Below are 230,686 nucleotides of genomic sequence, written 5' to 3' on the forward strand. Positions count from 1 at the left end.
ACGCACTGAACGCATCAGCGGCGATTGCGGTTGCGACGGAAGATGACATCAGCGATGAAGCGATTCTAAAAGCGATGGCTGGAACGGAAGGCACTGGTCGTCGTTTCGATCACCTTGGTGAATATGAAACGGGTAAGGGTGTTGCAATGCTGGTCGATGATTACGGCCATCACCCAACCGAAGTTGATGTCACCATTCAAGCTGCGCGAAGTGGTTGGACTGATAAACGTCTTGTGATGATCTTCCAACCGCACCGTTATAGCCGCACTCGCGATCTGTATGATGACTTCGCGAACGTTCTTGAGCAGGTTGATGTGCTTATTCTGTTAGATGTTTATTCTGCAGGTGAGAAACCTATTGCAGGGGCTGACGGACGCTCGTTAAGTCGAACTATTCGTGGGCGTGGTAAGATTGATCCCATCTTTGTTGCTGATATCAACACGCTGCCGTCGGTTTTAGCCAACGTTATTCAAGGCGGAGACCTTGTTTTAACACAGGGTGCTGGTGATGTTGGTCGTGTAGCGAAGCAACTTGAATCGCTACAATTAGACATTAATAAGATGCAAAACGCGTAACAGAATACTGTATACAGACTGTGGTTGATCGCTCACTTCTTGCGATTGACCTAAAATTGACCAAAAATCTTATTATCAACGTTTGATAGTTTGATTTTGCTCAGTATAATTCATAGGTTAAAGTAAGTGCTTTTACCTCTATTACGAAGATAGGGAATAGAATTGCGAACCAACGACAGGGAATGCGGGCTTTGGTAGAAGGTACTTTTAGCGAAAACCGCCACCTATTCAGTTTACCATCGCTAAAGAAACACGCTGTAGGCGGGTCTTTTTTTGTCATGGTACTGCTATTCATTGGATTTCTTTTCTATACCACACTGACTTGGATGTGGGACGATCAGCGATTGCCTCTCTCCAAAATAGTACTTCAAGGCGACTTAACTTACGTAACTGCTGGTGATGTTCAACATGCCTTTGGCGAGCTAGAGCATATTGGAACGTTCATGTCGCAAGACATCGGTGTGTTGCAAGACAGTTTAGAAGCGTTACCTTGGGTTTCAGTGGTGTCCATTCGTAAGCAGTGGCCAGACACAATAAAAGTATTTTTGACTGAGTATCATGCAGCAGCAATCTGGAACGGTAACATGCTGTTGAATGATAATGGTCAGGTGTTTAATGGTGATATCGGTCTTTTGAAGGGCGATAGAGTCAAGCTTTACGGCCCAGACGGCACCAGCCAAAAAGTGATAGAAAAGTGGCGACAAATAACTCCTTTGATTAACAATCTAGGGTTAACCGTTACCTCGCTCGTTCTCAATGAGCGTCGCGCTTGGCAAATAATCCTAGATAACGGTATCCGTTTAGAACTAGGTAAAGATTCTTTAGATGAGCGTGTTGAACGCTTCATTTCGCTTTACAACGAACTTGGTAGTAAAGCGAATCAAGTGAGCTACATCGACCTCAGGTATGATACGGGAGCCGCTGTAGGCTGGTTTCCAGAGCAAGAGTTAGAAGAGAGCACAGATGACTAAGACCGCAGATGACAACATAATCGTTGGTCTTGATATAGGCACTGCGACCATATCAGCTCTAGTTGGTGAAATATTGCCTGATGGTCAAATCAATATCATTGGTTCAGGGCAAAGCCCATCCAGAGGTATGGATAAAGGTGGTGTAAACGACCTAGAGTCGGTAGTGAAGTCAGTTCAGCGAGCCATTGATCAAGCAGAGTTGATGGCGGAATGCCAAATCAGCAATGTGTTTATCTCGCTATCGGGCAAACATATCGCAAGCCGAATTGAAAAAGGCATGGGCACTATTTCTGATGAAGAGGTGTCTCAAGACGATATGGATCGAGCGATCCATACCGCGAAATCAATTAAAATAGGTGATGAGCAGAGAATTCTGCACGTGATTCCACAAGAATTTACCATCGATTATCAAGAGGGGATCAAGAATCCACTTGGTTTATCTGGTGTTCGAATGGAAGTCAGTGTTCATCTAATTTCTTGCCACAGCGACATGGCGAGAAACATTATTAAAGCTGTTGAACGATGTGGTCTCACTGTAGAACAAATCGTGTTTTCAGGACTTGCCTCAAGCAATGCGGTAATTACTGACGACGAGAGAGAGCTTGGAGTATGTGTTGTTGATATTGGTGCTGGTACGATGGATATTTCCATTTGGACTGGCGGCGCATTGCGACACACAGAAGTCTTTTCCTACGCAGGAAATGCAGTAACCAGTGATATTGCCTTCGCTTTCGGCACGCCAGTGAGCGATGCTGAAGAGATAAAAGTAAACCACGGTTGCGCTCTGAGTGAACTCGTAAGCAAGGATGATTCTGTTAACGTCCCTAGTGTAGGTGGCCGTCCATCGAGAAGTTTGCAAAGACAAACTTTGTCGGAAGTGATTGAACCACGTTACACTGAACTTATGGGTCTCGTTAACCAAACTATTGATACGGTTCAATTACAGCTACGAGATGAAGGTATTAAACACCACCTTGCAGCTGGCGTCGTTCTCACTGGTGGAGCGGCACAAATTGACGGATTGGTAGAGTGTGCGGAACGTGTTTTCCGCAATCAAGTTCGAGTTGGTAAGCCGTTAGAAGTTAGTGGCTTAACTGACTATGTTAAAGAGCCGTATCATTCTACGGCGGTTGGTTTACTTCATTACGCAAGAGATTGTCAGATAAGTGATGAGGGTGATTACAGCGAACCTAAGCGTTCAGCACCTTCTATGTCAGGCTTGTTTGGTAAATTGCGTAATTGGATACAAAAAGAGTTTTAACCTGAGTTGCAGGAAAAAACGGAGATAACACATGTTTGAACCGATGATGGAAATGTCTGACGATGCAGTAATTAAAGTCGTTGGAGTTGGTGGCGGTGGCGGTAATGCTGTTGAGCACATGGTACGTGAATCGATCGAAGGCGTAGAGTTCATCAGTGTTAATACTGATGCACAAGCCCTTCGTAAAACGAGCGTGAGCAGCGTGATCCAAATTGGTGGTGATATCACTAAAGGTTTGGGCGCTGGTGCAAATCCACAAGTAGGCCGTGATGCAGCTCTCGAAGATCGAGAAAGAATTAAAGAAGTTCTAACTGGCGCCGATATGGTATTTATCGCAGCTGGTATGGGCGGTGGTACAGGTACAGGTGCTGCTCCAGTTATTGCTGAAGTTGCGAAAGAGCTGGGTGTGCTAACGGTTGCTGTTGTAACTAAGCCATTTAGCTTTGAAGGCAAAAAGCGTTTAGCGTTTGCTGAGCAAGGTATCGAAGAGCTTTCTAAACATGTGGATTCTTTAATTACGATTCCAAATGAAAAGCTACTTAAAGTACTTGGCCGTGGCGTAACACTGCTAGAAGCTTTCGCAAGTGCAAATGATGTACTTAAAAACGCTGTACAAGGTATCGCTGAGCTAATTACTCGCCCTGGTATGATTAACGTCGATTTCGCGGATGTTCGCACTGTGATGTCGGAAATGGGTCATGCAATGATGGGTAGCGGTATCGCAAAAGGTGAAGACCGTGCTGAAGAAGCTGCTGAAACGGCAATTTCTAGCCCATTACTAGAAGACATCGACCTAGCTGGCGCGCGTGGCGTTCTTGTGAACATCACTGCAGGCCTAGATATGCGTTTAGATGAATTCGAAACTGTGGGTAATACAGTTAAGGCATTCGCTTCTGATAACGCAACGGTTGTTATTGGTACCTCTCTAGACCCTGATATGACGGATGAAATCCGTGTAACTGTTGTTGCAACAGGTATCGGCACAGAGAAAAAACCAGACATTACTCTAGTTGCTGGTGGTAAAGCAAAAGTAGCGTCAACGCCTCAACCTCAAGTTGCTGTTCAAACAGCAGCAAAAGTGGAAGAGAAAGTGGCACAACCATTGCAGGAAAAAACTGAGGTAAAACCTCAAGTTAAACCACAGCCAACAACGTCACCTGTTTCTTCGGGTACAGGCGCTAGCCAGAGTGCAGCACCTAAAGCTGAGAAAGAGAGCGGATATTTAGATATTCCAGCATTTTTACGACGTCAGGCTGATTAACAAATACCCAAAATTTGACTATCGTCGAATTAATGGTAAAATTCGCGGTTGGTAAATACTGACCGTGATTTGTAGCACTGATAACGAGGCAAGCAGATGATCAGACAACGTACTCTGAAAGAAATTGTGAAAACAACTGGTGTGGGTCTCCACTCTGGTCGTAAAGTCACACTTACTCTTCGCCCGGCAGCTGCAAATACAGGTATTGTTTATCGTCGTACAGATGTCAATCCACCTGTAGATTTCCCAGCTGATCCAGCATCAGTTCGTGACACTATGTTATGTACTGCTCTTGTTAATGACGAAGGCATACGTATCTCTACAGTGGAACACCTTAACGCAGCTCTAGCTGGAATGGGTATCGACAACATTATTGTTGAAGTCGATGCTCCAGAAATTCCAATTATGGATGGTAGCGCAAGCCCATTCGTATACTTGCTACAGCAAGCGGGTGTAGAAACACTGAATGCAGCGAAACGTTTTATTCGAATCAAAAAGCCTATCCGTTTTGAAGATGGCGATAAGTGGGCAGAGTTTGTTCCATTTAACGGCTTCCGTATGGACTTTGAGATCGACTTTAACCACCCTGCAATTGAATCCGATGAGCAACGTTTGTTGTTTGATTTCTCATCACAAGGTTTTGTGAAGCAGATTTCTCGCGCTCGTACTTTCGGTTTCATGCGCGATATTGAGTACCTTCAGTCTCAAAACCTAGTACTTGGCGGTAGCTTTGATAATGCTATCGTACTGGACGAATACCGAATTCTTAATGAAGAAGGCCTTCGTTTTGACAATGAGTTTGTAACTCATAAAGTATTGGATGCGATTGGTGACCTTTACATGTGTGGACACGCTATTATTGGTGAGTTCCGTGCATACAAATCAGGTCACGGCCTAAATAACCAACTTTTACGCGCAGTTCTTGCTGACGCCGAAGCTTGGGAATGGGCAACATTCGAAGAAGAAGCTGGCTCTCCAGTTGCTTTCGCAGAACCGGGTATGGTTCTAGCGTAATTGTTGTTTACAACAATATAAGATTTCAAAAACCAGGCCATCGGCCTGGTTTTTTTGTATCTATTTTCCAGATACAGTGTCGTTAACCTCCGGAAATTGCTGGCCAATGGGCTGCTGTCTGCTTAATCCATCAGCAATTAGAAAGAAAAGTTCCAAGCACATCAAACAAATGGTGTTCTAAATGGTCGTTAGTGTGAAAATTACTTACACTAAAGGGCATTAATTTTAACTCAAGCCTTGAAAACTCTACTCTCAAGTACAATATCAAAGATACTAGATTTATCTCAGTATCCTTGGTTAGTAACTGAAGACTAGTTCATAGCTAGTAGAGACTGACGGCATTTAAAATAGATCGCGGACGATCTGAGAACGAAGAGATTCCAAGCACATGATTACTAAGCTGCTGACAAAGGTAATTGGCAGTCGCAATGACAGAACACTGCGCCGCCTTAGAAAAATTGTAAAAGAAATTAATAACTACGAACCAACGTTTGAAGCACTTTCTGATGAAGAGCTAAAAGCAAAAACGGTTGAGTTTCGTGAGCGCTTAGATAAAGGTGAATCGTTAGATCAACTTCTACCTGAAGCTTTCGCTACGGTACGTGAAGCGTCTAAGCGTGTTTACGGCATGCGTCACTTTGACGTGCAAATGATTGGTGGCATGGTTCTAAATGCTGGCCAAATTGCAGAGATGCGTACTGGTGAAGGTAAGACACTTACCGCAACCCTACCAGCTTATCTAAACGCGCTACCAAGCAAAGGTGTTCACGTAATAACGGTGAACGATTACCTAGCGAAGCGTGATGCGGAAACAAACCGTCCATTATTTGAATTCCTTGGCATGACTGTTGGCGTGAATGTGGCAAACATGGCTCCGCCAGAGAAAAAAGAAGCGTACCAAGCTGACATCCTATACGGAACAAACAACGAGTTTGGTTTTGATTACCTTCGTGACAACATGGCTTTCCGTGCTGAAGACCGAGTTCAACGTGAGCGCTTCTTCGCTGTAGTCGATGAGGTTGACTCCATCTTAATTGATGAAGCTCGTACTCCGTTAATTATCTCTGGCCCAGCTGAAGATAGTTCTGACCTTTATACGCGCATTAACACTCTAATTCCTTCTCTAGAGCGTCAAGATAAAGAAGATTCAGAAGAGTACCGTGGTGAAGGTCACTACACCATGGACGAAAAATCAAAACAGGTTCACCTGACTGAAAACGGTCAAGAATTTGTAGAAGAACTAATGGTCAAAAACGGCTTGATGGAAGAGGGTGACACACTTTACTCTCCAACCAATATCAGCCTATTGCACCATGTGAATGCTGCGCTTCGTGCACACGTATTGTTTGAGAAAAACGTCGACTACATCGTTACTGAAGAAGGCGAAGTGGTTATCGTTGATGAACATACTGGTCGTACTATGCCAGGTCGTCGTTGGTCTGAAGGTTTACACCAAGCTGTTGAAGCTAAAGAAGGTGTGAAGATTCAGAATGAAAACCAAACTCTAGCATCGATTACATTCCAGAACTTCTTCCGACTGTACGAAAAACTGTCAGGCATGACAGGTACTGCTGATACTGAAGCTTTCGAGTTCCAGTCTATCTACGGCCTAGAAACGGTGGTTATCCCAACCAACAAGCCTATGGTTCGTAACGATATGCCAGATGTGGTTTATCGTACTGAAGAAGACAAGTTCAATGCGATCATTGAAGACATCAAAGACCGTGTTGCGGCTGGTCAGCCATCACTGGTTGGTACGGTTTCTATCGAGAAATCTGAACTGCTGTCTAACGCACTGAAAAAAGCAAAAATTAAGCACAACGTACTAAATGCTAAGTTCCACGAGATGGAAGCTGAGATCGTTGCGCAAGCCGGTATGCCGAGTGCGGTAACTATCGCAACTAACATGGCAGGTCGTGGTACCGATATCGTGTTAGGTGGTAGCTGGCAGGCACAAATTGAGAAGCTAGATAATCCAACGAAAGAGCAGATCGACAAGATCAAAGCTGACTGGAGAGTTGTCCACGATACAGTTCTTGAGTCAGGTGGTCTGCACATCATTGGTACTGAGCGTCATGAATCTCGCCGTATCGATAACCAGCTACGTGGTCGTTCTGGTCGTCAAGGTGATGCAGGTTCTTCTCGTTTCTACCTATCAATGGAAGATTCTCTGCTACGTATCTTTACGTCTGATCGTATGGCTGGTCTTATCCAAAGTGGTATGGACGAAGGCGAAGCGATTGAATCTAAGATGCTGTCTCGCTCAATTGAAAAAGCTCAACGTAAAGTGGAAGGTCGTAACTTCGACATCCGTAAGCAGCTTCTTGAGTACGATGATGTAGCCAATGACCAACGTAAGGTTGTTTATGAGCTACGTGATGAACTGATGAGTTCTGATGACATCAGCGAGATGATCGAACACAACCGTGAAGATGTACTGGCGTCAGTCATTGATGAATACATCGCTCCTCAATCTCTTGAAGACATGTGGGATATCGCGGGTCTGCAAGATCGTCTGAAGAATGACTTCGACCTAGACTTTGATATTCAAGGTTGGTTAGACGAAGACGACAAGCTTTATGAAGAAGCATTGCGTGAGCGTATTCTTGGTATGGCGGTAGATTCGTACAAACAGAAAGAAGAAGTGGTTGGTGCTCAAGTACTGCGTAACTTCGAGAAGTCTGTGATGCTACAAACGCTAGACGGTCTTTGGAAAGAGCACTTGGCTGCGATGGATCACCTTCGTCAAGGTATCCACTTACGTGGTTATGCTCAGAAGAACCCGAAACAAGAGTACAAGCGTGAGTCGTTTGAACTGTTTGAAGGCCTACTCGATGTGCTGAAAACAGATGTTGTTACCATCCTTTCTAAAGTTCGCGTTCAGCAACAAGAAGAAGTTGAAAAGATGGAAGCTCAACGTCAAGCTCAAGCTGAACAAGCGGCGCGTCGTGCACAAGCACAACACGCAACGGCTGAAAACCAGCTAGCTGACGATGAAGCGGATGCGGCATCTCCACAAACGGTAGTACGTGATGAGCGTAAAGTGGGTCGTAACGAACCATGCCCATGTGGAAGTGGTAAGAAGTACAAACAGTGTCACGGTAAAATTGACTAAGTCTGGTGAATCTTCGCTGTAACGGATAATTGCAGTGTCGGAGGTACTCACTTACTAACGTAAGCTCCGTGCCTCCTCCTTGCACTTAACGCGTTACAACTTAGCTTCATAAAAACTTACTGCTATTAAAAAGAGTCGCTTAGGCGGCTCTTTTTGTATGTAAATTTCATGACTTATCTTTTTGTCGAAAGGAAAGTCGTCATTCCCTATAGCGAGGAACGAGCGCAGTAGGGAATCTTGTTTGATAGTTTGGCTTAAGGTTGTTGTATTTTCTCCCCAACTCAGTCGTTGCTCCTTCTTGAGGATGACGTATTCAGGGGCTGCTTGAGCGAAGCGTTTTATTAAGGAACATCATCATATGAAAAGAATCCATATTGTCGCGGGTATTATCTTCAACCAAGATAAATCACAGGTCTTTATCACTAAACGCCCAGACGACAAGCACAAAGGCGGTTTCTGGGAATTCCCAGGTGGTAAAGTAGAAGCGGGCGAAACCATTGAGCAGGCGATGGCTCGTGAACTTGATGAAGAGATTGGCATCAAGGTGACAGAGCAGTCTCTGTTTGAGCACCTTGAATTTGATTACAGTGACAAGTCGCTTAAGTTTGATTTCATTCTTGTGACTGATTTCGAGCAACAGCCTTATGGTAAAGAAGGGCAACAAGGTGAATGGGTCGATCTTGAATCATTGAGCCAATACGCATTCCCTGAAGCGAATTTGCCCATTTTAGAGCGAGTAATAAAAGAGTTTTCGTAATTGCTAGCCTGAGTTTGAGATTGTTGTTAGTTTAAAGAGATTAATCGAATGAACGTTGCTGCGACAGATGAGCAGTGACGGTAACCAAAACAATGGAGATATTCGCAGTGGTAAGAATTGCAATTGCAGGAGCAGCTGGCCGTATGGGTCGTAACTTGGTGAAAGCCGCTCACCAAAATTCAGAAGCAAGCGTTGGCGCTGGTTCAGAGCGCCCAGAGTCATCTTTGGTCGGTGTTGATGTTGGCGAGTTATGCGGTGAAGGCCGTTTTGATGTAGCTCTAGTCGATGACCTTTCGAAAGCGATTGAAGAGTTTGACGTGATCGTCGACTTTACCGCGCCTGTGAGCACATTAGCGAATATTGAACTTTGTAAACGTCACGGAAAGAAGCTAATTATCGGTACGACAGGTTTCTCTGAAGAAGAGAAACAGGTGATTGATGAGGCGTCAAAAGAGATGCCTATCGTAATGGCTCCTAACTACAGTGTTGGTGTAAACCTAGTATTTAAGCTGCTAGAAAAGGCCGCTAAAGTGATGGGCGATTATTGTGATGTTGAGATCGTTGAGGCTCACCATCGCCATAAAGTCGATGCGCCGTCAGGCACTGCGATTGGTATGGGCGAAGCGATTGCTGGTGCGATGGGCAATGATCTAAACGATGTCGCTGTATGGTCACGTGAAGGTATTACTGGCGAGCGTACCAAAGATGAGATCGGCTTTGCGACGATTCGTGCCGGTGACATCATTGGCGAGCATACCGCAATGTTTGCTGATATTGGTGAGCGCGTTGAAATTACCCATAAAGCAACGGATAGAATGACCTTTGCTAATGGTGCGATAAAGGCAGCTGTTTGGCTAAATGACAAGCCAGCAGGCTTTTATACCATGACGGATGTCCTTGGTTTGAATGACCTGTAAATAGATATTTATGCGCTGGCAATTGCCGGCGCTTTCTTTATTTGGTGGCTTTTCCTTAATAATCTCTCTTCTACGAGCTTCCTTCTACTTTCTTCTTATCGCCATTTTCCCTCTGTTTTTATGCTATTTATGCAGGCTCTAGTGTGTTTTTTGTTTTAGATCTTTAAATAATCATGTTTTCTCTTGGTATTTATCGATTGCGTTTTGTCGCTGATATTTTTGGCACTCTATGGTTAGCTAAAACGACGGGTGAAAATTAGAAAATCGTAATATTCCTATTAATTGAGTATGAAAGTTGAACTTTTGAAGCTTTGGTAAAGGAAATTGAATTAGTTCTTACAAATGTTTAATTTCTTTTGCGTTAAATGTTGACACGTATCACGCAGATCACTAAAATACCGCCAATTTGTCTAATTTCCATAAACACGCAGTTTTTGGTGTTGCAGGAAGGTAGATTTGCAAATTAAATCAATTTTAATGCATTTTTATTTCTGGAGGTTGTCTTGAAGAAGTCAGCACTACTCGTCCTAGAAGATGGGACAGTATTTCACGGTGAAGCCATTGGCGCTGTAGGTTCTGCAGTTGGTGAAGTCGTTTTTAATACCTCGATGACGGGGTACCAAGAAATCCTCACTGATCCTTCCTATTCTCAGCAAATCGTTACCCTTACTTACCCTCACATTGGCAATACCGGAACCAATTCCGAAGATGAAGAATCTTCTTCAATCCATGCTCAAGGCCTTGTGATTCGCGATCTCCCTCTAATCGCTTCTAATTTCCGTAATGAACAATCCCTTTCTGATTACCTTAAGTCGCAAAACGTTGTTGGTATCGCTGATATCGATACTCGTAAGCTGACGCGTATTCTTCGTGAAAAAGGTGCTCAAAACGGTTGTATCGTAGCGGGTAACAATTTAGACGAAGCTTTGGCTCTAGCTAAAGCAAAAGAATTCCCTGGCCTGAAAGGTATGGACCTTGCGAAAGAAGTTACAACAAAAGAAGCGTATCAATGGAAACAAGGTTCGTGGACGCTTACGGGTGGACTTCCTGAAGCGAAAGCAGACTCTGAATTGCCATACCACGTTGTTGCTTATGACTTCGGCGCAAAACGAAACATCTTACGAATGCTTGTTGACCGCGGCTGCCGCCTAACGGTTGTTCCTGCTGAAACTTCAGCAGAAGAAGTACTCGCTCTGAACCCTGATGGTGTTTTCCTTTCAAATGGCCCTGGTGACCCAGAACCATGTACTTACGCAATTGAAGCAACAAAAGTGTTCCTAGAAAAAGGTTTACCAATCTTTGGTATCTGTCTAGGTCACCAGATTCTTGCTCTTGCGTCAGGCGCTAAGACAGTGAAGATGAAGTTTGGTCACCACGGTGCAAACCACCCGGTTAAAGATTTAGATCGTGATGTTGTGATGATTACTTCACAAAACCACGGCTTTGCTGCTGACGAAGATACGCTTCCAGAGACATTACGAGCGACTCATAAGTCTCTATTTGATGGTTCTCTACAAGGTATCCATCGTACAGATAAGCCAGCATTTAGCTTCCAAGGTCACCCAGAAGCAAGCCCAGGTCCAGAAGATGCGGCACCGCTATTCGACCACTTCATTGAATTAATTAACCAGTCTGTTGCAAACAAACAAGACAAAGCGTAATCCGGAGTAGTAGATAATGCCAAAACGTACTGACATTAAAAGTGTTCTAATTCTAGGTGCTGGTCCGATTGTTATCGGTCAAGCATGTGAGTTTGATTACTCTGGTGCTCAAGCTTGTAAAGCACTTCGCGAAGAAGGTTACCGAGTTATTCTTGTAAACTCGAACCCAGCGACAATCATGACTGACCCAGACATGGCTGATGCGACTTACATCGAACCTATCCAATGGGAAGTGGTTCGTAACATCATCGCTAAAGAGAAGCCAGATGCAGTTCTACCGACAATGGGCGGCCAAACTGCACTTAACTGTGCGTTAGATTTAGAAAAATACGGCGTACTTGAAGAGTTCGGCGTAGAGATGATTGGCGCAACGGCTGACGCTATCGATAAAGCTGAAGACCGCTCTCGTTTTGATAAAGCAATGAAATCGATTGGTCTTGAGTGTCCAACGGCTGATACAGCGAAAACGATGGAAGAAGCTTACAAAGTTCAAGAAATGGTTGGTTTCCCTTGTATCATTCGTCCATCGTTTACGATGGGTGGTACAGGCGGTGGTATCGCTTATAACAAAGAAGAATTTGAAGAAATCTGTCGTCGTGGTTTGGACCTATCTCCAACCAACGAACTTCTTATCGATGAATCACTTATCGGTTGGAAAGAGTACGAGATGGAAGTGGTTCGCGACAAGAACGACAACTGCATCATCGTATGTGCGATTGAAAACTTTGACCCAATGGGTATTCACACTGGTGACTCGATCACAGTGGCTCCTGCACAAACGCTGACAGACAAAGAATACCAACTAATGCGTAATGCATCTCTAGCAGTACTGCGTGAGATTGGTGTTGAAACAGGTGGTTCAAACGTACAGTTTGGTATCAACCCGAAAGATGGCCGTATGGTTATCATCGAGATGAACCCACGTGTATCTCGCTCTTCGGCACTAGCATCTAAAGCAACAGGTTTCCCAATCGCTAAGATTGCAGCGAAACTGGCTGTTGGCTTTACGCTAGACGAGCTAATGAATGACATCACTGGCGGCGCAACGCCAGCATCATTCGAACCAACAATCGATTACGTAGTAACTAAGATTCCTCGTTTTAACTTCGAGAAGTTTGCAGGTGCTAACGACCGTCTAACGACGCAAATGAAGTCGGTTGGTGAAGTTATGGCTATCGGCCGTAACCAACAAGAATCTCTACAGAAAGCACTTCGCGGTCTAGAAGTAGGCGCAACTGGTTTTGACGAAATGGTTGACCTAGATGCACCTGACGCTCTAACGACGATTCGCCATGAGCTTAAAGAAGCTGGTTCTGACCGTATTTGGTACATCGCAGACGCTTTCCGTGCTGGTATGTCAGTTGATGGTGTATTCAACCTAACGCAAATTGACCGCTGGTTCCTAGTTCAAATCGAAGACATCGTAAAACTAGAGCAAGAACTTAAAGCGAAAGGCTTTGCTGGTCTGAATAAAGACGAGCTAATGAAGCTTAAGCGTAAAGGTTTTGCTGATGCTCGCCTGTCTAAGATTCTAGGTGTGGCTGAAAGTGAAATTCGTCGTCTACGTGACCAATATGATATTCACCCAGTCTACAAGCGCGTAGATACGTGTGCGGCTGAGTTCTCTTCTGATACGGCTTACATGTACTCATCTTACGATGACGAATGTGAATCGAACCCAACAGACAAAGAGAAAATCATGATCTTAGGCGGCGGTCCAAACCGTATCGGCCAAGGTATTGAATTCGATTACTGTTGTGTACACGCATCTTTAGCACTACGTGAAGATGGCTACGAAACAATCATGGTTAACTGTAACCCTGAGACAGTTTCGACAGACTACGATACGTCTGACCGTCTGTACTTTGAACCAGTAACTCTGGAAGACGTACTCGCAATCGTTCGTGTTGAGAAGCCAAAAGGCGTTATCGTTCAGTACGGTGGTCAAACACCACTGAAACTGGCTCGTGAGCTTGAGGCTGCTGGCGTACCAATCATTGGTACTAGCCCAGACGCAATCGACCGTGCAGAAGACCGTGAGCGTTTCCAAGTTGCTGTTGACCGTCTTGGTCTTCTACAACCAGAAAACGCGACAGTTACAACAATGGAGCAAGCGGTAGAGAAATCTCGCGAAATCGGCTTCCCATTGGTTGTTCGTCCTTCTTATGTTCTTGGTGGTCGTGCGATGGAAATCGTATACGACGAGCAAGACTTACGTCGCTACTTCAACGAAGCAGTCAGTGTTTCAAACGAATCTCCAGTACTACTTGATAGCTTCCTAGATGATGCAATTGAAGTAGACGTTGATGCGATTTGTGACGGTGAGCGCGTTGTTATTGCGGGTATCATGGAGCACATCGAGCAAGCAGGTGTTCACTCAGGTGACTCAGCATGTTCTCTTCCTGCTTACACGCTAAGCCAAGAAATCCAAGACGTAATGCGTGAGCAAGTTGAAAAGCTAGCGTTCGAGTTGGGTGTTCGTGGTCTAATGAATACGCAGTTTGCTGTTAAGAACAACGAAGTGTACCTAATCGAAGTTAACCCTCGTGCAGCACGTACAGTACCGTTCGTATCGAAAGCAACAGGCGCAGCAGTCGCTAAGATTGCAGCTCGTGTTATGGCGGGTCAATCGCTAGAGTCTCAAGGCTTTACGAAAGAAATCATTCCACCATACTACTCAGTGAAAGAAGTTGTTCTTCCGTTCAACAAATTCCCTGGTGTTGACCCACTATTAGGCCCAGAAATGCGCTCTACTGGTGAGGTTATGGGTGTTGGTGCAACGTTTGCTGAAGCATACTCTAAAGCTGAATTGGGTTGTGGCAACATCTACCCAGAAGGCGGCCGTGCACTTCTTTCTGTTCGCGAAGGCGACAAAGAGCGCGTTGTTGACCTAGCATCTAAGCTATCTAAGCTTGGCTACCAACTAGACGCAACACACGGTACTGCGGTTATCCTTGGTGAAGCGGGTATCAACCCACGTCTAGTAAACAAGGTACACGAAGGTCGTCCTCACATTCTTGACCGTATCAAGAACAACGAGTACACGTACATCGTGAACACTGCTGCTGGCCGTCAAGCGATTGAAGATTCGAAAGTTCTTCGTCGTGGCGCATTGGCTGAGAAAGTGAACTACACGACTACGCTAAATGCTGCATTTGCGACTTGTATGGCGCACACTGCAGACGCGAAAACGTCAGTAACTTCAGTTCAAGAACTGCACGCACAGGTTAAAGCTTCTCTAGCTTAATTGACTAACGTGTATCGCTGCTAAGCGGATATAAATGCTCAAAGCCCACTCTTCGGAGTGGGCTTTTTTATGTCTGTTATCTGGTGTCGGTTAAATGATGAAAATTTGGAATAGGTTACAATCTTGTGTTTCGTTGTTGATTGTTTGCTCACGGTGGTAAGTTGTCGCTACACGAGAATTTAAGGCGTTGGGTATATGGAAATCACTCTAGAAATATTGGCTATCTTGTTTGTAGTTGCAACGGCGGCAGGCTTTATTGATGCAATGGCTGGCGGCGGTGGATTATTGACTCTACCAGCATTGCTAGCGGCTGGAGTACCACCAACGCAGGCACTGGCAACCAACAAACTTCAAAGTTCTTTTGGCAGCTTCTCCGCTAGTTGGTATTTCGTACGCAATGGTATCGTGAACATAAAAGAAATGCGTCTTGCCATTCTCTGTACCTTTATCGGTTCTGCGATTGGTGCTGAGTTAGTGCAGCATATTGATGCGAGCTTATTGACGAGCATGATCCCCTTACTGCTTATCGCCATCTCTCTCTATTTCCTATTAGCACCCCAAACTAGAGCGTCTGAAGGTAAGCAAAAGATGTCTGAAGCCGTGTTTGCTTTGTGCATTGGTGGCGGTGTTGGTTTTTACGATGGCTTCTTTGGCCCAGGAACGGGTTCTATTTTCACCGTCTGTTTTGTCGCTATCGGCCATTTCTCTTTAGTGGATGCAACGGCACGTACTAAGGTTCTTAATTTCACTTCGAATATCGCAGCTTTAATCTTCTTTATTTTGGCTGGTTTGCCAATTTGGGAATTAGGGTTAGTGATGGCTGTTGGTGGCTTTATGGGCGCACAGCTTGGCGCTAAGGTCCTGGTGACAAAAGGGCAGAAATGGATTCGCCCCCTTGTGATCGTGATGTCGATGTTAATGGCGTCTAAACTGCTTTGGGAACAGCATCAACAATGGATTCTATCAGTATTTTAACTCGTGGAGATTGATAGCTGTTCGGCCTTACACAGATATGAATCGGTCGAATCAATCCCTTCAATTCGGCAAAACTAAACAGGTATTGAGGTTCAATATTGAGTGTTTTTACGATAGATAGCGGGATCAACGCTGGCCCTGTCCCACCCAACGCTAACTGGGCTGCTGCGGTGTAGGCATCCATCTCCATCAAGGGTTTGATGCCGAACTTTTCAAGCACAGATAACTGATACGAGTTTGCCGGATTGGTCATGTCGTTAGTGATAACCATTGGAGGAAGCTCCGTTAATGGTGACTTACTCACTATGTAAAACGGCTCATCAAACAGGTGGAATGTCATTAACCCATGATGCGGTGGCAGTAAACCAGCACACAACCCTAAGGTCGCCTTGCCAGATTGCACTCGCTCTATGATTCTTGGGGTATGGTTGGTGGTAATGGTGATGTATTTATCTTGCTGGATAAATTGGCCCATCATCTCACCTAGATAACCCGCGATCAGCGACTTAGAGCTATCTAAGGTGATGAGAGTGGTATCTTCCAACTCTTGCTGCTCATAAATAAGACCGCGAAGCTCATTGAATGCAGGGCCGATACTCTCGATTAATGCAATCGCATCTGGCGTCAGTTTGATCTGTCGACCACTCGGTTCTATGAGTTTTTTGCCTAACTTCTTCTCTAAATTAGCAATCCGTTTGCTGACCGCTGATTGGCTGATATAAAGCAAACTGCCGGTGCGGCTCATGGTTTTTGCTTTACTTAAAACCAATAGAGTTTCGATTCCTTCGAGTAGCATTGGGTTATATTCATGAAAGTTGGGAATGATTAAACCAAGTTACCTCAAACGCCATTCATTCTCTAGTCTGAGTACATAGATATCAGACAAGCTAGGGGTTTTGACGTTAGCTCGTTAATTAGGAAATTAGCTCGTTAGGTTTTCTTAACTAGACTCGCGATGCGTTGGCCAAAATAGAAAGCGGTTTTAAGATCATTACTATTGATGTGATTATCGTTGCTCTCAGCCGTCTGATCATCACTGGCGACCAAACCAATACTTGAACCTGTGCGATTCAAACCTAAATCATCAATATGCTTTGAGATATCAAGCCCTGCCCAAATCATGCCATGCTGACAAGCCAGAGTGAAAAAGCTCAGTAGGGTTTGCTGTTGTTCACCGTTAAGGCTACCACCAGTGGTGAAACCTGCAGCGAGCTTATTTCGCCATGCTTTCTTACAGTAGCTACCACTGCTCGCATCCATAAAGCTCTTAAACTGAGCCGCTGGTGAACCCATATAAGTCGGGGAGCCAAAGATAATGGCGTCACAGCTGTCTAATGCGCTGAGCTTATCGTCATTGTCATATCTTCCTTCGATTATTTCAGAAGAGAGCACCTCGATGAGCTGTGCTGAGTTAGATTGTTGAGTGTTAATGCCTTCAGCGATTGTCTCTGCGACTTGCTTAGTCGCTCCATTCTTAGAGAAGAAAACAATGCCCACTTTATTGATACTCATCTTGAACTCCCTTTTCAAGTGTTAGTAAATAAAATTATTTATAAAGCTATTTGTTTATTAATATAGCCTGTGAACTATGTAAGTAAACAAAAAACATTACTAACTAACAAGCTAACTAAATTGAGTGTCATGAAAGAAGGGGATCTTTGAAGGAAGAAATAGAGGGTATAAGTACTTTGAAAGCGAATTAAAAAAGGCTCCTTTGCGGAGCCTCTTAGTCATCGTTCTATCTATTTGATAGCAAAGGTAGGCAATGACAAGTGCCAGCGAATTGCGCCAAGCCTAATCAATAGTGTTGTGAACACACCGGCTAAAAATGCGGTTTCTGAATCGTGCCCCATGAGAATCGCCATGGTATGAAAAGCACCACCAATGATACAAGCCGTGGCGTAGACTTCACTTCTTAAGATCATCGGCACTTCACGGGCAAGCACGTCACGGATAATACCGCCACCACAGCCTGTGATAACCCCCATGATAATAGCCACTAATGCCGAGTCTTGATAATTCAGCGCTTTCTCAACACCAATGCCAACAAATACGGCTAAGCCTATCGCATCACATACCGGCAATATCCACCAAGCCAGACGTTTAGGGCGTCTTACAATAATCATGGTCAGCAAACAGGTAGTGATAATGACCCAAAGGTAGGTGGTATCGGTGATCCAAAACACGGGAGTCGCACCCAATGCCATGTCACGGATAGTGCCGCCGCCAATCGCGGTCACACTGCCTAGAACGGCTACGCCAAAGGGGTCCATCTTAAGACGGCCAGCGACAAATACGCCTGAGACAGCAAAAATGGCAGTGCCAAATAAATCGATAATATAAAGCAGCATGGAGTCCATGATACTGGTGCTCTTATAGTTAAAATTGTAGGGACAGGTCGGTGGCGAATTGTACGAAAAAACGCAGCAAATAGTTAGTGATTTTGCCTAGCTCTATCGAAGAAATCGCATACTTGTTGGATCGCTTTCAAAGTTCTCGTTGTCGGGCGATTAATCCAGTCAGAATTGAGTGACCAAATCTGATTTTGAGCGACTGCTGGGATCTCGTCCTCCCAAGTTTGCCACATGGTTCCATTCTCAATTGCGTGCTGAGAAGTGAAGATCACTTGCGGTTTCCTTAATACAACTTGTTCAATACCAACTTGAGGATAAGGGGAAGCACTGTCTTCGAAAATATTCTGGCCGCCACAAAATTCAAACACCTCACTTGGCCAGTGCCCTTGAGCGACGGTGATGATCGGCTTTTCACTTAGCTGATAAAAGTAGTTTACGGGTTCGGCATCTTTATATTTTAGTCTCAATGCGTTGAGTTTTTCTTTGTATTGCTTGGCATTGTTTTCCCCAATACTCGGATCACTGGAGTATTGGCTGAGTTGTTCAATATTGGTCGCAATGCTGTCTAGGCTTTTGGTTTTCGAGTAGTAAATATTAAACCCAAATTGCTCTAGTTTCGCGAGCTCTCTGGGCGGGTTTCCCGCTGGCCACGCAAGAATCAAATCAGGTTGCAGTGCGATGATTTTCTCAACCTTGATACCTTGATAGTTTGCCACTTTTTCAAGCTGGTCTGCTTGTGGTGGGTAATCACTCCGCTCACTGACCGCAACAAGGTTATCACCTAAGCCAGCACTGTACGCGAGTTCAGTGGCGTGAGGAGCAAGGCTTACTACGCGTTGAGCTGGCTGTACTTTTTCTGGAGTCTGCGATGTTTCTTCCGCAAATGATAAAGGCAGCCATAAGCTGGAAGACAAAAGAGTAAGGCTTGTAACAAGTGCTGAAGGTTTCACTCTAAATCCCTTGGTGAACAAATAGTAAGATTAGGCTTTGTAAAAATATCCAGATAGCAATACGACCAAACAGCAGCTTCTGAACCTGAGATAGATGCAGAGCTGATGGGGCGATTCTGCCCCCCAATTTTGCGCGAATGGCTTTGGTGTTGTTGTAAATAGCAGGGCCACCCAATGATAATTCCAGCTTGTTGCCAACGGCCGTGATCAACCATGCAGGCCCGGGCAATGGCCAAGAACGGCTCTGGGTAAGCATCATTTTAAATGTGTGCGTTGCTTTATCACCACATACGATCATCAAAGCAAACAGACGCATCGGTATGAATTCGAGGATAGCGACTATCTTGATAGCCGTTGAGCCGAACGGAGAAAATTGCTTACGACTCGGCGACCAAGCTCGAGCTAACTCAACAACAAGGCGATACATTAAAGCCGCAATTCCACCACCAATGGCGTACCAGAATAAAACACATACCACATTGCGTGCGTAACCCATGATGATGGTTTCAGCAGCTGCTTTGCCCAGCCCAAGTGATGACAGTGATTCGGTTTGACGATTTACAACCGGAGCCAGTAACTGACGAGCCGTGGCTTTATCTTCTCGACCAAGCGCTTTGATCAGCTGATTTGCTAGCTTTTCATTATTGCGCCAATCAATCGCCAGCAATAACAGCGCTAATTCAAACAGTTGAGATTGCCAAACCAATGGTTGCAGTGCCAATAGAATTATCAGAGTCGGCAGTACCATTACGCCCCAGGCTAATGTGCCCGAGATTAAGCTTTGGGAATAGTTTTGGTTGTTATTAACCTTGCTTGCTAAAAGCTCAGCAAACTTATGCCATAAGGTCGTAGGGTGTGCGGCATGGGGGATAGGTAAAATCAAATGAAAAAGCAGTGCTCCCCACATTACAAGGAGCACGCCATTTGCAAATACCTGATCAAACAGTGTTTGCATGTCTAGTCGCTTACTTTAGTAGGGCAACCATCTTGATAACCATTTCTGAAGAGCTTTGAGCTGCTAGTGGCAGGAACTCTTCGAAGCTCATTGGTGATTCTTTGTCTGCAACGTCAGAGATTGCACGAACAACCACGAATGGTACTTGGAATTGGTGACAAGCTTGAGCGATAGCCGATGCTTCCATCTCTACAGCAACGACAGACGGGAAGTGCTTGCGGATGAACTCTTGGCGTTCTGCTGTGCAAACAAATGCGTCGCCAGTACAGATAAGACCGCGAACGGCGTGCTTATCTTCCATTTGTGCTAGAGTTTGTTCAGCAACAGCCATCAGTTTGTCGTCAGCTTTGAACGCTGCTGGTTGACCTGCCATTTGACCAATTTCGTAACCGAAAGCTGTAACATCTGCATCGTGGTGACGAACTTCAGTAGAGATAACCACATCGCCAAGGTTCAGTGTTGAATCAAAACCGCCAGCAGAGCCAGTGTTTAGAACGACATCTGGCTGGTATTCGCTTAGCAGGATTGAAGTACCAACAGCCGCTGCTACTTTACCAATGCCTGATTGAAGCAAAACAACGTCAACACCATTTAGCTGACCAGAGAAAAAGGTACAACCGCCTTTATTAACTTCAGTAATGTCTGAAATTGCTGCTTTTAGGATCGCAACTTCTTGCTCCATTGCGCCAATGATGCCGATTTTCATGTGTAGTCTCTTAATAAAAATTATTTAAACAGTAGAGCGAAATTGTAGCATGGAAGAGAAGTGTCGAGCGACTGCCCAGAAGCACTTCTCATCCGAATACAGACGATTTATCTGTGTATTCTTTTATCTATTTGATTAAGCCTTCGCTTTTCAAGCTAGCACGAAGTTGATCCGCTCGTTTTCGGTTGACGCCAAAGTCAGAATGGCCAGTGCGAGACTCTGAACGCACGATCAGTTTACCATCAGTGATCTTAAGCTCTAAGTCATCGACAAAGCGCATGATGCGAGAAGTACATTCAACACGCAGGTAATCTTCGGTTTTACTGGCTGTTTTTGCGCCTGGTAAGGTTAGGGCAACTTGTTCAATCTGATCTAGAGTTACAGACTCTGAGAGGTCAAACTCTGCTAGAGCATGTTGTTCACGGTCATCTTGAGTTGAAACGCAGTTTGGTTTGTCTCCACAAGGTGATGAAGTTCTGTCTTTCATGTCCGTGATTCCTTGGCTGCAAGCGGTTAGAGTTAAAAGAGATAGAGAAAGGAGATCGGCTTTTTTCATAGTGTTTCCTATGGCTTGTTTTTAATTCTAATTGTAGTTATCGGTATTGGCTTATTTGTAATTGTTTTACGTATTTTCGTGATGCTTGTGATAAACGAATCTAATTCAAAAAAGGATCCATAATTGGATCCTTTTTTATAGTAACGAACTGAGTAATAAAGGAAAACCAATCACACTTCTAGGTAGTCCAAGATCCCTTCTGCGGCTTTACGGCCTTCATCGATAGCGGTCACCACTAAATCAGAACCTCGAACGGCATCGCCACCGGCAAATATCTTGCTGTTGGTGGTTTGGTATTGAAACTCTTGTTTGCCGGGAGCTTTGATGCGCCCCCATTGGTCGAGCTCTACACCAAATGGTTCTAGCCATTCCATTGCATGAGGTTGGAAACCAAACGCCATGATCACAGCATCTGCTTCAAGAACATGCTCACTGCCTTCAACGGGTTCAGGACGACGGCGGCCTGCCTCATCAGGTTCACCCAAGGCTGTTTTCACCACTTTTACGCCAGTCACATGACCGGATGAATCGGTTTCCAGTGCTAATGGTTGAAGGTTGAACATGAACTTTACGCCTTCCTCTTTTGCATTTTTCACCTCACGGCGAGAGCCCGGCATGTTTGCTTCATCTCGGCGATAAGCACAAACAACATTAGCTGCATGTTGGCGAATCGAGGTTCTTACACAGTCCATCGCGGTATCACCACCACCAAGCACGACCACTTTTTTACCCTTCATGTCGATAAACGGCGTTGGGTTATCCAGTTCCATGACCTTGTAGGTATTGGAAACAAGGAATGGCAGGGCATCATAAACGCCCGGTGCTTCTTCGTTGTCTAACCCAGCACGCATGTTTTTATAGGTGCCGACACCTAAGAAGACAGCATCATAGTCATCGACTAATTGTTGCAGCTGAACGTCTTTACCGACTTCGGTATTCATTTTAAATTCGACACCCATTCCACTAAAGATACGGCGACGGTTTTCCATGATGCCTTTCTCAAGTTTGAACGATGGGATACCAAACGTCAGCAGGCCACCTATCTCAGGGTAGCGGTCAAATACCACGGCCTTCACACCGTTTCGAACTAAGATATCAGCAGCAGCAAGACCTGCTGGGCCTGCGCCGATGATAGCGACTTTTTTGTCGGTCCATTCAACGTGAGACATGTCTGGTTTCCAGCCCATCTCAAACGCTTTGTCATTGATGTATTTTTCAATGTTGCCGATGGTTACTGCGCCGAAATCATCATTGAGGGTACAAGATCCTTCGCACAGTCGATCCTGAGGGCAAACTCGCCCACACACCTCAGGCAAGCTGTTGGTTTGGTGAGACAGTTCAGCCGCTTCGATAATGCGTCCTTCATTGGCAAGCTTGAGCCACTGAGGGATGTAGTTATGAACAGGACATTTCCATTCACAGTAAGGGTTACCACAGTCTAAACAACGGTCTGCTTGCGCTTTGGCTTGTTGCTTAGTGAAAGGTTCGTAGATCTCTACAAACTCAATTTTACGTATTTTGATTGGCTTCTTCGCTGGGTCTACGCGATTCACATCAATAAATTGGTATACATTCTGGCTCATTATTGGCTCCTTCCAATTATTGCGCTTGAACACGAAGTTCAGCAGAGCTACGGCTTTGGTGACCGAGCAAGGTGTTAAGATCCGCCGTCTTTGGCTTCACTAGGTAGAACTTCGGAATCCATTCATCAAAGTTCGCCAGAATAGCTTCAGCGTGTACTGAGCCAGTCTCTTCTAAGTGCTCTGCAATCAGGCCGCGCAGATGTTCTTGGTGGATAAATAGATCAGACAGAGAAAGCGCTTCGACCGATTCGTTGTTCACACGGCCTTGGAAGTCTTCATTCTTATCCATGACATAAGCAAAACCACCCGTCATACCCGCGCCGAAGTTGACGCCAGTTGCGCCAAGAATGGCCACAATACCGCCAGTCATGTATTCACAGGCGTTGTCACCCGCACCTTCAATCACAGCAACGGTACCTGAGTTACGCACGCCAAATCGCTCGCCCGCAGTACCTGCGGCAAATAGCTTGCCTCCGGTTGCGCCATACAGACAAGTGTTGCCTATGATGGTCGCTTCGTTACAAGTAAAGGCTGTGCCTTGGTGAGGTTTGATCACTACTTTGCCGCCAGCCATGCCTTTGCCGACGTAGTCATTGGCATCACCCGTCAGATACAGCTCTACGCCGCCAGCGTTCCAAACCGCAAAGGATTGGCCTGCCGTGCCATCGAGATACAACTTAATTGGTGAACCGGCCATGCCTTGGTTACCGTAACGTTTGGCAATTTCACCAGAGATACGAGCACCAATCGAGCGATCGGTGTTGATCACGTTGTAGTAAAGGCTGGTGGATTGACGTTTCTCAATCGCATCGATTGCGTCATCAAGGATCTGTTGGTTGAGCTGAGCTTTATCAAAGGGTGCGTTTGGCTCTGTCCAAAATAGTGGGTGACCTTCTGGAGATACCGGAGCTTCCAATATCGAAGAGAGATCGAGCTTGCTCTGTTTCGCCGTGAGGCCTTGAACGGCTTCAAGCAAATCAGTACGACCAATCAGGTCAGTGAGTTTTTCTACGCCAAGTTCAGCAAGGTACTGGCGAACTTCATCGGCTAGGCCTGTAAAGTAGTTCACCACCATGTCTGGCAGGCCTTTAAAGTATTCACGGCGTAGGGTTTCATCTTGAGTCGCAACACCCGTTGCACAGTTGTTTAGGTGACAAATTCGTAAGAACTTACAACCCATCGCGACCATTGGCGCAGTACCGAAACCAAAGCTTTCAGCACCTAAAATCGCGCCCTTGATAACATCGAGGCCGGTTTTTAAACCACCATCGACTTGCAGGCGGATCTTATGACGAAGTCCGTTGGCGACGAGTGCTTGTTGAGTTTCGGCTAAGCCAAGCTCCCAAGGACAACCCGCGTATTTCACTGAAGTCAGTGGGCTTGCCGCGGTACCACCGTCGTAACCGGAGATCGTAATCAAGTCGGCATAAGCTTTCGCCACACCTGTGGCAATGGTGCCTACACCCGGTTCAGATACTAACTTCACTGAAACCAAGGCTTTAGGGTTAACTTGCTTAAGGTCGAAAATCAGCTGCGCCAGATCTTCGATAGAATAAATATCGTGATGTGGAGGAGGGGAGATCAATGTTACGCCTTGAACTGAGTATCTCAGCTTGGCGATTTCTGCTGTGACCTTATGACCTGGCAGTTGACCGCCTTCTCCTGGCTTCGCACCTTGTGCAACTTTGATTTGTAGAACATCCGCATTGGTTAAGTAATGTGGCGTCACACCAAAACGACCAGAAGCTATCTGTTTGATTCGTGAGTTGCGATCAGTCCCAAAGCGTCGTGGATCTTCACCGCCTTCACCAGAGTTGGAGTAGCCTCCTAAGCGGTTCATCGCCATGGCCAGCGCTTCATGAGCTTCGGGGCTCAAGGCACCAATCGACATAGCCGCAGAGTCAAAGCGCTTAAAGAGATCGCTACTCGGCTCGACTTGCTCTAGAGGCAGAGGTTGATCGGCTTTTTTGAGGCTCATTAAGTCGCGCAGCATAGCAGCAGGACGAGCATTAACTTGCTTCGCAAAAGATTGGTAGTCGGATGTTTCACCTGTCTTTACGGCGGTTTGCAAGGTACTGACTACGTCTGGGTTATAGGCGTGGTATTCGCCGCCATGTACGTATTTGAGTAAGCCACCATGTTCCAGTGGTTTACGTTTAGTCCATGCTTTACGAGATAGGTTATAGATATCTTGTTGGAAGTCGCTAAAGCTAGCGCCTTGGATACGAGTCGTTACGCCACGGAAACACAGATCAACAACATCGGTATGTAAACCGACAGCCTCAAATAACTGCGAGCAGCGATAAGAAGCAATCGTCGAGATACCCATCTTCGACATGATCTTATACAGACCTTTGTTGATGCCGTTTTGGTAATTTTGCAATGCAGTGCGATAGTCTTTATTTAAAGAACCATCGTCCAACATTTTGCCCAATGCTTCATAAGCGAGATAGGGATAAACTGCGGTTGCACCGAAGCCAAGCAGAACTGCAAATTGATGCGGGTCACGTGCGGTTGCTGTCTCAACCACGATGTTGGCATCACAACGTAGGTTGTTGTCAGCAAGTCTGGTTTGCACCGCACCTACAGCCATCGCTGCTGGAACCGGGAGCTTGCCTTTCTCTAAGTGCTTGTCTGAAAGTACAATCAAAACAGCACCATCACGGACCTCTTGCACCGCACGATCACACAAGTCATTAATGGCTTGTTCGAGATCTTTATCAGCAGGATCATAGTGCATGCTAAGAATCGCGTGGCCATAGTGTTTTTGATTTAACTGCAGAAGTTGCTGCATGTCAGAGTAGACCAGAACTGGCGAATTAAATGTCACACGGTAGGCGTGACCGTCTGTTTCGCAGAACACGTTCATCTCTTGGCCGATACTGGTGGCTAAAGACATAACATGCTTTTCACGCAGTGGATCAATCGGTGGGTTGGTGACCTGTGCAAACATTTGACGGAAATAGTCAGTGACGAGACGTTCTTTCGAAGAGAGCACAGCCATCGGCGTATCATCGCCCATCGAGCCTACGGCCTCTTGTCCCATATCACCAAGCACACGCAGTACTTGGTCCGACTCTTCGTTGCTCATCGCAAACTGTTTTTGGTAGGTCTTGAGCGTGTCATCGTCAAAGCTGCGCTTACCGACTTGCTCATCGGGCAGATCGGAAAACGGTGTGAGTTTGTGAACGTTCTTTTCCATCCACTCTTTATAGGGATGGCGACCTTTAAGGTCATTATCGATCTCGTTAGATTGCCACAGTTTACCGCGGCGCGTATCTATGACGAGTAGTTCACCCGGGCCGACACGCCCTTTCTCTGCCACCTCGTCTGGCGCGTAATTCCAGATGCCCACTTCAGATGCCAGCGTGATCAGGTTGTCTTTGGTAATCACATAACGCGCAGGGCGTAAGCCGTTTCTATCTAGGTTACACGCAGCGTAACGACCGTCAGAAAGGACGATACCTGCAGGGCCATCCCACGGTTCCATGTGCTTGGAGTTGAAGTCGTAGAATGCACGCAGATCGGGATCCATGTCTGGGTGGTTTTGCCAAGCGGGCGGCACGAGCATACGCATCGCTCGGAATACATCCATACCACCGGCAAGGAACAGGTCGAGCATGTTATCTAGGCTTGATGAATCTGAGCCTGTCTCATTCACAAAGGGTGCGGCCGTTTGTAAATCGGGCAGCAGTGGTGAAGAGAATTTATAGGCACGAGCTTTAGCCCACTGACGGTTACCTTCGATGGTATTGATCTCACCATTGTGCGCCAAATAGCGGAATGGCTGAGCCAGTGGCCAACGCGGCTGAGTATTGGTTGAGAAGCGCTGGTGGAACAGGCATATCGCCGATTCCATACGTAAGTCAGCAAGATCGAGGTAAAATCGCGGAAGATCGGCCGGCATACACAGGCCTTTGTAAACCATGACTTGTGTCGAAAGGCTACAAATATAGAAATCTTTGTCTTCGGTGATCTGTTTTTCAATTCGACGACGAGCGATATAAAGGCGTCGTTCAATATCGCGTTCACGCCACCCCGCGGGTGCCGAGATAAACACTTGCTGAATATTGGGAACAGAATCTTTGGCGATTGGACCTAATACGTCGGTGTTGGTCGGCACGACACGCCAACCTGCAACGGTTAAAGTTTCTTGAGCTAGCTCTTTATTGACGATGTCTTGCGCGGATTGCGCTTTGATTGGGTCTTGGCTGAAGAAAATCATGCCGACAGCGTATTGCTTGCCGAGCTTGAAGTTATTCTCTTCTGCAATAATTCTGAGATAAGAGTCTGGCTTCTGTAGCAATAAGCCACAGCCATCTCCTGTTTTACCATCCGCAGCAATACCACCACGGTGTGTCATGCGATCGAGGGCTGAAATAGCAGTTCGTACCAACTTATGACTCGGTTGGCCTTCCATTTGCGCTATTAAACCAAATCCACAGTTGTCTTTTTCAAGACTAGGATCATATAGAGCCATTGCAATTCTCCCTTTTGCTTCTCTGTCATCCAGACAGTAAATGACTAACTATTCATATACTTGTTATTTTTTATAAGCTTATAGTTTGTCTTTAGCTAGTTAAAACGTTATTGGTTGTGTTAACAAAACCGATTGGTTTTATTTTCACCAGCTTTACAACGTATAGCTAATTGTGTTTAAGGTCAAGTTCATGGTTAATTATCATGCGTAAACGCGATTAACCACGTAATAATCTAAAATAGTAGAATGATATCAAAGGGATATAAAAGGTAGATGTTAATGGAATTTAACATGTGTAACGAAGGGAATGTCCTAGGAGCCGTAAGGCAGATAGAAAAAAGGCTAGCATCGAGTGCTAGCCAAACATAAAAGTTAGGAAGGGTGTTGCTTTTCCTCTAGGCTAACGTCATCGACGTTAGCCCGAGAAATATTATGCGGAAAGCATGAGTGAATCAGCTTTCGCTTCTAAGTTTGAGTTACCCATTAAGAAGTCATCAATGGCAATTGCACATTCACGACCTTCATTAATACAACGTACAACCAGAGACTGACCAGTACGCATATCACCAGCAGCGAAAACGCCTTTCTGGTTCGTCGCAAAACCTTCAGAAGCGACGTTACCGCGCTCGTCCAGTTTAATGTCTAGTTGAGCAAGCACGCCTGTAGGCTCTGGGTGTAAGAAGCCCATTGCAAGGAATGCCATGTCACATGGAATAACACGTTCAGAGTTCGCTACTTCATCAAAACCTGGACGTTCGCCTGGTTTTGCGTCTTGCCAAACGATGTCAGCGATACGTAGACCCGTTACTTGACCTTGGTCGTCGCTAATGAACTCTTTGGTTAAGATGTTCCAATGACGTTCACAACCTTCTTCGTGAGAAGTGGTGGTTTTCATGATCATTGGGTATTGAGGCCAAGGCATATTTGCAGGGCGTTTCTCTGGTGGGATCGGCATGATCTCAACTTGAGTAATGCTTGCTGCTTTATGACGGTTTGATGTGCCCACACAGTCAGAACCCGTATCACCACCACCGATAACCACAATGTGCTTATCTTTAGCGTGAAGCTCTTCTGTCTTAAGATCTAAGTCGTTGGCACGGCGATTATTTTGACCAAGGAATTCCATGGCAAAATGAACGCCTTTAAGCTCACGACCTGGGATTGGTAAGTCGCGTGGAACCGTAGAACCACCCGTTAGCAATACCACATCAAACTCTTGGCGTAACTGTTGAGCATTAACATCAACACCGATGTGTTGGTTAACTTTAAATTCAACGCCAGCTTCAGCCATTAGGTTGATCTTACGATCAATCACGTCCATACCCAGTTTGAAATCTGGGATACCGAAACGCAGTAGGCCACCGACTTTCTCATCACGTTCAAATACCGTCACAGAGTGACCTGCACTGTTTAGTTGCTCAGCAGCGGCTAGACCTGCAGGGCCTGAACCGATAACTGCGACAGTTTTCCCTGTGCGAGAGCGTGGTGTTTTAGGCTTTGCGTACCCTTCACGGTACGCAGTTTCTACAATCGTTTTCTCGATATTACAGATAGTGATTGGGTCTTGGTTGATGCCAAGAACACAGGCACTTTCACAAGGAGCAGGACAAACACGACCTGTAAACTCAGGGAAGTTATTGGTAGAGCTAAGAATGTTCCAAGCCTCTTCCCAGCTGTCGCGATAAACAGCGTCATTGAATTCTGGGATGATGTTACCAATCGGACAGCCGTTGTGACAGAAAGGTACGCCACAGTCCATACAACGAGATGCTTGAGTATTGATCTTTTCACCAAACTCTTCGTTAAGTACGAACTCTTTGTTGTCTTCAATTCGAACTGACGGGTCGAGCTTCTTTGGAAGCTCACGACCGTGTTCTAAAAATCCAGTAGGCTTACCCATTATACTGCCTCCACTTCTTCCGTTTGTGCCTGTTGTGCTTCAGCTTTACGCTTTTGAAGAACCGCTTTGTAGTCGCGTGGCATTACTTTAACTAGCGATGCAACACTTGCTTCAAAGTTGTCTAGGAAAGACTGAGCAACTTCACTTCCTGTGAATTCAACATGCTTAGTTAGCATATCTAGTAGAAGATCTTTATCTTCTTGTTCAATTGGATCTAGGTCTACAAGTTCTGCGTTGAGCTTAGTCTCGAAGTCACCTGCTTTATCCCAAACATAAGCGACACCGCCACTCATACCTGCAGCAAAGTTACGACCCGTTGAACCAAGGATAATTGCCGCACCGCCAGTCATGTATTCACAACCGTGGTCACCAACACCCTCAACAACAACCTTCGCACCAGAGTTACGAACACAGAAACGTTCGCCAGCCATACCGCGAATAAAAGATTCACCAGAGGTTGCACCGTAGAAACATACGTTACCCACCACGATGTTATCTTCAGCAACGATAGTAGATCTTGCATCTGGGTACAGTACCAACGTACCGCCAGACAGACCTTTACCCCAGTAATCGTTCGCGTCGCCTTCTACTTCGAACTTAACGCCTTTCGCAAGGAACGCACCGAAAGATTGACCAGCACTACCGTGGAACTTAACGTTCATTGGCTGTGGTAAACCTTGGTCTTTGTAAACCTTCGAGATTTCGTTCGACAGCATCGTGCCTGCTGAACGGTCCGTGTTGATGATAGGGAACTGAGCGGTAACCGCTTCACCTTTCTCAAGCGCTGGGATTGCAGCCTGAATCAACTTACGGTCTAGAACGTCTTCAAGATTATGATTCTGTGTTGTCTGGTTGTAGATACCATCTTCTGCACGAGCCTGCTCAATGTGCAGTACCGGTGTTAGATCTAGGTTCTTGTACTTCCAGTGACCGATGTCATCACGAACTTTAAGTTTGTGCGATTGACCAACCATCTCATCGATAGAGCGGAAGCCAAGTTCAGCCATTACTTCACGTAGACCTTCAGCCATGTATTGGAAGAACGTTACTACGTCTTCTACGCGGCCGTCGAAACGCTCACGAAGAGTTTTGTTCTGTGTTGCGATACCAACAGGACATGTATTCTTGTGACACTTACGCATCATGATACAGCCTTCAACAACTAGAGCTGCTGTTGCTACGCCCCATTCTTCAGCGCCAAGTAACGTTGCGACTGCAAGGTCACGTGGTGTTTTCATCTGACCATCAGACTGAACAACGATACGGTTACGTAGGCCGTTTTTCAGTAGTGTTTGGTGCGTTTCCGCTAGACCCAGTTCCCAAGGCAGGCCTGTGTGACGGATGGAAGACATCGGAGATGCACCCGTACCACCATCAAAACCTGCGATAAGTACCACGTCAGCTTTCGCTTTTGCTACACCTGATGCAATCGTACCTACGCCAGCTTCTGATACTAGCTTCACGTTGACACGGCCGTTACGGTTCGCGTTTTTCAGATCGTAGATCAGCTGAGCCAAATCTTCGATTGAGTAGATATCGTGGTGTGGCGGTGGAGAGATAAGACCTACGCCCGGAGTCGAGTGACGCGTTGCACCGATCCAGTCATCAACCTTATCACCAGGTAGTTGACCACCTTCGCCAGGTTTCGCACCTTGAGCCATCTTGATTTGTAGCTCATCAGCGTTAGATAGGTAGTAAGACGTTACACCAAAGCGACCAGAAGCCACCTGTTTGATTGCTGAACGTTCCCAGTCGCCATTTTCTTTACGCTCGAAACGTGCTGGATCTTCACCACCTTCGCCTGAGTTTGATTTCGCGCCAATGCGGTTCATCGCGACAGCCAGTGTTGAGTGAGCCTCATGCGAGATTGAACCGAAGCTCATTGCGCCTGTTGCGAAACGCTTAAGGATTTTCTCAATAGGTTCTACTTCCGCTAGAGGAATAGAGCCTGCTGGGTTCTTGATGAAATCAAGTTGGCTACGTAGTGTTGCTGCGTTGTCGCCTTGAGCATCAACGGCGTTCGCGTACTTCTTGAATTGACCGTAATCTTTGTTACGCGTCGATTCTTGAAGTAGAGAAATGGTTTCTGGGTTGAATAAGTGCTTCTCACCACGTTGTTTCCACTGGTAAACACCGCCAACATCAAGAACTTGAGCTGGGATTTCACGAGCAGGGTAACCAACACGGTGACGAACTAATACTTCTCGTGCGATATCGTCGATCGTTAGACCTTGGATACGAGAAACAGTACCAGTGAAGTATTTTTCAACCACGGATTTGCTAACACCAAGTGCTTCAAAGATTTGAGCGCCGTGGTAAGACTGCAGCGTAGAGATACCCATCTTCGAGAAGATCTTCAGTAGACCGCCGTTAACACCCTTACGGTAGTTATCGAATAACTCACGTGGATGAACGTTTGGATCTAGCTTCTTAGTACGTTGCAGTTCAACAATCGTTTCGATAACTAGGTATGGGTTAACTGCGTTTGCACCGTAACCAATTAAGGTTGCAAAGTGGTGTGTCTCACGAGCATCGCCCGTTTCAACAACGATGTCACACTTAGCACGTAAACCTTTACGGATTAGGTGGTGGTGAACCGCGCCAACCGCCAGCATTGCTGGGATAGCTGCGTGGTTTGAGTTAACCGCACGGTCAGTCAGTAGAATGATAGAGTAACCATCAATAACCGCATCTTCTGCATATTGGCAGATACGTTTAAGTGCGCGCTCTAACTTACCTTGGTCTCCGTTTGCTTGGAATACGATATCCAGCGTCTTCGATTGAAGGTGCTCATTATCGATTGCACGCAGTTTCTCTAACTCTGAGTTAGAAAGAACTGGAGACTCAAGTTCCACTTTTTGACAGTGTTCAGGCGTTTCAGCAAGTAGGTTCTGATCTTTACCTAGGTAAGTATTCAGAGACATAACCATACGCTCACGAATCGGGTCGATTGGCGGGTTAGTTACTTGTGCAAACAACTGCTTAAAGTAGTTTGAAAGGTGCTGCGATTGATGAGAAAGAATCGCTAGCGGCCAGTCAGCACCCATTGCAGAAAGTGGCTCGTAGCCTGTTTTTGCAAGAGGGAGAATGATTTCGTTTACTTCTTCAGAGCTCACACCAAACGATTGTTGTTTGTGTAGCAGTTTTTCTGGAGAAGGTTGGTTAAATTCGTTGCTCGCATCCGGTAGCTTTTTCAAGCTCAGAAGATTCTCTTCAACCCATTTTTCGTAGGGTTGCGATTTAGCGATACCGTCTTTCACTTCTTCATCAGAAATGATGCGGCCTTGCTCAAGGTCAGCAACGAAGATACGACCAGGCTGTAGACGACCACGGTATTCAACGTTTTCTGGTGCGATTTCAACTACGCCAGACTCAGACGCCATCACTAGGAAGTCGTCTTTAGTTACTGTGTAGCGAGAAGGACGCAGACCGTTACGGTCAAGAGTTGCACCAACTTGAACACCATCGGTGAAACATACTGACGCTGGGCCATCCCATGGTTCCATTACGTTCGCGTGGTACTGGTAGAACGCACGACGAGTTGGATCCATGTTTTTGTTTTCTTGCCATGCTTCCGGGATCATCATCATCAACGCATGTGGCAGAGTACGACCTGAAAGAACAAGTAGCTCAAGCGCCATATCGAAGTTTGATGAGTCTGAGCTACCTTCTTGACAGATAGGAAGCAGCATGTCGATTTCAGCTTGTGTAAACAGATCCGATTCTAGGATTGCTTCACGTGCTTTCATCCAGTTCAGGTTGCCGCGAACCGTATTGATTTCGCCATTATGCGCGATGTAACGGAAAGGCTGAGCTAGACGCCAACGAGGGAATGTATTGGTAGAGAAGCGAGAGTGTACGAGTGCTAGAGCTGTCACCATAGTTGGGTTTTGCAGATCTAGGAAGTACTGAGGAACTTGTTCAGTTGTTAGCTGACCTTTGTACACCAATGTCTTGTAAGACATAGAGTTGATGTAGAAGTCATCACCAATATTTGAAACGCTTTCTAGGCATACACGAACCGTGTAGTTACGTAGAACATACAGTTTACGCTCAAGCTCTTCTGGTGTGATACCAGGGCCGCCAGAAATAAATACGTGTTCAAATTGAGGTTCAGTGCTTAATGGGTCAGCACCAATCATTGAATTGTCAGTTGGAAGTTCACGGTAGCCGATAACTTCTAACTCAAGGCGTTGTGCATTGCGTTCTAGAATGTCACGACACTGTGCACGTTTGTATTCATCTTTAGGGAAAAGTACAACACCAACACCATATTTTTCAAAAGATGGCAGTTTAATTCCAAGCTTTACGGCTTCTTCTAGTAAGAATTCGTGCGGCTTCTGTAGCAGGATACCTGCACCATCACCAGAACACGGATCGCAGCCTTGGCCGCCACGGTGTTCCATACGTGCAAGCATATCGAGTGCTTGAGTTACTACATCATGAGATTTGCGATTCTTTAGATGCGCAACAAAACCGATACCACAAGCGTCATGCTCCAATTCAGGAGTATACAGACCCTGTGAGTTCTGCTCTTGATCTACCATAGATACATCCTTCCAGTTAAATCTAGGCGCAACTTATTTGTATTAAGTTAGCCTTGTCCTTTTATATTTATGGGTCTAAACCTGCCTATGCTGGCGGTTTGAATCCTTTCCGTATCTCGCAGGAAAAGTATTGCGAGAAAAACAATCCTTAGTGATATCCGTTTATTTTTAGCCACAAACTAGTGGTTTATATAGGTGGGATATGGGTATCACCGACTTATTGGCAAGTTTTAGGTGTAAGTAAATACTCAAAAATAGCCAATATGTGTAAGTATCCTACAATTTTGTCTAGGCGAATTGCAATGAAAGTTGGTCCATGTAGACCATTTTTTTCGTTTTATTTTGAATTTAATGTCTAACAAATGTGCAACATTAGGCAAATAGAGCCGATTTTTTGCATGTTTATTGATATTTGATAGGTTGCTCGCAAAAAGCCTTGCGTAAACTAATTGGTCGAATTTTGCAGGGATGTAATTTTTTTTCAGAAAAAGACTGAGATTCATTTTTATTTACTTGAGCACTTTGAAAATATGCAATTACACGAGTTGGTTAATACTATCGGCCAAGACCTTCAACGTCGTTATGGCGAAAAGGTTCACAAGCTGACACTTCATGGTGGTTTTAGCTGCCCAAATCGAGACGGCACAATCGGTCGCGGTGGTTGCACTTTTTGCAATGTAGCGTCTTTTTCCGACGAACAAACTCAGATTCAAAGTATTGCCGATCAATTAAAAGACCGTGCGGGTGAGATTGCCCGTGCTAAGAAGTATCTTGCTTACTTTCAGGCATACACCAGCACTTATGCTGAAGTGCAGGTGCTCAAGAACATGTACGAAGAAGCCCTTAAAGCTCCGGGTGCCAATATTGTTGGCCTTTGCGTTGGTACAAGACCCGATTGCGTGCCTGATTCTGTATTGGAACTGCTGTCGGGTTACGTGAAACAAGGCTATGAGATTTGGCTAGAGCTCGGGCTACAAACGGCCAATGATAAAACCCTCAAGCGAATTAACCGCGGCCACGATTTCGCGGTGTATGAAACGATCACTCGGCGCGCTCGTGCTTTGGGGATCAAGATATGTACTCACCTTATTGTTGGCCTGCCCAAAGAAACCAAAGCGGATAACCTTGAAACTTTAGATAAGGTATTAGCCGTTGGCACCGACGGTATTAAGCTGCACGGGCTCCATATAGTAGAGGGCAGTACCATGGCTAAGGCGTGGAAGGCCGGAAAGCTAGAAGCACCAAGCCTTGAGGAGTACATTGATATTGCGACTGAGGTGATTCAACGGACTCCAGCAAACGTGGTTTATCACCGAGTATCTTCTGCGGCGAGACGCCCGACGTTACTCTCACCTTTGTGGTGTGAGAACCGTTGGTTAGCGATGACTGAGATTGGCCGTTCGCTTGATAAAACTGGCGCACAAGGCATCAAAACTGGCTCTGCATTCGAGTACACACTGCCTGTTTTAAACGCGGTCAATTGATAGAAAATGGTGACTGTCGGTAACAGCAGATAAAACCAACAAATAGTGGTAACATTTCCCTCACAGATTTTATGGTATAGATTGAGAGTAAATGGAACTGGTAATGACTTGGTTGTGGGACAGGGCGTATGGCTACGGTATTTATATCGTTGTTGTATTGCTGATTGCTCTCATCTGCTGGCATCTTTATTCACGTTATCAGTCGCATCTTGAAAAACTTCTACTCGCTACTCCATCGCCACTCTACTTTGTTGATGTTCGAAGTGGAGAGATCTTATATGCCAATCGCCAAGCTATGCAGCTGCTTGGTATTCGCCAAATTGGCGTTAACTTTCGATTCCCTACCGTTGAAAGCGAGAATAGCTTTCGTCATTACTTAACCAATCACATCAACTCTCGATCATTTGAGCAGGTCTCCCTGTGGGCGCTGTCTGAATTTGAGTCCTTTAAGATCAATTTGGTTGGTCGCAGGATCCGTTTTAGAAGTAAGAAAGCGTGGATGATTCACGCATCACCGTATAAAAATACAGATGAAGAGGTGTCCCAAGAAGTTCGTGAGCTTAATGTCGCGCGCACCGCTTTGGATTCTTTATCTGAGCTGATCTATGTAAAAGATCAAAAGGGTGAGTTGGTGACGAGTAATCGCTCGTTTAAAAAGTTTTGGCATGGACGCTCTGAAGAGGGCACTTTGAGTGTTTCTGGTGGGGCTTTAAAAGGTCGAGTCAGTGAACGTTCGTGGACAACGGATCAAGACGGTAAGGGTTGTTTGCTTGAAACTTACCAAAGTGTCTTGCTCTCGCAAGATGGATCAACCATAGGTACGCTCTCAATTAGCCATGATGTGACCGATTGGCACGACATGCAGCAAAAGCTGCGCGGCGAAATGGAAAAGCGAAAAGATACTGAAGTCGCGCTTGCCCAACGTGACACCATCCTCCAAAACATCTTGGAAGCGAGCCCTGACTCGATTGGTATCTTCAACGAAAATATGGTTTACCAAGCATGTAATAAGCCATTTGTGGCTGCGCTGGGTATCTCTGAAGTGAGTGATTTGGTCGGTAAGCGCCTGCAAGATGTGGTGCCTAATAGTATGTATATGCGCATTTCAGACACCGATCACCAAGTGCTTCATCAAGGTAAGTCATTACGCTATATCGATAAGGTCGTCTCTAGTGATGGCGAATACACTTGGTATGATGTGGTGAAATCACCGTTTAGGGATCTGGCATCAAGCACTAATGGTGTGTTGATCATGGCGCGTGATATTACAGAACGTTACCTTGCGGAGCAGAAACTTGAAGAAGCCAACCTTGAGCTTGAGCGTCTTAGCTTCATGGACAGCCTGACTCAGGTTTCCAACCGCCGTCGCTTTGATGAACAGCTTTCGACGCTGTGGCATTATCATGTGCGTGAGAAATTACCACTGACGATTATGCTGTGTGACATCGATTTCTTTAAAGGTTACAACGATTTTTACGGACATCAACAAGGTGATGATGCTCTGATCCAAGTTTCTCAGGCATTTAAGCAGGTGCTGAACCGTTCATCGGATTGTGTGGCTCGTTACGGTGGTGAAGAGTTCGGCTTTATTCTACCGAATACCACGGCTGAGGGTGCTCAGCTGGTGGCACAGCGTATCCATGATGGGATCCTTAAATTGGAACTGGCGCATGAGAAATCGAATGTCTCTGAATTCATCACGGTGAGTATTGGTATTATCTCTTACATTCCGACACCTGATGATGAAATGGATTCGGCGGTTGCCTTGGCTGACAGTGCGTTGTATCAAGCTAAATCCGACGGTCGAAACCGTTCGATGGTGCATCCTTCCTCAATTCGATAGCGCATTTATCTCTTGCTGCCCCTCTATTTATCCCACTTATCTGTTTTAAACAATATAACTGTAGCTCTCTTGCTGCGTGTGATGTAGCTAGCTTACCTCCTCTCTTTAAACAGGGTAGAATATTGCTAGTCTTATCGCATGGAGCGTTAAATGAAACCCATGAAAAATCTCGCTCAGTATTACGTGGATCTACTCGTAAAACTGGGGATTGTCCGCTTTTCTATCTTACTCGCCTTAGCGCTTGTAGCCCTCGCAGTTGTTGTGCAAGTGGGGATAACCCTCGCACTCAAAGGTAATGTTGATGATATCGACATTGTCCGTTCGGTTTTCTTTGGTTTAGTGATTACGCCTTGGGCGGTTTATTTCCTATCAGTGGTCGTTGATCAGCTGGAAGAGTCTCGTCAAAGGTTGGCGAAATTGGTCTCTAAGCTTGGTGACATGCGAGAGCGAGATCAAGAGCTCAACAATAAACTGCAACTCAATATCGAGAAGCTTAATCAAGAAATTGAAGAGCGTGAAAAAGCGGAAGAAGCGCGTGCAGAAGCAATGCACGATCTTGAAAATGAGGTGTTCCAGCGTGAGCGAACTCAGCTTGAACTTGCAGAGCGTACAGCACTGCTACGCTCGTTTATCGATGCCTCTCCTGATCTTATTTACTATCGCAATGAAGATGGTGTGTTCTCTGGTTGTAACCGTGCAGTTGAAGAGCTTACTGGCAAGACAGAAAAAGATCTCGTTGGCTTAACGCCTTGGGATGTTTATAGCAAAGAGATCGCTCAACAAGTTGTTGAAACCGATAAGAAGGTATTTGCTGACAACCAAGCACTGACTTATGACCAATGGTTGGAATACCCTGATGGTCGTAAGAGCTACTTCGAACTGCGTAAGGTGCCTTTCTACAGTAAAGAAGGTCGTCACTTGGGCTTGGTCGGTTTTGGCCGTGATATTACTGAGCGTAAAGAGCACCAAGAGTCACTGGAGAAAGCCAGTCGTGATAAGACCACCTTTATCTCAACCATTAGCCACGAGTTAAGAACGCCGCTCAATGGCATCATCGGCTTGAGTCGTATGTTGTTGGATAGCCAACTGACGACCGAGCAGCGCAAGCAGATGCAAACCATCAAGGTGAGCGCGGTGACATTGGGTAATATCTTTAACGATATTATCGATATGGACAAATTTGATCGTCGTAAACTTGAGTTATTCCCAACTCCGCTCAACTTTGAAGACTTCGTTGTTGAGATTGAGAGTATTTCTGCGTTAATGGCAGAGCAAAAAGGGTTAAGGTTTGATCTTGAAAGGTTATCGGATCTTCCTGCTGCGGTCGAAGTGGATGGTACTCGTCTTAGACAGGTGTTGTGGAACCTTGTAAGCAACGCGATGAAGTTCACCAAAGATGGTGGTGTCGTGATGACAGTCAGCGCTGAAATTGATGGCGACTTTGCTAACATCACCATGGAAGTAGAAGACACCGGGATTGGTATTCCTGAAAGTGAAATCGAGAAGATCTTCGCGATGTACTACCAGGTGAAGTCGGGCACAGACAATCTACACGCTGTCGGCACTGGTATTGGTCTTGCCGTGTCTCAACAGCTGATCCATATGATGGATGGTCACATTGAAGTCACCAGTGAAGAGGGCTTTGGTAGTACCTTTACGGTTTCTATTCGAGTGCCTGTTAATCACGATACTCAGGCTCTGATCAAAACGCCAAGAAAGCAGTCCAATCTTAAGATCTTCATGGTCGAAGATATTGAGCTTAATATCACAGTAGCTCGCTCTCTACTTGAAAGCCTTGGTCATGAAGTGACAGTCGTAATGACGGGTAAAGAGGCGCAAATCGTTTTCAACCCGAAAGATTATGACTTGGTCTTACTGGATATCCAGTTACCAGATATGACGGGCTTCGATATTGCTCAATACTACCGCGAGAAATACAGCAAGCTGCCGCCTTTGGTGGCATTAACCGCAAACGTATTAAACAACAAGCAAGAATACTTCCAGAAAGGCATGGACGAAGCGATCAGTAAACCGCTGTCGGTTCGTGCAATCCAGGATGTCATCAGCGATCTTATCGAGGATGCGCCAGAGGCTATTGAGAAAGTTAAGGGTATTGATACAGCCAAGGGTATTGATACTGCAAAGGATGTTGAAAAAGTAACCGGTATTGAGAAAGTAACAGGTGCTGAAAAAGTAACAGCGAGTAAGCCTGCTCTTTCAACGATTGATACCACTTTGCTTGATATTGATATGCTAGAGTCTTATGTTGATATTGTCGGGTCGAAACCGGTTTTGGACAGCATCGTGATGTTTGAAGATATGATGCCGGAATATATGGAAATATTGAATTCCAACATGGTGGCGAAAGATCAAGACAGCATCGTTTCTGAAGCGCATAAGATTAAAGGTGCGGCAGGTTCAATTGGCCTGAAGCGCATACAGCAAGTTGCTCAGAAAGCTCAATCTCCAGATATGCCTGCGTGGTGGGAGAACATTTCAGATTGGGTTGATGAAATAAATAACGAATACCAGAATGACATTGAAGTCTTAAAGAGTTGGTTAAATCAAAGGTAGAAGAATAATGAAAAAATTAGCATTCGCCGCATGTGTCGTGGCATTAGCGGGTTGTTCTGCACCACAAGTAGAATGGCAGCAAGATAACCAAGTAGAAATATCTGCTGCGACAGTCACAATGAAAAGCAACCTGTGGCACAACAAGATGCCTACGATTGGAGAGGCTCAAGATAAGACTCTGCACGGTTCTATCTACCTAGAGTCTGACTCACAACTACCAGCAACGCTTGCGGTTGAGAGTGTGACGGTTAAACAGGGGGCGGATACCTTGTTGGTAACAGCTGACGATCTTGATTTAAGAACACACAGTGAAACTCAGTGGGAAGTCGCTTTTGTATGGCAGCTAGAGATCGACAGTGACAAGCCTGTTGATGTTGCGATTGAACTCAAAGACGGTGAAACCGTGAAGTGGCTCGTCGAGAAAGACGTTAAGGTTGATACGGTTTACTAAAACCTTAGCGATCAATGAACAATAAAAAAGGGAGAATGCGTTGGCATTCTCCCTTTTTAATCACTATTGATTACGCTTCGACTGTTCGGAGTACTATTGGTTTATAAGTACTATCAGTTTATAAGTACTAACGGTTTAGAACAGCTAACCGACGACAAGAACTAAACGGCCCGAAGCGCGAATCGAATTAGTCTTCTAGGTCACCACAAAAGCGGTAGCCTTCACCGTGAATCGTTGCGATGATTTCTGGCGTACCAGAAACAGACTCAAAGTGTTTACGAATACGACGGATTGTTACGTCTACAGTACGATCGTGTGGCTTAAGCTCACGGCCAGTCATCTTCTTAAGAAGGTCTGCACGTGTTTGGATCTTACCTGGGTTCTCACAGAAGTGAAGTAGAGCGCGGAACTCTGAACGAGGTAGCTTGTAGCCTTCGCCATCTGGGCTAACCAGAGAACGACTGTTGATGTCTAGTACCCAACCATTGAACTCGTACTTCTCAACGCTACGCTTTTCTTCTTGAACAGAGCTTGTGCTCATTGAACGGTTCAGAAGGTTGCGTGCACGGATAGTCAGTTCACGAGGGTTGAAAGGCTTAGTGATGTAGTCATCAGCGCCGATCTCTAGGCCAAGGATCTTATCAACTTCATTATCACGACCCGTTAAGAACATAAGCGCTACATTTGCTTGCTCACGTAGTTCACGCGCAAGTAGTAGGCCATTCTTACCAGGAAGGTTGATGTCCATAATTACAAGGTTAACTTGGTTGTCAGATAGCACTTGGTGCATCTCTTCACCGTCGCTAGCCTCAAAAACAGCATATCCCTCTGCTTCAAAAATACTCTTTAGAGTGTTACGAGTTACTTGCTCATCTTCAACGATAAGAATCTGCGGGGTTTGCATTTGGCGGTACCTAAATTTGTGACGAAACTGTGCTAATAGAATAAATTCTAGGCAAAAACATAACATACAGGTAATGTATTTTTGATGATAACTTAAAGTTTTCAAAAAAACACTTACTTCCAGCTATCTGCCTTCCTTGAAGTATTGCCCAATAACGTAGATCCAGTACGCCTTTCAATCATTCTGTTAGTGATTGCAGTGGATTCTATAATGTTAACAGCATGCTAACAACGCGAGAATGTTAATTCCATTCACTTTGTTGATTTACATCAATTGCCGTATCGCAACAAACTTTAATAGTATGGCTACAACTTAACCAATGTTATGGTGATTATTTAGCAGCAAAACTAGAATGATTATTCGAGATAGTTCTCACATCTCGCTTGCTAAAGACCAGATTTTGAACCAAGGAAGCTGAAAGCTGTCCTTAGAGTCTAGTAGATAAATATGCGCAATCAACTCTAATTCAATATTAAATTGAGCATAGAACAATGAAAACAAAGGATTAATTCTAACAACATATAAAAGCATAGAGGCACACCCGCATTAGACGGCAACGCCTTACTCACGGAGGATATATGCACGATATAACACCTGATTTGTGTGACGAGTTTGAAAGCAAAGTCACCCAACTGAACATGCCATTGCAGAACTTCGGTCAACGTGGCGCGTTCTGGGGAAAAATTGTAACAGTTCGTTGTTATCACGATAATTCCAAGGTTCGCGAGGTTTTAGAGACTGACGGAAGTGGCAAAGTGCTCGTCGTAGACGGTAATGGTTCGTGTCAGAAAGCATTGCTTGGTGATCAATTGGCGATTCTAGCTATAGAAAACGGTTGGGAAGGCGTCATTGTGAATGGTGCGGTTCGTGATGTAGCGATGATGGCGCAGATGGATCTTGGTATTCAAGCGCTTGGGGCATCACCATTCAAAACTGAGAAGCACGGTGTTGGGCAAGTTAATGTCACGCTCACGGTACACAATCAACTGATTCAGCCTGGTGACTATATATATGCTGATTGGAATGGTGTGTTAATTTCAACGGAATTGTTGATTGAATCTTAACGGGCTTATCAATCAAGAAGTGAGATAGATTAGAAACGAAATCCTAATCCCACTTCAACACCTTGCTGCCACTCTTCATAATCAAGGGTGGCATGCAAATCTAGATTGTCGGTCAGTTGTACTCGGCTTGAAACCTCAGCGGCGACTGACTTTTCACTGTCCTCGGTTTCATCTTTATAAGTGTGCAGAGAACTGTTGAAAGAGACTCTCTCTGAGAATTGATAGCTGACACCACTCAAGAATCCACTCTCATATTTTAGTGAATCACTATTAATACGTGTACCGACATAAAGATCTACATCGGCAAACAGACTGTAAGAATAGCCACTATCGACTTTCCAAGTGTCAAAGCTTTCACTTGATGCATTTTGTGTGGAGATAAAAAACTTATGGGCAGAACGATCGATTTGACTGGGTAGCAAAGGCAAGTTGTTTAACAGAGGTAGGCTGTTCGCTGAACAAACAACAGGCATAGCAAAGGCTAAAAGAATAAGTAATCTCTTCACTTCCCACTCCTGATGTCATTATTATTGTTCTTCGAACGTTATCGTTCAATTAAAGCACAAGATCTGTACGTTCGCTGCACAATCGATATAGCATTTTGTTATGGCTATATATGCAATTGGTTAACTTTGTTGTTCTGATATCAAACCCAACCTTTGAATTGTAGGCTTATAGCCGCCGTTTTATCCCTGAAATGGCGGTTTGCTCTGAAAAATGGTGTGAATGTAAAAAAAACGCAACTTTTCATTGACGTGTAGTAGTAAAAATTGATACACGTAGAGTAAAGCACAAGCAGAGAATTTGATATGCAGCACGTAAGCCACCTAGTAATGACCACCACCATTATTATTACCGACATTCACATTGTTGGGGCAGGCTGCTAAGTAACGGATTTTAAAAAAAAGGCCTGTATCCAACAAGATACAGGCCTTTTTTTGTACCATTTTTATGACTTATGGAGAAAGGGATGCGCGTTTTAAAGTTTGGAGGTTCATCATTAGCTGATGCAGATCGTTTTTTACGAGCAGCAGATATCATCGCTAATAATGCCCAGCAAGAAGAGCTAGCCGTTGTACTATCGGCTCCAGGAAAAACAACCAATAAGCTGGTTGCTGTTATTGAAGCAGCACTAAAAAATGGTGAAGCAGACGTACAGATCACCGAGATCGAATCATCATTCGCAGCATTGTTTGCAGAGATTCAAGCTGTATTGCCGTCAGTCGATGGCTCTGCATTTCAAGAGCAGGTCGATACCTCTCTTGCTCAACTTAAGCAGTTCGTGAATGGTATTAACCTACTGGGTATGTGCCCAAATCACGTAAATGCTCGCATCATCAGTAAAGGTGAGCGAATTTCAATCCAGTTGATGAAAGCGGTACTTGAAGCGAAAGGCCAGCCAGCAAGCCTGATTGACCCAGTTCAATACCTCTATGCTAAAGGTGACCACCTTGAAGCGATGGTTGATGTGGATATTTCTACACAGAATTTCCGTCAATCGCCGCTTCCACAAGGTCACGTGAACATCATGCCGGGCTTTACGGCTGGTAATGAAAAAGGTGAGCTAGTAACGCTTGGTCGCAATGGCTCTGATTATTCAGCAGCGGTTCTAGCGGCATGTCTACGCGCTGATTGTTGTGAGATCTGGACAGATGTCGATGGTGTTTACAACTGTGACCCGCGTTTAGTGGATGATGCTCGTCTTCTTAAATCGCTAAGCTATCAAGAAGCGATGGAGCTTTCTTACTTCGGCGCTTCGGTTCTACATCCGAAGACTATCGCTCCTATCGCGCAATTCCATATTCCTTGCCTAATCAAAAACAGCTTCAACCCACAGGGTGCAGGTACTTTGATCGGCCAAGACACTGGCGAAGATAACCTAGCAATCAAAGGCATCACTACGCTAAGTGACCTAACGATGGTTAACGTATCAGGCCCAGGTATGAAGGGCATGGTTGGTATGGCGAGTCGTGTATTCGGCGCGATGTCTTCTGCCGGCGTTTCTATCGTCCTTATTACTCAATCTTCTTCAGAGTACAGCATCAGCTTCTGTATTGAATCTGCTGATAAAGTGAAAGCGAAGCAAGTGCTATCAGATGCGTTTGAACTTGAGCTGAAAGATGGCCTATTAGAGCCTGTTGAGTTCATGGACGATGTCGCGATTGTTACGCTAGTGGGTGACGGTATGCGCACTTCACGTGGCGTGGCGTCTCAATTCTTCTCTTCTTTAGCTGAAGTGAACGTCAACATCGTTGCTATCGCGCAAGGTTCTTCTGAACGTGCGATCTCTGCGGTTATCCCTGAAGACAAAATCTCTGAAGCGATCAAAGCGTGTCACGAGAACCTATTTAACTCTAAGCACTTCCTTGACGTATTCGTTGTTGGTGTTGGTGGTGTTGGTGGTGAGCTTGTTGACCAGATCCAACGTCAACAAGGCAAACTGGCAGAAAAAGGCATCGTGATTCGCGTATGTGGTTTAGCAAACAGCAAAGGCTTGTTGCTAGATAGCGATGGCCTACCGCTAGAGCAGTGGCGTGATCGCATGTCGAGCGCGACAGAAGAGTTTAGCTTAGCGCGCTTAAATGCACTTGTTCAACGTAACCACATTATCAATCCAGTCTTGGTTGACTGTACGTCTAGCGAAGGCATTGCGGCGCAATACGCTGATTTCCTAGCGGCTGGTTTCCACGTGGTAACACCAAATAAGAAAGCAAATACAGCGAGTATGGCTTACTACCATCAGCTTCGTGAAGTTGCACGTAATTCACGTCGTAAGTTGATGTACGAGACAACAGTAGGCGCAGGTCTACCGGTCATCGAAAACCTACAGAACCTTATCTCTGCGGGTGATGAACTTGAGAAATTCAACGGCATTCTTTCTGGTTCACTGTCTTACATCTTCGGTAAGCTTGATGAAGGTATGACACTGAGCCAAGCAACCAATATTGCAAAAGATAACGGCTTTACTGAACCGGATCCTCGTGATGATTTATCAGGTATGGATGTGGCGCGTAAACTGCTTATTCTCGCTCGAGAAGCAGGCATGGCACTTGAGCTTGAAGATGTTGAAGTTGACCAAGCATTGCCACCGGGTTTTGATGATTCAGGCACGGTTGAAGAGTTTATGGCTCGCTTGCCAGAAGCGGATGCTTACTTCCAAGAACAGTCAGCGATCGCAGCAGAAGAAGGCAAAGTACTTCGTTATGTTGGTGAAATCGCCGATGGTAAGTGTAAAGTTCGTATCGCAGCTGTTGATGGCGACGACCCAATGTTCAAGATTAAAGATGGTGAGAACGCATTAGCATTCTACAGCCGTTACTACCAACCGATCCCTCTAGTATTGCGTGGTTACGGTGCGGGTACTGAAGTTACAGCAGCAGGCGTATTCTCTGATGTGATGCGTACTCTTGGTTGGAAATTAGGAGTTTAGGAATGAGTTCAAGTGATATGGATGTTGTTGTTTATGCGCCTGCATCAATCGGCAATGTCAGTGTAGGGTTTGATGTGCTGGGGGCCGCTGTGTCTCCAGTGGATGGCACGCTGCTCGGTGACCGAGTAATGGTTAAAGCAGGTGATGAATCATTCTCACTAAAAACAGCAGGCAGTTTTGTTTCTAAGCTGCCAACTGAAACCAAAGAAAACATTGTCTACGACTGCTGGGTTGTGTTCTCTCGAGAGCTTGATAAAAAAGGCGTTGCGGTTAAGCCTTTGGAAATGACACTAGAAAAGAACATGCCTATTGGTTCTGGTTTAGGTTCAAGTGCTTGTTCAATTGTCGCGGCACTGGATGCTTTAAACCGTTTTCATGGTCAGCCACTGAATGAAACTGAACTGCTTGCTCTGATGGGCGAAATGGAAGGTAAAATTTCAGGCGGTATCCACTACGATAACGTTGCACCCTGTTACCTTGGTGGTGTGCAATTAATGCTGGAAGAGCTAGGTATCATTAGTCAAGAGGTACCATGTTTTGATGACTGGTACTGGGTAATGGCGTATCCGGGCATTAAGGTTTCAACGGCAGAAGCTCGCGAGATTCTACCTTCTCAATATCGTCGCCAGGATGTGATTGCTCATGGTCGCCATTTAGCGGGTTTCATCCATGCTTGCCACTCTGGTCAGCCAGAGCTAGCCGCTAAGATGATCAAAGACGTGATTGCTGAACCATATCGTGAGAAACTGCTTCCAGGGTTTGCTGATGCGCGTAAATACGCAACCTCAGCTGGAGCGCTTGCTACTGGGATCTCCGGTAGTGGCCCAACTCTATTTAGCATTTGCAAAGAACAAGATGTCGCCGAGCGTGTTGCACGCTGGTTAGAACAAAATTATGTACAAAACGAAGAAGGATTCGTCCACGTTTGTCGCTTAGATAAGCAAGGTTCGATCGTTACAGGAAGTGAGTTATGAAGCTGTACAACATCAAAGAAAATGACGAGCAAGTCTCTTTTGGCCAAGCCGTTCGTCAAGGTCTAGGCCGCAATCAAGGTCTATTTTTCCCATCTGAACTGCCAAAGTTTGATGACATCGATGCGCTGCTAGCAGAGGACTTTGTCCCTCGTAGTTCAAAGATTCTCTCGGCTTTAATAGGCGATGAGCTACCAAAAGAACAGGTTGCTCAATTGGTGGATGCGGCGTTCCAGTTCCCTGCACCTATCAAGCAAGTAAAAGACGGTGTTTACGCGCTTGAGCTTTTCCACGGCCCAACACTCGCGTTTAAAGATTTTGGTGGCCGCTTTATGGCTCAATCTTTAGCGGCTGTTTCAGATGGTGGTCAAATCACTATTTTAACGGCAACATCAGGTGATACTGGTGCGGCGGTTGCGCACGCTTTCTACGGTATGGAAGACATTAATGTTGTGATCCTTTACCCGAAAGGCAAGATCAGCCCACTGCAAGAGAAGCTGTTTTGTACGCTAGGTAAGAACATCCATACTGTGGCGATCGATGGCGACTTTGATGCGTGTCAGGCGCTAGTGAAAGATGCATTTGACGATGCTGAGCTGCGTAAAGAGATCGGTCTTAACTCGGCAAACTCAATCAACATCAGCCGTTTGATGGCTCAGATCTGTTACTACTTTGAAGCGGCTTCTCAGCTGACTAAAGAGCAACGTGAAAACCTTGTTATCTCAGTACCAAGTGGTAACTTTGGTAACCTTACAGCAGGTCTACTTGCTAAAGCACTAGGCTTACCTGTGAAGCGTTTCATTGCTGCAACCAACGAAAATGACACGGTTCCTCGTTACCTAGAAACAGGACAATGGGATCCAAAACCAACGGTAGCAACAACATCGAACGCGATGGACGTAAGCCAACCAAACAACTGGCCACGTATCGAAGAGCTTTGCCAACTGAAAGGTTGGGGCTTAGATACACTAGGCAAAGGTAAAGTATCTGACGAGCAGAGCGCTGAGTCAGTACGTGACCTAAAAGCACAGGGTTACCTATGTGAACCACATGGTGCGATTGCTTACCGTCTACTGGAAGAGCAACTGCAAGAGAACGAGACAGGCCTGTTCTTGTGTACTGCACACCCAGCGAAATTCAAAGAAGTGGTTGATGATATTTTAGGTACGGATATTGAACTGCCAGGCCCGCTAGCAAAACACGCGGCGATGGAGTTGTTATCTGAAGATCTTGATAATGATTTTGAAGCGCTAAAAGTAGTGCTTCGTCGAGTTCAACCGTAACGTACATCTGTATTGTTGAACAAATAAAAACGGCGCTCAATGAGCGCCGTTTTTGTATTCTAATTCAAGCTCTAAAAATTATAGAGACTCGGTGAACGTACGTGCGATAACGTCACGTTGTTGTTCAGTCGTTAGAGAGTTGAAACGTACAGCGTAACCCGATACACGGATAGTTAGCTGTGGGTAGTTCTCTGGGTTAGCAACTGCATCTTCTAACGTTTCACGCTTAAGAACGTTAACGTTTAGATGTTGACCGCCTTCGATGCGTGGTGCTGCTTCGATTGCAACTTCACGGCTTTCGTAGTCGCCTAGGTCTGCAGCTGAGATAACTTGGTCAGCTTCGAAACCTGCAGTAGCAACAACACAACGAGCTTCATTCTTTTCGTTGTCTAGTAGCCAGATTGAGTTTAGTAGGTCATCGTTTGCTGCTTTAGTAATTTGAATACCTTGGATCATAACTATCTCCTAGTCCACTGAATGTGGTTTGATTATGGTGTTAACTTTCGATTTTTGTTGAGCTGGGTAATATATACCTAATATCTGTAAGGTTAACATTAATTTAAGTCAAAAAACAACCAAAAACCATATTTTTACAAAGGTGATTATATTGAGGTAAATCAATAAAACCTTTGAAAACAAAGTAATTACAAAATATTTTAAAGTATAAAAAATATTTAACAGTCTTATTTGTTGTAAGTTTACTACATTTGTTGTGTTTTTATTGAACTACAAACGATACGACCCTTTATTTATTAAGCATTCTGAAAGTGTAAAGTGATTTAATGACAAACAATAATTCATCCTCAAAACCTCAAACCAATATTAAGTTTATTGGTGCTCATGTGTCTGCTGCTGGTGGTGTTGATCAGGCGCCAATGCGCGCAAGAGAGATCGGTGCCAATGCTTTTGCGCTGTTTACCAAAAACCAAAGACAGTGGGCAGCAAAGCCGCTGGAAGCTAAAACCATTAGTGCGTTTAAAGCCAATTGCAAAATGTTGGGCTTTAGTGCTGAGAATATTCTTCCTCATGACTCCTACCTAATTAACCTAGGAGCACCAGAAGAAGAGAAGCTAGAGAAATCACGCGCGGCTTTTATTGATGAAATGGAGCGTTGTAATCAACTTGGACTCACGCTTTTGAATTTTCATCCTGGGAGTCATTTGAAGAAAATCTCAGAAAGCGAATGTTTGGCCAAGATAGCTGAATCGATCAACCTAGCTCATCAAGCGGTGCCTGATGTAATTGCAGTGATTGAGAATACCTCAGGGCAGGGGACTAATCTGGGTTGGAGGTTTGAGCACCTAGCAGAGATCATCGACCAAGTAGAAGATAAGTCGCGTGTCGGTGTGTGTTTAGATACTTGCCATACGTTTACGGCCGGTTATGACTTACGAACAAAAGAAGCGTGTGAGCATACTTTTGCTGAGTTCGAGCGCATTGTGGGTATGCACTATCTAAGAGCAATGCACATCAATGATTCAAAAGCTGAGTTTGCGAGCCGAGTCGATCGACATCATTCTTTAGGAAAAGGCGAAATTGGCTGGGATTGTTTTGAGTATATTGCCTCTGATTCTCGCTTTAATGGTATTCCTCTTATCTTGGAAACCATTGATTCGACGATCTGGAAAGAGGAAATTCAACAACTTAGAATGTTTCATCGCTCAGCAACGCTAGCGAGCGAAGAAGCGTAATAATAAAGGGGGAGATTTATTTCTGTCTATTTCTAATAATTGGCACCTTTCTTTCATAGTATTAAAGTGAATATGTAGTTCACGATGTCTTAGAGGAGGTGCCTTTATGTATTCAATCACCCAAACTTCAACTTCAACTTCAACTTCAACTGTTGCTGTCGCCAGCCGTTTACCAACACCAAACCGTCACGTGCATAGTCATGGCCACCATCGTACACAGCAGAAAAGTGGTTAATCGAGATAAACACAACTTGAACTGATTATTATGATTCATCAACAAGTGAACCCTACACATCATGTTTATTGATAGCTGTATGAGGTATAACTAGAGCCTTATTCAGGACAGTTAGCCGATACAGCTATTTTTTTGTCTGGCGAAAGCCGCTAGAAACCTTGATGATTGGGAAGTAAAACGATGAGCGCACCAAAGAGTTGGGAATCCATTATTAATGATGAACGTGACAAAGAGTACTTTCAGAGTGTTCTCGCTTTTGTCGAACAGCAACGTAATAGTGGGAAAACCATCTACCCTCCTCAAGAGCAAGTGTTCAGTGCTTTCGATATGACGCCTTTTGAGTCTGTACGCGTGGTTATCCTTGGGCAAGACCCTTATCACGGTGCCAACCAAGCTCACGGCTTAGCATTCTCTGTGCTGCCTGGCGTTAAAATTCCACCGTCTCTACGTAATATGTACAAAGAACTCGTACAAGATATAGACGGCTTTGAGATCCCTAGCCATGGCTACCTCGACACTTGGGCATCTCAAGGGGTGTTAATGTTGAATACGGTACTAACCGTAGAAGAGGCAAAAGCACACTCACATGCCAAGTGTGGTTGGGAAACCTTTACCGATACCATCATTGCTGAGCTGAATCAGCGTTCTGAGCCGATCATCTTCTTACTGTGGGGCGCGCATGCCCAGAAGAAAGGCCAAGCCATTGATGCAGACAAACATCATGTGTTGGTTGCACCTCATCCATCACCATTATCAGCACGCCGTGGTTTCTTCGGTTGTCAGCATTTTTCAACAACCAATAAGCTGCTTTCTTCTATGGATCAACAACCTATAGATTGGCGATTATCAACAGAGCTGTAGCTTGGTGGTTTTCTGAGCAGGGTCAAATCATAAATGAGCATCTTCGTATACACTTGTAAATAGTAGGTGTAATGGAGTGCAATACTATGATGATTGAAAGGATAAGACGAGAGCATGGCTATATGGCTCGCTTGCTCGCGATACTCAACAATAAGTTAGAGCATCTAAAACAAGAGCGAGAAATAAACTATAGCTTGATCGCAGAGGTGGTTCATTATCTCATGAACCATTCAGATAAGGTGCATCACCCGAAAGAAGACGTTATTTATCGTTACTACCTCAAGCAATACGGCAGCGATCAAATGATTGAAGACTTGGAGCTGGAACATCAATTGCTTTCTGAGAAAACAGCGGACTTTTTAGGTGTGGTCGATATGATCCTCCAAGATGCGGTTGTTCCTCAGCAAGTCTTTATTGAGCAACTTGAAGCCTTTGTTAAAGCTCAACGAAAGCACATGGAGTATGAAGAGAAGCATGTGTTACCGATGATTGTGAAGGCATTCACGGTCAAAGATTGGCAAGAAGTAGAGTCTCAATGGCTTCAACCGGAAGACGACCCTGTCTTTGGAGAGACAATTGCCGATCAGTACCGCCAACTCGCGGCTCGTGTTCGACAGAATGAGCAAGAGTGCGTTTAGCCCGTTGTCGTATTGAAACGCTGCTATTATTAGGCGCTCTCTATTAAGACGCTCGCTTTCAAATTGTGCTCTAAATCGAAGAGTGGTTTCATACAATAAAAAAGGCACCTACATAGGTGCCTTTTGCTATCTGATTTCTTGTCGTGCAGATTAAAGCTTTATATCATCAAGGCTAAAATCGAGACCGAGATTCATCTCTCTGAGCTCTTTCTCAAGCTGTCTACGATCGTTGATTGCCTCGATTTCACGCCATTTACGCTTGAGTGGTTTCGAGCGAGTTTTTTGAGTTGCACGAGGCATTTCTAGTTCTGATAGTTCATCGAATTGAAAGCTATCCATAAGCCATATCTCCTTCCGTGGGAATCGTTCTTACGAACCATTAAATATCATATTTAGGTTCACAATAACCTTGATTTGTTTCTCATTTGTTTCAAATCTATGAAGGTTTTGTTCTGTTTTCTTATGCGTGCTCACACATTGTGGGGATTTTTATGTATAAAAAACAAGCAAACAAACCTAAGTAAACGATTAAATTAGGGGTTAGGGAATGTTAATTCATTGTGCTAATGGAATGGTATTTTTACTACACTGCATTTAAGTGCGTATTGCGCCGTGCGGTAGCGGGTTCTCATTGCCCTAGAAAAAAATACAGATCTTCACTATACCTTGTAAAACCTAGGCTGACGTCATCTTTATAGGATGTCGTTCTTGTTTTGGTGGTGCCTTGGTTGTTGTTGATATTATGTCCCGATAATGTGACTTTTATTGGGCTGTATTGTTGAAAATTGTGTTAACAAAAGGTGTGTTATTAGTGAAATGTCATTTTAATATAAGTGTATTTGCATATTGATTTTTAGGCCGTCTCGCTGCATTATCCGCCCGTCAAAAAATACACTGATACGTAAAATGGATGCATGAAGCGACATTTACAATCTAGATCGCAACAAATAAATATAAATCTAATGCCGACACAACTATTGACACTGGCATAGGTGATCTAGAGGAAGGCTCGGAAGCAAGATCGGTGCTTAAACTCAATTACGAGGTTCACGTGACAGACTTAATCAATTTGATGAACGATCTCCTTTGGGGATCTATCTTAGTTTACTTACTCGTTGGTGTGGGTATCTACTTCACTGTACGACTAGGCTTCATTCAATTCCGCCATTTCGGCCACATGTTCTCTGTTCTTAGAAACAGCCGTAAAGCAGACAGTGCTGGTATCTCTTCTTTCCAAGCTCTTTGTACTAGTCTTGCTGCTCGTGTAGGTACAGGTAACATGGCAGGTGTTGCTGTGGCACTAACCGCCGGTGGCCCTGGTGCTATCTTCTGGATGTGGCTAATCGCCATGCTAGGTATGGCAACATCATTTGCTGAAAGCACACTAGCACAGCTATACAAAACGCGTGATAACGACGGTAACTACCGTGGCGGCCCTGCATACTACATGGAGAAAGGCCTAGGTATGCGTTGGATGGGGGTTCTATTCTCTATCTTCCTAATCATCGCATTTGGTCTAGTATTCAATGCGGTTCAAGCGAACGCGATTGCAAGTGCAATGAACACGGCATTCGACTTTGAGCGTGGCTACGTTGGTGTTGGTATCGTAATTATCTCTGCATTCGTTATCTTCGGTGGTATCCGTAAGATTGCCCGCACTGCAGAAATCATTGTTCCAATCATGGCACTGGCTTACTTAGCTATCGCTATCTACGTAATGCTAATGAACATTGAGAAAGTGCCTGAAGTTCTGGCTCTTATCTTCAAGAGTGCATTCGGTCTGCAAGAAGCAGCAGCGGGTGGCCTAGGTTACGCGATCGCACAAGCGATGATTAACGGCATCAAACGTGGTTTGTTCTCGAACGAAGCGGGTATGGGTTCTGCGCCAAACGCAGCAGCTTCTGCTACGCCTTACCCACCACACCCAGCATCACAAGGTTATGTGCAAATGCTAGGCGTGTTCATGGACACAATTGTTATCTGTTCTGCAACAGTAGCAATCATCCTGATGTCTGGTGAGTATGTACCGCACGGTGAAGTAACGGGTATCGAACTAACGCAACGTGCACTAACGGCACAAGTAGGCGAATGGGGTGGCATCTTTGTAGCGGTAGCGATTTTCTTCTTCGCTTTCACTTCAATCATTGCAAACTACTCGTACGCTGAAACGAACCTTATCTTCCTAGAGCACAACAACAAGAAGGGCCTAGTGCTGTTCCGTATCGTTGTACTGGGTATGGTTATGTTCGGTTCTCTCGCGACACTGCCAACGGTATGGGCATTGGCTGACGTATCGATGGGCCTAATGGCGATTGTGAACTTGGTAGCGATTATCTTGCTATCGGGTATCGTGATTAAGCTAGCGAAAGACTACAACCGTCAATTAGACGCGGGTAAAGTACCAACGTTCGATGCGGATGATTTCCCAGAGCTTAAAGCTCAATTGGAAGATGGTATTTGGGTTAACAACAAGAAGAAGTAATCTTGTTGGAGTGATTCATCACTCATCCTAAAATCATTAGAAAGGCTAAGGTTTCGACCTTAGCCTTTTTCTTTGCCTGCGATTTCTATCTGTTTACAATTTCTATCTGCCTGCAGTTTTTCTTGGTGAGTGATTTTTGCTTTGTCTGCGATCTTTTCTTTGCAAGCGATCTTTTCTTTGTTAACGATTCTTCTTTGTAAGCGACTTATAGCTAGATCTGTCTATCAAAGTAATAGGAAGAGTCATAAAGACAAGTTGATGTTTTTTCTATACTCTAGCTGCATCCAGTTAGATAACCGATTAGGGTAAAGTTATGTTAGTTGTCGTTTCTCCAGCCAAGACATTAGATTACGAATCACCATTAGCGACTGAGCGCTTCAGCCAGCCAGAGTTTGTTGAACACTCTGCAGAGCTTATTGAAGAGTGCCGCAAGCTGACACCTGCTGATGTTTCAGCTCTGATGAAAGTAAGCGATAAGATTGCTGGGCTGAACGTAGCGCGCTTTGAGCAGTGGAGCGAGACCTTTACCCAAGACAATGCACGTCAAGCAATCCTAGCCTTTAAGGGCGATGTGTACACTGGCCTAGATGCTGAAACACTGTCGGACGATGATTTTGACTACGCACAGAATCACCTGCGTATGCTTTCTGGGTTATATGGCTTGCTTAAGCCGTTAGATCTGATGCAGCCTTACCGCCTAGAGATGGGCACACGCTTAGCTAATGAGCGTGGCACTAACTTGTACCAGTTCTGGGGCAATATCATCACTGATAAGCTGAATGAAGCGTTGAATGCTCAAGGCGATAATGTATTGATCAACCTTGCATCGAACGAATACTTTAAAGCGGTGAAGCCGAAGAGCCTTGATGGTCAAATCATCACGCCAGTTTTTAAAGACTGTAAGAATGGCCAATACAAGGTGATCAGTTTTTACGCGAAAAAAGCGCGTGGGATGATGGCTCGCTACATCATTGAGAACAAAATTGATTCCGTTGAAGCGCTGACCAAATTTGATACCGCGGGTTACTACTTCGTTGAAGAAGAGTCGAACGCGAAAGAGCTCGTCTTCAAGCGTGAAGAGCAAAACTAGTAGCTCTTGGTTAATTTGTCACTCTTGTTAATTAGTTACTCTTGTTAATTAGTTACTCTCGGTTTGAGTCGGTAATTAAAATTAGAGGCCTAGTTATTTAGCCTAATAACGAGCCAGACAATAATAAACTAGACAAAGAAAAGCCCCATGCAGATAACTGCATGGGGCTTTTTATTGAATCATTGAAAGGCGGTTAGATTACTTGTTCTTAACGGCTTTCTTTTTCTTAGCGATTTTCTTTTTCTTAGCAATTTTTTGCTTCGCTACCGCTTTCTTGTCTTCTTTCTTCGGTTTCTTCTTCTTCGTTACCGCGGCTTTCTTATGCGTTGGGCGCATGCCTTCGATGAAGCGTTCTTTGATCGCATCTTCAGTGTAACGAGCCACACGTTCAATCATTAGCTGATCGTGCGCTTCAATGATAGAAACCGCGTTACCTTTTTTACCTGCACGAGCCGTACGGCCGATACGGTGAAGGTAGACATCTGCTGTACGCGGCATGTCGTAGTTAATAACGTGGCTCACATCTGGAAGATCGATACCACGAGCTGCGACGTCAGTTGCCAGCAGTACGTTGATAGAACCATCGCGGAAACGAGAAATCGCGTTGTTACGACGATCTTGAGGCATTTCACCTTGAATCCACACACATGGAATCTGTGCACTTTCTAGTTGAGCTCGTAGCTCACCTAGGCGATCACGCGTCTTCAAGAAGATGATGCTGCGTTCAGCTTGCTCTGTGATGATATGTTTTAGGATATTAAGCTTGTGCTTAGCTGAATCGGCGCGGTGATACCATTGAGTGATCTTCTTACGTTCACGCAGTGATGATTTAGCATCGATCTCTGCTGGGTTTTTCAGTAGATCTTCAGTGAAACCTTCAATGCCTTTACCTTCTAGTGTTGCTGAGAAAAGTAAAGTTTGTTTACGCCAGCGACACTCTGCAGACAGACGGTCAACAACAGGGCCAAAGCCCATGTCTAGCATACGGTCTGCTTCATCCAGAACTAACCATTCAATCGCACGACAGTCAAAACGCTCACCTTCAATGTATTCCATCAGACGACCGGGTGTTGCCACCACGATATCTTGGGTTGTACTTAAGATGTCAGCGTGCTCTTGGTACATCACACCGCCCGTGATCGTAAAGATGTTCAGGCTGGTGTATTTAGCAAGCTCACGTGCTTGTTCGGTGATCTGCATTGCTAGTTCACGCGTTGGCGTTAGGATAAGCATACGTGCAGGGCCAGATTTCTTACGTGGGAAATCCAGTAGGTATTGCAGTGCTGGCAATACAAATGATGCTGTTTTACCAGTACCTGTTGGCGCAGAAGCCAAAACGTCTCTTCCATCTAACGCTTGCGGGATTGCTTCAGCTTGTATCTGTGTTGGGCGTTCGTAGCCCATTTCGTCAATTGCTTTAAGCAGCTCTTGGTTTAGATCGAGTTCTGCAAAGGTTCTGATCACTGTTGTTTCTCCACAAGCAATAAATGTTTCTGCCTCAAAAAGCAGACGATAAAAAAGAGTAGTCGGACATTATAGAAGCATTAGTGATTAGGATCACATGGTATTTGCTACATCTTGAGATAAAAATCTTTAGTAAGGGCAATAAATGCCTCGCTATAACCGCCATCATGATGGATCGTAAGCGATTCACGCTGCAAATCTTGCTCACAAACAGGATCTTTAGATAATTCAAACAGAACTCGAATTGCCGGTTTTCTGTCTGTTGTTTTCACATCAAGGCGCTTTGCTAGGTACCAACCACATTGTTGGGCAAGCTTGATGAAGCCTTCTCCCTCGGTCGTCGGCAGTATAAAACTGGCGGTGGCGGCATCCGTCGTTATCTCGAAACAACGCTGAGCAAGCTCAAGGTGATCCAAGCTGTTGGTGTGCCTCGCGGTGGCTCTTTGGCTTTGCTGTGCCTGCTCTCCAGAGTTGAAGTAGGGAGGATTGCAAATTATTGCATCAAATCGTTGCGAGAAATCCGTGGTTAACACGCTGCCATGATGAAGGGAGATGCGATCTTGCCAAGGCGACTGCTCAATATTGACTGTGGCAGCATCAATGGCGTGCTGATCAATATCTATCGCAGAGATTGAAGCATCCTCAAAACGCTGCGCAGCCATCAAGGCCAACAGACCTGTTCCTGTTCCAATATCGAGTACACATGATCTTTGTGGCAGGCTTACCCACGCGCCAAGTAACACGCCATCGGTACTGACGGGCATGCCGCTTTGTCCTCCGTAAATAGAGAATTTTTTGAAATTGAAGCTTTTGGTTTCGGTTTTTTTGTCTTTCATGAATGTTCTGGATATCGATATATTTTAAGTGGTTAGCTCTAATGTTAATTAATTGTATAGCTCAATGTTCTATTTGAGAATTCATTGTTGTTAATTATGGTTAGTTTATAATTATGGCAATATTTCCATATCCAGTGGAATCCACTGCTTTTGGTTCTCAAATGCAAATTTATATGGTGTTTTTTTGTGGTGACTTGCAGCTAGCCAAGTGTTTCGTCATTATGCGCGACTATTTTATAGATTGATTGGCAGCTTCTAGCTGTAACATTCACGTAAGCACAACATAAATTCATAAATATAATTAAGGATTATCTGTGAAACAGAGTCTAAAACTAACAGATATAATGGCATTGGGCTTTATGCTTTTTGCGTTTTTCTTAGGTGCGGGTAACATCATCTTCCCACCTCTTGCTGGCCAATTAGCTGGTGACCACTTTCTTCCAGCGATGTCTGGTTTCCTGCTGACCGCCGTTGGTCTGCCGTTGATCACTATCGTCGCAGTTGCAGTGGCTGGTGGCTCTTGGGGTCATCTAACGAAAGATCTTCCAAAGCGAGCTGCAACTATCATGGCTGTGCTGATCTTTATCATCATCGGTCCTGCATTTGCTGCGCCACGTACCGGCCTTGTTGCTTATGAGATGGCGGTGAAACCGTTCTTCATCGATGCCTCTCAAGCTCACCTCACTCTTTTTTCGATTGCATTTTTTGTGGTAGCGATGTTCTTCTCATGGTCGCAAGGTAAGCTTATCGACGTAATCGGCAAGGTACTGACACCTGCACTATTTGTTGGTTTGGTTGTACTGGCAGTTGCTGTGTTCGTTAACCCACAAGGCGACATTCTTGCGGCTCATGGTGAGTACATTACTCAGCCACTGACCAAAGGTTTCCTTGAAGGCTACAACACCATGGATACGTTTGCTTCGTTGATGTTTGGTATGCTGATCGTTGATGCGATTCGCAGCAAGGGCATTACTGATCGTGCAGCGACGACTAAGTACCTTATCAGCGCAGGTTGTATTGCCGCGGCTGGTCTAGCATTTGTTTACATCTCTTTGTTCTTCTTGGGCGCAACAAGCGCAACAGTCGCAGCGGGTGCGGACAATGGCGGTGCTATCTTAAGCCTTTACGTTCAGTCACTGTTTGGCCCATCAGGTCAGCTAGTGCTTTCAGTGATCGTATTACTGGCGTGTCTAACAACGGCGATTGGCCTTGTTTCAGCATGTTCTGATTACTTCAGCTCGCTAACGCCTTTGTCTTACAAGACTTGGGTAATCATCAACGGTGTAGCTTGTGCAACCGTAGCGAACGTTGGCCTTTCTCAACTGATTTCTCTGTCTGTTCCAGTACTGTTTGCATTGTATCCAGTCGCTATCGCGTTGGTTGCTCTGACGTTCTTGCGTAGCCGTTTCCCTAATCCAAAAGCCGCTTACCGTGTGGTTGTATTAGTGTCTCTACTGTTTGCTCTTATTGATGGCGCTAAAGTAGCGGGTGTCGATGTGTCTGCACTTAAGATGCTGCCATTGTTCGAGATCGGTATGGGTTGGTTACTTCCAACTGCTGCAGCAATCATCTGCATGTTCTTTGTTGGTAAAGCAACAGAACAAGAGATGGCTGAAGAGACCGTTTAATCTTCCGTTGAGATTAGATTGTCCTTCGAGATGAAATAGAAAAGGCCTCATTACTTCGCAGTAATGAGGCCTTATTGTATCTAATCGATGATGTTCTTTCTGCCTGAAGCTTTTAGTTCTTAGCCCTTAGCTCTTAGTTCTGAACTCTAAGGAAGCAGAACTTATAGCTTTTCGCTGTACTCGACGAGGACTTGTTCAACCCAAGTTGCGATACGTTCGTCGCTGAGTTCGTACTGTGAATCTTCATCGAGAGCCAAACCAACAAACTGAGACTTGTCTTCTGTTAATGCTTTAGATGCTTCGAATTCGTAGCTGTCATCGTTTGGCCAGAAGCCGACAAACTCAGCGCCTGCGGTTTTCAATTCATCATGCAATAGACCCATCGCATCTAGGAACCATTCACCGTAGCCCTCTTGGTCACCTAGACCAAACAGAGCAACCACCTTACCTTTCATTGGCGTTGTTGCGATGTCTTCCCACAACTCATTCCAGTCTTCTTGAATTTCACCGAAATCCCACGTTGAGATACCAAGCAGTAAAAGGTCGTAGTCCGCCATAAAAGAAAGAGGGGTTTCTTTCACGTTATGGATATCAACTAGGTCTTCACCAATAATGCCGCGAATTTTCTCTGCTGCCATTTCGGTATAGCAGGTGGTTGAGCCGTAAAATAATCCAATTTTCATAGCAAACGTTCGATTTTAATTTCAGATGGCGAATTCTAACCATAAATCGACTTCGATTGCAGCGATTATCCGCTCAAGTCGTAATTTTTATGGCATTCATATTTGCTCTGACATACTCTCAAAATAGTTTCCAATATTGTGAGTAACACTATGCAGTCGCCTCAAGGGCAGAGCGCAGACCACGGTCTCGTTGAGCAGTTTTTAGATGCTATGTGGATGGAGAGGGGGTTATCGGAGAATACGCTTGTCTCATATCGTACCGACTTGTCCAAGCTTCTAACGTGGATGGAAAAGAACAATTACCGCCTCGACTTTATTAGCCTTTCAGGGCTACAGGATTATCAAGGCTGGTTAGCCGACGCCGATTTTAAGCAGACTTCCCGTGCTCGCATGTTGTCGGCGATTCGTCGCTTGTTCCAATACTTGCACCGCGAGAAAGTGAGAGGCGATGATCCGAGTGCATTGTTGATCAGCCCTAAGCTGCCACAGCGCTTGCCAAAAGATTTGAGTGAAGAGCAAGTTAATGCACTGCTAGAGGCTCCTGATCCCAATGACCCTATTGAGCTTCGCGATAAAGCGATGCTTGAGTTATTATATGCAACTGGTCTTCGTGTGACCGAGTTAGTCAGTTTGACGATGGAAAATATCAGCCTAAGACAAGGCGTGGTGCGTGTTATTGGTAAAGGCGGTAAAGAGCGCTTGGTGCCAATGGGCGAAAATGCCGTGGACTGGATTGAGACTTTTATTGAACAAGGTCGGCCACAACTGCTCGGCGAAAACAGTTCTGATGTGGTTTTTCCGAGTAAACGCGCCAAGCAAATGACCCGTCAGACGTTCTGGTATCGTATTAAGCATTACTCGGTTGTTGCTGGTATAGACACAGAGCTATTGTCACCACACGTGTTAAGACACGCTTTTGCGACTCATTTACTGAACTATGGCGCAGATCTCAGGGTCGTACAGATGTTGCTTGGGCATAGTGACTTATCGACAACCCAAATTTATACTCACGTGGCGACCGAAAGGCTGAAGCAAATTCACGCGCAGCATCACCCACGTGCTTAAACCCATTTATTTTTAAGGTGAACTTAATGAGCGTATTACGCCGTCTTCCTCTATTAGTGCTTCCTCTCATGATTACTGCATGTAATGCATCAGAAGCGAAAGTAGAACAAACATCAACAGCCGTAGAAGTTGCTCCAGCTCAAGTTATTGATACAGCAGCGTTAACTAAGCGTTTTGAAAAAATCGGTATCAAGGTAGAGAAGATTGTTCCTTCAGACATTGATGGCCTATTAGAGATTCAAACTAACAGTGGCATTATCTTTTCTTCTCCAGAGGGCGATCACTTTCTAGCCGGCACTCTTTACTCTCTGGATGATAACGGCAAATTCAGTGACGTTTTGGCTGAGCGTCAAGCTCCACTTAATGCTGAAAAGGTCGCGGCGATGTCGGATACGGTTATCGAATATAAAGCCGATAACGAAAAGTATGTTGTGACGGTATTTACTGACATTACCTGTGGCTACTGTGTTCGTCTGCACAGCCAAATGCAAGGCTATAACGATCTAGGTATTACCGTTCGTTACATGGCTTACCCACGCCAAGGTGCGACAGGACAAGTTGCCGATCAAATGGCGGCAATCTGGGCTTCAGATGATCCAAAAACAGCCATGCACGATGCTAAAGTAAACCGTCAAATGCCAGCGTCTGGTAAAGACCTAGCAGAGCAGAAACAGATCATCGCCAAACAATACCAATTGGGTCGTGAGCTTGGCATCAATGGCACACCTGCTATCGTACTAGCAAGCGGTGAGTTGGTGAGTGGTTACTTACCGCCAGCACAACTTCTTCAACGTTTAGAGCAATAATATCGTTTCTGTATTGCCAATTTATCCCCCATGTTTTTGATTTAAGGAGTGGCCTGATTAATATCAGGCCCATTTTTATATGATAGAGATCCAACGCCGTCCTGAGGTCGACACTTCAGTCTTACCTGCTCACTTACCTGACTTGTTAAAGCGCATTTATGTGAGTCGCGGAATCGACAGTGCTGACCAACTAGAGACAGCAGCGAAAGGCTTGCACTCTTATCAAAAACTGGGTGGCATTGATGCTGCGGTTGAATTGTTGTTCAAAGCCATTCAGCAGCAAAAACGCATCATCATTGTTGGTGACTTTGATGCCGATGGCGCAACCAGTTCGGCGTTGTCTGTACTTGCTCTGCGTATGTTGGGCAGCTCTAACGTTGATTATCTAGTACCAAACCGTTTTGAAGATGGTTATGGCTTGAGCCCTGAGGTTGTCGAACAGGCGATCGAACTTGGTGCTGAAGTGATCATGACCGTGGACAACGGTGTCTCTTCGATTGACGGTGTCCGTTTCGCTAAAGAGAAAGGGCTAGACGTTCTGGTTACTGATCATCACTTACCGGGCAATGAACTGCCAATCGCCGATGCGATGGTCAATCCGAACCTAGAAAGCTGTGCATTTCCTTCAAAAGCGCTAGCGGGTGTTGGCGTCGCCTTTTATCTGATGATGGCGTTGTGTGTTCACATGCGTAAGTTGGGCTGGTTTGCTCAACACGGTATGACAGAGCCCAAGTTGATGGAACTGATTGACCTAGTGGCACTGGGTACTGTTGCGGATGTGGTTCCACTTGATGAAAATAACCGAATCTTGGTGCACCAAGGGCTACAACGCATTCGTGCGGGCAAAGCTCGTCCGGGTATTCAAGCCTTGATTGAAATTGCTAAGCGAGATGCTAAGCGATTAGTTGCCTCCGATTTTGGTTTTGCGCTTGGTCCACGTATCAATGCGGCTGGCCGATTGGATGACATGTCTTTTGGTGTTGAGCTGCTAATGAGTAACAACATTCATGCCGCGCGTCGAATGGCCAGCGAGTTAGATGGCTTGAACCAAACACGTAAAGAGATCGAAGAGGGCATGAAACAAGAAGCGATGGCTTTTTGTGAGCGCCTTGAATTTGGTAAAGACGATTTGCCTTCTGGTTTGGCGCTGTTTCAACGTGATTGGCACCAAGGCGTCATCGGTATTCTCGCTTCGCGTATCAAAGACAAATATCACCGCCCAGTGATCGCATTTGCTGATGGTGGTGAAGGCAGCATCAAGGGTTCATGTCGTTCGATTCCAGGTTTGCACATGCGCGATGCGCTAGACAGAATCGATACTCAAAACCCTGGCTTGATCTTGAAGTTTGGTGGTCACGCAATGGCGGCTGGCTTAACCATTATGGAAAAAGACTTCGAGCGATTCAGCAAGATGTTTGATGACGTTGTGCGTAAAGAACTCGGTGAGACGGCACTTAAGGGCATTATCTTGTCTGATGGTGAACTGTTACCTGAAGAGTTCTCAATGCATACCGCTGAGACGTTGCGTTCAGGTGGTCCGTGGGGCCAAGCTTTCCCAGAACCCATCTTTGATGGTGAGTTTAAAGTGCTGCATCAAAAACTGGTAGGTGAAAAACACCTTAAATTGATGCTAGAACCTCTATACAAAGGCCACCCAACCAATGTGATGATTGATGGTATTGCTTTCAATGTTGATTTACGTCGTTGGCCTGATGCGTCAGTGAAAACGGTTCATCTTGCATTTAAGCTGGATATCAACGAGTTTCGTGGCAACCAATCGTTGCAGTTGATGGTTGACCATATTGAAGCCAAATAGTTGAAGCCAAATAGCGTTATCGTTCACTGAATGATGTTCATCATTTAGCCCCAAATTCAACAAGCTCTGTTCAAAAACAGGGCTTGTTTTCTTTCTTTCCCTTACAAATTTCACGTGTTTTTTCTGTCTGTCAATTTTATATTCCATTAAGTTGTTGAATCTTGGCTTTCCGCTCTAAAAAATTCTGTATCTCCGTCACACTTTTGAGTACAATTCTTCGGTTAAATTCTACTCATAAATGATGAGCTAAAATGTTTGAAATCAATCCTATTAAAAACCGTCTGCAGGATGTGTCTGAACGCACAAATATCCTGAGGGGGTATCTTTGACTATGACGCTAGAAAAGAGCGTCTAGAAGAAGTAAACGCAGAATTAGAACAACCGGATGTATGGAACGAACCTGAGCGTGCTCAAGCGCTAGGTAAAGAACGTTCTGCATTGGAAGCAGTAGTAGAAACGATCGACCAACTTGACCAAGGTGTTGAGGATGTTGAGGGTCTATTAGAGCTTGCGGTTGAAGAAGAAGACCAAGAAACGTTTGACGAAATCGAACCTGAATTAGCAGAGCTAGAAGCTAAGCTAGAAAAACTGGAATTCCGTCGTATGTTTGCTGGCGATCACGACGCATCAGATTGCTACATCGATTTACAGTCAGGCTCGGGCGGTACAGAAGCTCAAGATTGGACTTCAATGATGTTGCGTATGTACTTACGTTGGGCAGATTCGAAAGGCTTCAAGACCGAAGTGATCGAAGTGTCTGATGGTGATGTTGCTGGCCTTAAAGGCGCAACGGTACGTATTTCTGGTGAATACGCTTATGGTTGGTTACGTACAGAGACAGGTGTTCACCGTCTAGTTCGTAAGTCACCATTTGATTCAAGTGGCCGTCGTCATACTTCATTTGCATCTGCGTTTATCTACCCAGAGATTGATGACAACATTACGATCGATATTAATCCTTCTGACTTACGTATTGACGTATACCGTGCCTCTGGTGCTGGTGGTCAACACGTAAACACCACGGAATCGGCGGTACGTATTACTCACGTTCCAACCAACACCGTGGTTCAATGTCAGAATGACCGTTCGCAGCATAAGAACAAAGACCAAGCGATGAAGCAGCTACGTGCTAAGCTTTTTGAACTTGAGATTCAAAAACAAAATGCTGAAAAACAAGCGAGCGAAGAAACGAAATCAGACATCGGTTGGGGCAGTCAAATCCGCTCTTACGTACTGGATGATTCTCGTATCAAAGATTTGCGCACCGGCATCGAAAATCGCAATACTCAAGCGGTTCTTGACGGTGACTTAGACAAGTTTATTGAAGCTAGCCTGAAATCAGGTCTGTAAGCTTTACCAACTATTAAGCTTTACCAATAATATTGGTAAAAATGCCTATATTTTCAAAAATATAGCTGTCCAAATTATAAAAGCAAGGTACATCTCTAATGACTGATGCTGTTCAAAACGAAAACGCACAAGAAGCTTCTTCACCTGAAGAGAACAAACTAATCGCTGAACGCCGTAGCAAGCTGGATCACATCCGCTTGAACTGCAAAGCGAACGGTCACCCAAATGATTTCCGTCGCGAGCACCTAGCTGGCGATCTTCAAGCGGAATTCGGTGAGAAGACTAAGGAAGAGCTAGAAGAGCTTAACCACATCGTTGCGATCGCTGGTCGTGTTATGGCGAAGCGTGGTCCATTCCTTGCGATTCAAGAAACTTCTGGTCGTATCCAAGCATACGCAGCGAAAGACGTACAAAAAGTACTGAAAGAGAAGTACCAAGGCCTAGATATCGGTGACATCATCGGTGTTAAAGGTGCGCTTCACAAATCTGGTAAAGGCGACCTTTACGTGAACATGGAAGAGTTTGAACTGCTAACTAAAGCACTTCGTCCTCTACCAGAGAAGTTCCACGGTCTAACTGACCAAGAGATGCGTTACCGTCAGCGTTACGTTGACCTAATCGTGAACGAAGACTCTCGTAACACATTCATCGTGCGTTCTAAGCTTGTGTCTTCAATCCGTAACTTCATGAGCTCAAAAGGCTACCTAGAAGTTGAAACGCCAATGATGCACGTGATCCCAGGCGGTGCTACAGCACGTCCATTCATCACTCATCACAACGCATTAGACATCGACATGTACCTACGTGTTGCACCTGAGCTTTACCTTAAGCGTCTAGTGGTTGGTGGTTTTGACCGTGTATTCGAGATCAACCGTAACTTCCGTAACGAAGGTCTTTCTCCACGTCACAACCCAGAATTCACAATGATGGAATTCTACCAAGCGTACTCTGACTACAAAGATCTAATGGATCTAACGGAAGAGATGCTTAGCACAGCAGCGATGGACGTTCTTGGTTCTACTTCTATGCCTTACGGTGACGAAACGGTTGAGTTCGGTGGCACTTACGCTCGCATGAGCATGTTCGATGCAATCAAACACTACACGCCTGAAAATGCAAACATTCAAGCTCTGACTGAAGATGATCTTCAGAACAGAGAATTGATGGTTAAAATTGCAGAAGAAGTGGGTCTGTACGTTGAGAAATTCTGGACTTGTGGTCAGCTTCTTGAAGAGATCTTTGGTGAAACGGCTGAGCCTCAGCTAATTCAACCAACATTCATCACGGGTTACCCAGCGGACATCTCTCCATTGGCTCGTCGTAGCGACAGCAACCCATTCTTCACAGATCGCTTTGAGTTCTTCATCGGTGGCCGTGAAGTAGCGAATGGTTTCTCTGAGCTTAACGATGCACAAGACCAAGATGAGCGTTTTAAAGCGCAAGTTAACGCAAAAGACGCGGGTGATGACGAAGCGATGTACTACGATGCAGACTACATTACTGCACTAGAGCACGGCTTACCGCCAACAGCGGGTCAAGGTATTGGTATTGATCGTCTAGCGATGCTATTTACAAATACGCACACAATCCGTGACGTGATCTTGTTCCCGGCAATGCGTCCACAAGCGTAATACTCGCTTATGGGATGTAACAGCCCATCTGATTAAAAAGCCACCTTCGGGTGGCTTTTTCTGTTTTTAGGCTGCAAAACCTAGCCTGTACCGCACTCTTGATTCGAAAAACCATTATTTCTGACATAGTCTTACTATTGAGACATAAAATCTAAGATAGTCTCACTACTATACGTCCTGCGCTGAATACGATCTCGTGGCATTTTGTCGAACGATGAAGCAGTGACTCGTATTAGCTTGATTTAAATAAAAATAGAATAAGGAAGAAGGATGGGAACTCAATTTAAGATGGATTCCTTACCAGGTTCTCTTATCGTCGTTGGTGGTGCGTACGAACCCTGGTTATCAGTGTTAGAGCAAGTGGGTTGGCAATGTACCCAGTGTGCAGATTTACGAAAAGCCGATGCCTTGATTGCTGACATTGGCCCATGCATTGGCATTGTGGATCTTAGTCATGATGAGTTTAGCCTTAACGGTATCGCTAATCTCGTGAGCAACAACAAGCAAGTAAGATGGCTCGCCTTTATTCGTGAATCGCAATTGAGCTCTGATACCATTTGCCAATTTATCGTGAACTTCTGTATCGACTTTTTCACGGCGCCAATCCCAGATGCCCAGTTATTGAGTACCATTGGTCACCAATTGGGTATGCTCAAGCTTGAGCAGAAAGTATGGCCAAACTACGGCATCAACAACAATATGGGTTTGCTTGGCGACTCTGTGGCTGTGAAGCGTTTGAGAGACCAAGTAAAGCGCATTGGGCCGACAGATGTCAGTATCCTGATTTACGGAGAGAGTGGAGCAGGAAAAGAGACGGTTGCACGATCAATTCATCAAAACTCTTCGCGAGCGCAAAAGCCATTTTTAACGGTCAATTGTCGTGCCTTGTCTGAAATGAGAATAGAGGCCGAGGTATTTGGTATCTCTGCACAGCCCGCTGCAGCACCTTGTCTGTTGGAAGAAGCCGACGGCGGAACCATCTTACTCAATGATGTATTGGCGATGCCACGTAATCAGCAGTTGAACCTGCTGCGTTTTTTACAAGAAGGTAAAATTGAAACTGCGGATGGTCCTAAGCCTGTCGATGTGCGCATTCTGGCCGCGAACTCTTCTGATATCGAAAAGGCATTGATCGAGGGCGACTTCAATGAAGAGCTTTATCATTACATCAATGTTCTGCGTATTCACGTTCCGAGCTTGAAAGAGCGAGTGAGTGATATTTCAGTACTGGCTAATCATTTTCTACGCGAGTATTCAAAAGAGTTCAATGCTCAAGCTAAGAGCTTTTCAGACGATGCTACCCGCTCGATGAATCGTTATCACTGGCCGGGCAATGTGCGTGAGTTGATGAATCAAATTAAGCGTGTCGTGCTGATGTCGGATGCGGTGATCATTGACGATCAACAACTGGATTTACCAAAACAGAATGATGAGCGCCGCAGTCTCAAAAGTATCCGTGAGCGTTCAGAGAGAGATGCGTTGCTGATTGTTCTAGAATCTTATGGTGGTCAAGTATCGTTGGCCGCTAAGGAGCTTGGAGTTTCGCGTGCAACCATGTACCGATTGCTGAATAAACATAGCCTGATTTCTGAAGGTGTTGTTTAGAGCTCTCTATTCATTGATTCTATCCAGTTAGTGTAAATCTAAGAGCCACGCATGATGCGTGGTTTTTTTATATCCATTGCTACAATTGATCGTTGATCGTTGACTGCTGATAGATTGATAGATTGATAGATTGAGCTATTGGAGGCTCGGTCTTTAAGAGAGATGTTCTATGATTTTATATAATCATAGTGAATATGTTATATATAAAGTAATATGCAACTAATATTTTGGGTGAATCATTTGTTTTGAAATTGTTAATCAATTATCGGTTGAATAATATACTCACTTGGTTAGACTTTAACCGTGAAAGCAATGGTTTAACAAAGACTTATTTGCTTTTATTATCTCATTTCTTTTTGGATTTTTTAGTTAGTTTGGAGGCGCAAATGAAACATTTCGATTTTATACAGCATATTTGCGCGTCGTTTGATCCGTGTACTGACATGGTGACTGTTATGTCACAAACATCAGCCATGGCCGATCGAAACACCCAAGATAAACCTAACTAATAGATCCGTACCCTTATTTGGCTGCGGAAAAATAGCAGCTAAGTGAGAAGCCCTCATACTATCTAACACGCTATTTTTCCTCAGTTTATTTTACAACTGGAGAGTTATTATGCGTCACTCAGTATACTTAAAACTAGCAACAGTCCTTATCCGTGCAGATCTTCGTCGTGAAGAACGTGAATGGCAACGAAAAGTTCGTCGTAGTTCATACGATCTACCATGGAACAATACTCATTTATTGAGAGATATTGGCCTTGAAGCCGATGGTCGACCAATTGGTTTTTCTGAACCTGAAGTCGTTACGATTGAACGTCGAGTTCGTCACCTTCGTCGAGTCTTAAGCGCGCGAATACCGACGTAATCTTGTGGGGTGATAGCGCCTTTCACTCCTTAAGATAAATATCAGTGATAGTTGTGGCGTCGGAAGTGCAAGCTTTTGAACTAAAACTGGCCAAAAAAGAGAAGCACTTGCTTCTCTTTTTTGCTTTTTTAAGCCGTTATGTGTGCTTTTTTAAGTCGTTATCTAGTAAAGAAAAAGAGTTCTACTACGCTTTATAGAGCAAGGGAGGCTGGCTATGCAAAAGCATCAATTAGACATGTGGTTACATGGAGAGCACAAAGACTCTTATCAAACACCGAAAGTATACGTTATTGGTTGTTCCGATATCTCGGAATATCTTTTAGCAGTGGAATATAAACACAAGCTAGAACCGGTAAAGCAAGACGGTGAGCCGCTTCACTTTGGATCCTTGGATCAAGTGAAAGAAGAGTTGCTTCGGCTCGGTTTTGAAAAGGCGTATCTTCGCTTACACAACGCCTATGACGAGTTTGGCAATGAGCCAAGCCAAAGCTACTGTGATATTGAACTGGCGCTCAAACCTCATTAGAGAGCGTTCGTAGCTAGAGATTGATTCTAGTTACAGGCGGTTTGTAACATACTGATAGTTTGGTCCATCTATGCTAAATAAAAGCTCTATGCGTAATGGGTTGTCAGCAATTTATGGGTGAATTGAGTCCGTAGATAGAAACCACGTGGTTTAGTCTTGATAGGTTTTCCACTTGCACCGTAAGCTTCTGTTAACACGCGACTGTTGGCCGCTTTTGGTCGCAAATGCAGTGCTTCGCCGTGTCTTGCTGTTATCTGTTCAACATTACCTAACACGATCAACTCCATCAGCTCTTCCCAGTCTCTTTTCAGGAGTTCGTTTTCAGCTAGGCTTGGTGTCCAGAGTAATGGGGAGCCAACATGCCTTTCTGCCAGCGGGATCTCTCTTTCTCCCTCAACAGGGATCCACAACACTTTAGACAGCTTGTTTCGAACGTGACTGGTTTCCCAAGTTATGCCTTGCACGCCCATCAATGGAGCGACACAAACAAAGGTGGTTTCGAGTGGCTTTCCAGAGTAGCCAATCGGGATGCTTTTAAGCTCGATACCGAGTTTGGCAAAATCTTGTTCTGGTTTACTGCCAGCGGGCGCACCCAAGTGCCATTCCAATAGCTGTCCAACCCAGCCTTTATCGCGCTTGAGGTCGTTTGGCATCACCATCTCGGCTTCATCGGCGAGCTCTTTAAAGGTCATTCCGGCGATAGCATACGCTCTGTCTAGCAGCTCTTGTTGTGTTTGTGGTTCTGGTTTCATAATAAAAGGCATGATCAAAAAAATGATTTTACCAGAAGTTATCACCATATGACGACTGGTTAAGAAATGATCTCCTTGTTAGGAAAGGGATCAAACTCATGGTTATCCACAGGACATAAAGGTAATTAATTGAAATATTAATTTAGTGGATAAATAAACAGGGGTTTATGGTGGATTAAATGCTTGCCAAATGGGGTTCAAAATGAATCTTTCACTTACTAGTGTGGATAAACATCGGAGTGGTTGATCTTTAACCACGTTCTGTTTTTGAAAGATCTTTTACTTTTCTAATGTTTTTAAAAATGAAAATTTAATTTTAATTACTTGATTTTTAATGGAATAAATTAAATTTGTTCGACTTGGTGTTTTTGGTGTTGATGAATCTATGGATTAAAAAAAACGATTGCGGGTAATTCTTCACATAGTTATTCACAGAAAAGGTGAATAAATGTGGTCTATGTCTCATTATTGTGTGGGTAACTAGAATTTGAGCAAAACTTATCCATATTCTTAGTTAATATTCATAAATATAGCGCTTGTCACGTCACTAAGTTTGCTCCGATTGGGGATATGTGGAAAAATCAGAGTAATTAAAAATTTAGATAGAGGTTGGCCAGTGATAGATGGCGATGGTTACCGATTAAATGTTGGTATTGTAATCTGTAACAACCATGGTCAGGTCTTCTGGGCTAAACGATACGGGCAACATTCATGGCAATTCCCTCAAGGGGGAATAGATGAAGGTGAAACTCCGGAACAGGCAATGTACCGCGAGTTGTATGAAGAGGTTGGCCTTACTAAAAAGGATGTAAAGATCGTCGCGACAAGTCGTCATTGGTTACGCTATAAGCTGCCCAAACGACTGGTTCGGTGGGATTCTAAACCTGTCTGTATTGGACAAAAACAGAAGTGGTTCCTTTTACGCTTAGATTGCGATGAATCGCAGATCAATATGCAGCGTGGAAGTACACCTGAGTTTGATGGTTGGCGTTGGGTGAGTTACTGGTACCCAGTTCGACAAGTTGTTTCTTTCAAGCGAGATGTTTACCGTCGAGCTATGAAAGAATTCGCATCTTTAGCAATGCCGTTTAAAGAGCGAAAAACAAAAGGAAAACGCAAATTGCGTAGAGGTTAAGCATGCTCAGTCAACTAAGGGAAATAGTTGAACACGTATCAAGAGTTGAAGATGTGTCGACGGCTCTTGATATTTTGGTTAAAGAGACATGCAGTGCGATGCAGACGGAATGTTGCACCGTGTATTTGGCAAATAATGATATGCAGCGTCTTGAGTTGATGGCAACTCAAGGCCTGATCTTCAAAGGCAATAGTATTCACATTGGTTTTGACGAAGGTCTGGTTGGCCTTGTCAAAAGAAGTGCTGAACCTATCAACCTTGCACAAGCGTCTGCTCACCCTGCTTATAAGTTTTTTCCAGAGCTTGGAGAAAAGGTTTATCACTCTTTTCTCGGCACTCCGATTATCCATCGCAAGCAAGTGCTTGGCGTATTGGTCATTCAACAGAAGTCTCCTCGTTTATTCAGTGAGATGGAAGAATCCTTCCTTGTCACACTCTCAGCACAACTTGCGGTCATTGTGGCGCACGCTCAAACTCAAGGCCATTGGCTTTTAGAGCAACAGAAGCTACCTAAGATTAAAGGTATTGCAGCTTCATCGGGCGTTGCGATTGGTGATTTATGGTGGGACAACACTCAGCCTGAACTCACCGATGTTTATCCAGCATCGACGCTTAATGTTGAAAGAGAGCATGAAATGCTGGCGGTCGCCGTCGAAAATGCTCTCAATGACTTTAAGCGAATGCGAAAGCGCCTAGACAGTGAAATCAATAAAGACGCGTTGGCGATCTTTGACCTGTTTACTCACTTACTGAACGATCCAATGTTACGTAAGGATCTTAAGAGCCAAATCCAGAAAGGCGATAAGGCCGATTGGGCATTAAGGCAGGTTGTTGAGAGCTACTCGAATCGCTTTGCTCGTATGTCAGACGTGTACCTTCGTGAGAGGGCACAAGACATCCGAGAGCTTGGTCAAAGATTGCTCTATTTTCTTCACAATTCTGAACATGAACTTCGCACGCTAGATAAGCCAATTATTTTGGTGGTTCGAGAGCTAACGGCTTCGGTATTGGCCTCTATTCCCAAAGAAAAACTTTTAGCTGTCGTTTCCTTGGAAGGGGCGGCGAACTCGCATGCGGCTATTTTATCTCGCGCGTTAGGCATTCCCTCGGTTATGGGGGTAAATCTCAATCTTGCTCAAGCGAATGGTAAGCAAGCGATTGTTGACGGGTATAGTGGCGAGATTTTTATTGAGCCGACTCAAAACCTGCTCAAAGAATATCAAGGGCTGATTCTAGAAGAGAGTGAGCTCTCTTCGATGGTCAATCGAGAATTATACTTACCGGCAAAAACGCAAGACAACCAGCAAGTCGAGATCCTGCTTAATGCGGGGTTGAGTGCCGACACCAATATCGCTATCAACCAAGGCGTTGATGGGGTGGGGCTGTATCGAACCGAAATTTCTTTCTTGTTACAGCAGAGGTTTCCGTCAGAGGACGAACAATTCAAGCAATACCGTTCTGTACTCGCGAGCTACCCTGAGAAGCAAGTGGTGATGCGTACACTCGATATCGGTGGCGATAAGGCCTTACCTTATTTCCCTATCGAAGAGGACAACCCATTCCTTGGTTGGCGTGGTATTCGTTTTACGCTCGATCATCCTGACATCTTTATTATTCAGTTACGTGCCATGCTACGTGCGAGCTGTGAAAGCCATAACTTGAGTATTTTGCTGCCGATGATCTCTGGTGCGCAGGAACTGGATGACGCGCTACAACTTATTGAACAAGCGTATGACGAAGTGTATGAGCTTGATAACCGAGTGCGCATGCCTCGCGTTGGTATCATGATTGAAGTGCCATCAATGCTTTATATACTGCCGCTGATTGCTGATAAGGTCGACTTCGTTTCAGTCGGTACCAACGACTTAACTCAATATTTATTAGCGGTTGATCGGAACAATTCACGAGTATCCGATGTCTATGAATCAATGCACCCTGCGGTGATCATGGCATTAAAACAAATTCATGATACTTGTAAGCAACATCAATTACCTGTGTGTATTTGTGGTGAGCTAGCCGGTGATCCTATGGGCGCGTTGTTACTGATTGGGTTGGGGTATGAGACGTTAAGTATGAATACCTCGAATGTCGCGAGGACTAAATATTTGATTCGCCAATCTAACTTGAGTGAATTACAGGATTTGGCAAATAGAGCGCTTTCAAAACCATATGGTAGTGACATCTATAGTATGATGCTGAACTATTTCGAAGAGCGTGAATTTACAGGCTTCATTCGAGCAGGTAAAAAATAGGATTTAACGTGTCATATGAACTGATAGGCTTGTTAGCAGGCCTTGGTGCTATTGTTGGTGTTTTAGCGGGTTTGCTAGGCATTGGCGGTGGTTTGCTGGTCGTTCCTGCCTTGCTGTTTTTGCTTCCTAAAGCGGGTATTCCTCAAGAGTTTGCAATGCAAATGGCATTGGCTACCTCGTTATCAACCATTATTGTTACCTCGGGATCGTCTGCAATTAACCATTTAAAATTGGGTAATGTGGAACTTTTTGTCGTTAAGTGGTTGATGCCTGGTGTGGTGATTGGTGGTTTCCTAGGTTCTTTTGTCGCCGACGTTATTCCTGCTCAATATCTGCCAAAAGTCTTTGGTGTGATTGTCTTGGTATTGGCGTTGCAGATGTTGTTGTCGATCCGCTCTAAGAGTCAAAAGTCGATGCCGGGTTCAGCTAAGACCATGTTATGTGGTGGCGGTATTGGTTTGGTTTCAAGCTTGGCTGGTATTGGTGGTGGTTCTTTGTCGGTGCCTTTCCTTAACCATCACGGTGTGGAAATGCGCAAAGCTGTAGGCTCATCCTCTGTATGTGGTTGTGTTATCGCGATTTCGGGAATGCTCGGCTTTATTTGGCATGGCTCTTCTGTCGATGATCTTCCGGCGTATAGCTTGGGTTATGTTTATCTACCGGCTTTGATAGCGATATCTTGTACCTCAGTACTGACCACACGAGTTGGCGCTAAACTGGCCACTCAATTGCCAACCCCCGTGCTGAAGAAGTTCTTTGCGGTATTTTTAATGTTTATAGCAGCCACTATGCTGCTGTAGTGTTTTTTCTGTTAGCTGTTGAGTTAACCGTTATTCAATTTTAGATAGAGAGCCAAGTATGTCTCAGGGTTTTATCGAATTCCCAAATATCGATCCTGTTCTTATTGAACTAGGACCAATCTCAGTTCGTTGGTACGGCCTAATGTACCTTGTCGGCTTTATGTTTGCTCTTTGGTTAGCAAATCGCCGAGCTGATCAACCCGGTAGTGGTTGGACTCGAGAGCAAGTATCAGACCTACTGTTTGCTGGCTTTCTAGGTGTGGTGCTTGGTGGTCGTATTGGCTACGTACTTTTCTACAACTTTGGCCTTTTCATTGATGATCCACTCTACCTATTTAAGGTATGGACTGGCGGTATGTCTTTCCACGGTGGTTTGCTTGGTGTGATCACCGCGATGCTTTGGTATGCCAAAAAGAACGGTCGAACCTTTTTTGGTGTCGCTGACATGATTGCACCATTGGTTCCATTTGGTTTAGGTATGGGCCGCATGGGCAACTTCATGAACAGTGAGCTATGGGGTCGTGTGACTGATGTGCCATGGGCGATTGTATTCCCTAACGGTGGTCCACTCCCTCGTCACCCATCTCAGCTTTATGAAATGGCGCTTGAAGGTATTGTACTGTTCTTCATCTTGAACTGGTTCATCAAAAAGCCTCGTCCTCTTGGTTCTGTATCAGGGTTATTCCTAGCAGGATATGGTACATTCCGCTTCCTAGTTGAATACGTACGTGAACCTGATGCTCAGCTAGGTTTGTTCGGTGGATTTATCTCTATGGGACAAATTTTGTCACTGCCAATGGTTATCATCGGTGTGCTGATGATGGTTTGGGCATACAAGCGTGGTCACTACAAAGATGAATTACCACAACAAACGAAGTAAGGAATTGGTGTGAAACAGTATTTAGATCTCTGTCAGCGTATCGTTAATGACGGTACTTGGATTGAAAATGAACGCACAGGCAAGCGCTGCCTAACCGTAATCAATGCTGACCTTGAATATGATGTAGGTAATAACCAATTCCCACTGGTAACAACACGTAAAAGCTTTTGGAAAGCCGCAGTTGCTGAGCTGCTTGGCTATATCCGTGGTTACGACAATGCTGAAGATTTTCGTAAGCTAGGGACTAAAACTTGGGATGCGAATTCTAACCTGAATGAAGCATGGCTAAATAACCCTTACCGCAAGGGTGAAGACGACATGGGCCGTGTTTATGGCGTTCAAGGACGTGCATGGGCAAAACCTGACGGCGGTCATATCGACCAACTGAAGAAGATTGTTGATGATCTAACAAACGGCATTGATGACCGCGGCGAGATCTTAAACTTCTATAACCCAGGTGAGTTCCACATGGGTTGTTTGCGTCCGTGTATGTACAGCCACCACTTCTCTCTACTTGGTGACACTTTGTACCTAAACAGTACTCAGCGCTCTTGTGATGTCCCTCTAGGCCTGAACTTCAACATGGTTCAAGTGTATGTGTTCCTAGCAATCATGGCGCAAATCACGGGCAAGAAAGCGGGTGTGGCTTACCATAAGCTGGTTAATGCTCATATCTACGAAGATCAACTCGCACCTATGCGTGATATCCAGTTGAAGCGTGAGCCTTTAGCGGGGCCAACATTCCATATCAATCCTGAGATTAAGTCTCTAGAAGATTTGGAAACGTGGGTGACGATGGATGACTTCTGGGTTGAAGGCTACGAATGCCATGAAGCGATTAAGTACCCATTCTCGGTTTAATCTAATCTGCTTTGACTGATTGAAAGGCTGCCTCTGCGCCTGTCTCTTGATCACAAGTCTGGTTAATCAAGAGACTTAGCGAGTTCATACCCTTCAAGGATGGTTTGTAACCTAAACCATCCTTGCCATAACGTCTTTATAGAAGCGCGACCTGTTCGCTTGGTATTCTTCCAACCACCTAACCGAGCAATACCGTTGTAAGCCCATGATATATTAGGCGCTTCTTTCGGTAGTTTTTTGCTCTCCAACTTGAGCCACATTAACTTCCACGCTTTGCCTTTTAATACCTGCTCACAACTGCTCTTAGATAACTCGTCTGATTCATTCATAAACCTCAACTGGAGTAACCGAGTCGCGATAAAAGCCAAAACGACGCTGAGCCTTTCTAAGTTATCCTTACTTTGCATTCTCAGTTGCTCAACTTCAGTCCCTTCACTTTTCCAGACTTTATGAAAATCTTCTATTAGCCAGCGCCGCTCATAATAACTGACGATTTTGAGTGCCTCTTCCTTGCTCGTTATCGGCTCTGAAGTCAGTAAGTGCCATGCGAGCTTATTACCACTCTCTCCTTGTTCTATACATCCCACGTAGTAAAGCGGAATGTTATCGAACTCTTTTTTGTTAGCAGGAGACTTGAGTGTCACGGGGGCATATTTGATATCTAAATGAGCCTTGCGAGCTTTACGACCGCCTTTTTGCGGTATTTCTAGCACTTTCTCTCCGGCTGATAACAGGGTAGAGGCATAGCTATAAAGACGATTATCATGCTCTTCAATACAGCGGCTTTGCATTGAGCGAACGAGGAACCTTTGTTGTTGCTCTCGCTTGTAAATGAGGTATTCAAATAGGTCGGCTTCTCTATCGCACACAGAAATGACATCCGAAATTTTATCGCCAAGTCGCTCAGCGACATGGCGAGAGGCTTGTTCCCACTTATAACTTTCTTTCTCTTTGTATGGTCGAGTCGCATGCTGGTGCCTTTGACCTCGCTTTTCTATATCACGAGTCCAGCGCTGTTGTTCAATTAAACCAATAACAGATTGAGTGTCGGGAGCAAAAAGTAAGGTTGAGTGTACGAACATGGCGCGATGTCGATTGCCTTGATTGGAGTGCCCGAGTTCATCTCGAATGCTGCGATGGGAGTAACTGAGAGAAGTGGTGTCTTCTAAGGCAAGAAGTGTTTGTTGCTCTAATGCTTCTTGTGCGGTGACATAAAAACCCGCTTCTGCGATATCTTCTGCTTTGATTTGCTCATTACGGATGAAGCGATAAGCCCCTTCCATTTCAGCAGGGGAGATAATGAGTTTCGAGACGGGTACGCCAGGTTGCTCGGCCAGTGAGGCTGCGAGAGCAACGAGTCTTTGAGTGCGTCTAGGGTCATTAAGGTGGGCTTGACCGAACTGTTTTTGTGCCCAAAGGGTTGGCTCTATATAGGTCATGATAATCATCCTTGTCATTGCTTAGATGATCAGATCATGAAACCTAAAAATAGTTCAAAACCCCCCCCCAAGCGTGGCTTAGGGATTTGTGTATAAGAGACAGGCCTCTGCGCAGCCTTTTTTATTTCTGATGCTTGGCTTGCTTACTATTCGTAAAACCAATAATCTTGAGTGGTCTTTTCTAACCACAGAACTACTATGACTCGCTCGCATTGCTTTGTATTGCAACACGACTTTCCTATTTCTTTCTACCCTGATAAAAACCAGTTGGTGATTGATAGTGAAGAGATTCATTTAGAGCCACTACAAGCAAGGCTGCTCAGCTATTTCATCGACAAGCGCGGGCAAGTGGTTAGTACGCAGCAGATAGCTACAGATGTCTGGCAAAGAACTCAAGTGTCTGACAACTTGGTCAGACAGGTCATCAGTTTACTGCGCAGTCAGCTTCAGGATAAAGCACGTCCGTATCGCATCATTCAGACCATTCCTAAGCAAGGTTATCTGTTCGATGTTGAGGTGACTCAGCCGAGTGTCGAACCAACTTCCGTTGATGACGCCTCTCTACCTGAATCTGAGCCTAAACCTTTTGTTGCTAATTCGAAAAAGAAAACCATCGCCCTGATTACAACCGCAGTATTCTCTGTTGGCTTAATAGCAACTTGGGCGTGGCAAATTGATGTCTCAACCAATGACACAGCTGTTATTTCTGCGCCTCAAAGTGATGTGATTCCCGTTTATATCCATGATATTACGCTCGATTCTGCGGACGATTATGAGATGTCGGAAAGCGTGTACAACTACCTATTCTACGGGCTGAACTCAGCGAGAAATTTATCGGGTTACCACTTCTCTCAGCTATCGAAACAGGGCAAGCAATCACTTGCCAATAATGGTGTCGAACTCAAAGGTTGGCTCAAGCAAAAGGGCAGTGATTATATACTGAGCGTGCTGATACAAAACAATCGCCAGCCCAATCAAAGTCAGAAAGTGGAAAAGAGCTTTAGCCAAGATAATTTCTTCGATGCCATTGGGGATGTGATTCTCGAGATTAAAGCCATTATTGCCCCAATGAGTTCAGAATACGGTGTTGTCAGTCATCGAGTGACCTCTATTGATAACTACGATGACTGGAAGGTTATTTCAGAGGGAATATCGCTTTTCTACCAAGGTAAAGGTGGACAGCCATTTGCAGAGATCGCACTTCAGTTGGATACGATTCAACAGCAAGGAAGAGACAATTATTTGGTCAATGCCTTATTGTCGTATTCGGAATCTTTGGCTTATTTGCAAAGTCATGAGCAAGAAGATCGCGAACATGCACTGCAACTGGCAAAGCAAGCCTTCGAGATGAACCCACGTTGTGATATTGCCAACCTTACCTTGGGTCTTGCACTGTTAATCAACCAACATGCCAATCAAGCTTTCCCTTACCTTTTTTATGCGGCCGAAAGTACACCGAGCCCAATCAGTTTTTATCTACTTAGTGTGGCTGACAAGCTGTCGGATAACCCCGAAGGTTCGCAATACAACTATCAGCGCTATACCGAAGTAAAAAAAGAGTATAATGGCCAACTGTTTGATCTTATTGAATCTTTATAAAAAACAAACCTTTCCTAAACCACAAAATTCTCTTTGAAGTGAAAACGTTGAGTTACCGCTAATAGTAACGGCTCTTCCGCAAGGTTTCCTTGTGCCAACAGGCTTCTCAACATGTTTGATTATTGTTTGGACTTAGGCTCGATTGCCTTGCATCAAGCGTAAAAACATCGACGTCCACATACTGGTAACCAAATCATTAATTATTTGGGGTACACACATGTTGAAGAAGTTTGCTTTTCAGATCATTCCAATTCAGATCTTCTTATTCGTCTTTTGGTTCAAAAATGGCTTTGTCGATAAAGTGATGGGCGTTGTACTTGGCTTTATTACGCCAGATACCGCTTATTCAGGTGACACTTGGGCTGGCTGGAAAGGCTATATTGTAGGAACTTGGGATAAGAGCCAAATCGGTCATGCTCTACTGAGTCCAACATTCGATTTTATGTTCCCTATTTTGATTGCTTTGCAATGTGTGCCATTTTTATTGGTTCTTCGTTCAGTACTAGCAGGTGAGTTCATGTCTGGCAAGGAGCGTCCGTGGTTACTCTATGCTGCCTTTGCTTCTTTATTTGTGACTGCTTGTATGGCTTTCACTCAAACCATCACTGGCGCAAGCGACGGGCAGTATCTATGGCAATTTATCGGCTTTGGCATGGTTGCCATTATGTATCTGCGTAATGAGCAAGGTAAGTAAGCGTTTTTTGGATGCGGGATACGAAGGGTAGCTAGATACGAGTAAACGAGATGCGAGATACGAAGATCAAAAGCCCCTGTCATTCCCTAGACTGACGAAGGAAGGAGTAGGGAATCTCTGAGTGTTGTGTGTTAGATAGATTCCCTATCACGCTCGTTCCTCGCTGTAGGGAATGACGGGGATATATAGATGCGAGTAAAACGGGCTTTTCGTTACTCGTTCACTCGCATCCCGTATCTGCTTTCAACTTGTCACTCGCTACTCGAATCTTCTTTTTGTTTCCCACATCTGCCTTTCAGAAAAGAAAAAGCCCGCAACCTAGGAGGTTGCGGGCTTTGTTATAAGCGATGTTTGTTTTGCTATTAAGCCGTCAGTGCTAACACGGTACCAGGCAGTACAAGGAATACCGCAATAAGGTAACCAGCCACTACAGATTTATTCTTCACAGCCATGTCAGAAATAATATCAGCGGCTTTTACTGGTAGTTCACGTAGGAACGGAATACCAAAGATGAATACCGTTGCCATGATGTTGAACACCAAGTGTACTAGAGCAATCTGCAGTGCAAATACTGCGAACTCACCAGATACTGCTGTCGCTGCTAATAGAGCGGTAATACACGTACCGATGTTTGCACCCAGAGTGAATGGGTAAACGTCACGTACTTTAAGAACACCTGAACCTACTAGTGGAACCATCAAGCTTGTTGTCGTTGAAGAAGACTGAACAAGGATAGTAACGATAGAACCAGAAGCGATACCGTGGATAGGACCACGACCAATTGCATTCTTTAGAATCTCACGAGCACGACCCACCATCAGGCTCTTCATTAGTTTACCCATTACCGTGATAGCTACGAAGATAGTCGCGATACCTAGAACGATAAGCATGATACCGCCAACAGTGTCGCCAAATGTCGATAGTGGCTCTTTAATCGCACTGACTACTGGTTTAGTGATTGGCTTGATGAAGTTAAGACCACCCATGCTCATATCACCTGTTGCTAGCATCGGTGATACTAACCAGTGAGAAATCTTCTCTAGAATACCAAACGCCATCTCTAGTGGTAGGAAGATAGCAACGGCTAATAGGTTAAAGAAGTCGTGAATCGTCGCACTTGCGAATGCACGTTTGAACTCATCTTTACAACGAACATGACCAAGACTAACTAGCGTATTGGTTACTGTCGTACCAATGTTCGCACCCATGATCATAGGGATTGCTAACTCAACAGGTAAACCACCTGCCACAAGGCCAACGATAATTGAAGTAACTGTACTTGATGATTGAATAAGTGCTGTTGCCACTAAACCAATCATTAAGCCTGCAACTGGGTGTGAAGCAAATTCGAAAAGAACCTTTGCTTGCTCGCCTGTTGCCCATTTGAAGCCTGTACCAACCATTGAAACTGAAAGTAATAGTAGGTAAAGCATGAATGCCAAGTTAGCCCAGCGTAGCCAACGAGTTGTGCTCGAGATAGGCGCTGCTGCAGTAGTAGCTTGGTTCATAATGTTTTCTCCATTGGACCGTTTAAGTCTGTGTTTGGTCTGTTTGTTTAATCTGAGCGTGATGTTAGAGAACAAATATTTCAGTAATATTACATTTTGGTTTAGGTGAGACTTTTTTGTGATGATTTGCCCTTTAAATATTTGGCCTTGAAATGGCGGTGGTTTAACTTGTTGTTTTTGTGGGGTTTTATTCGTGTTTTTGATAGGTGATATAGATCTTAAAAGTTAGAGAAAAATTAAAAATAATTGCTGAAATATTACATTATGAAATCAGACACTTCGAAAAAATAAGCAGTAATAACTAGTTTGGTTAGGTTTTTCCGAGTTTGTTGAGCGAAGGTGTCATATTTGATATAAAAGGGTATCTACTCTTTTATTACGGCACATCTATGTCGCACCTCAACTATAACCACCTTTATTACTTCTGGATGGTTTGCAAGCAAGGCTCTGTTACTAAAGCAGCAGAAGCTCTATTCCTAACACCACAAACGGTAACAGGTCAGATAAAAGCGTTAGAAGAGCGTATGGATGGCAAGTTGACCAAGCGCAATGGTCGCAGTGTTGAGCCTACAGAGCTTGGACAGCTAGTCTTTAAATATTCCGACCGTATGTTTGGCCTGAGCTACGAGATGCTGGATATCGTGAATTACAGCCAGCACTCCAATATTCTGTTTGATGTTGGTGTTGCAGATGCGCTGTCTAAAAGGCTTGTCAGCAAGATACTGATGTCGACTATTCCCCCAGATAACAGTATTCATTTACGCTGCTTTGAATCGACCCATGAAATGCTACTTGAGCAACTGTCTCAACATAAGCTCGATATGATCTTGTCTGACTGTCCGGTGGATTCGAGTCAAAGTCCTGGTCTGTTTAGTAAGAAGTTGGGTGAGAGTGGAATGAGTTTTTTCAGTTCGGGTAAGGTTGAAGGTGTTAGCTTCCCGGCTGTATTAGAGCAAAGAAAGCTTTTGATCCCAGGAAGTCGAACCTCGATGGGGCGTAAAGTGCTGCAATGGTTTGATAGACAAGGACTTAAACCTGATATTTTGGGTGAGTTTGATGACGCGGCATTGATGAAGGCTTTTGCTCGTTATCACGATGACGCTATCTTCTTAGCGCCTACGCTTTATATGTCTGAAGTTGAAGAGGATTCATCACTGCAATTATTGGTTGGTATTGAAGAATTAAAAGAGGAGTACTACGTCATATTTGCTGAGAGGATGATCCAACATCCAGCAGTAAAAAATGTATGTGACGCAGATTTTAGCAAATTGTTCGAGTGAGGCGGTTTGTTAATGAATTGATATCGATTATCATAACGCCACCATATGCCGGAAATACTAATAGCCGTAGTTGGTGTAAAGGTTGTAGGGAGCCAAACTATGAACTTAAAAGAGATGGAGAAGAACTCAGCGCAAGCTGTGATTCTACTCAAAGCCATGGCCAACGAGCGTCGCTTACAGATTTTGTGCCTATTACATGGTACTGAGCTGTCAGTTGGGGAGTTGTGTGGCAAGTTGGAACTGAGTCAGTCTGCTTTATCTCAACATCTTGCTTGGTTGAGAAGAGATGGTTTGGTCGAAACTCGCAAAGAAGCTCAAACTGTGTATTACACATTGAGCAGTGAAGAAGTAAAAGCGATGATTAACCTACTGCATGGTATTTACTGCAAGTAGCTTATTGCTGGTGGGAGGGGGATTTCTTATCAGTGATAGAATGACACAAGGAAGTGTCAGTATTTCATGTCGAATGTTAGTGCCTATCTATTTACCAACCTATTTACCAACCTATCTATTTATCTATTTTCTTGTCTGTTTATTTTCTAGTTGTCTATTTTTTATATGCTTAGTTGTCTATCGGTCAGCGATATGCCTTTTAGTAAGAAAATGCGTGTCAGTTAGCCAAATGCCTTTTAGTAAGCTGGTATCTGCCGGCAAACCACGTGCTTTTATGTGAGCTAAGTAATGTTCAGCAAGAAAAATCGCTGTGTTACTCAAAATTTAGATATAAAAAAACCGGCCGAGGCCGGTTTTTTTCGTTTTGCGTTGTAATCAAATTTCTATTAAAGAGCTTTGATTGCAGCAGCGAAACGAGACTTATGACGTGCAGCTTTATTCTTATGAATAAGGCCTTTAGTCGCCATGCGGTCTAGAAGAGGTGTAACTTCTACAAGAGCAGCAGTTGCAGCTTCTTTATTGCCAGCTTCAATAGCTGCAATAGTTTTTTTCATGTAAGTGCGCATCATAGAACGACGGCTAGCATTGTGCTGGCGACGTTTCTCAGCTTGGATAGCGCGCTTCTTAGCAGATTTACTGTTTGCCAAGGTCTAACTCCCAAAAACTTAGTTCGGTGACAATTTAAGGGCGAGGACTATCCCTCATAGGCGCTTAATTGTCAAATGATTTGTGCAAAAACCAATCTCAGCCAAAACAAATTTTGGTATGGAAAGGTCATCGCGGTTAAGATGGCGGGGATTCTAACAGCATTTTTAGACCAATGCTAATAATTATGCTTCTAAGGACAGGATAGTATTTATCCTTGCTTGAAAGTAATCAACCAGTGTCAGAGGTTTCTGTGAGTAAACGACTATTAAAGTCAGGCCTGATTGTCAGTGCAATGACTTTTGTTTCCCGTGTGTTGGGGCTAGTACGTGATGTAGTAGTAGCAAATTTGATGGGAGCAGGAGCGAGTGCCGACGTATTTTTCTTCGCTAATAAAATTCCTAATTTCTTACGTCGACTTTTTGCAGAAGGTGCGTTTTCTCAAGCGTTTGTTCCTGTATTAACAGAATATCACGCCGCAGGTGATAAAGATAAGACACGAGATTTAATTGCTAAAGTGTCGGGTACGCTCGGGGTTTTAGTGTCTATAGTGACCGTTGTCGGAGTCTTGGGCTCGGGTGTGATCACTGCGATGTTTGGCGCAGGTTGGTTTATCGACTGGTTGAATGACGGCCCAGCAGCCCCTAAATTTGAGCTGGCGAGCTTTATGCTCAAGATTACCTTTCCTTATTTATGGTTTATTACCTTTGTTGCCTTATCTGGTGCAATCCTCAATACCATGGGTAAATTTGCGGTTTCGTCATTTACACCTGTTTTCTTGAACGTAATGATCATTGCTTGTGCTTGGTTTCTTGCTCCTAATTTAGAACAGCCTGAAATTGGCTTGGCAATCGGTGTGTTTCTTGGTGGTTTAGTCCAGTTTCTTTTCCAAATGCCTTTCTTGATAAAAGCGGGTGTTCTGGTTAAGCCGAAGTGGGGCTGGAGAGATCCGGGCGTTGTAAAGATCCGTACGCTAATGATCCCAGCTCTGTTCGGTGTATCTGTCAGCCAAATTAACTTATTGTTTGATACCTTTATTGCTAGCTTCCTAGCGACCGGTTCGATCAGTTGGTTGTATTATTCAGACCGACTGCTTGAATTCCCACTAGGTCTATTCGGTATTGCCATTGCGACGGTTATTCTTCCGGCTTTATCTCGTAAGCACGTTGATGCTGAAGGGGAAGGGTTTGCTCATACCATGGACTGGGGTGTGCGCATGGTACTGCTGCTCGGCATTCCTGCGATGTTAGGCCTAATAGTTTTAGCTAAGCCGATGCTGATGGTGCTCTTCATGCGTGGTGAGTTTTCGCCACATGATGTACAGCAGGCATCAATGTCATTGGTTGCTTACGCATCGGGTTTGCTTAACTTCATGCTGATTAAAGTGTTAGCTCCGGGCTATTACTCTCGCCAAGATACTAAAACTCCTGTGAAGTACGGCATTATCGCCATGGTCACCAACATGGTCTTCAACGCGATTTTTGCGTATTTCTATGGTTATGTTGGTTTGGCGATAGCGACGGCATTGTCTGCCTTTGTGAATATGGCCTTGTTATATCGTGGATTGCATCTTGCAGGTGTGTATCAATTATCTAAGACAACCTTGTTGTTCAGTGCCAAATTGATTATCTCAGGCGTAGTGATGGTTGCGGCGATTTTATGGCAGTTGGATAATATGCAACATTGGCTTGAATGGAGCTTTAGCCAGAGAGCGCTGACATTAACAGGCTTGATTGGACTTGGTGGCTTTGTTTATATTGTTTCGGTACTGATTTTAGGTATCCGAGTAAAACATTTAAAAGCAGCGACAGATTAATACTGATTAGTATATAATCCGTCGGTTTCACACAATAAATGATGCAAATAACAGGTTTTAGCTGATCATAATGGAACTGATCCGAGGTATACACAATATTAAAGCGCAGCATCATGGCTGTGTATTAACCATAGGTAACTTCGATGGTGTTCATTTAGGACATCAAGAGGTTCTGACTCAGGTTTCTAAACAAGCTGCAGCATTAGGGCTCCCTTCTGTTGTCATGACGTTTGAGCCGCAACCTATGGAGTTGTTTGCCAAAGGTAAAGCACCAGCACGTTTAACTCGCTTACGAGATAAATACGTGCAACTGAGTAAGCTAGATATCAGTCGTTTATTGTGTGTGAATTTTAATCAGTATTTTGCAAGCTTGTCTGCGGAAGCGTTCATTAAAGACCTTTTGGTTGATAAGCTTGGCGTGAAATTCTTGGTTGTCGGTGACGATTTTTGCTTCGGTAAGGGTCGTACTGGTAATTTCGCTATGCTTCAAGGAGCGGGCGAGAAGTATGGTTTTGAGGTGGTGAGCACCCAGAGCTATTGCTTAAACCAATTACGAGTAAGCAGTACTGAGATACGAAATGCGTTAGCGGCCAATGATTTGGTTTCTAGTGCTACCATGCTAGGGCGTGACTACAGTATCAGTGGTCGTGTTTCTCATGGTCGTAAACTAGGGAGAACTATCGGTTTCCCTACCGCTAATATTCCATTAAAGCGTTGTGTTTCTCCTGTTTCGGGAGTGTACGTTGTTGAAGCATTAGATATCGACGGTGTTCCTGTCGGTGGTGTTGCTAATATTGGACAACGACCAACGGTTAATGGTGTAAGGCAGCAATTAGAAGTGCATTTTTTTGACTTTAAAGCCAATTTGTATGGTAAACAGTTAGAAGTACGACTTTTGCACAAACTGCGCGACGAGATAAAATTTGAATCGTTCGACGCACTAAAGAATCAAATAGAATTGGATGCTGAAGCCGCAAGGGTGTGGCTGCTTCAGCTAAAGAATTAGTCGGATGATTCCACCGATTAACATAATGTCTAACTTCGCCCAATATAACGGAATTAAGAATCGATGAGTGATTATAAAGATACCCTGAACTTACCAGAAACAGGGTTCCCAATGCGCGGCAATCTGGCAAATCGTGAACCAGAAATGCTGAAGCGTTGGTACAAAGAAGATCTTTACGGCGAAATCCGTAAGGCAAAGAAAGGTAAAAAATCTTTCGTGCTGCATGATGGCCCTCCATACGCGAACGGCGACATTCACATTGGCCACGCGCTGAATAAGATTCTTAAAGACATTATTATCAAATCTAAGACCCTTTCTGGTTTTGATGCACCGTACATCCCAGGTTGGGACTGTCACGGTCTTCCAATCGAGTTAATGGTTGAGAAGAAGAAAGGTAAGCCTGGTCAGAAGATTTCGGCTGCTGAATTCCGCGAAGAGTGTCGTAAGTACGCTGCGGGCCAAGTTGAAGGTCAGAAAGAGAGCTTCAAACGTCTTGGTATCATGGGCGAGTGGGATAAACCTTACCGCACTATGGATTTCGGCACTGAAGCGAACATCATTCGTTCTCTAGGCAAAATCGCAGACAAAGGTCACCTTCTTAAAGGTTTCAAACCCGTTCACTGGTGTACTGACTGTGGTTCTGCTTTGGCTGAAGCTGAAGTTGAATATAAAGATAAAGTTTCTCCATCTATCGATGTGAAATTTACAGCAGCTGACGAAGCGGCGCTTCTAGAGAAATTTACTCTAGCGGAAGGTCACGCGGGTCAGGGCGAAATCTCTATCGTTATCTGGACGACAACACCGTGGACTCTGCCTGCTAACCGCGCAGTATGTCTACGTGATGATCTTGAATACGTACTTATCCAAGTTGAAGCGAATGGCGAACAGCCAGCTCAACGTATCGTTGTTGCTTCTGAACTAGCAAAAGACGTAATGGATCGTACAGGTATCGAGCACTTCCATAACCTTGGTTTTGCGACTGGTGCTGATCTTGAGCTTTCTCAGTTCAACCACCCGTTCTACGATTTTACTGTTCCTGCTGTTCTTGGCGACCACGTTACAACGGATTCAGGTACTGGTGTGGTTCACACTGCGCCTGGTCATGGTCAAGAGGATTTCGTGGTTGGTAAGAAGTACGACCTAGAAATCGCTAACCCAGTAGGCTCAAACGGCGTTTACCTGCCAGATACTGAGCTATTTGCTGGTCAGCATGTATTCAAAGCGAACGATTCTGTTTTAGAAGTTCTAAAAGAGAAAGGTGCACTACTGCATCACCACGCTTACGAGCACAGCTACCCACACTGTTGGAGACATAAAACTCCAATCATCTTCCGTGCAACACCGCAGTGGTTCATCTCTATGGATCAAGCTGGCCTACGTGCAAAAGCACTAGAGTCAACGAAGAGTGTTGAATGGATGCCAGAATGGGGTCAAAGCCGTATCGAAGGTATGATCGAAGGTCGCCCTGAGTGGTGTATCTCTCGTCAACGTACTTGGGGTGTGCCAATTGCTCTGTTCGTTCATAAAGAAACATCAGAACTTCACCCAGATAGCCCAGCTCTTATTGAAAAAGTAGCGAAGCTTGTGGAAGAAAAAGGTATTCAAGCTTGGTGGGATGTAGATGCTGCTGAACTTATGGGTGCTGAAGACGCTGACAAGTACGAGAAAGTACTTGATACTTTAGACGTATGGTTCGACTCAGGTGTAACGCACTTCTCTGTTGTGGATTCTCGTGAAGAGTACAACTTCCCGAATGAAGAAAGAACGCACAGTGCTGATCTGTACCTTGAAGGTTCTGACCAACACCGTGGCTGGTTCCAGTCATCTTTGATTTCATCTATCGCGATGAAAGACGAAGCACCATACAAGCAAGTGCTAACGCACGGTTTCGTGGTTGATGGTAACGGCCGTAAGATGTCTAAATCTATCGGTAACGTTGTTGCTCCTAAAGATGTAACGAACAAGCTAGGCGCAGATATCCTACGTCTATGGGTTGCTTCTACGGATTACACTAACGAAGTTGCGGTTTCTGACGAGATCCTTAAGCGTTCTGCTGATGCATACCGTCGTATTCGTAACACGGCTCGTTTCTTCCTAGCGAACTTGAACGGTTTCAACCCTGAAACTGACCTAGTGCCTGCTGAAGAAATGGTAGCACTTGATCGCTGGGCTGTTGGCCGTGCTCAAGCTGCACAAGAAGAGATTGTTAAAGCATACGGTGAGTACAACACTCACGGTGTGACTCAACGTCTAATGCAGTTCTGTTCTATCGAAATGGGTTCTTTCTACCTAGACGTAATTAAAGACCGTCAGTACACAGCGAAACAGGGCAGCCATGCTCAACGTAGCTGTCAAACGGCGCTTTACTACATCGTAGAAGCTCTAGTTCGTTGGATGGCGCCTATCATGTCGTTTACTGCAGATGAAATCTGGAACGAAATGCCTGGCGAGCGCGACACGTTTGTATTCACTGGCGAGTGGTTCGAAGGCCTATTTGGTCTTGCTGACGACGAAGAGCTAAGCAACGAATTCTGGACTGAAATCCAGTCAGTTCGTGGCGCAGTGAACAAGCTTCTTGAAGATGCTCGTAAAGAGAAAACGATCGGTGGTGCATTGCAGGCTGAAGTGACTCTATACGCTGACGACGCACTGGCTGCTAAAATCAACAAGCTAGAAGATGAGCTACGTTTCGTACTTATCACCTCTGCTGCTGTTGTTAAGCCGCTTAGCGACAAGTCTGATACAGCTCAAGCGACAGACGTTGCAGGTTTATACGTTGAAGTTGCAGCAACTGAAGCTGAGAAGTGTGACCGTTGCTGGCACCACACTCCAGATGTAGGCACAATCGAAGGTCACGAGAAAATTTGTGGTCGTTGTGTGTCGAACATCGACGGTGAAGGCGAAGTGCGTAAATACGCATAACGACTCAGAGAAAGACTGAACTTTTTGTAAAAATCATAGCCCCAGTATCAACTGGGGTTATTTTTAATTATAGGAAATGTGTTTAACCGAGTTGAGTGCTCATCATCCCTTAAACAGGAAGATTAAATGGGTACTGGCTTCGTAAATACTAGGAATAGAAATGAGTGAAGTTTCGTTAAAACAATCTGGTGTGCGTTGGTTATGGCTGGCTCTGTTGGTCTTCCTTGCAGATATTGGCATCAAACTGTTCGTCATGGACAATATGGGTTATGGCTGGGCAAACCGTATTGAGGTGTTGCCATTCTTTAACTTTTTGTATGTCCATAACTATGGTGCAGCATTTAGCTTTTTGAGCGATCAGAGTGGCTGGCAGCGTTGGTTATTTACTGGTATCGCCTTTGCGGTAACGGGCATGCTGACATACTGGATGAGTAAACTACCTGCGGCAGAGAAGTGGAATAACATTGCTTATGCGATCATCATTGGTGGCGCTGTTGGTAACGTATTTGACCGAGTAGTACACGGCTTTGTTGTCGATTACTTAGATTTCTACTGGGGTACTTACCATTGGCCTGCGTTTAACTTAGCGGATATGGGGATCTGTATCGGTGCTGCGATGATCATCCTAGATGGCTTCCGTAAGAAAGATGAAAGCAAATAGGCGACTCAGGTATTAATGAGTATTAACTAAATCGCTTTGAATTAGATTGCTCTAAAGTCAGTCTATGACTCACAGAATAGAATAGCCCTAAGCGCTGTCGGTTGATTCCGGCGGCGCTTTTTTTTATGCTTCAGTCAACAAGGAAGCAAAGCACAGCGCATCCTCAAATAATAAAGAAATCTAAGGAAAGTAACGTGGCAGCAATTAAAAATGATTCAGCAGTAACTCTACATTTTACGATTAAAATGAAGGATGGTTCAGTTGCCGATAGCACCGAAAATATGGGTAAGCCTGCGAAGTTCGTTATGGGTGATGGCAGCCTAAGTGAGAACTTTGAACAGTGCTTGATTGGTCTTGAAACGGGGACTGAAAAGTCTATCGAATTGAAGGCGCAAGACGCGTTTGGTATGCCAAATCCAGATCACATTCATCATATGGATCGTGCTAAATTTGTTGGCGATTCTGAAGTCGAAGTTGGCACTATTATGGCTTTCTCTGGTCCTGATGGTATGGAAATTCCAGGTATTATCACTGAGATCGCGGGTGATTCAGTGACGGTTGATTTTAATCATCCATTAGCAGGCCAAGACGTTACGTTTGACGTTAACATCTTAGCGGTGGACTAACTATTTTAGCGGTGAACTAACTATCTTAGCGTTAGAATAGTTATCTTAACGTTAGAGTCGCTATCTTGACGGTAGAATAACATCGCCTTACAGCTGTGATGTAACCCAGAGCTTCACTGTCTAGGCGCTTCACTGTAGAATGCGATCTTCGCTGACAGCGAACTCTATAGAAACAACCTTAGTACCGCGGTAAATGATGAGCAATGAAATGAAAATAATGTTAGCTAACCCTCGTGGCTTTTGTGCCGGTGTCGATCGTGCGATCAGTATTGTTGAACGTGCACTCGAAATGTACCAGCCACCAATCTATGTTCGTCATGAAGTGGTACACAACCGCTTTGTTGTTGAAGGGCTAAAGCAACGTGGTGCTATTTTTGTCGAAGAGTTAAGTGAAGTGCCAGACGATAACATCGTGATCTTCTCTGCTCACGGTGTTTCTCAAGCTGTTCGTAAAGAAGCGAAAGAGCGCGAACTCACCGTATTTGATGCAACGTGTCCTTTGGTAACCAAAGTCCATATGGAAGTTGCTCGTGCGAGCCGCAAGCATATGGAAGTGGTTCTGATTGGTCACGCGGGTCACCCTGAGGTTGAAGGCACCATGGGTCAGTACGCTAGCCAAACTGGTGGTATGTACTTGGTTGAGAAACCAGAGGATGTACAGAACCTAGTGGTGAATGATCCAAGTAACCTACATTATGTTAGCCAAACTACTTTGTCAGTTGATGAAACGGCGGATGTGATTGAAGAGCTGCGTCGAGTGTTCCCTGAGATCCAAGGCCCACGTAAAGACGACATCTGCTACGCGACTCAAAACCGTCAAGACGCAATTCGTGAGATGGCCGGTGATGTTGATGTCGTGATAGTTGTTGGTTCTAAGAACTCATCGAACTCAACTCGTTTAAAAGAGCTGGCTGAGAAGCTAGGCACGCCAGGTTATCTAACCGACTGCCCTGAAGACATTCAAACTGAATGGGTTGAAGGCAAAAAGAAAATCGGTGTAACAGCCGGTGCTTCTGCTCCTGAAGAGTTGGTAAACCAAATCTTAGATCGTATTCGTGAGCTGGGTGCTACCGAGGTAGAAGAGATTCAAGGTCGTGAAGAGAACATGTTCTTCGAAGTGCCGAAAGAGCTGCAGATTAAGCAAGTCGACTAATCGCTATTGATTGGTGACACCATCGATTGGTAACTCTATCGATTCGCAAACACTATCGATTCGCAAACACTATCGATTTGTAAACACTATCGATTTGTAAACACTATTGATTTGTAAACAGCAGGAAGCCAACGTTGATGCGTTGGCTTTTTTGATCATGCTTTGGAACAAGGCGTCGAATTTCTAACGGGTTACTGGAGACCGAGTTGCTCTTTTAAAGTCTTTAAATAACGACGACTGACAGGTACTTCAAAGCCAGTTAGCGTGATGATCTCCGCTAATCCATTTTCCAACAGTTTGATCTCTTGGATCGATTTTATGTTGATCAAATACTGTCGATGACAACGGATCAAATCGGTTTTTTCTTCCAAGATCTTTAGCGTTAACTGTGAGGTCGCCGTTTGTGAGGAGCTACGAACATGCACACCACTGATATCCGAATAAGCGCACTCGACCGTTTGGCTTGCCATGATCACAATGCGGTTATGGCCGATACACGGGATCTGCTCTAAACGGCATGGAGCAATGGCAGAGATGTCTTGCTCCGGCGCTTTGTGGTTCTGCTTGATGACCTTATTCAGACGACAAACACTCTTGTTTAATCGACAGGGTTCAACCGGCTTGAGTAGGTAATCAAAGGCGTTATCTTCAAAGGCTTGAATCGCATATTGGTCGTAGGCAGTGACGAATACCACGTAAGGCATGGTGTCTGGGTCAAGCATGCTTAACAGTTCAATTCCGGTAACCTGCGGCATTTGGATATCCAAATACACCACATCAGGCTTGAGCAGATTGATCTGTTTCAGTCCTTCGATCGCGTTACTTGCTTGGCCGATGATTTCCACTTCTCCTGTTTCGGTCAGTAGTTCAATCAGTTCTTCGCGAGCAAAAAGCTCATCATCGACAACTAATGCCTTTAACATCCTACAATCTTCATCTTGGTTCTATCCCTGCTTGGTTCACGCTTTTCTTTGAAATGTCTGCTTCTAAATGTTTCAACTCGGAGTGATTCGTCTCCGAAAATACCTTTATTTTAGTATAGGTATGATAAAACTCATTCGAGTGAATTGCTGTGGTTGAGATTCTATTTTTAGTGCTGAATCTTGTCCAAAGAAATTAGTGAGTTGTTTATCAACAATTTCCATGCCTAGTCCAACATGATCTTTCGATGGCTTTTGATAATTGCCCGCGTTGTCTTCAACGGTCAACTTGACCCCACCCTTGAAAGCCTCGCTATAGATCTTCACTTTGCCACCTTCCAGCATGTTAGAAATCCCATGTTTGATGGCATTTTCGACTAGCGGTTGTAGGGTAAAACTTGGCAGTTGCGACTCATACAGTTGTGGGTCGATATCCCATTCCACTTCTAATCGATCGGTAAAGCGTGCCTTCTCTATGGTTAGATACGCATTAACGTGTGCCAGTTCGTCTTTGAGTTTTACCGTGTTGATGTTCTGCTTCAGGTTACTTCTAAAGAAGTGAGACAGATGTTGAATGAGCTCACGTGCTTTATCAGGGTCACGACGTGTAACGGCACTGATGGTGTTAAGTGCATTAAACAAGAAGTGCGGATTCACCTGTGCATGCAGCAGTTTGATTTCCGCTTGGGTGAGCAGCGTTTGCTGTTGTTGATAATTACTAAACAGGATCTGGCTCGACAATAGCTGAGCGATACCTTCACCCATCGACATATTGATGGTCGAGAATAGTTTCAGCTTTGGCTCATACAGTTTGATGGTTCCGATGACTTCGTTTCCTGCTCTTAACGGGATAATTAGCGCGGAGCCTAACTTACAATCTTGCGAAAGGGAGCATTGGTACGGATTCTCTTTGCCATCAAGGTAGATGATGTCATTCTGTTTCATCGAAGTGAGCGTGCTCTGCGATGAAATCGGCGTGTTCGGAATATGGTGTTCATCACCAATGCCGATGAACGCGAGGATTTTTTCTCGGTCGGTGATCGCCACCGCACCAACGTTGGTCTCTTCGTAAATGATCCGCACGATTTTTTGCGCGTTATCCGAATTGAATCCTCCATGCAAAATACCCACTGAACGCTCGGCGATGGTTAATGCGCGGCGTGAGAAAGTTGCCGAATACTTCTCGAAGATGGTTTTCCGATCTTGGATGATGCTCATGAACAGCGCCGCACCGACCGAGTTAGCAATGATCATTGGCGCGGCAATATCAGAAACCAGAGCATAGGACTGCGCGAATGGTTTCGCGACCGCTAACAGAATTAGCATCTGAATAATCTCTGCAAACAGGGTTACCGAGAAAACCACCATTGGATTAAACAGCTGGCTGGCTTTGTTCTTTCTCACGAGATAAACGTGTAATAGGCCGCCAATCAAGCCTTCTGCTGTTGTTGAAATCGCGCAAGCTAGATCGGTGAATCCACCCAAAGAGTAACGATGGATTCCGCCAGTAAAACCGACCGCAAAGCCGACAACCGGACCACCAAACAGGCCACCCATAACGGCACCCATCGCACGAGTGTTGGCGATCGCGTCATTAATCTGCAGTCCAAAATAGGTGCCCATAATACAGAACAGGGAAAACAGAACGTAGCAGCTTATCTTATGACTTAAGCGTGAAGAGATGCTCAACAAAGGAAGAATCAGTGGAGTCTTGCTGAGCATGTAAGCAATCACTAAGTAGACACAGGTTTGTTGCAGCAGAGAGAGAATGAGTTCCATATTTTCACCTATTGAGACGCTGGTTAAGTGTAAAGCTCATTGCGTAGTAACGGTAGCTTTGCTTGTGTTTTCATTGGTTATATCGAGTTGCGATTGCTTTTCAGGCGGAGATACCAATATTGATGTACCAATGTTGATGTACCAATGCTGAGATACAGTAAAGCCCATCACAGAGGACGGGCTTTAGTCTTAATTTCCACGAATCACTGGGTGATTACGGGAGCACGCGAAGTGTGTTTGGCTTGTTCTTTCGTCTCTCTATGAAGGCGTGTCTCTTGTTATCAAGAGTCTGAAAGAACTAGGCGGTTTTGGTGACGCCTTTTGCTTCTTTTTCTTCTTCATCAGCAAGGTCGATATCGCCTTTGCCTTTTGAAATTTTGATAACGTAAGCCGCAATTCCGAATGCACTCACCACGCCGATGATGGTTGAAAGCTGCATTGGTAGACCAAAGCCCAGTTGGCTGTTGTTCAGGATGAATGTGATACACACAGATGTCATGAACACAGCTGGAACCGTTGTTACCCAGTGCAGTTTATTGTGACGAAGTAGGTAAGCCGAAGCTGTCCATAGCATCATGACTGCTGTTGATTGGTTAGCAAAACCGAAGTAGCGCCAGATGATGCCGAAGTCTACTTGAGTCAGGATGCCACCGATAACGAACAGTGGTAAAGCCATTAGTAGTCGGTTACGCAGTGTTTTCTGTTCCATGTTGAAGTATTCAGCAAGGATAAGACGGCTTGAACGGAACGCTGTGTCACCAGAAGTGATAGGTAGGATAACCACGCCAAGGAAAGCAAGGATACCGCCAAATACACCCAGTAGGCCAAATGAAGCGCTGTATACCACGTTACCAGGGCCGCCGTTTGCAATCGCGTCAGATAAAGATTCAACTGAACCGAAGAATGACAGAGCAAGCGCACACCAGATTAGAGCGATGATGCCTTCACCAATCATTGCACCGTAGAATACGAAGCGACCGTTTTTCTCGTTTTCCATGCAACGCGCCATTAGTGGAGACTGAGTTGCGTGGAAGCCAGAGATAGCACCACAAGCGATGGTGATAAATAGAGCAGGCCAAAGCGGTAGATCGTTAGGGTTCATGTTAGTGAACATGTCTTTCATCTCGAAGCCACCCATGATTTGGTGCTCGTCAGACAGACCAATCGCAGTGATTAGGCCAACAGACATAAAGATAAGCAGTGCACCGAACAGTGGGTAGAAGCGACCAATGATTTTATCGACAGGGACAATCGTTGCGATGATGTAGTAAGCAAAGATGATGACAACCATGGTGCTCGTAGACATTACGAAATCAGTTTGGTCGTTCACTAGGTTAGTGATCATACCTGCTGGAGCAGAAACGAATACCACACCAACAAGAAGCAGTAGAACAATGGCAAAGATGTTCATAAAGTGTTTTGCGCCATTGCCTAGGTAACGTCCAGTGATGGTTGGAACCGAAGCGCCACCATTGCGGATAGATAACATACCTGAGAAGTAGTCGTGTACGGCACCTGCGAAGATACAACCTAGCACGATCCAAAGCATTGCTGCTGGGCCGTAAAGGGCACCCATGATAGGGCCGAAGATTGGACCTACACCTGCAATGTTAAGCAGTTGAACTAGGTAAACCTTTGGCGTCGACATTGGAACGAAGTCCACGCCGTCTTGCTTGGTGTGAGCGGGTGTTTGACGCTTTTCATTGATACCGAAAATCTTCTCGATAAAGGCACCGTAAATAAAGTAGCCACCAATGAGTGCTGCAACACAGGTAAGAAACCACATCATAATTTGTTATCCCTGAATGTATTAATTAAGTCAGGGTGTATATTAAAGGAGTGTATGAGAAGAAACTTCCGCTATGAGAGTGAGTGGTCGAATAGCTAATTAAGTGGTGTTATAACTGATTGAGCGGTTTGTTCTCTTGCTTAAGAGGGCAACAACATACAATGAGTGGACATCAGTACGTGTTCAGCGGAGAATCGCCACAAAGGCAGCGCTTCGTCAGGAAGTGGTGAAGTAACAATATAAAGGATTGAAATGAAAAAAATAATAGCACTATTCGCCGTGGCATTTAGCCTTGCAGGATGCAGCGCCAATGTTCAAGATTTAGCGGCCGAAGGCAATTGGCAAGAGATTGGCTATCGTGACGGTATCAAAGGTAACACTCAACGTTCTTACCAAGAGATGACTAAGCTTGGAACGGTAGATCAATCAAGCTACAGCAAAGGATACTATCTAGGTGTTGCTGAATACTGCAACCCAAACCATGCTTATCAAATTGGCTTATCTGGCCAGGTTTATGAAGGCGTTTGTTCAGGTACGGAAGACGCTCAACGTTTCCGTATGGAATGGCAGCGCGGCTGGGATGAGTTTTCTAACGACTACTAAGCTCAAATTAGCGATTAGAAAATAAAAAGACCAGTGCCGCATGTGTACTGGTCTTTTTGTATGTCGTTAAAGTAGCTGTCTAAATGAGATGCGACAAACCAAACTGAGATTACTGATTATTCTCGACTGCTTTTCTCAAGAAGCCATTTTGTTGATCAAGTTGAGCCTTGGCCAGTTCTAAATCTAGCCCTGTTAGAATCATCAAAATAGATAGCTTCACATCATAATCGGTGGTTTTAAGTGTCGAAACTGCAAGGGCTTTGTCACACTCCGTTGCTTGGATTACGATACGAGCTGCGCGGGCAACCAATTTTTCATTGGTCGCTTTTACGTCGACCATCAAGTTCTGGTAGCTCTTACCAATACGAATCATGCTGGCAGTGGTCAGCATGTTGAGCACCAATTTTTGCGCGGTACCTGATTTGAGGCGTGTGGAACCGGTTAAGGCTTCTGGGCCAACCACTGGGCTTATCGCGATTTGAGCAATCTCAGCAATCGGAGAGCCAGGGTTACAAGACAGCGCAACCGTCACCGCGCCAATCTGATTGGCGTAGTTGAGTGCACCAATTACGTAAGGTGTGCGGCCACTAGCCGCGATGCCTACCACGACATCATTTTCTGAAAACTGAATTGCATTCAGATCTTCAATACCGAGAGTCAGCGAGTCTTCAGCGCCTTCTTTGGCTTTTAAAATCGCTTCGGGCCCGCCAGCAATGAGACCGATAACCATCTTGTCTGAAACGCCAAAAGTCGGTGGGCATTCTGAGGCATCTAACACACCTAATCGACCACTGGTACCTGCACCCATATAAATCAGTCTGCCACCGTTTTGAAAGGCATGAGCGATCTTATCAACCGCTTTCGCGATCTGTGGCAGTTCCGCTTCGATCGCTAAAGGCACTTGTTTATCTTGTTGGTTAATCTTTTCAACCACTTCGAGAGAGGTGAGCAGATCAATATCCATAGTGTCAGGGTTTCTCCCCTCCGAAACGAGGTGCGAGAGTGCTGATATGAGAGCGTCGTTACTCATAATGATCCTTAAATGATAATTCTAAAATGATGGTTCTAAAATTGTTTAGACAGCACCACGAAGTCAGTATTGTTACTAAGTTAGCACGGCTAACAAGTTAATCGGCACGATATAGAACGCCTAGAGAGGCAGGTCTACTTGCGCCAGTTACTTCTGGTAAATTGCTTGGCAGTTGATGAACATGACGTTGGGCAAGCCACGCAAAGGCCATGGCTTCCATATAATCGGCATCAACACCTTTACTGGTCGTTGAATCAACTTCCCAACTCGGAAGCAGTTCTGCCAACCTTTTCATCAACAATGGGTTTCGTGTACCACCGCCACACACATACAGTGCAGGTTGGTTACCCAAGCGATAAGTTCCCACTTCATTGGCTATCGTCAATGCGGTGTATTCACAAAGTGTGCGCTGAACATCTTCTGCTGCAAGGTCTTTAAATTCTGTAAGTTGTTGTTCTAGCCACGGTAGATTAAACAGCTCTCTACCAGTGCTTTTCGGTGGCAGTTGAGATAGATAAGATTCACTTAGAAGCTGTTCGAGCAAGGCTTGATTAAGTTGGCCTTTAAGCGCAAATTGCGCATCACGGTCAAACTTTTCCCCCGTGTGTTTATCTACCCAAGCGTCCATTAACATATTGCCCGGGCCAGTATCATAGCCAAGCGTAGGCTGATTCGGGCGCAGCACTGAAATATTCGAGATACCACCAATATTCAACACCACAACTGAGCTGTCTTGCGGGTGAAAAATAGTGTGGTGGAAAGCCGGTACTAACGGTGCCCCTTGCCCGCCAAGCGCCATGTCTTTACGTCGAAAATCAGCGACTGTTTGAATCTGTGTTTTAGCGGCAATGATATTGGCGTCACCCAACTGCATGGTAAATGGTGAATCACCCGTTGGCTGGTGGAATACCGTTTGGCCATGATTACCTATCGCAGTCACAGAGGATGCTGGTGTACCTGATTTGTCGAGAAGTTGCAGAACCGCATCAGCAAATAGATGACCAAGCTGGTGGTCTAGTTCACCAATAGCAATCAAATCCGTTTTCTGACCAATACAAACTTCAAGCAAACGCGCTTTGATATCATCAGCCATAGGAAACTCATCATGAGCGAGCAATGTGATGCGCGAATCTTCAATCGAAACTAAGGCCGTATCAACGCCGTCCATACTCGTCCCCGACATCACACCAATGTATAACTCTGACTTCATTACGAGTCTCCTAAGTTGAGCTGATTAATCTTCTGGTTAGCCAATACTTCAGCGCCATCCAGAGCGTTGCCTTGAACATGTAAACTACGATCTTGGATCGCTAGTGAGAGACGCTCACGATAGAACTGCCCTAAGCTACCCAAGAACATAATAGGTAGCGTGTTGTTATTAGAACAAGCCTGAGTGAGCTGCTCTATTTGAGTGGTCCCTTGCTCTATAATCGCTTTTGCCGTTGAACATTGTGATTCTATGTCGACCAGAGCTCTTGCAAATTGAGCATAGTCAGTCGCGTTCGCTTGGCTAATCCATTCTAATATTTGGCTACGTTTGCTTCCGATTTTCTTCATAACTAAATCGCGAGTCAAAGATGAATCCTGACTGTCGAACTCGGTGAGGGTTTGTTGAACCGCTCGAAAGCCAAGCCAAGCGCCACCGCCTTGGTCGCCAATTGGAAATCCCCATCCGCCAAATTGCAGGGTCTCATGTAGAGAGTCTAATTGGATGGCAACTGAACCCGTCCCAATCGCGATACAATTTACGCCTTGTCCTGCATTGGCGCCAAATACTGATGCTTCTGCATCGGTTGTGATGTACAGGTGAGGGCAATGCGCTAAAGCGGATTTTAACTTGGACTTTAACTGCGTATTACCCGCTCCCGCGACACCTAACACAATATAACATTGTTTCGGTATTATCTGGTTTGTCGCTAGAATTTCATCAATATAATGAGTGAGTTGAACCACAGCGGCTTCACCGTATAGGGTCAATGAAGTCGCCGGTAAAATGAACTCCTCAATCACTATTGATGTGGGCTCTATTTTCTTAAGTCTGACGGCGGTTTTTGTTCCGCCGCCATCGACTGCCAAGGTGTGTGTAATCATCCACTAGACCGTTTGTAGTTTGTTAACTTCTTGAGTCTGCTTTTTACCTGCTAGACAGACAACCAACGAGACCAAGGTGCCAATACATAATTGATAAGGGAAAGCCAATCGAACACCAACCCAGTCAGCGTTAATCACGCCCATCACGCTGTCCCACACGTAAGCTTGCATCAGCAATGTCGTTAAGAAACCGGCGATAAGGGCTAGAGCAACTGAGGTTTCGTTGCCACGTTCAGTAAATATTGCAGTGAAGTACACGCCCAGTAAACCTGTGTAAGCAAACACCATCACACTCAGTGCAAATGATAACAATGGCATGTCGGTGTATTGCTGCCAGTAGTAACACAGGATACCCATACTACCCAGAGCGACTGCTGCTACAGCCATACCAATGCGTCCAGCTTTCACGTAATGGAAGTCATCTTGCTCTCCTTTTCGTGCTTCCAACCAAGGCTTGTAAATATCCTGCACCGCAACCGAAGACATAGAGTTTAAGCCCGAGTTTAACGTTGAAAGCGCTGCTGCAACGACCCCAACAGTCACTAAGCCTCGAAGACCTGCTGGCATTTCATTTAGCACGTAGTACATGAAGATCGTGACGTTTTCGCCATTAAAGTTTTGCACGACGTCTTTGCCTTCCACACCCATTAGCTCAGGTCTTTGGTAGAAGACATACAAGAGTAGGCCAATAGACATGAATACGAGTACAACTGGAATCGAAAAAATGATTGAGTTGATCATCGCCTTTGAACCTTGTTTAGCATCTTTACACGTCAACACACGTTGAGTCATGTCTTGATCAAGACCAAATGCACCAATGTTCAACAGGACAAAACCAGTGATACATGCCCAGAAACTAAAAGTGCCAGCAGGGCTAAAGTCGAGAGTGAAATCGAGTAAGGTCAGCTTAGAAGATTGGCCTTCGCCAGGGTTTGCTAGTACTTGAGCTATTTGGCTGAAGTCGGCTGGAATTTGCCCCAGTAAATAGATGATTACAGCAATGGCTGCGCCGACATAAACCACAAGTTGAATTAGGTCACTCCAGATAACCGAACGAATGCCACCCATGTAAGTATAAGCAAGGCCGATGGCTACTAAAATGACAACCGAAGTCACCACGCTGCTAGGGTCAATATTGGTAAACAGAATCATCGAGACTGCAATCGCTGCCATGTAGAGGCGGGCACCTGAAGCGAACACTCGACCGACTAAATACATCACGCCTGCACGCTGTTTGGTTTTCTCGCCAAAGCGCACTTTCAGTAGCTCATAAACGGTTGATACTTTGTTTTGGTAGAAGCGAGGGATAAGTACCAAGGCAACGAAGATGGCGCCAATAATACCGCCAATGTTGGTTGCTAAGTAGGTTAAGTCACCACGGTAGCTAGATTCTGGCCCGCCTAAGAACGTCGCTGCAGATTGTGATGTTGCGAGCACCGAGATAGCCACGACCCACATTGGCATCGAATTACCACCTAAAAAGTAGTCCTTAGTGCTCGTTATTTTTGTTCGGCTGAAGTGCCAACCTGTAAAAGCAATAATGGCGAAATATATCGCAAATACGGCCCAGTCCAGTGAGGTAAATAGTGAATTCATAGCAGCTCCGTAGCATGAATAGGGTAGAGGGTGTTTATAATTATTTTTTCAGAATGTCAGTTTGAATAATGAGTTTCAAAATCTATTCCTTGGTGGAATAGTGACCAATGCTTTTCTTTGACCATGATCCCAGAAGGCTGTGTTAGCTATTCCATATAGGAGAATCCGAAGGAATAATTATTCCAATGAAAATACAAAACTCGTTATGATAGCGAAAAATTGGCAGAGGGAAGGGGAAGGGCATTTAGTGAAAGGCATTGCGAAAGTAAAAGCGCTGTTACCCAAGCTGTCTCCATCTGATGCGCTGGTGGCGCGATATGTTCTTGATCACCCACAACAGGTGAAGCAATTATCTTCGCCCGAGTTGGCCAAAGCGGTCGGGGTGAGTCAGTCAACGATCGTGAAGTTTAGTCAGAAGCTTGGTTATAAAGGGTTTTCAGAAATGAAGGTCAAACTCTACCAAAGCGATATGACTTATCAGCCCGTATCTCAACGTGGTATACATGGCACGATCACTCGTAAAGATCCGCCCGACATGGTGATGGACAAACTTCTTGCAAGCAAAACACAATCGCTTGAACGCACTGTGTTATTAAACGAAGGTGAGCAGTTAAACCATGCCGCAGATATTTTGCATCTTGCACGTAAGGTGCAGATCTCAGGTGTAGGCGCCTCATCGTTGGTGGCGAAAGATCTTGCTTATAAGTTGATGAAAATAGGCCATGCCGCCAATGCAGAGCAAGATGCTCACATTCAAATTGCCAATGCCGCTTCTCTTTCTGAAAATGATGTGTTGATTGCGATTTCTTATTCTGGAAACACCAGAGAAGTGGTGAAGGTTGCTCAGCTAGCCAGATCGAAAAAAGCCAAGGTGATTGTGATTAGTCAGCTATCGCCTTCTGCTTTAGACAAATACGCTGATATTAAGTTGATATCAGCAGCCGACGAAAATCATATTCGCAGTTCATCTATAACTGCTCGTGATAGCCAACTTTTTATTACCGACTTGTTGTTCATTGCGTTAACTCAGCAGGAAGAGCAAGCAGACCAATTAATTGAACAAAGCAAATCTGCAGTAGCAGAATTTAAGCAATAGAAGGATATTGTATGGGACCGTTGTGGGTTGATATTGCGGGCTATGAGCTAACAGCTGAAGACAGAGAAATTTTAGAGCATCCAACCGTTGGTGGTCTTATCTTATTTGCTAGAAACTACCACGATAGCAAACAGCTATCGGCGTTAAATAAAGAGATCCGCAAAGTTGCAAAACGTCCTATTTTAATCGGTGTTGACCAAGAAGGCGGCCGAGTGCAGCGCTTCCGCGATGGATTTTCAATTATCCCTGCCGCTCAAGAATTCGCGACTAAGAATAATGGTGAGCAGTTAGCAGAACAGGCCGGTTGGTTGATGGCGGCGGAATTGATTGCCCATGATATCGATCTGAGCTTTGCGCCTGTATTAGATAAAGGCCACGACTGTAAAGCGATTGGTAGCCGAGCATTTGGTGAAGATATTGATACCATCGTTCGCCACAGTAGTGCTTTTATTAAAGGCATGAAATCGGTTGGCATGGCGACAACAGGAAAGCACTTTCCAGGACACGGTGGCGTGATTGCTGATTCGCACCTTGAAACGCCTTACGATCCTAGAGACGACATCTTTGAAACCGACATGGCCATCTTCAAGGCTCAAATTGAAGCTGGAATATTAGATGCGATGATGCCTGCGCACGTGGTTTTTTCGCACTATGATGATCAGCCAGCGAGTGGCTCTGAGTATTGGTTGCAGAAAGTATTGAAGCAACAGCTTGGATTTAAAGGCTTGGTGTTCTCTGATGACCTAACTATGGAAGGTGCTGCGATTATGGGCGGCCCTGCCGATAGAGCGAAGGCTGCTCTGAATGCGGGGTGTGACATGGTGTTGATGTGTAATAAGCGAGATGCACAAATTGAGGCTCTTGATCACTTAGCGATTCAAGAGGTGCCTTTAGCCAACTCATTGCTTAAAAAGCACAGCTTTGATTTATCGACGCTTCACTCGGATAGTCGATGGAAAAAGGCTTCAGAGCAAATTAAGCGAATGTTAAACGCTGGGTGATAAATAAACACTCTATAAGTTTGAAGAAGGCGATATGAGAAATATCGCCTTTTTTGTATGTGTGGGGCGCGGTTTAAACTGGTTTGTGTGTCAGAATGAATTAAAGAGGGCGTGTAAATTTTAATTTACAGCAAATGTTTTTTATTGTTTACACTTGCAATCGTTTTTGTAGCTGTTATTGTGTTTTTAAAGATTGTTAGCCCAAATGGAAATGTTGGGTGTAAAAATAAATATACAGGTTGAGTTATGCAGAAAAGTGAATTAAGCAATGTCAATATCATCGACGAACAGGTACTGATCACTCCAGAGGAGTTAAAAGCAAAACTGCCTTTGAGTGATAATGCTCGTCGTTTCATTCAAGAGTCTCGTGAAACTATAGCAAATATCATTCATAAGAAAGATCATCGCATGCTTGTAGTATGTGGCCCATGTTCTATCCATGATATTGAAGCTGCGAAAGAATACGCGAAACGCTTAAAAGCTTTATCTGAGCAGCTTAGCGACCAACTGTATATTGTAATGCGTGTTTACTTTGAGAAGCCTCGTACCACTGTTGGTTGGAAAGGCTTGATCAATGACCCACATCTAGATGGTACGTTCGATATTGAGCATGGTCTGCATGTTGGTCGTGAGTTACTTGTTGAACTCGCTGAGATGGAAATTCCACTAGCGACAGAAGCGCTAGATCCAATCAGCCCGCAATACCTAGCAGATACATTCAGCTGGGCAGCAATCGGCGCTCGTACGACTGAATCACAAACCCACCGCGAAATGGCGAGTGGTCTTTCAATGCCAATCGGCTTTAAGAATGGTACGGATGGCAATCTAGGTACTGCAATCAATGCAATGCAGGCGGCTTCTTCTAGCCACCGTTTCATGGGTATCAGCCGTGAAGGTCAAGTCGCACTACTAACGACGCAAGGTAACCCAAATGGTCACGTAATTTTACGTGGCGGTAAGCAGACGAACTACGATTCAGTATCTGTACACGAATGTGAGCAAGAGCTGGGTAAGTCTGGCTTAGAGGCGGCACTAATGGTCGACTGTAGCCATGCGAACTCTCGTAAAGATTTCCGTCGCCAACCTTTAGTTGCAGAAGATGTGATTCACCAAATTCGTGAAGGCAACAAGTCGATTATCGGCCTGATGATTGAGAGCCATATTAACGAAGGAAACCAATCTTCAGATATACCTCTCAATGAGATGAAATACGGTGTATCTATTACCGACGCGTGTATCAATTGGGATTCAACTGAGGCACTATTGAAACATGCACATACGGAATTAGTCCCGTTCTTAGAGAACCGCTTGAAAGGTTAGTCAGAGTTTAAATTTAAGTGCCTCATCTAATGGGGCATTTTAAGATCTGTTGCTAACGAACCTGCATCAGTGCGGGCTTTTAGATTAGCACGGGCTTATAGATTAGTAAGGAATAAAATGGCCGTTGAACTGAACGAATTACGCGACCAAATCGATGCTGTCGATAAACAAATGTTGGATTTACTGGCTCAACGACTGGCTCTAGTAGAGAAAGTCGGCGAAGTAAAAAGTGAGCATGGTTTACCTATTTATGTACCGGAACGTGAAGCCGCGATGTTGGCATCTCGTCGTCAAGAAGCCGAGAAAATAGGGGTTCCGCCACAGTTAATCGAAGATATTTTGCGTCGTACTATGCGTGAGTCTTATGCCAGTGAGAAAGATTCTGGTTTTAAGTGCCTTAACCCAGAGTTGCGTTCAGTGGTTATCGTTGGTGGTAATGGCCAGCTTGGTGGTCTGTTTGGACGTATGTTCAAGCTTTCTGGTTACGAAGTTAAAATCCTTGGCAGCCAAGATTGGGATAGAGCCGACGAGATTTTAGATAATGCTGGCCTTGTAGTTGTAACGGTTCCAATTCACCTGACAGAAGGTGTGATTGCGAAGCTGGGTAACCTACCAAGCGATTGTATTCTTTGTGATTTGACGTCGATTAAATCAAAGCCTCTACAAGCCATGATGAACATGCACCAAGGTCCAGTGGTTGGATTGCACCCAATGTTTGGTCCTGATGTTCCAAGCCTTGCGAAACAAGTGATTGTTTACAGTGATGGACGTGGTTCTGAAAGCTACCAATGGTTGCTGAATCAATTTGGTATTTGGGGCGCGAGCCTTTGCCAGATGGATGCTGCTGAACACGACCATGGCATGACTCTGATTCAAGCACTACGCCACTTCACCTCTTTTGCTTACGGCTTGCACCTAAGTAAAGAGAACCCGAACATTGATCAGCTTCTGAAGCTAAGCTCGCCAATCTACCGACTTGAGATTGCGATGGTTGGTCGTCTGTTCGCTCAAGACCCGAACTTGTACGGTGATATCATTCTTTCTTCAGATGAGAACATTGAGATGATTCGACGTTTCCATAGTCGTTTCGGTGAAGCATTAGAAATTTTGGATGGGAAAGATAAAGCCAAATTCGTTGATAGCTTTAATCAAGTCAGTGATTGGTTTGGCGACTACTCGCAGCAGTTCTTGCAAGAGAGCCAAAATCTTTTAAAGCAAGCGCATGACTCGATTCATCGTGGCTAATTACGATTTGAAATCATAAAAAAGAGCGACCTGATGGTCGCTCTTTTTGTTTGTGCTGAACGCTATGAAAGCATTTGGCTTACAGTAGGCTAAAAGCAGTTAGATCATCATAGGCCAAACCAACTGGCCCTAATAATCAATAGCTAATAACCAACAGCTAATAACTAGTTAGTCGTGATAGGCTTTTTGTTCTCTTCACTCGATACGGTGTCGATAGTCGAGCTAATGTAAGGCACATTCGTCAGGTTGATCTGCAAGCGAACTACATTATCAATCAGTTGAACCAGTGGCCCCCACTTAACCTTTTTCTCTTTCTCGAACACGTAGTTGAAGTTTTCCGGTGTCCAATCCATCAAGTATTGAGGGTTCAGTGAACGACCAAGGAAGCGTACTTCATAATGCAAGTGTGGCCCGGTTGAGTTACCTGAGTTACCACAGCTTGCAATCACATCACCTTTACTCACAAACTGACCGCTGCGAACTTTGAATTTTTGTAGGTGCGCGTAAGAACTCATGAAACCGAACGAGTGACGCATAGTAATAAAGTTACCGAAGCCTTTTTTACTTGGGCGTACCGTTTCAATGACTCCATCTGCGGGCGCTACAATATCTTCACCACGCTTACACGTCAGGTCGATACCAGTATGTACATGGCGTTTACCTGAAATAGGGTTAGTGCGGCTACCATAAGAAGAAGAGATACGTTGATAAGCCATCGGACTGTCGTTTGGAATCAAACGGAACATTGTCGCTCTTACTGCTGAATCGACCGCAGCCGCATCAATGCGATCTTCTAAAGAAATATCATCGGTAAGCAGTTCTTCATCAGCAAGACCCAGCACGGATTCCACATCAAATACACGCTTACCAAGCAGTTGAATGGTGCCTTCTTTTTCTGTCAGTGTTTGCGATAGCGAATGGTTGGTTTCTACCTGCTCAGCGTAAAGAAACTCGGTTTGCTCTTTTTCAACAATCAGCGTTTCAATCAACTGTTGTGCATCGCCTGCTTGCATCGCGAGCTCTTGTTTACCTTCGAAGTGCATGTATGCAGCTGCGCCAATTAACAGTGGCACTGAAAAAATGGCAGTGGTGCACATGAGCACGGCTTTTCGGCCGAAATAAAACGTCTGTTCCCCTTGGTTAGAGGGAATAGTAATGGAAATTTTTTTAGACATGGTTCTGTATTAACTAAATGCTTCTAATAGAAAAAGGTAATGGAGATATTATTCCTTACCCAAATCGGTAAGGTGTTCAATCTCTCTGTAAAGCAGTTCATCGTCGCCGACATTAAGCTCAACAAGGCGCTTAAGGTGGCTAATACTATCAATATCTAAATGCTCTATGCGTAAACGCATTGAGGTATTGATGGTAGAGACTATCGTTGCTTCTAACTGAATATTGATATCACTGTTGGTGAGCTTAAAGCTGACTTGAACAGGAGCATCGTGGCTGAGTTGCTGCCATTTATCACACTGAATGAGTAAACCATGAAGAGATAAGTCTTGCACCGAGCCTGATACATTTACTTGCCCTTGTGAGATCTCAGTCGGGACTTGATAAATAACTCGTGAAAATTGACGTCTTTCAAGCATAGGTAATTTCTCTATATCAATAGGTAAATAGTAAGCCAGATATATCAAAGGCCGCTATTATCGCGGCCTTTGTTCAAAATACAAGCTAATTTACTTAGCAATACGCTTGTACTTGATACGGTGCGGTTCAGCCGCTTGTGCGCCCAGAGTCTTTTTCAGCCACTCTGTGTATTCAGTATAGTTACCTTCGTAGAAGTTAACTTGACCTTCATCACGGTAGTCTAAGATATGGGTCGCAATACGGTCAAGGAACCAACGGTCATGCGAGATAACCATTGCACAGCCAGGGAACTCAAGCAGCGCTTCTTCAAGTGCTCGTAGAGTTTCGACATCAAGGTCATTGGTTGGCTCATCGAGTAGCAGTACGTTGCCGCCCGCTTTCAGCAGTTTAGCAAGGTGAACACGGTTACGTTCACCACCAGAAAGCTGACCGATGATTTTCTGTTGGTCGTTGCCTTTGAAGTTGAAGCGAGAGCAGTATGCACGAGCAGGGATTTCGAAGTTGTTGATCTTAATGATATCAGCGCCTTCAGAGATCTCTTGGAATACTGTTTTTGTGTCATTCATGCTGTCACGGAACTGATCAACAGAAGCAAGCTTAACCGTTTCGCCTAATTCAACTGAACCTGAATCTGGCTGTTCTGCGCCGCTTAGCATCTTGAATAGTGTTGATTTACCTGCACCGTTGGCACCTACGATACCCACAATAGCGCCTTTAGGCATGCTGAATGATAGGTCGTCGATAAGAACGCGATCACCAAATGACTTCGTTAGGTTCTTAACTTCAAGTACCTTGTCACCTAAACGCTCACCCGGCGGGATGAACAGTTCGTTGGTTTCGTTACGCTTCTGGTATTGGCCAGTCGTCAGTTCTTCAAAACGAGCCATACGAGCTTTAGACTTAGCCTGACGGCCTTTAGGGTTTTGACGAACCCACTCAAGTTCTTTCTCGATTGTCTTTTGACGTGCGCTTTCGCCTGATTTTTCTTGTTTCAGACGCTCATCTTTCTGTTCTAGCCAAGATGTGTAGTTACCTTCCCATGGAATACCTTCACCACGGTCAAGTTCTAGAATCCAGCCAGCAGCGTTGTCTAGGAAGTAACGGTCGTGGGTAATTGCCACAACAGTACCGCTGTAATCAACAAGGAAGTGCTCAAGCCAAGCGACTGATTCTGCATCCAAGTGGTTAGTTGGTTCATCAAGAAGCAGCATGTCTGGCTTCTCTAGAAGTAGACGACAGATCGCAACACGACGACGTTCACCACCGGATAGGAGTTCGATTTTCGCATCCCACTCAGGAAGACGAAGTGCGTCAGCTGCGCGCTCTAGAGCTGTCTCTAGGTTGTGGCCGTCTTTCGCTTGGATCAGAGCTTCAAGCTCGCCTTGTTCTTTAGCAAGAGCGTCAAAATCTGCATCTGGTTCAGCGTAAGCTGCATATACTGCATCGATACGCTTAAGTGCGTCTGCAACATCAGAAACCGCTTCTTCTACGATTTCACGCACTGTTTTTGATTCGTCTAGTACAGGCTCTTGCGGTAGGTAACCGACTTTAAGACCTTGTTGTGCACGAGCTTCACCATCAATATCAGTATCAATACCAGCCATGATACGTAGTAGGGTAGATTTACCTGAACCATTTAGACCCAAAACACCGATTTTAGCGCCAGGAAAAAAGCTAAGAGAAATGTCTTTAAGAATTTGACGCTTAGGTGGAACAGTTTTGCTCACCCGAGACATGGTATATACGTATTCAGCCATTGCCGATCGATCCTAATTTATTGTTCAAAATTGTCGTCTATTTTATACCAATATCCCCAAAGATGTTACTCCTAGGACAGAAAAGCCATTCTTGAACTAATCCTTACCTATTATTGTCACATTGGTCATTAAAACTATATTTAATAAGCTTCTGAGGCGAAGTGTTAAATATTAATAATATTTACACTCAATCTCTTTACATTTGATGTGATGTCGGGCGTAAATAGACTTCACGTATTCATACACGCACTAAGGAAAGAGCGAATGTTTTTCCGCATTGGTAATACGAAAATTGCTGTGGCTGCATCGGCAATTTTGTCTTCATTTTCACTGGCTCCGATGGCTATGGCTAGCAATGCCTCCGAGCTTGAAATGCAGCGTGATGTTTATGACAGAGCGCAAGAGGTTTTAGACAACCGTGATCTAGAAGCTTACTCTGCGCTACGTAACAAAATTCAAACATATCCGTTAACGCCTTACACTGATTATCGCGCCTTCTTATTAGGCTTAGGTGATCGCACACCTGCTGAAGTGGATGCCTTTATTGAAGAGAATAAAGCCCTACCATTTTCGAATCGTATGCGTGCGCCTTATTTAGATTTATTGGCGGTTCAAAAACAGTGGAAGACGATCCTTGAGTTTCAAACCAAAGAGCCTGTTGGTGAAAAATATCAATGTATCTACTACCGTGCGAATTATGAGCAAGGAAACAAAGAGCTCGCCTTCAAAGGTGCGAAGCAGCTTTGGTTGAGTGGCAGTGGTGTCGATGATAGCTGTGATCCGCTCTTCGAAAGTTGGGATGAAGCGGGTTTAAGAACGGATGAGCTGATATTACAGCGAATGCTATTGGCGTTTGATAAACGAAACGGCAAGTTAATGACCTATCTGATCAAGCAATTGGATCATGATGAGTCAATTGCTCAAGCTAAGCAGATGAAGGCGTTGTACAACAAGCCTGAAAATGTACTCGCGTTTGCTAAGAAGCACCCAGCGAATGAATTCTACCAAGCTCAAACCGAATTTGGTTTCGAGAAGCTCGCAAGGAAATCAGCAAGCAGCGCTCAAGAGGTTTTTGATGATGTTGTGAAAGCTCAAAAGTTTTCGAAAGAAAAATCCCAAGAGCTAGCAGATTACTTAACGTTCCGCTTGATCAATACCGACTCTGAAGAGTTGATGGCGTGGCGAGACAAAATGCTCGCGAGTTCATCAAAGCAAGTCTTGTTGGAAAGACGTGCTCGCTTAGCTATTCAGCATGCCGATTGGACTGGCTTGAAAGAGTGGATTGCGCGCTTAGATGATAAGCATCAGGCTTCGCTTCGCTGGCAGTATTGGCAGGGTAGAGCAGAGATAGCACTCGGTGATACTGCTAAGGGTAACAAACGATTGTCAGATATCTTGGGTCAGCGTAATTTCTACAGTGTGGCTGCGGCTAAGCAGTTAGGTAAGCCAGTTCAGTACCCAACATCGACACTCAAATACAACGCTGAAACAGTAAAGCCATTTGAGACTTCTTTGGTTCGAATCGGCGAGCTGATTGATCGAGATAAAATTGTGGCAGCGAAGAGTGAGTGGCGTTGGTTGTTAACCAATGCTGATAAAGATCAGAAATCAATGCTCGCAGCTCATGCTGCGACGCAGCGTTGGAACCACTTTACAGTGACAGCGAGCATCTCTGCGAAGATGTGGGACAACATAGACCTACGCTTCCCTGTTGCTCATAAGTGGTGGTTTAACTTCTACGCCGAAAAGCACGATATTAACCCAATAACCTTAATGTCTTTAGCGAGACAAGAGAGTGCGATGGATTCAGAAGCTCGCTCTCCAGTTGGCGCGCGTGGCATCATGCAAATTATGCCAAAGACGGCGCAATATACGGCTAAAAAACATAAGATTAAGTACCAGGGCAGCGATGATCTTTATGATGTCGGCAAGAACATTGAGATTGGTAGCCACTATCTAGATGGCCTATTAGCTCAATATGATAACAACCGTATTTTTGCATTTGCTGCTTATAATGCAGGCCCGAGTCGTGTGAAACAATGGCGTTCACGCAGCGATGAAAAGCTCGATGCATTTGCTTTTATCGAAATGATTCCATTCAAAGAGACTCGTGGATACGTTCAGAATATCTTGATGTTTGAGACTTACTATCGAGATATCTTGGGCGAGAAAGGGATGTTTTTAGCACCCTATGAGGCCGAAACGAAATACTAGGGGTTCGGTACTTTCTCCGAAACTGAGTAATATTAAAGGCAGTGAGTGCGAACCAGTTCCACTTGCTGCCTTTTTACATTGGATCAAAGCAAGTGTTTCGGTATAAAGTGTTAAACGCTTTCAATCATTAAGCGGCTACTTCAAGCCAAAATTTAAAAGTAAGTGTAGAGATATGGCATCACAACCTGAATATGAGAATTGGCAACAACTAATGGATTTGGTAAAAACAGCGGCTGAGAAAGATCAGCATGAACTGTTGTTGACCATGATGATGACACCTGATGAGCGAGACGCTTTGGTCGCTCGAGTGAATATTCTTTGTGAACTCATGAAAGGGGACATGTCACAAAGACAGGTGAGCCAAATGTTAGGTGTGGGTGTGGCTACGATCACGCGAGGCTCTAATGAGCTAAAGGCTAAATCTGAGCAAGAGAAAGCGGCAATTGCAGAGCTGTTACTTAAGTAAGCATTTAAACAGTAAGCCTAAGAGCTTGATAAAAACGCTAACCATAGGTTAGCGTTTTTTGTTTTTATCCCGCTCAATGATATTACCTCTAGAGAGGCGAAATATCGTGTTTCTTAAACAAGACTAAGCAGGGAAGTGCTTAGGGTTAACAAATGGGATCAGCGCTAGGATTAAAGCCTGGCTATATACAGAACTGCGAGATAGTTGGTTATGTGTCAATAAGCCAATCGCACCGCCTTTTTGTTTTATGTTGTCGGTGCCGAATACTTCATCCATCACATCACCTAGCTCATTCGCATGCTGGAGTTTATCAAGCACAACGGGTGGCAGCATCAAGCTTGCTGAGCGAGATTCTCCGCGCTGACCGTTTGCTTCAACGACCATCCAAGCAAAGGTAACCTTTCCTTCTATTCCAGACTCTAATCCAACATAAAAATCCGCATCAGGTTGAGCTTGAGTTGCGTTGTGAACGCGATTTACGGCACCTTGATAGGTCTCGTCGTTGCTCATCGGTTGATCAGAGACACCGCTAGGGACGCTGATGCCTTTGAAATCAAATTCAGTATCAGGAAAAGCAGATAAGAATGCACTTTTAACGGCGTTAATTTTAGCTGGGTTCAGCGATGCGATGATTACAGATTTCATGTATTGGATTCTTTTTTTTATCGATTAAATTGAGTTGATGTTGTCGGTACCAATCACTCAGTTCTTCTAATGGCATAGGTTTACCGAAGTAATAGCCTTGCAGCATATCGCACTGTGCTTCTTGCAACCACTGATGCATGCTTTCAGTTTCGATGCCCTCGGCTGTGACCTTCTTACCCTGAGCATGACATAACCCGATAACCGGTTTCACTATGTTCTGATTATCGGTCTCAATTAAGGTGTCTAAAAAGGCTTTATCGAGCTTAATTTTTTGAGTTGGATACTGCACCAGTTGAGTGATGGAGGTGTAGCCAGATCCAAAGTCATCAATGGCTAATCGATAGCCCATATCAGACAGTTCGTTAAGCAGCGGAAAACCTTCAGAGTTTGAGTAAAAGGTTTCGGTAATTTCAAAATCAATCAAACTTGGCGGAATTCGATTTAAATCGGCGTGCTCTTTGATGAAATCAGCAAGATCAGTCGTTTCAATCCCAGCAGAAGATAAGTTAATCGACAACTGAATTGAGTGATCAAATTGAGCCTGAAGTCGATGAAAAGAAGCAAATGCATTCTGAATGACCCACTGATCAACCTGATCGAATAATCCTGTTTGCTCGGCAATTGGAATGAATTCATCAGGTGGAACCAAGCCTAGTTGCTCCGAATTCCAACGTAATAACACCTCAACACCAATAACATGGGTTCCTGTTGAATCCATGTACGGCATATAAACGAGCCTAAATTCATCATCAAAGTTCTTGTCTCTGAGTGCGCGCTCAATATTTGCTTGGCGTTGAATCGCTTTGTCTAAATCTCGTGAATAGTCAGCAAATTGGTTTTTACCTGCGCGTTTGGCTTGGTACATCGCGGTATCAGCGTTCGACAGTAGCTTTTCGATGGAGTGGCCATCATTGGGGTAGGTCGCAATACCAATACTGACCGTGATCGGAAAGCTCCCAGATTCTGTGATAAAACCTTTTTGTAGTGGCGTCAGTAAGCTATCAGAGAATCTATGCGCGATATTCCCTTGGCGAGTAGGAGCGTTAATGTACACAACGAACTCGTCTCCAGAAAGTCGGGCTGGCATACAATGAGCGTCAAATTCTGTTTTATAGTGGCTACAAATATCGGAAATACGCTGAGCAAAACTGACCAGAATGGAGTCGCCGATTTGATGTCCATATTTGTCATTCACAAACTTGAAGTTATCTAGGTCAAAGTAGAGAACCCAGGTTTCGGTATTCGAGCTAGGCTTGGGTAATGATTGCTGAACGAAGGTTTGAAATTGATGCCTATTGGCTATTTGGGTTAATTGATCATTCTCGGCCAATAGCTTGGTCTGTTGGTAGGTGTTATCTAACTCTTGGTACATGTCATAAAAACGCTGTGATAGGCGGCCAAGCTCATCACGAGTGCCTAAACGTTCGATGTTCTTACGTTGTTTTTTCTCGACTTGCTGCAGTTGTCGGTCGAGTCGTGTTATCGGGGATATCACACTGCGAGACAAAAGCATGAGTAGCAGAGCAACCGTCACAAACGCGGATAGTGCAAAGGACAAACTCAGCTTATTCCAAATTGATTCGAGCTTGTTTTCCAATAGGAATGGCGCCGGGTCAACTGTGGCGTATAGTTCTGGTGCAAGCTTGACTGAGTGGGTGACATTATTTTCCAGAGAAACCGCTATAGATGTGAAGAATAAGCTGGTTTGGTAGTCGAACTCTATCTGTTTTCTCAGCGCATTAAATTTATCGAGAGAGACTGACACAACAACAAAGAACACATCGTCGGGGTGATTGTTTGCGGTTGGGAAAATCGTTTTTTTGTCTACCTTCTCGTAGTGAACCAACATCCCTTCACCTTGAGAGTTTTGAATATAGTTGGTACTTGATGCTGCTAAGGTGTCTTGATAGTACTGATCCACAAAATCCAATATTTTGCTGTCAATCTGAGTGCGTGAGTCGCTGTTATTATCAGCGTAATAACTCAATTTTCGCTGACTATTGAGAAGCGCTAACCCGGTATAGCTTTCATCGTCATCTTGCAAGAAGTGTATGGCTTCTCGAAGGTTACTAACCAGTTCAAGATCGCGAGATAGGTTTTGTTCAGTGAGAAAGTAACGCTTCACCATGTCACTTTGGGTCAAGGTGTAAGAGTAGCTATTTAGGAACGAGCGAGACTGTCGAAAATATCCTGCCAACTTTTCCATGTTTAGCTGAAGTGCGTTGTCTTCGCGTTTGATAAAACTGCTTTTCTGCGTTGAATAAATAATATAGCTAGAAGCTGCGGTACTGATCAGTATCACAGGGGTTATCAGTAGTAAGATTTTAGTACTTAGCTTCATAGTTAATGACAACACTATTTATAATTTAAGCGCGTAAGTTTATGTTACTTAATACTTACTCGCTATTAATTACACGTAGTTCGATGATTTCCTGTGAAGGGGGTAAGGTTTTGTCTTTATTGATAAAAAAGCCACTAATGAGTTTTTTGTTAAGAAGGTGTTGAATGGTGTGGGTTAGAAGGCATGTACAGCCAGTGAAATAATCGAGTCATGTCTCAGGAATATGTAGTGTGAGTATTCCTGAGTACGAGTTATTCCATTAGCCGCAGGTTTTAGCATTTGGCCTACTGTAGGCCAAATGCTTATAGCAGATTTAAACTTATGCCAGCTTTAAACGTTTGTTCGTTAAAAACTTATGTTTGCCAAAAGCTTATGTTCACCAAAAGCTTATATTCGCTGAAAACTAATGTTTGTTAAGAGCTTATGTTCGCTAAAAGTTTATGTTCGTTAAAAGCTATGACAACTTAACCTGCGTGGCTTTGATGTTTTCACTTGGATAACAACCCAACACTTTAAGGTGACGAGTAATGGCAGTTAGTTCCGTTATCGCTTGCTGCATATTATCTGCATCCAAATGTGCTTCTAAATCAACGTAGAACATCTCTTCCCATGGGTTGCCCATGATAGGACGAGATTCCAGCTTAGTCATGTTGATACCCAAGCGTTGTAGGATTAGTAGAGTTTCTACCAAAGAACCCGCCTCTTGAGAAGTCGACATGATCAGTGTCGTTTTAGCTGGGATTTGAGTTGATACTTCTACCGGTTTACGTGCCACAACGATGAAGCGAGTGTGGTTCTCAGTTTGGTTTGCAATATTTCCTTGGATTGGCTGAAGCCCATAAAGCTTGCCGCTCGATGCATTACCAATTGCTGCCACATCATCGCCCTCCAGATCTTTAACCTTCTTCATTGCATCAGCTGTACTTGCGCAAGACTCAAGGCTGACACCTTTAAGGCGACTCAAAAACTCACTGCACTGTTGGTGAGGTTGTGGGTGTGAATAGAGGGTTTTGATGTCTTCTAAACGAATATCATTTTTCGCAACCAAGCAGTGTTCGATTGGTTGAGACAGTTCACCTACGATATAAAGCGTTGTGTGTTGCAGTAGGTCGTAGACCTCGTTGATTGAACCTGAGCTGGTGTTCTCAATCGGCAACACACCGTAATCTGCATGACCAGATTCCACCGTCGATGCCACTTCTTTGAAATGATTGCAGTTAAGCTCTATCAATTCCATATTCTTACGGCTGAAATATTCACGGCTAGCAAGATGAGAATATGATCCCTTAGAACCTAAGAATGCAACGCGAGCCAGAGGTTTACGGCTTTGCGGGTTCGCTAGGTTTTGTAAGTATGACTGCTGTAGTAAAACGGAATCTTCGATGATGGTGTGAAACAGTTTAGTAATGTACTGCGCATCAAGCTCATATTTATCTTTACCGTTGTTGATCAGCTTAACCAGAAGCTGCTGCTCACGAACGGCATCGCGTACAGGCTTTGATGTTTCTACCTTGCTTTTCGCAACTTCGATACTGAGTTTGCGACGTTCGGAAAGTAAACTCAGCAGTTCGTCATCTAAATCATTAAGACGAAGGCGGATATCATCCAGTGAAATTGAGCGGTCAGTCATAAATGTGTCCTTATAAAAAAGCCTCCCTAGTGTGGGAGGCTTCTTGTTCGTTTTTGACTTGTTTTTCTAAAACGACTCAGCCTCCGATTTACGGAAGAAAAAAGAAGTCAAAAATAAACAAAGATTGAGTGTGCATAAAAAGTGATTGTTTTATGAATGTTTAAACACAATAAGCAAGCGAGCTACGAGCGTCAAGCAAAAAAATAGCGCCCTGAGGCGCTATTTTTTAATCTGTTCTCTTTCCTTATTCTACTTCAGCTTCTAGCTCTTCGATTTCAGGCTTTTCAGCGCGGCGCGCTTCAGGTTTATGGCGTAGCTTGTTGAGTTGACGCTCTAGTTTTTGTTCTACTTCGTTGATAGCTACGTAGAGGTCGTCATGGATTGATGAAGCAACAAGTTGGCCTTTTGGTACGGTTAGAACCGCTTCAAATTTTTTCTTCTTGTTTGGTTCTTCGCTAAAGCTCGCTTGGCAGCCAATGATGTCTACTTGCCATTTATCCAGCTTTTTAAATTTGCTTTCTATGTGATCACGGATTGCAGAGGTAATGTCGATGTTTTTACCAGTGATGTTCATTTTCATAGAAGTTTTCCTCTGTTGTATCCCTCATGGGTTAACTTCAGATTACGACTTTCAGGAATAAAGAATGTGATCTAGATCTTGTTTTGGTTGGGTGGGATAAGCATTAAAATCAAATGTGATCTCACGCAAGTCTTAGTATCTTTTTGGCGAAAAATGCTTGTTATCTCTATGAAAAAAGATAACTTGGAGGCAAGGCTTCGCTAAAAATTAAACCAGTTTTTAGGGGCGTCTTACAGCTTATTGAAAGTGTTTGATTGAAATTTACTCAATAGTGTTTTGTGATGTAGGTCTCGCGTTCTAGATCGCTACGTAAGCTTCTTCAGAATTAGATAAACAAAAGCCGCATAAGTTTTCTTATGCGGCTTTTGTGTTTTTAGCTTTACCTAATACCTTTGGCTCTCCAGTTCTGGGATTGATGCGATCCTAGTCGTTAGTGTTCAGTAATCTCGCTGTGCCGTTCTCTCGGATAGCATTGATAGCTTGTAACTGCTTATAGATTACAAAGTAACGGTTGATGTTGGCGACATAGGTCACCGGTTCTTTGCTCACGTATTTACGAGTGATGATTTCTACGTTTTTAAACCAGATGTTTGGGTTGTAACCTTTCTGCTTGGCAATGCGCCTCATCTTTCTGATCTTAGCAGGACCAGCGTTGTAAGAAGCCAAAGTGAAGTAGATTTGGTTATCTGGCGTAATGGCAGGGTCGTCAAAATACCTGTCCTTAATGAAACGCATGTATTTCACACCCGCATGGATGTTGTTATCCACTTTATGTATGTTTTTGATGTTGACGTTTTTGTCTTTGGCGGTACTTGGCAACACCTGCATCACACCAATAGCTCCACGGTGGGAAACCCGGCTTTGATCCAGTCCAGACTCTTGGAAACCTTGTGCAGACATCATCAAAGGGTCGAATTCGTATTTACTCGAATACTTTTCAAAAACATCTGACAGCTTAGCCACTCGGTCTATTTTATTTGGGTTGAGCGCTCTACCTAACCAGCGAGTGTTGTCGATGTATTTCTGATAGATAACATTTCCAAGTAGGGTACCTGTTCGTGCCGTCTGGACGTATTTGTTGATCTCTTTTTTTAGTTGAGGGCTGTTTTTTCTTAATGCCCACGCTATTTGGCCATTTTCACGTAAGGGTAAATCGTGATGGACCTGAATGTTTTCCATTACGTCAGTCCATAACTTTGCTTTATGGCTATCTAGGATTGTGCCTTGTATATAGCCTTGGTTGACCAACTCTATCAGCTCGTAGTCTTGTAATGACTCCTCAATAAAGTGGACATGCAGCGGTGGTAAGTCTAATTCATTCAGTTCTTTATTGACTCTTTGTACACTCTCGAAGTAACTCGAACTTGCACGGATCCAAACCTCTTTACCGCTCAGTTGCTTGATTTCGGTGATAGGGGCTGAATTCTTTCCTGTGATAATCAGTTCTTTTCCATCTTTAATCATTGGATCGGAAAAATCGATGATTCGTAATCGCTTGTCGGTGATCGTCAGGTTCGCGACAGCGACGTCGCCATAACCAGATTCTAATGAGGAAAGTAGATCATCTCGCTGCACTGGGATGATTTGAACATTGAGGTAAGGGTGTTTCTTACGAAGGCTCTTCTCAAAGTGGTAGAGCATTTCAGCTACGATGCCTTTTGGTTTGCCATCCTCGATATAATAAAAACCAAGATCAGCAGACACGAGCACTCTAACCGTTCCTTTGGTTTTGAGCACGTCTAAGTCACCCATGTAAGGCTTGTTGCTTAACGGGGACAGTTCTAATGCGTAGGATAATTGGCTAAATAGCGATATCCAGATAAATAATAACAACCTACTCACATCCACACTCCATGTTGATGTTTTGTTAAAAGTTATCTTTTGAAGATACCGTGTATTATGCGATTCATCAAGTTTACGAAATTAAGTTCAAAAAAAACGCGCTAATAAATTAGCGCGTATTCGAATAAATATGACAACGTTGATTAAGGCAGTGGGTTTAACTCAATCAATTTTTCTGTTCTTGAAGCTGCGTCTTCTAAACCTAGTTGTTTATAAGCTTCTAACTGAATATCCAATGACTTACGTGCAGCAATTGTGTCTGGGTAAGTCTTCTGCAGCTCTTGTGTTCGGTTTACAGCTGCAATCCAAGCTTCACGGCGTAGGTAGAAATCAGCGGTTGCTAAGTCATACTCTGCGAGGCGGTTCTTAAGTGCGAACATGCGTTTTTGCGCATCTTCCGCATAAGGGCTGCTAGGGAAGCGTTCCAGTAGTCGTTTGAAGTCAGCAAACGCGAGTTTCACTGGTTCTGGATCTCGGTCACTACGGTCGATATTAAAAATGTCGTGCATGAAGTTACGGTCTTGTGCCATGTGCGTTAGGCCGCGCATGTAAAGCACCCAGTCTTGTTTTTCATGAGTCGGGTTTAAGCGTAGGAATCGAGAAATGGTGGCAAGGCCTAACGCCAAGTCATCATTTTTGTAGTACGCGTAAATCAGATCTAGCTGTACTTGTTCCGAATAGGCGCCGAATGGGTAACGAGAGTCTAAGGCTTCTAGCTTTTCGATTGCAGAAAGCCAGCTACCGCTCTGTAGGGACTCTTGAGCGTCAGAGTAAAGAACCGATGGTGGTACATCCGGTACTATTTCTTCAGTACTTGAACAGCCAACTAAGAGTGATACGGCTAATAGACCCGATAAAGTAAGGTGTTTCATGTCAGGCGTCGATTCCTTGAATTAAATATTTCGTAAGCTTCCGTTACTTTCTAACCAGTAACAGATACAATGATGCAATTATTCTATTTTATCCATACTAATGGGTATTAGTCTCACGGTTTTTAAAAAAGTTCGATATGGCTCAGCAGATAACATTAACAGACACAGTAAAAAGCAGCCAGTTAGGTCAACGTTTAGACCAAGCTGTCGCTGAACTATTTACCGATTTTTCTCGCTCTCGTATTAAAGAGTGGCTTCTTGACGGCAAAATCCAAGTGGATGGCGAAGTTATCACTAAACCGCGCACCATAGTTTTGGGCGGTGAAGCGATCATCCTACAAGCGGAGCTTGCAGATGAAGAGCGCTGGGAAGCACAAGATATTCCGTTAAACATTGTCTATGAAGATGATGATTTATTGGTTATCAATAAGCCTCGCGATCTGGTTGTACACCCAGGTGCAGGTACGCCGGATGGAACCATACTAAATGCATTGCTTTTCCATTATCCTCAGATTGCAGAAGTACCTCGTGCGGGTATTGTGCACCGTCTTGATAAAGACACAACCGGTCTTATGGTTGTGGCTAAGACGGTTCCAGCTCAAACTCGCCTTGTACGTGCACTTGCTAAACGTCGTATCACTCGTGAATATGAAGCAATTGCTATTGGTAAAATGACCGCGGGTGGTGTGGTTGAGAAAGGCATTAGCCGTCATGCAACTAAACGTACTTTAATGGACGTGAATGAATTAGGTAAGCCTGCGGTAACTCACTACCGTGTTGCGGAGCACTTCCGCGAACATACTCGTATTCGTCTACGCCTAGAAACAGGTCGTACTCACCAAATCCGTGTTCATATGTCATACCTTCAGCACCCTCTGTTAGGTGATATTGCATACGGTGGTCGTGCACGTATTCCAAAAGGTGCATCTGAAGAGCTGACGACAATGATTCGTTCTTTTGATCGCCAAGCGCTGCATGCTGTAATGCTTAAATTTGTTCACCCTATTACTGGTGAAGAAGTTGAGTTCCACGCACCTGTTCCAAATGACATGGTTGTGATGGCAGAAGCGTTACGTGTTGATGCTCGCGAAAATCACGAAGACGACATTTAATCATGTCAATGATCATCCCTGACTGGAACGCTCCTCAAAACGTGAAAGCATTTGCTTCGACTCGTTTCGATGGTTGTTCTACAGGTGCTTATCAAGGGTTAAACCTCGGTATGCACGTTGGGGATGATACTTCGCTTGTTGAAAGCAATCGAATATGGCTAAAGCAACAATCTAAGATGCCCACAGCTCCAGTATGGCTAAATCAAACTCACTCAACGGATGTCGTTACGGTTTTAGAACCGGTGACGAATGTTCTTGATGCTGATGGTGCATTTACCTCTGCAAAGGGTATTGTGTGTTCAGCGATGACGGCTGATTGCTTGCCAGTAATTCTTACTGATACCAAAGGCACTCAAGTCGCGGCTGTTCATGCGGGTTGGCGTGGTCTTGCTGGTGGCATTCTTGAAAATGCCGTCGCAAAGTTTTCAAATCTAGATTCAGATAATCAGATCATGGCTTGGCTTGGCCCTGCAATTGGCAAAGATGCATTTGAGGTTGGCAACGATGTGTTGGAAGCTTTTGTTCGTTTTGACCCTCAAGCGAAATTAGCATTTCAAGCCAAAGCTGAACCTGGCAAATGGCTGGCAAACATGTCTCAACTCGCGACTCAACGATTAATGGAAGTTGGCGTGACTTCAGTGACAGACTCGAATCTATGTACATACGCAGATTCAGATGCTTTCTATTCTTATCGCCGTGATGGCATTACTGGACGTCAGGCTACATTTATTTGGTTAGAGTAATCTCTGGCTAGCACAACCACTCATCCAGCTCATTTATATTTTCATATAAGCTCTATTCTTCACTCTTATCCCTTGAAAATCCGCGTTACCGTATCCATCTTCTAACCATAAGATAAACATATCTAAGAGTAGGAAGGTTGGCATGCGTCTCGATCGGTTCACTAGTAAATTCCAAATTGCGATATCTGATGCTCAGTCGCTCGCATTAGGTCGTGATCACCAATATATAGAACCTGTGCACCTAATGGTGTCTTTGCTTAATCAAGATGGCAGTGCGATTCGTCCATTGCTTACTATGCTGAACATTGATGTTGTTCAATTGCGTTCTAAATTGAGCGAAATATTAGACCGAGTGCCAAAAGTAAGTGGTATCGGTGGTGATGTTCAGCTTTCGAATGCCATGGGAACGTTGTTCAACCTATGTGACAAGGTCGCGCAAAAGCGCCAAGACAGTTACATATCTTCAGAAGTATTCCTACTCGCTGCAATTGAAGACAAAGGTCCTTTAGGGAACTTACTTAAAGAGTTAGGCCTTACTGAGCAAAAACTATCTCAAGCTATCGAGCAAGTTCGTGGTGGTCAAAAAGTCGATGACCCGAATGCGGAAGATAGACGCCAAGCATTAGAGAAGTTCACCATTGATCTGACCGAAAGAGCAGAGCAAGGCAAGCTAGATCCTGTGATTGGTCGAGACGATGAAATCCGTCGTACTATCCAAGTACTTCAACGCCGTACTAAGAATAACCCTGTCATTATTGGTGAGCCTGGTGTCGGAAAAACGGCAATCGTTGAAGGTTTAGCGCAGCGCATTATCAACAATGAAGTACCGGAAGGCTTGAGAGGGCGACGAGTTCTTTCATTAGACATGGGCTCTTTGATTGCAGGTGCTAAATATCGTGGTGAATTTGAAGAGCGCTTGAAATCAGTTCTCAACGAATTATCGAAAGAAGAGGGCAACATTATTCTCTTCATCGATGAAATTCACACCATGGTAGGAGCAGGTAAAGGCGAAGGCTCTATGGACGCCGGTAATATGCTGAAACCAGCATTGGCTCGTGGTGAGCTGCATTGTGTAGGCGCAACGACACTCGATGAACATCGTCAATATATAGAGAAAGATCCTGCATTAGAGCGTCGATTCCAAAAAGTGATAGTCGATGAGCCAACCGTTGAAGACACAGTTGCGATTCTTCGTGGTTTGAAAGAGCGCTATGAACTTCACCATCATGTAGAAATTACTGACCCAGCGATTGTAGCGGCGGCAACGTTATCTCATCGATACGTTTCAGATCGTCAGTTACCAGATAAGGCGATTGATCTCATTGATGAAGCGGCTTCGAGCATTCGCATGCAGATCGATTCAAAACCTGAGTCGCTAGATAAGCTCGAGCGCAAAATCATTCAATTGAAGATCGAGCAGCAAGCTCTCACGAATGAAAATGATGAAGCCAGTGAAAAGAGGCTTCGCACGCTGCAAAGTGAACTTTCTGAGAAGGAGCGGGATTTTGCAGAACTTGAAGAAGTTTGGAACGCTGAAAAAGCGGCGCTTTCCGGGACGCAACATATCAAATCAGAGTTAGAACAAGCTCGTATGGATATGGACTTTGCACGACGTGCTGGCGATCTTAACCGAATGTCTGAATTGCAATATGGTCGAATCCCAGAGTTGGAGAAGCAGTTAGACCTCGCGACTCAAGCTGAAATGCAAGAAATGACCTTATTACGTAATAAGGTAACTGACGCTGAAATTGCCGATGTTCTTTCAAAGCAAACCGGCATTCCGGTTTCTAAAATGCTAGAGGCAGAAAAAGAGAAGCTTCTGAAAATGGAAGGTGTTCTGCATAAGCGGGTTATTGGGCAAGCCGAAGCGGTAGAAGTGGTATCGAATGCGATTCGTCGTAGTCGTGCTGGTTTATCAGATCCAAATAAGCCGATTGGTTCTTTCTTATTTCTTGGTCCAACGGGCGTAGGTAAAACCGAACTGTGTAAAACATTGGCTAACTTCATGTTTGATAGTGACGATGCCATGGTTCGTATCGATATGTCTGAGTTTATGGAGAAGCACTCAGTGGCTCGTTTGGTTGGTGCTCCTCCAGGTTACGTTGGGTATGAAGAAGGTGGTTACTTAACTGAAGCTGTTCGTCGAAAACCTTATTCTGTGATTCTGCTTGATGAGGTAGAGAAAGCGCACCCTGATGTTTTCAATATTCTATTGCAGGTTTTAGATGATGGACGATTAACTGACGGACAAGGTCGCACGGTCGATTTCAGAAATACCGTAGTGATCATGACATCTAATCTTGGCTCTTCGAGAATTCAAGAAAACTTCAATACGCTCGATTACCAAGGAATAAAGAATGAGGTGATGGAAGTGGTAGGTAAGCATTTCCGCCCTGAGTTTTTGAACCGTGTTGATGAAAGTGTCGTGTTCCATCCATTAGGCCAAGCTCACATCGAGTCAATAGCCGCTATTCAGCTTGAGCATTTGAAGAAACGAATGGAAGACAATGGCTATGAGCTTGAAGTTTCGGACAAAGCACTGAAGTTGATCTCTCAAGTCGGTTTTGATCCTGTCTATGGTGCGAGGCCTCTTAAAAGAGCAATTCAGCAGAGTGTTGAGAACCCATTAGCGAAAGCGATACTTGCAGGGAAAATCAATCCGGATAAGAAAGTGCAGCTATTAGTGAATAACGACCGAATTATTGCTCACCAATAATCAAGGTAAGAACGATAGGTACGATTAGTCGAAATTAAGACGTAATCGTACCTATTTTGAACGCTTTGTGTGAATAGTGTCCGAACGATCGCCTGCTGCGGTCTTTTTTCGTTTTTGGCCTTGTGCAAAGGGGGATTCTCTCTATAATGCGCTCCCGTTGCCAGGGATAACTAAGCGGTTTGAACTAAGCAACGAGACGACATTAAGCATTTAAGATGCTTTGAAAAATTAGCTGGAAAAAGTGTTTGACACTGGAACCCAATTCGCTAGAATGGCCGTCCACTTAGAGAGGCTCCTTACTAAAAGGAACGCTCAATAAGTAAAGTTCTTTAACAATTTAAACCTATCAATCTGTGTGGGCACTCGTTGATGAATATCAAAACGTTTTATCTTCCCTTTTAATTAAGAGAAGTAAAACAGATTCCTCGGAATCAACTTTGGTTTCAATGAACTGAGTGACCAATACAAATAACTACTTTCTCTTGTAGAAAGAAAGTATTTGGCACAGTCAATTCATTATCTTTCTGTTGGAAAGATAATAGCTTTAGAATTACTTTTTGTAGTTTTGAAGTCAGTATTCATTGAGCCGACAAAATCTTAAATTGAAGAGTTTGATCATGGCTCAGATTGAACGCTGGCGGCAGGCCTAACACATGCAAGTCGAGCGGAAACGACACTAACAATCCTTCGGGTGCGTTAATGGGCGTCGAGCGGCGGACGGGTGAGTAATGCCTAGGAAATTGCCTTGATGTGGGGGATAACCATTGGAAACGATGGCTAATACCGCATAATGCCTACGGGCCAAAGAGGGGGATCTTCGGACCTCTCGCGTCAAGATATGCCTAGGTGGGATTAGCTAGTTGGTGAGGTAATGGCTCACCAAGGCGACGATCCCTAGCTGGTCTGAGAGGATGATCAGCCACACTGGAACTGAGACACGGTCCAGACTCCTACGGGAGGCAGCAGTGGGGAATATTGCACAATGGGCGAAAGCCTGATGCAGCCATGCCGCGTGTATGAAGAAGGCCTTCGGGTTGTAAAGTACTTTCAGTTGTGAGGAAGGGGGTAACGTTAATAGCGTTATCTCTTGACGTTAGCAACAGAAGAAGCACCGGCTAACTCCGTGCCAGCAGCCGCGGTAATACGGAGGGTGCGAGCGTTAATCGGAATTACTGGGCGTAAAGCGCATGCAGGTGGTTCATTAAGTCAGATGTGAAAGCCCGGGGCTCAACCTCGGAACTGCATTTGAAACTGGTGAACTAGAGTGCTGTAGAGGGGGGTAGAATTTCAGGTGTAGCGGTGAAATGCGTAGAGATCTGAAGGAATACCAGTGGCGAAGGCGGCCCCCTGGACAGACACTGACACTCAGATGCGAAAGCGTGGGGAGCAAACAGGATTAGATACCCTGGTAGTCCACGCCGTAAACGATGTCTACTTGGAGGTTGTGGCCTTGAGCCGTGGCTTTCGGAGCTAACGCGTTAAGTAGACCGCCTGGGGAGTACGGTCGCAAGATTAAAACTCAAATGAATTGACGGGGGCCCGCACAAGCGGTGGAGCATGTGGTTTAATTCGATGCAACGCGAAGAACCTTACCTACTCTTGACATCCAGAGAAGCCAGCGGAGACGCAGGTGTGCCTTCGGGAACTCTGAGACAGGTGCTGCATGGCTGTCGTCAGCTCGTGTTGTGAAATGTTGGGTTAAGTCCCGCAACGAGCGCAACCCTTATCCTTGTTTGCCAGCGAGTAATGTCGGGAACTCCAGGGAGACTGCCGGTGATAAACCGGAGGAAGGTGGGGACGACGTCAAGTCATCATGGCCCTTACGAGTAGGGCTACACACGTGCTACAATGGCGCATACAGAGGGCAGCAAGCTAGCGATAGTGAGCGAATCCCAAAAAGTGCGTCGTAGTCCGGATTGGAGTCTGCAACTCGACTCCATGAAGTCGGAATCGCTAGTAATCGTGAATCAGAATGTCACGGTGAATACGTTCCCGGGCCTTGTACACACCGCCCGTCACACCATGGGAGTGGGCTGCAAAAGAAGTGGGTAGTTTAACCTTTCGGGGAGGACGCTCACCACTTTGTGGTTCATGACTGGGGTGAAGTCGTAACAAGGTAGCCCTAGGGGAACCTGGGGCTGGATCACCTCCTTATACGAAGATACCACGATGAGTGTCCACACAGATTGATTAGGTTTAGAAAGTTTAAGAGTAGAAATACTTTTCCAGATGGGGCTATAGCTCAGCTGGGAGAGCGCCTCGCTGGCAGCGAGGAGGTCTGCGGTTCGATCCCGCATAGCTCCACCATCTTTAAGTGTTTTTCTTTGAAAATATTTAAAAATGGTTCCCTTCTTTTAATAGAAGTTGAATCAAGCTCTTTAACAATTTGGAAAGCTGACTGATTTGATTACTTACGAGTAATTCAAATCAAATTTAAAAGTTCTCAATGTTTATCTTTCATTAGATAAACACAACAAACACATTCAAGTGTCTTGTATTCGAATGATCAGAAATGATTGTTCATTTTTTGATTCTACTTTTTATTAAAAAGTGGAAACAAAAAGTAAATTGAGTCCGGCAAACAGTTATCAAGAATTAACCCTTCTTGATGACAACCAAAAACCTTGGTTGCTTTTTGTCTTCACTTTTTAAAAGTGAAAGCAAATTTGTATCATACGCTAAGACCCTTTCGGGTTGTATGGTTAAGTGACTAAGCGTACACGGTGGATGCCTTGGCAGTCAGAGGCGATGAAAGGCGTAATAACTTGCGATAAGCCCAGATTAGGTAGTAATAACCTTTTGAGTCTGGGATTCCTGAATGGGGAAACCCACTTGCATAAGCAAGTATCCTGTTGTGAATACATAGCAACAGGAGGCAAACCGGGGGAACTGAAACATCTAAGTACCCCGAGGAAGAGAAATCAACCGAGATTCCGAAAGTAGCGGCGAGCGAAATTGGATTAGCCCTTAAGCTTTTAATGATGCAGGTGAAGAGTCTGGAAAGTCTCGCAATAAAGGGTGATAGCCCCGTAACCGACACATCATAATCAGTGAAAACGAGTAGGGCGGGACACGTGATATCCTGTCTGAATATGGGGGGACCATCCTCCAAGGCTAAATACTACTGACTGACCGATAGTGAACCAGTACCGTGAGGGAAAGGCGAAAAGAACCCCTGTGAGGGGAGTGAAATAGAACCTGAAACCGTGTACGTACAAGCAGTAGGAGCACCTTCGTGGTGTGACTGCGTACCTTTTGTATAATGGGTCAGCGACTTAATTTTAGTAGCAAGGTTAACCGTTTAGGGGAGCCGTAGGGAAACCGAGTCTTAACTGGGCGTACAGTTGCTAGGATTAGACCCGAAACCAGGTGATCTAGCCATGGGCAGGTTGAAGGTTGAGTAACATCAACTGGAGGACCGAACCGACTAATGTTGAAAAATTAGCGGATGACTTGTGGCTAGGGGTGAAAGGCCAATCAAACCTGGAGATAGCTGGTTCTCCCCGAAAGCTATTTAGGTAGCGCCTCGGACGAATACTACTGGGGGTAGAGCACTGTTAAGGCTAGGGGGTCATCCCGACTTACCAACCCTTTGCAAACTCCGAATACCAGTAAGTACTATCCGGGAGACACACGGCGGGTGCTAACGTCCGTCGTGGAGAGGGAAACAACCCAGACCGCCAGCTAAGGTCCCAAAGTATAGCTAAGTGGGAAACGATGTGGGAAGGCTCAGACAGCCAGGATGTTGGCTTAGAAGCAGCCATCATTTAAAGAAAGCGTAATAGCTCACTGGTCGAGTCGGCCTGCGCGGAAGATGTAACGGGGCTAAGCTATACACCGAAGCTGCGGCTACGTACCTTAGGGTATGTGGGGTAGGGGAGCGTTCTGTAAGCCGTTGAAGGTGGTCTGTAAGGGCTGCTGGAGGTATCAGAAGTGCGAATGCTGACATGAGTAACGATAAAGGGAGTGAAAAACTCCCTCGCCGGAAGACCAAGGGTTCCTGTCCAACGTTAATCGGGGCAGGGTAAGTCGACTCCTAAGGCGAGGCCGAAAGGCGTAGTCGATGGGAAACGGGTTAATATTCCCGTACTTCTTACAATTGCGATGGGGGGACGGAGAAGGCTAGGTGGGCCTGGCGACGGTTGTCCAGGTTCAAGTATGTAGGCGGAAAGTTTAGGTAAATCCGGACTTTCATTAACGCTGAGATACGATGTCGAGCTACTACGGTAGTGAAGTCATTGATGCCATGCTTCCAGGAAAAGCCTCTAAGCTTCAGATTGTAAGGAATCGTACCCCAAACCGACACAGGTGGTCGGGTAGAGAATACCAAGGCGCTTGAGAGAACTCGGGTGAAGGAACTAGGCAAAATGGTACCGTAACTTCGGGAGAAGGTACGCTCTTATCAGTGAAGTCCCTTGCGGATGGAGCAGACGAGAGTCGCAGATACCAGGTGGCTGCAACTGTTTATTAAAAACACAGCACTGTGCAAAATCGTAAGATGACGTATACGGTGTGACGCCTGCCCGGTGCCGGAAGGTTAATTGATGGGGTTAGACTTCGGTCGAAGCTCTTGATCGAAGCCCCGGTAAACGGCGGCCGTAACTATAACGGTCCTAAGGTAGCGAAATTCCTTGTCGGGTAAGTTCCGACCTGCACGAATGGCGTAATGATGGCCACGCTGTCTCCACCCGAGACTCAGTGAAATTGAAATCGCTGTGAAGATGCAGTGTACCCGCGGCTAGACGGAAAGACCCCGTGAACCTTTACTACAGCTTGGCACTGAACATTGAACCTACATGTGTAGGATAGGTGGGAGACTATGAAATTGCGTCGCTAGATGTGATGGAGTCGTCCTTGAAATACCACCCTTGTAGTTTTGATGTTCTAACGTTGGTCCCTGAATCGGGATTACGGACAGTGCCTGGTGGGTAGTTTGACTGGGGCGGTCTCCTCCCAAAGAGTAACGGAGGAGCACGAAGGTGGGCTAAACACGGTTGGACATCGTGTGGTTAGTGCAATGGCATAAGCCCGCTTGACTGCGAGAATGACAATTCGAGCAGGTGCGAAAGCAGGTCATAGTGATCCGGTGGTTCTGAATGGAAGGGCCATCGCTCAACGGATAAAAGGTACTCCGGGGATAACAGGCTGATACCGCCCAAGAGTTCATATCGACGGCGGTGTTTGGCACCTCGATGTCGGCTCATCACATCCTGGGGCTGAAGTCGGTCCCAAGGGTATGGCTGTTCGCCATTTAAAGTGGTACGCGAGCTGGGTTTAGAACGTCGTGAGACAGTTCGGTCCCTATCTGCCGTGGGCGTTGGAAAATTGAAAGGGGCTGCTCCTAGTACGAGAGGACCGGAGTGGACGAACCTCTGGTGTTCGGGTTGTCATGCCAATGGCATTGCCCGGTAGCTAAGTTCGGAATCGATAACCGCTGAAAGCATCTAAGCGGGAAGCGAGCCTTGAGATGAGTTTTCCCTGGCACTATAAGTGTCCTAAAGGGTTGTCGTAGACTACGACGTTGATAGGCAGGGTGTGTAAGTGCTGCGAGGCATTGAGCTAACCTGTACTAATTGCCCGTGAGGCTTAACCATACAACACCCAAGGGGTTTTGTGGACTCAGATGTACCAGACCTTGAATGCGTTTGAAGAGAAATACTTTTAAAGCTCTATTAAATAGAGAAGCAGCTTTCCGAATTTTAAAATTTGCTTGGCGACCATAGCATTGTGGACCCACCTGATTCCATGCCGAACTCAGAAGTGAAACACAATAGCGCCGATGGTAGTGTGGGGTTTCCCCATGTGAGAGTAGGACATCGCCAGGCTTTAAATTAAATCTTTAGGTTGACCAACCTGGGGATATGGACGCTCACTTAGTGAGTTGACCACTGCGGAGTGGTAGTTCAGTTGGTTAGAATACCGGCCTGTCACGCCGGGGGTCGCGGGTTCGAGTCCCGTCCACTCCGCCACTTATTCAGAGGTTCAGCTCTTTAAAACTGAAATAGGGGTGTAGCTCCAATTGGCAGAGCAGCGGATTCCAAATCCGCGTGTTGGGAGTTCGAATCTCTCCACCCCTGCCATATTTAAGGCTCTAGTCGAAAGACTAGAGCCTTTTTACTTTCTGGCATCGAAATATGTCATTAATAGAGCAGCGGATTCTCCGACTTACCAAAACAGCGCGTGTTGGGAGTTCGAATCTCTCCACCCCTGCCATATACGAAGCCTCAGCAGAAATGCTGGGGCTTTTTTGCGTCTGTTGCTTCTTCGAAGTAATGTTGTGAGCTAGATCGCCAGCCCGGTCTAATCTCCGGAGTGCCGGCTCAGTCCACCCCTGCCATATTTAAGGCTCTAGACTGCGCGTCCCGGCAGAAATGCTAGAGCCTTTTTGCTTTCTATTATACCAATTCCATTAATTAACTTACCAATCGAGTCCAATCTCTAAAGCAGAGGGATTGGACTCTGCGTTTATCTTCACAAAAACTGTTCCAAGCATTGCATACTGAGTTCACTATATCGTTATAGTTTTCAAAACACCTATTCGCTAACTTGTATTGTCGAAGCCATTGCCAAACTTGTTCTATCGGGTTTAATTCTGGTGAATATGGCGGGATATGGATTATCGTGATGTTCTTAAAATGATTGGCTAAATGTGTTTGATGCCAGCTCGCTTGATCCATAATAACCACGGAATGTTTACCTCTAGGGGTCGCCGTTGAGATTAATTCAAGATGCTTCGTCATTGCTTCCATGTTGCTTAACGGTGAAACAATAGCTTCAGCTTCGCCTGTATTGATACAAACGGCTCCAAACAAATAAGCGTACTCAAATTGTTGCTGTTGAACGGCTCTAGGTCGAGTTCCTTTTTCTGCCCAAATCTTGGTTGTGGTATTGCGTTGACCAAATCTAGCTTCATCTTGAAACCAAACAAGCACTTCTTTTAAGTGGATATGCCCAGGGATCTTAAGGATCGTTTCTATTGGGAATTTTTTTAAAAGATTCTTGAGCTTCTTCTGATTGTTTTGGGTGCTTTGAACGTGTCGTTATCCAACTCAAATTAAGTTCATGCAGTAAGCGGTATACACCGGATGGTTGGTAAGATATATCAAATTCATCAAGGATGAATTGTGTGATGTCACTCCCTTGTAAGCGCCCACCCTCAGGTTTTATTGCATTTGAAGTGACGTATTCTTTAAGATGTTTTTTTTGCTCAATAGTGAGTCTGGAAGGTCTTCCTGTATGAGGTTTTTCTACTAACCCTTCAACACCAAAATCAAGATAGGCCTTGATCCATTTATTCACACTGAGACGACTGACTTTAAGAAATGACGCGATTTCAGTTCGATTTTTACCATCGATAAAGTGAGAGACCGCGAGTAATCTTAGCCTCAACCTCGCGTTGGAGGTTGCGCCGATAAGCTTTGATAAATCTGAGTTCATATAGGCTCCTTTCAGAGTCTATATTAGATCATGAATTTAATGGAATTGGTATTATTTGGATGTTAACCCTCTCTCCAAATGAAAATTCCTCTTTATCTTCAAAATATCATCCTCGATATGCACCTATTTCCTAATGACGACTAGTATGAAAATAGAGATCATTTATTTGGAATTGTTATGAGGTTATTTTGTACATCAGCTCTTATCTTTTGTTCGTTTTACGTATCGGCAACCCCATGGGAAAAAGAAAAGAGCCCGACAAGAAATTCAACCTCATCTATCGGTAGTTACGCTAATGGCTGTCTAGACGGTGCGCAGGCTTTGCCAATTGACGGTCAAGGTTACCAAGTGATTCGTCCTCAGAGAGAGCGCTACTATGGACATACAGAGGCCATTCAGTTTATTGAAAGGCTAGGTGTGACCGCGAGCGAACAGCTCAACACTAATTTATTGGTTGGTGATATTTCTCTACCTCGAGGAGGGCGCTTTTCGTCTGGTCATTCAAGTCACCAGACTGGCTTGGATATTGATATATGGTTAAGGCTCACTGATAAGAGGCTGTCCGAAAATGAACTCGCTGTTCCTAAGCCAATCAGCGTTGTCGATCTTACCAACTACAAATTGCGCAAATCGAATTGGACTGATGATCACTTCCAAGTCATTCGCTATGCCGCGAAAGATGAAAAAGTGGTGCGTATTTTTGTCCATCCAGTGATTAAACAAGCCCTTTGTGAACAAGAAGATCCTGATGCCAATGATAGAACCTGGTTAGGCAAAATCAGACCTTGGTGGGGGCATCATTCCCATTTTCATGTTCGTTTAAAATGCCCTGAAGGCAGCTCTAACTGTATCGCTCAAGCAAATCCGCCTAAAGGTGATGGTTGTGGCGATGAACTTGCAAGTTGGGCTCCGCAGACCATTCCAGTTCCTCCACCTAAAAAAGTGGCTAAAACTAAGAAAAAAAAGAAAGTTAAAGTGATGCCGAGTCAGTGTTTGGCCTTGATATCGAATAGGTAATGTATTTATCGAGGTGTTTTACAGTGGTAATGCCACTGGTTTTCGCGATTCTAAAACTGGAGAAATGTCACACTTTTGTCTAGAGTTTATAAACACGTAATTAAGAACATCGTTTGATATCAAAACAAACGAATAACGACAAGAGCAAAAATAACGATGAATTTGATAATGCTTAGTCAGGGATGGCGTGTTTCTTGGGTGAAAGATGCGGCTTATGTGAAGTATATGAAAATCAGAGTCTGATACCCGTCTATAAAAATTCCAAGGATAAGACAATGACTATGATTTGCGCGAGGGAATTCTCTAAATGGTTAAGACATAGATTCAGTAGTGAAAATGTCGGTATTTCAATTTCTAGAGAAGATATAAACCACCTAACAGGTCGACAGCGATTAGACCCTAGCTTTGTGAATGATGTTCATTATGAACTGATGCAGCATGGATTGGCGTTTGTCACTGATACCAGTCGGGAGCACTTTTATTTGGTACCTGTATCTCAAGCTAAAAACTGGCGAGAACAACTCGAATATCAATTTGAGAAAGAGATGTTCTGCAACATATACCCCATTGAAAAATCGGGTTAAAAAAAAGGTTCAACTTGATGATTAAGTTGAACCTTTTTTCTTTTAGGTCAAGCCTTGAATGATGACAAACTTTTCTAATAATTCGTCGTCAGTTTCAATATGGTTTGGGTCAGTGATTATGCACTTTGTAATAGGGCACACTGACTGACATGTTGGCTTCTCATAGTGACCTTTACACTCAGTACATAAATCAGGATCGATTTCGAAGATACTGTCACCCATCGTGATTGCGCCATTTGGGCATTCTGGGTCACACATATCGCAGTTTATGCACTTGTCAGTTATTAACAGAGCCATTGCTTTCTTCTCAGTAGAGTTTCTAGGTAAAGTTATTTACCTGAAGCGTTACGTGTATCTTGGCCTGCGCTCAAGTTACGCATTAACAAACCAAATTCTAGGTCAAGATCAGCCGGTACTGGAATAAATACAAAGTGACCGTTACCTTTTGCGTCATCTACTGGCTGAGATTTACGGTTCTCCATAACTTCTAATTTGAAAACGATGTTACCTTTTGGTGTCATCATTTCTAAGCTATCGCCAACTAGGAATTTGTTCTTCACTTCGACTTCCGCTAAGTCACCACGGCGGTTGCCAGTGAATTCACCAACAAACTGTTGAGTATCAGAGATAGAGTAACCGTACTCGTAGTTTTGGTATGTGTCGTGAGTGTGACGACGCAAGAAACCTTCAGTGTAGCCACGGTGAGCTAGGCTCTCTAGCGTACCCATAAGGCTCTCATCAAATGGTTTGCCTGCAACAGCATCGTCGATAGCTTTACGGTAAACCTGTGCTGTACGTGCACAGTAGTAGAAAGACTTAGTACGACCTTCGATTTTCAGGGAGTGAACGCCCATCTTAGTTAAACGCTCAACGTGTTGGATTGCGCGAAGATCTTTTGAGTTCATGATGTAAGTACCATGCTCATCTTCAAACGCTGCCATTTTCTCTTCTGGCTTGTGTGACTCAGAAAGCAACACGACTTCGTCCGTTGGCTTGCCAAGACCTAGAGTGTTATCTGGACGTTCATTTTGAACTTCAACTTCTTGCGCTTCTACTTCTTGAATAGCGACACCAGTTGGATTAACTTCAACGATTTGACCGTTTTCGTCTTCTTTCGCAGCTTCTGTTTTGTATTCCCAACGACAAGCGTTAGTACAAGTACCTTGGTTTGGATCGCGTTTGTTCATGTAGCCAGAAAGTAGGCAACGACCAGAGTAAGCCATGCATAGAGCACCGTGAACAAAGATTTCTAGCTCTGTTTCTGGGCAGTGCTCGCGAATCTCTTCGATCTCTTCAAGTGATAGTTCACGAGACAGAATTACACGTTCAACACCTTGGGTAGACCAGAATTTTACTGTCGCCCAGTTTACAGCGTTTGCTTGAACTGAAAGGTGGATCGGCATTTCAGGGAATGATTCACGTACCATCATGATAAGACCAGGATCTGACATGATAAGAGCGTCAGGGCCCATCTCAACAACTGGCTTAAGGTCGCGAATGAATGTTTTTAATTTAGAGTTGTGTGGCTGAATGTTACATACAACATATAACTTTTTGCCTTGAGCATGAGCTTCATCGATACCGATTTGTAGGTTTTCGTGATTGAACTCGTTGTTACGAACACGAAGGCTGTAACGTGGCTGGCCAGCGTAAACTGCATCTGCGCCGTAGGCGAATGCGTAACGCATGTTTTTAAGGCTTCCTGCCGGTGATAATAGTTCAGGTACAAATGGTTTTTGTGTCGTCATTGCTTCGTTCTCTAATCTGATCTCAAGTCAGGTTGATACCACCAAGTGATATCAAAGGGGCGCAAATTTTACGCTAAAATGAGTTTGGTTGATAGCCCTAAAGATAACAATGGTATTGCGAAGAGTGTTGTTAGGTGTTGATAAGCGGGGTGGAGAAGAAAACAAGCTCAGATCTCATCGACACCTGAGCTCTAAATTGGAATAATTAAGCGTTAGGTTGAGTTAACCCACCTAATGATTCAAATAGGTTTGGAAGGAAAACACTGAACTCACCACAAAGTAGAGAGAAGTCTGCATCAAAACGGGCAGCTTGATCTTCGCGAGGAATGTCGTCGTTTTCGTCTTTTAGTTCATCACTGAATTTAAGGCGTTTGATGCTGCCATCTTCTGCAAGAATGAACTCAATGCGATCTTGCCAGTTGATCAGAAGCTTAGTCACAACTTTGTTGGCTTCGATGTGGTTTTTAATCTCATCAGCTTCTAGTTCTTGTTTCTTAACTCGAACAATACCGCCGTCTTCTTGGATTGATTTAAGCTCGGCTTCATCGAGCATGGTGATACCTTGAGGCGTATCACCTGATTTCACCCACTCTGTCAGAGTCGTTTCAATTGCTTGCTCTGGAATAGCTGGTACTACTGGCAGGCTACCCATAGTTTTACGTAGTAATGCCAATACATCTTCCGCTTTTTTGTAGCTGCTAGCATCAACCACAATAAAGCCTTCTTTCGGCATGATCAGTGCGTAAGTGAAGTTACTGCGGCTGAAAGCACGAGGAAGAAGATCGATGATGATGTCTTCTTTTAGGCTGTCTTTCTCTTTCTTTTTCAGAGGAGTACCAGACTCTGCCTCAAGCGTTTCTACTTTTGCATTCAATGAATCTTTGATCACAGAAGCAGGAAGCATTTTCTCTTCTTTCTTTGCACAGATGAGAATGCGGTTTTCTGATACGTGCGTCATCATATCGCCGTGTCTACCCATCGCATTTACCCAACCAAACTTCTGTTTGTCTTGGCTACCACAAGGGGTAAAACGGAACTCTTCAAGTTGTTTCTCTAGCTGATCTGCGTTGAAGTCTATATCACGATTAAAGCGATAGACGAGGCAATTCTTAAACCACATAAATATTTCTCATACCTTTATCTGAAGACGCTCATCATAGGAGATTTCGATCCATTTGTCTTATACCTGCAATAAAAATTAAAAGTGAAATGTTTGAGACAGTTATATGAAAATTTGTTTTCAAAGGTCACAAAAGTGTCATAATTAAACCAGATAATGCAATGCGTTGATTAAATACTAAGGCTATTCAATTATGTCGAGAAGGATTCTGGTCGTTGAAGATGAAGCACCTATTCGTGAGATGCTGTGTTTTGTACTTGAACAAAAAGGCTACCAAGCAGTAGAGGCTGAAGATTACGATACAGCGGTAAACAAGCTATGTGAACCTTTCCCAGATCTAGTATTACTAGATTGGATGCTACCTGGTGGTAGCGGGATAAACTTTATCAAGCACATGAAGCGTGAAGAGTTAACTCGCAACATCCCAGTGGTGATGCTGACGGCTCGTGGCGAAGAAGAAGATAAGGTGCGTGGTTTAGAAGTGGGCGCTGATGATTACATCACCAAGCCATTTTCACCCAAAGAGCTCGTTGCTCGCCTGAAAGCGGTTATCCGCCGTGTAACGCCTACTGCATTAGAAGATGTGATTGATGTACAAGGCCTTAAGCTAGACCCGGTATCTCATCGTGTTACCGCAAGCGAAGGTCCAGTTGATATGGGACCAACAGAGTTCAAAATGCTGCATTTCTTTATGACTCACCAAGAGCGTGTGTACAGTCGAGAGCAACTACTGAACAACGTTTGGGGTACCAACGTTTACGTTGAAGATCGCACTGTTGATGTACATATTCGACGTTTACGCAAAGCACTTGAATCTGCTGGTCATGACAAATTAATTCAAACGGTTCGCGGCGCAGGCTACCGTTTTTCTACAAAGGCTTAATGTGGCTTCACTGCCCAGTTTATGGAGTCCTGAATGGTTGAGAAGTTAACCTGGAAGAAGCTAGCTTGGGAGCTGGCTTTTTTTTACGCACCTTGGATTATAGTCGGATGGATATTCGGTTATTTACCTTGGTTATTGCTGGCTGCAACAGTATTACAGTTAGCATGGCATCTACACTATCAAATACGTTTGTCTGCTTGGTTGTGGGATGAAAAGCGGTTAACACCCCCTTCAGGTTCTGGAAACTGGGAGTCTCTGTTTAACGGTATCTATCGTATGCAGCAGAGACAGCGTCGTAAGCGCAAAGAATTGACCAACCTTATCCGCCGTTTCAGAAATGGTGCTGAATCCCTTCCCGATGCCGTTGTGGTGTTTCGCGGTGAAGGCAATATTGTTTGGTGTAACAAGCTTGCTCAGTATTTACTGGGTTTTCGCTGGCCAGACGATTCAGGTCAACCGATCTCTAACTTGATCCGCACGCCGGACTTCATCAAGTACCTTAATAAACAAGATTTCTCAGAGCCGTTAGAGATGCCGTCGCCACTTAATGTGGAACGTATGCTCGAGCTGCGTATCGTGCCGTATACCGAGGGCGAACACCTCATGGTAGTACGTGATGTTACTCAGCTAAAACAGCTAGAAGGAATGCGTCGTAACTTTTTCGCTAACGTTTCTCACGAGCTACGCACTCCAATGACCGTACTTCAGGGCTATCTTGAAATGACGGAAGATCCAGACATGGTCGTTGGGCCTATGTGGCCTAAGGCTCATGGTGTGATGACCGAGCAGTTGAATCGTATGAACAGCCTAGTGAATCAGCTTTTAACACTTTCAAAAATCGAAGCTGCACCGATGCATGAGCTCGATGAAGTGGTGAATGTTCCGGCTATGCTTGAGGTTCTTGAAAAAGAAGCTGCAAGCTTAAGTGGTGATCGAGAACATAAGCTTGAATTTGATATTGATAAAAGCCTACGAGTTTTAGCTGATGAAGATCAGCTGAGAAGTGCGATATCGAATCTGGTGTATAACGCAGTCAAATACACACCACCGGGCGCAACGGTTAAGGTGCGTTGGTACCAAACCAGTCAAGGGGCGTGTTTGGATGTGTCAGATACCGGAGACGGTATTGAACCACAACACTTACATCGACTTACAGAGCGTTTCTACCGTGTCGATAAAGCGCGTTCACGCGATACTGGTGGTAGTGGTCTTGGGTTAGCGATTGTGAAGCATGCGCTTAGCCATCATGACTCACATTTAGAAATTCAAAGTGAAGTTGGCGTTGGTAGCCGATTCCATTTCACGCTACCTAATCGATTGACCGTGTCATGAGTTGTTTGACTCGCAGGACGCGTTTACCCGTCAGCTTATTGTTAACATTTGCTTTGGTTAACCCAGTTCATGCCGAACAGGGTGTCGACTCACTTCCTGATTACGCTAAAGTTCCGGGTATTTCAGGGAGCCTATTGTCTGTTGGTTCGGATACCTTGGCGGGTATGACGACATTATGGATGGAAGAGTTCAAGTCTTACTACCCGAATGTGAACGCTCAAGTTCAAGCTTCTGGTTCTTCTACTGCCCCTCCTGCGTTAACAGAAGGCACTGCTCACCTTGGACCAATGAGTCGTCCAATGCGCCTACGAGAGGTCGAAGCGTTTGAAAGAGAGCATGGCTATAAGCCGACAGCACTGAGAGTTGCTATCGATGCGATTGGACTTTTTGTGCATCGTGATAACCCTATTGAAGGGCTCAACTTTCACCAGATTGACAGTATATTCTCAGAGACATTGCGCTGCGGCGCGACTAAGCCGCTAAATAATTGGCAAGATTTGGGCATTGACCAACCGTGGGCAAAACATCGATTCCAACTGTTTGGTCGTAATTCCGTTTCAGGAACCTACGGCTATTTCAAACAAAACGCATTATGCGGCGGTGACTTCAAGAACCGAGTTAATGAGCAGCCAGGTTCTGCATCGGTTGTACAGTCGGTTGCTTCATCAATCAGCGGGATAGGGTACTCAGGTATTGGTTATCGAGTAGCCGGTGTTAAGTTAATTCCTATCGCAGAGCATGGTTCTGACTATGTAGAGCCGACTCGATCGAATATCTTGAGCGGTGATTACCCTCTATCTCGCTTTCTTTATGTGTACGTGAATAAGCACCCAGATAAACCACTTTCTCCTGTTGAAAGAGAGTTCCTCACTTTTGTGTTCTCAAAGCAAGGGCAAGAACTGGTAGAGAAAGATGGCTATTTAGCGATACCGTCAGAGTTCGCTGAGCAAGAATTGGCAAAAATCGGACTCTGATTTAGGTACTATGAACGTAGAAAGTTAACGTAGAAACCTAACGTATGAACAGCTTGCTAGCCGCAGGCTGTTTTTATTTTGTTGGCGCATCATTCAAGCTTCAACGACCATCCAGCATCTTGCCAGCGTCGTTGTTCTTCTTTGAGCTCATAATCAAGCAGTTGATTTTCAGCTAACCAGTCGATGGTATCTCCTACTAAACACCAATTCTCATCTTGCTCAATGGTTAATTTTACATTCGGTATTGGCGATTGGTTTCGCTGTCGATTGAGCAGGATTGCTATCCTCAGTATTCGAATTAACAACGCTATCTGCCCTGTATTGAATAGCGAGAGATCCGGTAAGTCACTAAGCTTAATCGCTTTTCTTTGATAGCGAACTAATGTTGAGATCAGACGCTGCTGCTCAGTATTGAAACCGGGCATAGTCGTATGTTTAAGCAGATAAGCTGAATGGCGGTGATAGCCTTGGAATGCGATGCTTTGTCCCACTTCATGAAGCAATGCAGCCCATCCAATCAGATCATAAAGTTCATTATTTACCGCAGTACTCACCTGAGGTTGCGCTTGTTTCAGTAATGAAAGGGCGAGTGCTTTGACTTTCTGGCCATGAACTACGTCAACATGGTATCGAGAGACAAGTGTTTCGGCGGTTCTTGTTCGAACATCAATAGCTTTAAACCGATCTTCCATGTCATAAAGCACCCCTTCTCTTAAGGCACTATCGGAGAAATGCAATTCATTGATGTTGAGCATATCCATAGCTGCTGAAAGAATCGTGACGCCAGCGGCAAACACCGGCTTTCTTTCATCGCTTAAACCTGAAAGGTCTAATCCCTTAGATGATGGAAATTCACATAAGTGGTTCTTCAAATAGGATAGGCGTTGCGGCGTAATGAGACCATCGGTGAACCCTAAGCCAATGAGTACCTCTTTTATTGATTTGGCGGTACCTGATGAGCCAAAGGCAACTTCCCAAGAGATTTGTTTGTATTCTTCAATTAATGGCATCAACAGGCGAGTAGCTGAGACATAAGCATCGGAGAAGTGCTGTGATGTCAGCCCTCCATCGGCAAAGAAGCGCTGAGTAAAACTGACGCATCCCATCGGTAAGCTACGCATTATTTGGGGTGTAAAGCCTTGCCCTGTGACGAGTTCGGTACTCCCTCCTCCGATATCAATAACTAATTTGGATTCAGAAGCGGCTTGAGTGTGCTCTACGCCGTTATAGATAATTCGAGCTTCTTCTTGACCTGAGATGATCTCTATTGGAAAAGGAAACAATGGTTTGGCTTGTTCTAAGAAGTCTTTGGTGTTTTTGGCCTTTCTTAGGGTATGAGTCGCGACGACTCTGACATCATCAAGTTCAAAATCCGCTAGTCGTTCTGCGAATACCTTGAGGCACTCCAAACCTCGCTCGATAGCGCTTTCGGATAAGAAGTTATGCTCATCCAACCCATCGCCTAATCTCACTTTCTGTTTATGTCTGCTGACTAATTGCAGGTGTTGGTCGAATACTCGGGCAACCACCATATGAAAGCTGTTCGAACCTAAATCGATAGCGGCAATACATCGAGAATGTTTGTTATCAATTAGCGGCATGATTTCTTCTCTTGTTTGTACTTCTTGCGAGCAAGTTTCTCCATACGTTTAATATAGTGGTAAGTGGAGAGTTGTGATGTCGGGTAATCGAGTTGGTTTGCTGGTGCTTCTATGTAAGGGTTGCTCATCGCTTGGTCTAGCACTCGAGCTTTGTTGCTGTCATCGAAATGAAATTCGGTGATATCGATAATCGTTTGCTTGATATTTGGATCTAAAATTGGAGTGGCGACTTCGATCCGATGATCGAAGTTTCGCGTCATCCAGTCAGCTGAGGATATATAGACTTTCGGCTTTCCAGCGTTACCAAAGATCATCACTCTTGGGTGTTCGAGAAAACGATCGACCACACTGACAATGTCAATATGGTCGCTGATGTTGGGTATGCCAGGGACAAGAGAGCACATACCACGAATGACCATTCTCACTTTTACATTGGCTTGGCTGGCCTGATAGAGCTTCTCAATGATCTCTCGGTCGACCAAATTGTTGAGTTTTAGAGTGATGCTTGCAGGCTTGTTCTCTATCGCGTTTTGTATTTCATTATCTATCAACTGATATAGGCGTTTTCTTGTATTCTTTGGTGACACAATCAGTTGTTTGAACTGTGATTTTTGATAAGGGTTTTCAATATACTTAAAGACTTGTCTCACCTCTTGGGTCAAATCCTCATTCGCAGTGAGCAGAGAAAAATCGGTATACACGCGCGCTGTTACTTCATGAAAGTTACCGGTGCCAATATGAGCGTAATGCGCCGTATGCTTTCCTTCTTTCCGTTTAATGAGCAGCAGCTTAGAGTGAATTTTCAAACTTGGGATGCCATGGATGACTTTTATACCGGCTTCTTGAAGTTTCTTGGTCCATTGAATATTGGCTTGCTCATCAAAGCGAGCTTGCAGCTCAACGACGACAGTTACTTTCTTACCATTGTGCGCCGCATCGATGATCGAGCTAAGGAGCTTTGATCCTTCTGCAACACGGTAAACGTTTATTTTTATGGAGGTTACCTTCGGGTCAAAGGAAGCCTGCCTCACGAGTTCAGTGATGTGATTAAAGGTGTGATAAGGGTAATGCAACAAGATGTCACGAGCTTTGATCGCTTCGAAATAGTTTGGGTAGTAGCTGAAATGCGCGCACTTAATCGCGGGTAGTGGACGATTAACTAAATCACGTCGATTAAGGCTTGGGAACTCAGAGAAATGTTTGAAGTTATGATAGCGTCCACCCGCAATGACACTGTCATAGTCAGATAGTTTAAGTCTGACTTGTAAGAAATTGAGCATTTCAGCAGGCATTTCTGACTCATAGATAAGGCGTATCGGTAGTGCCGTTAAGCGCTGTTCTAAACCTAAAGACATCAATTCTAGTAGACTATTTTCATTGTTATCTTGAAGATCATAATCGGCATCACGCGTCATTTTTATAGCAAAGCAACGCACGGAGTCATACTCAAAGAATCCTTTAAGCAAGTCATCTAAACAAAATCGAACTATATTATCTAATAAGATCAAAGTCGTACGCTGTGAACCCGAAATGTCTGGTAACTTAACAAATCGAGGGAGAGCTTCTGATGGGATTTCGAGTAAGACATATTGAGAAGATGTCTCTTGCTCAATGTCGATCGCCAAGTAGCTTTGTTCATCTTTGATAATATTGAGTAACTGGCTATCTTCGTTCAAGAGAAACGGAGTTAAATGTGGCAGCACTTTTTTCTTAAAGTACTTTTTGATCCACTCACTCTGTTCTTCGCTGATTTGTTGTTCGTTGACCAGAAAAATACGATTGCGTGCCAGTTCCAATAGTAAGTCGCTATACAGTTCATGGAATTGAACATCGAGCTTACTTGCTTTGCTCTGCATTTGAGTTAGTAGGGTTTTCTGCGAGTTGGCAGGTAATTGAGGATCTTGAAGTAAGATCTTTCGTTTCACATCAGCAAATCGGACTTTGTAAAACTCATCGAGGTTTTTCGAGTAAATACCTAAAAAACGAACTCTTTCGATTAAGGGAACTGACTTGTCGGCCGCTTCTTGGAGTACTCTTTCGTTGAAGGATAACCAGCTAAGTTCTTTTGTGACATAGTCTTTTTCCATCGAGATGATAATCCTTGAGTGCTGGCTATAGAGCTGATTACTTTAATTTAGAATGACAAAATTCACAAAATCTATGATCTTACTTTAAGAAATATGGTCAACAAACTTGTTATTAGTTTCAGTTGTTTAACGTAACTTGTAATATAACTGTCATCTAACGTACATATTATGTCAGTAGCTAAAAAAAGGTAGATAAACAGATGGCTTCAGCCCAATTTTCATTGAAAGAGCGCGACAAAAAAAGATGGTTGAAAGATCGTCTCGTCCGTTTTTCGGTGACATGCGGTGCCGTCAGTGTTCTAGCCGCTCTGGTGCTGATCTTTGTTTACTTGGCGATGGTCATTTTACCGGTATTTTCTGATACTGGTTTAGAGACTGACCAAGCCGTGAAGACCGTTGCCGTAGAAAAGCCTATCGCCTTATCCGTAGATGAATACGGTCAGCATGCGTTTACTATCGAAAAATCTGGTTTGGTTCAGTTTTGGGATTTAGAGTCTCAAAATACACATTCTTACTTTGAGCGTAATGTTTTAGCTAACCCTATCGCTTTTTCTCGAAATACCCCATCTGAAAACTGGTTTGCCTTTGCCGATAGCGCAAGCAACCTTACCTTTTTCTACCCTGAGTATAGTGCGCCCGTGCTGCAAAAGGGCAGTGAAGCCGAACCTAAAATTGAGCAAGTCGATCTCCCTGAACCATTTTTAAATGATGAATCATCAAACGGAGCAACAATCGAAAAATTCGCATTCTCTAAAAATGGACGTGGTATCACGGTTGCCGCTCAGCTAAGCGACCAACGAGTTTTGGTGAAGTGGTATCAGAGTGATCTTACTGGTCAGTATGTTTTTCAGAAGAGTCAATGGCTGTCGGATAAGTTGGGTTTACAACAACAGTTGTTAGTCACGCCTGATGGTCAAACCTTATATCTGCGAGCACAATCGGATTTAGTGGTATTGAAGTTATCCGATAGCGGCTTCAATGTTCGTGAAGTGATTGATCTTAGCTTGAATGATGCGAAGCACTCGGTGAAAAGTATCGATTTACTGTCTGGGGCCTATTCGCTGTTGGTTACGCATGAGGACGGACAGGTTTCTCAGTGGTTCGATGTACTCAACGATGAAAAGCGCAGCCTGACCCATATTCGTGACTTCCAGCTTGCTGAACAAGTGCAATTTATTTTGCCCGATACTTATAGAAAGGGTTTTTACAGCTTCTATAAGAACGGCACATTACAAAGCCACTATACGACCAGTGAAAAGCTGTCGCTGTTCGAGCGCGCATTTGATAAATCACCACAATTAGCGGCTATGTCTGCCAATGAACTGCATCTGGCGACGCTGATTGATGGCACCATCAGTGTGGCTAAGGTCGATAATGAATACCCGCAAATATCATTCTCATCGCTTTGGCAAAAAGTCTGGTACGAAAGCTACCCTGAGCCACAATATGTTTGGCAATCAACCTCGGCGAATGATGACTTTGAAGAGAAATTCAGTTTAGTACCCATTACGTTCGGTACCATTAAGGCCGCTCTGTTTGCGATGATGTTTGCCGTGCCGGTTGCTGTGCTCGGAGCCATTTACACCGCATACTTCATGTCTCCACGCATGCGAAGAGTGGTGAAGCCTTCGATAGAACTGATGGAAGCACTTCCGACCGTGATCATCGGATTCTTGGCCGGGCTTTGGTTTGCTCCAATTGTTGAAACGCATTTAACGGCCGTCTTCTCATTAATGGTGTTATTACCGTTGAGTACATTGTTGACGGGGTTTGTTTGGTTCTGCTTACCGAAGATGGTGACGAGTCGTTTCTCTAACGGTTGGCATGCCTTAATATTGATCCCGGTATTGGTGATTACTGTGGTGGCCGTCTTTGCTGGTGGAAACAGCATTGAAGCCTTGTTGTTTGGTGGTGATATTCGAACTTTCTTAGCGAGTTATGGTATCGACTTTGACCAACGCAATGCCCTGGTAGTTGGTTTTGCTATGGGTTTTGCTGTCATCCCAACGATTTTTACTATCGCCGAAGACGCTATTTTCTCTGTGCCTAAACATTTATCCGATGGCTCATTAGCGTTGGGTGCGACGGCGTGGCAGACCCTTATTTATGTGGTGTTATTGACGGCTAGCCCAGGTATCTTTTCAGCGGTCATGATGGGGCTAGGGCGAGCGGTTGGCGAAACCATGATTGTCTTGATGGCTACAGGTAATACACCGATTCTCGATTGGAATATTTTGGAAGGGATGAGGACGCTATCCGCAACGATTGCTGTCGAACTACCAGAATCAGAGGTGGGTGGTTCTCACTTCCGCTTGTTGTTCTTAGCGGCACTCTTGCTGTTTATTTTCACGTTCGCGGTGAACTCAGTCGCAGAGTGGGTTAGACAAAGATTGAGAGATAAATATCGTGCGCTGTAGTTTTAAAGGTTCACCTCAATGTGTCTCAATGGCTTTTCGTTGCGTGACTAGCGTGACTAGCGTGACTAGCGTATCTCGCGAACTTGGCTGTTTCTTGTTTTCAGCACGTCAACAGCAAGGTCGATCATGATGAACAAATTGAAGTCATTATTATCTTGGGTTAAATCGGGATCTCCGTGGATCTGGCTTACGGGCGGGGCGGTGAGCATCAGTATGCTTTCTGTTCTTGGCCTAATGCTGTTGATTGGCTGGAAGGGCTTAACCTATTTTTGGCCTGCTCCTTTGTATCAATGGCAAGTCGACTCCAAAGACTTATCGTTAGTGGTTGATCTGGACGAAACCGTATCAAAACAAGATGTATTGATTGGCCAGTTGTATGAACGTAAATACATCCCGATAGAGCAAGTTCCACAAGTACACGACCTCTTGTCGCCTCAAAATCTGTCGACGGGACTAATTCAGCGCTTGAGTATCAAAGTCGCCAACAGAGAACTGTACCCTGCGGACTTTGTTTCCATTCTGGATGTTAACTTACGTGAACCAACAACGCCGCTTGATTGGATTGTGATTGAACGAAGTCGAGGTGGTTATTTCTTTGGTAAGCCTGTGGGTTTTAAAACCGCTTCTGGCACCTTTGATTCGAACATAGACCAAAAGCTCGAACAAGGCTTGGCGTTCGCTGATACGTTACGTAAAGAAACGTCGCGTGTTGTGAACCAAGAAATCCGCAATATCAGCTGGCAATTGGAAAATCTGCGCTTAGAAAAACGTAAGCTTGAACTCAATGAGTCAGTGAGCGATGAATACCTTAAAACCTATACTCAAACTAAACTGGAATTAAATAGCCAGTTAGCTGAAGCAGAAGTAAAGCTTGAGCATCTTAGAACACAGCTCAATGTCGAAAGCTTGTTGGTGGAAGATATGACAGGAGAGCAGGTTGAAATTTCGCTCAGCCATATCTTGGATTATTGGTACCCGAATAATATGTCTTATCTTGAAAAGGTTGGGCATTGGGGCAAACAAGTTTGGAAGTTCTTATCAGAGAACCCACGAGACTCAAACTCTGAAGGTGGGGTGTTTCCTGCGATCTTCGGCACTGTGCTGCTGGTTATTCTCATGTCGATCGTAGTGATGCCACTTGGTGTAGTTGCTGCGATATATCTTCATGAATATGCAAGAAACAACGCACTAACACGTTTGATTCGTATTGCCGTGATTAACTTAGCGGGTGTTCCGTCGATTGTGTATGGCGTATTCGGCTTAGGATTCTTTGTGTATACCATCGGTGGCTCAATCGATTCCTTGTTTTATGCAGAGCGATTACCCGCTCCGACATTTGGTACACCGGGCCTATTATGGTCTGCTCTGACCTTAGCGGTATTAACATTACCCGTTGTTATTGTAACTACGGAAGAGGGCTTAACGCGTATTCCTAGCTCCGTAAGGCACGGTTCATTGGCGCTTGGGGCTACTCAATTTGAAACGCTTTGGCGCATTGTTTTACCGATGGCAAGCCCTGCGATTATCACCGGTTTGATATTGGCAATCGCGAGAGCTGCGGGGGAAGTTGCCCCACTTATGCTGGTGGGTGTAGTGAAATTAGCATCAAGTTTGCCTGTGGATGGTCAGTTTCCATATCTACATTTAGAAAGAAAGTTCATGCATTTAGGCTTTCATATCTATGATGTTGGTTTTCAAACTTCTAATATCGAAGCAGCACGACCTTTAGTGTATGCAACTTCATTTTTACTGGTTACGGTGATTGTTGGGTTGAACTTAACCGCTATCAATATCCGTAATAACTTGCGTGAAAAATACCGAACCTTAGGACAAGATTAGATGTTCTCGATTAATGAAACCTTGGGTTACCAAGCTCCACTTGATGTTCACAACCTGAAGGATGAGCAAATTGCTATCTCGATTGAAGGGCTGAATCTTTATTATAAAGAGAGCCAAGCACTCGATGATATTTCAATGCAGATCCCTAAGGGGCAGGTGACCGCGTTTATCGGTCCATCAGGGTGTGGTAAGTCGACTCTTCTGCGCTGCATTAATCGCATGAACGATCTTGTTGAAGGCTGTAAGGTTTCCGGGAAAGTGAAGCTTCATGGCAAGAATGTGTATCACCCTAAGGTGGATGTCGCGACTTTAAGACGCCGTGTTGGTATGGTATTCCAGCGTCCCAACCCTTTTCCTAAATCTATCTATGAGAATGTGGTTTATGGCTTGAGGCTACAAGGCGTGAGCAACAGCCGAGATCTTGATGATGCGGTTGAACGCTCTCTGCGTGCAGCTGCGTTATGGGATGAAGTGAAAGACCGTTTGCATGAGAACGCCTTTGGTTTATCGGGTGGTCAACAGCAGCGTTTGGTTATCGCTCGTGCGGTTGCTATCGAACCTGAAGTGCTTTTATTAGATGAGCCGACCTCGGCACTTGACCCTATTTCTACTTTGACGATTGAAGAGTTGATTAACGAGCTAAAAACACAATACACCGTGGTTATTGTTACTCATAACATGCAACAAGCGGCGCGTGTGAGTGACCATACTGCTTTTATCCATATGGGGAAGTTGATCGAGTACTCAGATACCGATTCGATATTTACTTCGCCATTGAAAAATCAAACGGAAGACTACATTACTGGTAGGTATGGCTAGCGTTTAAGTTCGTGCCATCTAGAGCTAAGTCACTCTGAAATAAACGGCTTTATTCATTTCTTTTAAGGAGCTGACATGCATTTTGGTCGCCACATCTCAGGACAGTTTAATGTCGAATTAGAATCTATCCGTACACACGTATTAACTATGGGTGGATTGGTAGAGCAGCAGTTGTCCTTTGCGATGCAAGCTCTGCATAAAGATGACGCGGAACTGGCCAAGAAAGTGATTCGTGATGACCACAAAGTGAATGCGATGGAAGTTTCAATCGATGAAGCATGTACTCGTATTATTGCGAAGCGTCAGCCGACCGCAAAAGATCTGCGTTTGATTATGGCGATCATCAAAACCATTACCGACTTAGAACGTATTGGCGATGTTGCCTCTAAAATTGCTCAAGGCGCGATCGAGATCCCTTCGACCAAAGAGCAAAAATTTCATGTCTCATTAGAGCCTCTTTGTCGTCAGGCAATCACCATGCTTCACCAAGTATTAGATGCGTTTGCTCGTATGGATGTCGATGCTGCGGCAGAAGTACACAAACTTGATGATAAGTTGGATGCGGAATACGAGGCAGTCATTCGTCAGTTAATGACGTATATGATGGAAGATCCTAAGAACATCCCAAATATTTTACAGGTGATGTGGTCAGCTCGTGCGATTGAGCGAGTGGGAGACCGTTGCCAAAATATCTGCGAATACATTATTTACTTTGTGAAGGGTAAAGATGTACGTCACCTAGGCGATCAAAGCCTTGATGACGCACTGAAGTAGGTCGAGCCTTTAAAAGCTAATAATGGCACCAAGATTGATATTGACCGTCGTGTCGTAAGGCACAAAGGTTTTATTGTGATCAAAGATATTCATATCAACACCTGCACGTAGTCCAAGCATTGGTGTCGCTTGGTACACGTAGGCACCGCCTAGGCTTAAACCATGTGTTGTCTTCTCTTCAACTTCGCCTGAGCGCGTTTTTGTGCCGTCATAGCTTGCCACACCAATTTCAGCCTGAAAGCCGTGGTTTTGGTTTCTTCCAAACATGTTCTGGATACCAACTCGATACGCATCAACCGTTTCATCATATCGATCGCTGCCATACCAAATATGAGAGTAGCTTAGGTAAACGGCACCTAAACTGGCCACATCAGTAATACCCGCCTGTACTCCAAAGCCATGATAAGAGCCAATCTTTAATTCTGGGGATAAATGAAGAGCACTTGCTGAAACGGAAGTGGAGAGGACAGAAAGTAAAAGCAGGGAAGTTTTTATCTTCATAAAAATACCTAAAGCAATTAGCCGTCCGTGGCTGCAATGAATTTTGATTTGAGAATTGTTCAAAAGTGAGTCAACTTTGATGAGGTGTTAAAACCCAGCAATTGACTGATCGCAAAAAAAACCAGTTTAGACACTGGCTTTTTCAATCTATTAGAAGCGGTAACCGACAGTCCATGAGAATGTTTCGTAATCTACGTCATCGTAGCTCGCGAATTCAAAGCGCATGTCAGTGTATAGGTGTAGTCCGAATTCAGCTCGACCACCTAGGCCAACAACGAAGCTGGTATCGTTGTATGATTCAGTCCACTTTTTGTCTAGGATGCTAATTGAATTATCTTCACTTTGACGAGCTAGGCCCAGAACACCATAAGGTTTCAAAGAGAAGCCATCTAATTCAAATTTATAACCGATATCAGCATCAACTTGGAATTTGTAACCATCGATCTCGGCTTTTATACCTTCAACGTTTTCGTCGTCACTATTCGTTGCGTAAGAAACATTGATACCTACGATACGGTTAAATTCATAACCATATTCAAGTTTGATACCGTTACCCCAATCAACTGTGTCATCGGTTAGCCAGTCGTCTACCTGAGTTTGGTTGTAACCGATACCCACACGGTGTTGGCTGTCAAAGTTGTTTGCAAGAACTGGAACAGAAAGTAGTGAAGCTGAAATTAGGGTAGTAAGTGCAATTTTCATATTAGTCTCTATTTAGGGTTAACTTAACTGCACGATCCTTCGTAGTTCAGTATCCGTTTTGATAGGGCTAATATTAAGCAGTGTTTTATTTTTAGGCTAAGTAGATATTCGTATCTCTATAATAAGCATTACTTATTAACCTGAGTTGATAGTGCTTTTTGTATTAACTCAAATAGCCAATTGGTAATAGGGGAGTTTCTGTTTTTAATATGTAAATGGCAGTAAACAGGAGTTTTGGGAGGCTCGCCATCTATCACAACATCGATTCCGCGTAGGGTTGGGTAATTATCAACGAGGAAAAGATTCGAGTGTGGCATGTACATATCTGTGTGTTGAATGACATCAATGACCGCCATAATTAGCTCACTACGGAAACCAACACTATGTTCAACGGAGAGATCAGTTAGGATATCCGATGCCAAACTATGGTTGTCGTTCCAACCGGGTGTGACTAGTGAAGCGATATCGTAGCCTGCCACATCATAAGGTGTAACGATTTCTTGCTTTAAAGGGTGGTCTTTTCTTACAAAAATACGCCCTGTTAGTTCAATTAACTTTTTCGTATAAACTTCTTTACTCGTTTTGCTACCAAGGTAACTGACCCCCATCAACACCTCACCTTTCTGAATGTCAGAAACAGAAGCATTGGTCCAAGAGACTAATTCTAGATTCGCATTCGGTGCTTGCTCTCTTATCATTTTAAATAAAGAACCAGATAAACAAGATAGCACGATAGGTGATAGCGCTATTTTGAGTGTGTAATCGATCTCTTTTGGATCAAAAGTGTTTGATGCATTGATCGCGACAGATAGACCGTCCATGAACGGCTTTATTTCATTGGTGAGTTGTTCTGAGAAAGCGGTAGGCTGCAGACCTCCATGAACTTTAACGAAAAGGTCATCGTTGAAGTGGTGTCTTAGCTTTTGCAGGGCTTGGCTAACCGCTGGCTGAGAAACGAATAAACGCTCCGCAGCCTTTCTAGTGTTTTTTTCTTGATAAACAATCAGAAATGTTCGTAACAGGTTTAAATCAAGAGAGCTGAATAAGTCTTTAGCCATATCTATCCATGAAAATTTTCTGCGCTATTAAATCTAATATACGTCAGTCAGTTAGATTAGTCAGCGAGGTTCTCTGGATTTGTGTTAGCGACTATTGCCCTAAGCGATGAGAGCGGCTCTCACACTGGATATCTTGCTAGCATCAGTTACTGGTATCTGATAATCATCAATATCATCACTGCCCATTTGAGCGCTTGAGTTGCTTTCCATTAGACTCGGTCTTGTCGATTTACCTGAAAGGTGAAGTGCAGGTACTTGGGTGGTACTTTGAATCATCTTAGCATTCGTTGCATTGACGCCAGCGCCAGCCATGATATCGATTCTGCCATCGGCTTGTTTGACCATATCTGCGAGCACATTGATGCCTTGCTCAACATTAACAGCGAGCCCTGATGTCAGGATTCTTTCACATCCAAGTGTGATGACCTGTTCTAATGCTGTTTGGTAATCAGAACTTTGATCAATGGCTCTATGGAACGTAATTCCAAGCTTCAATGAGTGCGCTTTGTCAGCCAGTTGCTGCATTTTTGGCATATCAATACTTCCGTTCGACGCTAACACACCAAGTACGACTCCATCCAACCCAGAACTTGCACAAGCTTCAATATCTTCAAGCATACAGAGCATATCGTCATCATCGAAAATGAAGTCGCCTTGTCTTGGTCGTATCATCGCGTAGACAGGAACAGACGAAATTTTTGCGGCTTGCTTCATCATTCCCAAGCTTGGAGTTAACCCGCCAAGTGCCAATGAAGAGCAAAGCTCAATTCGATTCGCGCCACCAGATAGTGCGTTATGTAGAGATTCTAAGTTATCGATACAGACTTCAATTTCGGTGTTCATCATGTTTATCCGTTCAAAAAGATACGGACGAAATCATAACAATCTAGATACGGATATGAATAGGTGGTCGCAGAGGAAAATAGGGGTAAAGTTTGTTTTTGTAATTACCTCTATTAAATGTTGCAGAGGGAGCTTTGGGGAAATGAAAGGCCGTCGAATAGATATGAAAAAAGCCCGAAGCGTTAACTTCGGGCTTTTAATAGGACTTTACTTCTTAACTGATTGGCGGTGCGCTTTGCGCTATTAGCTTATGCTTTATGTCTCTTTATAGAGAGTCTTCCAACCATTAACCTGAGTTGAGTTCAGGCTTAAGAGGTAATTACTTGCTTAGGTCGTCAGCGTGCTCAGATAGGAACGCAGCAACACCTGTTGGTGATGCGTCCATACCTGCTTTGCCTTCTTCCCATTGTGCAGGACAAACTTCACCGTTCTTCTCGTGGAAGTTTAGTGCGTCTACCATGCGTAGCATTTCGTCGATGTTACGACCTAGTGGAAGATCGTTAACTACTTGGTGACGTACAAGGCCGTCAGCGTCGATTAGGAAAGAACCACGGAAAGCAACGCCTGCTTCTGGGTGCTCAACATCGTATGCTTTGCAGATCTCGTGCTTAACATCAGCAATTAGAGGGTACTTAACTTGACCGATACCGCCATCAGCGATAGCAGTGTTACGCCATGCGTTGTGAGAGAATTGAGAATCGATTGAAACACCGATTACTTCAACGCCTTTAGCTTGGAAATCTTCTAGACGGTTGTCGAAAGCGATTAGCTCTGAAGGACAAACGAAAGTGAAGTCTAGTGGGTAGAAGAAAACTACAGCTTTCTTACCTTTAGTGAATTCTGCGAAGTTGAAGTTATCAACGATCTCACCGTTACCTAGAACAGCTGCTGCAGTAAAGTCAGGGGCTTGACGACCTACTAGTACCATTTGGAATCTCCTAAAAAATTAGTTGGCCCAACACATCTTTGTTTGGGCTCCGTTTCTACGGGACAAACTATAGTACAATCGGTACTATAGAAAAAAGCGAATTAAATAGATTAAGTTAATCGAAAAAAGCGATGAGCTTAATCTTTGCCCAGTCCTTAGGTCTATAGACCTTTACGTAACTTATCCTACTCATATTACAAAGTAATTTCATGAATAAATGGCCAAGTCTTAAGCAGCTTCATTATCTTGTTACCCTTCACGAAACCCGTCACTTTAGCGACGCTGCGGATCGCTGTTTCGTCAGTCAATCTACGCTAAGTAAAGGCATTCAAAACCTCGAAGAGCTGATTGGTTGTCCTCTTTATGAGAAGAAAGATAAAAAGAGCCCATTGGTTTTCACTCAAGCGGGTGAGCTGGTGGTTAAGCACGGTCGAGAGCTATTGGCGAAAGGACAAGATCTGGTTGAGCTAGGAAATTTATGTAACGGGGATGCGATGCAAGGGCAGCTACGAGTAGGGTGTATTCCTACAATAGCGCCGTTCCTGTTGTGTGATTTGGTTCAAGAAGCCAATCATCGTTTTCCTCAGTTGAACTTACTGTTACGTGAAGACACGACGACTAACTTATTGGCTGCATTACGTCATGGTGAGTTAGATGTGTTGATTCTGGCTCTGCCTGTCGATATCGACAACATGGAGAGTAAAGTTGTCGGGCAAGACCCGTTCAGAATGGTGATCAGTCGTAATCAAGCAGATGGCATTCGTGTTCCGATTAAATACGATGACTTGCCAGATGAGTCTGTATTTTTGCTGGAGAACGAGCACTGCTTAACCGAGCACGCGGTATCAGCTTGTAAGTTAACGGATAAAGAGAAGATAAACCCGTTTACAGCGACGAGCCTTCACACATTGGTGCAAATGGTGGCCAATGGTTTAGGAACCACCTTTATTCCGCAGATGGCTATCGATCACGGCTTGCTGGAAAATCAAAACCTAGTGGTGATCGATCCTCCAGGCCAACAGGCATACCGAGACATTGGTCTGGTGTGGCGACCAAGTTCGTCGCGTCTCGAAACCTTTCACCAGTTAGCGGATGTGGTGTCTGAGCTGCTTTAAAGTTTGTCACCTTACAACAACGTATTAATTCTTACTTTTGAGCGGCTATTTAAGCCGTTTTTTTATTAAACCAACCAACCAAACTATTAATAAATATTGATATTTTTATTGGTTTAAAGTCAATTTTATTATCTTTTTTATCACTCCAATGATTAGTAAACGTGAGCAGTGCTAGGTTAATGATAAATTGAATTTATAAATATTGATGTCACATTTTTTATATGGATAGTTAACCTGGTTATTCGTATCACCCTCATTATGCTAACGCCTAGAAATTGTGTATTTTCCACTTTCTATGATGTTAGTGACTGATTTTATTAATGGTTGTCTTCTATTTCTACCACCAATGGTTTTTACGTTGCTAACGTAAGTATCAGAGCAATATTTTTAATTCTTGTTGTAGTGGTAGAAATTCGAGGGACTAATGTAAATAGAAGAGGGTAGCGTCGAATAACTAGGTCGGGGTAAACAGTTTTGGTGCTATTTACTCATTAATCAAAAATAAAAATCAAAAGAAAAATTATGAATGATACTAAACACAGTTTGGTAGGGCTTCTTATACCCTTAATATTATTGTCGGGTGCGGCTAGTGCTACAGAAAATATAAGTAAAGAAACGTTAATTCAGTTATCTCAAAGTGATTATGAAACTGTAATCGATGAGACTTTGGCTGCGCTGTACCCCCAATATGCGAATAGCTCTGAAGCAAGGAGTTTGACTACTTTTCGTTACTTGGAGCGTATGTACACTCTCGACCCAAAAAGTGGCGAAATTATTGTCGCAATATCTGAAGGTAGAGAAGGAACTCGTTTCGATTCTTTGTGGGGAAATAAAGAAAAGCGCCAAGCAGACGGTGCAATTGAAACCATTGAAAGCCTTGTTATAAAACCTTCAGATTTGGATGTTTTAAAAACGGTGCTTTTTGATGCCTATTATGACCGCGCTACCGCTGAATTTATTCTTGCCAATCGTTCAGTTGATGAGGCCAGAATACAATGGATTGAGCAAGCGAGTATCTCGACAATAGAACAACACCGCCAACAATCTTTCGATATTCTTTTACGTGCTTTTGATGATTATTGGAAGTTAATCGAAAATCACCCTCAAGAATTTGCTAGTGAGCAGTCATCTCGTAATGTACAAAGTGCTCGATATTTAAATGGCGATGGCAAGTCAGTACCTGTATATCAAGGTGGCAGTTTAATTGTGGGTTATAAAGATGCTTTATTAGCGTATCAGTTAATGAATGAATTATTAGCCCAACAATTACACCTCAGTAAATTAAAGGCAGTATCGGCTAGCCCTGAAGAGCAAAAGTCTAAGCTTGTAGATGAAGCTAGATCACTTATTGATCTTGTTTCGTCAAAAGAGAGGCAGCTAAGCAGTTTGTTAGGTGCTGAGTCCTACTCTCATATAATGTTGTCCTCTGAGCTAGGTAAATTTAAAGGCAACACGGCCGAATTGAAATCGGTAATAAATTGGCTCAAAGGTGATGGGAACTATTTGGGATTACCTGATGACTTTGTCGTGTTGATGCCTGATTACAACTCACAAGAAAATGTTGAAAATAGCTCATTCGAGTCTTTGGAAAAAGTGTTAAGTGGGCTGTCACACTCATTAGAGTATTCATTGAATAAAGCTCAAAAAGAACGTGTTGATTACCACTACCAATTGGATTCATTTACACGAAACTTTACTCAAGAAAATGGCCGATTAAAGGCAAGGTTGTTTACTTTACTCGGCTGTTCAGTCAACTCGGTTGTTAGTCCTTGTAAAGATCAGACCGAGAGTCAACGTAAAGGCAGTTTAATCGGCTACCAGTTGAAAAGCGTTCAAGCAGCAAAGACCGAAGGTGAACGAGCCTATAGAGTTCATCGTGAGGTATTAAAAAATATATCGATAGAAATTGAGCGTATTGAGCAAGAACAGCAAGTTAACAATACGATCGATAAGATTACGGTTAAACTGGGTCTTAATGATATTCCTTTCAAAAGCTTAATTGATGAAAGTCGAAAATCGACTTTCGAAATGAATTCAGTACTGTCTTCCGAAGAAGTTAAGCGATCTCTCGATATACTAGACCGCTTTTTGAATGATATCGGTTCCACCGACTTGTCATCAACATTTTCTGCTATTGAAAGCTTACAAGACGCTTTTAAGGGAAGCTCCCATGACGCGGAATTATATATTCAGAAGTTGGCTTTGCTTGAGCGTTCAAGGGTCAAAGGTTTACGAGCAGCTCCACTAGATGTCTTTACAGAAGGTAAGATTAAGGAACTAACGTTAGAGCTAGAAACTGCTAAAGCTGATATGGCCAAGTCGCTTTCTAATTTAGTTGACGATGCTGGTAGGTTAGTAACCTTTAGTGTAGAAGCTCAGCGTTTGGTTGCTCAAATAGACCAAAATGAACACCTTAGGTCTGAGCGTTCTTATGCTAATCCGCTGAATTTCAGTACGTTGACCGTTGAAACGTCTAGAGCTGAATCACAGTTCTCTAACCTTCAAGAATGGCTTTTTTATTCTGTACAAGCACTTGAATATAAATGGCAAGAGTCGTTTTATGATCGTGTTGAGGGTTTTGATAAAAACTTTGTGTTTAAGCTCCAAGATACTCAGCAATCAACCGTTTACTTAGACGCATTAAAGCGTTTTGACGATAAGAGGTATACGCCATTCGGCCAGAAAGTGACTGATGTTATTTCCCTAAAGGAACATATTTTCGGTTACATCGATAATCATGGTGGGAAAACCATTTACTATCCTGCTCCCGATGGTAGCGGAGATATGTTGACTGCAGATGAAGCGTTTAACGCAAAGTTAAAGCTGCTTTCTCGTAACTTTGGCTTCGATGAATGGTTAACTGTAGAGTTCAGTACCGTGAAAAACTTTCCTAAAACGAACCTTTTTCATGGACCGATACTTGGCAACGAAGATGATGTGATGTGTTTAGAAGTCGCTGGTAATTACTCAGATAAAATTGACGGGATTTCGATTAACCTTGCAATCAATTATGACATATCGGGTGAATCTGCAACTCGCGCACTTCTTACTTATGGTGGTAACAACTACATGCGTAGCCGTAGTCCAGGGATGTTAATGGATGATGCTCAAGGGCTTAAAGGTGATTTGATTTCCTATTCAACACGTTTTGCGGATATTTCTAATGGCAGTGTTGTATCTAAAAGCAGTTTTAAGCAGAACATGGCGGCTAATATCATGACTGACTACTATGATACTAAAGAGTTACTTAACCCAACTTATTCATTTAAAGAAAGAAGTGTTGCAGCTTCAGGGTGGAGATTGTCTCTTCAGTTAGGTGACGAATATGGGGATATTGTTGAAACTGAAGCGATTGATGATATCCAAGTGATAGTACAACATAGCCTGAAGGCTCGACGTGCCTCAATCTGCAGCGGCGAATCTGGTCCTTTATAACAACAGAAATAACCTTATTTTGAGCCTCATAGTTTTATGAGGCTCTTCTTATTGTCATATCACTCTACTTCCGCTTCTTCTGGCTCGACTTCTTCCTGTAGCTCTAATAAGTTAATCGCTATCGTGACAAAGTCGCTGTCTGTAATAATGCCTACTAGTTCGTGATTTTCTACGACAGGTAAACAGCCCACTTTGTGCTTCTGCATATAGATAGCCGATTCTTTTAATCCAGCACGCGGCTCTACTGACATAACACTTTTGTGCATGATGTCGTTGAGGGGAGTAGCAAGAGTAAAAGATTGAGCTTGTGGGATGTTTTGTAGGCTGGATTCTTGAGCGGCTAGAACGTCTCGCTGTGTGACGACGCCAAGTAGTTGCCTGTCGGAATCAACGACCGGAATATGGCGGATATCAAGCGCTTCCATCATGTGCTTAGCATCGGCCAGTGAGTGTGAGCGCAATAGGGTATGAGGGTTGCGAGTCATCATATCTTCAACCTTGATCATACGAACCTCCTTCTTTTTTATTTGTTGCTATTACTATAGTTTTTTATCCAAAAAATAACTGAGATCTGACGCATTCTTGGGTGAGTTTTATGCAACTAATTCTTTAGTTTGAGGTGGTGAATCAGTAGCATTATTTTACGCCTCTTTACAATAATCCAGTGTTGTAAACCTTGCTATTGCGGCTCGTGTGCCTATACTAGCCCACTGCGAAATTTTTAGTCGTGTTTGTGATGTGTTTCTGGTAACGATTGACTTACCGTAACGATTGATCTGCAACCATGATTTATTATTCGTCAACAGCACAAATCTCATCAACTAAGACAAGACTACAAACATGCAAGTTTCAGATTTTCACTTTGACCTACCAGATGAACTCATTGCTCGCTACCCTCAAGAGGAGCGCACAGCAAGCCGCCTGCTTAAATTAGATGGCAACAGCGGTAACCTAGCTGATGGTTCGTTTAAAGACGTTTTAGACTTGGTTGAGCCAGGCGATCTTGTTGTTTTTAATAACACTCGCGTGATTCCTGCTCGTGTATTCGGTCGCAAGGCCTCAGGCGGTAAGCTTGAAGTGCTAGTGGAGCGTATGCTCGATGAGAAAAGCATTCTTGCGCATGTTCGTTGTTCTAAATCACCTAAGCCGGGCACCAAGTTGTTCCTTGGTGAGAACGATGAGTATGAAGCTGAAATGGTGGCGCGTCACGATGCGTTGTTTGAAATCCATTTCACATCCGATCAAAGCGTTCTAGAGATTCTTAACAGCGTTGGTCACATGCCACTGCCTCCTTACATCGATCGTCCTGATGAAGATGCAGATAAAGAGCGCTACCAGACTGTCTATAATGAAAAGCCGGGTGCGGTTGCAGCGCCAACAGCAGGCCTTCACTTTGATGACAAGCTAATGGCTGGCATGAAAGAAAAAGGGGTTGAGTTTGCTTACGTGACGCTTCACGTTGGTGCAGGCACGTTCCAGCCAGTAAAAGTAGATAATATCAACGATCACCACATGCATGCAGAGTACGTTGAAGTACCGCAAGAAGTGGTTGATGCCGTTGCAGCAGCAAAAGCTCGCGGCGGACGCATTCTCGCTGTCGGTACAACCTCTGTGCGTTCACTAGAAAGTGCGGCTCAAGATGCATTGAAAAATGGCACTGAGTTAGTTCCTTTCTTTGGTGACACAGAAATCTTCATCTTCCCTGGTTATGAATACCAGTTGGTGGATTGCTTGATTACCAATTTCCACTTACCAGAATCAACATTGATCATGTTGGTGAGTGCATTTGCCGGTTATGACAATGTGATGGGCGCATACGATCACGCAGTGAAGAGCGAATACCGTTTCTTCAGCTACGGTGATGCGATGTTCATCAATAAGAAAACGAGCTAATTTTAGCTGGTTATAAACGATATAAGCAGAATTTACGGGTGCTAGCAGTAAGCTAGGAGTCGGGCAGGGTGTCTGTCTAATCTCTCGCAAGGAATACGCGACCGCTCCTCATAGAACTCGCTAGATTGAACTTATGTTTAGCTTAAGGTTCTGAATTATCAGTCAGATTGTTTCTCTGGCATATTGGAGGCTTCGTGAAATTAAAATACGAACTTAAAAAAACAAACAGCGGCGCACGTCGTGGTCAACTTCAGTTTGAACGTGGTACCGTTGAAACACCAGCATTCATGCCTGTAGGTACTTACGGTACGGTTAAAGGCATGACACCTGAAGAAGTGAAAGACACAGGTGCTGAAATCTTGCTAGGTAATACGTTCCACTTATGGTTACGCCCTGGTCAAGAAATCATGAAACTGCACGGTGACTTGCACGATTTCATGAACTGGAAAGGACCTATCCTGACTGATTCAGGCGGTTTCCAAGTATTCAGCTTAGGTGCGACGCGTAAAATCACTGAAGAGGGTGTTCACTTCCGTAACCCTGTAAACGGTGACAAGATCTTCATGGACGCTGAAAAGTCGATGGAAATCCAAAAAGATCTAGGCTCAGACATCGTAATGATCTTTGACGAATGTACGCCTTATCCTGCAACGCATAAAGAAGCTAAAGACTCGATGGAGATGTCTCTTCGTTGGGCTCAGCGTTCACGCAATCACTTTGACAAGCAAGAAAACCCGAACTCACTATTCGGTATCGTTCAAGGTGGCGTATACGAAGACCTTCGTGACGTATCCGTTAAAGGCTTAACAGAAATTGGTTTTGACGGTTACGCTGTTGGCGGCCTAGCAGTAGGCGAACCAAAAGAAGACATGCACCGTATTCTTGAGCACACATGTCCTCAACTGCCGGAAGATAAGCCACGTTACCTAATGGGCGTAGGCAAACCTGAAGACTTGGTTGAAGGTGTTCGTCGCGGTATCGACATGTTTGACTGTGTAATGCCAACGCGAAATGCACGTAATGGCCACCTGTTTGTCACTGAAGGTGTGATCAAGATCCGTAATGCGAAGCATAAAACGGATACAACACCACTAGATTCAGATTGTGACTGTTACACTTGTAAGAACTACAGCAAGTCGTACTTGCATCATTTGGATCGTTGTAACGAAATCCTAGGTGCTCGACTGAACACGATTCATAACCTGCGTTTCTACCAACGAATTATGTCAGACATTCGTCAATCTATTGATGAAGACCGTTTTGAAGAGTTCGTTGCTGAGTTCTACGCAAGAATGGGGCGTGAAGTGCCACCGTTAGGTAAAGAATCTTAGTATTTCTTTTTGCGAGCCCCATCTCTATTCCTAGATATGGGGCTTGAAAATAAAGGGATACAACCCAATTAGACAAACAATTACCAAAATATAATAGAGGATGTTTTTAATGTTTATTTCTCAAGCTCACGCAGCAGTAGAAGGTGCACCAGCAGGCGGCGGTTTCGAAATGCTTATCATGCTAGGTATGTTCGCTGTGATCTTCTACTTCATGATCTACCGTCCACAAGCTAAGCGCGTAAAAGAGCATAAGAGCCTTATGTCTTCTATGGGCAAAGGCGATGAAGTTCTAACAAGCGGCGGTCTAATCGGTAAGATTACTAAGATTGCAGAAGACAGCGACTACGTTGCTATCGAACTGAACGCAAACAACGAAGTTGTTATCAAGAAAGACTTCGTTACAGCAGTGCTACCAAAAGGTACTCTGAAATCACTATAAACAGCTAGAGGATCCTCGCTGTGCTAAACCGTTATCCGTTATGGAAGTATTTGATGGTGGTGTTTGCCATCGCTATCGCCGCGTTGTACGCACTTCCGAATATATACGGTGAAGATCCGGCAGTTCAAGTTACAGGGGCGCGTGGCGCCTCTGTAGATCTGTCTACGCTGGATGCTGTCACCAATGCTCTGGAAGCAGAGAACCTTTCTACTAAATCCGTTGCTCTAGAAAACGGTTCCATTCTTGTTCGCTTTAACGATACAGATACGCAAATTAGTGCCCGTGATATCATCACAGAAGCACTAGGTGATGATGTTATCGTTGCTTTAAACCTTGCGGCTTCAACTCCTGATTGGCTTGAATCTATTGGTGCTGCACCAATGAAACTGGGTCTTGATCTACGTGGTGGTGTTCACTTCTTAATGGAAGTGGATATGGATGCTGCGATGCAAAAGCTAGTTGGCCAACAAGAAGAAGCCTTCCGTAGTGAACTTCGTGAAGAAAAAATTCGTTACCGTGCTATTCGCCCATCGGGTAAAGATGCAGTTGAAGTGATTCTACGTAACGAAGAGCAGCTTGCTGAAGCGAAATCGCTACTGCAATCTAAGCACCAAGATATGACGTTCGTAGATTCAGAATCTAATGGTCGTTTCTCTTTGGTTGCTCGTTTTACAGACGCTCGTCTTCAAGAAATCCGTAACTACGCAGTAGAGCAAAACATTACCATTCTACGTAACCGTGTTAACGAACTTGGTGTTGCTGAGCCTTTGGTTCAACGTCAAGGTGCTAGCCGTATCGTAGTGGAATTGCCTGGTGTTCAAGACACGGCGCGCGCTAAAGAAATTCTTGGTGCAACGGCGACACTTGAGTTCCGTGAAGTTGATAGTAGTGCTGACTTAGCCGCTGCCGCTTCTGGTCGTGCCCCTGCGGGTAGCGAAATCAAGCAAGACCGTGATGGTCGCCCTGTGGTACTTAAGAAGCGCGTTATTCTAGGCGGTTCAAGTATTACTGATGCAAGCTCAAGTGTTGATGAATATGGTCGCCCACAAGTTAACATCTCGCTAGATAGCGAAGGTGGTAGCAAGATGTCTACATTCTCTCGTCAGAATATCGGTAAGCTTATGGCTACGGTATTTGCAGAGTACAAAGACAGCGGTCGTAAAACACCAGAAGGTCGAGTGATCTTAAGTAAGCACGAAGAAGTGATCAACCAAGCGACGATTCAATCTGCGCTAGGTCGTAACTTCCGTATTACGGGTATCGACTCAACGGCTGAAGCTCATAACTTGGCACTTTTACTACGTGCTGGTGCATTGATTGCACCTATCTCGATTGTAGAAGAACGTACGATTGGTCCATCTATGGGTCAACAAAACATCGATATGGGTATCATGGCGATGGTTTGGGGTATGGCTGCAGTAATGTTGTTTACTCTGCTTTACTACCGTACTTTCGGTTTGATTGCGAACGTTGCTCTGATGGCTAACTTGGTGTTGATTATCGGTGTGATGTCGATGATCCCGGGGGCTACTATGACTCTGCCAGGTATTGCCGGTATCGTATTGACGGTTGGTATGGCGGTCGATGCCAACGTACTTATCTTTGAGCGTATACGTGAAGAACTTCGAGATGGACGCAGTCCACAACAAGCGATTCACCAAGGTTATGCGAACGCATTTAGCACCATCGCCGATGCCAATATCACCACACTACTAACAGCAATCATTCTATTTGCTGTAGGTACAGGTGCAATTAAAGGCTTCGCGGTAACGCTGTCTATCGGTATCTTAACTTCAATGTTTACAGCTATTGTCGGAACACGTTGTATCGTGAACCTGATGTATGGCGGCAAACGCGTTAAGAAACTGTCGATCTAAGGCTAGGAATTAATATGTTTCAGATTCTAAAAGCAGAAAAAATGATCGACTTTATGCGTTGGTCAAAGGTTGCCTTTTTATTCTCAATCTTGATGATTGGTACTGCCATCTTTACCTTAACAACGAAATCGTTGAATTGGGGTCTAGATTTTACCGGTGGTACGCTGATTGAAGTGGGTTTTGAGCAACCAGCAAACCTACCTGATATCCGTAGTGCACTAGAAGCGGAAGGTTTCGGTGATGCAACGGTACAGAACTTTGGTTCTGCTCGTGAGGTAATGGTTCGTTTACGTCCACGTGACGGTGTTGCTGGCGAAACGCTTGGTAACCAGATCCTGTCTGCAATTAAAGATGGTACTGGTGAGCAAGTTGAGATGCGTCGTATCGAGTTCGTTGGCCCTAATGTGGGTGACGAGCTAACAGAAGCGGGTGGCCTTGCTATCCTTGTTTCTCTGATCTGTATCTTGATCTATGTGTCAGTGCGATTCGAATGGCGTTTGGCAGCAGGTGCGGTATTAGCACTGGCGCACGACGTTATCATCACACTGGGTGTGTTCTCTCTAATGCAAATTGAGGTGGATCTTACCATCGTAGCAGCCTTGCTAACGGTAGTCGGTTACTCCCTCAACGATACCATAGTAGTATTTGACCGTATTCGTGAGAACTTCCGTAAGATGCGTAAGGGTGAAGCGCCTGAAGTATTGAACAGCTCAATCACACAAACATTGAGCCGTACATTGATTACTTCTGGTACAACGTTATTCGTAGTTATCGCGTTGTTCGCTCAGGGCGGTGCTATGATTCACGGCTTCGCGACTGCACTTCTATTGGGTATTACCGTTGGTACTTATTCTTCTATCTACGTTGCATCTGCACTCGCTATGAAGTTGGGTATTACGCGTGAACACCTAATGCCACCACAAGTGGATAAAGAAGGTGAAGAGTTTGACGAGATGCCTTAGGCCTTGGCTTAATACGTTTCGCTAAACCAAAAAAAACCGCTAGGCAACTAGCGGTTTTTTACGTCTGTATTCTGTCGATAAACTCAACGTAATGTATCAGCGAAGTGCGTTGTGCTCGTCGCAACTAACCGCAATCTTGGTCGTAGCTCGTAGCTCGTATCGCAGATACAAAAAAGCCCCGCAATCGCGAGGCTTTGAAATCTTCAGCTCTTAACTAAAGAGCATTAACGTAAGATCTGAATTACTTCAGCATACCTTCGTTAGAGTTCTCACGAACGTGCTTAAGAATAGACTTAACACCACGTGCGCTTGAAGCAACAACATTACCAGACGTCATGTAATCAGTACCGCCAGCAAAGTCAGTCATGATAGCGCCAGCTTCACGAGCGATTAGATCGCCAGCTGCTAGATCCCATGGCTTAAGGCCTAGTTCTAGGTAACCGTCAACACGGCCAGCCGCTAGGTAACATAGATCAAGTGCAGGAGAGCCAGTACGACGGAAGTCCGCACAATCAACGAATAGACCAGAGATGATCTTCATGAAAGATTCAGAGTGTTGTTTTTGCTTGAATGGGAAACCAGTCGCTAGAACAGTACCTTGAAGGTCTTTAAGTTGAGTAACACGCATACGAGCGTTGTTAAGTTGAGCGCCAGAGCCACGTTGAGCTGTGAATAGCTCGTTTAGCATTGGGTCATAAACACAAGCAACTTCTGTACGACCGTTCATACGAACAGCAATAGATACAGAGAAGTGAGGGAAACCTTTTACAAAGTTGTTGGTGCCATCTAGTGGGTCAACGATCCATTGTACGTCAGAATCTTTACCTTCAGTCAGGCCTGACTCTTCAGAAATAATGCTGTGCTCTGGGTAAGATGATTTGATTGTCTCAATAATCATGTACTCAGCTTCTTGAGCAATGTTAGTAACGTAATCGTTGTTACCTTTTAGAGACGATTCGATCTTATCAGTTGTTTCTAGAGATTTAGCAATATGGTTGCCAGCTTTACGCGCAGCGCGTATCGCAATGTTTAGCATTGGATGCATAGGTTTTTCCCACAAGATGTTAAAGAACAGTTTAAAGCGGCGGCGAGTATACCAAATTTTTTGCAAAAGGGAAGTGGTTGTTTTTTGAACTCTTGAATTCACATTACGAGAAGGGTCTGACCATTTTACTTAGCTATGTGTTAATATCTCGCGATTATTTTTAAAGTGGTGTCATATAGCATGTTAGACAATGTAAAAGTCGTTCTGGTTGGTACGTCTCATTCGGGAAATATCGGATCAGCAGCTCGCGCAATGAAAGTGATGGGTTTGAGTCAATTAGTTCTTGTAGACCCTCAATGTGAAGTTGACGAGCAGACCTTAGCACTGGCTGCGGGTGCTGGTGACATCGCAGAAAACGCGACCATTGTGCCTACATTGGATGAAGCAGTAAAAGACTGTGGTTTGGTGGTTGGTTCAAGTGCACGTTCACGCACGCTTGAATGGCCAATGCTAGAGCCTCGTGAGTGCGGACAAAAGTTTGCCGTTGAAGGTCAAAAGCACCCTGTAGCATTAGTCTTCGGTCGTGAGCGCACTGGCTTGACTAACGATGAGCTTCAGAAGTGCCACTTCCATGTATGTATCCCAGCCAACCCTGAATACAGTTCACTGAACCTAGCAATGGCGGTACAAACGCTAAGCTATGAAGTTCGCGTGGCACACCTTGATATGGTTGCGAGCCAATATCAACCACAGCAACAAGATGAGTACCCACGTCACGAAGAACTAGAAATGTTCTATGAACACCTTGAAAAAGTGATCATTGATACCCAATTTATCTCTAAGGATAAACCGGGTCAGGTGATGAACAAGCTACGTCGTCTGTTCAGCCGAGCTCGTCCTGAACTGCAAGAGATCAATACTCTACGTGGTATTTTGACTTCAATTGAGAAGAGCAAAAACGACAAATAAAGCCCACTCTAGTTGTAGGGATGAATACCTGACTAAAATAGTCAACTAAATACTTGACCAATTTAGTCGGGTATGGGAAAATTCCAACCACATAAACAATGTGGATACGGTGTGATATGAAACTTACATCTAAAGGAAGATATGCGGTAACAGCTATGCTAGATGTAGCACTGCATTCGCAAAAGAGCCCAGTTCCTCTGGCTGACATTTCAGAGCGACAAGGCATCTCGTTATCTTACTTAGAACAACTATTTTCTAAGTTACGTAAAGCTGGCTTAGTTGCTAGTGTTCGTGGTCCTGGCGGTGGTTACCGTTTAGGTGCTGAAGCGAGCGACATCGCTGTCGGAACTGTAATTGCTGCAGTAGACGAATCAGTGGACGCAACTAAGTGTCACGGTCGAGCAGACTGCCAAGGTGGTAGTCGTTGTTTAACTCACACTTTATGGCGTGATTTAAGCTCCCGAATCAGCAGCTTCTTAAACGACATTACGCTCGGTGAGCTAATGAAAGATAACGAAGTTTTACAGATTTCTGATCGTCAAGATATCGATCTTGCGGTTAATAATGGTTTTGCACATAAAAATACGAGCACTACAACGATTAGTGCAGCACCTCACGGTGTTAATGCCCGCTCTTAGCGGTCAGTTTTTACATTGGAGTAGAAAATGAAACTGCCTATTTACTTTGACTATTCAGCTACATGCCCAGTCGATCCACGTGTTGCTGAAAAAATGGTTCAGTGCATGACGATGGACGGTAACTTCGGTAACCCTGCATCTCGTTCACACCGTTACGGCTGGCAGGCAGAAGAATCAGTAGATAATGCTCGTGAGCAAATTGCCGATCTACTAAATGCAGACCCACGTGAAATTGTTTTCACATCAGGTGCTACAGAGTCAGACAACCTTGCTATCAAAGGTGCAGCGCACTTTTACGAGAAGAAAGGTAAGCACGTAATCACGTGTAAAACAGAACATAAAGCGGTTCTTGATCCATGTCGCCAACTAGAGCGTGAAGGTTTTGAGGTAACTTACCTTGAGCCAGAAGTAAACGGCATCATTGATCTAGACAAGCTACAGTCTGCAATGCGTGAAGATACTGTTTTAGTTTCTATCATGCACGTTAACAACGAGATTGGTGTAATCCAAGATATCGGTGCAATCGGCGAGTTATGTCGTTCACGCAAGATCATCTTCCACGTTGATGCGGCGCAGTCTGCGGGTAAAATCCCACTAGACGTAAAAGAGATGAAAGTTGACCTTATCTCTATGTCTGCACACAAAGCATACGGCCCTAAAGGCATCGGCGCTTTGTACGTTCGTCGTAAGCCACGTATTCGTCTTGAAGCGCAAATGCACGGTGGCGGTCATGAACGTGGTTTCCGTTCTGGTACGCTTGCTACTCACCAAATCGTGGGTATGGGCGAAGCGTTTGCTATCGCTAAACAAGACATGCAGAAAGATTACGATCACGCACTAGCACTTCGTGAGCGCCTATTGAAAGGTGTTCAAGATCTAGAAGCAGTAACCGTAAACGGCGACTTAGACCAACGTGTACCACACAACCTGAACGTGAGCTTTGCTTTCGTTGAAGGTGAATCTCTGCTTATGTCTCTAAAAGACCTAGCAGTATCATCAGGTTCTGCATGTACATCAGCAAGCCTAGAGCCTTCATACGTTTTACGTGCTCTTGGTCTGAACGATGAACTGGCACACAGCTCAGTACGTTTCTCATTCGGCCGTTTTACAACGGAAGAAGAAATCGACTACGCGATTGCACAAATTCGTGTAGCGGTAAATAAATTACGCGACATGTCTCCTCTATGGGATATGTATAAAGAAGGGATTGATTTGAACACTGTTGAGTGGGCTCATCACTAATCTCACGGAAATAGAGGATTCGAGGTAACTATCATGGCATATAGCGAAAAAGTAATTGATCACTACGAAAACCCACGTAACGTAGGTTCGTTTGATAAAGAAGACCCAAGTGTAGGTAGCGGCATGGTTGGCGCTCCAGCTTGTGGTGACGTAATGAAACTGCAAATCAAAGTATCTGCAGAAGGTATTATTGAAGACGCAAAATTCAAGACTTACGGTTGCGGTAGCGCAATCGCTTCTAGCTCACTAGTAACTGAGTGGGTTAAAGGTAAAAGTATTGATGAAGCAGCTGCAATCAAAAACTCTGAAATCGCAGAAGAGCTTGAGTTGCCACCAGTGAAAGTTCACTGTTCAATTCTTGCTGAAGATGCAATTAAAGCAGCTGTTGCGGATTACAAAAAGAAGCACTAATCGCTTCAATACCGTAATTACGTCGAAAAAATAAGTAATATTTGGGAGCACCCTTTGTGCTCCCACCTGAGTTCTCAATTTATATAAAACACAAGGTTGTAGTATGGCCATCACCATGACAGATACGGCAGCAAGCCGAGTTCAAGCTTTCCTAGATAACCGTGGTAAAGGTCTCGGATTACGCTTAGCAGTAAAAACTACTGGCTGTTCGGGTATGGCGTATGTACTGGAATTCGTTGACGAGCTTAACGAAGAAGACGAAGTGTTTGAGCATTCAGGTGTTAAGGTCATCATTGATCCAAAGAGCCTAGTATACCTAGATGGTACTGAGCTTGATTATGTAAAAGAAGGCCTAAACGAAGGTTTTGAATTCAACAACCCGAACGCGAAAGGCGAATGTGGTTGTGGTGAGAGCTTCAATGTTTAAACGCTTGAATCGTTAAGCGTTGTAAGCGAAGAATAAAATTAGGCTCTGAACAAAGAGCCTAAACTTAGGACCACCTTTACATGAATCATTTCGAATTATTTGGGCTACCACTTCAGTTTCAACTGGATGGTAGCCTTCTTTCTTCTCAGTTTAGAGATCTGCAACGCCAATTCCATCCTGATAAATTTGCGATAGCTTCTGAGCGAGATCGCTTATTAGCCGTGCAAAAAGCGGCACAAATCAATGATGCGTACCAGGTATTGAAGAATCCAATTAGCCGAGCAGAATACCTGCTGGTTCAACACGGCGAAGACATTCGTGGCGAACAACAGACCATGCAAGATCCGATGTTCCTGATGGAGCAGATGGAATTGCGTGAAGAGCTAGAAGACATCGCAGACAGTTCTGATCCCGAAGATGCGCTATTTGCATTTGAAGGCAAGGTTAGCAAAATGTATAAACAACAATTAAGCGCTATCCAACAAGAACTCGAAAGCGAAGCTTGGCTTGAAGCTGCAGACCGAGTAAGAAAGCTTAAGTTTATTGCAAAATTAAAGAATGAAATCGAATTAGTTGAAGATCGTTTGATCGGCTAGTTTGTATAACAAGGACACCTCCATGGCACTACTTCAGATTGCAGAACCAGGGCAAAGCGCCGCTCCTCACCAGCATAAGCTTGCTGTGGGTATTGATTTAGGTACAACAAACTCGTTGGTTGCTGCAGTACGCAGTGGCGAGGCGAGTACACTCGTTGATCAACAAGGTCGAAGCATTTTACCTTCAGTTGTTCACTACCAATCGGAATCTTATACGACTGGTAATGAAGCGCGTGCAAATGCACAGACTGATCCTAAAAATACCATTATCTCAGTTAAGCGATTAATCGGTCGTTCACTGTCAGATATTCAACAGCGATACCCGTCTCTGCCATATCAGTTTGAAGAAAGTGATAATGGTTTGCCTGTGATTCGCACAGAGCAAGGCAACAAGAACCCAATTCAAGTATCAGCAGACATCCTGCGAGCGCTAGGTCAACGTGCTGAGTCAACACTAGGTGGCGAGCTATCTGGTGCAGTGATTACCGTTCCTGCGTACTTTGATGATGCACAGCGTGCCGGTACGAAAGACGCTGCGCAACTTGCTGGTCTTCACGTGTTACGTCTTCTTAATGAACCTACTGCCGCAGCGATTGCTTACGGTCTGGATTCAGGTAAAGAAGGGGTAATCGCCGTTTATGACTTGGGTGGTGGTACGTTTGATATCTCTATCCTACGCCTATCTAAAGGTGTCTTTGAAGTTTTAGCAACCGGTGGTGACTCTGCGCTAGGTGGCGATGACTTTGACCATTTGATTGCAGAGCATTTCCAAGCGCAAATGGCCTTATCAGAGCTAACGGCAGAACAGAACCGTATTCTTCTAGACGCAGCAACAGAAGCGAAGATTGGCTTATCTGAAGCTGAAAGTGTTGATGTTGACGTACTAGGTTGGTCTGGTTCATTAACTCGTGAAGAGTTCGAAGAGCTCATCAAGCCATTAGTTAAGAAAACGCTACTTTCGTGCCGTCGCGCACTGAAAGATGCTGAAGTTGACGCGGACGAAGTTCTGGAAGTGGTTATGGTTGGTGGTTCAACTCGTACCTTACTTGTCCGTGAAATGGTGGGTGGCTTCTTTGGTCGTACGCCATTAACCAGCATTAACCCTGATGAAGTGGTTGCGATTGGTGCGTCGATTCAAGCGGATATCTTAGTTGGCAACAAGCCTGACTCTGAGATGCTACTTCTAGATGTTATCCCACTTTCCTTAGGTATCGAAACTATGGGTGGCTTGGTCGAAAAGATCATCCCTCGTAACACCACGATCCCTGTTGCTCGCGCACAAGAATTTACCACGTTCAAAGACGGTCAAACTGCAATGACAGTGCACACCGTGCAAGGCGAGCGTGAAATGGTCGACGACTGTCGTTCACTAGCTCGATTTGCTCTGAAAGGCATTCCGCCAATGACAGCAGGTGCTGCGCATATTCGTGTCACTTACCAAGTGGATGCTGATGGCCTGCTATCGGTTACCGCGATGGAGAAGAGCACTGGCGTTCAAGCTGAAATCCAAGTTAAGCCTTCTTACGGTCTAAGTGACAACGAAGTAGCTAGCATGCTGAAAGATTCGATGACGTTTGCAAAAGAAGACATGCAAGCGCGCGCTCTGGCTGAGCAACGCGTAGAAGCGGATCGTGTTATCGAAGGCCTTATTGCTGCGATGCAAGCTGATGGTGACGAGCTGCTTGATGAACAAGGAAAACAACAACTTGTTCAAGCGATTGAAGCACTGATCGAAGTGCGTAATGGCGATAATTCCGATGCCATTGAACTAGAAATTAAGAATACCGACAAAGCGAGCCAAGACTTTGCTTCTCGTCGTATGGATAAATCAATTCGAGCTGCACTGTCAGGTCAGTCAGTCGATAATATTTAATAGTTAGAGAATAGATAAACATGCCAAAGATTATTGTTTTACCTCACGAAGATCTATGTCCAGAAGGCGCTGTTTTAGAAGCAAAAACTGGTGAGACGGTTCTTGATGTTGCACTGAAGGCCGGTATTGGTATTGAACACGCATGTGAAAAGTCGTGTGCATGTACTACATGTCACGTTGTGATTCGTGAAGGTTTCGACTCATTAGAAGAAAGTGATGACCTAGAAGACGACATGCTTGATAAAGCATGGGGTCTGGAAATGGAATCTCGTCTTGGTTGCCAAGCTAAAGTGGCAGATACTGACCTGGTTGTTGAGATTCCAAAGTACACATTGAACCTAGCTTCTGAAGAGCACTAAGAACTCAGCTCGGCTAAAACTGTTAGTAAAACTGGCATAGAATATAAATCATGAAGATGACAAATCGTCGCTGATAGATATAAGGAAGTGTTATGAGCTTGAAATGGATTGATTCGCGAGATATTGCGATTGAACTATGTGATTTATACCCAGATACCGATCCTAAAACGGTGCGTTTTACGGACTTGCATCAATGGGTGTTAGATCTCGAAGATTTTGATGATGAGCCGAATCACTCGAATGAGAAAATTCTAGAGGCCATTATTTTGTGCTGGATGGATGAGATGGACTAGCCCTCTTGTTCTATAATTTGGCCGTTGGTTGGAATTTATCCAATATAAAACACAGCCAAGTTAACAATTCTTACTAAAAAAAGCGGACCTTATGGTCCGTTTTTTTATCAAAATGACATTTTTCTCCTACATAATGCTAACATCAGTCCGCTAATAAAAAATAATCAGAACCACACACTCAAGGTGGTTCATGACAAGGAGAAATCATGTCTACACAGATGTCAGTATTTTTAAGTCAAGAAGCTGCCCAGCCTCAGTGGGGAGCAAGAGCTATTTTATCGTTTTCTGAAGCGGGAGCGACAATTCACATTGGTGAAGGCCACGATTTAGGGGCGGTTCAACGTGCTGGTCGTACGCTTGACGGACAAGGTATCGCATTGGTTTCACTTAGCGGTGAAGGGTGGGATTTAGAAAGCGTTTGGGCTTTCTACCAAGGCTACCGTGGACCAAAGAAAAAGAATGCATTGGAATGGGATACACTTTCAGAAACCGATCAAGCTGAGCTAGAAGCTCGCATTCGCTCTACTGATTGGACTCGTGACATTATCAACAAAACCGCTGAAGAAGTGGCCCCTCGTCAATTAGCGACAATGGCTGCGGAATACATCAAGTCAGTGGCTCCTACGGGCACAGTTAAAGCGAAAATCGTTAAAGACAAAGATCTCCTAACTGAAGGTTGGGAAGGTATCTACGCGGTAGGCCGCGGCTCTGAACGTACTTCTGCAATGCTTCAACTGGATTTCAACCCTACCGGCGACGAAGACGCACCTGTATTTGCTTGTCTGGTTGGTAAAGGTATCACTTTCGACTCAGGCGGTTACAGCATCAAGCCAGGTCAATTCATGACAGCAATGAAGGCTGACATGGGCGGCGCGGCGACTATTACGGGTGGTTTAGGTTTAGCGATTGAACGCGGCCTGAACAAGCGTATTAAGCTTATTCTATGTTGTGCAGAGAACATGATCTCGGGTCGTGCATTGAAGCTTGGCGACATCATTACTTACAAAAATGGTAAGACGGTTGAGATCATGAATACCGATGCGGAAGGTCGCTTGGTTCTTGCTGATGGTTTGATGTACGCAAGTGCACAAAACCCTGAGTTGATCATCGACTGTGCAACGCTTACCGGCGCGGCTAAAAACGCACTGGGTAATGATTATCACGCACTATTGAGCTTCGATGATGAGTTGTCTCACCAAGCACTAACGGCTGCAAATCAAGAGAAAGAAGGCCTATGGCCATTGCCTCTTGCTGATTTCCACCGTGGCATGTTGCCTTCAAATTTTGCTGATCTATCAAACATCAGCTCTGGTGATTACACTCCGGGTGCAAGTACCGCTGCTGCGTTCCTGTCTTACTTTGTAGACGACTACAAAAAAGGTTGGATTCACATGGACTGCGCGGGTACTTACCGTAAATCATCAAGTGATAAGTGGGCTGCAGGCGCGACCGGTATGGGTGTTCGTACACTGGCTCGTCTTCTTATCGACCAAGCAAAATAATAATAAGAGTGAGCGGTATTTCGATACCGCTTATTCATCAACTCAGATCGAATGATCTCAGTAATTTCAGTATTTAATAACAAAAAAATGAAGTGAAGGAATCCCTATGGCTCTAGAAAGAACGTTCTCAATTGTTAAGCCGGATGCAGTTAAGCGTAACCTTGTTGGTGAAATCTACCACCGCATTGAAAAAGCAGGCCTACAGATTATTGCCGCTAAAATGGTTTCTCTTACTGAAGCGCAAGCAAGTGGCTTCTATGCAGAACATGAAGGTAAAGAGTTCTTTGGACCACTAAAAGAGTTCATGACTTCTGGTCCTATCATGGTTCAAGTACTTGAAGGCGAAAATGCGATCGCTCGTTACCGTGAACTAATGGGTAAAACTAACCCAGAAGAAGCGGCTTGCGGCACTATCCGTGCTGACTACGCAATCAGCATGCGTTACAACTCAGTACACGGCAGTGACAGCCCTGAGTCTGCAGCTCGCGAAATCGAATTCTTCTTCCCTGAATCTGAAATTTGCCCACGTCCAGCTGAATAAGCAGACAACAGCAAATATCAATAAAGGCTTCACTTCGGTGAAGCCTTTTTCGTATGTGGACTTTGCATTCTCGATAACCTATTTAGTCGTCATTCCCGAGAGCGACGTAGGAGTGTAATCGGGAATCTCTGTTAGTTGTTGGAGATTCCCGATACCTCGTTCCTCAGTTCTGGAATGACGGGCTTTGAGGAGTTCATGACCTGATAGCGATGAATGGCGGGACCATAATCTTGTGGTAAGTATTGGTGAGCTTGTGGAGATTATTTACGTCATTCCCGAAAGCGACGGAGGAGCGTAATCGGGAATCTTTTCTTTAATTTAGGTATTCTCAGACCGAACAAAACAATTGTTCAAGTTTTAATCGCTTAACTTTGAATGTCTTAATAAACACAGGGTTTTACAGCGCTTGTTGAAGTTGCGTAAAGCCTGTACAATTCGCGCCCTTAATTATTGTTCCGTCATTGAGAGGCATCATGACCACAGCTAAAGTCAATCTACTCGATTTTGATCGTAAAGGTCTTCGTAAATTTTTCACAGAAGAACTGAATGAGAAAGCGTTTCGAGCAGAGCAAGTGATGAAGTGGATTTATCACTTCGGTGTCGATGACTTCGAACAAATGAACAACATCAACAAAAAATTACGTGAGAAACTGCTGCATCGCTGTGAGATTGTTGCACCTATCGTTTCTGAAGCTCAGCACTCTGCAGATGGCACCATTAAATGGGCTATGAGCGTTGGTGACCAAGACGTTGAGACGGTATACATCCCAGATGGTGACCGTGCGACGCTATGTGTATCTTCACAGGTTGGTTGTGCACTAGAATGTAAATTCTGCTCTACGGCTCAACAAGGCTTCAACCGTAACCTGAAAGTTTCAGAGATCGTTGGTCAAATCTGGCGTGCTGCACGTGAAATCGGTTTAGAGAAAGATACGGGGCGTCGTCCAATTACTAACGTCGTAATGATGGGTATGGGTGAGCCTCTGCTTAACATGAAGAACCTAATTCCATCATTAGAGCTGATGCTTGATGATCTAGGATTCTCACTGTCTAAGCGTCGTGTGACAGTATCAACATCTGGTGTTGTTTCTGGTCTTGATCAGATGACAGACAACATCGACGTAGCTCTGGCGATTTCTCTACACGCACCAAACGATGCACTACGTAGCCAAATTATGCCAATCAACGATCGTTGGGATATCCAAGATTTCCTAGCATCGGTTCGTCGTTACATTGCTTCTTCAAATGCTAACCGCGGTAAAGTAACGGTTGAGTACGTTCTATTGGATCATGTGAATGATGATATGGACCACGCTCGTGAACTTGCTGAGCTAATGAAAGAGACGCCTTGTAAGATCAACTTGATTCCATTCAACCCTTATCCGGGTTCGCCTTACAAGAAGCCAAGCAACTCTCGTATTGATCGCTTCCAAAAAACGCTGATGGAATACAACTACACAGTAACGGTTCGTAAAACACGTGGCGATGATATTGATGCCGCATGTGGTCAGTTGGTTGGTGATGTCATTGATAGAACCAAGCGTACTAAAATGCTGAAAGCCGCCTCTGAAGCTAACTTAATCGCAGGTGATGTGATTCAAGTAAAAGCGGTTTAAATACCATTTAGATCTAAACAAGCCAGAAGGATTCCTTCTGGCTTGTTGCTTTTCTGGAAGGTGAATTTCCAAAAATTGGATTTTTTCCCCACGCTTTCTTACATTTTTCGTTAAATTTTGGACAAAACCATGAGCTGACGGTAAATTTTGTCGAAAGTGTTTTTGCCTTGTAATGGCATTAGCTTATGATTAAATAATCTTAAATTAATTTAAGTGCTCGCTTGTTACCCGATAATCGTCAATGTGTCTATTTAGGTTGGCTACTTGATAAACTAGCTTCCTGAGAAAGTCGCTCACCAACAGTGTGTGGTTTTCTACTTTAAGGGTTGATGAACCGGGTGACAGGAAAAATTCCACATAGTAGGTTGTAAGATTGAGCTTAAACGAAAATAAAAAATGCTCTCATCAACCTGCAATAATACTTTAGAAGTTCACTCTCTATGAACACAGAACAAGAAACACAAACGCAAGAAACTGTCGCTCCTGCAATTGAAGCGGGAACGCTGCTCAAAAATAAACGAGAATCTCTTGGTTTAACACAAAAGCAGATCTCTGATCGCTTGAAGCTACGCGTTACGCTTATCCAGCAAATTGAAGAAAACCAATTCGAGTCAGATCAGGTTGCCACCTTTATGCGTGGTTACATTCGTTCATACGCGAAATACGTCAATCTTGATGAAAAAGTCGTGTTGAACGCGCTTCATCATTCTGGTGATGCCCAACATCAAGAACAAGAAATGTTGAGCTTCTCTCGTAAGACTAAAACCGAGAAGCACAACAGTCGTATTATGCTCCTTACTTGGAGCATCTTTGCTGTGATTGTGGGTATCTCCTCACTTTGGTGGTGGCAGAACCAACAGCAAGACACCTTATCTCAATCTTTAGCCAATACTGAAAGCTCGGAAGAGCTAGTGGTAGAAGAGTCGCTTGATCCTGAGCTGACTTCATTAGAAGTGATTGAAGCAGAGCAAAACACAGAGACATCTCCTGTTACTGAAAATTCTGATGAGCTTACTGAAGTGAGTTCAGCTGAAGATTCAGTAACTCTTGACCCTGTTGAAGTCATTGAAGAAGCACCAGAAGCAGCAGACGTTGCTTCGGTTACTGCGGAATCAGAGACTGTAGCGCCTGAAGCTGTGGTTAACGAGCTAGTGATGCAGTTCTCTGCTGATTGCTGGATCCAAGTGAAAGATGCTTCGGGCAAAACGTTATCTACTGGCATTAAAAAAGCAGGCCAAACATTAAATCTTTCTGGAACTGCACCATATAAAGTGATTCTGGGTGCGCCTGAAGGCGTATCGATGACATTTGCAAGTGAACCTGTCGACCTTTCTGGGTATACTTCAGGCAAAGTAGCTAGAATAACCTTACCTTAGAGTTAATATGCAACACGAATCTCCTATTATTCGTCGCAAATCAACCCGTATTTATGTGGGTGATGTGCCGATCGGTGATGGTGCACCAATTGCTGTGCAATCCATGACCAACACAAGAACAACAGATGTCGCCGCGACCGTCGCTCAAATTAGAGCTTTGGAAAAAGTGGGGGCAGATATCGTTCGCGTATCTGTACCGACTATGGAGGCCGCTGAAGCTTTTAAGCTAATCAAGCAGCAGGTCTCTGTTCCTTTGGTTGCTGACATTCACTTCGACTACCGTATCGCTCTTAAAGTGGCAGAGTATGGGGTTGACTGTCTGCGTATCAACCCAGGTAACATCGGTAACGAAAGCCGCATTCGCTCTGTTGTGGATTGTGCTCGTGATATGAATATCCCGATTCGTATTGGTGTTAACGGTGGTTCTCTTGAAAAAGAGATCCAAGAGAAATACACAGAGCCTACAGCGGAAGCGCTGGTTGAATCTGCAATGCGTCACGTCGATATCCTAGACCGTCTGAACTTTGATCAATTCAAAGTCAGCGTGAAGGCTTCTGATGTATTCCTAGCCGTCGGTTCTTACCGTTTGCTTGCTAAGCAGATTGACCAACCACTTCACTTAGGTATTACTGAAGCGGGTGGAGCACGTGCTGGTTCTGTGAAATCGGCTGTAGGTTTAGGCATGTTATTGTCTGAAGGTATCGGCGATACGCTGCGTATCTCGCTAGCAGCAGATCCAATCGAAGAGATCAAAGTTGGCTTTGATATTCTCAAATCTTTGCGCATTCGCTCGCGTGGCATCAACTTCATTGCGTGTCCAAGCTGTTCTCGTCAAGAGTTCGATGTTATCAACACCGTTAACGCCCTTGAAGAACGCTTAGAAGACATAGTGACTCCAATGGATGTCTCTATCATCGGTTGTGTCGTTAACGGCCCTGGTGAAGCTGAAGTGTCTCACTTAGGCCTTGCGGGTAGTGCTCGTAAGAGTGCCTTCTACGAAGACGGTAAGCGTCAGAAAGAGCGTTTTGACAACGATGACCTTGTCGACAAGCTTGAAGCGAAGATCCGAGCAAAAGCATCGGTGCTTGATAAAGCAAATCGCATTGATGTAGAAAACTTAGAAGATTAATACAACGCGATGGGGTGTGATTGTCTATTCGCACTAACACCTGGTCGTGAGAAATTACGGAATAAATACTGTGGCTAAAAATATCCAAGCAATTCGAGGCATGAACGACTGCCTACCAACTCAATCACCACTGTGGCAGAAAGTAGAAAGCGCAGTTAAAAGTGTGGTGAGTGCATACGGTTACAACGAAGTACGTATGCCTATCGTTGAAGAAACGAACCTATTTAGCCGTGCGGTTGGTGAAGAGACAGACGTTGTTTCTAAAGAGATGTACACCTTTGATGACCGTAATGGCGACAGCCTAACGCTGCGTCCAGAAGGCACAGCAGGTTGTGTACGTTCATGTATTCAAAACAGCCTTATCAACCGTGATGAGCAGCGCCTATGGTACATGGGTCCAATGTTCCGTCACGAGCGTCCTCAAAAAGGTCGTTACCGTCAATTCCACCAATGTGGTGTTGAAGTGTTTGGCCTAGACGGTCCAGACGTTGACGCAGAACTTATCATGATGACAGCACGTCTATGGCGTGAACTAGGCATCGATAAGCACGTTCGCCTCGAGCTGAACTCAATCGGTTCTCAAGAAGATCGCGTAAGCTATCGTACAGCGTTAGTGGCTTTCCTTGAGCAACACATTGATGTGTTAGATGAAGACTGCAAACGTCGCATGCACACTAACCCTCTACGTGTACTTGATACTAAGAACCCGGATGTTCAAGCTATCTTAGGTGACGCACCTCGACTATCTGAATATTTAGGTGAAGAATCGAAGCAACATTTTGCTGGTTTGTGTGAACTTCTTGACGCTGTTGGTATCGAATACCAAGTTAATGAGCGTCTAGTACGTGGCCTAGATTACTACAACCGCACAGTATTTGAGTGGATCACTGACAGTCTTGGTGCTCAAGGTACAGTTTGTGGCGGCGGTCGTTACGATGGTCTTGTTGAGCAGCTAGGCGGCAAAGCAACCAATGCTGTTGGCTTCGCAATGGGTCTAGAGCGTCTAGTTCTTATGATGGAAACGCTAGAGCTAACAGAAGTTCGCCGTAGCGTTGACGTATACGTGGTTGCTGCTGGCGAAGGTACTATGATCGCAGGCATGCAGTTAGCGAATCAATTACGCGATACCGTTGAAGGCGTACGCGTAATGAACCACTTCGGTGGTGGTAACTTCAAGAAGCAATTCAAGCGTGCTGACAAAGTAGGTGCTGTTGTGGCGCTGGTACTTGGTGAGAACGAAGTTGCTGACAATACAGTTGTGCTAAAAGATCTGGTTGGCGGCGAGCAAGAAACCGTGTCTCAAACGGACGTTGCAGAGAAAGTTGCTGCGCTAATCTAATTAGCCATTGAGCAAACGCTCATCATGAATATCAACGTCAGCACTATGCTGGCGTTTAAAGAATTAAAGAGGACAGGAAGTGGAACTTTACGATAGCGAAGAGCAACAAGTTGAAGCCATTAAAGATTGGTGGAAAGAGAACGGTAAAGCCGTAATCTTTGGTGCAGTTATTGGTTTAGGCGGTCTATTTGGCTGGCGCTATTACCAAGATTCAGTCGTTGAAGCGCGTGAAGTCGCTTCAGAAGGCTACACCTCTGTAATTTCAGCTCTTGATGCTAAGGGCGTTGATGCTCAATCTGATATTCAAGCTTTTATCGACGCTAACAAAGACGCTGAATACTCTGTACTTGCTGCTATGCAATTAGCAAAAGCGCAAGTTCAAGCGGGTGACCTTGCAGCTGCACTTGAACAGCTTGAGTGGGCAAAATCGGCAACTAAGGATGCGGCACTTACGCCACTACTGACTTACCGTGCTGCACGTATCAAAGCTGAGCAAGGTGAATTTGACGCAGCATTGACTGATCTTGAAGCGATGACTGACGAATCTTGGACAGGCCGTGTTGCTGAACTGCGTGGTGATATCTCACTTCGTAAAGGCGATACAGATGCGGCTTACAGTGCTTACTCTGAAGCACAACAAGCAGCTGATGCGAGCCAAACGCTTCAAATCAAACTTGACGACCTAGCTAAATAAGGCGCTTTGAATGAAGAAGATGTTTCCAAAAGCGGCGTTGTGTGCGATTGCTCTTGGCCTATTGGCTGGCTGTGCGGGTGAAGAAGACACCGTCATCATGGCGCCAGTACCAACAGTAAATAGCGAGTTCACTCCTAGTCAGGAATGGTCTACGTCGGTTGGTGATGGTGTTGGCCACTACTTTTCAAAACTAACGCCAGAATTGGCTTACGACAAAGTGTTTGTTGCGAGCCGTGAAGGTATGGTTAAAGCGCTGGACCCTGAAACAGGTAAAGAGCTGTGGAAAGTCGATCTTGAGAAAGAAGTACTGGCTCGTTTATCGGGTGGCTTAACGGCGGCTTACGGCAAAGTATTTGTTGGTTCTGAAAATGGCGAAGTGATCGCGATGGATGAATCAACTGGTGAAGAGCTGTGGCGTGTATCAGTGAATGGTGAGGTGCTTGCATCCCCAGCAACTGAAAGCAACATGGTTATTGTTCATACCAGTCGCGGTATGTTGATCGCGTTAGATCAAGAAAGCGGCGAACAAAAATGGACGATTAGCACTGAAGTTCCAAGCCTAACACTTCGTGGCGATAGCTCGCCTGTTGCGGTTTCTGGTGGTGTATTCTGGGGGACTGCAAATGGTCGTTTAGCAGCCGCTATTGTTGACCGTGGTCAGCTTATTTGGCAACAGCCAGTAGGCACACCAAAAGGTGCAACGGAAATCGATCGCTTGGTTGATGTTGATGCATCACCGATTGTTCTTGGCGGAACCCTGTATACCGTAGGTATCAATGGTCAGCTAATCGCTATCGATCTTCGTTCTGGTAAGCCAATTTGGAAGCGTAACTACTCGTCAGCGATTGATTTAGCGAGTGATGGTAGCCGTTTGTTCGTTGTTACCGACAAAGACCATGTGGTTGCGGTTGATGCGCGTAGTGGTACTGAACTTTGGAGCACTCCATTGTTAGAAAACCGCTTACTGACAGCACCTGCTATTATTAATGGTTATGTAGTTGTGGGTGATACAGAAGGTTATCTGCACTGGTTAGATCGTTCATCGGGTGAGTTTGTTGCTCAACAGCTCGTCGATGATAGCGGCTTTGCGGTTGCGCCAATTGAAATGCCTGAAGGCTACTTAGTGACGACTCGCAATGGCGATGTAAAGAAACTAACGATTAGCCAATAAAAGCGTGATACAATTCACAGTCGGCTCCTGGTTGGTAACAGCTAGGAGCCGTTTTGTTGTTATGAATTAATAAACCGTGTGGTTATAGGTAAGAGTTTAAACTTGCGATCAAGTGCTTACCTATAACTACATTTAGAGAAGAAATTGTAGAGGTTGTTATGGTACCTGTTGTTGCTCTAGTAGGGCGTCCGAATGTAGGTAAATCTACGTTATTTAACCGATTGACTCGAACTCGTGATGCATTGGTTGCGGATTTCCCTGGCTTAACGCGTGACCGTAAATACGGTCATGCTCATTTTAGCGAGCATGACTTTATTGTTATTGACACTGGTGGTATCGACGGTACCGAAGAAGGTGTTGAAACTAAAATGGCTGAACAGTCGCTAGCGGCGATTGATGAAGCTGATGTCGTTCTATTTATGGTAGATGGCCGTGCGGGTCTAACACCTTCAGACGTGGCTATTGCTAAGCACCTTCGTCAACTAGAAAAGCCTTCAATGCTAGTAGTAAACAAGGTTGATGGTATCGACCCTGATGCTGCAAGTGCTGATTTCTGGCAACTAGGCGTAGAAGACATGTACCAAATCGCTGCAGCGCACGGTCGTGGCGTAACAGCGTTGATTGATCTTGCTCTTAACCCGTTCGCAGAAGCGTTAAAAGCTGAGAATGGCGAAGTAAGCGATTTAACTGAGTTTGAAGACGAAGAAGAAGAGCAAGTTGATTTTACTGAAGAAGAAGCTGAAGAAGAATTCAAGCGCCTTCAAGATCAACCAATTAAGCTAGCGATCATTGGCCGTCCTAACGTTGGTAAATCAACACTAACTAACCGTATTCTTGGTGAAGAACGTGTTGTCGTTTACGATATGCCAGGCACAACTCGTGACTCTATCTACATTCCAATGCAGCGTGATGAGCGTGAATACGTTCTGATTGACACTGCAGGTGTTCGTCGTCGTAAAAATATCAACGAAACAGTAGAGAAGTTCTCAGTGGTTAAAACACTGAAAGCAATTGAAGATGCTAACGTTGTATTGCTGCTTATTGATGCTCGAGACAACATCTCTGATCAAGATTTAAGCTTGTTAGGCTTTGCGTTGAATGCTGGTCGTTCAATTGTTATTGCAGTAAACAAGTGGGATGGTCTAGACAGCGATGTTAAAGATCGCGTTAAGAAAGAACTAGACCGTCGTTTAGGTTTCGTTGATTTCGCACGTATTCACTTTATCTCTGCACTTCACGGTACAGGTGTTGGTCACTTGTTTGAATCTGTTCAAGAAGCTTACAAGTCAGCAACGACTCGTGTTGGTACTTCTGTGCTAACTCGTATCATGAAGATGGCGACTGATGATCACCAACCGCCTATGGTTCGTGGCCGTCGTGTTAAATTGAAATACGCGCACGCTGGTGGCTACAACCCACCGATTATCGTTATCCACGGTAACCAAGTACGTAACTTGCCAGATTCATACAAACGATTCTTGATGAACTACTACCGTCGTTCACTAGAGATTATGGGTACACCTATTCGCATTCAATTCCAGAACAGCGAGAACCCATTTGAAGCTAAGACAACCAAGCTGACAATTTCTCAAGAACGTAAACGTAAGCGTATGATGAGCATGGTTAAAGGTCGTAAGTAAACCTTTCCAATAGATTTGATACCCGAGCCTGTCTCGGGTATTTTTTTAAGCAAAATTCACGTTAAGCCATAACCTCATATCTCCATATCGTGATGGGTTAACGAATTAGACTCAATTTCAAAAGAAGAACGATATGACCACTAGCGATTCAATGACACCAGCGACATCCATGAAACCAATAATAGTTATCACACCAACCATCACTCAATTTTGTCATCAGGCTTGGCAGATCAAAGCAAAGGCGTTGTACGTTGAAAACGATGACAGCAAAACCTACCTGATCACCGACATGACGCCTTTCCACCCAGTAAGTCATATTTGGCCAGACCACCCAGCAGACCAAGGTTTTGTGAATGTTGGTGACGTGCAATATCCAGTTGAAGACTGTCATGTTGGTGCAATAGAACAATCTACTGGTAAGCTTCATATCGCAGCAGATATCCCTGTTAAGCGTGATACGGAAGGGTGGGCGTTTGTGGTTGTCCATCAGCTCCCCGCATCTGCTCCTATGATTAAGGTTAGCGACGAAGTCCTGTTGACGGTTGATAAAGAGTATCAAGCAAGCCTTAGCCGCGGTCACAGTGCTGGCCACATCGCTTTTTTAGCGCTAAATAAGGTATTGGCTGAGAGTTATTGGCGTAAAGATGCAGACCGAAAAGATCCACTTGGCAGCTACGATTTCAATAGCTACGCGCAAGTGACTAGCTTTGTGACTCCAGAGTTGTGTACCGATAAGTATCGTTTGGGAAAAACCCTGAAGAAGCGCGGTTTGAACGTTGCAGACATGCTAACCAATCTTGATGGTATCGAAGCCGACATCAATCAGATGATTAAAGGTTGGCTCGCAGACTCAACGCCAGTAGCAATGAGACTGGAAGGTGAGGCATTAACAGACTCTCGCTATTGGGAATGGCAGTTGGATAGCGACACTTTAGTGTCTATTCCGTGTGGTGGTACTCACATCGAGAATACGTCAGAGCTTAAGTCTTTATCGGTTAAGTTAACCCAGTTAGATGACCAGCATATTGAAATGCTGACGCATGTAATACGATGATTTAGACTACAGATCGAAATGGCTTGTGCTGTTTATTTTATTTTTACATGTAACTTTCAATATAAATGACTATTTAAAATTGAAATGCAGCACATGTAACTTATGCTTTCGGTGTGTGGTGATATAAATATTCTTTTTGGGGTAGATCGCTGATCAAAATAGATAAAGCGAAAGATCAACCTATGATCTTCGATTGTGTGTACGGCTTATTTAGTGTGTTATTATTAACCAATAGCAAGCTTGCATAAGAACAAGCTGTACCCTATTACACAATTGAAAGCTTTAGTGAATGGAACAACAATTTTTATTAGAAGGCCACCGAGCCGTCAATAGTTTGCTGCGCAAGCTTGCTCTTGGGATGGATCGCAAAGATTTAAACCATAAGATCATTCAGCTTACCGAGCAGATTTTTGGGCAGCGTATGGCTTCAATTTTACTGCTTAACTCAGAGTCTAAAACTTTACACCTTGAATATGCCCCAAACCTGCCTGATTTTTACAATCAGCAGATAGAAGGGGTTGGGATTGGTGCGGGGATAGGTTCTTGTGGCGAGGCAGCTGCGCTTAAGAAAGCAGTGATGGTCTCCAACATAAATGCACACCCAAACTGGGCACCTTTCTTAGCCTTAACCAATCAAGCCAATTTACATGCCTGTTGGTCGGTACCCATTATCTCGTCGCGCGGTAATGTGTTGGGTACCTTCGCTATTTATAGTCAGTACATCTCTGAACCACATGAATTTGAGCTCGAGATCTTAGAACTACTGGCTTCCCTGTATTCGGTAGCACTAGAAAAGTTCGAGTTGGAGAATCAGCTTAACTTTTTCGCCAATCGTGATTCTCTTACCCATTGCTTGAATCGTCGCGCATTGTTTAATGAAGCTGAGAAAGTGTTGGCTAAGCGATGCTTTTCAGAAAAGGTGATGGCGTGTTTGTTTGTTGATGTCGATAAGTTCAAATCGATAAATGATACCTATGGCCATAGTTTTGGTGATGATGTGCTGTTGGCGGTTGCCGAAGTTCTTGATGAGGCAACCACAGCATGTGCCAAGATAGGCCGTTATGGTGGCGATGAGTTTGTGGTGTTCTCTTGCTTTGATGATCAAGAAAGCGTTGTTAGTTTCTACCACAGCTTAGAGAAAGCACTGCAACAAGCGCTTTATATCAATGATGTGCAGTTCTCAGTGAGTGTTGGGTTGTCTTGTGACAAAGATCCTCAAGGATTAGACCAGTTGATCGCACAAGCTGATAAGAACATGTACCAAATCAAGCAAGCGAAGTCTCAGCGGTAGTAGATTGTAAAAATAGTAGTGAATTAGGAAATGCTAATGAGTGAAAATATCTGCCCTAAGTGCCAGTCTGAGCTAGCTTGGGATGGCAAGTATCACTGTGAAAGTTGTCAGGCTCACTTTACTAAAGTTGGGTTTTGCCCTGAGTGCAGCAGCCAACTTGAGAAGCTTCAAGCCTGTGGTGCGGCGAGCTATTTTTGTAATGCCGATTGCAACGAATTGAAGTCTAAGTCGAGAGTAAAATTCGAATTCCAACCAGCGGAATAGCCTTAAACAGCATGGTTTGAACGACCATCGGTGATGTTATACCAGAGACCCAATACCAAAGTGTTGGGTCTTTTTTGTATCTGATGAACAGGAATGTGTCATCTTGGTTCATTCTCATCGTCACTGCACCAGTATGAAACATAGTGACATGATTGCTATGCACTTTATTGGTGTGGCTTGCTATTAAGTTTAATTAATACAAAAGCTTATAAATTTATTGATTGCTTTTTAAGTTTGGCACTCTTCTTGTAACTCTGTAATTGAATAACAAAAATACAATTATGGAGTAATATCATGAACAAGGTGTTCAATTTATCGCTAGCTGCACTGTGTACAACACTTTCATTTTCTTCTGCAACAGTGTTTGCTGCTGATGAGACCATCAAGGTCGGTGTTCTACATTCACTCTCTGGCACTATGGCGATCAGTGAAACCACGCTAAAAGATACCGTGCTAATGCTTATCGAAGAGCAGAATAAAAAGGGCGGTTTGCTTGGCAAGAAGCTAGAGCCTGTCGTGGTTGACCCTGCGTCAAACTGGCCGCTATTTGCAGAAAAAGCACGTGAGCTTATCGAAAAAGAGAAAGTGGATGTGGTGTTCGGTGGTTGGACATCGGTATCACGTAAATCCATGCTGCCTGTTTTTGAAGAACTCAACAGCATCCTTTTCTACCCAGTACAGTATGAAGGCGAAGAGTCTTCTAAAAACGTTTTCTACACCGGTGCCGCGCCAAACCAACAAGCGATCCCTGCAGTGGATTACTTGATGGAAGAGCTTGAAGTTGAGCGCTGGGTACTTGCAGGTACCGATTACGTTTATCCACGTACCACCAATAAGATCCTTGAAGCCTACCTAAAAGATAAAGGTGTCGCAGAAGAAGACATCATGATCAACTACACGCCATTTGGTCACTCTGATTGGCAATCTATCGTTTCAGACATCAAGAAGTTCGGTGAAGCGGGCAAGAAAACCGCTGTGGTTTCTACTGTGAATGGCGATGCGAACGTACCTTTTTATAAAGAGCTTGGTGCTCAAGGCATTTCATCTGAAGACATCCCAGTTATTGCATTCTCTGTTGGTGAAGAAGAACTGTCAGGCATGGACACAGAACCGCTGGTAGGTCATCTAGCGGCGTGGAACTACTTCATGAGTGTTGATACTGAAGCCAATGAAGAGTTCGTTGAAACGTGGCAGTCGTTCATCAAGAGTGAAAATCGTGTCACCAATGACCCAATGGAAGCGCACTATGTTGGCTTCAACATGTGGGCTCAAGCGGTTACTAATGCGGGCACAACCGATCCTGAATCTGTGCAAGATGCCTTGATTGGCGTGTCTGTACCTAACCTTTCTGGCGGCTACTCTACCATGCTGCCAAATCACCACATCACCAAACCAGTACTGATCGGTGAAATCCAAGACGATGGTCAATTCGACATTGTTTGGGAAACCACTGGACTCGTTGCGGGTGATGCTTGGTCGAGTTACTTACCTGAATCGGCAAAACTGTTCTCTAGCTGGTCGAAGCCATTCTCATGTGGTGCGTTTAACGTCGAAACGAAGAAGTGTTCTGGCGGTAACTAGAGCGTCAATTCAGGAACATTGGGCCTTCCGGTTTGGGAAGAACGCGTCTGTTTAACGGGCGAAGCGAACGGAAGGCTCATCGTTTCAGGTAACAACCACTATCCACACATCCTCCAAGTAAAAATAACAATATCTAACTTGGTTGGTTAAGGAAGCAGGGATGAAAAACGTATTAAACGTATTTAAAGCACTGTTGCTCATGGCAGTCAGTGCTCAGTTGGCTTTTGCTGGAATAACGGATGAAGCTAGCTTTACCAAGGCGCTAGTTGGTAAGAAAACATCGGATAAAGAATTAGCTATCGATTGGGTGATTGAGACGCAAACGGAAGATGTGTCGAAACCTATTCTGGATGGTTGGTTAAACGGAAACCTTTACTATTTTGGTGATAAACAGAGCGAGCAGTACAAACAGCTCTACCTCATTCAAAGCATCAAAACAGCGACGTCAGCTCAGTCAGTATGGACTGATTCAACGCTGAATATCGAGAAAACGAGACAGTTTAAAAAGGTTCGTGTGAATAACAAACTTCGCGGGATCTTGCGCGGGGAAATTGCTTCTATCGGACTCAACAGCAGTAATCCTGATGTGCGTTATAAAGCGGTTTTGGATTTGTTAGGAACCAAAGACGCTGACATTATCGAACGACTAACTGAACTCAGAACCAATGAATCAGATGGCAAAGTAGCTGAGCTAATGGATTTGTCGTTAGCGATTGCCACCTCTCTTAATAACAGTGCCACCATTGAAGATCGTGTGGCTTCAATTGAACGAGTTGGCGACTTCAAACACTCGGTCGTTCTGAAAACATTGAACCAACTATTGAACAGTGAGCAAGATCCAAGCATTACCGCTGCAGCAGAACGTGCGATGGATAGCTATCAACAAAGCCAAGCACTCTATTCGGGTGTAGAAACGGCATTCTTCGGTTTGAGTTTAGGTTCGGTATTGGTGTTGGCGGGTATCGGCTTAGCGATCACTTTTGGTGTGATGGGTGTTATCAACATGGCTCATGGCGAGTTGATCATGATTGGCGCTTATACCACCTATGTCATGCAATTGTTGATGCCCAATCATATTGGTTTGGCACTGATACTCTCTATCCCTGCTGCGTTTATTGTTTCAGGTTTGGTGGGCATTGTGATCGAGCGAAGTGTGATTCGTCATCTTTATGGTCGCCCATTGGAAACCTTACTCGCGACCTTTGGTATTAGCTTGATCTTGCAGCAAGCCGTTCGCTCGATTTTCTCTCCTTTGAACCGCTCAGTGAGCACACCTGAATGGATGTCTGGCGCACTTCAATTGAACCCAATGTTGTCCCTGACTTACAACCGACTTTATATCATCCTGTTCTGTGGTTTGGTGTTTATGGGCTTATTAATGGTTCTGAAAAAGACACCGTTAGGCCTTCAGGTTCGTGCCGTTTCTCAAAACCGTGGTATGGCTCGTGCGATGGGGATTCGATCGGAACGTGTTGATGCGATGACCTTCGGTTTAGGCTCTGGCGTTGCGGGTGTCGCAGGCGTGGCACTTTCTCAACTGACTAACGTGGGTCCAAACATGGGGCAGGCGTACATCATCGACTCATTCATGGTGGTGGTATTCGGTGGTGTTGGCAACCTATGGGGCACGCTAGTCGCAGGCTTAAGCCTTGGTCTTTTCAACAAGATTCTAGAACCATGGGCTGGTGCGGTTCTCGCCAAGATTCTGGTACTGGTTTTCATCATTCTATTTCTTCAAAAACGCCCACGCGGACTCTTCCCGCAACGTGGTCGTGCGGCTGAAGGTTAAGGACAACATCATGCAGTCAAAATCATTTGTACTTTCGGCGATGCGTGGTGACAAAGGTGGCCAACTGACCATCCTTGCCATTCTAGCGGCCGTTATTCTTATCCCACTGGCTAACACCATGTTACCCAGTGGGCACCCGCTCCATGTCGAGACTTTCACTATCTCGCTGATGGGCAAATACCTGAGCTACGCAATGTTGGCGTTGGCGCTCGATCTTGTGTGGGGCTATCTCGGAATATTGAGCCTCGGCCATGGTGCTTTCTTTGCGCTTGGTGGTTATGCGATGGGCATGTACTTAATGCGCCAGATTGGTGACCGTGGGGTTTATGGAGATCCAATCCTGCCTGACTTTATGGTGTTCCTTGATTGGTCGGCGTTGCCGTGGTTCTGGCAGGGTTTTGATCAGTTCTGGTTCGCCTGCTTGATGGTGGTGTTGGTGCCGGGCGCATTGGCTTACTTGTTTGGTTACCTTGCTTTCCGCTCTCGCGTGTCCGGGGTTTACCTTTCTATTATGACTCAGGCGTTAACTTACGCATTGATGCTGGCATTTTTCCGTAACGAGATGGGCTTTGGTGGCAACAACGGACTGACAGACTTTAAAGATATTATTGGCCTGAGCTTACAGAGTGATGCGGTCAAGATAGGTCTGTTTGTCGCGACTGGCATTGCGCTCATTCTCAGTTACATCGCTTGTCGTATGGTGGTGACCAGTCGATTAGGTCGTGTGGCATTAGCGATTCGCGATACGGAATCACGCACTCGCTTTATGGGCTACGACGTTGATGGTATCAAGCTGTGGGTCTTCGTTCTTTCAGCGGTTATCGCGGGTATTGCCGGGGCTTTATATGTCCCTCAAGTTGGCATCATTAACCCGGGAGAATTTGCTCCTCTTAACTCGATTGAGATTGTGGTTTGGGTTGCCTTAGGCGGTCGTGCCACTTTGTTTGGCGCCATTGTCGGTGCATTGATCATCAACTACGCCAAGAGCTGGTTTACGGTTGAGTTCCCAGAGGTGTGGTTATTTGCTCTGGGTGGATTATTCGTTCTCTCGACCATGTACTTCCCACAAGGTGTAATTGGCTTTGTCAGTGAAAAATGGCAGCAGCTACGCAAGGCATCAAATGGGAAAAACCAAGATAAAGATAAGGATGATCAGCACAAAGCCAAGGAGGTGATCGCATGACCACATTTAATAGCGTAAAGGAATCGGTTCAGGCGTTCACTCGTCGAGACCAAGTCTTTGATTACCTTAAACCTGATATTCACCCCGCTATCGATACTCGCCACAACGTGCTGTTGTATGTGGAAGGCGTCAACAAAAGTTTCGATGGTTTCCAAGCGATAAACGATCTGAACCTCTACATCAATGAAGGAGAGCTTCGCTGCATCATTGGCCCTAATGGCGCAGGTAAAACCACCATGATGGACATCATCACAGGTAAAACTAAGCCAGATACTGGCGAAGTGTGGTTGGGTTCGAACATCAACTTATTGAAGATGAACGAAGCCGAAATTGCCAATGCAGGCGTTGGGCGTAAATTCCAAAAACCAACTGTGATTGAGTGTTTAACTGTGTGGCAGAACCTTGAATTAGCCATGGCGGGTGATCGCTCCGTGTGGGCGACGTTCACTGCTGTGATGTCTGGTGAGCAGAAAGACAAGCTGACCTCGGTACTTGAGCTGATTCATTTAAAAGACGAAGCGGCGAATTTGGCAGGTAACCTGTCTCACGGTCAGAAACAGTGGTTAGAGATAGGCATGTTATTGATGCAAAACCCTAGGCTATTGCTGGTGGATGAACCCGTTGCAGGCATGACTCACCAAGAGATGGACCGTACCTCTGAGTTACTCAATTCACTGGCAGGTAAGCACTCGGTTGTGGTAGTTGAACACGATATGGATTTCGTTCGTTCTATCGCAAGCCATGTCACCGTGCTTCATCAAGGTCATGTGTTGGCTGAAGGCACCATGGATCAAGTGCAGGCTCACCCTGAAGTTAAACAAGTTTATCTCGGAGAATAGGATGCTAGAGGTTAAATCAGTTAATCAATATTACGGTGAGAGCCACACGCTGTGGGATTTGGATATGCAGATCCCTGAAGGCAAGTGCACAGTGTTAATGGGACGAAACGGTGTCGGTAAAACGACGTTGCTGCAATGCATCATGGGGCTAGTTAAGGTCGAGAGCGGTGACATTTCGTTATCGGGTGAGTCTCTTCTTAAAACCGATGCCGAAGAGCGTGCTCGCCAAGGTATCGGTTATGTGCCGCAAGGTCGCCAGATCTTTCCGATGCTCACGGTTCAAGAAAACCTAGAAGTCGGCTTGCCGATTCGCGAAAAGGGCGACCGTAAGATCCCTGAGTTCATCTTCGATATATTCCCAGTATTAAAAGAGATGCGGCATCGTCGCGGTGGTGACTTATCTGGTGGTCAGCAACAACAACTCGCGATTGGGCGTGCGCTGGTGGTCAATCCAAAACTGTTGATCTTGGATGAACCGACAGAAGGTATTCAGCCCAATATCGTGCAAGAGATTGGCGACATCATTCGCATGCTCAACGAGAAGATGGGACTAACCGTCCTACTTGTTGAGCAGAAGCTGCCATTTGCGAGAAAGGTCGGTGACCGATTTTGCATTATCGACCGTGGTCGTCAGGTAGCAGAAGGTGAAATGAATGGGCTCAATGAGTCCCTGATTAAGGAGTACCTAACCGTATGAGCTCTCTATATTCTTCGAGTGAAGCAATAAACACCTCTTTAGCGGGAGTGTTGTCTCTGAATGAGACCATCGAGCAAGATATCCGAGACGGTTGGCAAGCGAGTTTAAACCTCACCTTTGTCGACCGTGGTGATAAAACCGTTTTAAAGAATCGTCAGCAGTCTGGTCCGCTTGCGGTGCAACGCCCCTTGTATCCTGATGGGGAAACGTGTCACACCTACTTACTTCATCCCCCCGGCGGAGTAGTAGGTGGTGACACACTCAATATTGAAGCGACCATCGAAAGCGGTGCGCATGCGTTGATCACCACACCCGGTGCGACCAAGTTTTATCGCTCAAACAACAAGTACGCTAAGCAGAAGCAAACGCTTCGAGTGAAGAAAGGTGCGCGCTTGGAATGGATGCCGCAAGAGAACATCTTTTTTCCCAATGCACACGTTCGTCTAGATACTGAAATTCGCCTCGAAAAGGGTGCACAGTTTTGGGGTTGGGAGATGCACTGTTTTGGACGCCCTGCACAGAATGAGGGATTTGAGCATGGTCACCTCGTTGGGAAAACAGAAATCTATCTTGATAATCACAGGCTTCTGACTGAAGGCTTTAATTTTCATGGTGGCGATAAGTTAATGATAAATATGGGGTTACTAGATTATTCAATGATGGGGACTTTTTATATCACCTCAAATGAGAAGCAAGATTTAGAGTTGGTACAGAGCTTGCTCTTATCTATTACACAGCAAGCTTCACAGCAATCAGTTACATCAAAAACGTCGAGTGAATCTACATTAATAATGGGTGCAACGCAGATAGAAGGATTGATTGTGGTGCGAGCCTTGGGTAATTGGAGTGAAGATATCCTCCAGGCCTTTGGTCAGATTTGGCAAGCAACTCGCTCTCATTTGTGTGGTACGACTCCTGATTTACCTAGGATTTGGGCGACTTAGCGATTAGCCCTTTTGTACCTAGGGTGACTTCCGGCTCTAGGTACATTTTTTCAAGTTTGCTGTGATTGAATCCCACTTACTGCTCATGCGTTTTGAGCAATAAGAAAACAACACTAACAGCGGGCGGCTAAATGGAATTAACACCAAGAGAAAAAGATAAGCTACTTATCTTCTGCGCAGGAATGCTTGCACAGCAGCGCAAACAAAAAGGCTTAAAACTCAACTATCCAGAATCTATTGCACTGATCAGCAGTGCCATTCTAGAAGGTGCCCGTGAGGGGAGAACCGTTTCGGAATTGATGGATTTGGGACGCACACTTCTTACCGTCGATGACGTTATGGAGGGGATCCCTTCCATGATCCCTGATGTACAAGTCGAAGCTACTTTTCCTGATGGCACCAAGCTGGTGACCGTTCATGAACCTATCGTGTAGGGAGAAGTAATATGGCTGGTTCCACAAAACAATACTCAGGATTCGTTCCCGGAAAAGTAGAAACCGCACCGGGTGATATCACTCTCAATGAAGGCCGCGCCACGACGTCCGTTAAGGTACAAAACATTGGCGATCGTCCTGTTCAAATTGGCTCTCATTACCACTTCTATGAAGCAAACCCTTCGCTGATCTTTGACCGAGAGGCCACTAAAGGTTTTCGACTCAATATCCCTGCGGGCACTGCAACCCGCTTTGAGCCGGGTCAGTTGCGCAGCGTCGAGTTAGTACGTTACGCCGGTAAGTTAGAGATCTATGGCTTCCAAGGAAAGGTGATGGGCAAGCTCTAAGCGCTCCCACGGAATAATGAAAATAACAAAGGATTGAACATGGCGACGATATCCAGACAGGCTTACGCCGAAATGTTTGGGCCAACAGTCGGTGACCGAGTGCGTCTTGCTGACACTGATTTATGGCTAGAAGTTGAAAAAGATTACACCGTATACGGCGACGAAGTGAAATTCGGCGGCGGCAAAGTTATCCGTGATGGACAAGGGCAAAGCCAACGTCCAAGTGCCGAAACGCCAGATTTGGTGATCACCAACGCGATTGTGTTGGATTACTGGGGCATTGTAAAAGCAGATGTCGCCATCAAAGATGGCCGCGTTCAGGCATTGGGCAAAGCGGGCAACCCAGACGTTCAACCGGGCGTTGATATTGTGATTGGCCCGGGCACGGAGATTTTAGCGGGCGAAGGCTCAATTCTGACTGCTGGTGGCATTGATTCACACATTCACTTTATCTGCCCACAACAGATTGAAGAAGCACTGGCGTCAGGTGTGACAACCATGATTGGCGGAGGCACTGGGCCAAACACCGGTACTAACGCGACCACATGTACGCCGGGACCTTGGAACATGCACCGTATGCTGGAGTCACTCGATCAATTCCCGATGAACTTTGGTTTGTTAGGCAAAGGCAATGCAAGTCAGCCTGAAGCATTACGTGAACAAGTAACGGCAGGCGCAGTGGGTTTGAAGTTGCACGAAGACTGGGGAACCACACCCGCTTCCATCGATACTTGTTTAAGTGTTGCGGACGAGATGGACGTACAAGTTGCTATTCATACCGATACTCTCAACGAATCTGGTTTTGTTGAATCGACACTTGGCGCAATTGGCGACCGCGTGATTCATACCTACCACACTGAAGGTGCAGGCGGTGGTCATGCTCCCGATATTATCCGTGCGGCAGGTGAACCAAACGTTCTGCCTTCTTCGACCAACCCAACACGACCTTACACGGTCAATACGGTCGATGAGCATTTAGACATGTTGATGGTGTGTCACCATCTTTCACCATCGATTGCGGAAGATGTCGCGTTCGCCGAATCGCGTATCCGCCGTGAAACCATTGCCGCAGAAGACATTCTTCATGACTTAGGCGCGTTCTCGATGATCGCCTCGGATTCTCAAGCAATGGGGCGAGTGGGTGAAGTAGTGACTCGCACGTGGCAAACCGCACACAAGATGAAAGTGCAGCGTGGCAGCCTAAAAGAAGATTCAGACTACAGCGATAACTTCCGATTAAGACGCTATGTCGCTAAGTACACCATCAACCCTGCGATCACTCATGGTATGTCTCATGAAATCGGTTCTGTTGAAGCGGGGAAATTAGCTGACCTAGTTCTATGGAAGCCAGCCTTCTTTGGCGTGAAACCAAGCGTGATTTTGAAAGGCGGCATGATCGCCATGGCACCAATGGGTGACCCGAACGCTTCTATCCCAACCCCTCAGCCAGTTCACTATCGCTCTATGTTTGGTAGCTACGGCAAGGCGTGTCAGAACACATCGATGTTGTTTGTTTCCAAGGAAGCCAAAGCACAGAACATCGATAAGCAATTGGGTTTGCAGAGCTTGATTGGTGTTGTGAGCAACTGCCGAAATATCAGCAAAGCCGACATGAAGCTTAACGATTGGATGCCGAAGATTGAGGTCGACTCTCAGACGTACCAAGTGCGCGCCGATGGTGAATTACTGACGTGTGAGCCTGCTGAAGAGCTGCCAATGGCTCAGCGGTACTTTCTATTTTAAGAGCTCGGCTGAAGGCTCTTATTTTAGACCTTTAGCTGAAACTCGTATTTTAGCTCTTGGCTGAGGGCTCTTATTTTGAACGTTATAAATCTCACAAGGAGATTGAGGTAATAGCATGATTGAACTGACTCAACTGAATACTCAAATACAAAATGCACCGGACGGCTATTTAAGCCTGCCGATCGATAGCCGCATTAAAAGCCGTCTTAAGGTGATGCTAGATGACGGGCGCAATGCAGGGTTGTTTCTACCACGAGGTCATATCTTGCGTGGTGGCGAACAACTCTCAAGTGAATGTGGTTTAGTCGTAGAAGTGAAAGCGGCACCGGAAACCGTTTCGACGGTTTATTGTGAAGACCCACACTTGCTAACGCGAGTGGCGTATCACCTTGGCAACCGTCATGTTCCGCTGCAAGTGGAAGCGGGTTGGGTTCGTTACCAACACGACCATGTTTTGGATGAAATGGTTGAAGGTTTAGGCGCGACAGTGACCACCGAGAAACAACCGTTTGAACCTGAAGGTGGCGCTTATGGCGGTCGCTCTGGTGGACATCATCACCATCATTAATCGAGTCATTTGAGACTCACCCATTTATAGATACAACCACGATATTAATAACTATAAACGCAAGGAACTCGCGATGAACTTTAAAACAGCTGCAGGCTTATGCACTTTCACAATAGCTTCTCTAACAACATCGACATTGGCATTGGCTCACCCGGGGCACGGTTCGCATTCGGTTCATGAGTCTCACTCATTTATGTCTGGCTTAACTCACCCGGTTACAGGTATGGATCACCTGATCATGTTGATCGCTTTTGGTCTGTTAATTGGCGCACTTTCATTTTCCACCAAGACAAAAGCCGCTTTGATTGGCGGCGGGTTAGTGTCTTTGGTGGTAGGACTCATCGCAGGTCAAGCCTTAGGTTTCTCTGTGATTGTTGAACCAGCGATCATCGCTTCTCTATTCGTCGTCAGCTTATGTTTATGGCACGTGTTCTCACCATCAACCAAGCGTGTGAACAGTGTATTAGCGGCTTCGATTGGCATGTTGTTTTTCCATGGTTATGCGCATGGCGTTGAAGCTGCAGGTAACCTAACTCAGTTTGCAGCGGGTATGAGCATCACAGCTTTGGCTCTGATGGTTATAGGTGCTTTTGTTGGCCGCGCGGTTTACTCAAAATGGATGTCGGTTGGCGTGGCTTCAGCAAGCGCACTATTACTGCTAGGCGCATAAGCTCTCGAACTTTTTCGATTCTAGAAAATTGAGGGCACGATTATGACCACAACAGAAAATGTCGCCATCTATCGTCTGTTTCAATTGATCAGTCCGTCATTGCCAATTGGTGGGTTTACATACTCGCAAGGCCTTGAGTTAGCGGTTGAAGCGGGTTGGGTGACCGATCGTAACAGTATGGAACAGTGGCTCAATACCATCGTCAGCTCCAGTGTCGCGACTTTGGAATTGCCCATCTTAGAGCGTCTTTACCACGCTCTAGAAAAGGGTGAACTCGATGAGATTGAGCACTGGTGTAACTACCTGTACTCAAGCCGTGAAACCAGTGAATTGCGAGCGGAAGAGAAACAGCGTGGGCAAGCATTGAATACTTTGTTGAAGCGCTTAGATATCGATATTTCGCTGGTGGACTCTGTTGATAGTCATCCCAACCAATTGTTGGGCATGTGTATGGCGGCCCAGCATTGGGGTATTGATTTAGAAAGTCTCAAGCAGGGTTACTTATGGAGTTGGCTTGAAAATATCGTTACTGCAGGCGTGAAACTGGTGCCTTTAGGTCAAACCGATGGGCAGTTGGCATTGATTAATATCACCAACACCTTTCCTGAGGTAATCGAAAAGGCCCGCACGATAGAAGATTGGATGGTAGGCAGCTTTTCGCCATCAATGGCATTAGCAAGTTCACTGCACGAAACACAATACACACGACTATTTCGTTCGTAGCGGTCAGCGCGAACGATGTAGTAAAAAGAATATAAGGAAGTAGACAATGGAAAGTTATAAGCAACCACTTCGAATTGGTATTGGCGGCCCGGTAGGGTCTGGTAAAACAGCATTGTTAGAGGTGCTATGTAAGGCGATTAGAGACAAGCTCAACATTGCCGTAGTAACCAACGACATCTACACCCAAGAAGATGCAAAGATACTCACGCGAGCAGAAGCGCTGGAACCAGATCGCATCATTGGTGTTGAAACGGGTGGCTGTCCGCACACTGCAATTCGTGAAGATGCCTCGATGAACTTAGCTGCAGTCGAAGAGCTTGCTAAGCTGCACAAAAACCTCGATGTGGTATTCGTCGAAAGCGGTGGTGACAACCTCAGTGCCACGTTCAGCCCTGAGTTAGCCGACCTTACTATCTATGTAATCGATGTGGCGGAAGGGGAGAAGATCCCACGTAAAGGCGGGCCGGGTATTACACGTTCTGATCTGCTGGTTATCAACAAGATCGATTTAGCACCGTATGTTGGTGCGTCACTTGAGGTGATGGAGCAAGACACTCAACGCATGCGACCAACTAAGCCATACGTGTTCACCAACCTAAAAGAGAGCCAAGGTTTAGATTTCATCATTAACTTTATTGTGACGGAAGGGATGCTAACCATGAAGGAGCCTTCTACGACTGAGTAGGATTTGAATCAGGTCGTTTGCTTTTGAAGCCAATAGACACAAAAAAGCCCTGTCGATTATTCGATAGGGCTTTCTGGTTTTAAATGATTTTTAACGTCCTCGTTGAATCTAAAGCTCGCTCTTCGCGACTCTTGTTGTCACTTGCGATTCAATTACACCGTCTTCAACTTGAGTGGTGATCACTTCACCTACTTCTACGTCATTAATCGATGACACGGTCTTACTCGATGCTGAATGAGTAATGCTGTAGCCACGCTTTAGGGTAGCAAGTGGACTAACGGTCTCTAACTTCTCGGCAGCCATGGCTAGCTGGTGACGAGTGGTTAGCAGTGTTTTATCCATCGCATCTAATAGCTTTTGCTCTGAACGTTGTAGATGCAGTTTTTGTTCACCAAGGCGCTTTACTGGTGAGTTCAACTGAAGCTGGTGCTGTTTACGTTCAACACGCTGTGCATGTTGTTTTAGGTATTGAGTCATACCACGACGTAAACGCATGTCTAAGTCATCAAGCTGCTGACTCTGCTTTTGCAGTTGGTAGCTCGGGTGTTGTTTCTCTAAGCGGTATTTCAACGTTTGAGTTGATTGTGCTTGTTTGATTAGCACATGACGAATCGCACTCACTAAACGAGCACGTTTAGACGCATAAGCTTGCTCTTTATGACTGTTGTCACGGCTAACCAATTCAGCGGCTGCTGATGGCGTTGGAGCACGCATATCTGCCACGAAATCCGCGATAGTGACATCAACTTCATGGCCAACGGCGCTGATAATCGGTATTTGGCTTGCTGCAATTGTGCGAGCGACGATCTCGTTATTGAAACACCATAAGTCTTCTAATGAACCGCCACCACGACCAACGATCAATACATCACATTCGTCGCGCTCATTCGCACGTCCAATCGCTTGAGCGATCTGAATCGAAGCTCCTTCACCTTGTACCATGGTCGGATACACGATGACTGGCAATGACGGGTCGCGTCTTTTCAGTACATCGAGAATATCGAAGAGGGCTGCACCTGTTTTAGAGGTGATAACACCAACGCACTTAGGATGTTCTGGCAGAATTTGCTTACTGGACTGGGCAAATAGCCCTTCTGCAGCGAGGTTCATCTTAAGCTTTTCAAACTCTTGCTGAAGCTTACCATCACCCTCTGGCTGCATGCTTTCGATGATGAGTTGATAGTCACCGCGTGGCTCATAAAGAGACAGACGTGCTTTGACTAAAACTTGATTACCGTTCTGAGGCTTAAAAGTCACACGGCGGTTATTGCCACGAAACATAGCGCACTTAACTTGAGCGCGAGAGTCTTTAAGCGTGAGGTACCAGTGACCAGAGACAGGTGCAGAGAAATTTGAGATTTCACCAACGAGCCAGACTATTCCCATTTCGTTTTCTAATAGGAGACGAACCTCTGAGTTGAGGCGAGAAACAGTAAAGATGTTTGGATTAGTCATAGAAGCACTATCTTTCCTTGAAGGAAGGTCTTTCTTGGAATCTCACAGGGCGTGAGTATGGAAGATAGCGGCAATATAATACATAGCAAGGGGGTAAATGCAAATTAAAAATACAAAAATGTGTAGCCAAGCGATTTCGTTGGCCGTATAATCCGTCCGCAATATCTAATCCAAATGCAGTTTGATTTTCCTTAATTGGCTGCCCTCATTAGGCGAAACGATGAGATTGGATTGTTTCTTTTTACTCCTATTATTGTGAGATATTGCAAATGCTAAGAATTGCCAAAGAAGCGCTGACATTCGACGACGTACTGCTAGTGCCAGCACACTCCACCGTTCTCCCTAATACAGCTGATCTTCGCACTCAGCTGACGAAGAATATTTCCCTAAACATCCCAATGATCTCTGCATCGATGGATACTGTGACAGAAGCTCGCCTAGCGATTGCACTGGCACAAGAAGGCGGAATAGGCTTCATTCATAAGAACATGTCTATTGAACAGCAAGCTGAAATGGTTCGCCAGGTTAAAATTTACGAAGCAGGTGTGGTTTCTCACCCTGTTACTGTAAACCCTGACGCGACAATCGCTGATGTTGTAGCCCTTACTCAAAAACACGGCTTTGCCGGTTTCCCTGTTGTTACTGAAACAAACGAACTTGTTGGTATTATTACTGGCCGTGACGTTCGCTTTGTGACTGACCTTTCTAAGAAAGTTGATGTAGTAATGACGCCTAAAGCTCGCCTTGCTTCTGTTAAAGAAGGTGCAACTCGTGAAGAAGTTCAAGAGAAAATGCACGAAGCGCGCGTTGAAAAAGTTCTTGTTGTAAATGATGACTTCCAACTAACTGGAATGATCACTGCAAAAGATTTCCATAAAGCAGAACGTAAACCAAACGCTTGTAAAGATGAGCGCGGCAGCCTACGTGTAGGTGCAGCTGTTGGTGCTGGTGCTGGTAACGAAGAGCGCGTTGCTGCTCTAGTTGAAGCTGGCGTAGACGTTCTACTTATCGACTCTTCACATGGTCACTCTGAAGGCGTACTTAACCGTATCCGTGATACGCGTGCTGCATACCCTGATCTACAAATCATCGGTGGTAACGTAGCAACTGGCGCTGGTGCTCGTGCTCTTATCGAAGCCGGTGTTAGTGCGGTTAAAGTAGGTATCGGCCCGGGTTCAATCTGTACGACTCGTATCGTTACTGGTGTTGGTGTTCCTCAAGTAACAGCAATCGCAGACGCAGCTGAAGTGGCTAACGAATACGGTATTCCAGTAATCGCAGATGGCGGCATTCGCTTCTCTGGCGATATCTGTAAAGCTATCGTTGCTGGCGCATCTTGTGTGATGGTTGGTTCAATGTTCGCGGGTACTGAAGAAGCACCGGGTGAAGTTATCCTTTATAACGGTCGTTCTTACAAGTCTTACCGTGGTATGGGTTCTCTTGGCGCTATGTCTCAAGGTTCTTCTGACCGTTACTTCCAATCTGACAACGCTGCAGACAAGCTTGTTCCAGAAGGTATTGAAGGTCGTATCGCATACAAAGGTCGTCTAAAAGAGATCGTTCACCAACAGATGGGCGGTCTACGCTCAAGCATGGGCCTAACGGGTTCTGCAACTGTTGAAGACATGCGTACTAAAGCTGAGTTTGTTCGTATCTCTGGTGCGGGCATGAAAGAATCTCACGTACACGATGTTCAAATCACGAAAGAAGCACCTAACTACCGTTTAGGTTAATAATACGTCCAAACGTTTGAATAATGTGCTGATTTAGTCGGCACATTAATATACCAATCGTAGTAAATAACTGGTCATCCTAGCTTGTTAAAAACCTCGATAACTTCGTTAGAATTTTTGATTGTAGAATAACTACTTATCAGAAAATCCTGCCTTGTTTTCAAGCTTTTTTCCTGCGCTATTCCTGAACACTTACTTACTGTGATTGGTATTATATCTAAAGCCTGTTTTGTTGAACGTATGATTTTTGCAAAACATCGCCTTACAGATAACCTACGAAAACGTTTGCTTTATTTCTTGAAGAGTTAATCAGAGGTGAGTAAACTCGCCTCCGTTTTATCACATAGCCAATAAGACTGCTTACAATGACTAAAAATATTCATGACCAACGTATTCTAATTCTGGACTTCGGTTCTCAATACACACAGCTAGTAGCTCGTCGTATTCGTGAGATCGGTGTTTACTGTGAACTTTGGAGCTGGGACGTAGAAGAAGCGGATATTCGTGAATTCAATCCAGACGGTATCATCCTATCTGGTGGCCCTGAAAGTGTAACGGAAGAGAATTCTCCACGTGCACCTCAGTACGTATTTGATTCAGGTGTTCCTGTCTTCGGTATCTGCTACGGCATGCAAACTATGGCTGAGCAACTTGGCGGTAAAGTAGCAACGTCTACTGAGCGCGAGTTCGGCTATGCAGCGGTACAAGTAACGGGTGAATCTGCACTTTTCGCTGACCTTGAGACAACTCAAGACGTTTGGATGAGCCACGGTGACAAAGTGGTTGAAATCCCTGCTGATTTTACAAAAATCGCAGAGACAGACACTTGCCCATACGCAGCAATGGCAAACGAAGATAAGAAATACTACGGTGTTCAATTCCACCCAGAAGTAACACACACTAAAAACGGCCTAAAAATGCTTGAGAACTTCGTTCTTAACGCGTGTGGTTGTGAAGGTCTGTGGACTTCAGCGTCTATCATTGAAGATGCAGTTGCACGCATTAAAGAACAAGTAGGTGACGACGAAGTTATCCTTGGTCTTTCTGGTGGTGTTGATTCATCTGTAGTTGCGATGCTTGCTCACCGCGCTATCGGCGACAAACTAACATGTGTATTTGTTGATAACGGCCTTCTTCGTTTAAACGAAGGCGAGCAGGTTATGGACATGTTTGGTGACAAATTCGGCCTTAACATCATTAAAGTTGATGCTGAAGAACGTTTCCTTAACGCTCTGGAAGGCGAAGCTGAACCAGAAGCGAAACGTAAGATCATCGGTCACGTATTCGTAGATATCTTCGACGAAGAGTCTAAGAAACTGAAGAATGCTAAATGGCTTGCTCAGGGTACTATCTACCCAGACGTCATCGAGTCTGCAGCATCTAAGACTGGCAAAGCACACGTAATCAAATCTCACCACAACGTTGGTGGCCTTCCTGATGATATGGAAATGGGCCTTGTTGAGCCTCTACGTGAGCTGTTTAAAGATGAAGTACGTAAGATCGGCCTAGAGCTTGGTCTTCCATACAACATGCTTTACCGCCACCCATTCCCGGGTCCAGGTCTAGGTGTTCGTGTACTTGGCGAAGTGAAGAAAGAGTACTGTGATTTACTGCGTCGTGCTGATGCTATCTTCATTGAAGAGCTTCACGCTGCTGACCTTTACCACAAAGTATCTCAAGCATTCACGGTATTCCTACCAGTACGTTCAGTTGGCGTAATGGGCGATGGCCGTAAGTACGATTGGGTTGTATCTCTACGTGCTGTAGAAACTATCGACTTCATGACTGCTCACTGGGCACACCTACCATACGACTTCCTAGGTAAGGTTTCTAACCGCATTATCAACGAAGTTAACGGCATCTCACGTGTTGTTTACGATATTTCTGGTAAGCCACCAGCAACTATCGAGTGGGAATAATCTCTTAGAGATTTAACCAGTTTTGATTAAGCTCTTAAGCCTCGAACTCGTTCGGGGCTTTTTTCTTTCTGATTCAGGGTATTAAAGAGCTATATATAACCGCTAGAAACCGAATGAGTTGGAAACTAGATATCAGCTCAAGAAAGTATGAGACGCGTTGTTACGTTTAACTATACATAAAACTATCACTCGCATTTTTTATAAATTCATACCGCAACAACTAGGTCATTTCCCACGCGCCGCATACTCTTTGATGGACTTATTAAGGACAGATAAGAGAATCCATCATGTTAAAAATCAAATATTTGGCGACAGTGCTCGGCTGCACATTGGCAGCGCAGAGTCATGCGTCTTTGAACATCCAACCTGATCCGCAAAACCCGAATGGTTACCTTGTTGAAAAGTCGGCCCTACAAGCTGCTGAACAAGCGAAAACATCCGATCCTATGTATGCGATCTGGTCACAAGCATTACAGACTCGTCCCAATAGTATTGTTGAAGCGATAGAACCGGGCTTAGCCTCGAATCCTGAAAACGTGAAACGAGTCGAGCGTGTATTCCCCCAATCTGAATGGGATTTCCTCACTCAAATGGCTGCGCCAGAATATACTTACACTCGCTTCTTACGTGCGATTGGCAAATTCCCAGCCTTCTGTGGAGAGTACACCGACGGCCGTGACTCCGACGCCATTTGTAAAAAATCCATCATTACGGCCTTTGCTCACTTCTCACAAGAGACGGGCGGTCACATTGCGATAGACAACACCTCTGATAATCCATTAGCTCTCGAAGAGTGGCAGCAAGCGCTGGTGCATGTTCGTGAAATGGGTTGGTCTGAAGGCCAAGAAGGTTATACCACGGGTTGTGGTCAGAACGATTGGCAGAATGCACGTTGGCCATGTGCCGCGGGGCAGGGTTACTTCGGACGTGGTGCTAAACAGCTTTCTTACCATTTTAACTACGGCGCGTTCTCGGAAGTGATGTTTGATGGTGATGCGACGGTTCTATTGAATAATCCGGGTTTAGTGGCGGATTCTTGGTTGAACTTGGCTTCTGCTATCTGGTTCTTCCTTACGCCTCAAGCGCCTAAACCAGCCATGCTGCACGTGATTGACCGTACTTGGACGCCCTCTCAACGCGAGTTGGATGCGGGAATTGGTTATGGCTTTGGTACCACGATCAATGTGATTAATGGTGGTATCGAGTGTGGTGAGCAGAACAAAGACAAAGGCCAACCCGTTAACCGTATTCGTTATTGGGAAGGGTTAGCGGCGCACTATCAAATTCCGGTAGAAGCGGATGAAGCCAATACTTGTTGGCAGCAAACGCCTTACGGAAGCTTGAATCTCAACGGCGCGACCGATGTGTTGTACACCAACTGGGATGGTAACTGGAAATACTACGCAGACCGCCCAGAAGGCTACTCATTTGAATGTGAGTTGGTTGGATTCCAAACGGCATATTCAGCGCTAGTGGCTGGCGATTACGAGAAGTGTGTGACCAACTTTTATGGTTCTCATGCGAGCTGGCCTGAAGTGAAAGTGGTCGATAAGCTTGATCCGGTAGACCCTGGAACTGATCCGGGTGTTAATGGTTGGAGTGCGACTAAGGTTTACAACGCGGGTGACCAAGTGACTCACAACGGCGCAACCTACGAAGCGAAATGGTGGACACAAGGGGATGACCCTGCCAATGGCGGCCCTTGGAAGTTGATTGCTGGAGAGCCAACACCACCCGTAGTCACCGATCCTGCGCCAGTCGATCCTACACCTGTTGACCCAACACCAGTTGAACCACCTGTTACCGAGCCGCCTGTCGTCGTTGACCCATCGGTGTTTATCACATGGCAAGCGGGCGTTAGCCAAGTGAGTAACGGTGATAAAGTGACGCATAACGGCAAGTGTTTCGTGGCTAAAAACGGCCCGGGTGTATGGGAAAGCCCTGTTCAGTCGAATTGGTTCTGGGATGAAATTAGCTGTAATTGATCGTTTGAATACTGAAAAGCGGTCTAACCGACGAGTTCAGTAATACGACCATAATGATATAAATAATCAAAAGCCGAAAGTTTCTACTTTCGGCTTTTTTTCGTTTCGAACTTGGCTATCTAAGGAGGGATATTGGTCTATTTGGCTATGTTGAAGCGCATTTAAAGACTAATTATCCAGTTAGAGGATAAAGTTCTGTACAAATGGAGGTTGTGAATTTATATTCAAATTTAATTTATATTTATTCTTTTATTTTAGGGTTAAGGTGTGCCTATGGAACAGACAGATATCACGTCACTCATCCCCATTGTGATTACTTTGGTGTTGTCGTTGGCGACAAGGAATGTGGTGATTGGCCTTTTTGCTGGCGTGCTGAGTGGTGTTGCGATGCTGACTGGCATGTTTAGCGAACTTAACCCGCTTGATACGTTTGGTACCATGGTTAAAGGTTACCTAGTTCCTCAACTTACCGATAGCTATAACGCAGGTGTGATCATGCTGTTGGTGTTCATCGGTGGCTTTGTTGCTTTAATGGAGAAGTCGGGTGGTGGTGTTGCGTTTGCCAAGCGTGTTACTCAATGGGTAAGCAATAAATGCCAAGCTCAAATCTCAGCATGGTTGGGTGGAATCGTTATATTTTTCTCAGACTTAGGCACCCCTTTAATTGTTGGCCCTGTTTTTCGTCCTCTTTTCGATAAACTGAAACTCTCAAGACAGAAGCTAGCATTCATCATCGACTCAACCTCGTCGCCCGTCGCTATTCTTATCCCTTTCATTGGATGGGGCGTTTACATCATGAGTCTGATTCAAAAAGAGTTCACGGCGTTGAATATCAACATGTCTGATTGGGATGCTTTCATCGGTGCGATTCCTTTTCAGTTCTACGCATTCCTCGCGATTTTCATCGTCCCGTTAGTGTCCGTTAAAGGTTTAGACTTTGGGCCAATGGCAAAAGCCGAGCGTGATTGCCAAGCGGGAATTAACTCTGGCGTGAATAACGAATCACTAAATCCGTTCTCGCATAAAAATGCAAAGGCATCTTTTGTCTGGGCACCATTGTTAGTGATGCTGGTGGTGTTGTGTGCGATGTTAGTTCCTCAAGGCTTCCCGTTCCAAAAGGTCGCGGGTTCATCGTTCAGAGCAGCTTTATCATCGGCTTACTTTTTTGCGGCGATTACCTTAATCTCACTCATGGCTTACTACGGCGTAAGAAAGCTGTCTGATGGTGTTTCAGTGTATTTAAAAGGCATGGGAAACATGATGCCCGTAGCGATCATCTTGGTATTGGCGTGGGCGCTAAGCACAGTCGGTAAAGAGTTGGGCGCAGCCGCTTATATTGCCGAGCAAGCACAGAGTGGTTTTCCATACTGGTTAGTACCAGCGGTCGCTTTTTTGTTGTCGGCGATTATTTCATTCGCAACAGGATCGTCGTGGGGAACCTTCGCGATAATGATGCCATTGGTTATTCCAACCGCGATTGCGATTGATGCACCGCTACTCGTCGCAATTGGCGCTGTGTTGTCTGGTGGTTTGTTTGGTGACCATTGCTCACCGATCTCTGAAACAACGATTCTTTCTTCAACAGGGGCAGGGTGTGACCAGTTTGAACACTTTAAGACACAGCTTCCTTATGCGTTGATGAACGGCTCTATCGCTTTGGTTAGTTTTGTAGTGGCAGGCTTTACTGGAAGTGCATGGGTGGTTCTAGGTGCGCTTGTTGCTCAGCTTATCCTTGTGACTCTGTTAGCTAAACGAGATGCGAGTAAAAACGCTTCTTCAGAAGTTCAATCTCAAGTGTCTGAATCTAAACCACAACAAGCGTAATTTAAGATTACAAATGAGAGACTAGATACGGGATGCGAGTAAACGAGTAGCGAAAAGCTCGCTCCCTATCGTTCGTCACTTTATACCTCATATTCCTTACTCTATCCGTCATTCCCTATAGCGAGGTATGAGCATAGTAGGGAATCTCTCGCGTTTACCGTTGGTGTATATATTGAAAGGCAGATTCCAGACATCTCGTCCCTCGATTCCGGAATGACGATCTAATGAATAGATACGGGATGCGAGTAAACGGGTAACGAAAAGCTCGCCCTCTGTTGCCTACGTTTGCTATTAAGGGGGCGCTTACTCAAATCTAAAGACTCTTTTCGCATCTCGTATCTCGTTACTCGCATCTTTTTTATAGCGTGATAGGGAATCTGCTTACTTATAGTTTCTATGAATTAATTAGCGTCGTTATGAAACTAATTTTCCATAGGATCATTTACACAATCTTAGTTTTCGATAACTGGATTACCTAGTTGAGCGGTTTATAGATTAAAATTTTCTTACAAACTTTGTAGATTTTTTTTAATCAACCACTTTAATAAGGTAAATTCGCAATGTCGACCAAACTAGCTAACCCAGCGCCACTAGGCTTAATGGGTTTCGGTATGACCACTATTCTTCTTAATATCCACAACGCAGGTTTCTTCCCAATGGATTCAATGATCCTTGCGATGGGTATTTTTTACGGTGGTTTAAGCCAAGTTATCGTGGGCACAATGTGTTTCAAACGTGGTGACACGTTCGGTACAACTGCGTTTACTTCTTACGGCCTATTCTGGTTGTCTTTGGTTGGTTTGATTGTAATGCCTTACATGGGTCTACCAGCAAGCCCTGCAGCATTCATGGGTTGGTACCTATTACTATGGGGCATCTTCACCGGCTTCATGTTCATCGGTTCTCTATGCTACCCAGTTGCGAAGCAAGTAGTATTCGGTTCACTAACTATCTTGTTCTTCCTACTTGCAGCTCGTGATTTCACTGGCAGCGAACTAATCGGCACTATCGCTGGTTTTGAAGGTATCTTCTGTGGCGCTTCAGCTATCTACTTTGCTATGGCACAAGTCATCAACAACGAATACGGCCGCACAGTACTGCCTGTTGGTGAGAAGAAAGCACCGCAAATGGCAACACAAGAAATCGCTGCTTAATACTCTAACTTGGGAACAGTTAGTTTGTTATAAGCCGTTTATTGGTTATGAATAAAACAAAAGGGGTTAGCCGAAATGGCTAACCCCTTTTTTATGCGTTATTAATAGCGCGAGTTAAAGCGATCTATTTATTAAAGCGATCTATTTATTAAAGCAATCTGTTTGTTAAGGTAATCTTAAGCTGAAGGTTGCTCTACAGGTTTAGTGTCTGCAGTTTCAGCTTCAGGAGACTTGCCTGTTTTACGCTTGTACTTTTCTTCCCAGTAAGTAGCACCTTTAATGCCTAGTTTTACAGGGTTGAATGTGTACTCAGTCACACCTTGTTTCTGCTGTTCTTCGTAGTCTGCTAGAGCTTTAAGCGCAGGCTTAGACATGAAGAAGATGATCAGAATACCAACGATGTTTAACCATGCCATCAAGCCAACACCAACATCACCCATTGCCCATGCAAGGTTAGCTGTTTTGACTGTGCCATAGAAAACCGCAGTGATAAGAACAAGCTTAAGTACGAACATCATGCCAGGGATCTTGATGGTACGACGTAGGTAAGCAATATTCGTTTCTGCGATGTAGTAGTAAGCAAGAATCGTTGTAAATGCGAAGAAGAACAGAGCAAATGCGATGAATGGCTTACCAATACCTGGTAATGCACTTTCAATAGCAAGCTGTGTAAATACAGGACCATTCGCACCAATGTTTGCTGCTAGGTTCTGAACAAGGAACACGCCTTCAGCGCCGCCGTGAACGTTGTAAGCACCAGTGATGATGATCATGAACGCTGTAGCAGAACATACTAGAAGAGTATCGATGTAGATAGAGAACGCTTGTACCAAACCTTGCTGAGCTGGGTGATCGACATTTGCCGCTGCTGCCGCGTGAGGACCAGTACCTTGACCTGCTTCGTTTGAGTAAACACCACGCTTAACACCCCAACCAATTGCAGCACCAAAGCCCGCCATAGGTGTGAATGCATCGCCAAGAATCATTCCGAAAACAGCTGGCACTTGGCCGATGTTTAGCAAGATGATAACGAACGCGATAATGATGTAAGCCAATGCCATGAATGGAACAACAATTTGTGTGAAGTTCGCAATACGTTTAACACCACCAAAGATGATGAAAGCAAGGATGATAGCAACAACAGTACCAGTGAAAATTTTAGCGAAACTGAATGTACCGATAGCTGTTTCAATCATGTCGCCTGAGCCAAATGCAGCTTCTACAGCATTACCAATACTGTTTGACTGAACACCTGGAAGCAAAATGCCACATGCAAAAATAGTCGAGATAGCGAAGATCCATGCGTACCACTTCTGGCCCATTGCTTTTTCAATGTAGTAAGCCGGACCGCCACGGAACTGGCCTTCGTCTTCTTCTTTGTAGATTTGCGCTAGCGTAGATTCTGCGTAAGCAGTCGCGGCGCCAAAGAAGGCTACAACCCACATCCAGAATACTGCACCCGGGCCACCGAAACCGATAGCGGCAGCAACACCAGCAATGTTACCTGTACCTACACGGCCAGATAGCGAAACGGCAAGAGCTTGGAAAGACGAGATGCCTTTTGCAGAGCTTTTACCTGATAGTAGCAAGCGCCACATTTCAAAGAAGTGACGGATTTGAACAAATCGAGTCATGATGGAGTAGAACAAACCTGCACCTAAACATAGGTAGATAAGTACTGGGCTCCAGATTATTCCATTCAAAAAATCAACGAATGACTGCATGAGTATTTTCCCTGTTAGTTTTACTTATGATTGTTTTTCGAACAACACAATACTTCACTTGTAACCCAAGTGTTAAATTATTTAACTGCGCATTAGGATTACTGTGACATAAAGCAAGTTACAGAGGGGGTTTGTTAACGCTTAGTTCTAATTCGATAATCGTTCCATTTAACTTCGTATGCAACTGGTTTTGCTTGCTGGTGTTTTGCAGAGTGAATAAATAGTGATTAATACAAAAAGGGTAACTTGAGGTGTACAGAAGAAAAGAAATTGAGAAAAACAGTGTTCAAATCCGCTTAGCATGAACGGCTGTTATGTGAGTAGTGGGGGGGAGTAAGCTGGAACATATCACCGACATTGAGTCCGCAGGCAGGCCTAAGTGGCTGCATTCTTGAGGGTATGATTACGACAGTTTTAATCTTTATCAAAGAGGATGTCGCGAATTTGGTCGCAACTTCAAACAACCTTGAATCCTTGTTTAAGTAATTCTTGAGCGAACTCAGACTGAGTATTTGGTTCGCCATGTATCAAATGCACTTCTCTTGGTGGAGCGGAAATTCCTGCTATAAATCGGTTGAGATCCTCTTTATCGGCATGAGCCGAGTAGCCAGACATGCCATGAATTTGAGCATTGACCTCAACGTCTTTGTTATCAATAGAAACCTGCATTTCGGCTTGTTGCAGTTCTCGCCCGAGCGTTCCGTGCGCTTGATAGCCCGCTAAAATCACATCGGTTCGTTTATCGGGAAGCAAGGCTGATAAGTAGTTCATTATCCTGCCGCCCTGACACATTCCAGAAGCTGCGACCACAATTGCGGGTTCACCTGTCGACTTAAGGCGATTAACGATTTTCTTGTGCATTCTATGCCCATCAACCGTAATGCATTGTTCAAAAGCGAGTGGGTGACGTTTCAGTTCAAGACGTTGCTTTGCTTCTTGTCCCCACAACTCTTTAAAGCGTCGGTATGAACGCGTCACTTTCTGAGCCATAGGTGAGTCGAGAATAATAGGAATATCGGCGCTGAGTTGATGCTCAAAGATCAGGTTTTCAATATCAAACAACAGTTCTTGTGTTCTGCCGATACTAAATGCCGGGATCAGGATGACGCCTCCATCGAGTAACGAACGGTCAATAATTGCTTTGAGGCGTTCAGAGCGTGAAGCAATATCGTCGTGCGTGCTAGTGCCGTAAGTCGACTCAATAAATAAGTAATCGGCTTGTTGTGGTGGTTTAGGATCCGGCAGCAGTGGCGTGTTACTTGGGCCCAAGTCGCCTGAAAAGACCACCACTTCTTGGTTGGGTAACTTAAGCTCAATATAGGCGGAACCTAAGATATGCCCAGCAGGTTGAAAACGAGCATACAGAGTATTTGGTCTATGATGATTCTTTCCGTCGTTTTGCTGTTTAGAGACAATTGGAAACCATTCCCCATAAGGCTTAGGAGCAATCAACGAATGAATTTTTTTAAGGATGAGTTTGGATTGTTTATGACTGAGCCCTTGCAGTTTTAAGCCATCTTCAATCATTAAAGGAGCGAGTTCGGCGGTGGCTTGCGTGCAATAAATTGGCTGGTTAAATCCACTGGCGAGTAACCAAGGTAACCGGCCAATATGATCAATGTGGGTATGGGTCAGCAGCAGAGCGTTGAGGTGGGAAGTTTCAAATTCAATATCAAGAGAACGTGCGTCCGAACCTTGGGACTCTTTACCTTGAAACAAGCCACAATCGATGAGCACCGCTTGGCCTGAATCTCTTAATTCGTGACAAGATCCTGTGACGGTATGTTTGCCGCCATGGTGAATCACTTCCATCGTTTACTCCCATTGCTCTATAAAGCCATTAACGCCTGTTTTTATTTTGCGGATAAGCGCCGGCATGTAAAACAAGAACAATGAGAGTTGCGATCGTTGAGTGTCTTTTAAAGTAATTGAGCGATGACTTAGTGTATTCGTTGCGAGTTAGCTCTTGTTCCTTCTGTGACTATCTTGTTAGCGCGTAGAAGAACCGTCTGAATCCAGCTCTGGATTTTGTTGAGCCTCTATACGAGCCACTTCGTCATCAAGCTCTGCTATTTTTTCTGCCATGATTGCGTGACAGCGATTGGCCAGTTCTCTTGCGTCGCTGATCTTGTATCCAGACACATCGATAGGTTCAAGCATCTCGGTGATCACAATGCCATTATTAACTCGGTTGAGGTCAATCTTATTGTGTGTGGTGCTGGTACACATCGGGGTGATAGGCACACCGGCTTCAATCGCCATTCGGAAAGCGCCCGTTTTGAATGGCAGTAGTCCACGCCCTTTACTGCGCGTTCCTTCTGGGTAAACCCAAACAGACAGATCTCGCTGATGAATCGCTTCCGCCACTTGCTTGATGGTATCGCGTGCTTTGGATTTATCTTCGCGGTTAATCATGATGTTACCGGTGATCCAATACAGCAGGCCAAAGAAAGGCACATACAACAAATCACGCTTGCCTAAAGAAACGGTACGAGGCCTTAGCATTCCTGGGTCGGTCACAAAGTCTAATATGCTTTGGTGGTTGGATATGTATACGCTTTTTTCTGACGTTGGCGCATTGTCTAGGCCACGCTGCACCAGTTTCACACCGACGATCTTTTGTAGTTGATTGAACCAACGGCAGAAAACGTACACATGCTTAGGGTTCTTGGGGCTAAACAAGCAGTAAACAAAAGCACAGAGGGTGGTGAAAATAATAAACACCGTAGCCAAAATAATACGAAGAACAGCAAGCACAATTCACTCCTTACTCACCGCAAGATTACAGTGATTAAATAGTTTTAGATGCTTGAAGTTTTCACTCTATTTAACCGAATTGCAACAATTAACTGTTATGGGGGGCTTTTTTTAGATCTTTATATAAAACAAGGACTAACAATGGGTGTTTGACACGATCATCGAGCTTACACGTGTTCACCAGTAGGTAGGCATGTTCACCAATACTGTTTATTTGGATCCGACTTTTCTACCCATTCAGGATCTTGACGTGACTCTAAATAGAGTTGTAGGCCGTTATAGGACATGAAAGCTGCAGGGCCACCAAGATGCTCGAAATAGTCAAAATAATCATCTTCGAGTGAACAAAGGTGAGCTAAATCTTTAACGTTATTCATCATTGCCCATTGAATGGCAAATACAGGCGCTATTGAGCCAGAGATACTCACTTCTTCGACATTCGGGTTGAACAGTGAGTTGGCTTGTTCAAGCAGTATCTCTTCTTGTTCAGACTCTTGCTGTAACACCTCTTCGATGATCTCTGAGCGTTTGGTATTAGAGACATTCTTGTTTAGCTTGGCGATTCGTAGTGCGTAGCTAAAACGGTCTGTTGAAACGATATCGACAAGTTGCGATAGCAGCTCTTTGTCTACGCCCGCAGCCTTAGTGAAATAATCGATACATGAATTGATTGAAGCATAGCGAGTACCGTCGAATTCAAAGCCACTGGTTTCGTCGTAGACCTCTATTACAATGTCATCAACCGACAAAGGCCAACCTTTATAGTCGATTCGCTGTTTGGCTATTTGATACATCTTCCAAGCACTGCGCCCAAACCCGCCAAGTGTCGATCCCGAGAAATCTGAATCAATAAGCTCTTGCTCCGTCCAGTTCTCACCGATGCCTAGGTGCTTTGCGTACTTATCGATGAGTGCGTGTTTTATCTGATCGCGCACAGCCCAAATTGAGGTTAGATCCTTTGCATACCTAACACTCGCGCACTCCTTACAAGCCGGTAGTGCAATCGGTGAATAGTCTATCTTGGCAATAGCTTGTGCATTCTTAGGGAATTCAACAACATCATCGGAAGGTTCACCACAAAACCAACAGGTGTGGCGCAGGTTAAATGGGATGTCTATGTGTGAGTATGTGGTCATTAGTCTTTTGTCGGCTAGGTGCTTGAGGTTGGTTTAATTATCAAAACAATTATCCCTGTTCGGGCTTGTCCTTGCACGCTGTTATTGGGTCTTCTGACTATATTTAACCAACGACAATAATAAAATCAACGCAATTCGGAGGCTGTGTATGTTCTTTATTCTCGCTTTGTTCTGCATCTTTCTGGTGGGATACCTCGCCCAAACTACCGGCCTTTGCATGGTTCGGGGCGTTAAAGAGGCGACAAGCGGATCACCAATGTTGATTGTCGCGATTGTGTTTAGTGGCTCATTGGCTTGGGTGTTTATGGCATTAGGATCGGCAGTGGAAGGACGAGCGTTATCTTCTGCGTTTTGGCCGAGTCTGTTTTCTCTGTTTGGTGGTTTTCTGTTTGGTATTGGCGCGGCAATTAATAGTGGTTGCGGAGTTTCGACGGTTAGCCGTTTAGCTCGTGGCGAAGTGGTTATGTTGGCGACCATATTAGGGTGGTTCGTTGCTTGGCTGTTGTTTGCTCCGGCTTTACCGACGGAGTTAAAAGGTTCTCGGTTGGTTTTATCTGATTTTTCTCGTTATGCATTTCTTGGGATCATTTCGTTCATTATTGTGGTGAGTTGCTACTTCATGAATGTGGTAAATCGCAAGTTATGGTTCTCAATGTTGGGGATTGGGTTAATGGCAGGCTTTGTTTTCTTGTATGAGCCACACTGGACGCCAAGTGGATTGTTGAAATCTATGGGGACTTCTCTTTGGCACGGCAAAGCCGAAGATTGGCCAAGCAGCGAGCGCTTTATATTGATGATCTCTCTGTTAGTTGGCATGGTCAGCGCCGCGTTCTTTACTGGGTCTTTTTCTTTGAGGTTTAGTCCGATACGTCGATTTGGCAAACATTTGGTTGCTGGTGTGCTTATGGGCTTTGGAGCCGTAATGGCAGGTGGCGGGAACGATACTCAGCTGTTAGTGGCAATGCCAGTACTTTCTCTGGCCGGTGTTTTTTCTGTGTTGAGTATCATTGTGGGCATATATACCGGAGTTAAGTTGATTCAAAGCCGATAGTTAGCGACAGTACGTAAATAGCATAGGCACGTAATTTGAGAACATAATGAAATACATCGGAATTGATGGCTGCAAGGCGGGTTGGATCGCTTGGATTGTCTCTGGCAATGAGATACCTACGTTTAAAGTGGTAAACACCCTCGATGAGTTGGTTGATGAATTTGCAGGTTCGACGACGTTAATCGATATGCCGATTGGCTTTAGTGACTCGCTCACTCCAGATAGGTTATGCGATAAAGCGGCAAGACGTTTTCTTACCAGTAAGCGTGGCTCTTCCGTTTTTCCTGTTCCGTGTCGTGAGGCGGTTTACCAAACCGATTACATTACGGCGTGTAATACCAATGTGCAGCAGCTTGATAAGAAGTTTTCTAAGCAGACTTGGGGAATTGTGCCCAAGATCCGCGAACTTGATGAACTAATTGAATCTCACCCAAGCCTTTCGATAAGGGAATCACATCCTGAAGTTGTGTTTGCAGCATTGAAAGACGAACCGCTGACGTTTTCCAAACGAACACAAGAAGGCAAAGAGGAACGGCTTTCTATTATTCAGCAACTCGCCCCTCAATGGTGTGACCGCTTGTCGTTGGCCATTTCAAATACCAAGCGTAAAGACGTCGCGATAGATGATATCTATGATGCTTTTGTACTGATGTTGATCGCCTATTACGCTCCGCAATTATCGACCTTACCTGAACTTTCTGATGTTGGTGGAGAAGCGGATGTCGACCAGAACGGACGAGTTCGAGAGATTGTTTATTGGAACAAAACGCGCTAACAAAACGTGCCCTCAATTTGGCTTAATATGCTATTTTCCAACTCCTGCTACTTTTCACTCTTACTATTTTTGAGTCTTTGATATGAAACATTTTATTGTCGGCTGGTTGGCCACTGTGCTCAGTGCTGCGAGTTATGCTCAAGTTGCGCCTATATCTCAATGGCAGTGCGATATGATGAAAAAGAACAATGTATTGAGCAGTGGTGCGCCTGTTGGTTGTGAGCGGTTATCCAAAGTGGATTTCGATTTCATTAATTTCAAAGGGGAAACGCAACAGGGCAATATGATCGTGCTTGATGTTATTGCGCCTGCTGTTGAACAAATCTTTTCAGAGCTTAAACAGCGCAATTTTCCTCTTCATTCCGCTCGCCTAATGCGTGAATTCAGAGGTGACGACAACGCCTCAATGGACGCGAACAACAGCAGCGCCTTTAACGCTCGTCCTATTACAGGCGGAGGAGGTTGGTCGAAACATGCCTATGGTGTGGCAATCGACATCAACCCAGTTCAAAACCCTTTCTTAGACTTCGATAACAACGGACTAATCACGGTAAAGCCATCGCAATCGGCTACCCGCTATGTGAACCGTACTCGCTTTCGTGCTCGTGACGAAATTGAACGCCGAGGCATGGCAGAAGATGTGGTTGAGCTGTTTGCTCATCACGGATTTATGATCTGGGGAGGGGATTGGAATAGCCCCATCGACACTCAACATTTGGAGGTCGGCTCAAGAAAGTTCGTCAATCAACTGCTCTCTAAACCCAAACCTGAAGCCAAAGTGTTATTTGAGCGCTACGTCGAATCTTATCGACAGTGCTATCTCAAAAATAAAGGCGAGAACGCAGAAAAAGCTCGAGCTATCTGTGCAAAGAAAACAGTCGGGACTTTTTAGTGCTATGTTTATCTAGAACCGTTTGTGTTTTAGCAAGTTAAACTCGCTTCAAGTGTGTTTTGAATAGCTAAGGTCAGCGCTTGTCGTTGGCCTTTTTTGTATTCATTTCTCCAATGTAACACTGAGTATTGAACAGGTTATTGGGTATCCATTAGTCAATAATCTACAAGCGAATGCAGCGCAAAGTCATCGGTTTGTCATTGAAAAACTCATAGCGTTAACGTTTTGTGAGAACCATTGCTGGTGGGGGAACTCTTTGCCGAATCGCCAGTATTATTAGTGAACTGATCACAACGGACCAACTAATGAAAAAGATACCTTTGGCTCTAACTCTTTTAAGCACTCTACTTTTTTCACAATATTCTTTGGCTACAGACACTTCACACACCACTCAAAACCCGACTTACGAACTCGATGGAAAAGCGGTACTAGGCCGTACGGAGAATGTGTACCTCTCTAGTGTTCAAGGGCTTAAAGACGTTCCTTTCATTGGTAAAATCGACACCGGTGCAGAAACCACTTCTATGCATGCGGAAGATATTCATGTGAAGAGCACGAATGCCGACTACAAAAACCTCAAAGACAAAGAGTTGATGGCGGCAATAACCGAAGACCTGTTGAACAATTCCGATGTTGATTACGATGATTGGGATGGCAGTACCTTTGCGAAATATGAGGCTGTGGTGTCTTTTAAAGTTCAAAACCCGCGCACGGGAGACATGGTATTAATCGAAGCGCCTTTAGAGCGTGTCAGCATGATACGCAGTCGCACCAGCAGCACGCCTTTGCTTCGTCCTACCGTAAAAATGTCGCTCACCATTGCAGATCAAGAGCTAAAAACCGATGTTAACCTGACCGACAGAAGTCACTTCTCTGCGCCAGTGCTGATCGGCAAAACCTTTCTTGCTGACAACGCCTTAGTGTTTGCAGGTTATGACTACTTGCAAGAGCAGGAAAACGCGACGGTTGTTGGCCGAAAAGAGGTGGTGTCTATCTCTGGAATGGCGATGAACGCGACGTTCTCATTAAAAAATCGCTACAGCATCCTTCATGCAAAAGACATCGACATAGATAAGAAGAACAGTGAAGTGACGTTTGATATGTTCGACAACGATGGCAAGCAGCAAGAGATGACACTGCCATTAGTTCGTATGTTAAGCGTGAGTGGTAAGAAAAGACCTTTGGTGTATGTGCCGGTTCAACTCGATGAAAACACAACTAAAGACGTTCTGGTGTACCTACGTGAGCGCTCGAGTAGTGAGTCGCAGTTGAGATTTGGTACCAGTACCGCCAGTGAACTTTTCATGATTGACACCAATGCAGAAAATATTCTTTCTGAAGGTTCAGAGAGCTTTAGTGATGTTGCTAAAAAGAGTGAACCTTTGGTTATTTCTCCAGAAGAGGACATCACCCTTGATGACTTCCCACTCAAGGCCGTTGCCTCTTTCACTGTCAACACGCCTCTGTTGAAGGTCGACAGTTTTGAAATGACAGGTAAAGGCAAAGATGCCTCCGTTGAATTTTATCTTACGGATGTAAATGGTGAGAAGCAGAAGGTGACCAAGCCAATTATTAAGAAGCTTAAAGTCGGTGATGATACTCGTCCGGTAGTGAGTGGTGAGTTTGCGGTCTCTGGAAACGTTCGTACGCAAGAGTTTGCTATCGATGTGCTTAACAGTAATGAGAAAGAGGCCTACTTCATTTTAGGTAAGAAGATGGCAAAAGACGGAGTGTATGTGAACACTCGATCTGACTACCTTTTGAAAGCTGAGCCTTTGTTTAAAGTTGGGCACATTGAAGTGGTTGAAGTGAACGGCATGAAGTTCCCGGCCAAGCTCGACACGGGCGCGGATGTGAGCTCAATGAACGCAGTCAACATCAAACGATTTAAGAAAGACGGCCAAGACATGGTGAGTTTTACCTATCAAAACAACCAAGGCGATAAGCAAGATTTCACCAAGCCAGTGATTGATGTAATGCGCATCAAAGCCAAGAAAGGCGAGAAGGTGAACATTCGTCCTGTAGTAGAAATGAAGGTTAAGCTCGGAGACCTAGAGAAAGAGGTGAGGGTAAACCTTCAAGATCGCTCTCGCTTTGAATACAGCATGATCTTAGGTAAGAACTTCTTAAAGCACGGCGCAGTAGTGAGCAGTGATGAAGATTACTTGTTAGGTGATATGGAGTAACACCTAAACTTATCTAAGTTCGTATCAGAACAGTTCTAAACAGCCACACATTTCAGCAACGGGATGTGTGGTTTTTATTGAGTGTCCGGTTTTATTGTCGGCGTGCTAATGGTAACTCATTGTTATTAATGTAATTTGTCATATTGTGGCAAGTAAAATAAAGATAAAAAAAGGGCCAACTCTTTCGAGTTGGCCCTTTCCAAACGTTTGGTGGAGCTGGCGGGAGTCGCCTTCAAGTCCCTTAAAAATCAGTAACTTCAATATGTTAGGGTGTTTGTGTTTTATGAGAATAACCCTTTAGTACCTCATCTTAGTACCATATGAAGCTAGTATCAATATCTAAGCGCAGGTTCATAAGTATGGATGCCAGTTCAGTTCCTTATTTGGGAGTTGAACCGATATCTATACTGAGCTAATCATTTAATCTGACTCTTAACGATGTTGATCCTTTCCAACTGCGATGCACTGAGTGAGTGCTGCTTCAATTGTTCATAGCTTTTTAATAGCCTATTTTGTTGGCGTCGAATTTGTCGCTCATTTTGCTCTTCTTTTGCGTTTAACCACTTTTCAAACTGCGTTTGCATCTGCTTGATGAGTTTTTCAATTTCAAGGGCTTCGGTGGCTTTTTGGTGTTGGTATTGCCAAGTTGATAGCCTGCGTCCTTTCTCTTTTTCAATTGGCTCATAGCTCCGGTAGTCTATACCGACATGTTGCAAGACAGCGCTGTTGAATGCTTGTTTAATGACTTTTGTAGCTTTTTTCTGTTGTAGCTCCGTGAGGACTCGATTACCAACAACCTTACCAATCATTAAATGCACATGGTCGCCACTACCTTTGTTTCCTTGTTGCTCCTGCTGATGCAATACTGCTCGAATTTGTTGTCTGTATTGGGCAAACTCAGATTTGTTGAGTCGACAAAGTTTGGCTAAAGCCAATGCGCACTCTTTTACAATGGACTGCCACTGAGTTTTAGTAGGTCGGTAGCCTTTTGGTAGTGTGAGGCAATATTCCATCGCATAGGTCGCTAGAGGCCGTCCTCCACGACGGTTGTAGAGTTGTTGGTTGAGTCGAAATTGCTCACCAGAAATTGCAATTCGGTTTGACGTTTCGGTGCAACCGAACAGGGAAATGAGTGCTTCAGTGTGTTTGTGGTTCACGTGTTTCGGGTTTAAATAATAACGTTCTCTGATTAACACACCGTCGCTACCGAGGCGCACGGGTTGTGTCGTTACAGTCCAGTTTTTAAGCATATTGATATGTTTTCTATAAGCTTAAAAACTAAATTCAGTGATTTCAAACAACCAGCACTTAACCTGTATACCCGATGGTTGGTTCCAGATAGGACAACCCACTTCGTTCCTTCGTTGTCCACTGGTAAGAAGGGGCTTCCCTTCTTAACTACCCTTCATTTGTAGTTGATGATTTATGTTATTACACTTGAAATAAAACTATGAATCATAATTCTCCAATAGCACTGGCTGTAAAGCTGGAAGAATGCCGACAAACAACAATAGACGATTTAGTTATCAATTTGTGCGTCGAAGCTGAGTTCTTAACTAATCAAGATATCAAAAAAAACTCAGGCCGATACCAATGGGTTGTCAAACTCACAGAGCACTGTAAAGATGCGATGGCGTTGGAAGACGTGATAGAAGGGGAGGTTAGTGAGTCTCTCAATTCCTCAAATTGGGATTCGATTATGGCAAGTAAGAAGAAACAGGCTGATGAAATTGTCGAGATAATAGCTAAGCAAGTTATGTTAGCAATTCCTCCTTATAGAGCTTAATAGGTTAGTTGATACAATAGTCTGAGGGAGTTACTCCCTCAGACTATTTTCTTTCTCGACAAGCTTGTTTTGTTAATGAAAACCTTCGATAAAGGTCGCAGCGAACCCTTTCAACCGTTCAGCGATACGAGGAAGGATTGTGCGGCGTGTTCTAAAAGTCATCTTCTCAGTTGTTAGCTGAGCAATGTCATCTGACTTCAAGCTCTCCACATTCAAACCATTTTCTATGTTCGTTACCATTTCACCAAACTTATCGGAGTCGAGCTTCTCTTCCTCGGCAATTTGGCTTATTTCCTTTTGCTTCTGCTCTTCAATGTATTCATCGAATTGTTCGCCTTGTACTAAGCCCTGTAAGCTCTTTTCGATAAACCCTTCAATCAGGTGACGCTTACTGTGAAGTGTTGGCTCAGATGCGAGCAGGTTTGCGATAACCTGACGTTTCTTATCCTTGGCGTCATCACATGACTCTTCTAGCATGGTTTGTAGAAGGTGACGTATGTAGCCTACATTCACGTTGTCGCGTTGAAGCAGCTCTAATTCAAAGTCGATGTCAGCGAGGATTGATTCTTTATCCGTCGGGTTGCCTTTCAACTCTCTGGCTAAATCACCGTACTTCGAGGCGTAATCAACAAACTCTTGTTCTGAAATACCTAGTGCTTCTATGTCGAAATCACTGAAAGTTTCAAGCTGGTTTTTCAGGCGCATTAAAATACGGAACTGTTTAATGAACCCTGCTTGTATGTCTTCATCTGGCAGATCATCAACACTCTGCACATCTGGGGCTATTGCTTTTAACGCTTCAAGCGCTTTGGCGAAGTCTTCTGTCAAACCTCCAAGGTCTGGTACTTCGATGTACTCTGTCGGTTGTTTATTTGAAAACAGTGCAAACGCTTCATCGGCTTGTGGCTTCAAGTTGCGGTAGCACATTACGTTACCGTGAGATTTCACCGTGCCGTTCAATCTATTGGTACGAGAGAAGGCTTGAACTAAACCGTGATACTTGAGGTTCTTATCCACATAGATAGTGTTTAGGCTCGGCGCATCGAACCCCGTAAGGAACATGTTCACTACGAGTAAAATATCCACTTCACCATTTTTGGTACGATTAGAGAGATCTTTGTAGTAGTTGTAGAAGCTGTCGGTATCTTGGGTTGAATAGCTCGTGCCAAATTGTTCGTTGTAATCACCAATGTACGAATCTAGCTTGTCTCGACTATGCACTTTCGCATTGGCTTCCGCTAAGCCTTTTACGTTCACTTCCCCTTCAAACTCTTCCGCTTCATTGACACCATAGCTAAATATGGTCGCAATGTTGAGCTTGTGCTTACCTTCCGCCTTGAGAGCCTTAAAGGTGTCGTAGTAGGTGATTAAATCAGGGACACTCGCCACACACAGCATCGCATTGAACTTATGTTTGGTCTTGAACTTATGAATGCCAATGATGTGCTCACAGACTTGTTTTATGCGCTTAGGAGAGCTGAAGAACTCCGATATATCAATGCTGGATACATCGGCATCTAAGCCTGTTTGTTTGTGCTTTAGCTTGCCGTAATACTCGATGGCAAAAGGCAGTACGTTGTCATCTCGAATCGCATCGACAATCACATAGCTGTGCAGACGTTCACCAAACAGATCTTTGGTAGTTCTCTTTTGAACGCCCTTACCTTCCACTTTTTTAGCGGTGGCGTTATCGGCAAAGATAGGCGTACCCGTAAAACCAAAGAGCTGAGCTTTCTCGAAGAACTCAACAATATTCTGGTGGGTTTCACCAAACTGACTGCGGTGACATTCGTCGAAGATGAAGACCACCCGCTCTTGGCGTAAGTGTTCCACTTGCCCTTTGAAGCGAGGCTTGGTAATCAGGTTATTGAGCTTTTGAATCGTGGTGATCGTCAGCTTGTTGATACGATTTACGTTACTGCTGTAGATCGGTGAGTATTCGGCAACTTGCAGTAGCGCCTCACTATCATCGGCACTTTGTGATGTGGTCGCTCTTGTGGATTGGGGTACAGGTCGAGATCCGAGGAACTGGTTTAATAGACTCTTAGTATCACCTGTACTGTCGACACTGCCTTTTAGGAAGGCATCAAACTCTCTAGCGGTTTGGTAGTCGAGGTCTTTACGGTCGACCACAAACACCACTCTGTCGACGTTATCTAATCTCGATAAGATTTGAGCGGTTTTGAAACTGGTTAGGGTTTTACCACTGCCTGTGGTATGCCAGATATAACCATGCTTATCACTGGTCTTAACCTGCTCTACAATCGCCTCTACTGCGTAAAATTGGTAAGGGCGTAGCACCATTAAAAACTTACCCGTTTCATTCTGAACGATGTAACGGCTGAGCATCTTAGTCAGATGTTCTTTATTCAAGAAAGCATCCGCAAATTGGTGCAGCACATTAATCTTGTTGTTATCGACATCCGTCCAGTGGAAGGTCTGCTTGAATGACAACTCACGGTTGTTTGAGAAGTATTTGGTATTCACACCATTGGATATCACAAACAACTGGATGTAGTTAAACAGCCCGCCTTCTGCACCAAAAGTATGCTTGTCGTAGCGTGTGATTTGGTTGAATGCCTCAGCCATTTCAATGCCACGACGTTTAAGCTCTATCTGCACTAACGGCAAGCCGTTCACCAAGATAGTCACATCGTAGCGATTCTCATATTTACCGTGCATGGTGACTTGGTTCGTCACTTGGAAAATATTCTTTGAGGCATCGGTATTCAACAAAGTGAGGTAGCTGATGGTGCCATCGTCATGCACTACATCGACCTTACCTTTGAGGCGTTTGGATTTGTCGAAGATGTTACCTTTCTCAAGGCTAATGAGCACATTCTCAAATTCACGCTTGGTTAGCGTTAGGTTGTTCGCACGCTCAAGCTGTAGCTTTAGGTTAGCTTTAAGCGCGGCGGCGTTCTCTATCTTGACTGGTTCAAAATTCGCTGCGGTAAGCTGGGCGATTAAGTCATTTTCAAGTTTTGCTTCTGATTGTGTGCTCATAGTTCTTCTTTTTCTAAATCCATTTATTTAACGCAGATAATTGGGCAGTCAACAAGGCAGCAATTGAACGAAGCCCTAGGAGCATAATGCGCTATGTGACGAGGGTGAGCGAAAGCCGCTAACGCCGTTGACGGTTCAATTAGCAAAGTTAAACGAACATCTGTTGCAATAAGCCTTTCTTCCACTCTTTGGCTTTCTCTAGCTCAGAGTTAGCTAGCTCTATTTTCCTATCGATAGATGATAAAAAATTGCTCATCTTGGCTTGTTCCCCCAATGAAGGTACTGAAATATCAAATTTCGACATTGCTTCTTGTGACATTGTTGGAATTGCACCACCCACTATAAATGCTTCAATTTGCTTTTTAACATTACTAGTTATAAGCAACCTTGAAAGAAAATATCCCGACATTTTTGAAGCTTCTGCTTTTATAACCACTATCTGCGGATTGATAGTCGATCGTTCCTTTACTTCGCCAACAAAAGCAGATTTCCCATAAGTAGAACCAGTCTTCACAAACAATATATCTTGAGGTTTTAATTGAATTTCTGGGGATTCATCATATTTAAAATCCGAAATTCTAGTCAGTTTCGAATAATTAAGTTGCCCACCAACAATATTCGTTGGACTAAACGCTATCGCACCTCCATGTTCCACAATATCATTTACTGTATAGCCTCTGTACCCTATGCGACCTTTGATCTGTGCAATATCACCCAACGTCTTCTCTTCCCAATCAGGAAACTCGCTGCCATCACCAGCTTTGAATCGTAGCGTAGGTGGTGTGAAGGTAAGCAGCCCGTCTTGCTCGTGCCACTTGCCATTGAATAACTGCTGCATCACCCCTTTTTTGTACTCGGTGAGCTTGTCTTTCTTCTCTGACAGCAGTCCAATCTTCTCATCGACCTTTGATAAGAAAGAGGCGATTTTTTGTTGTTCAGGGAGGAGGCAGTAAGTAACTTTATACTTATTCAAGAAAGCTTTATTGACGTTCTTTTGCGCACCGGGGTCTGCGATATTGTCCATCTTTCTTTGATGGGTCGATAGGAGGAAATGTAGAAAGTATGGGTCAGTATTTACAGGCTCCAGATTAATCAAACTGTCTGGACAAGCCATTGGTATTTGCAGCACACCTGTATAGCCAATGTTCGCAGCAATAGTTATAAGCACTGTATTTTCAGCGAACAATTTACTTACGCCTAACCCTTTCTCATTCAAAGTTTGAGTAAAGTTACGTATATACCCATTCGAATTTGCGACGTCACTAGTTTGCACAAATGGAATGTTACCGTTGTAATATATAGGGTTATTCCGTGGTCTAGGTGTAAACTTACCTCGTTCGATTTTTGCGATTTTAGGTAGAAAATTTGACGTCCACTCAGCTTCAAACTCACCAAACCTCAGCTTCGGCACATTCGTTTGTTCAGTCATAAAATACTTCCCCTAGAATGGTGCTTTGATATTAAGCTGAGCACAGAAATCAGCGATATCTGCATCCACAGAATGCATCTTGGTTTCAAGCTCAGTTAGCTCTGTTGCTACCGCATCAAGGTCTACTGTTTCTTCTTCTTCAAAGGTGTCTACATAGCGTGGAATGTTGAGGTTATAGTCATTCTCGGCAATCTCAGACAGCTCGGCAACTTGCGAATATTTATCGACTGATTCGCGCTTGCTGTAGGCTTCTACAATACGAGTAACGTCTTCTTCACGTAGATAGTTTTGAGCTTTGCCTTTTTCGAAGTGGTTAGACGCATCAATGAACAAGACGTTCTCTGCGTGTTGTCTTGTTTTCTTGAATACAAGAATAGAGGTTGAAATACCCGTACCGAAGAAGATACCCGCAGGTAAGCCAATGACGGCATCGAGATAGTTTTTGTTCTCGATAAGGTGCTTACGAATATGACCTTCAGCCGCGCCACGGAAAAGAATACCGTGAGGCACAACAACTGCTAGGGTGCCTGTCTCGTTTAACTGGTGAACCATGTGCAGTACAAAAGCAAAGTCAGCCTTAGTCTTAGGTGCAAGTTTACCGTAATCAGCAAAACGCTCATCGTTTAGATGTAGATCATTTGCGCTCCAGTTAGCAGAGAACGGAGGGTTGGCAACCACGGCATCGAAACGCTTATCCAAGTGCATTGGGTGCTCTAGGGTGTCGTCGTTCTTAATGTCGAACTTATCGTAACGCACACCATGCATTAGCATGTTCATACGAGCAAGGTTAAAGGTGCTTGGATTTTGCTCTTGTCCACAGAACTCTAGGTTGGTGCTTTGTCCTTTTTTAGACTGGATCTCTCTCGCCACGCGCAACAGCAATGAACCTGAACCACAGGTTGGGTCGTAAACGGATTTTACATCACCACTTAAACTAACGAGCTTAGCAAGGATTTTAGAAACTTGTTGAGGGGTATAGAACTCACCTGCTTTTTTACCTGCACCTGAAGCAAACTGACCAATCAGGTACTCGTAGGCATCACCCAGTAGGTCTATCTCGGTATTATCGATTTGGAAGTCGATGTTTTCTAGATGAACCAACACTTGGCAGATAAGCTTGTTGCGAGCGTCTGGGTTCTTACCTAACTTGCTAGAGTTAAGGTCGAGTTCTTCAAACAACCCATTGAAGTCATCGGCAGAATCAGCAGAGGTGGTCGATTGCTCTATATCGTTAAGGACGCGGCTTAGCTCATCAAGAATGAACTCAGACTTCTCGCCACGCTTAGCAAGGCTTGAGAATAGCTGCTTAGGGGCAATGAAGTAGCCAAGGTTCTCGACACACTCATCATGCAGTTCTTTAATCAGTTCATCATCAGATTCAGCGCTATTTTCACCAGAGAAAGTGATGCCATCTTCAGCAAGCAGTTCATCACAATAACGGTTCAGTTTGTCTGATAGGTACTTGTAGAAAATCAGCCCTAAAATGTAATCACGGAAGTCATCGGCTGACATATTGCCACGCAGAGTATTGGCGATATTCCAAAGCTGTTTTTGCAATTCTTGTTGGTGTTCACGAACCATGATGTGCCTATGGGTTTAGTTATGACGTTAGTTGCCGTCATCTTACCCAAAATCTAGGTTTTTGTCTTTGAACACCACACATAATCACAGTGCAAAAATACTTTGGAATAGGGAGTTAGAGGTTTTTGAGGGAGAGCTGAAAGGATGGTATTTTTAGGGAGGAGGGGAGCCAGCGTGAATTACTGGCTCAAGCTCTAGGACATTCCGTTCTTTCAGTTGATTAAATAAACGTAAAGAACGGAATAAACGGTTATAGGCGCTAGGGGGCGCTGATGATGTAGTAAAATTTCTTACGCCCAGTTTTGCCACCCATCTTAAAATCAATGAGCTTGCCTGAGAGCTTATCAATGATTTCAATACACTTGTCACGACCATAGTTAGTATGTTTTACCAGATGATCCCTTAGTTCGGTTTTGTCTGATTCAGTGCTGCTTAATAGGTTGGTAATGAGTGAAATAGCATCTTGATACTGATTGACAAACCTTAAGTGATTGCTCTCTTCATCACGCAAAATCTTCTCTTGAGAGTAAGTCTCAGAGTCGACGTTGTAGACAGAATCAACCATATCACCGTAAGGCATGTCTTTTGACTTCTCATAAACGTATGTGAGTTCGAGGGCATTGTTGCCTCGAAGCTTCTGGTTGGTCAGTTTTATGTATTTAGTTTGTAGTCCTGTTTTGTCAATTTTCTCATCTTCAATTTCCATCATGTAGACGCAATCGACATCTTCTTTAAGGTCTGATGTTCCTGAGTAAACAAGGTTGTTATTCAAATCTCGATTCTTGTTAGTATGCCCTAAGCCAATGAACGTGCCGCCTTTAAGAATGAACTCGCTCAGTTTGATTCCGAAGCTACGCATAAGTTTTTTATCCATGGTATCGGCGAATTTTTTCAGTGTGTCGACAATGATCACTGCATGCTTCGCATCATCATCGGTAACTAAACCGTCTAAAATTTTTAATAGAGAATTTGACTCGAATCCGTTGTAACCGGGAGTGATAACTTCAACCCCAATGCTGTCTAAAACTTCTGTTTTTTCTATCACGCCATTTTGGTTGTCGTCGGCATTAATGTAGAAGACATGTAATCCATTTAGTCGGCCAGCAGTGCGGGCTTGTTTAAGTTGATTAATGATCAATAAAGTTTTACCTACATTCGGCGGGGCAAAGAATATGTTTGATTGCCCCTGTAGGAGTAGTTGCTCAAAAATAAAGAAGCTTTCGACGGACTCTTTTTTGATTTTTGCTAGATCTTTATTAATTGAAAAGGCATTAAGCATTGCCAAAGTATTTTTCATATTAGTTATATAACCAGATTCAATATTTAAGTAATGGGAAGCCTCTGTGTGAGACCGTTTCTGTGAGATAAGAAGCTGAATTTACTTGTTCTCAAATTAAGGCGAGCCCTATGACTCGCCAGAAAGTTCTGATGTGTGAGAATTAACGAACGCGGTATGGGAAATATTTGAAGCCGTTTTCCATCACGAATATCTTGTCTTCATCATTGATCACCCAGTGCAGCCCTGCGTCAGCCCAGTCTCCATTAGATTGTTGATATTCCACCGAGAGGATGAAAGACAGGTAGTTACCATTGCGGTCTGTGTAAGCGCGTTCTAGTGGGTATTTGGTGCGGATATTGCCGTGAGTGCTGTATGAGTACATGTGATTTTTTCCTTTATTTAGGTAACAGTGATCCCTCCCCGATTATTGGGGATAGGATTAAAGTGGGTTTAAATTAAGAGTTAAGCGGCGGATTTCTTCTGCATGTAAGGCAGTACAGAAGCCGTATGTGATGTATCAATCCTGTTTACAACCGGAGCTAGTATGGCTGGGCTGTACTGGTAGCTATATGTGTCGAATGATTCAGAACCGTGCTCAAGACCAATGACAGACTTAACTAATTCCTTTGATGATTTTTCTACCTTTTCGGCGTTCTCATGCCCTGCAATAGATTCGACAAGCTCCATAGAGACTAATTTCTGCTTTAATTCATTAACAAAATTATGACGAAATGAGTGAGCATTAAATCCTTCTCCTGATTGGATACCGATTTTTTCACGACGGCGTTTAAACCATTTTGAAGCATTATGTGAAAAGTACCCATTAGTAGGTGTCAGTTCAGAAAATACCTGACCATTCTTTTTAGAATTCACAAACTCAATAAAGCCTTTCTTTAGCAGCTCATCATGTAAAGGAACAAGTCTAGTCACACCTGTTTTAACACTCTGATTTTCAAAGGTTTCACGAATGATGATGCAATGAAAACCGTCAGCAATAACAACATCATCAACCCATAGTTGGCATATTTCATTGAGCCTTGCCCCTGTATACCGTAATAGCAGAGGAACCCAGTAATAGTATGGATGCAGGTATTTATGCTTTTCATAGTCGGAAATTGAGAAAATATCTTGTAAGTGCTTTTCTGTGAAAGGGAAACACTTTTTTTCTTTATTGGTTTTCGCAGTTGGCAGTTTGTAAAAAACATTATCAGTAACATAGCCGTGTGACTTAGCCCAAGCCAAGAATGTAGACATTTTCTGGAAATGCCCCTTAGCCGTAGATAGCGCAATGTAGTCTTTAGGTTCTAACAAGGATTCATTCCTCGCAATTAAATCGAACCCTTCTAGCCCTTTAAACTCTTTATACTTTTTGGGGTTTTTAGGCCTATAGCAATAGGCGTGGGCAATCTGCTCAGCACCAAGGCGATCAAGCTCATTGAGTTCTGGGAAATCCATAAAATGAAGGAAAATTTTAAGGATATTCTTATCTTGGTTAATATTTTTACGCTTTGATTTTTTGAGTTGAAGACGGTATTTAGTGTACTCATCCAGAATTTCAAAGCATGTTTTACGTTTCACCACCTTATGAGTTTTGCGAGTCGGACGCTCGAATGTTATCGATTCAGTTCCTGAATTGGTCATGATGTTGTAGTTGTGAATTACTTGATGTGAAGCATCACTAGCCGAAGATGAAGTCGCTAAAGACATTCTTTATCCTTAAATTTACTTAATTAGTTTGTCTCCAATTAATGTAGAGTGAAAGGAGGGGAGTTGTAAATAGGCTGCCTTGCCTCTTAAGTTGTTGATTTTTATGTCAATGCAAAAGTCAATGATTATCCTCTTTCTCATCCTGCTGCAAGTATGTGTTTTACATTGACTCCGTAAAAAACTTTGGGCGTGAACTCACGCCCAAAATTTTAAATAATATGTTATTTGTAGAAATTTCTTAGGTTTATGGCGTTATATTGATCAATTTTGATACTGTTTCTATTTCAATTAAGTCAACCACCTCTTTAAGTTGACTTAGATCGAGTTCTTTTCCGTAGCGATCGTACGTGATGTTATTCAAGGTATGCCCCAAGATCGCACCAGCGGCAATATGGGAAACTTGTTTACGTTTGAACTGCGTAGCAACGGTATGCCTAAAGGAATGGAAATCATGACCTCTACTAAAACCGAGCTTGGTTTTAAATCGGCCATACCACTTAGAAGCGGCGCTACCAAAGCCGTCTCGTGAGTCCTTCAGTTCAGGAAAAACACGCTCGTGTTTAACTGAATGTAGGTACTCAATGAAGCCTAGTTCTATTAATTGTCGGTGAATTGGAATAACACGACGACTCGTTAAGTTTTTGAGTTTCTGCCCTTCGTACCTGTCATCGATTTCAATAACCCAAATCCCATCCCGTTGGCGAACGTCCGATTTGTAAAGCTGGCAGAGTTCATTCAGTCTGGCACCCGTTAGACTTGCAAGAAGTGGTAGCCAATAGTAGTAGGGGTGTTTGAACTGTCGCTTAGTATGAATATCGGTACTAAAGATTTTTTGTAAGTCTGTTTTCGTATATGCGTTTTTGGCTTCACTGTCTTTACGCTGTTTTCGAAAGCGTATTGCTTTGAATGGATTGATATCGGTCAATTCGTTTAAATGACACCATTCAAAGAACCCCGACATCTTCTGGCTGTAATCTTTTACCGACTCTTCGCTCAGTGTCGGCATATTAAGTCTCTCATTGAGTTCAATCGCTCCCTTTGCCGTTAGTCCCTTAAATTGGGCGTGCTTTTTCATATTGACGGGATACATGCGTAAGAAGCGTACGGCATCCTCGGCATTACCTCTTCGTATAGCGGTAAGGCTTGTCTTTCCTATTAACCCAAGAACGGTTTGGCACTTAGCTTTCAGCATTCCAACGGCCTTTGGTGATATATGTTGAGCTTTGTAGAGGCAAAAGCGTTCTAGTATCTTTTCAGGGGATAGCGTTTTAGTTTGTTTGGTTTTCGTTTCTGGATGTGTTTTATCTTGAGTGAGTGGTTTTACTTGAGGTGATGTTGCGATGGTAGTTGGCGCTAAGATAGTACGACGAACCTGTATCTCTAGCTCTAATGCCAAGAGAATAGCTTTGTCTTTGTTGGATGTTTTCAGCGAGCGCTTGATCTCATGGAATCCATCAAGCAGGTGTCGATGCTCAGAGGGGATCTGATATCGGAACTGCCAAATGCCGG

The 230,686-nt window shown here is 44.5% G+C and carries 184 protein-coding genes, 3 tRNA genes, 3 rRNA genes and 2 other annotated features (2 of these 192 cut by a window edge); of the genes, 125 read left to right on the forward strand and 65 right to left on the reverse strand.

What is annotated here, in order from left to right; translation table 11 throughout:
• The 11 genes from murC to OCU90_RS02405 all read left to right on the forward strand — a co-directional run.
• Positions 1-575, forward strand: the end of a protein-coding gene (murC, locus tag OCU90_RS02355) for a UDP-N-acetylmuramate--L-alanine ligase (RefSeq protein ID WP_017084769.1). Its footprint begins 886 nt before the window's first position; only the last 575 of its 1,461 coding nucleotides appear in the window; its start codon lies off the left edge, out of view; its stop codon occupies positions 573-575.
• 278 nt (positions 576-853) lie between these two features.
• Positions 854-1,546, forward strand: coding sequence for a cell division protein FtsQ/DivIB (locus OCU90_RS02360; RefSeq protein WP_004729846.1), 693 nt, complete (start codon positions 854-856; stop codon positions 1,544-1,546).
• Positions 1,539-2,807, forward strand: coding sequence for a cell division protein FtsA (gene ftsA / locus OCU90_RS02365; RefSeq protein WP_004729844.1), 1,269 nt, complete (start codon positions 1,539-1,541; stop codon positions 2,805-2,807). The genes OCU90_RS02360 and ftsA overlap by 8 nt, the downstream gene beginning before the upstream one ends.
• 31 nt (positions 2,808-2,838) lie before the next feature.
• Positions 2,839-4,068 carry a cell division protein FtsZ gene (gene ftsZ / locus OCU90_RS02370; RefSeq protein ID WP_061024523.1) on the forward strand — a complete coding sequence of 410 codons (1,230 nt, stop codon included), beginning with the start codon at positions 2,839-2,841 and terminating at the stop codon, positions 4,066-4,068.
• A gap of 96 nt (positions 4,069-4,164) precedes the next feature.
• The gene (gene lpxC / locus OCU90_RS02375) at positions 4,165-5,082 is read left to right on the forward strand and encodes a UDP-3-O-acyl-N-acetylglucosamine deacetylase (RefSeq protein WP_017080243.1); all 918 of its coding nucleotides are present in this window, start codon (positions 4,165-4,167) and stop codon (positions 5,080-5,082) included.
• A gap of 388 nt (positions 5,083-5,470) precedes the next feature.
• Positions 5,471-8,197, forward strand: a complete 2,727-nt coding sequence (gene secA, locus OCU90_RS02380; RefSeq protein WP_017077687.1) for a preprotein translocase subunit SecA — start codon at positions 5,471-5,473, stop codon at positions 8,195-8,197.
• A gap of 358 nt (positions 8,198-8,555) precedes the next feature.
• On the forward strand, positions 8,556-8,954 hold the full coding sequence (gene mutT, locus OCU90_RS02385; RefSeq protein ID WP_061024525.1) for an 8-oxo-dGTP diphosphatase MutT: 399 nt from the start codon (positions 8,556-8,558) through the stop codon (positions 8,952-8,954).
• Between the two features lie 92 nt (positions 8,955-9,046).
• On the forward strand, positions 9,047-9,871 hold the full coding sequence (gene dapB / locus OCU90_RS02390; RefSeq protein WP_081090005.1) for a 4-hydroxy-tetrahydrodipicolinate reductase: 825 nt from the start codon (positions 9,047-9,049) through the stop codon (positions 9,869-9,871).
• A 503-nt stretch (positions 9,872-10,374) separates the two neighbouring features.
• Positions 10,375-11,532: a glutamine-hydrolyzing carbamoyl-phosphate synthase small subunit gene (gene carA / locus OCU90_RS02395; protein WP_017072829.1), complete on the forward strand. Its 1,158-nt coding sequence runs from the start codon at positions 10,375-10,377 to the stop codon at positions 11,530-11,532.
• A 16-nt stretch (positions 11,533-11,548) separates the two neighbouring features.
• The gene (carB, locus tag OCU90_RS02400; protein ID WP_017077692.1) at positions 11,549-14,779 is read left to right on the forward strand and encodes a carbamoyl-phosphate synthase large subunit; all 3,231 of its coding nucleotides are present in this window, start codon (positions 11,549-11,551) and stop codon (positions 14,777-14,779) included.
• A 195-nt stretch (positions 14,780-14,974) separates the two neighbouring features.
• On the forward strand, positions 14,975-15,754 hold the full coding sequence (locus OCU90_RS02405) for a TSUP family transporter (RefSeq protein ID WP_061024527.1): 780 nt from the start codon (positions 14,975-14,977) through the stop codon (positions 15,752-15,754).
• On the opposite strand, the gene OCU90_RS02410 is transcribed toward OCU90_RS02405, so the two are convergent.
• The 11 genes from OCU90_RS02410 to gltB (OCU90_RS02460) all read right to left on the reverse strand — a co-directional run bounded on the left by OCU90_RS02410 (position 15,705) and on the right by gltB (OCU90_RS02460) (position 33,785).
• On the reverse strand, positions 15,705-16,550 hold the full coding sequence (locus OCU90_RS02410) for a LysR family transcriptional regulator (protein ID WP_017080246.1): 846 nt from the start codon (positions 16,548-16,550) through the stop codon (positions 15,705-15,707). The two genes, OCU90_RS02405 and OCU90_RS02410, sit on opposite strands and share 50 nt — an antisense overlap.
• Before the next feature lie 134 nt (positions 16,551-16,684).
• The gene (locus OCU90_RS02415; protein ID WP_061024529.1) at positions 16,685-17,266 is read right to left on the reverse strand and encodes a flavodoxin family protein; all 582 of its coding nucleotides are present in this window, start codon (positions 17,264-17,266) and stop codon (positions 16,685-16,687) included.
• A 230-nt stretch (positions 17,267-17,496) separates the two neighbouring features.
• Positions 17,497-18,114, reverse strand: a complete 618-nt coding sequence (locus tag OCU90_RS02420; protein ID WP_004734978.1) for a TRIC cation channel family protein — start codon at positions 18,112-18,114, stop codon at positions 17,497-17,499.
• Positions 18,115-18,188: 74 nt separating this feature from the next.
• On the reverse strand, positions 18,189-19,058 hold the full coding sequence (gene btuF, locus OCU90_RS02425) for a vitamin B12 ABC transporter substrate-binding protein BtuF (protein ID WP_017087513.1): 870 nt from the start codon (positions 19,056-19,058) through the stop codon (positions 18,189-18,191).
• Between the two features lies 1 nt (position 19,059).
• Complete coding sequence (locus OCU90_RS02430) at positions 19,060-20,013, reverse strand: cobalamin biosynthesis family protein (protein ID WP_061024531.1); 954 nt, start codon at positions 20,011-20,013, stop codon at positions 19,060-19,062.
• Positions 20,014-20,023: 10 nt separating this feature from the next.
• On the reverse strand, positions 20,024-20,719 hold the full coding sequence (gene mtnN, locus OCU90_RS02435) for a 5'-methylthioadenosine/S-adenosylhomocysteine nucleosidase (RefSeq protein ID WP_061024532.1): 696 nt from the start codon (positions 20,717-20,719) through the stop codon (positions 20,024-20,026).
• A 127-nt stretch (positions 20,720-20,846) separates the two neighbouring features.
• Positions 20,847-21,275 carry a DUF1499 domain-containing protein gene (locus OCU90_RS02440; protein ID WP_061024534.1) on the reverse strand — a complete coding sequence of 143 codons (429 nt, stop codon included), beginning with the start codon at positions 21,273-21,275 and terminating at the stop codon, positions 20,847-20,849.
• Positions 21,276-21,445: 170 nt separating this feature from the next.
• The gene (locus OCU90_RS02445) at positions 21,446-22,858 is read right to left on the reverse strand and encodes an FAD-dependent oxidoreductase (RefSeq protein ID WP_009848402.1); all 1,413 of its coding nucleotides are present in this window, start codon (positions 22,856-22,858) and stop codon (positions 21,446-21,448) included.
• Between the two features lie 16 nt (positions 22,859-22,874).
• Entirely contained in the window at positions 22,875-27,338 is a 4,464-nt protein-coding gene (gene gltB / locus OCU90_RS02450; protein ID WP_061024536.1) for a glutamate synthase large subunit, read from the reverse strand.
• 430 nt (positions 27,339-27,768) lie between these two features.
• Entirely contained in the window at positions 27,769-29,238 is a 1,470-nt protein-coding gene (locus OCU90_RS02455) for a glutamate synthase subunit beta (protein ID WP_004734985.1), read from the reverse strand.
• A complete protein-coding gene (gene gltB, locus OCU90_RS02460) occupies positions 29,238-33,785 on the reverse strand; it encodes a glutamate synthase large subunit (RefSeq protein ID WP_004734986.1) in 4,548 nt (1,515 codons plus the stop codon). The genes OCU90_RS02455 and gltB (OCU90_RS02460) overlap by 1 nt, the downstream gene beginning before the upstream one ends.
• 530 nt (positions 33,786-34,315) lie before the next feature.
• On the opposite strand from gltB (OCU90_RS02460), the gene OCU90_RS02465 reads away from it, so the two are divergent.
• The 4 genes from OCU90_RS02465 (at position 34,316) to OCU90_RS02480 (ending at position 40,137) form a co-directional block, all read left to right on the forward strand.
• A complete protein-coding gene (locus OCU90_RS02465) occupies positions 34,316-35,269 on the forward strand; it encodes a TIGR01212 family radical SAM protein (protein ID WP_017087516.1) in 954 nt (317 codons plus the stop codon).
• Positions 35,270-35,360: 91 nt separating this feature from the next.
• Positions 35,361-37,112: a sensor domain-containing diguanylate cyclase gene (locus OCU90_RS02470; protein ID WP_017077703.1), complete on the forward strand. Its 1,752-nt coding sequence runs from the start codon at positions 35,361-35,363 to the stop codon at positions 37,110-37,112.
• A 150-nt stretch (positions 37,113-37,262) separates the two neighbouring features.
• Positions 37,263-39,686, forward strand: a complete 2,424-nt coding sequence (arcB, locus tag OCU90_RS02475) for an aerobic respiration two-component sensor histidine kinase ArcB (RefSeq protein ID WP_061024538.1) — start codon at positions 37,263-37,265, stop codon at positions 39,684-39,686.
• A 7-nt stretch (positions 39,687-39,693) separates the two neighbouring features.
• On the forward strand, positions 39,694-40,137 hold the full coding sequence (locus tag OCU90_RS02480; RefSeq protein WP_004734990.1) for a hypothetical protein: 444 nt from the start codon (positions 39,694-39,696) through the stop codon (positions 40,135-40,137).
• Between the two features lie 187 nt (positions 40,138-40,324).
• On the opposite strand, the gene arcA is transcribed toward OCU90_RS02480, so the two are convergent.
• On the reverse strand, positions 40,325-41,041 hold the full coding sequence (gene arcA / locus OCU90_RS02485; RefSeq protein WP_004741534.1) for a two-component system response regulator ArcA: 717 nt from the start codon (positions 41,039-41,041) through the stop codon (positions 40,325-40,327).
• 372 nt (positions 41,042-41,413) lie between these two features.
• Complete coding sequence (locus OCU90_RS26085; RefSeq protein ID WP_004734992.1) at positions 41,414-41,572, reverse strand: hypothetical protein; 159 nt, start codon at positions 41,570-41,572, stop codon at positions 41,414-41,416.
• 47 nt (positions 41,573-41,619) lie between these two features.
• Here OCU90_RS26085 and OCU90_RS02490 point away from each other — a divergent pair, with 47 nt between their 5' ends.
• On the forward strand, positions 41,620-42,105 hold the full coding sequence (locus OCU90_RS02490) for a putative 4-hydroxy-4-methyl-2-oxoglutarate aldolase (RefSeq protein WP_004734993.1): 486 nt from the start codon (positions 41,620-41,622) through the stop codon (positions 42,103-42,105).
• 29 nt (positions 42,106-42,134) lie between these two features.
• Here OCU90_RS02490 and OCU90_RS02495 read toward each other — a convergent pair whose 3' ends face one another.
• Positions 42,135-42,611, reverse strand: coding sequence for a DUF7840 domain-containing protein (locus OCU90_RS02495; protein ID WP_017077706.1), 477 nt, complete (start codon positions 42,609-42,611; stop codon positions 42,135-42,137).
• Positions 42,612-42,927: 316 nt separating this feature from the next.
• Positions 42,928-43,046: a sequence feature (Thr leader region), on the forward strand.
• 29 nt (positions 43,047-43,075) lie between these two features.
• Between OCU90_RS02495 and thrA the strand changes: the two genes are divergently transcribed.
• The 3 genes from thrA to thrC are packed head-to-tail and all read left to right on the forward strand — an operon-like array spanning position 43,076 to position 47,789.
• Positions 43,076-45,535, forward strand: a complete 2,460-nt coding sequence (gene thrA, locus OCU90_RS02500) for a bifunctional aspartate kinase/homoserine dehydrogenase I (protein WP_061024542.1) — start codon at positions 43,076-43,078, stop codon at positions 45,533-45,535.
• 17 nt (positions 45,536-45,552) lie between these two features.
• A complete protein-coding gene (gene thrB / locus OCU90_RS02505) occupies positions 45,553-46,509 on the forward strand; it encodes a homoserine kinase (RefSeq protein ID WP_004734996.1) in 957 nt (318 codons plus the stop codon).
• Complete coding sequence (gene thrC, locus OCU90_RS02510) at positions 46,506-47,789, forward strand: threonine synthase (protein ID WP_004734997.1); 1,284 nt, start codon at positions 46,506-46,508, stop codon at positions 47,787-47,789. The genes thrB and thrC overlap by 4 nt, the downstream gene beginning before the upstream one ends.
• Positions 47,790-47,867: 78 nt before the next feature.
• On the opposite strand, the gene grcA is transcribed toward thrC, so the two are convergent.
• On the reverse strand, positions 47,868-48,245 hold the full coding sequence (gene grcA / locus OCU90_RS02515) for an autonomous glycyl radical cofactor GrcA (protein WP_004734998.1): 378 nt from the start codon (positions 48,243-48,245) through the stop codon (positions 47,868-47,870).
• 326 nt (positions 48,246-48,571) lie between these two features.
• Here grcA and nfo point away from each other — a divergent pair, with 326 nt between their 5' ends.
• From nfo to OCU90_RS02535, 4 genes are all read left to right on the forward strand, one after another.
• The gene (gene nfo, locus OCU90_RS02520; protein ID WP_061024544.1) at positions 48,572-49,480 is read left to right on the forward strand and encodes a deoxyribonuclease IV; all 909 of its coding nucleotides are present in this window, start codon (positions 48,572-48,574) and stop codon (positions 49,478-49,480) included.
• 106 nt (positions 49,481-49,586) lie between these two features.
• Positions 49,587-49,715: a hypothetical protein gene (locus tag OCU90_RS02525; protein WP_017072853.1), complete on the forward strand. Its 129-nt coding sequence runs from the start codon at positions 49,587-49,589 to the stop codon at positions 49,713-49,715.
• Positions 49,716-49,895: 180 nt separating this feature from the next.
• The gene (gene ung, locus OCU90_RS02530; RefSeq protein ID WP_061024546.1) at positions 49,896-50,576 is read left to right on the forward strand and encodes a uracil-DNA glycosylase; all 681 of its coding nucleotides are present in this window, start codon (positions 49,896-49,898) and stop codon (positions 50,574-50,576) included.
• Positions 50,577-50,662: 86 nt separating this feature from the next.
• A complete protein-coding gene (locus OCU90_RS02535; protein WP_004735001.1) occupies positions 50,663-51,214 on the forward strand; it encodes a hemerythrin domain-containing protein in 552 nt (183 codons plus the stop codon).
• Between the two features lie 150 nt (positions 51,215-51,364).
• Here OCU90_RS02535 and OCU90_RS02540 read toward each other — a convergent pair whose 3' ends face one another.
• The gene (locus tag OCU90_RS02540; RefSeq protein ID WP_004735002.1) at positions 51,365-51,553 is read right to left on the reverse strand and encodes a DUF3545 family protein; all 189 of its coding nucleotides are present in this window, start codon (positions 51,551-51,553) and stop codon (positions 51,365-51,367) included.
• Between the two features lie 712 nt (positions 51,554-52,265).
• On the opposite strand from OCU90_RS02540, the gene OCU90_RS02545 reads away from it, so the two are divergent.
• Together OCU90_RS02545 and yaaA are read left to right on the forward strand one after the other, a co-directional pair.
• Complete coding sequence (locus OCU90_RS02545; protein ID WP_017084788.1) at positions 52,266-53,696, forward strand: alanine/glycine:cation symporter family protein; 1,431 nt, start codon at positions 52,266-52,268, stop codon at positions 53,694-53,696.
• A 313-nt stretch (positions 53,697-54,009) separates the two neighbouring features.
• Entirely contained in the window at positions 54,010-54,786 is a 777-nt protein-coding gene (gene yaaA, locus OCU90_RS02550; RefSeq protein ID WP_017084789.1) for a peroxide stress protein YaaA, read from the forward strand.
• Between the two features lie 198 nt (positions 54,787-54,984).
• Here yaaA and srmB read toward each other — a convergent pair whose 3' ends face one another.
• Both srmB and OCU90_RS02560 read right to left on the reverse strand, forming a co-directional pair.
• The gene (srmB, locus tag OCU90_RS02555) at positions 54,985-56,250 is read right to left on the reverse strand and encodes an ATP-dependent RNA helicase SrmB (protein ID WP_004735005.1); all 1,266 of its coding nucleotides are present in this window, start codon (positions 56,248-56,250) and stop codon (positions 54,985-54,987) included.
• A 107-nt stretch (positions 56,251-56,357) separates the two neighbouring features.
• On the reverse strand, positions 56,358-57,086 hold the full coding sequence (locus OCU90_RS02560) for a tRNA1(Val) (adenine(37)-N6)-methyltransferase (protein WP_004735006.1): 729 nt from the start codon (positions 57,084-57,086) through the stop codon (positions 56,358-56,360).
• 314 nt (positions 57,087-57,400) lie between these two features.
• Between OCU90_RS02560 and brnQ the strand changes: the two genes are divergently transcribed.
• Positions 57,401-58,714, forward strand: coding sequence for a branched-chain amino acid transport system II carrier protein (gene brnQ / locus OCU90_RS02565; RefSeq protein WP_017077715.1), 1,314 nt, complete (start codon positions 57,401-57,403; stop codon positions 58,712-58,714).
• 161 nt (positions 58,715-58,875) lie between these two features.
• Here brnQ and fldB read toward each other — a convergent pair whose 3' ends face one another.
• Positions 58,876-59,397 (reverse strand): flavodoxin FldB, encoded by a 522-nt coding sequence (gene fldB, locus OCU90_RS02570; RefSeq protein WP_004735008.1) that lies wholly within the window; start codon positions 59,395-59,397, stop codon positions 58,876-58,878.
• A 150-nt stretch (positions 59,398-59,547) separates the two neighbouring features.
• Here fldB and xerD point away from each other — a divergent pair, with 150 nt between their 5' ends.
• From xerD to OCU90_RS02610, 8 genes are all read left to right on the forward strand, one after another.
• Complete coding sequence (gene xerD, locus OCU90_RS02575; RefSeq protein WP_004735009.1) at positions 59,548-60,462, forward strand: site-specific tyrosine recombinase XerD; 915 nt, start codon at positions 59,548-59,550, stop codon at positions 60,460-60,462.
• A 26-nt stretch (positions 60,463-60,488) separates the two neighbouring features.
• On the forward strand, positions 60,489-61,268 hold the full coding sequence (locus OCU90_RS02580; protein ID WP_004735010.1) for a thioredoxin fold domain-containing protein: 780 nt from the start codon (positions 60,489-60,491) through the stop codon (positions 61,266-61,268).
• 79 nt (positions 61,269-61,347) lie between these two features.
• Positions 61,348-63,084: a single-stranded-DNA-specific exonuclease RecJ gene (recJ, locus tag OCU90_RS02585; protein ID WP_017087527.1), complete on the forward strand. Its 1,737-nt coding sequence runs from the start codon at positions 61,348-61,350 to the stop codon at positions 63,082-63,084.
• A gap of 251 nt (positions 63,085-63,335) precedes the next feature.
• Positions 63,336-64,434, forward strand: a protein-coding gene (gene prfB, locus OCU90_RS02590) for a peptide chain release factor 2 (protein ID WP_099426155.1) whose coding sequence is annotated in 2 segments (ribosomal slippage) — positions 63,336-63,410 and positions 63,412-64,434 — 1,098 coding nt in all. Because the reading frame shifts where the segments join, the coding sequence is not laid out codon by codon here.
• 98 nt (positions 64,435-64,532) lie between these two features.
• Complete coding sequence (lysS, locus tag OCU90_RS02595) at positions 64,533-66,065, forward strand: lysine--tRNA ligase (RefSeq protein ID WP_004735013.1); 1,533 nt, start codon at positions 64,533-64,535, stop codon at positions 66,063-66,065.
• A gap of 270 nt (positions 66,066-66,335) precedes the next feature.
• Positions 66,336-67,670 (forward strand): cyclic-di-GMP-binding transcriptional regulator VpsR, encoded by a 1,335-nt coding sequence (vpsR, locus tag OCU90_RS02600; RefSeq protein WP_061024549.1) that lies wholly within the window; start codon positions 66,336-66,338, stop codon positions 67,668-67,670.
• 618 nt (positions 67,671-68,288) lie between these two features.
• On the forward strand, positions 68,289-68,540 hold the full coding sequence (locus tag OCU90_RS02605) for a hypothetical protein (protein ID WP_004735015.1): 252 nt from the start codon (positions 68,289-68,291) through the stop codon (positions 68,538-68,540).
• Positions 68,541-68,754: 214 nt separating this feature from the next.
• Positions 68,755-69,066, forward strand: coding sequence for a DUF6482 family protein (locus OCU90_RS02610; RefSeq protein WP_004735016.1), 312 nt, complete (start codon positions 68,755-68,757; stop codon positions 69,064-69,066).
• A gap of 86 nt (positions 69,067-69,152) precedes the next feature.
• On the opposite strand, the gene mutH is transcribed toward OCU90_RS02610, so the two are convergent.
• Positions 69,153-69,818, reverse strand: a complete 666-nt coding sequence (mutH, locus tag OCU90_RS02615; protein WP_086027492.1) for a DNA mismatch repair endonuclease MutH — start codon at positions 69,816-69,818, stop codon at positions 69,153-69,155.
• 616 nt (positions 69,819-70,434) lie between these two features.
• Between mutH and rppH the strand changes: the two genes are divergently transcribed.
• Genes rppH through OCU90_RS02640 form a run of 5 tightly spaced genes read left to right on the forward strand, consistent with a single transcriptional unit; the run spans position 70,435 to position 75,746 of the window.
• Positions 70,435-70,953 (forward strand): RNA pyrophosphohydrolase, encoded by a 519-nt coding sequence (gene rppH / locus OCU90_RS02620; RefSeq protein WP_004735018.1) that lies wholly within the window; start codon positions 70,435-70,437, stop codon positions 70,951-70,953.
• 2 nt (positions 70,954-70,955) lie between these two features.
• Positions 70,956-73,205: a phosphoenolpyruvate--protein phosphotransferase gene (ptsP, locus tag OCU90_RS02625; protein ID WP_061024551.1), complete on the forward strand. Its 2,250-nt coding sequence runs from the start codon at positions 70,956-70,958 to the stop codon at positions 73,203-73,205.
• An 8-nt stretch (positions 73,206-73,213) separates the two neighbouring features.
• Positions 73,214-74,005 carry a sulfite exporter TauE/SafE family protein gene (locus tag OCU90_RS02630; protein ID WP_004735020.1) on the forward strand — a complete coding sequence of 264 codons (792 nt, stop codon included), beginning with the start codon at positions 73,214-73,216 and terminating at the stop codon, positions 74,003-74,005.
• Positions 74,006-74,063: 58 nt separating this feature from the next.
• The gene (gene lgt / locus OCU90_RS02635) at positions 74,064-74,885 is read left to right on the forward strand and encodes a prolipoprotein diacylglyceryl transferase (RefSeq protein WP_004735021.1); all 822 of its coding nucleotides are present in this window, start codon (positions 74,064-74,066) and stop codon (positions 74,883-74,885) included.
• Positions 74,886-74,894: 9 nt separating this feature from the next.
• A complete protein-coding gene (locus tag OCU90_RS02640) occupies positions 74,895-75,746 on the forward strand; it encodes a thymidylate synthase (RefSeq protein ID WP_009848438.1) in 852 nt (283 codons plus the stop codon).
• A 62-nt stretch (positions 75,747-75,808) separates the two neighbouring features.
• Here the strand turns inward: OCU90_RS02640 and OCU90_RS02645 are convergent, their stop codons facing one another.
• On the reverse strand, positions 75,809-77,185 hold the full coding sequence (locus OCU90_RS02645) for an IS4 family transposase (RefSeq protein WP_061024553.1): 1,377 nt from the start codon (positions 77,183-77,185) through the stop codon (positions 75,809-75,811).
• A 198-nt stretch (positions 77,186-77,383) separates the two neighbouring features.
• Between OCU90_RS02645 and OCU90_RS02650 the strand changes: the two genes are divergently transcribed.
• Positions 77,384-78,784 carry a winged helix-turn-helix domain-containing protein gene (locus OCU90_RS02650; RefSeq protein ID WP_061024555.1) on the forward strand — a complete coding sequence of 467 codons (1,401 nt, stop codon included), beginning with the start codon at positions 77,384-77,386 and terminating at the stop codon, positions 78,782-78,784.
• 217 nt (positions 78,785-79,001) lie between these two features.
• Positions 79,002-79,478 (forward strand): hypothetical protein, encoded by a 477-nt coding sequence (locus OCU90_RS02655; protein ID WP_061024557.1) that lies wholly within the window; start codon positions 79,002-79,004, stop codon positions 79,476-79,478.
• 362 nt (positions 79,479-79,840) lie between these two features.
• On the opposite strand, the gene OCU90_RS02660 is transcribed toward OCU90_RS02655, so the two are convergent.
• Positions 79,841-80,986, reverse strand: a complete 1,146-nt coding sequence (locus OCU90_RS02660) for a Na/Pi symporter (protein WP_004735026.1) — start codon at positions 80,984-80,986, stop codon at positions 79,841-79,843.
• A gap of 389 nt (positions 80,987-81,375) precedes the next feature.
• Between OCU90_RS02660 and nhaR the strand changes: the two genes are divergently transcribed.
• Positions 81,376-82,266 (forward strand): transcriptional activator NhaR, encoded by an 891-nt coding sequence (gene nhaR, locus OCU90_RS02665; protein ID WP_004735027.1) that lies wholly within the window; start codon positions 81,376-81,378, stop codon positions 82,264-82,266.
• A 99-nt stretch (positions 82,267-82,365) separates the two neighbouring features.
• A complete protein-coding gene (locus tag OCU90_RS02670) occupies positions 82,366-82,659 on the forward strand; it encodes an ArsR/SmtB family transcription factor (protein ID WP_004735028.1) in 294 nt (97 codons plus the stop codon).
• Positions 82,660-83,045: 386 nt separating this feature from the next.
• Here the strand turns inward: OCU90_RS02670 and rpsT are convergent, their stop codons facing one another.
• Positions 83,046-83,306, reverse strand: coding sequence for a 30S ribosomal protein S20 (gene rpsT / locus OCU90_RS02675; RefSeq protein WP_012603273.1), 261 nt, complete (start codon positions 83,304-83,306; stop codon positions 83,046-83,048).
• Positions 83,307-83,557: 251 nt separating this feature from the next.
• Here rpsT and murJ point away from each other — a divergent pair, with 251 nt between their 5' ends.
• The 6 genes from murJ to ispH all read left to right on the forward strand — a co-directional run bounded on the left by murJ (position 83,558) and on the right by ispH (position 91,488).
• Positions 83,558-85,120: a murein biosynthesis integral membrane protein MurJ gene (gene murJ / locus OCU90_RS02680; protein ID WP_061024588.1), complete on the forward strand. Its 1,563-nt coding sequence runs from the start codon at positions 83,558-83,560 to the stop codon at positions 85,118-85,120.
• Between the two features lie 70 nt (positions 85,121-85,190).
• Entirely contained in the window at positions 85,191-86,126 is a 936-nt protein-coding gene (gene ribF, locus OCU90_RS02685) for a bifunctional riboflavin kinase/FAD synthetase (protein WP_061024561.1), read from the forward strand.
• 63 nt (positions 86,127-86,189) lie between these two features.
• Positions 86,190-89,048 carry an isoleucine--tRNA ligase gene (gene ileS / locus OCU90_RS02690; protein ID WP_004735055.1) on the forward strand — a complete coding sequence of 953 codons (2,859 nt, stop codon included), beginning with the start codon at positions 86,190-86,192 and terminating at the stop codon, positions 89,046-89,048.
• Between the two features lie 160 nt (positions 89,049-89,208).
• A complete protein-coding gene (gene lspA, locus OCU90_RS02695; protein WP_004735054.1) occupies positions 89,209-89,709 on the forward strand; it encodes a signal peptidase II in 501 nt (166 codons plus the stop codon).
• A gap of 194 nt (positions 89,710-89,903) precedes the next feature.
• Positions 89,904-90,335 (forward strand): FKBP-type peptidyl-prolyl cis-trans isomerase, encoded by a 432-nt coding sequence (gene fkpB / locus OCU90_RS02700; protein ID WP_012603277.1) that lies wholly within the window; start codon positions 89,904-89,906, stop codon positions 90,333-90,335.
• A 196-nt stretch (positions 90,336-90,531) separates the two neighbouring features.
• Positions 90,532-91,488 (forward strand): 4-hydroxy-3-methylbut-2-enyl diphosphate reductase, encoded by a 957-nt coding sequence (ispH, locus tag OCU90_RS02705; RefSeq protein ID WP_029222310.1) that lies wholly within the window; start codon positions 90,532-90,534, stop codon positions 91,486-91,488.
• Between the two features lie 191 nt (positions 91,489-91,679).
• On the opposite strand, the gene btsR is transcribed toward ispH, so the two are convergent.
• The 3 genes from btsR to OCU90_RS02720 form a co-directional block, all read right to left on the reverse strand.
• Positions 91,680-92,411: a two-component system response regulator BtsR gene (btsR, locus tag OCU90_RS02710; protein ID WP_017077726.1), complete on the reverse strand. Its 732-nt coding sequence runs from the start codon at positions 92,409-92,411 to the stop codon at positions 91,680-91,682.
• Between the two features lie 105 nt (positions 92,412-92,516).
• Positions 92,517-94,187, reverse strand: a complete 1,671-nt coding sequence (locus tag OCU90_RS02715) for a sensor histidine kinase (RefSeq protein ID WP_061024563.1) — start codon at positions 94,185-94,187, stop codon at positions 92,517-92,519.
• 298 nt (positions 94,188-94,485) lie between these two features.
• Complete coding sequence (locus OCU90_RS02720) at positions 94,486-95,976, reverse strand: carbon starvation CstA family protein (protein WP_017077728.1); 1,491 nt, start codon at positions 95,974-95,976, stop codon at positions 94,486-94,488.
• A 252-nt stretch (positions 95,977-96,228) separates the two neighbouring features.
• Here OCU90_RS02720 and OCU90_RS02725 point away from each other — a divergent pair, with 252 nt between their 5' ends.
• Positions 96,229-96,579, forward strand: coding sequence for a DUF2799 domain-containing protein (locus OCU90_RS02725; protein WP_017091341.1), 351 nt, complete (start codon positions 96,229-96,231; stop codon positions 96,577-96,579).
• A gap of 109 nt (positions 96,580-96,688) precedes the next feature.
• Here OCU90_RS02725 and murQ read toward each other — a convergent pair whose 3' ends face one another.
• The 4 genes from murQ to OCU90_RS02745 form a co-directional block, all read right to left on the reverse strand.
• Positions 96,689-97,609 (reverse strand): N-acetylmuramic acid 6-phosphate etherase, encoded by a 921-nt coding sequence (murQ, locus tag OCU90_RS02730; protein WP_017077730.1) that lies wholly within the window; start codon positions 97,607-97,609, stop codon positions 96,689-96,691.
• A gap of 97 nt (positions 97,610-97,706) precedes the next feature.
• Positions 97,707-98,819 (reverse strand): anhydro-N-acetylmuramic acid kinase, encoded by a 1,113-nt coding sequence (locus OCU90_RS02735; protein WP_061024565.1) that lies wholly within the window; start codon positions 98,817-98,819, stop codon positions 97,707-97,709.
• Complete coding sequence (locus OCU90_RS02740) at positions 98,819-99,700, reverse strand: glucosamine kinase nucleotide-binding domain-containing protein (RefSeq protein WP_061024567.1); 882 nt, start codon at positions 99,698-99,700, stop codon at positions 98,819-98,821. Before OCU90_RS02740 ends, OCU90_RS02735 begins: the two co-directional genes overlap by 1 nt.
• A gap of 3 nt (positions 99,701-99,703) precedes the next feature.
• Positions 99,704-101,296 (reverse strand): sodium:solute symporter, encoded by a 1,593-nt coding sequence (locus tag OCU90_RS02745; protein ID WP_061024569.1) that lies wholly within the window; start codon positions 101,294-101,296, stop codon positions 99,704-99,706.
• Positions 101,297-101,543: 247 nt separating this feature from the next.
• Between OCU90_RS02745 and OCU90_RS02750 the strand changes: the two genes are divergently transcribed.
• The 4 genes from OCU90_RS02750 to tyrA all read left to right on the forward strand — a co-directional run bounded on the left by OCU90_RS02750 (position 101,544) and on the right by tyrA (position 105,958).
• The gene (locus OCU90_RS02750; protein ID WP_017077734.1) at positions 101,544-102,392 is read left to right on the forward strand and encodes a MurR/RpiR family transcriptional regulator; all 849 of its coding nucleotides are present in this window, start codon (positions 101,544-101,546) and stop codon (positions 102,390-102,392) included.
• An 11-nt stretch (positions 102,393-102,403) separates the two neighbouring features.
• Positions 102,404-103,393 carry a beta-N-acetylhexosaminidase gene (gene nagZ / locus OCU90_RS02755; protein WP_061024571.1) on the forward strand — a complete coding sequence of 330 codons (990 nt, stop codon included), beginning with the start codon at positions 102,404-102,406 and terminating at the stop codon, positions 103,391-103,393.
• Between the two features lie 246 nt (positions 103,394-103,639).
• Positions 103,640-104,713: a 3-deoxy-7-phosphoheptulonate synthase gene (locus OCU90_RS02760; RefSeq protein ID WP_017087557.1), complete on the forward strand. Its 1,074-nt coding sequence runs from the start codon at positions 103,640-103,642 to the stop codon at positions 104,711-104,713.
• Positions 104,714-104,830: 117 nt separating this feature from the next.
• Positions 104,831-105,958: a bifunctional chorismate mutase/prephenate dehydrogenase gene (gene tyrA, locus OCU90_RS02765; RefSeq protein WP_017084805.1), complete on the forward strand. Its 1,128-nt coding sequence runs from the start codon at positions 104,831-104,833 to the stop codon at positions 105,956-105,958.
• A gap of 164 nt (positions 105,959-106,122) precedes the next feature.
• Here the strand turns inward: tyrA and OCU90_RS02770 are convergent, their stop codons facing one another.
• The 3 genes from OCU90_RS02770 to ettA form a co-directional block, all read right to left on the reverse strand.
• Complete coding sequence (locus OCU90_RS02770) at positions 106,123-107,133, reverse strand: M23 family metallopeptidase (RefSeq protein ID WP_061024572.1); 1,011 nt, start codon at positions 107,131-107,133, stop codon at positions 106,123-106,125.
• 48 nt (positions 107,134-107,181) lie between these two features.
• Positions 107,182-107,550: a PilZ domain-containing protein gene (locus tag OCU90_RS02775; protein WP_004735041.1), complete on the reverse strand. Its 369-nt coding sequence runs from the start codon at positions 107,548-107,550 to the stop codon at positions 107,182-107,184.
• Positions 107,551-107,640: 90 nt separating this feature from the next.
• Positions 107,641-109,308: an energy-dependent translational throttle protein EttA gene (gene ettA, locus OCU90_RS02780; protein WP_061024575.1), complete on the reverse strand. Its 1,668-nt coding sequence runs from the start codon at positions 109,306-109,308 to the stop codon at positions 107,641-107,643.
• Between the two features lie 264 nt (positions 109,309-109,572).
• Between ettA and sltY the strand changes: the two genes are divergently transcribed.
• Together sltY and trpR are read left to right on the forward strand one after the other, a co-directional pair.
• A complete protein-coding gene (sltY, locus tag OCU90_RS02785) occupies positions 109,573-111,522 on the forward strand; it encodes a murein transglycosylase (protein ID WP_061024578.1) in 1,950 nt (649 codons plus the stop codon).
• 172 nt (positions 111,523-111,694) lie between these two features.
• The gene (gene trpR, locus OCU90_RS02790; protein WP_017084809.1) at positions 111,695-111,988 is read left to right on the forward strand and encodes a trp operon repressor; all 294 of its coding nucleotides are present in this window, start codon (positions 111,695-111,697) and stop codon (positions 111,986-111,988) included.
• Positions 111,989-112,111: 123 nt separating this feature from the next.
• On the opposite strand, the gene yjjX is transcribed toward trpR, so the two are convergent.
• From yjjX to OCU90_RS02820, 6 genes are all read right to left on the reverse strand, one after another.
• Positions 112,112-112,633: an inosine/xanthosine triphosphatase gene (gene yjjX / locus OCU90_RS02795; RefSeq protein ID WP_017087561.1), complete on the reverse strand. Its 522-nt coding sequence runs from the start codon at positions 112,631-112,633 to the stop codon at positions 112,112-112,114.
• Entirely contained in the window at positions 112,596-114,974 is a 2,379-nt protein-coding gene (locus tag OCU90_RS02800; RefSeq protein WP_061024580.1) for a putative bifunctional diguanylate cyclase/phosphodiesterase, read from the reverse strand. Before OCU90_RS02800 ends, yjjX begins: the two co-directional genes overlap by 38 nt.
• Positions 114,975-115,428: 454 nt before the next feature.
• A complete protein-coding gene (gene pheA, locus OCU90_RS02805) occupies positions 115,429-116,604 on the reverse strand; it encodes a prephenate dehydratase (RefSeq protein WP_004735035.1) in 1,176 nt (391 codons plus the stop codon).
• 12 nt (positions 116,605-116,616) lie between these two features.
• Positions 116,617-116,738 (reverse strand) — a sequence feature (Phe leader region).
• A gap of 110 nt (positions 116,739-116,848) precedes the next feature.
• On the reverse strand, positions 116,849-117,184 hold the full coding sequence (gene hpf, locus OCU90_RS02810) for a ribosome hibernation-promoting factor, HPF/YfiA family (protein ID WP_004735034.1): 336 nt from the start codon (positions 117,182-117,184) through the stop codon (positions 116,849-116,851).
• A 423-nt stretch (positions 117,185-117,607) separates the two neighbouring features.
• The gene (locus OCU90_RS02815; RefSeq protein ID WP_315973106.1) at positions 117,608-119,032 is read right to left on the reverse strand and encodes an MltF family protein; all 1,425 of its coding nucleotides are present in this window, start codon (positions 119,030-119,032) and stop codon (positions 117,608-117,610) included.
• A gap of 137 nt (positions 119,033-119,169) precedes the next feature.
• On the reverse strand, positions 119,170-119,898 hold the full coding sequence (locus tag OCU90_RS02820; RefSeq protein WP_004735032.1) for an outer membrane protein assembly factor BamD: 729 nt from the start codon (positions 119,896-119,898) through the stop codon (positions 119,170-119,172).
• A 137-nt stretch (positions 119,899-120,035) separates the two neighbouring features.
• Between OCU90_RS02820 and rluD the strand changes: the two genes are divergently transcribed.
• The 9 genes from rluD (at position 120,036) to OCU90_RS02865 (ending at position 130,549) form a co-directional block, all read left to right on the forward strand.
• Entirely contained in the window at positions 120,036-121,010 is a 975-nt protein-coding gene (rluD, locus tag OCU90_RS02825; RefSeq protein WP_017077746.1) for a 23S rRNA pseudouridine(1911/1915/1917) synthase RluD, read from the forward strand.
• Positions 121,011-121,012: 2 nt separating this feature from the next.
• The gene (gene pgeF / locus OCU90_RS02830; RefSeq protein ID WP_061024584.1) at positions 121,013-121,753 is read left to right on the forward strand and encodes a peptidoglycan editing factor PgeF; all 741 of its coding nucleotides are present in this window, start codon (positions 121,013-121,015) and stop codon (positions 121,751-121,753) included.
• Between the two features lie 142 nt (positions 121,754-121,895).
• Positions 121,896-124,469 carry an ATP-dependent chaperone ClpB gene (gene clpB, locus OCU90_RS02835; RefSeq protein WP_017077748.1) on the forward strand — a complete coding sequence of 858 codons (2,574 nt, stop codon included), beginning with the start codon at positions 121,896-121,898 and terminating at the stop codon, positions 124,467-124,469.
• A 599-nt stretch (positions 124,470-125,068) separates the two neighbouring features.
• A 16S ribosomal RNA gene (locus tag OCU90_RS02840) occupies positions 125,069-126,623 on the forward strand.
• Between the two features lie 77 nt (positions 126,624-126,700).
• Positions 126,701-126,776: transfer RNA gene (locus OCU90_RS02845), tRNA-Ala, on the forward strand.
• A 393-nt stretch (positions 126,777-127,169) separates the two neighbouring features.
• Positions 127,170-130,063, forward strand: a 23S ribosomal RNA gene (locus OCU90_RS02850).
• Positions 130,064-130,178: 115 nt separating this feature from the next.
• A 5S ribosomal RNA gene (rrf, locus tag OCU90_RS02855) occupies positions 130,179-130,294 on the forward strand.
• The 16S, 23S and 5S rRNA genes sit together here with 3 tRNA genes alongside, the layout of an rRNA operon.
• A gap of 67 nt (positions 130,295-130,361) precedes the next feature.
• Positions 130,362-130,438 (forward strand) — tRNA-Asp (locus OCU90_RS02860).
• 34 nt (positions 130,439-130,472) lie between these two features.
• Positions 130,473-130,549 (forward strand) — tRNA-Trp (locus OCU90_RS02865).
• Positions 130,550-130,882: 333 nt separating this feature from the next.
• On the opposite strand, the gene OCU90_RS02870 is transcribed toward OCU90_RS02865, so the two are convergent.
• Positions 130,883-131,906 (reverse strand): IS630 family transposase gene (locus OCU90_RS02870; RefSeq protein ID WP_099426184.1). Its coding sequence is split into 2 segments (ribosomal slippage): positions 130,883-131,458 and positions 131,460-131,906, totalling 1,023 coding nucleotides; the frame shifts between segments, so codons are not numbered across the junction.
• A gap of 177 nt (positions 131,907-132,083) precedes the next feature.
• Between OCU90_RS02870 and mepA the strand changes: the two genes are divergently transcribed.
• Positions 132,084-132,923 (forward strand): penicillin-insensitive murein endopeptidase, encoded by an 840-nt coding sequence (mepA, locus tag OCU90_RS02875; RefSeq protein ID WP_017092456.1) that lies wholly within the window; start codon positions 132,084-132,086, stop codon positions 132,921-132,923.
• Between the two features lie 275 nt (positions 132,924-133,198).
• The gene (locus OCU90_RS02880; RefSeq protein ID WP_017079848.1) at positions 133,199-133,507 is read left to right on the forward strand and encodes a hypothetical protein; all 309 of its coding nucleotides are present in this window, start codon (positions 133,199-133,201) and stop codon (positions 133,505-133,507) included.
• A 42-nt stretch (positions 133,508-133,549) separates the two neighbouring features.
• On the opposite strand, the gene OCU90_RS02885 is transcribed toward OCU90_RS02880, so the two are convergent.
• The 3 genes from OCU90_RS02885 to rdgC form a co-directional block, all read right to left on the reverse strand.
• The gene (locus OCU90_RS02885; RefSeq protein WP_004735061.1) at positions 133,550-133,804 is read right to left on the reverse strand and encodes a YfhL family 4Fe-4S dicluster ferredoxin; all 255 of its coding nucleotides are present in this window, start codon (positions 133,802-133,804) and stop codon (positions 133,550-133,552) included.
• A 32-nt stretch (positions 133,805-133,836) separates the two neighbouring features.
• Positions 133,837-135,255 carry a prephenate-dependent tRNA uridine(34) hydroxylase TrhP gene (trhP, locus tag OCU90_RS02890; protein ID WP_004735062.1) on the reverse strand — a complete coding sequence of 473 codons (1,419 nt, stop codon included), beginning with the start codon at positions 135,253-135,255 and terminating at the stop codon, positions 133,837-133,839.
• A 205-nt stretch (positions 135,256-135,460) separates the two neighbouring features.
• On the reverse strand, positions 135,461-136,375 hold the full coding sequence (gene rdgC, locus OCU90_RS02895) for a recombination-associated protein RdgC (protein WP_004735063.1): 915 nt from the start codon (positions 136,373-136,375) through the stop codon (positions 135,461-135,463).
• 193 nt (positions 136,376-136,568) lie between these two features.
• On the opposite strand from rdgC, the gene phoB reads away from it, so the two are divergent.
• The 3 genes from phoB to OCU90_RS02910 are packed head-to-tail and all read left to right on the forward strand — an operon-like array spanning position 136,569 to position 139,564.
• On the forward strand, positions 136,569-137,258 hold the full coding sequence (gene phoB, locus OCU90_RS02900; protein WP_004735064.1) for a phosphate regulon transcriptional regulator PhoB: 690 nt from the start codon (positions 136,569-136,571) through the stop codon (positions 137,256-137,258).
• A gap of 33 nt (positions 137,259-137,291) precedes the next feature.
• Positions 137,292-138,590, forward strand: a complete 1,299-nt coding sequence (phoR, locus tag OCU90_RS02905; RefSeq protein ID WP_061023896.1) for a phosphate regulon sensor histidine kinase PhoR — start codon at positions 137,292-137,294, stop codon at positions 138,588-138,590.
• A complete protein-coding gene (locus tag OCU90_RS02910) occupies positions 138,587-139,564 on the forward strand; it encodes a PstS family phosphate ABC transporter substrate-binding protein (protein ID WP_061023898.1) in 978 nt (325 codons plus the stop codon). Before phoR ends, OCU90_RS02910 begins: the two co-directional genes overlap by 4 nt.
• A gap of 89 nt (positions 139,565-139,653) precedes the next feature.
• Here OCU90_RS02910 and ppx read toward each other — a convergent pair whose 3' ends face one another.
• On the reverse strand, positions 139,654-141,165 hold the full coding sequence (gene ppx / locus OCU90_RS02915; RefSeq protein ID WP_061023900.1) for an exopolyphosphatase: 1,512 nt from the start codon (positions 141,163-141,165) through the stop codon (positions 139,654-139,656).
• Complete coding sequence (ppk1, locus tag OCU90_RS02920) at positions 141,156-143,252, reverse strand: polyphosphate kinase 1 (RefSeq protein ID WP_061023902.1); 2,097 nt, start codon at positions 143,250-143,252, stop codon at positions 141,156-141,158. Before ppk1 ends, ppx begins: the two co-directional genes overlap by 10 nt.
• Positions 143,253-143,452: 200 nt before the next feature.
• Between ppk1 and OCU90_RS02925 the strand changes: the two genes are divergently transcribed.
• The 4 genes from OCU90_RS02925 (at position 143,453) to phoU (ending at position 149,101) form a co-directional block, all read left to right on the forward strand.
• Complete coding sequence (locus tag OCU90_RS02925) at positions 143,453-145,669, forward strand: ABC transporter permease subunit (protein ID WP_061023904.1); 2,217 nt, start codon at positions 143,453-143,455, stop codon at positions 145,667-145,669.
• A gap of 129 nt (positions 145,670-145,798) precedes the next feature.
• Positions 145,799-147,508, forward strand: coding sequence for a phosphate ABC transporter permease PstA (gene pstA, locus OCU90_RS02930; RefSeq protein ID WP_017095417.1), 1,710 nt, complete (start codon positions 145,799-145,801; stop codon positions 147,506-147,508).
• Complete coding sequence (pstB, locus tag OCU90_RS02935; RefSeq protein ID WP_004735071.1) at positions 147,509-148,327, forward strand: phosphate ABC transporter ATP-binding protein PstB; 819 nt, start codon at positions 147,509-147,511, stop codon at positions 148,325-148,327.
• Positions 148,328-148,402: 75 nt separating this feature from the next.
• Positions 148,403-149,101, forward strand: a complete 699-nt coding sequence (phoU, locus tag OCU90_RS02940) for a phosphate signaling complex protein PhoU (protein WP_004735072.1) — start codon at positions 148,403-148,405, stop codon at positions 149,099-149,101.
• Positions 149,102-149,110: 9 nt separating this feature from the next.
• On the opposite strand, the gene OCU90_RS02945 is transcribed toward phoU, so the two are convergent.
• The 5 genes from OCU90_RS02945 to OCU90_RS02965 all read right to left on the reverse strand — a co-directional run bounded on the left by OCU90_RS02945 (position 149,111) and on the right by OCU90_RS02965 (position 153,133).
• A complete protein-coding gene (locus tag OCU90_RS02945) occupies positions 149,111-149,602 on the reverse strand; it encodes a hypothetical protein (protein ID WP_061023906.1) in 492 nt (163 codons plus the stop codon).
• A 150-nt stretch (positions 149,603-149,752) separates the two neighbouring features.
• Positions 149,753-150,304, reverse strand: coding sequence for a porin family protein (locus tag OCU90_RS02950; RefSeq protein WP_061023908.1), 552 nt, complete (start codon positions 150,302-150,304; stop codon positions 149,753-149,755).
• Between the two features lie 128 nt (positions 150,305-150,432).
• Positions 150,433-151,362, reverse strand: coding sequence for a LysR family transcriptional regulator (locus OCU90_RS02955; protein ID WP_061023910.1), 930 nt, complete (start codon positions 151,360-151,362; stop codon positions 150,433-150,435).
• Positions 151,363-151,461: 99 nt separating this feature from the next.
• Positions 151,462-152,205, reverse strand: coding sequence for a copper homeostasis protein CutC (locus OCU90_RS02960; RefSeq protein ID WP_061023912.1), 744 nt, complete (start codon positions 152,203-152,205; stop codon positions 151,462-151,464).
• A gap of 319 nt (positions 152,206-152,524) precedes the next feature.
• A complete protein-coding gene (locus tag OCU90_RS02965; protein ID WP_004735077.1) occupies positions 152,525-153,133 on the reverse strand; it encodes a peroxiredoxin C in 609 nt (202 codons plus the stop codon).
• Between the two features lie 209 nt (positions 153,134-153,342).
• Between OCU90_RS02965 and OCU90_RS02970 the strand changes: the two genes are divergently transcribed.
• The gene (locus OCU90_RS02970; RefSeq protein ID WP_004735078.1) at positions 153,343-154,248 is read left to right on the forward strand and encodes a hydrogen peroxide-inducible genes activator; all 906 of its coding nucleotides are present in this window, start codon (positions 153,343-153,345) and stop codon (positions 154,246-154,248) included.
• 522 nt (positions 154,249-154,770) lie between these two features.
• Positions 154,771-157,683, forward strand: coding sequence for a hypothetical protein (locus tag OCU90_RS02975; protein ID WP_061023914.1), 2,913 nt, complete (start codon positions 154,771-154,773; stop codon positions 157,681-157,683).
• 59 nt (positions 157,684-157,742) lie between these two features.
• On the opposite strand, the gene OCU90_RS02980 is transcribed toward OCU90_RS02975, so the two are convergent.
• On the reverse strand, positions 157,743-158,189 hold the full coding sequence (locus OCU90_RS02980) for a CBS domain-containing protein (protein WP_017062524.1): 447 nt from the start codon (positions 158,187-158,189) through the stop codon (positions 157,743-157,745).
• 334 nt (positions 158,190-158,523) lie between these two features.
• Between OCU90_RS02980 and queA the strand changes: the two genes are divergently transcribed.
• The 5 genes from queA to secF all read left to right on the forward strand — a co-directional run bounded on the left by queA (position 158,524) and on the right by secF (position 164,185).
• Positions 158,524-159,576 carry a tRNA preQ1(34) S-adenosylmethionine ribosyltransferase-isomerase QueA gene (queA, locus tag OCU90_RS02985; protein ID WP_017084403.1) on the forward strand — a complete coding sequence of 351 codons (1,053 nt, stop codon included), beginning with the start codon at positions 158,524-158,526 and terminating at the stop codon, positions 159,574-159,576.
• 194 nt (positions 159,577-159,770) lie between these two features.
• Positions 159,771-160,907, forward strand: a complete 1,137-nt coding sequence (tgt, locus tag OCU90_RS02990) for a tRNA guanosine(34) transglycosylase Tgt (protein ID WP_061023916.1) — start codon at positions 159,771-159,773, stop codon at positions 160,905-160,907.
• A gap of 109 nt (positions 160,908-161,016) precedes the next feature.
• A complete protein-coding gene (gene yajC, locus OCU90_RS02995; protein ID WP_004735087.1) occupies positions 161,017-161,346 on the forward strand; it encodes a preprotein translocase subunit YajC in 330 nt (109 codons plus the stop codon).
• 20 nt (positions 161,347-161,366) lie between these two features.
• Positions 161,367-163,223, forward strand: coding sequence for a protein translocase subunit SecD (secD, locus tag OCU90_RS03000; RefSeq protein ID WP_004735088.1), 1,857 nt, complete (start codon positions 161,367-161,369; stop codon positions 163,221-163,223).
• A 14-nt stretch (positions 163,224-163,237) separates the two neighbouring features.
• Positions 163,238-164,185, forward strand: a complete 948-nt coding sequence (gene secF / locus OCU90_RS03005; RefSeq protein WP_004735089.1) for a protein translocase subunit SecF — start codon at positions 163,238-163,240, stop codon at positions 164,183-164,185.
• Positions 164,186-164,426: 241 nt separating this feature from the next.
• On the opposite strand, the gene suhB is transcribed toward secF, so the two are convergent.
• Positions 164,427-165,230: an inositol-1-monophosphatase gene (gene suhB, locus OCU90_RS03010; RefSeq protein WP_004735090.1), complete on the reverse strand. Its 804-nt coding sequence runs from the start codon at positions 165,228-165,230 to the stop codon at positions 164,427-164,429.
• A 180-nt stretch (positions 165,231-165,410) separates the two neighbouring features.
• On the opposite strand from suhB, the gene trmJ reads away from it, so the two are divergent.
• The 34 genes from trmJ to ureG all read left to right on the forward strand — a co-directional run bounded on the left by trmJ (position 165,411) and on the right by ureG (position 197,798).
• Entirely contained in the window at positions 165,411-166,139 is a 729-nt protein-coding gene (gene trmJ, locus OCU90_RS03015; protein ID WP_017092444.1) for a tRNA (cytosine(32)/uridine(32)-2'-O)-methyltransferase TrmJ, read from the forward strand.
• 116 nt (positions 166,140-166,255) lie between these two features.
• Positions 166,256-166,777, forward strand: coding sequence for a Fe-S cluster assembly transcriptional regulator IscR (gene iscR / locus OCU90_RS03020; RefSeq protein ID WP_017079865.1), 522 nt, complete (start codon positions 166,256-166,258; stop codon positions 166,775-166,777).
• Between the two features lie 27 nt (positions 166,778-166,804).
• Entirely contained in the window at positions 166,805-168,019 is a 1,215-nt protein-coding gene (locus OCU90_RS03025; RefSeq protein WP_061023918.1) for an IscS subfamily cysteine desulfurase, read from the forward strand.
• A gap of 33 nt (positions 168,020-168,052) precedes the next feature.
• On the forward strand, positions 168,053-168,430 hold the full coding sequence (iscU, locus tag OCU90_RS03030; protein ID WP_004735094.1) for a Fe-S cluster assembly scaffold IscU: 378 nt from the start codon (positions 168,053-168,055) through the stop codon (positions 168,428-168,430).
• A gap of 103 nt (positions 168,431-168,533) precedes the next feature.
• Positions 168,534-168,857, forward strand: a complete 324-nt coding sequence (gene iscA, locus OCU90_RS03035) for an iron-sulfur cluster assembly protein IscA (RefSeq protein ID WP_004735095.1) — start codon at positions 168,534-168,536, stop codon at positions 168,855-168,857.
• A gap of 80 nt (positions 168,858-168,937) precedes the next feature.
• Positions 168,938-169,453 (forward strand): co-chaperone HscB, encoded by a 516-nt coding sequence (gene hscB, locus OCU90_RS03040; RefSeq protein WP_009848288.1) that lies wholly within the window; start codon positions 168,938-168,940, stop codon positions 169,451-169,453.
• 22 nt (positions 169,454-169,475) lie between these two features.
• On the forward strand, positions 169,476-171,326 hold the full coding sequence (gene hscA, locus OCU90_RS03045) for a Fe-S protein assembly chaperone HscA (RefSeq protein WP_061023920.1): 1,851 nt from the start codon (positions 169,476-169,478) through the stop codon (positions 171,324-171,326).
• A 20-nt stretch (positions 171,327-171,346) separates the two neighbouring features.
• Positions 171,347-171,685, forward strand: a complete 339-nt coding sequence (fdx, locus tag OCU90_RS03050) for an ISC system 2Fe-2S type ferredoxin (protein ID WP_004735098.1) — start codon at positions 171,347-171,349, stop codon at positions 171,683-171,685.
• A gap of 92 nt (positions 171,686-171,777) precedes the next feature.
• Positions 171,778-171,978, forward strand: coding sequence for a Fe-S cluster assembly protein IscX (gene iscX, locus OCU90_RS03055; RefSeq protein WP_004735099.1), 201 nt, complete (start codon positions 171,778-171,780; stop codon positions 171,976-171,978).
• Positions 171,979-172,184: 206 nt separating this feature from the next.
• A complete protein-coding gene (gene pepB / locus OCU90_RS03060; protein WP_061023921.1) occupies positions 172,185-173,480 on the forward strand; it encodes an aminopeptidase PepB in 1,296 nt (431 codons plus the stop codon).
• Positions 173,481-173,586: 106 nt separating this feature from the next.
• Entirely contained in the window at positions 173,587-174,021 is a 435-nt protein-coding gene (ndk, locus tag OCU90_RS03065; RefSeq protein WP_004735101.1) for a nucleoside-diphosphate kinase, read from the forward strand.
• 473 nt (positions 174,022-174,494) lie between these two features.
• Positions 174,495-175,637: a bifunctional tRNA (adenosine(37)-C2)-methyltransferase TrmG/ribosomal RNA large subunit methyltransferase RlmN gene (locus OCU90_RS03070; protein ID WP_004735102.1), complete on the forward strand. Its 1,143-nt coding sequence runs from the start codon at positions 174,495-174,497 to the stop codon at positions 175,635-175,637.
• A gap of 440 nt (positions 175,638-176,077) precedes the next feature.
• On the forward strand, positions 176,078-177,013 hold the full coding sequence (rodZ, locus tag OCU90_RS03075) for a cytoskeleton protein RodZ (RefSeq protein ID WP_054542225.1): 936 nt from the start codon (positions 176,078-176,080) through the stop codon (positions 177,011-177,013).
• 7 nt (positions 177,014-177,020) lie between these two features.
• Entirely contained in the window at positions 177,021-178,142 is a 1,122-nt protein-coding gene (ispG, locus tag OCU90_RS03080) for a flavodoxin-dependent (E)-4-hydroxy-3-methylbut-2-enyl-diphosphate synthase (protein ID WP_004735104.1), read from the forward strand.
• 70 nt (positions 178,143-178,212) lie between these two features.
• Positions 178,213-179,481 (forward strand): histidine--tRNA ligase, encoded by a 1,269-nt coding sequence (gene hisS / locus OCU90_RS03085; RefSeq protein ID WP_054548098.1) that lies wholly within the window; start codon positions 178,213-178,215, stop codon positions 179,479-179,481.
• Positions 179,482-179,560: 79 nt separating this feature from the next.
• The gene (locus tag OCU90_RS03090) at positions 179,561-180,175 is read left to right on the forward strand and encodes a YfgM family protein (RefSeq protein WP_004735106.1); all 615 of its coding nucleotides are present in this window, start codon (positions 179,561-179,563) and stop codon (positions 180,173-180,175) included.
• 10 nt (positions 180,176-180,185) lie between these two features.
• Entirely contained in the window at positions 180,186-181,346 is a 1,161-nt protein-coding gene (gene bamB / locus OCU90_RS03095) for an outer membrane protein assembly factor BamB (protein WP_017084409.1), read from the forward strand.
• 158 nt (positions 181,347-181,504) lie between these two features.
• Entirely contained in the window at positions 181,505-182,986 is a 1,482-nt protein-coding gene (gene der, locus OCU90_RS03100) for a ribosome biogenesis GTPase Der (protein ID WP_004735108.1), read from the forward strand.
• 133 nt (positions 182,987-183,119) lie between these two features.
• The gene (locus tag OCU90_RS03105) at positions 183,120-184,040 is read left to right on the forward strand and encodes a metal-dependent hydrolase (RefSeq protein WP_099426132.1); all 921 of its coding nucleotides are present in this window, start codon (positions 183,120-183,122) and stop codon (positions 184,038-184,040) included.
• Positions 184,041-184,329: 289 nt separating this feature from the next.
• Complete coding sequence (locus OCU90_RS03110) at positions 184,330-185,331, forward strand: sensor domain-containing diguanylate cyclase (protein WP_061023926.1); 1,002 nt, start codon at positions 184,330-184,332, stop codon at positions 185,329-185,331.
• 36 nt (positions 185,332-185,367) lie between these two features.
• Complete coding sequence (locus OCU90_RS03115; protein WP_004735111.1) at positions 185,368-185,595, forward strand: zinc ribbon domain-containing protein; 228 nt, start codon at positions 185,368-185,370, stop codon at positions 185,593-185,595.
• 294 nt (positions 185,596-185,889) lie between these two features.
• Positions 185,890-187,176 carry an urea ABC transporter substrate-binding protein gene (urtA, locus tag OCU90_RS03120; protein ID WP_054542220.1) on the forward strand — a complete coding sequence of 429 codons (1,287 nt, stop codon included), beginning with the start codon at positions 185,890-185,892 and terminating at the stop codon, positions 187,174-187,176.
• 160 nt (positions 187,177-187,336) lie between these two features.
• A complete protein-coding gene (urtB, locus tag OCU90_RS03125) occupies positions 187,337-188,965 on the forward strand; it encodes an urea ABC transporter permease subunit UrtB (RefSeq protein ID WP_061023928.1) in 1,629 nt (542 codons plus the stop codon).
• 10 nt (positions 188,966-188,975) lie between these two features.
• Positions 188,976-190,148: an urea ABC transporter permease subunit UrtC gene (gene urtC, locus OCU90_RS03130; protein ID WP_050052935.1), complete on the forward strand. Its 1,173-nt coding sequence runs from the start codon at positions 188,976-188,978 to the stop codon at positions 190,146-190,148.
• On the forward strand, positions 190,145-190,987 hold the full coding sequence (gene urtD, locus OCU90_RS03135; protein WP_004735116.1) for an urea ABC transporter ATP-binding protein UrtD: 843 nt from the start codon (positions 190,145-190,147) through the stop codon (positions 190,985-190,987). The genes urtC and urtD overlap by 4 nt, the downstream gene beginning before the upstream one ends.
• 1 nt (position 190,988) lies before the next feature.
• Positions 190,989-191,684, forward strand: a complete 696-nt coding sequence (gene urtE, locus OCU90_RS03140; RefSeq protein ID WP_061023931.1) for an urea ABC transporter ATP-binding subunit UrtE — start codon at positions 190,989-190,991, stop codon at positions 191,682-191,684.
• Positions 191,681-192,628, forward strand: a complete 948-nt coding sequence (locus tag OCU90_RS03145) for an urease accessory protein UreD (protein ID WP_061023932.1) — start codon at positions 191,681-191,683, stop codon at positions 192,626-192,628. Before urtE ends, OCU90_RS03145 begins: the two co-directional genes overlap by 4 nt.
• 131 nt (positions 192,629-192,759) lie before the next feature.
• Positions 192,760-193,062 carry an urease subunit gamma gene (ureA, locus tag OCU90_RS03150; RefSeq protein WP_061023934.1) on the forward strand — a complete coding sequence of 101 codons (303 nt, stop codon included), beginning with the start codon at positions 192,760-192,762 and terminating at the stop codon, positions 193,060-193,062.
• 11 nt (positions 193,063-193,073) lie between these two features.
• On the forward strand, positions 193,074-193,409 hold the full coding sequence (locus OCU90_RS03155) for an urease subunit beta (RefSeq protein ID WP_061023936.1): 336 nt from the start codon (positions 193,074-193,076) through the stop codon (positions 193,407-193,409).
• 39 nt (positions 193,410-193,448) lie between these two features.
• Positions 193,449-195,152: an urease subunit alpha gene (gene ureC / locus OCU90_RS03160; protein WP_061023938.1), complete on the forward strand. Its 1,704-nt coding sequence runs from the start codon at positions 193,449-193,451 to the stop codon at positions 195,150-195,152.
• 115 nt (positions 195,153-195,267) lie between these two features.
• Complete coding sequence (ureE, locus tag OCU90_RS03165; protein ID WP_046223661.1) at positions 195,268-195,720, forward strand: urease accessory protein UreE; 453 nt, start codon at positions 195,268-195,270, stop codon at positions 195,718-195,720.
• A gap of 73 nt (positions 195,721-195,793) precedes the next feature.
• Entirely contained in the window at positions 195,794-196,390 is a 597-nt protein-coding gene (locus OCU90_RS03170) for a HupE/UreJ family protein (protein ID WP_061023941.1), read from the forward strand.
• 42 nt (positions 196,391-196,432) lie between these two features.
• On the forward strand, positions 196,433-197,113 hold the full coding sequence (locus tag OCU90_RS03175; RefSeq protein ID WP_061023944.1) for an urease accessory protein UreF: 681 nt from the start codon (positions 196,433-196,435) through the stop codon (positions 197,111-197,113).
• A gap of 46 nt (positions 197,114-197,159) precedes the next feature.
• Positions 197,160-197,798 carry an urease accessory protein UreG gene (ureG, locus tag OCU90_RS03180; protein ID WP_017062498.1) on the forward strand — a complete coding sequence of 213 codons (639 nt, stop codon included), beginning with the start codon at positions 197,160-197,162 and terminating at the stop codon, positions 197,796-197,798.
• A gap of 108 nt (positions 197,799-197,906) precedes the next feature.
• Here ureG and xseA read toward each other — a convergent pair whose 3' ends face one another.
• A complete protein-coding gene (gene xseA / locus OCU90_RS03185; protein WP_029222353.1) occupies positions 197,907-199,253 on the reverse strand; it encodes an exodeoxyribonuclease VII large subunit in 1,347 nt (448 codons plus the stop codon).
• Between the two features lie 269 nt (positions 199,254-199,522).
• Between xseA and guaB the strand changes: the two genes are divergently transcribed.
• The 5 genes from guaB (at position 199,523) to OCU90_RS03210 (ending at position 207,868) form a co-directional block, all read left to right on the forward strand.
• Positions 199,523-200,986, forward strand: a complete 1,464-nt coding sequence (guaB, locus tag OCU90_RS03190; protein WP_004735127.1) for an IMP dehydrogenase — start codon at positions 199,523-199,525, stop codon at positions 200,984-200,986.
• Between the two features lie 365 nt (positions 200,987-201,351).
• Entirely contained in the window at positions 201,352-202,905 is a 1,554-nt protein-coding gene (guaA, locus tag OCU90_RS03195; protein ID WP_017079884.1) for a glutamine-hydrolyzing GMP synthase, read from the forward strand.
• 287 nt (positions 202,906-203,192) lie between these two features.
• Positions 203,193-204,890: a chitinase gene (locus tag OCU90_RS03200; RefSeq protein ID WP_061023945.1), complete on the forward strand. Its 1,698-nt coding sequence runs from the start codon at positions 203,193-203,195 to the stop codon at positions 204,888-204,890.
• A gap of 273 nt (positions 204,891-205,163) precedes the next feature.
• Positions 205,164-206,714 carry a Na+/H+ antiporter NhaC family protein gene (locus OCU90_RS03205; protein ID WP_061023948.1) on the forward strand — a complete coding sequence of 517 codons (1,551 nt, stop codon included), beginning with the start codon at positions 205,164-205,166 and terminating at the stop codon, positions 206,712-206,714.
• A gap of 560 nt (positions 206,715-207,274) precedes the next feature.
• A complete protein-coding gene (locus tag OCU90_RS03210; protein ID WP_004735131.1) occupies positions 207,275-207,868 on the forward strand; it encodes an acetate uptake transporter in 594 nt (197 codons plus the stop codon).
• Positions 207,869-208,044: 176 nt separating this feature from the next.
• Here OCU90_RS03210 and OCU90_RS03215 read toward each other — a convergent pair whose 3' ends face one another.
• From OCU90_RS03215 to OCU90_RS03230, 4 genes are all read right to left on the reverse strand, one after another.
• Positions 208,045-209,592, reverse strand: a complete 1,548-nt coding sequence (locus tag OCU90_RS03215; protein WP_061023950.1) for an alanine/glycine:cation symporter family protein — start codon at positions 209,590-209,592, stop codon at positions 208,045-208,047.
• 456 nt (positions 209,593-210,048) lie between these two features.
• Entirely contained in the window at positions 210,049-211,404 is a 1,356-nt protein-coding gene (locus tag OCU90_RS03220) for an MBL fold metallo-hydrolase (protein ID WP_061023953.1), read from the reverse strand.
• A gap of 177 nt (positions 211,405-211,581) precedes the next feature.
• A complete protein-coding gene (locus OCU90_RS03225) occupies positions 211,582-212,349 on the reverse strand; it encodes a 1-acylglycerol-3-phosphate O-acyltransferase (protein WP_061023955.1) in 768 nt (255 codons plus the stop codon).
• A gap of 197 nt (positions 212,350-212,546) precedes the next feature.
• Entirely contained in the window at positions 212,547-213,485 is a 939-nt protein-coding gene (locus tag OCU90_RS03230; protein ID WP_061023956.1) for a hypothetical protein, read from the reverse strand.
• Positions 213,486-213,741: 256 nt separating this feature from the next.
• On the opposite strand from OCU90_RS03230, the gene OCU90_RS03235 reads away from it, so the two are divergent.
• From OCU90_RS03235 to OCU90_RS03250, 4 genes are all read left to right on the forward strand, one after another.
• Positions 213,742-214,536, forward strand: a complete 795-nt coding sequence (locus OCU90_RS03235) for a YeeE/YedE thiosulfate transporter family protein (RefSeq protein WP_081089992.1) — start codon at positions 213,742-213,744, stop codon at positions 214,534-214,536.
• Positions 214,537-214,582: 46 nt separating this feature from the next.
• Positions 214,583-215,311 carry a DUF429 domain-containing protein gene (locus OCU90_RS03240; protein ID WP_061023959.1) on the forward strand — a complete coding sequence of 243 codons (729 nt, stop codon included), beginning with the start codon at positions 214,583-214,585 and terminating at the stop codon, positions 215,309-215,311.
• Positions 215,312-215,393: 82 nt separating this feature from the next.
• The gene (locus tag OCU90_RS03245; protein ID WP_061023961.1) at positions 215,394-216,203 is read left to right on the forward strand and encodes a M15 family metallopeptidase; all 810 of its coding nucleotides are present in this window, start codon (positions 215,394-215,396) and stop codon (positions 216,201-216,203) included.
• Between the two features lie 305 nt (positions 216,204-216,508).
• Positions 216,509-218,389: an ATP-dependent zinc protease family protein gene (locus OCU90_RS03250; protein ID WP_061023963.1), complete on the forward strand. Its 1,881-nt coding sequence runs from the start codon at positions 216,509-216,511 to the stop codon at positions 218,387-218,389.
• A gap of 416 nt (positions 218,390-218,805) precedes the next feature.
• Here the strand turns inward: OCU90_RS03250 and OCU90_RS03255 are convergent, their stop codons facing one another.
• On the reverse strand, positions 218,806-219,639 hold the full coding sequence (locus OCU90_RS03255) for a hypothetical protein (protein WP_061023966.1): 834 nt from the start codon (positions 219,637-219,639) through the stop codon (positions 218,806-218,808).
• A gap of 200 nt (positions 219,640-219,839) precedes the next feature.
• Here OCU90_RS03255 and OCU90_RS03260 point away from each other — a divergent pair, with 200 nt between their 5' ends.
• The gene (locus OCU90_RS03260; RefSeq protein WP_061023967.1) at positions 219,840-220,175 is read left to right on the forward strand and encodes a hypothetical protein; all 336 of its coding nucleotides are present in this window, start codon (positions 219,840-219,842) and stop codon (positions 220,173-220,175) included.
• Between the two features lie 72 nt (positions 220,176-220,247).
• Here OCU90_RS03260 and OCU90_RS03265 read toward each other — a convergent pair whose 3' ends face one another.
• From OCU90_RS03265 to OCU90_RS03295, 7 genes are all read right to left on the reverse strand, one after another.
• On the reverse strand, positions 220,248-223,181 hold the full coding sequence (locus OCU90_RS03265) for a type I restriction endonuclease subunit R (RefSeq protein WP_061023969.1): 2,934 nt from the start codon (positions 223,179-223,181) through the stop codon (positions 220,248-220,250).
• A gap of 148 nt (positions 223,182-223,329) precedes the next feature.
• A complete protein-coding gene (locus tag OCU90_RS03270; protein ID WP_061023971.1) occupies positions 223,330-224,610 on the reverse strand; it encodes a restriction endonuclease subunit S in 1,281 nt (426 codons plus the stop codon).
• A 12-nt stretch (positions 224,611-224,622) separates the two neighbouring features.
• The gene (locus OCU90_RS03275; protein WP_061023974.1) at positions 224,623-226,191 is read right to left on the reverse strand and encodes a type I restriction-modification system subunit M; all 1,569 of its coding nucleotides are present in this window, start codon (positions 226,189-226,191) and stop codon (positions 224,623-224,625) included.
• 259 nt (positions 226,192-226,450) lie between these two features.
• A complete protein-coding gene (locus OCU90_RS03280) occupies positions 226,451-227,488 on the reverse strand; it encodes an AAA family ATPase (protein ID WP_061023975.1) in 1,038 nt (345 codons plus the stop codon).
• Positions 227,489-227,630: 142 nt separating this feature from the next.
• Entirely contained in the window at positions 227,631-227,852 is a 222-nt protein-coding gene (locus OCU90_RS03285; RefSeq protein WP_061023976.1) for a hypothetical protein, read from the reverse strand.
• Between the two features lie 80 nt (positions 227,853-227,932).
• The gene (locus OCU90_RS03290; RefSeq protein WP_061023978.1) at positions 227,933-229,177 is read right to left on the reverse strand and encodes a site-specific integrase; all 1,245 of its coding nucleotides are present in this window, start codon (positions 229,175-229,177) and stop codon (positions 227,933-227,935) included.
• 244 nt (positions 229,178-229,421) lie between these two features.
• A protein-coding gene (locus tag OCU90_RS03295; protein WP_061023980.1) for a site-specific integrase crosses the window boundary here: on the reverse strand, positions 229,422-230,686 show its 3' portion. It continues 25 nt past the right edge of the window; 1,265 of the gene's 1,290 nt are visible here — the last part of the coding sequence; its start codon lies off the right edge, out of view; its stop codon occupies positions 229,422-229,424.

The organism is Vibrio splendidus, assembly GCF_024347615.1.
GTDB lineage: Bacteria > Pseudomonadota > Gammaproteobacteria > Enterobacterales > Vibrionaceae > Vibrio > Vibrio splendidus.

Excerpts from the sequence above, each read along its gene's own strand:
- OCU90_RS02360 (WP_004729846.1), top strand. The coding sequence starts at position 854 with ATGGTACTGCTATTCATTGGATTTCTTTTCTATACCACACTGACTTGG.
- ftsA (WP_004729844.1), top strand. The coding sequence starts at position 1,539 with ATGACTAAGACCGCAGATGACAACATAATCGTTGGTCTTGATATAGGC.
- ftsZ (WP_061024523.1), top strand. The coding sequence starts at position 2,839 with ATGTTTGAACCGATGATGGAAATGTCTGACGATGCAGTAATTAAAGTC.
- lpxC (WP_017080243.1), top strand. The coding sequence starts at position 4,165 with ATGATCAGACAACGTACTCTGAAAGAAATTGTGAAAACAACTGGTGTG.
- secA (WP_017077687.1), top strand. The coding sequence starts at position 5,471 with ATGATTACTAAGCTGCTGACAAAGGTAATTGGCAGTCGCAATGACAGA.
- mutT (WP_061024525.1), top strand. The coding sequence starts at position 8,556 with ATGAAAAGAATCCATATTGTCGCGGGTATTATCTTCAACCAAGATAAA.
- dapB (WP_081090005.1), top strand. The coding sequence starts at position 9,047 with ATGGAGATATTCGCAGTGGTAAGAATTGCAATTGCAGGAGCAGCTGGC.
- carB (WP_017077692.1), top strand. The coding sequence starts at position 11,549 with ATGCCAAAACGTACTGACATTAAAAGTGTTCTAATTCTAGGTGCTGGT.
- OCU90_RS02405 (WP_061024527.1), top strand. The coding sequence starts at position 14,975 with ATGGAAATCACTCTAGAAATATTGGCTATCTTGTTTGTAGTTGCAACG.
- OCU90_RS02410 (WP_017080246.1), bottom strand. The coding sequence starts at position 16,550 with ATGCTACTCGAAGGAATCGAAACTCTATTGGTTTTAAGTAAAGCAAAA.
- OCU90_RS02415 (WP_061024529.1), bottom strand. The coding sequence starts at position 17,266 with ATGAGTATCAATAAAGTGGGCATTGTTTTCTTCTCTAAGAATGGAGCG.
- OCU90_RS02420 (WP_004734978.1), bottom strand. The coding sequence starts at position 18,114 with ATGGACTCCATGCTGCTTTATATTATCGATTTATTTGGCACTGCCATT.
- OCU90_RS02430 (WP_061024531.1), bottom strand. The coding sequence starts at position 20,013 with ATGCAAACACTGTTTGATCAGGTATTTGCAAATGGCGTGCTCCTTGTA.
- mtnN (WP_061024532.1), bottom strand. The coding sequence starts at position 20,719 with ATGAAAATCGGCATCATTGGCGCAATGGAGCAAGAAGTTGCGATCCTA.
- OCU90_RS02440 (WP_061024534.1), bottom strand. The coding sequence starts at position 21,275 with ATGAAAAAAGCCGATCTCCTTTCTCTATCTCTTTTAACTCTAACCGCT.
- OCU90_RS02445 (WP_009848402.1), bottom strand. The coding sequence starts at position 22,858 with ATGAGCCAGAATGTATACCAATTTATTGATGTGAATCGCGTAGACCCA.
- gltB (WP_061024536.1), bottom strand. The coding sequence starts at position 27,338 with ATGGCTCTATATGATCCTAGTCTTGAAAAAGACAACTGTGGATTTGGT.
- OCU90_RS02455 (WP_004734985.1), bottom strand. The coding sequence starts at position 29,238 with ATGGGTAAGCCTACTGGATTTTTAGAACACGGTCGTGAGCTTCCAAAG.
- gltB (WP_004734986.1), bottom strand. The coding sequence starts at position 33,785 with ATGGTAGATCAAGAGCAGAACTCACAGGGTCTGTATACTCCTGAATTG.
- OCU90_RS02465 (WP_017087516.1), top strand. The coding sequence starts at position 34,316 with ATGCAATTACACGAGTTGGTTAATACTATCGGCCAAGACCTTCAACGT.
- OCU90_RS02470 (WP_017077703.1), top strand. The coding sequence starts at position 35,361 with ATGGAACTGGTAATGACTTGGTTGTGGGACAGGGCGTATGGCTACGGT.
- arcB (WP_061024538.1), top strand. The coding sequence starts at position 37,263 with ATGAAACCCATGAAAAATCTCGCTCAGTATTACGTGGATCTACTCGTA.
- OCU90_RS02480 (WP_004734990.1), top strand. The coding sequence starts at position 39,694 with ATGAAAAAATTAGCATTCGCCGCATGTGTCGTGGCATTAGCGGGTTGT.
- arcA (WP_004741534.1), bottom strand. The coding sequence starts at position 41,041 with ATGCAAACCCCGCAGATTCTTATCGTTGAAGATGAGCAAGTAACTCGT.
- OCU90_RS26085 (WP_004734992.1), bottom strand. The coding sequence starts at position 41,572 with ATGCTTTTATATGTTGTTAGAATTAATCCTTTGTTTTCATTGTTCTAT.
- OCU90_RS02490 (WP_004734993.1), top strand. The coding sequence starts at position 41,620 with ATGCACGATATAACACCTGATTTGTGTGACGAGTTTGAAAGCAAAGTC.
- thrA (WP_061024542.1), top strand. The coding sequence starts at position 43,076 with ATGCGCGTTTTAAAGTTTGGAGGTTCATCATTAGCTGATGCAGATCGT.
- thrB (WP_004734996.1), top strand. The coding sequence starts at position 45,553 with ATGGATGTTGTTGTTTATGCGCCTGCATCAATCGGCAATGTCAGTGTA.
- thrC (WP_004734997.1), top strand. The coding sequence starts at position 46,506 with ATGAAGCTGTACAACATCAAAGAAAATGACGAGCAAGTCTCTTTTGGC.
- grcA (WP_004734998.1), bottom strand. The coding sequence starts at position 48,245 with ATGATCCAAGGTATTCAAATTACTAAAGCAGCAAACGATGACCTACTA.
- nfo (WP_061024544.1), top strand. The coding sequence starts at position 48,572 with ATGACAAACAATAATTCATCCTCAAAACCTCAAACCAATATTAAGTTT.
- OCU90_RS02525 (WP_017072853.1), top strand. The coding sequence starts at position 49,587 with ATGTATTCAATCACCCAAACTTCAACTTCAACTTCAACTTCAACTGTT.
- ung (WP_061024546.1), top strand. The coding sequence starts at position 49,896 with ATGAGCGCACCAAAGAGTTGGGAATCCATTATTAATGATGAACGTGAC.
- OCU90_RS02535 (WP_004735001.1), top strand. The coding sequence starts at position 50,663 with ATGATGATTGAAAGGATAAGACGAGAGCATGGCTATATGGCTCGCTTG.
- OCU90_RS02540 (WP_004735002.1), bottom strand. The coding sequence starts at position 51,553 with ATGGATAGCTTTCAATTCGATGAACTATCAGAACTAGAAATGCCTCGT.
- yaaA (WP_017084789.1), top strand. The coding sequence starts at position 54,010 with ATGTTAGTTGTCGTTTCTCCAGCCAAGACATTAGATTACGAATCACCA.
- OCU90_RS02560 (WP_004735006.1), bottom strand. The coding sequence starts at position 57,086 with ATGAAAGACAAAAAAACCGAAACCAAAAGCTTCAATTTCAAAAAATTC.
- fldB (WP_004735008.1), bottom strand. The coding sequence starts at position 59,397 with ATGAAAATTGGATTATTTTACGGCTCAACCACCTGCTATACCGAAATG.
- xerD (WP_004735009.1), top strand. The coding sequence starts at position 59,548 with ATGCAGTCGCCTCAAGGGCAGAGCGCAGACCACGGTCTCGTTGAGCAG.
- OCU90_RS02580 (WP_004735010.1), top strand. The coding sequence starts at position 60,489 with ATGAGCGTATTACGCCGTCTTCCTCTATTAGTGCTTCCTCTCATGATT.
- recJ (WP_017087527.1), top strand. The coding sequence starts at position 61,348 with ATGATAGAGATCCAACGCCGTCCTGAGGTCGACACTTCAGTCTTACCT.
- lysS (WP_004735013.1), top strand. The coding sequence starts at position 64,533 with ATGACTGATGCTGTTCAAAACGAAAACGCACAAGAAGCTTCTTCACCT.
- vpsR (WP_061024549.1), top strand. The coding sequence starts at position 66,336 with ATGGGAACTCAATTTAAGATGGATTCCTTACCAGGTTCTCTTATCGTC.
- OCU90_RS02605 (WP_004735015.1), top strand. The coding sequence starts at position 68,289 with ATGCGTCACTCAGTATACTTAAAACTAGCAACAGTCCTTATCCGTGCA.
- OCU90_RS02610 (WP_004735016.1), top strand. The coding sequence starts at position 68,755 with ATGCAAAAGCATCAATTAGACATGTGGTTACATGGAGAGCACAAAGAC.
- mutH (WP_086027492.1), bottom strand. The coding sequence starts at position 69,818 with ATGAAACCAGAACCACAAACACAACAAGAGCTGCTAGACAGAGCGTAT.
- ptsP (WP_061024551.1), top strand. The coding sequence starts at position 70,956 with ATGCTCAGTCAACTAAGGGAAATAGTTGAACACGTATCAAGAGTTGAA.
- lgt (WP_004735021.1), top strand. The coding sequence starts at position 74,064 with ATGTCTCAGGGTTTTATCGAATTCCCAAATATCGATCCTGTTCTTATT.
- OCU90_RS02645 (WP_061024553.1), bottom strand. The coding sequence starts at position 77,185 with ATGACCTATATAGAGCCAACCCTTTGGGCACAAAAACAGTTCGGTCAA.
- OCU90_RS02650 (WP_061024555.1), top strand. The coding sequence starts at position 77,384 with ATGACTCGCTCGCATTGCTTTGTATTGCAACACGACTTTCCTATTTCT.
- OCU90_RS02655 (WP_061024557.1), top strand. The coding sequence starts at position 79,002 with ATGTTGAAGAAGTTTGCTTTTCAGATCATTCCAATTCAGATCTTCTTA.
- OCU90_RS02660 (WP_004735026.1), bottom strand. The coding sequence starts at position 80,986 with ATGAACCAAGCTACTACTGCAGCAGCGCCTATCTCGAGCACAACTCGT.
- nhaR (WP_004735027.1), top strand. The coding sequence starts at position 81,376 with ATGTCGCACCTCAACTATAACCACCTTTATTACTTCTGGATGGTTTGC.
- OCU90_RS02670 (WP_004735028.1), top strand. The coding sequence starts at position 82,366 with ATGAACTTAAAAGAGATGGAGAAGAACTCAGCGCAAGCTGTGATTCTA.
- ribF (WP_061024561.1), top strand. The coding sequence starts at position 85,191 with ATGGAACTGATCCGAGGTATACACAATATTAAAGCGCAGCATCATGGC.
- ileS (WP_004735055.1), top strand. The coding sequence starts at position 86,190 with ATGAGTGATTATAAAGATACCCTGAACTTACCAGAAACAGGGTTCCCA.
- lspA (WP_004735054.1), top strand. The coding sequence starts at position 89,209 with ATGAGTGAAGTTTCGTTAAAACAATCTGGTGTGCGTTGGTTATGGCTG.
- ispH (WP_029222310.1), top strand. The coding sequence starts at position 90,532 with ATGAGCAATGAAATGAAAATAATGTTAGCTAACCCTCGTGGCTTTTGT.
- btsR (WP_017077726.1), bottom strand. The coding sequence starts at position 92,411 with ATGTTAAAGGCATTAGTTGTCGATGATGAGCTTTTTGCTCGCGAAGAA.
- OCU90_RS02715 (WP_061024563.1), bottom strand. The coding sequence starts at position 94,187 with ATGGAACTCATTCTCTCTCTGCTGCAACAAACCTGTGTCTACTTAGTG.
- OCU90_RS02720 (WP_017077728.1), bottom strand. The coding sequence starts at position 95,976 with ATGATGTGGTTTCTTACCTGTGTTGCAGCACTCATTGGTGGCTACTTT.
- OCU90_RS02725 (WP_017091341.1), top strand. The coding sequence starts at position 96,229 with ATGAAAAAAATAATAGCACTATTCGCCGTGGCATTTAGCCTTGCAGGA.
- murQ (WP_017077730.1), bottom strand. The coding sequence starts at position 97,609 with ATGAGTAACGACGCTCTCATATCAGCACTCTCGCACCTCGTTTCGGAG.
- OCU90_RS02735 (WP_061024565.1), bottom strand. The coding sequence starts at position 98,819 with ATGAAGTCAGAGTTATACATTGGTGTGATGTCGGGGACGAGTATGGAC.
- OCU90_RS02740 (WP_061024567.1), bottom strand. The coding sequence starts at position 99,700 with ATGATTACACACACCTTGGCAGTCGATGGCGGCGGAACAAAAACCGCC.
- OCU90_RS02745 (WP_061024569.1), bottom strand. The coding sequence starts at position 101,296 with ATGAATTCACTATTTACCTCACTGGACTGGGCCGTATTTGCGATATAT.
- nagZ (WP_061024571.1), top strand. The coding sequence starts at position 102,404 with ATGGGACCGTTGTGGGTTGATATTGCGGGCTATGAGCTAACAGCTGAA.
- OCU90_RS02760 (WP_017087557.1), top strand. The coding sequence starts at position 103,640 with ATGCAGAAAAGTGAATTAAGCAATGTCAATATCATCGACGAACAGGTA.
- tyrA (WP_017084805.1), top strand. The coding sequence starts at position 104,831 with ATGGCCGTTGAACTGAACGAATTACGCGACCAAATCGATGCTGTCGAT.
- OCU90_RS02770 (WP_061024572.1), bottom strand. The coding sequence starts at position 107,133 with ATGTCTAAAAAAATTTCCATTACTATTCCCTCTAACCAAGGGGAACAG.
- OCU90_RS02775 (WP_004735041.1), bottom strand. The coding sequence starts at position 107,550 with ATGCTTGAAAGACGTCAATTTTCACGAGTTATTTATCAAGTCCCGACT.
- ettA (WP_061024575.1), bottom strand. The coding sequence starts at position 109,308 with ATGGCTGAATACGTATATACCATGTCTCGGGTGAGCAAAACTGTTCCA.
- sltY (WP_061024578.1), top strand. The coding sequence starts at position 109,573 with ATGTTTTTCCGCATTGGTAATACGAAAATTGCTGTGGCTGCATCGGCA.
- trpR (WP_017084809.1), top strand. The coding sequence starts at position 111,695 with ATGGCATCACAACCTGAATATGAGAATTGGCAACAACTAATGGATTTG.
- yjjX (WP_017087561.1), bottom strand. The coding sequence starts at position 112,633 with ATGAAATCTGTAATCATCGCATCGCTGAACCCAGCTAAAATTAACGCC.
- OCU90_RS02800 (WP_061024580.1), bottom strand. The coding sequence starts at position 114,974 with ATGAAGCTAAGTACTAAAATCTTACTACTGATAACCCCTGTGATACTG.
- pheA (WP_004735035.1), bottom strand. The coding sequence starts at position 116,604 with ATGACTGACCGCTCAATTTCACTGGATGATATCCGCCTTCGTCTTAAT.
- hpf (WP_004735034.1), bottom strand. The coding sequence starts at position 117,184 with ATGAAAATGAACATCACTGGTAAAAACATCGACATTACCTCTGCAATC.
- OCU90_RS02820 (WP_004735032.1), bottom strand. The coding sequence starts at position 119,898 with ATGAAACACCTTACTTTATCGGGTCTATTAGCCGTATCACTCTTAGTT.
- rluD (WP_017077746.1), top strand. The coding sequence starts at position 120,036 with ATGGCTCAGCAGATAACATTAACAGACACAGTAAAAAGCAGCCAGTTA.
- pgeF (WP_061024584.1), top strand. The coding sequence starts at position 121,013 with ATGTCAATGATCATCCCTGACTGGAACGCTCCTCAAAACGTGAAAGCA.
- clpB (WP_017077748.1), top strand. The coding sequence starts at position 121,896 with ATGCGTCTCGATCGGTTCACTAGTAAATTCCAAATTGCGATATCTGAT.
- mepA (WP_017092456.1), top strand. The coding sequence starts at position 132,084 with ATGAGGTTATTTTGTACATCAGCTCTTATCTTTTGTTCGTTTTACGTA.
- OCU90_RS02880 (WP_017079848.1), top strand. The coding sequence starts at position 133,199 with ATGACTATGATTTGCGCGAGGGAATTCTCTAAATGGTTAAGACATAGA.
- OCU90_RS02885 (WP_004735061.1), bottom strand. The coding sequence starts at position 133,804 with ATGGCTCTGTTAATAACTGACAAGTGCATAAACTGCGATATGTGTGAC.
- trhP (WP_004735062.1), bottom strand. The coding sequence starts at position 135,255 with ATGACGACACAAAAACCATTTGTACCTGAACTATTATCACCGGCAGGA.
- rdgC (WP_004735063.1), bottom strand. The coding sequence starts at position 136,375 with ATGTGGTTTAAGAATTGCCTCGTCTATCGCTTTAATCGTGATATAGAC.
- phoB (WP_004735064.1), top strand. The coding sequence starts at position 136,569 with ATGTCGAGAAGGATTCTGGTCGTTGAAGATGAAGCACCTATTCGTGAG.
- phoR (WP_061023896.1), top strand. The coding sequence starts at position 137,292 with ATGGTTGAGAAGTTAACCTGGAAGAAGCTAGCTTGGGAGCTGGCTTTT.
- OCU90_RS02910 (WP_061023898.1), top strand. The coding sequence starts at position 138,587 with ATGAGTTGTTTGACTCGCAGGACGCGTTTACCCGTCAGCTTATTGTTA.
- ppx (WP_061023900.1), bottom strand. The coding sequence starts at position 141,165 with ATGCCGCTAATTGATAACAAACATTCTCGATGTATTGCCGCTATCGAT.
- ppk1 (WP_061023902.1), bottom strand. The coding sequence starts at position 143,252 with ATGGAAAAAGACTATGTCACAAAAGAACTTAGCTGGTTATCCTTCAAC.
- OCU90_RS02925 (WP_061023904.1), top strand. The coding sequence starts at position 143,453 with ATGGCTTCAGCCCAATTTTCATTGAAAGAGCGCGACAAAAAAAGATGG.
- pstA (WP_017095417.1), top strand. The coding sequence starts at position 145,799 with ATGAACAAATTGAAGTCATTATTATCTTGGGTTAAATCGGGATCTCCG.
- pstB (WP_004735071.1), top strand. The coding sequence starts at position 147,509 with ATGTTCTCGATTAATGAAACCTTGGGTTACCAAGCTCCACTTGATGTT.
- phoU (WP_004735072.1), top strand. The coding sequence starts at position 148,403 with ATGCATTTTGGTCGCCACATCTCAGGACAGTTTAATGTCGAATTAGAA.
- OCU90_RS02945 (WP_061023906.1), bottom strand. The coding sequence starts at position 149,602 with ATGAAGATAAAAACTTCCCTGCTTTTACTTTCTGTCCTCTCCACTTCC.
- OCU90_RS02950 (WP_061023908.1), bottom strand. The coding sequence starts at position 150,304 with ATGAAAATTGCACTTACTACCCTAATTTCAGCTTCACTACTTTCTGTT.
- OCU90_RS02955 (WP_061023910.1), bottom strand. The coding sequence starts at position 151,362 with ATGGCTAAAGACTTATTCAGCTCTCTTGATTTAAACCTGTTACGAACA.
- OCU90_RS02960 (WP_061023912.1), bottom strand. The coding sequence starts at position 152,205 with ATGAACACCGAAATTGAAGTCTGTATCGATAACTTAGAATCTCTACAT.
- OCU90_RS02965 (WP_004735077.1), bottom strand. The coding sequence starts at position 153,133 with ATGGTACTAGTAGGTCGTCAAGCCCCTGACTTTACTGCAGCAGCTGTT.
- OCU90_RS02970 (WP_004735078.1), top strand. The coding sequence starts at position 153,343 with ATGAATAAATGGCCAAGTCTTAAGCAGCTTCATTATCTTGTTACCCTT.
- OCU90_RS02975 (WP_061023914.1), top strand. The coding sequence starts at position 154,771 with ATGAATGATACTAAACACAGTTTGGTAGGGCTTCTTATACCCTTAATA.
- OCU90_RS02980 (WP_017062524.1), bottom strand. The coding sequence starts at position 158,189 with ATGATCAAGGTTGAAGATATGATGACTCGCAACCCTCATACCCTATTG.
- queA (WP_017084403.1), top strand. The coding sequence starts at position 158,524 with ATGCAAGTTTCAGATTTTCACTTTGACCTACCAGATGAACTCATTGCT.
- yajC (WP_004735087.1), top strand. The coding sequence starts at position 161,017 with ATGTTTATTTCTCAAGCTCACGCAGCAGTAGAAGGTGCACCAGCAGGC.
- secF (WP_004735089.1), top strand. The coding sequence starts at position 163,238 with ATGTTTCAGATTCTAAAAGCAGAAAAAATGATCGACTTTATGCGTTGG.
- suhB (WP_004735090.1), bottom strand. The coding sequence starts at position 165,230 with ATGCATCCAATGCTAAACATTGCGATACGCGCTGCGCGTAAAGCTGGC.
- trmJ (WP_017092444.1), top strand. The coding sequence starts at position 165,411 with ATGTTAGACAATGTAAAAGTCGTTCTGGTTGGTACGTCTCATTCGGGA.
- iscR (WP_017079865.1), top strand. The coding sequence starts at position 166,256 with ATGAAACTTACATCTAAAGGAAGATATGCGGTAACAGCTATGCTAGAT.
- OCU90_RS03025 (WP_061023918.1), top strand. The coding sequence starts at position 166,805 with ATGAAACTGCCTATTTACTTTGACTATTCAGCTACATGCCCAGTCGAT.
- iscU (WP_004735094.1), top strand. The coding sequence starts at position 168,053 with ATGGCATATAGCGAAAAAGTAATTGATCACTACGAAAACCCACGTAAC.
- iscA (WP_004735095.1), top strand. The coding sequence starts at position 168,534 with ATGGCCATCACCATGACAGATACGGCAGCAAGCCGAGTTCAAGCTTTC.
- hscB (WP_009848288.1), top strand. The coding sequence starts at position 168,938 with ATGAATCATTTCGAATTATTTGGGCTACCACTTCAGTTTCAACTGGAT.
- hscA (WP_061023920.1), top strand. The coding sequence starts at position 169,476 with ATGGCACTACTTCAGATTGCAGAACCAGGGCAAAGCGCCGCTCCTCAC.
- fdx (WP_004735098.1), top strand. The coding sequence starts at position 171,347 with ATGCCAAAGATTATTGTTTTACCTCACGAAGATCTATGTCCAGAAGGC.
- iscX (WP_004735099.1), top strand. The coding sequence starts at position 171,778 with ATGAGCTTGAAATGGATTGATTCGCGAGATATTGCGATTGAACTATGT.
- pepB (WP_061023921.1), top strand. The coding sequence starts at position 172,185 with ATGTCTACACAGATGTCAGTATTTTTAAGTCAAGAAGCTGCCCAGCCT.
- ndk (WP_004735101.1), top strand. The coding sequence starts at position 173,587 with ATGGCTCTAGAAAGAACGTTCTCAATTGTTAAGCCGGATGCAGTTAAG.
- OCU90_RS03070 (WP_004735102.1), top strand. The coding sequence starts at position 174,495 with ATGACCACAGCTAAAGTCAATCTACTCGATTTTGATCGTAAAGGTCTT.
- rodZ (WP_054542225.1), top strand. The coding sequence starts at position 176,078 with ATGAACACAGAACAAGAAACACAAACGCAAGAAACTGTCGCTCCTGCA.
- ispG (WP_004735104.1), top strand. The coding sequence starts at position 177,021 with ATGCAACACGAATCTCCTATTATTCGTCGCAAATCAACCCGTATTTAT.
- bamB (WP_017084409.1), top strand. The coding sequence starts at position 180,186 with ATGAAGAAGATGTTTCCAAAAGCGGCGTTGTGTGCGATTGCTCTTGGC.
- der (WP_004735108.1), top strand. The coding sequence starts at position 181,505 with ATGGTACCTGTTGTTGCTCTAGTAGGGCGTCCGAATGTAGGTAAATCT.
- OCU90_RS03105 (WP_099426132.1), top strand. The coding sequence starts at position 183,120 with ATGACCACTAGCGATTCAATGACACCAGCGACATCCATGAAACCAATA.
- OCU90_RS03110 (WP_061023926.1), top strand. The coding sequence starts at position 184,330 with ATGGAACAACAATTTTTATTAGAAGGCCACCGAGCCGTCAATAGTTTG.
- OCU90_RS03115 (WP_004735111.1), top strand. The coding sequence starts at position 185,368 with ATGAGTGAAAATATCTGCCCTAAGTGCCAGTCTGAGCTAGCTTGGGAT.
- urtA (WP_054542220.1), top strand. The coding sequence starts at position 185,890 with ATGAACAAGGTGTTCAATTTATCGCTAGCTGCACTGTGTACAACACTT.
- urtB (WP_061023928.1), top strand. The coding sequence starts at position 187,337 with ATGAAAAACGTATTAAACGTATTTAAAGCACTGTTGCTCATGGCAGTC.
- urtC (WP_050052935.1), top strand. The coding sequence starts at position 188,976 with ATGCAGTCAAAATCATTTGTACTTTCGGCGATGCGTGGTGACAAAGGT.
- urtD (WP_004735116.1), top strand. The coding sequence starts at position 190,145 with ATGACCACATTTAATAGCGTAAAGGAATCGGTTCAGGCGTTCACTCGT.
- urtE (WP_061023931.1), top strand. The coding sequence starts at position 190,989 with ATGCTAGAGGTTAAATCAGTTAATCAATATTACGGTGAGAGCCACACG.
- OCU90_RS03145 (WP_061023932.1), top strand. The coding sequence starts at position 191,681 with ATGAGCTCTCTATATTCTTCGAGTGAAGCAATAAACACCTCTTTAGCG.
- ureA (WP_061023934.1), top strand. The coding sequence starts at position 192,760 with ATGGAATTAACACCAAGAGAAAAAGATAAGCTACTTATCTTCTGCGCA.
- OCU90_RS03155 (WP_061023936.1), top strand. The coding sequence starts at position 193,074 with ATGGCTGGTTCCACAAAACAATACTCAGGATTCGTTCCCGGAAAAGTA.
- ureC (WP_061023938.1), top strand. The coding sequence starts at position 193,449 with ATGGCGACGATATCCAGACAGGCTTACGCCGAAATGTTTGGGCCAACA.
- ureE (WP_046223661.1), top strand. The coding sequence starts at position 195,268 with ATGATTGAACTGACTCAACTGAATACTCAAATACAAAATGCACCGGAC.
- OCU90_RS03170 (WP_061023941.1), top strand. The coding sequence starts at position 195,794 with ATGAACTTTAAAACAGCTGCAGGCTTATGCACTTTCACAATAGCTTCT.
- OCU90_RS03175 (WP_061023944.1), top strand. The coding sequence starts at position 196,433 with ATGACCACAACAGAAAATGTCGCCATCTATCGTCTGTTTCAATTGATC.
- ureG (WP_017062498.1), top strand. The coding sequence starts at position 197,160 with ATGGAAAGTTATAAGCAACCACTTCGAATTGGTATTGGCGGCCCGGTA.
- xseA (WP_029222353.1), bottom strand. The coding sequence starts at position 199,253 with ATGACTAATCCAAACATCTTTACTGTTTCTCGCCTCAACTCAGAGGTT.
- guaB (WP_004735127.1), top strand. The coding sequence starts at position 199,523 with ATGCTAAGAATTGCCAAAGAAGCGCTGACATTCGACGACGTACTGCTA.
- guaA (WP_017079884.1), top strand. The coding sequence starts at position 201,352 with ATGACTAAAAATATTCATGACCAACGTATTCTAATTCTGGACTTCGGT.
- OCU90_RS03200 (WP_061023945.1), top strand. The coding sequence starts at position 203,193 with ATGTTAAAAATCAAATATTTGGCGACAGTGCTCGGCTGCACATTGGCA.
- OCU90_RS03205 (WP_061023948.1), top strand. The coding sequence starts at position 205,164 with ATGGAACAGACAGATATCACGTCACTCATCCCCATTGTGATTACTTTG.
- OCU90_RS03210 (WP_004735131.1), top strand. The coding sequence starts at position 207,275 with ATGTCGACCAAACTAGCTAACCCAGCGCCACTAGGCTTAATGGGTTTC.
- OCU90_RS03215 (WP_061023950.1), bottom strand. The coding sequence starts at position 209,592 with ATGCAGTCATTCGTTGATTTTTTGAATGGAATAATCTGGAGCCCAGTA.
- OCU90_RS03220 (WP_061023953.1), bottom strand. The coding sequence starts at position 211,404 with ATGGAAGTGATTCACCATGGCGGCAAACATACCGTCACAGGATCTTGT.
- OCU90_RS03230 (WP_061023956.1), bottom strand. The coding sequence starts at position 213,485 with ATGACCACATACTCACACATAGACATCCCATTTAACCTGCGCCACACC.
- OCU90_RS03235 (WP_081089992.1), top strand. The coding sequence starts at position 213,742 with ATGTTGATTGTCGCGATTGTGTTTAGTGGCTCATTGGCTTGGGTGTTT.
- OCU90_RS03240 (WP_061023959.1), top strand. The coding sequence starts at position 214,583 with ATGAAATACATCGGAATTGATGGCTGCAAGGCGGGTTGGATCGCTTGG.
- OCU90_RS03245 (WP_061023961.1), top strand. The coding sequence starts at position 215,394 with ATGAAACATTTTATTGTCGGCTGGTTGGCCACTGTGCTCAGTGCTGCG.
- OCU90_RS03250 (WP_061023963.1), top strand. The coding sequence starts at position 216,509 with ATGAAAAAGATACCTTTGGCTCTAACTCTTTTAAGCACTCTACTTTTT.
- OCU90_RS03255 (WP_061023966.1), bottom strand. The coding sequence starts at position 219,639 with ATGCTTAAAAACTGGACTGTAACGACACAACCCGTGCGCCTCGGTAGC.
- OCU90_RS03260 (WP_061023967.1), top strand. The coding sequence starts at position 219,840 with ATGAATCATAATTCTCCAATAGCACTGGCTGTAAAGCTGGAAGAATGC.
- OCU90_RS03265 (WP_061023969.1), bottom strand. The coding sequence starts at position 223,181 with ATGAGCACACAATCAGAAGCAAAACTTGAAAATGACTTAATCGCCCAG.
- OCU90_RS03270 (WP_061023971.1), bottom strand. The coding sequence starts at position 224,610 with ATGACTGAACAAACGAATGTGCCGAAGCTGAGGTTTGGTGAGTTTGAA.
- OCU90_RS03275 (WP_061023974.1), bottom strand. The coding sequence starts at position 226,191 with ATGGTTCGTGAACACCAACAAGAATTGCAAAAACAGCTTTGGAATATC.
- OCU90_RS03280 (WP_061023975.1), bottom strand. The coding sequence starts at position 227,488 with ATGAAAAATACTTTGGCAATGCTTAATGCCTTTTCAATTAATAAAGAT.
- OCU90_RS03285 (WP_061023976.1), bottom strand. The coding sequence starts at position 227,852 with ATGTACTCATACAGCACTCACGGCAATATCCGCACCAAATACCCACTA.
- OCU90_RS03290 (WP_061023978.1), bottom strand. The coding sequence starts at position 229,177 with ATGTCTTTAGCGACTTCATCTTCGGCTAGTGATGCTTCACATCAAGTA.